The 177,183-nt window shown below is 44.1% G+C and carries 167 protein-coding genes and 4 riboswitches; of the genes, 38 read left to right on the forward strand and 129 right to left on the reverse strand.

Annotation, left to right across the window (positions count from 1 at the left end; translation table 11 throughout):
* Nucleotides 1-105: 105 nt before the first annotated feature.
* From FZC79_RS10780 to FZC79_RS10790, 3 genes are all read right to left on the reverse strand, one after another.
* Nucleotides 106-417, reverse strand: coding sequence for a helix-turn-helix domain-containing protein (locus tag FZC79_RS10780; RefSeq protein ID WP_148946811.1), 312 nt, complete (start codon nucleotides 415-417; stop codon nucleotides 106-108).
* Between the two features lie 248 nt (nucleotides 418-665).
* Nucleotides 666-2,825 (reverse strand): 5'-nucleotidase C-terminal domain-containing protein, encoded by a 2,160-nt coding sequence (locus FZC79_RS10785; RefSeq protein WP_148946812.1) that lies wholly within the window; start codon nucleotides 2,823-2,825, stop codon nucleotides 666-668.
* 425 nt (nucleotides 2,826-3,250) lie between these two features.
* Nucleotides 3,251-4,129 (reverse strand): helix-turn-helix domain-containing protein, encoded by an 879-nt coding sequence (locus FZC79_RS10790; RefSeq protein WP_148946813.1) that lies wholly within the window; start codon nucleotides 4,127-4,129, stop codon nucleotides 3,251-3,253.
* 199 nt (nucleotides 4,130-4,328) lie between these two features.
* Here FZC79_RS10790 and FZC79_RS23840 point away from each other — a divergent pair, with 199 nt between their 5' ends.
* Together FZC79_RS23840 and FZC79_RS10795 are read left to right on the forward strand one after the other, a co-directional pair.
* Entirely contained in the window at nucleotides 4,329-4,460 is a 132-nt protein-coding gene (locus tag FZC79_RS23840; protein WP_286365366.1) for a hypothetical protein, read from the forward strand.
* Between the two features lie 295 nt (nucleotides 4,461-4,755).
* Nucleotides 4,756-5,058: a hypothetical protein gene (locus FZC79_RS10795; RefSeq protein ID WP_148946814.1), complete on the forward strand. Its 303-nt coding sequence runs from the start codon at nucleotides 4,756-4,758 to the stop codon at nucleotides 5,056-5,058.
* A 1,148-nt stretch (nucleotides 5,059-6,206) separates the two neighbouring features.
* Here FZC79_RS10795 and FZC79_RS10800 read toward each other — a convergent pair.
* Nucleotides 6,207-6,782, reverse strand: a complete 576-nt coding sequence (locus tag FZC79_RS10800) for a transposase (RefSeq protein ID WP_252183307.1) — start codon at nucleotides 6,780-6,782, stop codon at nucleotides 6,207-6,209.
* A gap of 274 nt (nucleotides 6,783-7,056) precedes the next feature.
* Nucleotides 7,057-7,143 carry a DUF6241 domain-containing protein gene (locus FZC79_RS23990; protein ID WP_353733607.1) on the reverse strand — a complete coding sequence of 29 codons (87 nt, stop codon included), beginning with the start codon at nucleotides 7,141-7,143 and terminating at the stop codon, nucleotides 7,057-7,059.
* 120 nt (nucleotides 7,144-7,263) lie between these two features.
* Between FZC79_RS23990 and FZC79_RS10805 the strand changes: the two genes are divergently transcribed.
* Together FZC79_RS10805 and FZC79_RS23995 are read left to right on the forward strand one after the other, a co-directional pair.
* The gene (locus FZC79_RS10805) at nucleotides 7,264-7,539 is read left to right on the forward strand and encodes a hypothetical protein (RefSeq protein WP_148946816.1); all 276 of its coding nucleotides are present in this window, start codon (nucleotides 7,264-7,266) and stop codon (nucleotides 7,537-7,539) included.
* A gap of 54 nt (nucleotides 7,540-7,593) precedes the next feature.
* A complete protein-coding gene (locus tag FZC79_RS23995; protein WP_353733608.1) occupies nucleotides 7,594-7,821 on the forward strand; it encodes a YcxB family protein in 228 nt (75 codons plus the stop codon).
* 77 nt (nucleotides 7,822-7,898) lie between these two features.
* On the opposite strand, the gene FZC79_RS10815 is transcribed toward FZC79_RS23995, so the two are convergent.
* The 14 genes from FZC79_RS10815 to FZC79_RS10875 all read right to left on the reverse strand — a co-directional run bounded on the left by FZC79_RS10815 (nucleotide 7,899) and on the right by FZC79_RS10875 (nucleotide 24,708).
* Nucleotides 7,899-8,429, reverse strand: a complete 531-nt coding sequence (locus FZC79_RS10815; protein WP_148946817.1) for a DUF6241 domain-containing protein — start codon at nucleotides 8,427-8,429, stop codon at nucleotides 7,899-7,901.
* A gap of 208 nt (nucleotides 8,430-8,637) precedes the next feature.
* On the reverse strand, nucleotides 8,638-10,632 hold the full coding sequence (locus FZC79_RS10820; RefSeq protein ID WP_187442744.1) for a penicillin-binding transpeptidase domain-containing protein: 1,995 nt from the start codon (nucleotides 10,630-10,632) through the stop codon (nucleotides 8,638-8,640).
* 199 nt (nucleotides 10,633-10,831) lie between these two features.
* Nucleotides 10,832-11,836 (reverse strand): LysM peptidoglycan-binding domain-containing protein, encoded by a 1,005-nt coding sequence (locus FZC79_RS10825; protein ID WP_148946819.1) that lies wholly within the window; start codon nucleotides 11,834-11,836, stop codon nucleotides 10,832-10,834.
* A 1,390-nt stretch (nucleotides 11,837-13,226) separates the two neighbouring features.
* Nucleotides 13,227-14,483 carry a hypothetical protein gene (locus FZC79_RS10830; protein ID WP_148946820.1) on the reverse strand — a complete coding sequence of 419 codons (1,257 nt, stop codon included), beginning with the start codon at nucleotides 14,481-14,483 and terminating at the stop codon, nucleotides 13,227-13,229.
* A complete protein-coding gene (locus tag FZC79_RS10835) occupies nucleotides 14,449-14,994 on the reverse strand; it encodes a sigma-70 family RNA polymerase sigma factor (RefSeq protein ID WP_148946821.1) in 546 nt (181 codons plus the stop codon). The genes FZC79_RS10830 and FZC79_RS10835 overlap by 35 nt, the downstream gene beginning before the upstream one ends.
* A gap of 929 nt (nucleotides 14,995-15,923) precedes the next feature.
* Entirely contained in the window at nucleotides 15,924-16,661 is a 738-nt protein-coding gene (locus tag FZC79_RS23605; RefSeq protein ID WP_148946955.1) for an NERD domain-containing protein, read from the reverse strand.
* A gap of 165 nt (nucleotides 16,662-16,826) precedes the next feature.
* A complete protein-coding gene (gene hutG / locus FZC79_RS10845; protein WP_148946822.1) occupies nucleotides 16,827-17,783 on the reverse strand; it encodes a formimidoylglutamase in 957 nt (318 codons plus the stop codon).
* Nucleotides 17,761-19,041: an imidazolonepropionase gene (gene hutI / locus FZC79_RS10850; protein WP_148946823.1), complete on the reverse strand. Its 1,281-nt coding sequence runs from the start codon at nucleotides 19,039-19,041 to the stop codon at nucleotides 17,761-17,763. The genes hutG and hutI overlap by 23 nt, the downstream gene beginning before the upstream one ends.
* Nucleotides 19,041-20,702: a urocanate hydratase gene (gene hutU, locus FZC79_RS10855; RefSeq protein ID WP_148946824.1), complete on the reverse strand. Its 1,662-nt coding sequence runs from the start codon at nucleotides 20,700-20,702 to the stop codon at nucleotides 19,041-19,043. Before hutU ends, hutI begins: the two co-directional genes overlap by 1 nt.
* A 14-nt stretch (nucleotides 20,703-20,716) precedes the next feature.
* Nucleotides 20,717-22,234, reverse strand: a complete 1,518-nt coding sequence (gene hutH, locus FZC79_RS10860) for a histidine ammonia-lyase (protein WP_148946825.1) — start codon at nucleotides 22,232-22,234, stop codon at nucleotides 20,717-20,719.
* Nucleotides 22,235-22,436: 202 nt separating this feature from the next.
* Entirely contained in the window at nucleotides 22,437-22,883 is a 447-nt protein-coding gene (gene hutP, locus FZC79_RS10865; RefSeq protein ID WP_148946826.1) for a hut operon transcriptional regulator HutP, read from the reverse strand.
* A 203-nt stretch (nucleotides 22,884-23,086) separates the two neighbouring features.
* On the reverse strand, nucleotides 23,087-23,665 hold the full coding sequence (locus FZC79_RS10870; RefSeq protein ID WP_148946827.1) for a transposase: 579 nt from the start codon (nucleotides 23,663-23,665) through the stop codon (nucleotides 23,087-23,089).
* A 251-nt stretch (nucleotides 23,666-23,916) separates the two neighbouring features.
* Nucleotides 23,917-24,078: a hypothetical protein gene (locus FZC79_RS23140; protein ID WP_187442745.1), complete on the reverse strand. Its 162-nt coding sequence runs from the start codon at nucleotides 24,076-24,078 to the stop codon at nucleotides 23,917-23,919.
* A 135-nt stretch (nucleotides 24,079-24,213) separates the two neighbouring features.
* Nucleotides 24,214-24,708: a hypothetical protein gene (locus FZC79_RS10875; protein WP_148946828.1), complete on the reverse strand. Its 495-nt coding sequence runs from the start codon at nucleotides 24,706-24,708 to the stop codon at nucleotides 24,214-24,216.
* Nucleotides 24,709-24,918: 210 nt separating this feature from the next.
* On the opposite strand from FZC79_RS10875, the gene FZC79_RS10880 reads away from it, so the two are divergent.
* The 7 genes from FZC79_RS10880 (at nucleotide 24,919) to FZC79_RS10905 (ending at nucleotide 34,333) form a co-directional block, all read left to right on the forward strand.
* Nucleotides 24,919-25,326: a helix-turn-helix domain-containing protein gene (locus FZC79_RS10880; RefSeq protein ID WP_187442746.1), complete on the forward strand. Its 408-nt coding sequence runs from the start codon at nucleotides 24,919-24,921 to the stop codon at nucleotides 25,324-25,326.
* A gap of 65 nt (nucleotides 25,327-25,391) precedes the next feature.
* A riboswitch (cyclic di-GMP riboswitch) is annotated at nucleotides 25,392-25,480 on the forward strand.
* A 16-nt stretch (nucleotides 25,481-25,496) separates the two neighbouring features.
* A complete protein-coding gene (locus FZC79_RS23845; protein ID WP_286365367.1) occupies nucleotides 25,497-25,625 on the forward strand; it encodes a hypothetical protein in 129 nt (42 codons plus the stop codon).
* 123 nt (nucleotides 25,626-25,748) lie between these two features.
* Nucleotides 25,749-26,408 carry a hypothetical protein gene (locus FZC79_RS10885; RefSeq protein WP_148946830.1) on the forward strand — a complete coding sequence of 220 codons (660 nt, stop codon included), beginning with the start codon at nucleotides 25,749-25,751 and terminating at the stop codon, nucleotides 26,406-26,408.
* 15 nt (nucleotides 26,409-26,423) lie between these two features.
* Nucleotides 26,424-27,680 (forward strand): efflux RND transporter periplasmic adaptor subunit, encoded by a 1,257-nt coding sequence (locus FZC79_RS10890; protein WP_148946831.1) that lies wholly within the window; start codon nucleotides 26,424-26,426, stop codon nucleotides 27,678-27,680.
* Nucleotides 27,681-27,781: 101 nt separating this feature from the next.
* Complete coding sequence (locus FZC79_RS10895) at nucleotides 27,782-29,389, forward strand: alkaline phosphatase (RefSeq protein ID WP_148946832.1); 1,608 nt, start codon at nucleotides 27,782-27,784, stop codon at nucleotides 29,387-29,389.
* 491 nt (nucleotides 29,390-29,880) lie between these two features.
* On the forward strand, nucleotides 29,881-31,518 hold the full coding sequence (locus tag FZC79_RS10900; protein WP_148946833.1) for an SWIM zinc finger family protein: 1,638 nt from the start codon (nucleotides 29,881-29,883) through the stop codon (nucleotides 31,516-31,518).
* Entirely contained in the window at nucleotides 31,511-34,333 is a 2,823-nt protein-coding gene (locus tag FZC79_RS10905) for a DEAD/DEAH box helicase (RefSeq protein ID WP_148946834.1), read from the forward strand. The genes FZC79_RS10900 and FZC79_RS10905 overlap by 8 nt, the downstream gene beginning before the upstream one ends.
* Nucleotides 34,334-34,442: 109 nt before the next feature.
* On the opposite strand, the gene FZC79_RS10910 is transcribed toward FZC79_RS10905, so the two are convergent.
* The 9 genes from FZC79_RS10910 to FZC79_RS10950 all read right to left on the reverse strand — a co-directional run bounded on the left by FZC79_RS10910 (nucleotide 34,443) and on the right by FZC79_RS10950 (nucleotide 40,816).
* Entirely contained in the window at nucleotides 34,443-35,588 is a 1,146-nt protein-coding gene (locus FZC79_RS10910) for an IS4 family transposase (protein ID WP_148946835.1), read from the reverse strand.
* 296 nt (nucleotides 35,589-35,884) lie between these two features.
* Nucleotides 35,885-36,067, reverse strand: a complete 183-nt coding sequence (locus tag FZC79_RS10915; protein ID WP_148946836.1) for a hypothetical protein — start codon at nucleotides 36,065-36,067, stop codon at nucleotides 35,885-35,887.
* A 46-nt stretch (nucleotides 36,068-36,113) separates the two neighbouring features.
* On the reverse strand, nucleotides 36,114-36,497 hold the full coding sequence (gene ssb, locus FZC79_RS10920) for a single-stranded DNA-binding protein (RefSeq protein WP_113928312.1): 384 nt from the start codon (nucleotides 36,495-36,497) through the stop codon (nucleotides 36,114-36,116).
* Nucleotides 36,498-36,708: 211 nt separating this feature from the next.
* Complete coding sequence (locus tag FZC79_RS10925; RefSeq protein ID WP_148946837.1) at nucleotides 36,709-37,011, reverse strand: DUF5658 family protein; 303 nt, start codon at nucleotides 37,009-37,011, stop codon at nucleotides 36,709-36,711.
* A 68-nt stretch (nucleotides 37,012-37,079) separates the two neighbouring features.
* Entirely contained in the window at nucleotides 37,080-37,691 is a 612-nt protein-coding gene (locus FZC79_RS10930; RefSeq protein ID WP_148946838.1) for a cell wall protein, read from the reverse strand.
* A gap of 44 nt (nucleotides 37,692-37,735) precedes the next feature.
* Nucleotides 37,736-38,380, reverse strand: a complete 645-nt coding sequence (locus tag FZC79_RS10935; protein ID WP_148946839.1) for a TasA family protein — start codon at nucleotides 38,378-38,380, stop codon at nucleotides 37,736-37,738.
* Between the two features lie 69 nt (nucleotides 38,381-38,449).
* Complete coding sequence (locus tag FZC79_RS10940; protein WP_148946840.1) at nucleotides 38,450-39,154, reverse strand: TasA family protein; 705 nt, start codon at nucleotides 39,152-39,154, stop codon at nucleotides 38,450-38,452.
* An 86-nt stretch (nucleotides 39,155-39,240) separates the two neighbouring features.
* A complete protein-coding gene (gene sipW, locus FZC79_RS10945; protein ID WP_435873942.1) occupies nucleotides 39,241-39,816 on the reverse strand; it encodes a signal peptidase I SipW in 576 nt (191 codons plus the stop codon).
* Nucleotides 39,794-40,816 (reverse strand): hypothetical protein, encoded by a 1,023-nt coding sequence (locus FZC79_RS10950; RefSeq protein WP_148946842.1) that lies wholly within the window; start codon nucleotides 40,814-40,816, stop codon nucleotides 39,794-39,796. Before FZC79_RS10950 ends, sipW begins: the two co-directional genes overlap by 23 nt.
* A gap of 332 nt (nucleotides 40,817-41,148) precedes the next feature.
* Between FZC79_RS10950 and FZC79_RS10955 the strand changes: the two genes are divergently transcribed.
* From FZC79_RS10955 to FZC79_RS10965, 3 genes are all read left to right on the forward strand, one after another.
* On the forward strand, nucleotides 41,149-41,733 hold the full coding sequence (locus FZC79_RS10955; protein ID WP_252183308.1) for a class D sortase: 585 nt from the start codon (nucleotides 41,149-41,151) through the stop codon (nucleotides 41,731-41,733).
* 488 nt (nucleotides 41,734-42,221) lie between these two features.
* Nucleotides 42,222-42,662: a YwpF family protein gene (locus FZC79_RS10960; protein ID WP_148946843.1), complete on the forward strand. Its 441-nt coding sequence runs from the start codon at nucleotides 42,222-42,224 to the stop codon at nucleotides 42,660-42,662.
* A gap of 102 nt (nucleotides 42,663-42,764) precedes the next feature.
* Nucleotides 42,765-43,085: a helix-turn-helix domain-containing protein gene (locus FZC79_RS10965; RefSeq protein WP_148946844.1), complete on the forward strand. Its 321-nt coding sequence runs from the start codon at nucleotides 42,765-42,767 to the stop codon at nucleotides 43,083-43,085.
* 98 nt (nucleotides 43,086-43,183) lie between these two features.
* Here FZC79_RS10965 and FZC79_RS10970 read toward each other — a convergent pair whose 3' ends face one another.
* Together FZC79_RS10970 and FZC79_RS10975 are read right to left on the reverse strand one after the other, a co-directional pair.
* Nucleotides 43,184-44,758, reverse strand: a complete 1,575-nt coding sequence (locus FZC79_RS10970; protein ID WP_148946845.1) for an IS1182 family transposase — start codon at nucleotides 44,756-44,758, stop codon at nucleotides 43,184-43,186.
* A gap of 169 nt (nucleotides 44,759-44,927) precedes the next feature.
* Nucleotides 44,928-45,059, reverse strand: a complete 132-nt coding sequence (locus tag FZC79_RS10975) for an anti-repressor SinI family protein (RefSeq protein ID WP_148939265.1) — start codon at nucleotides 45,057-45,059, stop codon at nucleotides 44,928-44,930.
* Nucleotides 45,060-45,092: 33 nt separating this feature from the next.
* Nucleotides 45,093-45,186: riboswitch (cyclic di-GMP riboswitch) on the reverse strand.
* Between the two features lie 599 nt (nucleotides 45,187-45,785).
* Here FZC79_RS10975 and FZC79_RS10980 point away from each other — a divergent pair.
* The gene (locus FZC79_RS10980) at nucleotides 45,786-46,130 is read left to right on the forward strand and encodes a helix-turn-helix domain-containing protein (protein ID WP_148946846.1); all 345 of its coding nucleotides are present in this window, start codon (nucleotides 45,786-45,788) and stop codon (nucleotides 46,128-46,130) included.
* 24 nt (nucleotides 46,131-46,154) lie between these two features.
* On the opposite strand, the gene FZC79_RS10985 is transcribed toward FZC79_RS10980, so the two are convergent.
* The 14 genes from FZC79_RS10985 to FZC79_RS11050 form a co-directional block, all read right to left on the reverse strand.
* Nucleotides 46,155-46,538, reverse strand: coding sequence for a hypothetical protein (locus FZC79_RS10985; RefSeq protein ID WP_148946847.1), 384 nt, complete (start codon nucleotides 46,536-46,538; stop codon nucleotides 46,155-46,157).
* A 182-nt stretch (nucleotides 46,539-46,720) separates the two neighbouring features.
* Nucleotides 46,721-47,047, reverse strand: coding sequence for a hypothetical protein (locus FZC79_RS10990; protein WP_148946848.1), 327 nt, complete (start codon nucleotides 47,045-47,047; stop codon nucleotides 46,721-46,723).
* Between the two features lie 229 nt (nucleotides 47,048-47,276).
* On the reverse strand, nucleotides 47,277-47,711 hold the full coding sequence (gene fabZ, locus FZC79_RS10995; protein WP_148946849.1) for a 3-hydroxyacyl-ACP dehydratase FabZ: 435 nt from the start codon (nucleotides 47,709-47,711) through the stop codon (nucleotides 47,277-47,279).
* Between the two features lie 1,308 nt (nucleotides 47,712-49,019).
* Complete coding sequence (locus FZC79_RS11000; RefSeq protein ID WP_148946850.1) at nucleotides 49,020-49,304, reverse strand: DNA-directed RNA polymerase subunit beta; 285 nt, start codon at nucleotides 49,302-49,304, stop codon at nucleotides 49,020-49,022.
* A gap of 15 nt (nucleotides 49,305-49,319) precedes the next feature.
* On the reverse strand, nucleotides 49,320-50,153 hold the full coding sequence (locus tag FZC79_RS11005; protein WP_148946851.1) for a flagellar hook-basal body protein: 834 nt from the start codon (nucleotides 50,151-50,153) through the stop codon (nucleotides 49,320-49,322).
* Nucleotides 50,154-50,180: 27 nt separating this feature from the next.
* Nucleotides 50,181-51,002, reverse strand: coding sequence for a flagellar hook-basal body protein (locus FZC79_RS11010; protein ID WP_148946852.1), 822 nt, complete (start codon nucleotides 51,000-51,002; stop codon nucleotides 50,181-50,183).
* Nucleotides 51,003-51,101: 99 nt separating this feature from the next.
* A complete protein-coding gene (locus FZC79_RS11015) occupies nucleotides 51,102-52,103 on the reverse strand; it encodes a rod shape-determining protein (RefSeq protein WP_148939273.1) in 1,002 nt (333 codons plus the stop codon).
* Between the two features lie 440 nt (nucleotides 52,104-52,543).
* Nucleotides 52,544-52,807 (reverse strand): sporulation transcriptional regulator SpoIIID, encoded by a 264-nt coding sequence (gene spoIIID, locus FZC79_RS11020; protein WP_113928296.1) that lies wholly within the window; start codon nucleotides 52,805-52,807, stop codon nucleotides 52,544-52,546.
* A 303-nt stretch (nucleotides 52,808-53,110) separates the two neighbouring features.
* Nucleotides 53,111-53,761 carry a 3'-5' exonuclease gene (locus FZC79_RS11025; protein WP_148946957.1) on the reverse strand — a complete coding sequence of 217 codons (651 nt, stop codon included), beginning with the start codon at nucleotides 53,759-53,761 and terminating at the stop codon, nucleotides 53,111-53,113.
* A 167-nt stretch (nucleotides 53,762-53,928) separates the two neighbouring features.
* Nucleotides 53,929-55,788, reverse strand: a complete 1,860-nt coding sequence (locus tag FZC79_RS11030; RefSeq protein ID WP_148946853.1) for a DUF294 nucleotidyltransferase-like domain-containing protein — start codon at nucleotides 55,786-55,788, stop codon at nucleotides 53,929-53,931.
* Nucleotides 55,763-57,430 (reverse strand): sodium:solute symporter family protein, encoded by a 1,668-nt coding sequence (locus FZC79_RS11035; protein WP_148946854.1) that lies wholly within the window; start codon nucleotides 57,428-57,430, stop codon nucleotides 55,763-55,765. The genes FZC79_RS11030 and FZC79_RS11035 overlap by 26 nt, the downstream gene beginning before the upstream one ends.
* Nucleotides 57,431-57,635: 205 nt before the next feature.
* Nucleotides 57,636-57,938 carry a DUF4212 domain-containing protein gene (locus FZC79_RS11040; protein WP_148946855.1) on the reverse strand — a complete coding sequence of 101 codons (303 nt, stop codon included), beginning with the start codon at nucleotides 57,936-57,938 and terminating at the stop codon, nucleotides 57,636-57,638.
* Between the two features lie 12 nt (nucleotides 57,939-57,950).
* Nucleotides 57,951-58,133, reverse strand: a complete 183-nt coding sequence (locus FZC79_RS11045) for a hypothetical protein (RefSeq protein ID WP_148946856.1) — start codon at nucleotides 58,131-58,133, stop codon at nucleotides 57,951-57,953.
* 343 nt (nucleotides 58,134-58,476) lie between these two features.
* Nucleotides 58,477-59,424: a M23 family metallopeptidase gene (locus FZC79_RS11050; protein ID WP_252183309.1), complete on the reverse strand. Its 948-nt coding sequence runs from the start codon at nucleotides 59,422-59,424 to the stop codon at nucleotides 58,477-58,479.
* Between the two features lie 176 nt (nucleotides 59,425-59,600).
* On the opposite strand from FZC79_RS11050, the gene FZC79_RS11055 reads away from it, so the two are divergent.
* Nucleotides 59,601-60,035 carry a VanZ family protein gene (locus tag FZC79_RS11055; protein ID WP_148946858.1) on the forward strand — a complete coding sequence of 145 codons (435 nt, stop codon included), beginning with the start codon at nucleotides 59,601-59,603 and terminating at the stop codon, nucleotides 60,033-60,035.
* Between the two features lie 676 nt (nucleotides 60,036-60,711).
* Here FZC79_RS11055 and spoIID read toward each other — a convergent pair.
* The 39 genes from spoIID to FZC79_RS11250 all read right to left on the reverse strand — a co-directional run bounded on the left by spoIID (nucleotide 60,712) and on the right by FZC79_RS11250 (nucleotide 99,126).
* Entirely contained in the window at nucleotides 60,712-61,725 is a 1,014-nt protein-coding gene (gene spoIID, locus FZC79_RS11060; protein ID WP_148946859.1) for a stage II sporulation protein D, read from the reverse strand.
* Nucleotides 61,726-62,002: 277 nt separating this feature from the next.
* Entirely contained in the window at nucleotides 62,003-63,322 is a 1,320-nt protein-coding gene (gene murA / locus FZC79_RS11065) for a UDP-N-acetylglucosamine 1-carboxyvinyltransferase (RefSeq protein WP_148946860.1), read from the reverse strand.
* 32 nt (nucleotides 63,323-63,354) lie between these two features.
* A complete protein-coding gene (locus FZC79_RS11070) occupies nucleotides 63,355-64,095 on the reverse strand; it encodes a YwmB family TATA-box binding protein (protein WP_148946861.1) in 741 nt (246 codons plus the stop codon).
* A 273-nt stretch (nucleotides 64,096-64,368) separates the two neighbouring features.
* Nucleotides 64,369-64,602: a DUF1146 family protein gene (locus FZC79_RS11075; protein WP_148946862.1), complete on the reverse strand. Its 234-nt coding sequence runs from the start codon at nucleotides 64,600-64,602 to the stop codon at nucleotides 64,369-64,371.
* A gap of 490 nt (nucleotides 64,603-65,092) precedes the next feature.
* Nucleotides 65,093-65,497, reverse strand: a complete 405-nt coding sequence (locus FZC79_RS11080; protein ID WP_148946863.1) for a F0F1 ATP synthase subunit epsilon — start codon at nucleotides 65,495-65,497, stop codon at nucleotides 65,093-65,095.
* 22 nt (nucleotides 65,498-65,519) lie between these two features.
* On the reverse strand, nucleotides 65,520-66,938 hold the full coding sequence (gene atpD, locus FZC79_RS11085; RefSeq protein WP_148946864.1) for a F0F1 ATP synthase subunit beta: 1,419 nt from the start codon (nucleotides 66,936-66,938) through the stop codon (nucleotides 65,520-65,522).
* 80 nt (nucleotides 66,939-67,018) lie between these two features.
* Nucleotides 67,019-67,873: an ATP synthase F1 subunit gamma gene (gene atpG / locus FZC79_RS11090; protein ID WP_148946865.1), complete on the reverse strand. Its 855-nt coding sequence runs from the start codon at nucleotides 67,871-67,873 to the stop codon at nucleotides 67,019-67,021.
* Nucleotides 67,874-67,974: 101 nt separating this feature from the next.
* Nucleotides 67,975-69,483 (reverse strand): F0F1 ATP synthase subunit alpha, encoded by a 1,509-nt coding sequence (atpA, locus tag FZC79_RS11095; protein WP_148946866.1) that lies wholly within the window; start codon nucleotides 69,481-69,483, stop codon nucleotides 67,975-67,977.
* 101 nt (nucleotides 69,484-69,584) lie between these two features.
* Entirely contained in the window at nucleotides 69,585-70,124 is a 540-nt protein-coding gene (locus tag FZC79_RS11100) for a F0F1 ATP synthase subunit delta (RefSeq protein WP_148946867.1), read from the reverse strand.
* On the reverse strand, nucleotides 70,121-70,636 hold the full coding sequence (gene atpF, locus FZC79_RS11105; RefSeq protein ID WP_148946868.1) for a F0F1 ATP synthase subunit B: 516 nt from the start codon (nucleotides 70,634-70,636) through the stop codon (nucleotides 70,121-70,123). The genes FZC79_RS11100 and atpF overlap by 4 nt, the downstream gene beginning before the upstream one ends.
* A 157-nt stretch (nucleotides 70,637-70,793) precedes the next feature.
* A complete protein-coding gene (gene atpE, locus FZC79_RS11110) occupies nucleotides 70,794-71,009 on the reverse strand; it encodes a F0F1 ATP synthase subunit C (RefSeq protein WP_113928281.1) in 216 nt (71 codons plus the stop codon).
* Nucleotides 71,010-71,079: 70 nt separating this feature from the next.
* Entirely contained in the window at nucleotides 71,080-71,793 is a 714-nt protein-coding gene (atpB, locus tag FZC79_RS11115) for a F0F1 ATP synthase subunit A (protein WP_148946869.1), read from the reverse strand.
* Between the two features lie 22 nt (nucleotides 71,794-71,815).
* The gene (locus tag FZC79_RS11120) at nucleotides 71,816-72,190 is read right to left on the reverse strand and encodes an ATP synthase subunit I (protein ID WP_148946870.1); all 375 of its coding nucleotides are present in this window, start codon (nucleotides 72,188-72,190) and stop codon (nucleotides 71,816-71,818) included.
* Nucleotides 72,191-72,196: 6 nt separating this feature from the next.
* On the reverse strand, nucleotides 72,197-72,418 hold the full coding sequence (locus tag FZC79_RS11125) for an AtpZ/AtpI family protein (protein ID WP_148946958.1): 222 nt from the start codon (nucleotides 72,416-72,418) through the stop codon (nucleotides 72,197-72,199).
* 691 nt (nucleotides 72,419-73,109) lie between these two features.
* The gene (locus FZC79_RS11130) at nucleotides 73,110-75,323 is read right to left on the reverse strand and encodes a S8 family serine peptidase (RefSeq protein ID WP_148946871.1); all 2,214 of its coding nucleotides are present in this window, start codon (nucleotides 75,321-75,323) and stop codon (nucleotides 73,110-73,112) included.
* Nucleotides 75,324-75,510: 187 nt separating this feature from the next.
* A complete protein-coding gene (gene wecB, locus FZC79_RS11135; RefSeq protein WP_148946872.1) occupies nucleotides 75,511-76,659 on the reverse strand; it encodes a non-hydrolyzing UDP-N-acetylglucosamine 2-epimerase in 1,149 nt (382 codons plus the stop codon).
* 18 nt (nucleotides 76,660-76,677) lie between these two features.
* The gene (gene upp, locus FZC79_RS11140) at nucleotides 76,678-77,307 is read right to left on the reverse strand and encodes a uracil phosphoribosyltransferase (RefSeq protein ID WP_113928275.1); all 630 of its coding nucleotides are present in this window, start codon (nucleotides 77,305-77,307) and stop codon (nucleotides 76,678-76,680) included.
* A 499-nt stretch (nucleotides 77,308-77,806) separates the two neighbouring features.
* Nucleotides 77,807-79,048: a serine hydroxymethyltransferase gene (gene glyA / locus FZC79_RS11145; RefSeq protein ID WP_148946873.1), complete on the reverse strand. Its 1,242-nt coding sequence runs from the start codon at nucleotides 79,046-79,048 to the stop codon at nucleotides 77,807-77,809.
* 196 nt (nucleotides 79,049-79,244) lie between these two features.
* A complete protein-coding gene (locus FZC79_RS11150) occupies nucleotides 79,245-80,243 on the reverse strand; it encodes an anti-sigma factor (protein WP_148946874.1) in 999 nt (332 codons plus the stop codon).
* Nucleotides 80,240-80,773 carry a sigma-70 family RNA polymerase sigma factor gene (locus tag FZC79_RS11155; protein ID WP_148946875.1) on the reverse strand — a complete coding sequence of 178 codons (534 nt, stop codon included), beginning with the start codon at nucleotides 80,771-80,773 and terminating at the stop codon, nucleotides 80,240-80,242. Before FZC79_RS11155 ends, FZC79_RS11150 begins: the two co-directional genes overlap by 4 nt.
* 199 nt (nucleotides 80,774-80,972) lie before the next feature.
* The gene (locus FZC79_RS11160) at nucleotides 80,973-81,539 is read right to left on the reverse strand and encodes a TIGR01440 family protein (protein ID WP_148946876.1); all 567 of its coding nucleotides are present in this window, start codon (nucleotides 81,537-81,539) and stop codon (nucleotides 80,973-80,975) included.
* Between the two features lie 40 nt (nucleotides 81,540-81,579).
* Nucleotides 81,580-82,026, reverse strand: a complete 447-nt coding sequence (gene rpiB, locus FZC79_RS11165; RefSeq protein ID WP_148939297.1) for a ribose 5-phosphate isomerase B — start codon at nucleotides 82,024-82,026, stop codon at nucleotides 81,580-81,582.
* A 209-nt stretch (nucleotides 82,027-82,235) separates the two neighbouring features.
* Nucleotides 82,236-83,531: a methyl-accepting chemotaxis protein gene (locus FZC79_RS11170; protein WP_148946877.1), complete on the reverse strand. Its 1,296-nt coding sequence runs from the start codon at nucleotides 83,529-83,531 to the stop codon at nucleotides 82,236-82,238.
* A 24-nt stretch (nucleotides 83,532-83,555) separates the two neighbouring features.
* A complete protein-coding gene (locus tag FZC79_RS11175; RefSeq protein ID WP_435873941.1) occupies nucleotides 83,556-83,999 on the reverse strand; it encodes a low molecular weight protein arginine phosphatase in 444 nt (147 codons plus the stop codon).
* Between the two features lie 197 nt (nucleotides 84,000-84,196).
* Nucleotides 84,197-84,751, reverse strand: a complete 555-nt coding sequence (locus tag FZC79_RS11180; protein ID WP_148946879.1) for a manganese efflux pump MntP — start codon at nucleotides 84,749-84,751, stop codon at nucleotides 84,197-84,199.
* Between the two features lie 211 nt (nucleotides 84,752-84,962).
* Nucleotides 84,963-86,009 carry an L-threonylcarbamoyladenylate synthase gene (locus FZC79_RS11185; RefSeq protein WP_148946959.1) on the reverse strand — a complete coding sequence of 349 codons (1,047 nt, stop codon included), beginning with the start codon at nucleotides 86,007-86,009 and terminating at the stop codon, nucleotides 84,963-84,965.
* Nucleotides 86,010-86,268: 259 nt separating this feature from the next.
* Nucleotides 86,269-86,712 (reverse strand): GNAT family N-acetyltransferase, encoded by a 444-nt coding sequence (locus FZC79_RS11190; RefSeq protein WP_148946880.1) that lies wholly within the window; start codon nucleotides 86,710-86,712, stop codon nucleotides 86,269-86,271.
* 103 nt (nucleotides 86,713-86,815) lie between these two features.
* The gene (gene spoIIR / locus FZC79_RS11195; protein ID WP_148946881.1) at nucleotides 86,816-87,667 is read right to left on the reverse strand and encodes a stage II sporulation protein R; all 852 of its coding nucleotides are present in this window, start codon (nucleotides 87,665-87,667) and stop codon (nucleotides 86,816-86,818) included.
* Nucleotides 87,668-87,900: 233 nt separating this feature from the next.
* Nucleotides 87,901-88,767 carry a peptide chain release factor N(5)-glutamine methyltransferase gene (prmC, locus tag FZC79_RS11200; protein ID WP_148946882.1) on the reverse strand — a complete coding sequence of 289 codons (867 nt, stop codon included), beginning with the start codon at nucleotides 88,765-88,767 and terminating at the stop codon, nucleotides 87,901-87,903.
* Nucleotides 88,767-89,837 (reverse strand): peptide chain release factor 1, encoded by a 1,071-nt coding sequence (gene prfA / locus FZC79_RS11205; RefSeq protein WP_148946883.1) that lies wholly within the window; start codon nucleotides 89,835-89,837, stop codon nucleotides 88,767-88,769. Before prfA ends, prmC begins: the two co-directional genes overlap by 1 nt.
* 91 nt (nucleotides 89,838-89,928) lie before the next feature.
* Nucleotides 89,929-90,360, reverse strand: coding sequence for a hypothetical protein (locus FZC79_RS11210; RefSeq protein ID WP_148946884.1), 432 nt, complete (start codon nucleotides 90,358-90,360; stop codon nucleotides 89,929-89,931).
* A 547-nt stretch (nucleotides 90,361-90,907) separates the two neighbouring features.
* Complete coding sequence (locus tag FZC79_RS11215; RefSeq protein WP_148946885.1) at nucleotides 90,908-91,522, reverse strand: thymidine kinase; 615 nt, start codon at nucleotides 91,520-91,522, stop codon at nucleotides 90,908-90,910.
* Between the two features lie 330 nt (nucleotides 91,523-91,852).
* Nucleotides 91,853-92,065 (reverse strand): 50S ribosomal protein L31, encoded by a 213-nt coding sequence (gene rpmE, locus FZC79_RS11220; RefSeq protein WP_148946886.1) that lies wholly within the window; start codon nucleotides 92,063-92,065, stop codon nucleotides 91,853-91,855.
* Between the two features lie 276 nt (nucleotides 92,066-92,341).
* Complete coding sequence (gene rho / locus FZC79_RS11225; RefSeq protein WP_148939307.1) at nucleotides 92,342-93,607, reverse strand: transcription termination factor Rho; 1,266 nt, start codon at nucleotides 93,605-93,607, stop codon at nucleotides 92,342-92,344.
* Between the two features lie 604 nt (nucleotides 93,608-94,211).
* Entirely contained in the window at nucleotides 94,212-95,174 is a 963-nt protein-coding gene (gene glpX / locus FZC79_RS11230) for a class II fructose-bisphosphatase (protein ID WP_148946887.1), read from the reverse strand.
* A gap of 266 nt (nucleotides 95,175-95,440) precedes the next feature.
* Nucleotides 95,441-96,727 (reverse strand): UDP-N-acetylglucosamine 1-carboxyvinyltransferase, encoded by a 1,287-nt coding sequence (locus FZC79_RS11235; protein ID WP_148946888.1) that lies wholly within the window; start codon nucleotides 96,725-96,727, stop codon nucleotides 95,441-95,443.
* Nucleotides 96,728-96,967: 240 nt separating this feature from the next.
* On the reverse strand, nucleotides 96,968-97,612 hold the full coding sequence (gene fsa / locus FZC79_RS11240) for a fructose-6-phosphate aldolase (RefSeq protein ID WP_148946889.1): 645 nt from the start codon (nucleotides 97,610-97,612) through the stop codon (nucleotides 96,968-96,970).
* Between the two features lie 129 nt (nucleotides 97,613-97,741).
* Complete coding sequence (locus FZC79_RS11245) at nucleotides 97,742-98,599, reverse strand: class II fructose-bisphosphate aldolase (RefSeq protein ID WP_148946890.1); 858 nt, start codon at nucleotides 98,597-98,599, stop codon at nucleotides 97,742-97,744.
* Between the two features lie 164 nt (nucleotides 98,600-98,763).
* Nucleotides 98,764-99,126, reverse strand: coding sequence for a response regulator (locus tag FZC79_RS11250; protein ID WP_148939312.1), 363 nt, complete (start codon nucleotides 99,124-99,126; stop codon nucleotides 98,764-98,766).
* A 384-nt stretch (nucleotides 99,127-99,510) separates the two neighbouring features.
* Here FZC79_RS11250 and FZC79_RS11255 point away from each other — a divergent pair, with 384 nt between their 5' ends.
* Nucleotides 99,511-100,032 (forward strand): DUF2529 domain-containing protein, encoded by a 522-nt coding sequence (locus tag FZC79_RS11255; RefSeq protein ID WP_148946891.1) that lies wholly within the window; start codon nucleotides 99,511-99,513, stop codon nucleotides 100,030-100,032.
* A gap of 512 nt (nucleotides 100,033-100,544) precedes the next feature.
* On the opposite strand, the gene FZC79_RS11260 is transcribed toward FZC79_RS11255, so the two are convergent.
* From FZC79_RS11260 to FZC79_RS11305, 10 genes are all read right to left on the reverse strand, one after another.
* A complete protein-coding gene (locus tag FZC79_RS11260; protein ID WP_148946892.1) occupies nucleotides 100,545-102,146 on the reverse strand; it encodes a CTP synthase in 1,602 nt (533 codons plus the stop codon).
* 410 nt (nucleotides 102,147-102,556) lie between these two features.
* Complete coding sequence (rpoE, locus tag FZC79_RS11265) at nucleotides 102,557-103,123, reverse strand: DNA-directed RNA polymerase subunit delta (protein ID WP_148946893.1); 567 nt, start codon at nucleotides 103,121-103,123, stop codon at nucleotides 102,557-102,559.
* Nucleotides 103,124-103,478: 355 nt separating this feature from the next.
* Complete coding sequence (locus tag FZC79_RS11270; protein WP_148946894.1) at nucleotides 103,479-103,670, reverse strand: hypothetical protein; 192 nt, start codon at nucleotides 103,668-103,670, stop codon at nucleotides 103,479-103,481.
* Nucleotides 103,671-103,907: 237 nt separating this feature from the next.
* Nucleotides 103,908-107,174 carry a fused isobutyryl-CoA mutase/GTPase IcmF gene (icmF, locus tag FZC79_RS11275; protein WP_148946895.1) on the reverse strand — a complete coding sequence of 1,089 codons (3,267 nt, stop codon included), beginning with the start codon at nucleotides 107,172-107,174 and terminating at the stop codon, nucleotides 103,908-103,910.
* Nucleotides 107,175-107,196: 22 nt separating this feature from the next.
* Entirely contained in the window at nucleotides 107,197-107,826 is a 630-nt protein-coding gene (locus FZC79_RS11280; RefSeq protein ID WP_148946896.1) for a TetR/AcrR family transcriptional regulator, read from the reverse strand.
* A 263-nt stretch (nucleotides 107,827-108,089) separates the two neighbouring features.
* Nucleotides 108,090-109,229, reverse strand: coding sequence for an acyl-CoA dehydrogenase (locus FZC79_RS11285; RefSeq protein WP_148946897.1), 1,140 nt, complete (start codon nucleotides 109,227-109,229; stop codon nucleotides 108,090-108,092).
* 120 nt (nucleotides 109,230-109,349) lie between these two features.
* Complete coding sequence (locus FZC79_RS11290; protein ID WP_148946898.1) at nucleotides 109,350-110,486, reverse strand: acyl-CoA dehydrogenase; 1,137 nt, start codon at nucleotides 110,484-110,486, stop codon at nucleotides 109,350-109,352.
* A gap of 120 nt (nucleotides 110,487-110,606) precedes the next feature.
* Entirely contained in the window at nucleotides 110,607-111,458 is an 852-nt protein-coding gene (locus tag FZC79_RS11295) for a 3-hydroxybutyryl-CoA dehydrogenase (protein ID WP_148946899.1), read from the reverse strand.
* A 221-nt stretch (nucleotides 111,459-111,679) separates the two neighbouring features.
* Complete coding sequence (locus tag FZC79_RS11300) at nucleotides 111,680-112,867, reverse strand: acetyl-CoA C-acetyltransferase (protein WP_148946900.1); 1,188 nt, start codon at nucleotides 112,865-112,867, stop codon at nucleotides 111,680-111,682.
* A gap of 255 nt (nucleotides 112,868-113,122) precedes the next feature.
* Nucleotides 113,123-115,240, reverse strand: coding sequence for a 4Fe-4S dicluster domain-containing protein (locus FZC79_RS11305; RefSeq protein ID WP_148946901.1), 2,118 nt, complete (start codon nucleotides 115,238-115,240; stop codon nucleotides 113,123-113,125).
* A gap of 725 nt (nucleotides 115,241-115,965) precedes the next feature.
* On the opposite strand from FZC79_RS11305, the gene cls reads away from it, so the two are divergent.
* From cls to FZC79_RS11320, 3 genes are read left to right on the forward strand one after another with little or no spacing between them, the layout of a single operon-like run.
* Nucleotides 115,966-117,168: a cardiolipin synthase gene (gene cls, locus FZC79_RS11310; RefSeq protein ID WP_148946902.1), complete on the forward strand. Its 1,203-nt coding sequence runs from the start codon at nucleotides 115,966-115,968 to the stop codon at nucleotides 117,166-117,168.
* A 45-nt stretch (nucleotides 117,169-117,213) separates the two neighbouring features.
* Nucleotides 117,214-118,167: a UV DNA damage repair endonuclease UvsE gene (gene uvsE, locus FZC79_RS11315; RefSeq protein ID WP_148946903.1), complete on the forward strand. Its 954-nt coding sequence runs from the start codon at nucleotides 117,214-117,216 to the stop codon at nucleotides 118,165-118,167.
* Nucleotides 118,168-118,182: 15 nt separating this feature from the next.
* Complete coding sequence (locus tag FZC79_RS11320; protein WP_148946904.1) at nucleotides 118,183-118,845, forward strand: adenine nucleotide alpha hydrolase; 663 nt, start codon at nucleotides 118,183-118,185, stop codon at nucleotides 118,843-118,845.
* Between the two features lie 820 nt (nucleotides 118,846-119,665).
* On the opposite strand, the gene FZC79_RS11325 is transcribed toward FZC79_RS11320, so the two are convergent.
* From FZC79_RS11325 to speE, 5 genes are all read right to left on the reverse strand, one after another.
* The gene (locus FZC79_RS11325; RefSeq protein ID WP_148946905.1) at nucleotides 119,666-119,845 is read right to left on the reverse strand and encodes a XapX domain-containing protein; all 180 of its coding nucleotides are present in this window, start codon (nucleotides 119,843-119,845) and stop codon (nucleotides 119,666-119,668) included.
* A 160-nt stretch (nucleotides 119,846-120,005) separates the two neighbouring features.
* On the reverse strand, nucleotides 120,006-121,676 hold the full coding sequence (argS, locus tag FZC79_RS11330; protein ID WP_148946906.1) for an arginine--tRNA ligase: 1,671 nt from the start codon (nucleotides 121,674-121,676) through the stop codon (nucleotides 120,006-120,008).
* Nucleotides 121,673-122,134, reverse strand: a complete 462-nt coding sequence (locus tag FZC79_RS11335) for a DUF1934 domain-containing protein (RefSeq protein ID WP_148946960.1) — start codon at nucleotides 122,132-122,134, stop codon at nucleotides 121,673-121,675. The genes argS and FZC79_RS11335 overlap by 4 nt, the downstream gene beginning before the upstream one ends.
* A 487-nt stretch (nucleotides 122,135-122,621) precedes the next feature.
* The gene (speB, locus tag FZC79_RS11340) at nucleotides 122,622-123,494 is read right to left on the reverse strand and encodes an agmatinase (protein WP_148946907.1); all 873 of its coding nucleotides are present in this window, start codon (nucleotides 123,492-123,494) and stop codon (nucleotides 122,622-122,624) included.
* A 131-nt stretch (nucleotides 123,495-123,625) separates the two neighbouring features.
* Entirely contained in the window at nucleotides 123,626-124,456 is an 831-nt protein-coding gene (gene speE, locus FZC79_RS11345; protein ID WP_148946908.1) for a polyamine aminopropyltransferase, read from the reverse strand.
* Nucleotides 124,457-124,679: 223 nt separating this feature from the next.
* Between speE and FZC79_RS11350 the strand changes: the two genes are divergently transcribed.
* On the forward strand, nucleotides 124,680-126,749 hold the full coding sequence (locus FZC79_RS11350; protein WP_148946909.1) for a transglycosylase domain-containing protein: 2,070 nt from the start codon (nucleotides 124,680-124,682) through the stop codon (nucleotides 126,747-126,749).
* Between the two features lie 354 nt (nucleotides 126,750-127,103).
* Here the strand turns inward: FZC79_RS11350 and FZC79_RS11355 are convergent, their stop codons facing one another.
* Both FZC79_RS11355 and FZC79_RS11360 read right to left on the reverse strand, forming a co-directional pair.
* On the reverse strand, nucleotides 127,104-127,613 hold the full coding sequence (locus FZC79_RS11355; protein ID WP_148946910.1) for a YwhD family protein: 510 nt from the start codon (nucleotides 127,611-127,613) through the stop codon (nucleotides 127,104-127,106).
* A gap of 216 nt (nucleotides 127,614-127,829) precedes the next feature.
* Nucleotides 127,830-128,492: a site-2 protease family protein gene (locus FZC79_RS11360; protein WP_148946911.1), complete on the reverse strand. Its 663-nt coding sequence runs from the start codon at nucleotides 128,490-128,492 to the stop codon at nucleotides 127,830-127,832.
* Nucleotides 128,493-128,670: 178 nt separating this feature from the next.
* Between FZC79_RS11360 and FZC79_RS11365 the strand changes: the two genes are divergently transcribed.
* Nucleotides 128,671-128,859 carry a 2-hydroxymuconate tautomerase gene (locus tag FZC79_RS11365; RefSeq protein ID WP_113930583.1) on the forward strand — a complete coding sequence of 63 codons (189 nt, stop codon included), beginning with the start codon at nucleotides 128,671-128,673 and terminating at the stop codon, nucleotides 128,857-128,859.
* Between the two features lie 766 nt (nucleotides 128,860-129,625).
* On the opposite strand, the gene FZC79_RS11370 is transcribed toward FZC79_RS11365, so the two are convergent.
* Nucleotides 129,626-130,132: a YwgA family protein gene (locus FZC79_RS11370; protein WP_148946961.1), complete on the reverse strand. Its 507-nt coding sequence runs from the start codon at nucleotides 130,130-130,132 to the stop codon at nucleotides 129,626-129,628.
* Nucleotides 130,133-130,266: 134 nt separating this feature from the next.
* On the reverse strand, nucleotides 130,267-131,568 hold the full coding sequence (locus FZC79_RS11375) for an HD domain-containing protein (RefSeq protein ID WP_148946912.1): 1,302 nt from the start codon (nucleotides 131,566-131,568) through the stop codon (nucleotides 130,267-130,269).
* Between the two features lie 297 nt (nucleotides 131,569-131,865).
* On the opposite strand from FZC79_RS11375, the gene FZC79_RS11380 reads away from it, so the two are divergent.
* Nucleotides 131,866-132,669: an RsfA family transcriptional regulator gene (locus tag FZC79_RS11380; protein ID WP_148946913.1), complete on the forward strand. Its 804-nt coding sequence runs from the start codon at nucleotides 131,866-131,868 to the stop codon at nucleotides 132,667-132,669.
* Nucleotides 132,670-133,548: 879 nt separating this feature from the next.
* On the opposite strand, the gene FZC79_RS11385 is transcribed toward FZC79_RS11380, so the two are convergent.
* Both FZC79_RS11385 and pta read right to left on the reverse strand, forming a co-directional pair.
* On the reverse strand, nucleotides 133,549-134,388 hold the full coding sequence (locus FZC79_RS11385; RefSeq protein ID WP_148946962.1) for a lipoate--protein ligase family protein: 840 nt from the start codon (nucleotides 134,386-134,388) through the stop codon (nucleotides 133,549-133,551).
* 115 nt (nucleotides 134,389-134,503) lie between these two features.
* Entirely contained in the window at nucleotides 134,504-135,475 is a 972-nt protein-coding gene (pta, locus tag FZC79_RS11390; protein ID WP_148946915.1) for a phosphate acetyltransferase, read from the reverse strand.
* A 281-nt stretch (nucleotides 135,476-135,756) separates the two neighbouring features.
* Between pta and hemQ the strand changes: the two genes are divergently transcribed.
* Nucleotides 135,757-136,500 carry a hydrogen peroxide-dependent heme synthase gene (gene hemQ / locus FZC79_RS11395; protein WP_148939342.1) on the forward strand — a complete coding sequence of 248 codons (744 nt, stop codon included), beginning with the start codon at nucleotides 135,757-135,759 and terminating at the stop codon, nucleotides 136,498-136,500.
* A 535-nt stretch (nucleotides 136,501-137,035) separates the two neighbouring features.
* The gene (gene gerQ / locus FZC79_RS11400; protein WP_397541118.1) at nucleotides 137,036-137,407 is read left to right on the forward strand and encodes a spore coat protein GerQ; all 372 of its coding nucleotides are present in this window, start codon (nucleotides 137,036-137,038) and stop codon (nucleotides 137,405-137,407) included.
* Nucleotides 137,408-137,607: 200 nt separating this feature from the next.
* On the opposite strand, the gene FZC79_RS11405 is transcribed toward gerQ, so the two are convergent.
* The 4 genes from FZC79_RS11405 to FZC79_RS11430 form a co-directional block, all read right to left on the reverse strand.
* Nucleotides 137,608-137,979, reverse strand: a complete 372-nt coding sequence (locus FZC79_RS11405) for a DUF423 domain-containing protein (protein WP_148946917.1) — start codon at nucleotides 137,977-137,979, stop codon at nucleotides 137,608-137,610.
* A gap of 27 nt (nucleotides 137,980-138,006) precedes the next feature.
* Nucleotides 138,007-138,303, reverse strand: coding sequence for a YwdI family protein (locus FZC79_RS11410; RefSeq protein ID WP_148946918.1), 297 nt, complete (start codon nucleotides 138,301-138,303; stop codon nucleotides 138,007-138,009).
* A 1,048-nt stretch (nucleotides 138,304-139,351) separates the two neighbouring features.
* A complete protein-coding gene (locus tag FZC79_RS11425; protein WP_148946921.1) occupies nucleotides 139,352-140,023 on the reverse strand; it encodes a uracil-DNA glycosylase in 672 nt (223 codons plus the stop codon).
* A gap of 17 nt (nucleotides 140,024-140,040) precedes the next feature.
* On the reverse strand, nucleotides 140,041-140,796 hold the full coding sequence (locus tag FZC79_RS11430) for a DUF4230 domain-containing protein (protein WP_252183310.1): 756 nt from the start codon (nucleotides 140,794-140,796) through the stop codon (nucleotides 140,041-140,043).
* Between the two features lie 107 nt (nucleotides 140,797-140,903).
* Here FZC79_RS11430 and FZC79_RS11435 point away from each other — a divergent pair, with 107 nt between their 5' ends.
* From FZC79_RS11435 to bshB2, 5 genes are all read left to right on the forward strand, one after another.
* On the forward strand, nucleotides 140,904-142,349 hold the full coding sequence (locus FZC79_RS11435; RefSeq protein WP_148946922.1) for a phospholipase D family protein: 1,446 nt from the start codon (nucleotides 140,904-140,906) through the stop codon (nucleotides 142,347-142,349).
* 75 nt (nucleotides 142,350-142,424) lie between these two features.
* On the forward strand, nucleotides 142,425-142,748 hold the full coding sequence (locus tag FZC79_RS11440; RefSeq protein WP_148946923.1) for a general stress protein: 324 nt from the start codon (nucleotides 142,425-142,427) through the stop codon (nucleotides 142,746-142,748).
* A gap of 326 nt (nucleotides 142,749-143,074) precedes the next feature.
* Nucleotides 143,075-143,593: a CBO0543 family protein gene (locus FZC79_RS11445; protein WP_148946924.1), complete on the forward strand. Its 519-nt coding sequence runs from the start codon at nucleotides 143,075-143,077 to the stop codon at nucleotides 143,591-143,593.
* 131 nt (nucleotides 143,594-143,724) lie between these two features.
* The gene (locus FZC79_RS11450) at nucleotides 143,725-144,072 is read left to right on the forward strand and encodes a YojF family protein (protein ID WP_148946925.1); all 348 of its coding nucleotides are present in this window, start codon (nucleotides 143,725-143,727) and stop codon (nucleotides 144,070-144,072) included.
* Between the two features lie 27 nt (nucleotides 144,073-144,099).
* Nucleotides 144,100-144,783: a bacillithiol biosynthesis deacetylase BshB2 gene (gene bshB2 / locus FZC79_RS11455; RefSeq protein ID WP_148946926.1), complete on the forward strand. Its 684-nt coding sequence runs from the start codon at nucleotides 144,100-144,102 to the stop codon at nucleotides 144,781-144,783.
* A 139-nt stretch (nucleotides 144,784-144,922) separates the two neighbouring features.
* Here the strand turns inward: bshB2 and FZC79_RS11460 are convergent, their stop codons facing one another.
* Entirely contained in the window at nucleotides 144,923-145,684 is a 762-nt protein-coding gene (locus FZC79_RS11460) for a hypothetical protein (protein ID WP_252183311.1), read from the reverse strand.
* Between the two features lie 124 nt (nucleotides 145,685-145,808).
* Here FZC79_RS11460 and FZC79_RS11465 point away from each other — a divergent pair, with 124 nt between their 5' ends.
* The 4 genes from FZC79_RS11465 to FZC79_RS11480 all read left to right on the forward strand — a co-directional run bounded on the left by FZC79_RS11465 (nucleotide 145,809) and on the right by FZC79_RS11480 (nucleotide 149,087).
* Entirely contained in the window at nucleotides 145,809-146,552 is a 744-nt protein-coding gene (locus tag FZC79_RS11465) for a PAS domain-containing protein (protein ID WP_148946927.1), read from the forward strand.
* 120 nt (nucleotides 146,553-146,672) lie between these two features.
* On the forward strand, nucleotides 146,673-147,389 hold the full coding sequence (locus FZC79_RS11470; protein ID WP_252183312.1) for an ABC transporter ATP-binding protein: 717 nt from the start codon (nucleotides 146,673-146,675) through the stop codon (nucleotides 147,387-147,389).
* Between the two features lie 3 nt (nucleotides 147,390-147,392).
* A complete protein-coding gene (locus tag FZC79_RS11475) occupies nucleotides 147,393-148,409 on the forward strand; it encodes an ABC transporter permease (protein WP_148946929.1) in 1,017 nt (338 codons plus the stop codon).
* A 27-nt stretch (nucleotides 148,410-148,436) separates the two neighbouring features.
* On the forward strand, nucleotides 148,437-149,087 hold the full coding sequence (locus tag FZC79_RS11480; protein WP_148946930.1) for a TetR/AcrR family transcriptional regulator: 651 nt from the start codon (nucleotides 148,437-148,439) through the stop codon (nucleotides 149,085-149,087).
* Nucleotides 149,088-149,419: 332 nt separating this feature from the next.
* Here FZC79_RS11480 and FZC79_RS11485 read toward each other — a convergent pair whose 3' ends face one another.
* From FZC79_RS11485 to FZC79_RS11530, 10 genes are all read right to left on the reverse strand, one after another.
* The gene (locus FZC79_RS11485) at nucleotides 149,420-150,880 is read right to left on the reverse strand and encodes a glycoside hydrolase family 32 protein (RefSeq protein WP_148946931.1); all 1,461 of its coding nucleotides are present in this window, start codon (nucleotides 150,878-150,880) and stop codon (nucleotides 149,420-149,422) included.
* A gap of 110 nt (nucleotides 150,881-150,990) precedes the next feature.
* Entirely contained in the window at nucleotides 150,991-151,821 is an 831-nt protein-coding gene (locus FZC79_RS11490; protein WP_148946932.1) for a carbohydrate ABC transporter permease, read from the reverse strand.
* A gap of 10 nt (nucleotides 151,822-151,831) precedes the next feature.
* Nucleotides 151,832-152,731, reverse strand: coding sequence for a carbohydrate ABC transporter permease (locus tag FZC79_RS11495; RefSeq protein WP_148946933.1), 900 nt, complete (start codon nucleotides 152,729-152,731; stop codon nucleotides 151,832-151,834).
* A 141-nt stretch (nucleotides 152,732-152,872) separates the two neighbouring features.
* Nucleotides 152,873-154,132 carry an ABC transporter substrate-binding protein gene (locus tag FZC79_RS11500; RefSeq protein ID WP_148946934.1) on the reverse strand — a complete coding sequence of 420 codons (1,260 nt, stop codon included), beginning with the start codon at nucleotides 154,130-154,132 and terminating at the stop codon, nucleotides 152,873-152,875.
* Nucleotides 154,133-154,198: 66 nt separating this feature from the next.
* Entirely contained in the window at nucleotides 154,199-156,295 is a 2,097-nt protein-coding gene (locus FZC79_RS11505; RefSeq protein ID WP_148946935.1) for an amylo-alpha-1,6-glucosidase, read from the reverse strand.
* 178 nt (nucleotides 156,296-156,473) lie between these two features.
* Entirely contained in the window at nucleotides 156,474-157,487 is a 1,014-nt protein-coding gene (locus FZC79_RS11510; protein ID WP_148946936.1) for a LacI family DNA-binding transcriptional regulator, read from the reverse strand.
* Between the two features lie 276 nt (nucleotides 157,488-157,763).
* A complete protein-coding gene (locus FZC79_RS11515; protein ID WP_148946937.1) occupies nucleotides 157,764-158,978 on the reverse strand; it encodes a M20 family metallopeptidase in 1,215 nt (404 codons plus the stop codon).
* A 36-nt stretch (nucleotides 158,979-159,014) separates the two neighbouring features.
* Nucleotides 159,015-159,842, reverse strand: a complete 828-nt coding sequence (locus FZC79_RS11520) for a MetQ/NlpA family ABC transporter substrate-binding protein (protein WP_148946938.1) — start codon at nucleotides 159,840-159,842, stop codon at nucleotides 159,015-159,017.
* A gap of 15 nt (nucleotides 159,843-159,857) precedes the next feature.
* Nucleotides 159,858-160,508, reverse strand: coding sequence for a methionine ABC transporter permease (locus FZC79_RS11525; RefSeq protein WP_148946939.1), 651 nt, complete (start codon nucleotides 160,506-160,508; stop codon nucleotides 159,858-159,860).
* Nucleotides 160,498-161,529 carry a methionine ABC transporter ATP-binding protein gene (locus FZC79_RS11530; protein WP_148946940.1) on the reverse strand — a complete coding sequence of 344 codons (1,032 nt, stop codon included), beginning with the start codon at nucleotides 161,527-161,529 and terminating at the stop codon, nucleotides 160,498-160,500. The genes FZC79_RS11525 and FZC79_RS11530 overlap by 11 nt, the downstream gene beginning before the upstream one ends.
* A gap of 91 nt (nucleotides 161,530-161,620) precedes the next feature.
* Nucleotides 161,621-161,726, reverse strand: a riboswitch (SAM riboswitch).
* Nucleotides 161,727-161,899: 173 nt separating this feature from the next.
* Nucleotides 161,900-162,002, reverse strand: a riboswitch (SAM riboswitch).
* A 618-nt stretch (nucleotides 162,003-162,620) separates the two neighbouring features.
* Here FZC79_RS11530 and FZC79_RS11535 point away from each other — a divergent pair.
* Both FZC79_RS11535 and FZC79_RS11540 read left to right on the forward strand, forming a co-directional pair.
* The gene (locus FZC79_RS11535) at nucleotides 162,621-162,965 is read left to right on the forward strand and encodes a MerR family transcriptional regulator (protein ID WP_148946941.1); all 345 of its coding nucleotides are present in this window, start codon (nucleotides 162,621-162,623) and stop codon (nucleotides 162,963-162,965) included.
* Nucleotides 162,962-163,411, forward strand: a complete 450-nt coding sequence (locus FZC79_RS11540; RefSeq protein ID WP_148946942.1) for an SRPBCC family protein — start codon at nucleotides 162,962-162,964, stop codon at nucleotides 163,409-163,411. The genes FZC79_RS11535 and FZC79_RS11540 overlap by 4 nt, the downstream gene beginning before the upstream one ends.
* A 96-nt stretch (nucleotides 163,412-163,507) precedes the next feature.
* Here FZC79_RS11540 and FZC79_RS11545 read toward each other — a convergent pair whose 3' ends face one another.
* The 3 genes from FZC79_RS11545 to sda form a co-directional block, all read right to left on the reverse strand.
* Nucleotides 163,508-164,599 (reverse strand): PQQ-dependent sugar dehydrogenase, encoded by a 1,092-nt coding sequence (locus FZC79_RS11545; protein WP_148946943.1) that lies wholly within the window; start codon nucleotides 164,597-164,599, stop codon nucleotides 163,508-163,510.
* A gap of 224 nt (nucleotides 164,600-164,823) precedes the next feature.
* Nucleotides 164,824-165,699 (reverse strand): HAD family hydrolase, encoded by an 876-nt coding sequence (locus tag FZC79_RS11550; RefSeq protein WP_148946964.1) that lies wholly within the window; start codon nucleotides 165,697-165,699, stop codon nucleotides 164,824-164,826.
* A 233-nt stretch (nucleotides 165,700-165,932) separates the two neighbouring features.
* Nucleotides 165,933-166,067: a sporulation histidine kinase inhibitor Sda gene (sda, locus tag FZC79_RS11555; RefSeq protein ID WP_187442747.1), complete on the reverse strand. Its 135-nt coding sequence runs from the start codon at nucleotides 166,065-166,067 to the stop codon at nucleotides 165,933-165,935.
* 364 nt (nucleotides 166,068-166,431) lie between these two features.
* On the opposite strand from sda, the gene FZC79_RS11560 reads away from it, so the two are divergent.
* On the forward strand, nucleotides 166,432-167,808 hold the full coding sequence (locus FZC79_RS11560; protein WP_148946945.1) for a YjiH family protein: 1,377 nt from the start codon (nucleotides 166,432-166,434) through the stop codon (nucleotides 167,806-167,808).
* Nucleotides 167,809-168,128: 320 nt separating this feature from the next.
* On the opposite strand, the gene FZC79_RS11565 is transcribed toward FZC79_RS11560, so the two are convergent.
* From FZC79_RS11565 to FZC79_RS11575, 3 genes are all read right to left on the reverse strand, one after another.
* Nucleotides 168,129-169,067: an L-threonine 3-dehydrogenase gene (locus FZC79_RS11565; RefSeq protein ID WP_148946946.1), complete on the reverse strand. Its 939-nt coding sequence runs from the start codon at nucleotides 169,065-169,067 to the stop codon at nucleotides 168,129-168,131.
* Nucleotides 169,068-169,149: 82 nt separating this feature from the next.
* The gene (locus FZC79_RS11570) at nucleotides 169,150-170,340 is read right to left on the reverse strand and encodes a glycine C-acetyltransferase (RefSeq protein WP_148946947.1); all 1,191 of its coding nucleotides are present in this window, start codon (nucleotides 170,338-170,340) and stop codon (nucleotides 169,150-169,152) included.
* A gap of 185 nt (nucleotides 170,341-170,525) precedes the next feature.
* The gene (locus FZC79_RS11575; protein ID WP_148946948.1) at nucleotides 170,526-171,554 is read right to left on the reverse strand and encodes a TIGR00341 family protein; all 1,029 of its coding nucleotides are present in this window, start codon (nucleotides 171,552-171,554) and stop codon (nucleotides 170,526-170,528) included.
* Nucleotides 171,555-171,703: 149 nt separating this feature from the next.
* Between FZC79_RS11575 and FZC79_RS11580 the strand changes: the two genes are divergently transcribed.
* On the forward strand, nucleotides 171,704-173,086 hold the full coding sequence (locus FZC79_RS11580) for a tetratricopeptide repeat protein (protein WP_148946949.1): 1,383 nt from the start codon (nucleotides 171,704-171,706) through the stop codon (nucleotides 173,084-173,086).
* A 106-nt stretch (nucleotides 173,087-173,192) separates the two neighbouring features.
* Here the strand turns inward: FZC79_RS11580 and FZC79_RS11585 are convergent, their stop codons facing one another.
* From FZC79_RS11585 to FZC79_RS11600, 4 genes are all read right to left on the reverse strand, one after another.
* A complete protein-coding gene (locus tag FZC79_RS11585; RefSeq protein WP_148946950.1) occupies nucleotides 173,193-173,597 on the reverse strand; it encodes a type II toxin-antitoxin system death-on-curing family toxin in 405 nt (134 codons plus the stop codon).
* Nucleotides 173,598-173,602: 5 nt separating this feature from the next.
* A complete protein-coding gene (locus FZC79_RS11590; protein WP_148946951.1) occupies nucleotides 173,603-173,872 on the reverse strand; it encodes an AbrB/MazE/SpoVT family DNA-binding domain-containing protein in 270 nt (89 codons plus the stop codon).
* A gap of 200 nt (nucleotides 173,873-174,072) precedes the next feature.
* Entirely contained in the window at nucleotides 174,073-175,254 is a 1,182-nt protein-coding gene (locus FZC79_RS11595) for a MalY/PatB family protein (RefSeq protein ID WP_148946952.1), read from the reverse strand.
* A 107-nt stretch (nucleotides 175,255-175,361) separates the two neighbouring features.
* The gene (locus tag FZC79_RS11600; RefSeq protein ID WP_148946953.1) at nucleotides 175,362-176,459 is read right to left on the reverse strand and encodes a PRK06851 family protein; all 1,098 of its coding nucleotides are present in this window, start codon (nucleotides 176,457-176,459) and stop codon (nucleotides 175,362-175,364) included.
* Between the last annotated feature and the right edge of the window lie 724 nt (nucleotides 176,460-177,183).

Raw genomic sequence — 177,183 nt, forward strand, 5'->3', positions numbered from 1 at the left:
GCTTTAGATACGCATAATAACCACTGGTTGATACCCCAAGCACACGGCATAAAAGAATCACTGGATAGTCCTTTCTCAATAAAGAAACAGCTTCGAATATTTTGCTTATTCGTTCTCTTTGAGAAAGGCCTGGAACTTTTTTAAGATTTCATTCTCCTGTTCTTTTTCTTTAAGTTTTTTCTCTAGTTCTCGAATACGCTTAATTTCTTGGGTAGTACCCGAGTTAGTAATAGAACGGGAGTTCATTAACCCTTCTTTCCCGTTTGCTTTAAACTGGTTAACCCATCTATTTACGGTATCTCGATGTAACCCCAATTCTTTTGCCACAGCAGCAACAGGTTGATGATTCTCTAGTACCTTTTTGACAGCTTCTAGTTTATTTTCGACACTTGTATGTGAATGTTGTTTTTTAGCCATTTAAATTCTCCCCCATAAATGCATATTTGTCGTATCTTCATCATAACTTATATGTCCATTATAAGGGGGTCGAGCACAGTCACCACCCGAAAAATGTCGAATCATTTATGCACGAAAAGAAGACCCGGCAGGCGCCGGGTCTTCTAGATTTATCCTAACTACTTGTTGGATACAGCTGTATTTCTCTGCATTTGAGCGTACACCCCTGAGAATGATTCGACAAAACTCGGGGCGTGACTGTCACTCTTTTACTGCTGTAAGAATAGTGAAAGGACTTTTGCTGCTTCTGCTCTTGTGGAAGAGTTTAATGGCTTAAATGTAGTTTCATTATAGCCATGGATGATTCCCATTTTGTATGTTGCGTTGATGGCTTCATAGGCTTCTTCTGTTAGGGCATCGATATCTTCAAAGCTTGATACTTGATCAGATACAAGTTCTTCACCCGTTGCCACTTCAAAAGCTCTGACAATCATGGTAACCATTTGCTCTCTAGTAATTTCTTTGTGCGGGCTGAATGTTGTATCAGAAGTACCATAGGTGATTCCTGCTTCGTAAGCGGCATTCAGTTCTGCATTCATAATACTAGATACATTTCCAAGGTCCTTGAAAGGTGTTGCTTCATCAGAAGAAAGACCTAACGCGCGGACAAGCATGGAAGTGAACTGGATTCTTGTTAATTTTTCATCCGGTGAAAATGTTGTTGCCGTTGTTCCTTTTACAATTTCCTGATTATACAGGTCTGTTACATAAGGGTTTTCCCAATCTTTTACACTGACATCTGTAAAGATATCCTTTACTTCCTGGAATCTTCCTTCTGCATAATATTCAATTTCTCCATCCAAGGATTGAACGTAGTCATATGTCGCTTCGACATCAACATCGCCGTATTCCTCTTCGCCTTTGAAAAACTCAGTAATGCGGTATTGTTCTCTATCAAACATGAAGTGGTTGACAACGATGGAGTACTCTTTCGTTTCGTCTAAAATTTCCCCGCTCGGCGTGAACATTTCTTCGACTTTGTTTGTGTCCGCATTCCACGTGTAAGTGAATCCGGAAATAGAGAAATCCGGGCCGTATTTAGGATTGATCTGAGTATTCATTACTTCTCTCAATTCAGAACCTTTCAGAGTAAACTTCGTGAGGACATTTCCAAATGGCTGAACTGCGAACAAGTCACCATATGTGATTTCTCCTGCTTCAACATCGTTACGGATTCCGCCGCCGTTCATCAAAGCGATATCAGCATCCATAGACCAAGCCATTCCATCCGCAATCAGGTTGCCCATTGCGTTATCGCCAAGCGGTCCTTTTGTGCCGTAACCGCCTTCCAATGTGAACGCAGCAGTTCCTGCAACACGGTCTGCAATTTCTTCAACCTGTTTATCATAACTGTCAATAATTGACTTGATTTCAGGATCTGGAGTTACTCCCTCCTGCACATTTACTACAAGCTCAGCTTCTTTGGATACAATATCCCCTGTGGCAGGATCGATTTCCAAATCCACATCAGAAAAAGCTTTTCCGTAATCAGAAGCTTGTACAATCAACTTACCATCTACAGTACGATCAACCATTTCATGATTGTGCGCTGCAAAAATAACATCCACTTCGTCATCGACGTTATTAGCGATAAAGTCTGCATTAGAAGGATTCGTGCTGTTTCCTTCTTGATTAACCGGATTATGGGCCAGTACTACTACTGCTTTTACCCCTTGGTCTTTCAATTCTTGCGTATATTTGTTGATAGCATCCACTTCGTTAGTGACTTTCAGATTTTCGTTTCCTTTTTTTACAACCATGGATGGTGTTTCCGTTGTGGCAACACCGATAAACCCGATTTCTGCTCCACCGATTTCCACTACTTTATAAGGATCAAGAAGAAGTTCACCTGTTTGGGCATCTTCTACGTTCGCAGCTATCATGGAGAAATCCATTCCATCATAGTTTTCTGTTCCATTAGCATGCTCTCCGCCGTTCACCATTCGAAGAAGTTCATCTGTTCCTTCATCAAATTCATGGTTTCCAACTGTTCCTATATCAAATCCCATTGCTTCAAGGATTTCCACGACATTCTCATCTTGGAAGGCCGCTGCATAAAGAGGGCTTCCACCAATCATGTCACCAGAGTGAACATAAAGTGTGTTTGCATTCTCCGCTTCCCGTTCTTTCATGTATGTAGTGATGTAATCAAGACCGCCGACTGTTTCTTCTACTTTGTCGCCGTCTACATCTTCTGTGTAGGTTTCATTATAAAATCCGTGCAAATCGTTCAATCCCAGTAACTGTACCTTAATGTTTTCTGTCTCTGCTTTAACAAAATCCGTACTGAACGGAGTTGCAAAGGCACCTGCAGCCATCGCAGAAACCAACGCAAAACTCACAACTCTTTTCCCAACTTTTCTTAGCATTTCATTACCTCCAGTAAACTTAATAGTTACTCATATACTAAATTAGCACTCTACTGTAAAAAATCCTTTACTAAATTGTAAATATTTTTGTTTTTTTCAAAGTTTTTGTAGTAATTGAGTAAAAAGCACTAGATTTTGGTGACAGTCACCACCCGATATTTGTCAATTCTTGTCGATCAGTTTGTTGGGTGACGGTGTACGGATCTCCACTTTTTTCGTACGAGGGAGTAAGTACATAGTTCAATAGTGTAAGCTCCCTGTTATACCCCAACTAGAAACTGTCACCAGACGGTATTTGCTTTTATTCTTAAAAGGGCTTTTGCAGCAGAGGCGGACCCTCGGGTGCTGAATTTGGTTGTGGATAATAGAGTTAATAGTTATCTGCTTTTCTGCACAAATGAAAAAAGCAGGCCGCGGCCTGCTTTTTAAATAGGGAAATCTTTAATTTTTTTATTAATGAAGTTTATATATTTGTCATCTTCCTGAAGTTCAAATACAGTGAGCGCCTTTTGCATATATTTCCTTGCCGATTCCCGGTCTTCTTGAAGCTCGCAATTATATCCAATATGATAATGCAGCTCGCCAAGAAGGTACATATTATCTTTATCTATGCACCAGTGGATAGCCTCTTTACAGTATTCATTGGATTCTTGATATTCAAGGAGCCTGGTTAGAACCCTAGCTATGTTGTAGAAAAGTCTTGTTTTAATGGTATAATCATTGAGGTGCGGCAGTGCTTCTATATGGGTTTTCACTTCTTTATAGTTGGCAAGTGCATGTTCGAGAAAACCCGATTCAAAATACATTACGCCGATGTTCAAAAGAATCTCAATCTCCCGCTCAGTCCAAATTTTATTGGTGGTATGAGTGAGTTTAATTGCTTCCCTCAATGTTTGTTCAGCCTTTTCAAGATCTTTATCAAGTTCGTATTGATATATACCCTTATGCCATAGTAAAATCTGCTGATTTCTTTTATTATTAAAGAAGAGAGGGTTTTCTTCCTCCGTCGTGACTATCGACTTCATTTCTTTATAGTCCAGGTTTCTCCGTGCCATTTTTAGCTGGCGTCCTACTTCAAGAACATAGTCAAGCCTTGGAGTCATCCCTATATCAAAGAAATAGTTGACATCTACTCCAAGTTTCCTGGAAATTAAGTAAAGCGTAGAGGCGTAAGGATAAACGTCCCCCTTTTCAATCTTGCTGATTTGCGCTTGGGTGCAGATCCCTTCAGAAAGCTCTTCCTGAGATAAACCAATGTTTTTTCGCAACTCCCTAATTTTCTGACCGACGATCCCAAAATCCATAGTTATCTCCCCTAAAAAATATTCCTAAAGTTATATTTTATCAGAAATCCAGCGAATTCTTTATAAATCTCTGATAAATTTGATCTATAGGGCGCTAGACTGCAATTATATCCTTTTAAGAAATATGTTTTAATATAGTTAACAGCTTATTACTAATCATACCGAAAAACAAATGAATCGAACCAGGGAGGAATTACCTATGAAAAAGAAGATTATGGCTATGGCAACCGTTTCACTACTTGTTATCGGAGCATTCGGATTTGTTAACAGCGCAGCAGCAGCACCAGCTGATGGCGGAGCACAAAAAACAGAACTTCCTTCAGTATATTAATACTTAAAAGATTTCTCTTAGCAGGCCTATCTGGTCTGCTTTTTTTTTCGACAAATTCCGGGGCGTGACTGTCACTCCTCCCGAACCCCACCTTATCCTCTTTATTAGATTAACATGCTTTCTTTGTTCCCCAGTTATTCTTTTAGGAATATGCCCGAAGTTATATTAATTGAATAAATCAATCATTTCCATACTATATCTTCTAAAAATCAAGCATTTTCAACCTTGAGAAGAAATTCATATTAAGCTGGAATTTGATACGATATGGGTACGATATAATCAGGGAGGTAAAAAAATGAGTGAGATCAATATGAAAGTCATTCCGTCCTATGTTGATGATGAATTGGCCATTCTATTTCACTTTGAATTCAAGTTTTCTCAAATGAAAGTTGGAGAAGCAACCGTCTGCACCTATAAACTCACCGACTCCCAGAATGACAGTCAAGCAACCGGGCCTAAAGGCTTCCGCAAGAATAAATACGCTATACTGACAGAATTGGATGTCATGGAGGAATATAAACTTACCGCATTAAAGAAAATTTCACACTTTCTAAAGGTCATCGGGATATCCTCACTTGCCCAGGATTTGAGCGCTTGATTCATAGGTGACTGTCACGCCCCGAGATTTGTCGAATACTTATGGTGTGCGTCTGGGTGAGTGGCAAAGAAAAACCGGGGCGTGACAGTCACGCCTCGAGATTTGTCGAATTTCATTTAGAAGATGGAAAACCCTCAGGGAATGAGGGTTTTTTATAATGGTCCTTATCTTGTTGGGTATGTATTCTAAAAGATTGTAATTGGACAAATTATGAATTAACCTATATTTGAACTATATTTTTATTGCTAATCTTTCTATTACTGTGTAGCAGGAACTGGTTATAACTTCTGTTTTTGATGAGAAAGACTTCTTAGGAATTCCTTTTTAAGGCAGTTGCTTAAGGAAAGACAGTCAGAGGAGGAAAGTGAATTGCAAAATCAGTCTGTTAGAATAATAGCAACTTACCTGCCGCTCATAGGTTGGTTCACTAGCCTGGCATTATTTTTTTATAATTTTTTCGTTAAAACCGGCTATTGGGCCAATCCTTTATATTGGTCCCTTTTCTTCTATATTGCAGCTATAATAGTGATACTGACACTAAAAAGGGACAAGATTAAGTACCTCTTATATATGGGGGCTGTATACTTTGCCATTTTTATCATGATTATTCTTTACTTTTTAACTTTTTTTGGTCGTATTTCAGGGGTTTAAGACTTGAAAATGAACAACCATTCTATTAAGCCCCTCGATTTTCCTGTGGTCTAAGAAGCAGAAGCTATGCTGCTCTGGTGTATTACCGTCTTCAATATGAAGACTTCCAATATTGGTCCTGCGAGGACTGGAAAGCGTCCCCGGCCGAAGTGCAAAGTGAACTGGTGAGCACCATCGTTACTATATGGGCCCAAGACTGGAGCGGTTTCATCCTATTGAAAGAGGAATCAGTAGTCCAATACAACCTCCATCACTATCTAAGTGGGTTGGATAGCTCTTCGGAGTTTCTTCGTTATATTCTTGAGGAGTATGCTTTAGAGAATGGTTTAACCTTAGACTAGTGACAGTCACGCCCCGAGATTTGTCGAATACTTTTGGAGTGTTTCTGGACTAGTTCTAAAGAAAAACCGGGGCGTGACTGTCACGCCCCGAAATATGTCGAAAACCCGCTTTTCTCTCCCCATAGGCAGAGAAAGGCGGGTTTTCATTTAGATTAATTAAGTTTTACTTAGGAATTTTTCATTGTAGTGATCGAGGCTTTCCAGATACTTCATCTGCTTCTCTGCGAGGGTTCCGCCGTAGCAATTCAGTATATGGAGCGGACTGAAGAATGTTGGGTAGGTTAGGGCTAAGTTGTGGAAATACTGATAGGAGCTCCAACTGTATTCTGCGGGATCGCTCACCATGTTCGCCCTCAACGGATTCATGTGGATATAGTGGCTTAAATGGATATTGTTAATGACTCCAGGTACCTTATCGGAATAAAATCTTTCTTCATAGGCGTGTCCAGTTAGATTATACCTGGTATTGTAGTAGCTGGAATATCTTCGGTTAATCATAGCCATTACGCTGGACATATCGGTTTTTGATGATCGCATGTGTAAATGGTAGTGGTTGTTCATCAAGCAGAAGGAGGCTATTTCAAATGAAGTCTTTTCGTGGACTTTCGTGAGGATGGATAAGAAAGCCTTGACATCCCTCTCATCTTGGAACAAGGGATCTCTCCGATTGCCCCGGGTTACAATATGGTAAAAATGATCAGGAGACCATTCTTCCCTTCGTTTTCTCGGCATTATTTCACCTGCCTTTCATATGAGTTATTACTATTATTCTTCGTCGTCCTTGAAATTCCTTCAAAGTCATCGACATTTTTCGGGTGGTGACTGTCACCACCCGAAAAATCTTTATCTTACTTGTAACAAGCTATCACTTTATTCCAATTATTCATTTCGACAAATTCCGGGTGGTGACTGTCACTAAAGAGACATCCTCCTTTTATCTTTTTTCTCTTTTCTGTTTGTTTAAATAGGCCTCTTCTTCTTGCAAGGATAGAATTCCTTCGGCTGCTCAGACCGTTCCTCCTTGCAGACTCCAGACTTCGTTGTGTTCATGCTCCACTTTAGTAAAGTTCCCTTCCTGCCATTTTTCGAGGATGTCAACCTAAGCCCCTTTATGCCAAAATTTGGTGTGAGGGTTTTTCCAATGCATGAAATCCAGAACCGCTTTTTATGCTATCCTTAAAGGTGGAAGTTTCCAGGAAAGGCGGGTGTATTTATGAACCAGGAAAATTTAAATAACCAGGAAACCCTGACATTGAGCGGCACGATTTCGAAGCAGGATTTCATCAACCATAACCGTTACCACATCAAGAAGTTCAACCGGATTGTCTTACTATCGGTCTTCGTCACTTTCCTAGCCATTTTTATAATAGGCACCTGGAGTATCAATGAAGATCTTTGGGATTGGACGTTCTCTATCATACTGGGCTTGATATTCGCTTTGATCATCACTTCCGTGTTATTAGTGTTTGCAAAAGTGTTCACCAAATAACGGGCAGCCAAGGAGTATAAGAGCGATCAGCTTCTGAAGAATGAAATCACCTACATATTCTCTTCAGATGAAATTCAGCAAAAGATCAGGAAGTCGACCAACTATCTTGAATGGAACGACATACTCAAAGTACGCGAGCATCCCGATATGTTCCAATTGTATATTTCAAGAAATAAGGCGATTTTACTTCCCAATTCCTATTTCAATTCCAAAGCTGACAAGGAGAAGTTTAAACAGCTAATTTATAAGAATGTCAGCAAGGAGAAAGTAAAATTTCTTTAAATTGTAAGGAGCCTTCAGTAGAATGCTCTTTTTTAAAAGAAAAAAACAGGCGCCGCCTTCCTGCACCTGTTATCTCTCTACCGTTTTTCACTTCTCTGTTTTCGTAAATAAGCCTGTTCTTCTTCAGATGACAAGATTCCCTTTGCTGCTCCAACAGTTCCTCCTCGCAGAGTCCAGACTTCATTGTGGTCATGGTCCACTTCAGAAAAGTTTCCTTCCTGCCATTTTACGAGGATGTCTCTATAGACTTGCTCGTGCTCGTAATCTCCTTTATCAAGCTCTCCTAATAAATATAGAATTCTCTCGTCGGTCATTTCGTAAAAAGACCACTTTTGCTTTGCTTCTACCTTTTGGTGGCTCATTGCATGGATATACTGCTGCATCACCTTTTCATTGATAGGCGACAGGAATGGTTCACCGAACGGATTTTTTGTGCTTGTTTCCTGCTCAGTAGTTTTTTCCCTGTACCCCCCGTCTTCGGCATTGGTCATCTCCTGGTTTCCCTGTTCACTGAAATAAAAGTAGATTGAGCCGGCTGACACGGTTCCTAATAATAGAATGATTAGTATAAATAGTGCTGTTTTCTTGGACTTAGACATTTTGGGCATGGCTGCATATTCCTCCCTTTAGAATTAGACGACGTATGGAGGTTGGGCGTCTCATATTTCCTCAAAGAATAATTCCCGGCTTTTGTTTGTGGTTATTCGACAAAAACCGGGTGGTGACTGTCACGCCCCGAATAATCTTAGTCTTAACTTATGAAAAGCTATCCTTTCATTCCCTGTATTCCTGTCGACAAATTTCGGGGCGTGACTGTCACCAGCTTTCATAGAATTTCTTGGTGACCTCGACGGTATGCGTACTGCCGCCCCGATCTTCTACGTTTTCAAGCAGCATCGCCAGGACAAAGTCAGGGTTGTTCTGGTCATAGCTGACAAACAAACCGTTTTCCGTTCCCGTTGTGCCTTGTTCGGATTTGATTTCGGCTGTACCGGTTTTTCCGGCGATTGCTTTATCTTCCACTGCGGCTTTTCCGGCAATTCCTTCTGTCACTACTTTTCTTAGATCCGTTTTAAGCAGTTCAGCATTTTCTTTTGATAGAAGGTCATTTTTCCATACTTCCTTTTCGGCTCCATTCAACAGTAGAGGCTTCATCATAATTCCCTCATTTATGATGGCACCGTAAGAATTGGCAAGATGAAGGACACTCATTAAAATCTGTCCCTGCCCATAAGCTGAGTCAGCCAGCAGGATTTCTTCAGAGATTTCACCCTCATTGGCTATTTGCGATGGTGTGATTGGGTATTCGAAAGGAATGTCCTCGCCGAATCCGAAGTTCTTCAGGCCCTGCTGGAAGTTAGCGGCTCCCATATCAAGTCCTGCACGTGCAAAGTAGATATTGTCTGAGTACTTAAGGGCGCTTTCCAGATCTACGTTTGTATCGTTGTCAAACACTCTTGTAATCTTGTATCCTCCCCATGACTTATCTTTTTGCCATTGCTCCCCTTCTATTGTATAGGTTTTTGAGGGATCCAGCTTTCCAGAATTCAGCCCGATTGCAGCTGTTATACCCTTCATAGTTGATCCCGGAGAATAAGCATTGACTATTCGGTTTGTCAGAGGATTACCCGGGTTGTCCTGAAGAGCTTTATAATCCTTTGATGAGATGCCCAGCACAAATTGATTCGGATCAAACGAAGGGACACTGACCAATGATAGTACTTCACCCGTGTTTGGATTCACTGCGGCCGACGTGCCTGCTTCATCCTTCATTTGTTCGTACAACTTCTTTTGGACCTCGGCATCGATGGTTAAAGTGATTTTTTCACCGTGTTTCACTTCTGATGCCGCTACGTCAATTACTGCGCCATTTTCTTTTTCAATATAAATTACTCTGCCGTCCCGGCCTTTTAGCTTTTCTTCATACAATTCCTCAAGCCCTCTTTTTCCAATGACAGCCTGGTCGGAATAGCCTTGCCCTTTCAGCTCTTCATATTCTTCGGCTGTGATTTTCCCGGTGTACCCGATTAAGTGGGCGGCAGCTTCTGCATAAGGATATTCTCTCGCTTCCACTTTTTGATTAAATACGCCTTCTATGGATGTCAGTTCCACTGCCAGATCACGGCTGGACATCGGGATTTTTTTCAGAGGAACAAAGTGCTCCGGCTGGACCCAGCTTTGATTCATTTGTTCTTCTATATATTGCGGCGTGATATCGAGCAGTTCGGCCGTTTTCCGGGCATTTTCTTCATTGAATTTCGCGGGAACTACTCCTATTTCGTATGCTTGTCCGTTGATTGCCAGCGCCATATCGTTGCGGTCATAGATTTCCCCGCGATTGGCCGGCACTGTTTGTATCCTTACTTTATCATTCTGTTCCAGGTTTGGAAGGATTAATGCAGGAGTCCAGTTCAGATACCAGTTTTCCTGGTCGTCCTTGGATTCTCTTATAAGTTCTACTTCTTTTTCATACTGGATATCTCCTGCCAGCGTGGTCATTTTTATTAAAACTGGAAACTTTGCTGACTCCTGGTCTTCCCACTTCTGATTTTCTTCAGGCTTCTGATAGGTTACTTGGAGATTATTCACCTCAAGGTCTTCATACAGTTTTTGATATCTTTCAGTAAAATTTTCCGTTGAGTAGGTTTTCTTGGTGCTTTCGCTTAGGTAGCCACTGTACATTTTTCCATATTCCTGATCGTTCCAGAGCTCGATATAAGCGTCAAGGCGATCATCCGGCTGGGGCTTTTCCTGGCATCCCCCAATAAAAACCAGTGACATAAGGACGGATAAAAATACGAGTTTCTTCAATAGTAATTCCCCCTTCATATGCTACTTCATTATTGTATGTAGGATATTGACTATTATTTTACAAGTAAGTACATCCAATATCGAAAGTTTAGACTTTTTTAAAAAAATATTTAAAAAGTGGTTTATCTTGTTTCACAGGGGGTAGTTATTGAATAAATAGAAAAAACCCTTCCTGGCGGGGAAGGGTTTGAATCGGATATTAGTAGCGAGTGTAACCAGTGATTTTAGGATTCCAGTAGCTGTTGCTCAAGGAAGTGATTTCAACGCCTCTGTTTCCAGAGTGAATGAATTCATTGTTTCCTAAGTAGATTCCTACGTGAGAAATGCCTGGCTTATAAGTATTGCTGAAGAACACAAGGTCTCCCGGCTGTGGATTGCTTACTTTCGTCGTTTCATTCCATAGCCCAATTGCATTTGTTCTGCTTACATTCATGCCTGCTTGCTTATAAACATAGTAAATGAAACCACTGCAGTCAAAGCCTGATGGTACAGCTCCGCCCCATACATAAGGTGTTCCCAAATGTCTCTTCGCTTCATTTATTACGCCTACAGTGTCGTTTGACGAGCTTGCTACTTTCGTTGTAACTTGCTTGGCAGGTGCTGCTGTTGCGGTTGTTGATTTGCCTGAGATTGATAATTTTTGACCTACACGGATAAGGTCGCTGCTCAAACCGTTGTTTGATTTAATTTGCTGTACGGATACACCGTGTTTTTTGGCGATATGGCTAAGCGTGTCACCAGATACTACTGTGTATGTGCCGCCATTTGAAGATGCAGACTTAACTGCTTTGGCTGGTGCAGCTGCCGGAGCTGATCCGCTCGCACTTACTTTAAGTTTTTGCCCAGGGAAGATCAAGTCGCTGCTCAAACCATTCCAGCTTTTCAGGCTGCTGACAGAAACGCCGTGAGCTTTACCAATCTTAGATAAGTAGTCTCCGCTTTTTACTACATACGTTTTGGCACTTGCGCTCGCTTTTGCTGGTGAAGCTGATTTTCCGCCCACTTCCAAGCTTTGATTTACATAGATAAGATCTGAATTCAAGTTGTTCCAGTTTTTAAGGTCTTTGACGGATACGCTATATCTTTTAGCCAGATGAGATAATGTATCTCCTGACTGTACTGTATGACTTGCTGCTTGTGTATATGTGGAAAAGCCCGTTGATAACATTGCGGCAGTTGACAAAGCAATAATTGTTTTTTTCATAGAATATTTCTCCTTTGTTTCTCTGCAAGATTTTTGCTACCAGATTTGCTTGAAAGCTGATAACAAAATCTATTGTAACTTAGGAAAAATAGAATTTTAGTGGAAAAATATCCCGGTGCTGTTTCCAAGATAACCCTCTGAGCGGGTTAAAATCTATGAGCCTTAGAAACTGCTGGAGTTTGAGAGATTTTAGTAATTAATATTATTCAGAAAGTTATACTTTTTGGTTAATTTTACTAATATTTTTAGGGTTGAAAGTGTAAATATACACTTAAAAACGTTGATTTGGCGGGTTTTTGAGGGGTTTTTTATATTTCAGGTGAGATAATAGTGTTACTATACTGTGATAGCTTTGTTACAAATATTACAGTAGTTTCAGCGAGATTTCAATAGTAAATAGAGTCCCCTGTTTAATTGGTCAGAGGTTTTTTGTGCTTGTGGAGTCTATTGAGTTTTGAAGCATACTGGTAAAGGTTTCTTTTTTTGCAGATTAAAATTCTTTCCTCTTCTATATTAATAGTTTCGTAAGTGCTGTTTGGACGTGTGCTGGGTTTTGGTCGTAGATTTGGATATATGTATGTCCCTCTTCGGGGAGGATAAGTACTCATGTTGCGCTTCTGGATACATGAGTGACTCCTTTTTGGCTTAGATATGTACTCACGCTGCGGCTCTGGATACATGAGTGGCTCCTTTCCGGCTTAGATATGTACTCACACTGTGCTTCTGGGTACATGAGTGATGCCTTTTTGGCTTAGATATGTACTCACGCTGGGGCTCTGGATACATGAGTGGCCTCTTTTTGGCTTAGATATGTCCTCATGTTGCGCTTCTGGGTACATGAGTGACCCCTTTTCRGCTTAGATATGTACTCATGAGGCGGATCTGGATACATGAGTGACCCCTTTTTGGCTTAGATATGTCCTCACACTGCGCTTCTGGGTACATGAGTGGCTCCTTTTTGGCTTAGATATGTCCTCACATTGCGCTTCTGGGTATATGAGTGACGCCTTTTCGGCTTAGATATGTACTCACACTGCGCTTCTGGGTACATGAGTGACGCCTTTTTGGCTTAGATATGTACTCACGCTGTTGCTCTGGGTACATGAGTTGGTGGACCCGGGTTAAGATATGTCCTCACACTGTGCTTCTGGGTACACGAGTGACGCCTTTTTGGCTTAGATATGTCCCCACGCTGCGCTTCCGAATACATGAGTGACCCGTTTTCGGCTTAGATATGTCCTCATGTTTACGCTCGGCAGCACTGGTCTTCATTAGAAGAGTTAGATACCGGTTAACAGCTTATTAGTAGGAAGGCAAAACCCTGTTCCATTAACTCCAAACAGGGTTTTGCTTCAGTTGATATTTTAATCCTTTAAAGCACGAAGAGAAATTATTTGATGATGTCTATCCACTTTATTTTCGGGTTTCCGTCTTCGTCATATCGGTCTTCGTTATGCTGCAGGGATGATTCTGTGTAAGCTTTCCGGTAAGCCTTCTCAGCTTTAGGAAGGTAAAAGTTGATTTCGAAATCGACGTACTGTGCTATCGGGGATTCATTATTATTCTGCAAAGCCACTGCTATTTTCTGGGCTGTTTGTTCTTCTTCTGTTTCACTAATTTTTCTATTTAATTTTACATTCACATTAATTGGGGCCACTTCATTGGAAGCCTCTAGGCCAATTGAGCTTATGGCATTCTTCCACACATCGTTCTCATTAGACAGCAATTCTTTCAGGATTGGGGTAAGGATTCTTTCTGTACTCATTTCATACTGAATATACATTTGGTTAGAATCACTGATTCCTAAAGACTCTTCATTATAGTAGAATTTCCTGTCCTCCCATTCTATCGTTTTCTCTCCTTTTTGATTCTTCCCTTCGAAACTGAGCAGGATGCCGGTCTCTGGATGGATTTTTGCCGAAAACTCCTTCAAGCTGAGTTTCTTGTTATCTGTAAGTCCATTTACTAGTATCCCGTGTTCTCCCTCTTCGCTAATTTTCCAAGTGTATTGATTACTCGCAATATCCTCTGGAAGCTTCGCGGGATAATAAGGGTAAGACAGGATTTCAGAGTTATGATCTGCCTTCAGATAGTCTGTTGGATCAAGAATAGCTGTAACCGTTGCAGGCTTGTCGATTTCTTTATAATATAAAAGATTGTCTTCCAGTATGACACGGGAGTCATTGTGAATGTTTTGCTGATTGATACTGGGGTTTCCGTCGGTTCTGTATTCAAACCCTGTATCGATGATATATTCCTTTCCGTCTATCTTATAGTCCGCAAGTAAATACATCGCTCGAAAGTTCAGCTTTTCTTGATCCCATAATGAGGAATAAAGTTTTTTGATCTCGCTGGCTTTAGGTGTTTCCTCAATCTTTTTCTTTGAGGGTTCCGTCACTTCATCAGGGTTTGTGTCCGATAGCTGTGGGAATTGCTCTAGAAGCATAGGCCCCATCAACAAAAACCCGATCACCGGAATGGCCAGTGCTGCAATAACAGGAGCCCACCTTGGACTTTTTTTCTGAGAATTTGTCATTCCTTCACGTGCTTCTTTTAAAATGGCATCTTTCCTGCTTTTTAACTTCTGCTTGTGAAATACTTCTTCATCCAATTCAGTTTTTAAATCTTTCAGCGGGTCTCTGTTCAACCTGATCCCTCCTTTTGCTTAGCGATTGGAGTTTTTGGCGGGCCCTTGCCAGCCGTGTCCTGATGGTGGATGAACCGATATCCAGCAATTCACCGATTTCCTCTGTTGTCAGTTCCTCATAATAATAAAGAATGATGATTTCCCTGTATTTTTCCGGCAGCGAAAAGACATCTCTCGAAATCCCCTTCATCTCTTCCATCCGAATGACCTTGTCGGCCGTGTCCCCTTCACTTCCCTTAAAGATCCGCGCCACTGATTCTGTTAAAATATTTCTTCTGAAGTAGGCAGACCCGAGCATATCCTTACATTTATTGACGGTGATTCTATAAATCCAGGTTTTATAGGCTGATTGATGTTGGAAGGTATCCAGCGCATTGAACACGCTGATAAATACTTCCTGTGCAATGTCTTGAGCGGTTGACCAATCTTTTACATAGGTAAAAGCCAGCTTCGTGACTGCTGCTTCATGTTCATCGATCAAGTCCTCCAAGACTTTAATTCTATCTTCCAAACCCGCTGATCCCCCCTTTTTCTGTGATGTGGTTTATGTATTCATGGTTTAGACGGTGCTGGTGGTGGGTGTGTCTCAAAAATTCCATATGAGTGTGTGATTCTGACTTCATGAAAGAGACCGAAGTCTTCTTGCAGTTAAGTCCGTTCTTATGGTTATGGGCTGCTGTGTTCCAAAAGTCAATGTCCTTAATTACGGCTCTTTCCGAAAAAATAAGGGGATTTTTTCCCGCTATTTTCAAATCCATGCTTATTTTTGTAGTGAATAGAGGGAGTTTTTCCCCTTATCTTAAGAAAAAGCACCTGTTTTCCAGTATTTTGAGTGATTAAGGGGAGTTTCTCCCTCTATTTAAGCTACTTTCAGGGTAATTTAGGTGAATAGGGGGAATTTTTCCCTCTATTTACTATCCGAGGTACTGGGCCAGCCCCTGACCGCTAAGTGCGTCATCAGCTAGCTTAAAAGGGACCTTTCCAGTCCGACAGGCAAGAGTGGCTTTTCGACGAGGATTATATGACCCCCAATGGCTAGCAGCTGGAACTAAATCACTGGTAATTTTGCAGGAGGTCGTATGTCTGCAGCGAAAGCCTCAAAACTGAGGAGGGAAAATGGCATTAAAAAGGGAACAATCTTTTAGAAAATATGATTTAAAAAGTTATTCCCTTAATTAAATATCTTTCAGGAAAAAATAGGAGAAGATTTTTCCGTTATTTTCAGTTTCAAGCTCATACTGGAGTGAATAGAGGAAGTTATTTCTCTTATTTAAGGAAAAGGTGCTATATCTTAGGGTTTTTATGCAAATAAAGGAACTTTCTTCCTCTATTTAAGCTGTTTCCGTTGCTATTCAGGAAATAAGGGAAATTCATTCCTCTATTTGCAGGAAAGAGCCATATCAAAAAATGGAGGACCATCCACTTGGATGATCCTTCATGTTAAGCAGTATAGCGGCACTTGGGATAGTTAGAACATCCTTTAAAACGGCCATGCTTCCCTCTTCTTTCAAGAAGGTTCCCATCACACTTTGGACAGACATTATTATGTACCTTAAGTTTGACTTGTTTTCTGTCTGATTTTATCTGGGTGACATGGCTTTTGACTGCCCCTTTGCCTGCAATTGCTGCTGACTTCAAACGGTCATGGACTGCTTTTGCGTAGGGTATGGAATTTCTTTTATCTCCGTAAGACTCTATTGTTTTCTTTATTCTAGTGTCATAGGTGACATGAGTGTCTGGCGAAGTGATGTTGATCTTTTTCAGGTCCGCTTTAGTATTAAAGGCGATGATGGAGACATAGGGCAGCTTTACCTGCTCGCCTAAGATATGTTTAATTGCTTCGATATGGCCGTAGTTCTGATGAATCGGATTCTGGAATTGCTGCTTGTTTTTATAAATCTGCTGTGTCCATTTTTTGCTCTTTTCGCTGCCAAAGATCCAGCCCTTATAATTCTTGGTTTCTATCACAAAAATTCCATACGGTGAGACGACTATATGGTCGACCTGAGTTGTTTTTCCGTTCTGGCCCGGCAGCAGAATATCATGCAGAATGAAATAGCGTTCGGGATCGAGCTTGCTTAAGAAATATTTCACCCAGCCTTCTCCAATTCTCCCCTTCACTTGCGGCAGGCCGAGGACAGCGGCGCCGATCACTAACAAACTAAAAAGAATGAGCACGTGGTTACCTCCGAATAGATGATCTTTCTACTAGAGTACCATAAAATGACAAAAGTTGACTTGTTTTTTTTGTAGAATATGGTCGCTTTAGCCCTTTAAAGCACAAAGAGGGACAGTCCCCTCTGCTGCGGTGAAGCAGCAAAGGGGACTGTCCCTTTTAGCGCGTTAGTGTGGTGATGTGCGGTCTTTCAATGTATTGAGCAGCAGGTGTGCGGCAATCCGGCTGGTCATGTCGCGGATGTCTAAGGTAGGGTCGATTTCGACAATATCCATGGCGGCTGTTTTTTTATGCCGGCAGCCGATACTGACGGCTTCCATTAAGGTGCTGCTATCCATCCCGCCTGGACCGATGGCCGGACAGCCGGGTGCAAAGGCCTGATCGAGCACGTCCATGTCCACGGAGAGGTAGATTGTGTCGACTTTTTCAGCCAACATTTTTAGGGACTCTTGCATGATATCACTGATGTTCCTCTCGCGGACTTCCTTCATTGTATACACCCTCACGTCGTTTTTCATGGCGTATTGATAATAGGCTCCGGCATTGGAGTAGTTGCGGATCCCGATTTGCACCAGATCTTCTCCTTTAAGGATGCCTCTCTCCAGCAGCCTGCGGAATGGCGTTCCGTTCGTGGGACCCCCGTCCTCGACATTCCGCAGGTCATGGTGCGCGTCGAACTGGATGACCCCGATTCTTCCTTTATGTTCTGTGAATGCTTCTATGGAAGAAGTGGTGATAGAGTGGTCTCCGCCCAGAATAATGGTAAAGGGTGCGGCGTCCTCTCCCCAAACTTGCGTAAGAGATTCATAGATTCTGTTTTGTGACTCGACAATGGAGGTCGGGTGCATCAGAATATCGCCGAAATCGACAAACCCGTAGTCTGCGAGCTCTCGTTCTTCCTCGATGGCAAAGGTTGAATAGGAACTGAGGCAGCGGCGGATGGCTTCTGGAGCAAAGCCAGCACCTGAATGGCTGATCGAAGACTTGGAAAGGGGTGCGCCGACGAGGGCGATATCCCCTTTCTTACCTTCCGTCCAGGGCATGAGCAGTTCTTGGGCTTTTTTTGTAAAGCGGTCCTGGAACTGCGCCTTGCCTGCTTCCCTAAGATGTGTAAACCTGTTCATCCTCCCGCTCCTTTCCATAGACTAGCTTGCCTGCCTTCCACACCGTGTTCACATGATTCACACCATAGTGGTACGGTACATAATGATAGTTGGGAACGTCCCATAAAACAATATCCGCTTGGCGGCCAGGCGCGATCTTACCCGCACTTTCTCCTCTGTTGATCGCATAAGCGGCATTGACCGTCACGCTATTCCAGATTTCTTCCGGCGTCATCTTCATTTTCAGCGCGGCCAGATTCATGATGAGCTGAAGGTTTTCCGTCGGTGAACTGCCGGGATTGAAGTCTGTCGAGAGAGCAACCGCAGCACCTGCCCCGATCATTTCCCTTGCCTTCGCATAGCTGTCTTTGTTGAGGTAAAAACAAGTGCCGGGAAGCAGAACTGCAATGGTTTCCGATGTGCCGAGCATTCCTATCCCTTTATCCGAGGCACCAACCAAGTGCTCCCCGCTAATCGCTCCCACTTCGACTGCCATTTCCGTGCCGCCCAGCGGATCGATTTCATCAGCATGAATCTTCACATCGAAGCCCATTTCCTTTGCTTTTAAAAGATAGGTCCGTGCCTGCTCGACAGTAAAGACGCCTGTTTCACTGAAAATGTCGACGAATTCCGCGAGCCCCTCTTTTTCTATTTGAGGAAGCAGGTTCAGCATTTCCTGTAAAAAAGCTTCCGGGGTTTCTTTATGTTCCGGCGGTATCGCATGGGCTCCTAAAAAGGTGGAAACTAAATCGACCGGATGCTGCTCGTTTAATTTTTTCACAACTCTTAACTGCTTTAGTTCTGTTTCTTTTTCCAGCCCGTAGCCGCTTTTTGCTTCCATGGTGGTGACTCCGTAGGAAAGGATGCGGTCGAGGTGGAAGCTCGCTTTTTCTAAAAGCTGTTCCTCCGTTGCTTCCCTGGTTGCCTTCACCGTCGACAGGATCCCGCCTCCCCTCTTGAGAATTTCCAGATACGGGACCCCCTGCTGTTTCAAGGCCATTTCGTGCTCGCGTGATCCACCAAAAACGAGGTGTGTGTGCGGGTCAACGAGCCCCGGTGTCACCAATTTGCCTTCCGCATCAATCGTTTTGTCTGCTGTTAGAGAGACCGCTTCTATGGTTTTTCCCACCCAGGCAATCTTTCCGTCTTTGATCGCCAAGGCAGCCTTTTCGATCATTGGCGCTTGTGCCATCTTTTCACCTCTGATGGGCCCGTCTCCATGATCCATCGTCAGCAGCTGTCCAATATTTTTTATCAGTATATCGTATTGTCCGGTCATTATTTGTCTCCTTTCATTGGAACTTTAATTCCCCATTTATCAGCGGTTTCTTCCGCTTTTTCATAGCCCGCATCCACGTGGCGGATCACGCCCATTCCCGGATCGGTCGTCAGGACGCGTTGCAGGCGCTCATGCGCAAGGTCCGAACCGTCTGCGACAACGACCATTCCTGCATGGAGCGAGTAGCCCATTCCCACTCCGCCTCCGTGATGGAAGCTGATCCAGGATCCTCCCGCCGCTGTATTAATCAGTGCATTCAGGATTGCCCAGTCGCCAACGGCATCGCTTCCGTCCTTCATGGATTCTGTTTCACGGTTTGGCGATGAGACAGATCCGCAGTCGAGATGGTCACGGCCGATGACGATCGGTGCTTTTAACTCGCCATTTTTGACAAGCTCATTGATGGCAAGACCCATTTTCACCCTCTCGCCATATCCCAGCCAGCAGATCCTTGACGGCAGCCCTTGGAACGCGACTTTTTCCTGAGCCATGTCAATCCATCTCAGCAGTTCCATGTTTTCCGGGAACAGTTCTTTGATGAGCCGGTCTGTGCGGTGAATATCCTCCGGGTCACCGGATAGAGCTGCCCATCGGAAAGGACCTTTTCCTTCGCAGAACAGCGGCCGGATATATGCAGGGACAAATCCCGGAAAGCCGAACGCTTCCTCCACCCCTTCATCCTTGGCGACTTGGCGGATGTTGTTTCCATAATCGAATACGATGCTGCCCCTTCGCTGGAATTCGAGCATTGCCTCGACGTGATTGGCCATGCTGTTTTTCGAAAGCTTTGTGTACAGACTTGGATTTTCTTTTCTTAAGGCATCTGCTTCTTTCAAGGTATATTGTTCCGGAATATAGCCGTTCAGCGGGTCATGGGCCGATGTCTGGTCAGTCACAATGTCTATTTTGGCAGAGATTTTTAACAGATCATGATGAACTTCCGCCGCATTTCCCAAGAGGCCGATGGAAAGAGGCTTGCCGGTTTCCTTTGCTTCGTATGCCATCATTAACGCTTCCTCTAGGGAATCGGTTTGAACATCGAGGTATTTTGTGTCGATGCGTTTTTGAATTCTCTCCGGATCGACGTCGACCGCTATGCACACACCGCCATTCATAGTGACCGCTAACGGCTGCGCCCCGCCCATGCCTCCGAGGCCCGCCGTCAATGTAATCGTGCCTTTCAGTGAGCCGTTAAAATGTTTCCGGCCTACTGCGGCAAACGTTTCATAGGTTCCTTGTAAAATCCCCTGCGTTCCGATGTAGATCCAGCTTCCCGCTGTCATCTGGCCGTACATCATCAAGCCTTTCTGGTCGAGCTCGTGGAAATGCTCCCAGTCTGCCCACTTCGGCACAAGAACTGAGTTGGACAGGAGGACGCGCGGTGCCGCTTCATGGGTTTTAAAAACCCCGACCGGCTTGCCGGACTGCACCAGCATCGTTTCATTGTTTTCAAGGGTTCTCAGCGTGTTGACAATCGCATCAAAGGATTCCCAGTTCCGGGCCGCTTTTCCGATGCCTCCATACACGACGAGGTCCTCCGGCTTTTCCGCCACCTCCGGATCAAGGTTGTTATAAAGCATCCTCAAGACCGCTTCCTGCTCCCAGCCTTTGCATTCGATTTCCAGCCCTTTTTTGGCTCTGACTATCCGTGTTTTTTCCATTAATAGTTCCTCCCTTATTGGGTGATTTTTTTGGTTGAGTTGAAGTCCTGCCAGTTCATGTCCTGCAGCCAGAGCTGTGTTTTCTCTATATCCTTTGAAAAGACGCGGTCCTTCGTGATGGATGGAACCTGCTTTCTTGCTGCCGTGTAAAACCGGTGCGTAGCTCTTGCCATTTTTTCAGGGCCACGGAACTCCACCGCCTGCAAGCCGCAGATGAGTTCGACCGCCAGGACCCTTCTTGCGTTTTGTAAAATTTGATACGCGTGACGCGCCCCGATGGTTCCCATACTGACATGGTCTTCCTGGTTCGCCGAAGATGGGATAGAATCCACGCTTGCCGGGTGCGCAAGGGTTTTATTTTCCGAGACAAGTGACGCTGCACAGTATTGCATGATCATGGCTCCTGATTGGAGGCCAGGTTCCGGACTCAGGAATGGCGGCAGGTCATTGAGCTGCGGGTTGACGAGTCTTTCCACTCTTCGCTCTGAGATGTTCGCCAGTTCGGCAATGGCTATTTTCATAAAATCCATTGCGATGGCGATCGGCTGTCCATGAAAATTGCCTCCGGAAATCACTTTTTTTCCATTGTCAAAGATGAGCGGGTTGTCTGTTGCAGCATTCATTTCGATTTCCAGTTTTTCTTTTACATAATCGAGCGCCTGCCAGGATGCACCGTGAACCTGCGGGATGCACCTTAGTGAGTAGGCATCCTGAACCCGCAGCTCGCCTTGGGAGGTGGTGAGGAGGCTTCCGTCGAGATGATTCCGTATTCTTTCTGCCGTTGCAATCTGCTGAGGGTAGCCCCGGGCGATATGAATATCTTCGTCAAACGCGTCCGTGATTCCCTGGAGACCTTCGATGGTGATGGCGGCAATCATTTCAGACTGATAGGCAAGCTGTTCGGCTTCGATGTAATTGATAAGACCCATAGCCGTCATCGCCTGCGTCCCGTTGATAAGCGCAAGGCCTTCCTTCGCCTGCAAGGTGATCGGCATGATGTCTTCCTTTGAAAGAGCTGGCAGCGTCGGCTGGATTTCACCTTTGTAAAAAACCTCACCTTCTCCCATCAGCGCAAGGGCCAGATGGGAAAGCGGCGCGAGGTCTCCGCTGGCTCCGAGTGACCCCTGCTGCGGGATGACCGGGTGGATGCCTTTGTTGAGGAGTAAGATGAGTGTTTCTATTACGGCCGGTCTCACCCCTGAATAGCCCTTAAGGAGCGCGTTCGCCCTGAGGAGAAGCATCGCCCGGGATACTTTTTCCGGGAAGGGATCACCGACTCCGCAGGCATGTGAATGGATGAGGTTCAGCTGCAGCTCCTCTACATGTTCCTGGTCGATGAGAACGTCGCTGAACTTGCCGAAGCCGGTGTTGATTCCGTAAACGATTCTTTCGTCGCGGACAATCCTCTCCACCGCTTCCCTGCTTTTGTTGACCTTGACCAAACTCACCGGCGATAACGTCACCTTTTCCTTGTAATAAATAACCTTCTTCGCTTCTTCCACTGTCAATGTATGTCCTGTCAGTTCAATCATTCATGTTCACCCTTTGAATTTTTATTAGATGGTGTTTGGTGGCGCTTTAGTGGTTTAAAGCACTGAAAGGGACAGTCCCTTTTCGTGCTTTAAAGTGTTAAAGAATCTAATATCTGTATTCAGAAAAACAAAAAGAGGCTCGACGACAAATAAGCTTTGTCGTCGAGCCTCCTGATTTCTAATCACTATAGGCTCTTCCTTATTAAATATGGTTGATTCCAAGGCCGATGGTTTCGTGCTCCAGGCCTTTGATGGGTGCACCTATGGTTCCGTACAGCGCTACGGCGATCCATTCGCCTTCTTCGGCATTTTTATAGGGTTTGCCTCTGACAACAGCGAATCTCAGGCCGACCGTTCTGAGGATTTCTCCCAGCTGGGTCTGCCCGCGGGTGACTCCTGAGATGGCTTCCATGGTCGCATGGTACAGCGAGTGCATCTCCCTGTAGAGATCCTCCCTGACAATCTCATTCCGCTTCGCTGCGGTTTCAATCGCAGCCACAATCTTCTGGACGTTCATCGAACCGACTTTGCCTGTGCAATACTGCCAGTTTAACTGTTTGAATTGCTCGCTGTATACTTCTTCCGTCTCGTCCATTAGGAGAAGGAGAAGCGCACTCTTGCCTATGCGGTGTTGATCAACTATTTTCATGGCTTCCGCACCTTTTGATTTCTGAATTTACTAATAACTTAGTTTCATTGTATGGGTTTTTCTATAAGTGGTCAACGCATTATAGGAAGATTTTAGAAACTTAGATTGGTAACGCGTTAAAGCGTTGAGAGGGACTGTCCCTTTTAGTACTTTAACGTGTTGAAAGGGACTGTCCCTCTTCGCACTTTAAAGCGGTAAAGGATTTATGGTCTTAGGTAGGTGGCGGCTTCTTCCTGCTCTTGGTAGGTGAGCTTTCTAAGAATGAATTCGTTGTATGAAGATGCGGGTGAGTCGGGAAAGAAGGATAACACTTTTTCTGTGTGGACGAGGGGATCGTATTTTTGCTGATAAAAGGCGGGGTAGCTGCTCCAAGGGTAGTGTTCTGGTTTTTTCACAAGATTGGCCTCGACGGGGTTGAGATGAATATACTTGCTGACACCAAGCAGGTAGGAGGTGGTATCGACGAGTTTGGCCTTGAACCTCCCTTGGAAGAGATGGCCTACAGCATTATATTTGTGGTTATAGTACATCGCATAGCAGGTATTGACCGGTCTGAAAATATTCGTCGGTGTGTGTTTAAGGGTTTGCAGAAGCAGATGGATGTGATTGTTCATCAGACAGTGGGAGTGGAGCAGAAATGGGGCATTCCTGGAGGACCGCTGGAGTAGGTTCAAGTAGTTTTGGTAATCCTTTGGCTCGTGAAAAATTTGCGACTTTCGGTTCCCCCGCATCATGATATGGTAGGTTGCTCCGAGGGACCAGTTTCGGGCTTGTCTTGGCATTAATAATCTCCTTTCAAGTTGTATGGTGGGTGGTACGACTATTTATTTCTTCATATAGGGGCTTAGTTCCTTCTAGCTTAGAAGAATAAGTGTTGGCTTTAATGCTTTAAAGTATTGCAAGGGACTGTCCCTTTTCGCGGATTAACGTATTAACGCGGTGTATCACTAAGAGGGACTGTCCCTTTTAGTGGTTCAGCTCGATAAAACGCTTACAAAAACAACCAAAAAAAGCACCTTTGACTTTATTCAGTCTAAAGAGCTTTTTCTTTTACGAATGTATATTCACTTTGAAGTTCCTTTTGAAGCCATGATACCATTTTGGAAGCATCCATATTTCCATGTTTTGCTTTGTCAAAGGCTTTTTGCATGAGAGTGAGTAACTGCTGCTGTTCATTGGTTGAATCTTGTTGCAAAAGATTACCTCCTAAAATACTTATCTATATATTGTATTTACCTGTCTGGCGAAATGTTAAACGTTATGAATATACATACTCTACCAGAAAACTACAAGTTTCGTAAATACAATTTTTGGATATATTGTGAAGGTTTTAAGAGAGAAAGCCTTTTTTTGCAATTTTGACAGGCTGAAGGTCAGGCTTTACGGGATGTTTGCTGGTTTTGACTTGTGTATCTTTGTGGGGATGTAACAAAAAAGATAAATATGTATCTTTTCTTTTCAATGTGAAACATTGGACAATGTGATTGAACATTTCTTCTGTCAGCTCATCAAAAGGGGTAAAGGGTACTATCTGGAGGTTTTTGTCATTTACCGTTAACACCAGGATGCTCTTGATTCCATTAACATCAGCTCTTAACAGAAATTTTGTTGACCTCGTCAACGGGATAGGCAGGAAACTCAAGAATCTTTTCTCTTTAGTCAGGTCACTTTCATTTAAACTCTTCATGGCCAGTGTGCAATTTCCTATAGAAGTAAGAAGAAAGGATTCCTCTGAATACTTACCCCTGAATACCAAATAAAAATCCTTTAAACTCTTAAGTCCCCCAGCATCCATACAAGTCAGCAGCAACACCTTATTTTTCATTGTTTCCTCCCATTATTCTATTTTCACCAACAAAATAGGACTTTTTTCCCCTACATTCTTATACTAAAGGGAAAATATGTATATTGACAACAGTTTTTCTAAAGTAAACATATTTTTTACGTATATAAGTAAACGATATATTAACTTCCAAACCCTTCTTTCTTCTAGGAGTTATGTTAATAACATCTAATGAAGACTGCGGGTGAAAGTATGATTTTTTCTGAAGCAATGAAGAGATATAGAGAAGAAATTGTTCAGTTGAGCCAGGTAGAGGTGGCTAAACGTTTAAATATCAGCAAACAATTGCTGAATAAGTATGAAAATGGAAGAAGCCAATTCCCTGATGACATTTTAAGAAAGCTGGTTCATTTATATCAGCTTTCTCCCCTGGATTTATATAACATTATCTCGGGTTCCGCCTACCCTAGTGAAAACCCGGAGCATGCTATGGTTCTCAGGGAAAAATTTGAGGATGAAGAGCTGGAGCGTGCAGTGAATATGCTTAAAGAACATCCTCACCTTAAAAGGTTGATAACTTCCGCTTCCTATTTTGATCAGAAAAAGCAGGAAAAGTTCTTTCAAAAACTAACTACCCTTGCTAAAACACTGGAAGACTGAACTTCGACAAAATCCGACTATATACCTATTAATTTCTCGAAGGAAATACCGATAGAAGAATAGTCCGCAAGAAAAGGCAAAGTTATTGAAAGATAATGACGCAAAGCTAAAGGGACTAAAATGAGAGTTTTCATCATGTCAGCCAGCTGCCGCAAAGGAGGATTATTACATTGAAATTCCTGACTCCAGAGGAAATGAAGATTAAAAAAGATCGGCAAAAGAAAATTACGTATGCTATGATCTTCGTCATCATGGTCTCTATGTTTACCGGAATCACCTTCCTGACTTATTCTTTATAAGAAGTAGAAAAGGACCTCCTCTTTAAGGAGGTTTTTTTTGTAATCCATCTACAATTTATGGAAAAGTTCGAGGATTTCCGATAAAATGATTGAAGGGTCAGAAACCACTGGAGGAATACATTCATGAATGAAATTAAACTGTTAAAAGGACTGCTTCATCCTTCTATATATTTTTATCAATTAAGAGAATCAGAGATTTTAAAAGGCTACAGTAAAACAATTATCACCCTTTTTCTGGTCTCCATGCTGATTTTCGGCTTGAACGCCAGCTTTGGCTGGGGAACCGTGCCCTTGTCTAAAGAACTTACTTCCCTATCCCCTTTGGATTTTGAAGTACATAAATTTTACTTTTTACTGGGCAGGATCTTATTGGGCCTTTTATACGCAGCAGTGATCCTATTCATCCCTTCCCTGCTGTTTTGGACTCTTTCGGAAGCCGAATTCAAAAAAATCGTTGTGGTCCAGGGTATCACCCTGCTGATCCTGCTTCTTGAAAAATTTACTTACCTGCCGTTCCTGACTTTTATGTCGCTGAACTGGTACTCTTCCCCCTTCGCCCTTGGAATCATCGGCCAGGCCCTGACAGAAAATGACTGGCTGAAGTATTTCCTAGGAAGCATTTCACTGTTTAAAATCTGGGCTGCCTTTATTCAATTTAAAGGGCTTAAGTGGCTCACCGGCAAGAAAAACGGGGTGCTCTTACTTTGGGTGGCAGTCATCAACCTTCTGTTCTGGAGCATTACGGCATTTTTAGCTTATATAGACTTTTCGATTTTAGTATAAAGGCGGTGAATTCACTTGAGTAAAAAAATAATCTACCCGGCTATCATCCTTTGCCTTGTTTTCTTGGCTGTCAATGTGTTTTTAATCGAGAAAGCGGACAGCAAGGTGGACCGCAATTCGTTTGTGAACGACTGGAAATCTATTACTACCGGAAACTTGCAGAATTCACTGGAAAAAGTGGCATCCCTTGCTTCTGCTCAGGAAAGTTATGTTTATTTTGACGAGAGCTTTGGCACGTTCCAAGAGTTCCTCGTTAAAGAAGGCGATGAAGTGTCGGCAGGTTCTGACTTGTTCACTTTTGAAGCAGAAAATACATTAAGCCAGCAGCAGCTGCTGGAATCGGAAATCCAGCAGCTTGAGGATGAGATTGACAGCATTGAAGATCACATCACTGACCTGCGAACGCTCAGGCCATCTGCAAGCGACACCAGGGTACCTACCTCCTCTGCTCTGGATGAGTTCCCGCCGGATGAAAGCATGGAAGCAAGCTCACTCGAAATCGATTATTATGTTGAGCAGGAAATCGCGGCTAAAGAGCTCGAAATGGAGCGCCTGGAAAACAAGGCAGACAACTTTGAGCGGCAGCTGAGCGACCTGCAGTCGTATGAAACGACCCTGACAGTCCAGAGCGAATTGGACGGGGTTGTGAAAAAGGTTTCCCGCGAGGTTGACAATCCCGTTATAGTCATTGCATCCACCTCGCCTGTCGTTGAAGGGGAATTAAATGAGCAGGAAGTTCTTGAGGTCATGGAAGGCCAGGAGGCTGTAGTTCGTTCAACAGCTGTAAAAGCAGAGCTGAACGGCTTTGTAACCGATGTTTCCCCCCTTCCTTCTGAAAATGATGCCGAGGACGGCGGTAGCTCTTATCCATTTCAAGTAGAGTTCAGCGAAGATCAGGAATTGGAAAATCTGCGTCCCGGCTTTCACGTCTCCCTTTCCATCGTAACGGAAGAAGCGAAGGATGTACTGACCGTTTCTGAAGACAGCCTGGTGATGGATGGGGCAAAGAAATACCTGCTTGTTGTCACAGAAGACGGAAAGCTGGAAAGAAGGAAAGTATCTGTCGGCATGAAATCAGGCGATAGAGTCGAAATCCAAAAGGGCATGGAAAAAGATGAAATCTATGTTAAGGACCCTGACTCTATGGATTTACCAGGCTCCACTTTTGTGACGCCTGTACAATTTGACAGACTGACCAATTCAGCTATTAAAAATGCTGACAGACACACCATTTTAGAAAATCTCCTTCTCGGAATCCTTGAAAGAAAATAACATGAAGCGCCGTACCTGACACAGGTTCGGCGCTTTTTTGGGTATAGAAAAGGTATGCTCCCTCATACTAACCATGAATAGAATCCGAAAAGGAGGATTTCATGAAAAAATATAAATTAGCCATCATTCCCATCCTGATATTTTCTATTATATTTATAGCCATCCCTCCCTCCTGCCTGTTCGCTGAGACCCCTGAGAAGAAGGTGATTTTCCTGGTGATGGACGGGACAAATTCAGATGTCGTGACTCTTGCCCGCTGGTATAAGGGCTCCCCTCTTCACTTGGACAGCATTTTAACAGGCGGTGTCCGGACGTATTCAGCTCAATCAGCCATCACCGATTCTGCAGCAGGCGGGACAGCGATGGCCACCGGCTTCAAAACAAAGGCCGATTACATTGGCATGATTCCCGATGGAGAAGGTTCCAAGCCAGCAGTCAGCCTGCTTGAAGCGGCCCGGATACAGGGATATGGCACAGGCATTATCTCCACTTCTCCTGTTCAGCACGCAACCCCCGCTGCTTTTTCCGCTCATGTGAAAAACCGCGATGAGTTCAGCGACATTGCCGAACAGCAGGTATATCAAGGAATGGATGTTGTATTGGGCGGCGGTCTTGCCTGGCTTCATTCTGGTGGGGATAAAAGACGTGCGAATGATGACGCTATGTTAAAAACGAAAGAGGCGGCCCGGAAAGATAAAGAGAATCTCCTTGAAATCATTGAGGAGAAGGACTATCAGATTTTAGAGAACAAAGCAGACCTGGACGAGCGTTCTCCTGGAAGGCTATGGGGCAGTTTTGCCGATGAGGATATGGCTTATGACTTTGACCGTGCGGCACTTTTGCCGGAGCAACCTTCTTTGGCCGATATGACTTCTTCTGCGATTGAGCGGCTGAACCAGTCCAGAAATGGATTTTTCCTTTTTATTGAAGGCAGCAAGGTTGATTGGGCAGCCCATAAAAACGATCCTGTCGGAATGATCAGCGAGGTGCTCGCGTTTGATGAGGCGGTCGGTGAAGCACTCGAGTTCGCAAAGCGTGACGGACATACAATGGTCATCGCGGTGACAGACCACGGAAACAGCGGCCTGACAATCGGAAATGGTTCCACTGATAAAGACTATTTTGACCAGCCGGTGAAGCAGATCATTGAGCCTTTGAAAAAAGCGCGATTAACAGTGAAAGGGGCATCCTCTCAGTTAGAGAACGACCGCTCCAATTTAAAAGAAGTGCTCGCCTCCTATGGGCTCGAGGACCATACGGAAGATGAGTTCTGCAGAGTGGAAAAAGCCGGGTCGATTACAGAACTGGAGAGTGAAATGGCCGCGATGCTCAGCAAGCGGGCTTCCCTCGGCTTTACAACACACGGCCATACCGGTGAAGACGTCTTCCTCTATGCCTATGGACCGGAAAAACCAGTGGGACTGCACGAAAACACGGACCTTGCCACTACTGTATCCGACTTCCTCGGGTTGAATTTAGCGGGCTTAAGTGACTGGTATGTTGATGCACGTGAGTATTATGAAGTGCGGGGGTATGAGACAAAAATCGACATGAGTGACAGTCACAACCCGAAATTTGTCGCACGAAATGAACAGGAGGAATTGGTGTTTCCGGAAAACAAGAATATCATGATTCGCAATGGTGCTGAGATCCAGCTTCAGGCGGTCAATGTTTATAATGGGGAGACTTTTTTTGTTCATGTTGAGTAGGTGTTGGTGGGTGCTTTAGTGCTTTAAACCACTAAGAGGGACTGTCCCTGGTCGTGCGTTAAAGCACTAAAGGGGCACTTTCTTGCTGCTTTCGAGTTGAAATTCCTATTTGCGGGCCGTTAACTCTTCCTTTTTACCTTCTCATTGGTCCGTATTTCTTGCTTGCGGGCCGTTACCTCCTGCCTTCCCATCTCTCATTGGCCCGTATTCTTGGTTTGCGGGCCCTTATCTTCTGCTTTCCCCTTTCTCATTGGCCTGTATTCCAAGTTTGCGGGCCGTTATCTCCTGCTTTCTCCTCTCTCATTGGCCCGTATTCCAAGTTTACGGGCTCTTACATCATGCTTCCCCCTCTCTCACCAGCCCTTATTAAACACACACTCCACACGGTTTTTCTTTTAGATGTCTCCCCCGCTCCATTTTCTTACTGATTTGCGTTATAATAAAAGAATGGTTAATTTTGATCGGAATCAGTCAGGAGGCGGCAAATCCTTATGAATGCACAAGAATTACAGGAAAAGTTGAAACCTTTGAGCAATTATCTGCTGGAAGAACTTCCGTATGGCAGCGAGAGACAAAGCATCGTCCAGAAGGGATTGCTGCTGTACCGGCAGAATCTTGTTGGCAATATAAAGTTCCACGATGACAGCATCACCGCGGATGTCCAGGACGTCACGCCTGTTAAGGTGACTCTTGAATTGGAATTTCCACGTATAAGCAAGTGCTCCTGCCCTTCTGATGAATGGTGCCGCCACCGCATGGCTGCTTTTTTTGCCGTATTCAGCAAAGCTGCCCCTGTGACCAATTGGATTCACAAATGGCGCACGACCCGGCCTGAGCAAGCTGCGAATACATCTCCTGAAAAAAAGGTGGATCTGCAGGATATATTAAAGAAGCATGAAGGCAGCATCAAAAAGGCCAGTGATCTTTTAAAAGACCGCAAACAGCGCGGAGACTCACCGGAAGAATGGTGGGACTATCTTCAGTATCAGTTCAGGGAGTGGGACAAAGAGGCCTTTCACCGCCAGTCGCACCTGCTGGACCTGCATATACAGAATTTTTTCCGTAAGCTGATGAAGGATGCTCCGTACGAGCGGGAATGGAAGCCGCTGTATCAGCTTTATGTTTCCTTTTTTCTGTTCCAGAACTTCGACCGGATGATGGTCTTTTTTAGAGGCAAGACGGCGGAGACTTCACACTACGAATTTTTGGTTGACGAAATGTTCGACAGCGTGAAGCAGTTATCCGTCCATGCCATGCCGTTCCGGTTCGATCCTTTCATTGAATTTTTAAAAGAAAAGACGGAGGAGCTGACGGGTTCTAACGAAAACAGTACGTTGGCAAAGGCAGAAATCTACCGCTTCCTATGGTACTTTCTTTTTAAGAAAAAAGCTTGGCGCCAGGCGGAGGTTCAACGACTGCAGGAAGAGCGTGCCCCTGAAGACCTCTTTTACGCCCTTGCCCTGCTGCATCAATACATTCTGCTTGAAGAACATGAGTTGGCAGCGACAGAAATTGAGAAGCTGGGCACTGAGATTGTTCCGTACTCCGATTTCTGGCTGGAGCAGCTTTTTCAAAATAAAAAATATGAACAAGGTGTCGCTTTCCTGAAGAGCATCATGCCGAAGGTCCCGTCATACGTCAATTCCCTTCCTCCTTATGACAGCGCAGCTTTTTCACGCTGGTTTTTGCGGACACTGCCGATTGACTGGATGACAGAAAATGAGCATGGTCTTCTCCGGAAACTGCTTGTCGCCCTTTTACCCTACAGTTACTCCTGGTACAACGAATTCCTGCTAAGTTCGAAGTCCTTCCGGGATTGGGTGGAGCTGCAGCGTTTTGTCGGATATGAGCTCAGGGAGATGGATAACATGGGCCTCCGGGATGCAGCTAAAGAAGCGCCTCAGCTCGTCCTGCCCCTTTATCATGAAGGAATCGAATTCTATTTGGCCGGCCGGAACCGTGATAATTATAAACAGGCGGTCAAATACCTGAAAAGATTGCGTACTCTATATAAAAAACTGAAGAAAACGGATCAGTGGGATATCTATTTGGATTTTATGTTAGAAAAAACCAAGCGTCTTCGTGCGTTCCATGAAGAATGCAGAAAGGGGAAGCTGATCGATGCTTAAAACACGTTTGCTGCATGTGTACATAGAGCCTCTGGAGAACGGCCGCTTCTTCCTTTACTGTGAAAACGACAGCGGCTATGATATCGGACCGGATGACTGGAAGGGCCAGTTGTTTCTTTGGCATGAAGCCAGTTTTTACGGTACGACGCTGCATCCCAAAGAGCTCGGGACCAGAAAAGGAATCGAGGTCAACAGCTGGGATCTGCTTTTGCTATTTGCCGATGAATCCTTCAGCGGCATGATTGACTGGCATTGGGATGAACTCGGGCAGAAGTGCCTTGCCGTTGCCCCGATCATGTACGATTCCATCCAGGAAGGAAAATGGATTCCCCGCTTCGAAGACATGGCGGAAAACGGCCTTTCCTTCCAGGTCCCGGATGAGCTGTGGGACAACTTTCCCGAAGAATTCTGGCAGGAGGATATCGGCGAAGAATCGGCTGAGGAGTTCGTTTCCGATTGGTACCAGCGCTCTGTCCGCCAGTCACTCTCTGCCGGGAGCAGTGATCAAATTTTTACCCGCCTGAAAAAACTCGAGGAGAGCACGCTCACTCCGGAAGAACTTCATGCTTATTTTGATGAAGAAAAATGGAGCGAATGGGTCGGCCTGACGGAAGATGAGACTCCCTTCACGCTGGGGCTGCGCCTGACGGAACCATTGGAGGAGCATGATCCCTGGGAGCTCGAAACCATCCTCCGGGATAAAAAGCGCAATGACAAAGTCTACTCGTTGGAGGAAGACCGGCTGCCTCCTTCTTATAAAAAACACCTCGATACGGTAAAAGAAGAACAGAACCGCTGGATGAAAATGCTTCCGCTTCTCGACCAGGGCGGCGAAATCCGTAATTCACTGGATGAGCACGACGCTTGGGATTTCCTGACCGTACTCAGCGAAAAATTTCTTGATCTCGACATCGAAATCCTGCTTCCTGCTTGGTGGCAGGCGATGAAGGATGCCCAGATGACGGTCAAAGCCAAAGTAAAAAACACGGACAGCTCTTATCGTCCTTCTTTTGTCGGGCTGAATGCCATGCTCGATTTTGACTGGCGCCTTTCAATGAATGGCGTGGACCTGTCGGAAGAAGATTTTCAAAATCTCGTGAACGACCAGCGCCGATTGATCAAAATCCGCGGACAGTGGATGAAGCTGGATCCAGCAATGATTCGGCGCATTCAAGACTTGATGAGCAAGGCAAAAGCGGAAGGAATTTCGATCCAGGATATGCTGGAGCAGCAGCTTGTTCCGCGTGATGAGGAAGAAGAACTTCTCCAAGAAGACGATTATGATCCTTACGAGTTCGCCAAAATCCAAATCGACCTCAACCGTTCGATGAAAAAAATGATCGACACGCTGAACAACTCTGCCGAAGTGCCGATCGTTTCGACGCCGGACACTTTCCAGGGAGAACTGCGCCCTTACCAGCAGCAAGGAATGAGCTGGCTGCTGTTCCTGCGCAGATACGGGTTTGGCGCCTGTCTTGCCGATGACATGGGACTTGGAAAAACGGTACAGCTGATTACGTACCTGCAAGAAGTGAAAAAGGTTGAAACCCCGAAGGCACCGGCGTTGATCATCGCGCCGACATCTGTGCTTGGAAACTGGCAGCGTGAGCTAGAAAAATTCGCACCTGACTTAAAAGTAAAGCTTCACTATGGAGCGAACCGTGACAAAGGAATTGAATTCGGACGCGGCATCCTCGATATGGATGTTGTTCTGACTTCCTACGGCTTGTCTCATCTTGATTTTGAAGAGCTGGAGACCGTCGAATGGAATGCGATCGCTCTCGATGAAGCGCAGAACATCAAGAATGCCAATACGAAGCAGTCACGGGCGATCCGTAAATTAGAAGGAAAGCATCATATCGCGTTGACCGGAACTCCGATGGAAAACCGCTTGTCAGAGCTTTGGGCGATTTTCGACTTCTTGAACCACGGCTATCTTGGCGGCTTCACGCAATTTCAAAAGAAGTTCATCGTGCCAATTGAAAAAGAAGAAAATGAATCACGGGTCAAAGAACTTCAGGCGAAAATCAGGCCGTTCCTGCTTCGCCGGACGAAGAAAGATCCAGAAGTCGAGCTGAATCTGCCGGATAAAATTGAGCAGAAAGAGTACTGTGCGCTGACCACTGAGCAGGCATCCTTATATGAGCAGCTCATTAAAGATACCTTCGCACAGCTGGAAGCCCTTAGCGGTTTTGAGCGAAAAGGACTTGTCCTGCAAATGCTGAACCGCCTGAAACAGCTCTGCAATCACCCTGCTCTTTATCTCAAAGAACCGCAGCCGGAGAACATTGAAAAGCGTTCTGAGAAAATGCGGAAGCTCGTTGATATTGTGGAAAATGTGCTCGATTCAGGTGAAGCTTGCTTGATCTTTACCCAGTACATCTCCATGGGGGAGATGATCCAAAACGTCATGAAAGAAAAGTTCGGCGTCGACGTGCCATTCTTGAATGGCAGCATGGCTAAAACCCAGCGTGACAACCTCGTGGAAAGATTCCAAAACGGTGAATTCCCTGTGTTCCTGCTGTCTCTGAAAGCCGGAGGAACCGGTCTGAACCTCACCGCCGCCAACCACGTCGTCCACTACGACCGCTGGTGGAACCCGGCCGTCGAAAACCAGGCCACCGACCGCGCGTATCGTATAGGACAGAACCGCTTCGTTCATGTTCATAAAATGATCGCATCTGGAACGCTTGAGGAAAAGATTGATATGATGCTTGAGAAGAAGCAGGCATTGAATGACGAGATTATTCAGAGTGACCAGTGGATGACTGAGTTGTCTGATCAGGATCTGCATAGTTTGTTGTCTTTGGAGTAGGTATCTATATATGTATAGTAGAACCCCCCTGCCGCTTTTTGCGGTGGGGGACTCTTTTTACTTTACCACTTTAAAGCACTAAGAGGGACTGTCCACGGGTGTTGATTAGCTATATTTTTCCAGTAGATACACACAGACTCCCCCATTTTCCAAACAGTGATTTAATGGCACACCTCACCTCCATTGGTAAGGTGTGCGCTATATAGCGACGTGTGAATTCTATAAAAGTGTATGAATGCAGGATTTCCCATTCTTCTTTTGTTTCATTGTAAATCCAGCGTAATAAAAAGTAGCTGATAAGAGTCCCGTAAACCTGGCTATAGACAGCGTTCGGAGAATTTCCAAAAAGGTTAGAGAGGTCCAGGTTTCCTTTTACCCAGCGGAAGAACAACTCGATTTGCCAGCGAAGCTTATAAATATAAGCGATGTCTTCCGGTGACATCATCATTAGATTTGTCGCTACTCTTATTTCATTGCCTTCGTTGTCTGTGAACGTTACCAATCGGAATCGACTCTTTGTTTTCCTTGTACCTTTCCCGATAAAAGCTGTTTGATCCACTTTTACCTTGCCTCCCGCATCAAGAGGGACACTGTGTTCCAACTCTTCAGGAAGAGAAAAGAATTTAGCAACTCGTATGACAAAAAACTGGTTACGTTCATGTAAATACTGAAAGTCACTGGTCCTTGCATATCCTCTGTCTCCCGTAATAATGGATAGAGATTCTAGGTCTTTATAAAGTCTTGGGGCCACCATGACATCGTGATCCCGGCCAGTTGTCGAGACCACCTGAGTAGGCTGCCCTTCCTCAACATCAAATTTGGTGTGCAGACGAATAGCGTGGCGGGTACGGGTGTAACCTGCCCAGCTCATATCCGGGTGTTGAAATGTAATCGTTGTGGAATCAACCGCGAACAGCTTGTAGGGTTTAAGGAGCGCACGACGAGCACCACGTCCCAAGCGTTCTACTAATCGAGAGAATAATTCTTGGAGAATCTGATAAGGAACATTTTGAGCTTTCTTAGCGAGGGTAGAGTGATCAACGGAAGGCAGACTTTTTTCCTTTGGCAATTTGGTCTCCGAATCTCGAAAACTTTCCCATTTTTTCGCAGAGGATATAACAAAAAAACGTATCAAATCGTGGGCTGATAACTTCCTAGCTGTGTCTTCATACCCCCACTTCTCACAAAGGTCGGCTACTTCCTCATCCGTAATGAAAGTTTGAAGAATCTCAGAAAGTTTGTTAAAGTTAGTCAATGAAACCACTCTCCTTTTTGTGTTGTTAGCGGTAACAATCATTCTAAAGGAGAGTGGTTTTTTTTGTCTAACGATACCGTTTATTTTACATATTGTGGTTAATCAACACCCGTGGACTGTCCCTTTCAACACTTTAAAGCGCTAAATTACACAAATATGAAAAAACCGGCTCTCATGAGAACCGGCAACAGTGGGGGTATTAGAAGTATTTTATTGAGTTTTTTATCTATGAGGTGAGGTGGAAGTTTGATGCGTGGTTGTTCCTAGGTTATGAAATAAAACAAGTCATTGAAAATTTAATTTTGTTTGGTGGTCATAAAAGAGATGCGATTATTTGCAGCAGCTTGAGGCTTGTCTTCGGAAGCTTTTTTCTCGAGGAGTGCGACTCGCTGTGTCAGGTAGTATAATTCCACATTTGCCCTTGCCAACTTTCTTATCAGATCTTCAATCAATTTTTCCATGGATTCGCTATTGTTCATAAAGGGAACTTCCTCCAGTTTTAGTCATAAACCAAATTGCTATCTCTTAAAATACCGGCAGAGCCTTTTCTACCTCCGGATTCCTCGGCTGCGGTTTGGCCGGCTGTGTCGGCTTTCCATCCAGGAATCTCACCTGTTCTGCGACAACCTCCGTGACATAAATCCGCTTGCCGTGTTCATTATCGTAATTCCTCGTCTGGATGCGTCCTACCACGCCCAGCACAGAGCCTTTATTACAATACTTCGCCGTGTTCTCTGCAGCCTTCCTCCACATCGTACACAGCACAAAGTCAGCTTCATAATCACCGCCCTGACTCTTAAACTGACGATTGACCGCAAGAGTAACATTCAACACCGCCTTCCCTTCGGATGTGTAACGCATCTCTGGATCCTTCGTCAATCTGCCTACCAACGTAACCTGATTTATCATTTTGTCTCACCTCTTTTCTTTCGTTGGTAAGTATAGGATATAGGGATTTTGGGAGAGTGTAAAATGGGAAAAAGGTATTTTTCAACGAGCCATAAATAAGCAAAAATCCATTTTGATTAAAGTGAAATGGATTTTTCAGTAAAGGAACTTATTTAAAATGGCTTTTTTGAAGAAATGAAATTTTTTTAAAGTATTTGCCCCATCCTAATCTCTATTTTGCTAACACATTATAAACCCACGTTCCATGAAGTAAGAAAATCAGTGAATATAGCGTAACTGCTGTGTAAGTGATAGAGGAGAACCATTTTTTCGAGGGGATTTTATCAAAGAATATTAATGTATATACCATTAGAGATAATAAAATTTTCAACGCAATAAAGAATACGGGGTGAGTGGTATAAAGCAAGTCCATGAGAGGATTAGCTTCTTGAATATAGGCGTTTTCAATTCCTATTGCTGTCACAATCGCATCAATAATATTTAGAGCTGCTAATATATGAAGTGCAACTTTCATGAAATCACCTAATTTTCATTATTATTTGATCAAGGCCTGAAGACATAAATTTTAGTATAAGAATGTCTTCAGCTCCTTTTTAGATCTAACCTTTTCTTGCTTTGCAGACGAAATAGAATCATTCCTGTCCCGGCCATTATTGCTCCTACCAAAAGAATTTGAAAAACATCTGTTGCAGTATTGGGCAACTTTGGTCCGTCAACAGGGAACACGCCTCCCATTGTTCCTTCTACATAAAACTTAAATTCAAAATCACTTGTCAATCCTTGATATTCATTTCCTAATTCATATGGCATTTCAATAGTGAGGGTTAGCTTTTCCTGCTTCGAACTTGCCAGCAATCTAGGCTCAAGTTTGTGAAAATTACCAAGACTTCCATTATAAAGCTCTTTTTTCTCATCCTTTACTGTTAAAATTAAAGCATTGTATAGCATTTCTGATCCACTAATGAACTTAGCCGACGAAAGATATTTAAAATCCTGTGTTCCACTGTTCAGTATGTCTATTTCTCTACTTGCCCAATCACCTGGCACTAATTTACTGACGTTAAAAGATACACTGGCAGGACTTAAAGCAATATCGATCTCATTATTTTCTTCAGCTTCAGCTTCAGCGTTTTGGCTTAAAATCATTATGATTGTTACAATAAAGACTTTTAATACTGCTTTTAGGTTCACCATCTTGTCCCCCCTAGCCTTCCATATATATGTATGAAGGCTTTTCGTTAATCATTTTCTCTAGATTCACCCTTATACTGGGTTGCCTCCAAATTAAAGATAACTTTCATTCCATGTCCTTGAAATTTATTTTGCTTGTAAAGCCCTGTTTGAGAATCTTTTTGTTTTTTGTCAAGGAATTCAACTGACATGATAATATGATCAGTGTCATTAACTGGTAGATCTGATTTAAATTGGTGGCCTAACAATTCTTTTATATACGTAGTTATATCAGGTGATTCCCCTTTTTTTGTTAGTTGCTCTAAATCAGCTAGAGTGGCTTTGTGGAAAGGGGTAATGATTGGTTGAAAGTCGCTAGTCAGCCATTGAACTTTAAACTGAGATCCAAAATCTTTTTTACTTGGGTTACCATCTTTGTCAGTTACAATTAACTCTGTATGCATTAAGACCTGATTAATATCCAGATTACCTACATTTTCAACTTTAAACAGACGGTGCATTGTATCTCCAGGTACTAGTTTAGAAACATCAAATACGACTGTTGGATCTACTTTAAGGTCTAATACCCCTGCTTCCATGGAGTTACTCATGGCTTCAACATCATTAAACGCTGCCCATGTACCCCCGCCTACTAATGACAAACCTAGTGCAGCAGACATTACACCGTAGCTTATTTTCTTTTTTAGTGTCATTTGTTATCTTCCCATCTTTTAAAAATTAATAGGAGTGGAGTAAAAATCTCCACTCCTATCTTTCAAGATTTATTCGACATCGTTAGATCTAGGCCCACCAGTTTTTTGAGTTGCTTCAAATGTGAAGTCTAGAGTTACACTATTACCCATAAATTTATTTTGATTATATTCACCATTCGTTTTGGTACCATCATTAACAAATTCTAGTTCCATAGTGATAGTATCAGTATCATAGTTATCGAAGTCAGCCGCAGGTTTACCAGGAACCGATTTAATATTATCTAAGCCATCTCCAGAGGCAATATCAAAGTCATCATCATCTTCTGTTGCATTCACGAAATCATAAAGAGTGACATAAGAACGACCTTCGGAAGGATTAATTTCGTCAAGCAAATTGGTGCTATCAGAATCGTAAACATCAATCTTGAATTGTTTTAAATAATCCTCTTTTGATTCATTTCCTGGAAGTGCTCCGTCAGCTCCGTTAGTCCCTCTAGCAAAAGTAGCATTTGTAGAAAGCAGTACTTGAGCAATATCAATGTTTCCATCATTCTGAATTTCGAAAGATCTTTCAATAGTTTCTCCTGGTACTAGCTTAGATACGTCGATTTTACCAGTTGCAGCACTATCTAATACTAAATCCAGTGTTCCTGCAGAAAGACTATTAGTCATTGTTTCAATATCATTAAACGCTGCCCAAGTTCCGCCACCTACTAAAGATAATCCTAGTGCTGCTGATGCTACTCCTAAACCTAACTTTTTCTTAATACCCATTCTTTTCTTCCTCCTCGTTTTGCCCCAATTTAGGGGTATGTAATTTATATTGAATCCCTATGTTTTCATAAGGAATACAACCAAGATTAAGCAGTCTTCTCAGTTTCATCTGATCTTCCAGATGATTTTGTGGTTATTTCAATTTCTTTGATAGCTTTAAAGATTGTGACTCCTGAGTAAAGCAACAATAATAGACCTGGTGTAATGAGCAATGCAGCGGTTCCTTTTTGCGACTTAGCAAAATCTATTAAATATCCTAAGTAAGGAATAGTAAAACCGGTATACTTTGCAACAATATTATCTGGTAACAAAAGGTTGCCATCGGGATCTTTGTTGTTATCTCCCTTGGTTTCATACATAACCCCTTCACCTTTTTCAACTACATTAATGATTCTGTGGGTTACAACATTTTGTTCATCTATCATAAAAGTGACGATGTCGCCCTCTTTTAACTTGGTATAATCTTCTTGAGGCTTGACCGAAATGACAGACCCTGTTTGGAAGGTGGGCTCCATCGACCCCGAGAGAACTGTTTTCAGCTGGTATCCTAGGAAGCTTGGTTCCCCACCGGATGCCTTGGAAGATATTACAACAAATACCATGAATAGTAGAGTTAAGAATAATAGGCTAGTAATAACGTTACTGATTATCTTTCTTGCCATTTTCACTGGTATCACCCTTTTCCTTGTTTTCTTTTTCCAGAGCAGTAGCTTGCTCTTCTTCTTGAACAACTTCATCAACTGGTTCTTGATTGTCTTTAGGTTCTTCACTTATTTTTAATTCATCAATGTCGGCTTCTTCTAATAACTCCTCTTCTACTAGAGATTCCTCTACTGCTTCTTCTTTAGTTTCTTGACCTTCAGGGTTTTGCTCTTTGTTTTCTTCTTCATTGTTCTCTGTGGTTGGATTCTCAGGAATAGTTTCCTCTGATACCTCCACTTGAGTTTCATCAGAGCCTTCTGTTACCTCTTGCTCTGTTTCTGTTTCCCAACAGGAATCAATATCTTCTTGCTTTATTAGAATTTCTTCACCCCAGATTATCAATTGGCCGCCTTCTACACCTTCACTCTCACTCAGCTGGGTAGGCTGTAGAGCAGCGAATTTATATTTACCTAATGCAGGAGGAGATTCTGGTTCGTATTTTAATAGTACATTACCATCCTCACTAGCAAGAGGTTCAATGTCTTCTAAGTTAACAGTAGTGCCTCGGTTATCATCATGTGGACCTTCTTGCTCACTCGGAACATAATATAGCTCAAATGTATGTCCACTTAATGACTCGTCTTCTCCGTTAGTAATTAGTGAGTAGAAACCTTTTATATCCCTTTCACAAAAACCAGACTGTGAACTATCAAATGAAAGTAAACTTTCTTCCAATACTTCTTCTTCTTCAGGTATTGCCCACTGGCCCGCCTGCAGAGCAAAGGAAGTTCTTTCGACATCATTTAGAGCTGCATTCGTGGATGAAAATTGAATGAGTGCAATGAGTAAGGCATACCATATCACCACCAATTTAGTAGCTGCTATAACCCCTTTATTTCTTTTTTTAAACTTTTTGGTTCTAAGATATCTAATATGAACCCCTCCCTCATTCGTTTTCTCTAGCGAACTCTTGATTCTATGTAGGGTGCCAAGAACGAAGTTGGTGAAATGATTTTTCATATTACTCAACTTCCTTTTATTTAATTATTCCGTTCGCTCTTTTGTTCTCATTAGCGAACCGTTAATGTAAGTATATGACAGAAGCTACAGGTTGAAAAACCCGAAAAATGGCCAAATACTCGCAAATACAAACTTAAAACATGAATTTTCTGGTAATACCTCTCGTTTTCTTACTATTTTGTATTTTATAATGAACTTTATTTACTTTATAAAGAACAATAAACTTTAGCTACCCATCTGTAAATTTCTTTTTAAATACAGCCTTAAAGCAATGACAAATTCTCACAACTAAGAGAAAATAGAATTAACATACCAACTTAGGAGGTATCCTCTTGTTTAACAAATTAATCAAGTATGTAAGCATCTTCACGCTGACCGCCGGTGTCGGATTGATCGGCTATGCCGGATATCATATTTTCAAGCAAAAAGTGGAGCAGGATGGTGCTCTCCAGGAAGCTAAAGCTCAAATAGTCACGAAAGAACCTCATACAAAAGAGGAACTCTCCTCCTACTCATTTGAAAAAGGAGACGTAGTCGGCATCCTTGATATCCCCGCTCTCGATAGAGAATTACCTATTATAGAAGGAACTGACGAAGAAGAACTGGAAAAAGGCGTCGGCCACTACTCTTCCACCAAGCTTCCGAATCAGCAGGACCGCATCTTCCTCGCTGGCCATCGTGATACGGTATTTAAAAAAATGGGCGAACTCAAAGAAGGCGACCAGTTAAACGTTGAAATGAGCAACGGAACCTACACCTATGAAATATACGAAATGTTCATCGTAAAAGAAGACGACATGTCCGTAGTCCAATCAACAAACCCTGATGAGATTCTGACATTATCTACATGCTACCCCTTTGAATATCTATCAAGCACAGAAGAAAGATATATCATAAATGCAAAACGAGTGGACTAATAGCCAGCACCTAGCTGGCTCTTTTCTGTGCTGGACAAAACTAAATATGGAACGCTTCCCTTAAAATTAATAATAATTTTGAATGGAATACAAACCACGTTGATTGTAGCGGAAGGGGTACGAGCTCCTGCGGGACTAGCGGGACAGATGAGACTCCAAATCCAGTTGCAGCGCCCAGCGATTAGCAGATTTCGGTCTCTCTTCTTGCTAATCTAGCTGCAAGGCCCCAACGGCTAGCGTACTTCCCTGCCTCCTCCTTGCGATAAGTCAACATCAACTCACTACGATAGTTGTGTTTCCTTTATCTCATGCGGAGTCAGTCCAGTCCGTACGTCGCTGAACGGCCGCATACACTTTTGCTTCACCGCACGCCCCGCGGAGTCGTACCCCAGGAGCGGAAATCATTACACTAGTTTTAATATCACCCATTATGTTTTGAATCTTCAATATGTTATAATTTGTACAAACTATGAGATGGAGGATCGTTCATGAAAACCTTTAAAGTAATCACTCTTCAAGTTGTTGAAAACGATGATCTTAAAGACATTGAAATTGTGGACGGTTTAATTATTAATAAAGAAGATCAAAAAGGTACCTGGCTGATTGAGGGCTGCATGAGGAAGGAGTTTTATGATTTTTTCCGTGATGCCCAGCAGAGTGCCGAGGATATTGAGGTTCAGGTGGTCATTTCCCATCCTGAGAATGATCCTGCTGCTTTTATGACGAGGATCAGCTGCATTAAAACGATGGATCTTCATTTGAGTGTTCTTTTTGAAGGAAAATTGAAGAAGATGCGCAATGAGTATGCCGAGCTGCTGCTTGATGATTTGGTGGAAAAAGGCTTTGAAGGTTCCGGGCTTGTACAGGAATTCAAGGACAAGATGCGTTCCAAACCTAGGTTGGCAGCCACCTCTAAGACAACAAATTAAATTTTTAGACAAAATATGACATGTAATTATAAAGTTTGAGTTTGCTTTGTGGTATAATAACACCATGATAAGGATGATTATGCGTACAGGATGTGAACGGTAATGATCGGGGAAAGAGTCAAGAAGCTTAGACAAGAAAGAAAAATGTCAATGACCGAGCTTGCGGATAGAGCTGGAGTCGCAAAGTCTTACTTGAGTTCGATTGAGAGAAATTTGCAGAAGAATCCGTCGGTTCAGTTTTTGGAGAAAGTTTCAAAGGCATTAGATGTACCGGTTGATTCTCTACTATATGATACGGTGGAAGATAAGCATATTGATTCAGACTGGGTCAGTATCGTTGAGCAGGCGATGGATTCCGGTATCAGCAAAGAGCAGTTCCGGGAGTTTATCGAGTTCAACAAATGGAAATTGAATCAAAAGTAAAAAAGAGGCTGGGACATAACTAGCCAAAAATCATGAAAAAAGGGCTTCAATCATCATTTCGGATGATTGAAGCCCTTTTCTTTCATTACTCTGGTGGATTAGGTTGCGTTCCTGGCAGTCAACTTTCTCAAGTTAACCGCCATCAGCGCGAAGCCCATTTCATTTTGCACGCGCTCCTGGCCTCTGACCGATAATCTTGTGAAACCTAAATTAGCCTTCAGAAATCCAAAAACTGGTTCTACGTCGATTTTACGTCGGCCGTAGATTTCACCCGTTTTCTCGTCTGAAAGCAGTGTTCTTATCTTCTCTTTTTGTTGTTCCCATTTTTCATTTAATAATAGTTTTCGATGATTTCCTTCCTTGGCTTTCGTGCACTCAGAACGGAAAGGACATCCCGTACAGCTTTCGCACTCATACACCTTAAACTCCCGAGAAAAGCCGTTTCGGTCTGTCTTGTTTGACAGGTGGCGGAATGTGAGTTGTTGATTATTCGGACAAGTAAATGAATCGGTTTCTTCATCGTACTTCCAATTGGCTGTATTGAATTCACTCTTTTGAGCCCTTTTCGTTTTCTCTTTGCGGTACATGTTGTAGGTAATCAGTGGCGTAGCGGTTCGATTTTCAAAGACATCCTCATAATTTTCCTCACTCCCATAACCAGCGTCAGCCACTATGTATTTTGGGAGTGTAAAGAAGTGATTTTCGATCGTATTCAGAAATGGAATGAACGTCCGTGTATCGGTGGGATTAGGGAAAACATCATAGGCAAGAGCGTACTGCCCTTCGCTCGCAATTTGAACATTGTAGCCAGCTTTTAGTTGTCCATTCTTCATGTAATCGTCCTTCATCCGCATAAAGGTGGCGTCGCGATCTGTCTTAGAATAACTGTTGCGCGTCCCGAAAGTGGCCATGGCCTGTTCATACTTTTGTTTGCGTGCGACAAAATCCTTAAACTGTTTGAGGAGCTGCTTGGGCATTTTACGTGCTGAGCGAAGCTGTTTTCGTTCGCTTACGTCCTTACTGGATTCGATGGTTGTAGTGAGTTCATTAACGGTGTCTTCGAGTTTCCCCACGACTTTAGCCAACTCTTTTGTAGAAAGCACCTCCGGACTTTCTCGTTCTATTTCGGGTATGATTTCCTTTTCCACTAGTTCATCATAGAGTTGATTCGATCTTTCAATGAGACCAGCACTGTAGTTCTCAACCGTTTTCCGCCAAACGAACGTGAACTTATTGGCATTAGCTTCAAGTTTGGTTCCGTCAATGAAGATCGCTTCATCATCAATATGCTTTTCCTTAACGAGATGGCAGCGAAATTGAACAAAGCACTCACGAAGAAGCGCTTTTACTTCTGGGCAGACACGAAACCGGTTAATCGTGCGGTAGCTCGGTTCATGCCCTTGGGCAAGCCACATCATCCGGACACTGTCGCCGAGGAGAGCTTCAATTTTCCTTCCTGAGAAAACGGATTGGGTATAAGCACATAAAATAATCTTCATCATCATACGTGGATGGTAAGCAGGACAGCCTGTGCTTCGTATGAACGAATCGAAGGCTTCGTGTGGTATTTGCTCAACGAGGTCGTGCACGGAGAAGGCAATATCATTTTTTTGAAGTTTGATTTCTAAATCCAGGGGCAAAACCACTTGATTCATGATATAATTTTTAAACATAAGGACCCTTCTTTCAGATGGAATTTTGTGTGGTAACTTTATTTTATCAGAAGAGGTCCTTATTTTAATTCAAAAATAATCAAAGCCGGAGAAATTTTACTCGTCGTAAAATTTCTCCGGCTTTTTCATCTTAGAGGAGGGTTTTGTCCCAGCCTCTTTTATTATTTAATTATTTAACCAGTACTTTTCTCTCTTCTCTATTCGTATGTAGGTATTCTAGGATTTCATCTTTGGTGACTCCTACTGACATTGCTTCTTTAATTAACGTTATCCACTCTAGATCCAATTCTTTTTCAACCACTTCAAAATCTCCTCCTAAAATACGCTTAGTATTTCAGGCAATCCAGCCATCCTAGCAAGACCTGCTACCCTGCCTTAGATCTGTGACTTTGCGTCCCCATCTTTCAATGGGTTTGCCTTTGTCTGACTATCCGTTGGCTAACCAGTTATATATCTATAACCATTATACTAATTAGGAAAACCTACTTTGTGTAAAATTTTGCTGTGATTAACAACTTTTTTCCTAGTTTATTTTACAAATTTTGTAACGATGTATGAATTTTCAGTTACTTAACCGTATATCGTGGGTCATTTTGTCGAATTAAGGGGTCTTGATAGGAGAAGCTCTTCGTGTAACTGCTCAATTTCTTTTCTAAAGGAACAACAGTCTTGCTGATTTGCCGGAAGCTTGATGCAGTGAAGAATGGAGAGTCTGTGAGGTCATTTCCGCAGGATGGGCATGTCCAGTGTCCGGTTTCCGTAGAGCTGAATGAGGATCTGCTGCAGCGCTGGCAATTTTTCTTATACATGGTACACCTCACTTTGTTCGTTATTAAGACCTTATAGTCCTAGTATATAAGACTCACCCTTAAAAACTAAGTCCCAAATTTCTTCAATTATTCTCTATAAAGAACGTTTTTCTCTGTTTATCTTGCTATATGTCTCTATAACTTAAAAATGCTTATTTTATAAAAAACATTTTGTTCTTTATAATGAATATTAAAACTGTTGAAGTAGGTGTTCAGCAATGGTTGGAGAAAGGATAAAACTACTCCGAGAACGAAGAGGGATCACCATCAATGAGTTAGCCCTCATGGCCAATATATCCAAGTCTTATATAAGCTCCATTGAAAGAGGGTTACAGAAAAATCCGTCCATCAATATTTTGGAGAAAATCGCTTTGGCGCTGGATGTATCTCTAGATATGATTATATTAGAGGAATCTGAAGATATGTCTGTAACTGAGGATTGGATGCATTTAATAAAGGAGGCCATTGAGCAGGGGCTGACCAAAGAAGAATTCATTCATTTTACAACCTTGATGGAAATCAAACGGAGGAATCTTCCAGCTAAATATGAAAAAAGAACTTGAAACAATTCGTTTCAAGTTCTTTTTTCATTCTGCTTTGTTTTTCAGGAAGTTTAACACATATCTTGCTTCCGCTTTGCAGGAATACTCGTAGTCTGTTTTTAGCTCTTTCTGAAGTGCATCTATTTCTTCTATTTGGCTGCTTGTTGGAGGCTCAGCAAACGTCTTTTCTATAATTTCATTAATTTTCTTTGCGAGATCTTCATGAAGTTCCGGGTCATTTTTTTGTTCAACTGAAAGCTGTTTATACCAGGAAGCACTGTTTGTAATGTAGTCTCTCCAAATCTCAACAAATTGCGGCAAATTGAATTTATCTTCTTTCCACTCGATCTTCTCCATATACTTTTCGAAAGAAGTAGTAATTGAACGGGAAATGCTGATTTTGATTCCTTGTGGTAAATTTTTAATCATGCAGGAAAAGTACCTCCTATAAAATGCTCTCTTTCCTACTATACCATAACCTCGGCAATTTGTCGGAGATACTGCCATGCAAATTTTTGGTATTATCTGTTAATTGCAAACGGTTCATTCGACATATTCCGGGTGGTGACTGTCACCAAAAAAAAGCCGGCAATTCACCGGCTCCCTGGGTATTACTCGTTATTATTTTCTTCGTCTGTCATTTCATCTTCCATTTCATCAACTGGGCCTTCACCATTTTCGTCACCCATGCCGCCGTTTTCGTTATCGTCAATGTCTCCATTGTCGTCTTCAGAGATGTTTCCATTCTCCTCATCCATATCCATGTCCATATCGCCGTTTTCTCCGCCTTCGTTCATTCCATCGTTATCTCCTGGAACCTCTTCCTCAACCGGAGCTTCGTTATCTTCCGGTGGCGGCTCCTGGTCTGCGTTACAACCTGCAAGAAGCATTGCGGATAGTGCTGATCCACCTAGGATAGCTAAAAGTTTCTTATTCATTGTGTATGACTCCTTTCCTTAAACAGAATTTTTGAGACCTATCTTTTTGGTCTTTTGATAGCATTCCCCATCTTTTTGGAAACTTGCATGGTGAATGAAAATTAATTAGGAGTGATATGACCGGGGAAGCTTTAATGCTTTAAAGAATCAAAAGGGACTGTCCCTTTTAGCGTGGTAAAGCGTTTAAAACCCCGAGCTGCAGTGGCAGCTCGGGGTTTTTTGATATCGGTTATTCTTGTTTATCACCCAGGGCAAACATCATTTCGGTTTCGCAGACGACTTCTCCGTCTACAGTAGCAACTGCTTTTCCTTTTCCGATTGGGCCGCGGAAACGTACCATTTCAACTTCAAGGCGAAGCTGGTCACCTGGTTTCACCTGGCGTTTGAAGCGGCAGTTGTCGATTCCCGTAAAGAAGGCGAGTCGTCCACGGTTCTCTTCTTTTTTCAGCATGGCGACTGCTCCTACTTGAGCAAGAGCTTCCACGATCAATACTCCCGGCATCACCGGATAGCCCGGGAAGTGGCCGTTAAAGTACTCTTCGTTCGCTGTTACATTTTTGATTCCAACTGCTTTTTTCCCCTCTTCTACTTTTAAAATTCTATCCACTAGCAAAAATGGATAGCGGTGGGGAATTATTTCTTTGATTTGATCAATATTAAGCATGAGTATGCCTCCCTATCTTAAAGTACGTTCTTCTTCTATTTATTCTACCTGAATTCCTCTATTATCAAAAGTTGTTTTGGTGGTGGGTTATTTGGCGGGTGAGGACATTAGTAGGCCTTGTTAGCTCGACTAGTGTATCTAGGCTCGGCTTGTAAGGACATGAGACGGGGTTTTTTGCTGGGCGTTGTGTTATCGGTTCAGGAGTGACTCCTTTTTCTTTAACTAATGTATCCACCCTGGTCTTGTGGGTACACATGTTATTCTTTCTCACTCCACTCATGTATCCAAGTGAAGCATGTGGGTACATGAGTGACCCCTTTTTCTTCAACATATGTACCTACTCTGCTCTTGTGGATACATATGTCACTCTTTTTCACTTCACTCATGTATCCAAGTGGAGCGTGTGGGTACACGAGTACACGCTTTTTCTTCAACTCATCTATCCTCTCTGTTCTTGTGGATACATATGTCACTCTTGTTCGCCCAACTCATGTATCCAAGTGGAGCGTGTGGGTACATAAGTGACCCCTTTTTCTTCAACTCATGTATCCAAGCGGAGCGTGTGGATACATATGTCTCTCTTTTTCGCTCCACTCATGTAACCAGGTGATGCGTGCGGAGACAAAAGTGACCGCTTCTTCTTCTATTCATGTACTCACTCTGCTACTTTGGATACATATGTCTCTCTTTTTCACTCCACTCATGTATCCAAGCGGAGCGTGTGGGGACATGAGTGACCACTTTTTCTTCAACATATGTATCCACTCTGCTCTTGTGGGTACATATGTTACGCTTTTTCTTCAACATATGTACCTACTCTGCTCTTGTGGATACATATGTCATCCTTTTTCGGTCCACTCATGTATCCAAGCAGAGCGTATGAGTACATGAGTGCTCTCTTTTGCTTCAACATATGTATCCACTCTGCTCTTGTAGATACATATGTCTCTCTTTTTCGCTCCACTCATGTAACCAAGCGAAGCGTGTGAGTACATGAGTGACCGCTTTTTCTTCAACATATGTATCCACTCTGCTCTTGTGCGTACATATGTCACTCTTTTTCACTCAACTCATGTATCCAAGCGAAGCGTGTGGCTACATGAGTGCCTGCTTTTTCTTCAACATATGTACCTACTCTGCTCTTGTAGATACATATGTCACTCTTTTTTCCCAACTCATGTATCCAGACGGAATGCAAGAGGGCAAGTGCCAGACATTTTATTTCCACTATCCACAAACAAACAGCAAGATGAGCAATCACAAAACAAAAAACCGGCCCTCCCTTAAATGGGAAGCCCGGTCAAATGATCATTTTTCTTTCATGACAATATCAATGATATGCTGCCAAGTCGATTTCTCGAGTACATCCATCGGCTTGCCGTCTCCGATGATAGCATAGCCAACCATGGCTCCTCCAATGAGACTTCCGGCAAGGAGAATGATGAAGAGAAGGACTCGCAGCCAGATTGGAAGAAGGCGTATCCGGATCCATTTGCCCGGTTTTTCTTCGCCGCTGTTTTTCTTTTTATTCTTTTTTTCGGCTTTGATTTCTTCTCTTGTTTGTCCTTCTTGCAGAATGTCTTTTTCAGTCATTGTCGATTACTCCTTTTAACGGATTCCGTTCACAAGTCCCATCATTTGGTCTGCCATGGAGATGGAACGGCTTTGGAATTGATACGCCCGCTGCACGTTCATCATATCGGTCATTTCTTTTCCTATATCCACATTCGAGCCTTCCAAACTGCTTTGAGCAAGCCCGATGTTATTTCGCAGCGCACCATTCATATTGGTAAGGATTTCGTCCTGGTTAACTCCCAGGTCTTCAAGGTTCTGCGGAAGCCCCAAAAGATTTTGTCCGATCTGCTCCATGAATTGAGGTTTTTCCAGAGATACTACCCCAAGATTAAAGGGCACACCGCCAATAGTCAACTGGCCGCTGTCGCGCAGAACGATGTCTTCTCCCTTAGCATTCTCATTAAATGTAATGAAGTTGTCATTCTCGTCGAGTACGGCATGTCCCTGGCCATTGACCAGCATCACTTCTCCATTGCCGATTGGATTGGCATAGAAAGCGCCATCCCTAGTGTAACGGACATCTGCACCGTCTTCTCCCTGGACCAGCACTTTAAAGAATTGATTCCCTGCTGTCAAAGCAAAGTCGAGGTTTCTGCCTGTTGATTTTAAAGCACCTTGTGTCAGGTTGATTTCAGACTGGCCCAATTTGGCTCCTGCACCTTGGCGGATTCCCGCAGGTGTCAGGCGGCCATTGAGGTCCCGTTCGTCCCTTTGATTGTTCACTGACTGCACCAGCAGCTCAGAGAACATGGCTTCTCTCCGTTTATATCCATTTGTCTCACTGTTCGCGAGGTTGTGGCCGATTACATCCATTTGTTTTTGAAGCTGATTCAGTGTATTGGTAGCGCCTATCATTGTGCGATTCATCGGTCAGTCCCCTCTCTTTTTAAATCATTAACCATTGACCCGGCCTATTTCGTTTACCGCTTTTTCCATACTTCTATCATAAGCCTGCAGAACTTTTTGATTCGCTTCAAAGGACCTGTAAGCTGTCATCATATCCGTCATGGTTCTCGAGGTATCCACGTTGGACCGCTCAATAAAACCCTGCTGCAAATTAAAAGTGGCCTCACTGTCATAAGCATCCGGCAGGGGTTCGTTGTTTTCTGTTGTGAAAAGGCCGTCCCCTTCTTTGGTGAGCCTGTTTGAATTCACTGAAAAGCCGATTCCGAGACGGGCTGTTTCCTCTTCATCAACCAGGACACGCCCATCTTCAGTGACCTTAAAATTGTCTGCCGGCAGCTGAATCCGCTGTCCTTCCTGATCAAGCACGTATAAACCGCTTGCTGATGTAAGATAGCCCTGCCCATCAAGCGTGAAGTTGCCATTTCGGGTATACCGGGTGTTTCCGTCGCCGCCTTGAAGAGTGAAAAACACTCCGCCTCTTTGGCCAGTCTCAGGATCGACCGGGATATTTCCATCCATTAAAGCGATATCTGTTTTTCTTTCCGTTTCCTGCAGGTCTCCCTGTAGAAATGCGGGCATGGTTTCCTGCATGTATACACCTGTGTTCAAAGCGCCCACACGGCGGGACATGGAACCGTTTTGCGGGTTCTGGCCCTGCAGGGAGAGCATCATTTCAGGAAAAGATTTCATGGACGAGCGATCCTCTTTATATCCAGGAGTATTTGCATTGGACAGGTTATTGGACAGCATTTCCGTTTTCCGCTGCTGTGACAGCATTCCGGAAGCAACAGTATAAAATCCGCGCAGCATGTTAGGCACCTCTTTTTACATTCAGTTTATCTTACGTTCATTATATCGGAACATTTTTTAGAATGTTATGCGTTTCTTTTAATTGGCTGTTATTGGCATTCAGCCGATTTTTCTTCTGCTGATCTTATCGATGTTTTCAAGCATGATTCCCGTACCGATGGCCACACAGTCCATTGGGTTTTCCGCAACAAGTACCGGCACTTTCAGCTCTTCTGCCAGCAGCTGGTCGATTCCGTGTAAAAGTGCTCCGCCGCCTGTCAGGATGACGCCTCTGTCGATGATATCGGCAGAAAGCTCAGGAGGTGTTCTTTCAAGGACATTTTTCGCAGCCTGGACGATGACGGCTACAGATTCACGCAGTGCACCTTCGATTTCAGCAGACTTGACCGTGATGGTCCTAGGAAGCCCCGAAACCATGTCTCGGCCGCGGATTTCCATCGATTCATCACGAGAACCAGGGAAAACGGTACCGATATTGATTTTGATGTCTTCGGCTGTGCGTTCACCGATCAGAAGCTTGTATTCTTTTTTAATATAGCTGAGGATTTCAGCGTCAAATTTATCTCCTGCCATTTTGATGGAGGAAGCCGTAACAATGTCTCCCATGGAAAGAACAGCGACATCTGTTGTTCCGCCCCCGATATCGACGACCATGTTTCCGTAAGGCTGGAAGATGTCCATCCCGGCACCGATAGCCGCAACTTTTGGCTCTTCTTCAAGATAAACTTTCTTACCTCCGCTTTTCTCTGCCGCTTCTCTGATGGCCTTCTGCTCTACGCTTGTGATATTCGTCGGACAGCAGATCAAGATGCGTGGCTTGGAAAGGAAGCCCTTCACGTTCAACTTGTTGATAAAATGCTTCAGCATGGACTCGGTTACATCGAAATCTGCGATGACTCCGTCTTTAAGCGGGCGCATAGCCGCGATGTTCCCCGGTGTACGTCCAACCATGCGTCTTGCTTCTTCTCCGACAGCCAGGACTTTGTTGTTATTTCGGTCGATTGCCACGACTGAAGGCTCGTTCAAGACAATCCCCTTTCCTTTTACATGAATCAATACATTCGCCGTTCCTAGGTCAATTCCTATATCTTTCGCAAACATCTGTTTTCGTTTCTCCCTTCTTCATTTCAACGCTTTCATTTCGTCATATCATTTATTTTCAAAGGTGTATCGTTGTCAGTTTAATAAGTAAAAATCAGGGTATAGAAAAAACTTCACCTAATTTAATATTTTACCATATACGTGTCGAAAATAGGTACTAATTGTCTAAAAAATGTCAAGAAAACACATTAATAAAAGCTTATTTTAAAAATATTTCTTCGATGAATAGTTTGTTGATTTCCGCCCCAGGTGTGCGGACTCCCCGGGGAGAATGGAAATCCCAACAACTTCTGCTTCAATCAACCCCGTCATAAGGACATGTAATCCCGCAACCGCCGCGCACTTTAACACATTAAAGCACTAAGAGGGACTGTCCCTTTTGGTGCTTTAAAACAATAAAAAGTACCAGGTATCATATGCCTCTTGATACCTGGTACTTTTTAATTGATTTCGAGTTCATCTTTTTTGTATTTCTTCTTGGTTGCTTCGCCTCCGCGGAGATGGCGGATTGATTTATGGTAATCGAGTATATCTTTTACTTCGTTGGCTAAGTCGGGGTTGATTTCCGGCAATCGCTCTGTCAGGTCTTTATGGACTGTACTTTTCGATACGCCAAACTCCTTCGCGATGACGCGAACGGTTTTCTTTGTCTCCACGATATATTTCCCAATCTTTACTGTTCTCTCTTTGATGTAATCGTGCACACCACTCTACCTCCCTAAATTGGATGGAGAAGTGTGAAATGAGACTCGCTTTTGATTTTTTGACTACTGGATAACCGCACTGGCAGGTTATTTGCGGTAGAAAGCTTTTATTTGTTGCTCTTCGGCTTTCTATATCTTGGCACAACTGAACATGATGGTGGCATTTCCTCTGTATGGATTAACGACTCTTCACCTCAAACACTCTCTTTTTTGTCAGGTTTGTATCATTTTATTAAGCGTGGTCAAGATATATGCACGAAAAAGTGAATAAGGACAAGGGTTCAGTCTTTATTTTCAGAATTTTCATGAAGAAGAGACTTCACTGAGGTCTCCCCAGGTGGATATTCCTCTGTCTTTCATTAAGGTCAGCAGCTCTGAAAATAGATAGGCGGTTGTCATTGCATCATTAACCGCCCTGTGCCGGGGATAGATTCTTGTTCCAAAGTCCTCGGCATACCGTTCAAGGTCCTTCATCATTCGTGAAGGTGCCAGGTAACCGATCAGGTCCAAAGTATCAATGGTTTTAGGCCTTTGGAGGGCAAGGTTATTTCGTTTATATTCACTTTTAAGGACCTGGATATCAAACGAAACATAATGGCCTGCAAGGCAAACAGGATCTGCTTCCTTTACATAGTCGATGAATGTTTGAATGGCCTGCCCGGCAGATGGTGAATCCTTTGTGTCCTCTTCTGAAATTCCAGTAAGCTCCATTATTTCCCAAGAAATTTGTCGATGAGGATTGACCAATGTTTGAAAAATATCTTCCTTTACTACTTTATATCCTTTTACTTTAACGGCTCCAATTTCCAGCAGCCGGTCTGGCCCATTGACATGGAAGCCGGTCGTTTCTGTATCAAATACTACAAAGTTCAAGTTTTCAATTGGAGTTGATAAAGGGATGGTATGACTGAGCAGCGGTATTTCAGCCTTTTTTCGAATTTGAAAGAAAATAATCACCTTCCAATCTCTTTATTTATGGCTCTTGTCGTAACTTATTTAACATTAAATGTGCAGATATCAATGAAAGTAATGGTAAGAAAGAAAAGAGCCAAAACTTTAGTATCTGGAGGAAAAGTCCGGCTCTAAGGATTTTTCTAAGCAACAATAAAACAGCCTTATTATTAAATAGAAAAATGAGACTGCACCATTTTCTGAAATTCCTTCATCTTTTTGACAGCATAGTATAACTTCTCCTTTTGTATGGTCGATAGGGCATGGAGGGACATCTCCTTGGAGTCAGGGTGTGTATATTTATAGTGAATCAGAAGTTTGAATAAATAGCCTGCTGCCTGCAGAAGTTCTTCTTGGAAATCCTTTGAAATCACCTGTTCCTCTCGGAGATATTCGATTTTTTCAGTAACTGAACCGCTTTTCCCTCCATGAACAAGATGAAGTACTTGAAGGCTGTGGTGAAAAGGGAATAGTATTTCTTTTTTCAGGTTGATGTCCTTCCTGCTCATTCCAAGGAAAGAGCGTATCGAACCTTGCAGTTCAGGGACCGGGGATATACTTTGAGAGAGTCTGTATAAAAAAATCCTTCCTTTTTCAAGATGGTTCTCTATCATCCTCTCAAAAGAGTTGTGAAGAGCCGGGGTGCCTTTTAACAGCCGATAGGAAAAGAAGTTATGGGCCATCAGCAGAGTATCTTCATCTGCATGGACAGCCCATTTCCTCAATCTTTCCTCCCACTGCCCCAGGTCACCTCGCCATTGTTCATTGGAGGCCATCATGTTTCCCTCACACTTTTTGAATCCCGCTTTCTCCAGAAGGTCTGCGGCCCGTTGCGCAAAAGCGGAATAATAGTGTCTGTCTTCCTTTTTTTCAAAGAGGAGAAAGTGATCCTGATCAGACAGGAAGTACTGCTCGCGTCGTCCAGCTGAACCCATTAAATAAAAGCAATAGCCCCCGGCAGGTTTCTCTTTCGCCTCTGTCTCTGCTTGTCTCAGAACCCTTTTATAGATCCGGTCGTGGAGGCTGGTCATCAGTTCCAGTGATTGAATGACAGGTGTGCCCGACCTCCATAGAAAAGTGGAAAGCCTCCTCGAAAGTTCACTTATTTTTTCTAAAGGGTATGAGAAATCTTCCACTTCGCTGAAAGAGAGCAGAGCTCCTTCATTACTGTGTCTCATGCAATCCTGCAATGTAATGACTCCGGAAACATTGCCGCGGTGAAGGACCGGCATATACTTGCTGCTTCCGGAAAGGAGCTGGGCCAGCCCTTCATAATAATATGCTTCCGAATTGATTGTCGGCGGTTTTGGATTCATAACAGAGGAGACTTCACTGTGGAGTTTAAGAGGCTCCTCAGCCACAAACCTCACCAGATCCCTTTCCGTTAACAGCCCGGCCAGCCGTTCTCCATCCACCACGACGAGTGCCCCTACTTTTTCCCGGGCCAGCCTCTGTGCCGCTTCTGAAATCGAACTGCTCACATCAATGGTGACTGCTGGACGCTGTATTAGATCTCCCACTCTCTCAAATATCGTGATTGTGCCAGGAAACCGTTCCCCCAGCTTGAGCTGGTGAGACAACGAATGATATACATCCTGCAAGCGCCTGGCAGTGATTTTCAGCAGATAATCCTTCAGTTGGGGCAGATGAGGCTTCAAATTCTGAAATTCTATGAAAAAAAGCCAGCAAGTCTCTGCTGCTTTGACCTCCACAATGGACGGCACTTCTTTTTCCGAAAGCAGCTGATCGATACTTGAAAGGCCGACTACCTCACCTGATTCGATCAATTCAAGGACTTCCTGCCTGCCGCTCTCCCTCTCTACGTATACTTCTGCTTTGCCTTCTATGACCAGATGTATGCCGCGGCGCTTTTCTCCACTTTTTAAAAACGTTTCTCCCTTCTTGGCCTCTAATAAATTCCCCGTTTTAATAAGCGAAAGGGCTGCCCCCCTCTCCATCCCGGCAAGTAGGGGGTGAAGGAGTACAGCCTGCTGCCGCATTTCATTATTTATTAAAGGTTGCATCTTCATTGATCCAGACTTCGCCGTCCTTGAACGTCATCTGCTCAGGGTAGCGGAGATCGATCACTTCTTCCTGGATTTTTTGCGATGGTGCTTTAGTAGATAGAGAGACGATAATGTTCGTCAGGAATCCGGCAAGTGCACCGAATACACCTGCTCCCGTGTCGATGATGCCAAACAAAGTCATTCCTTCTCTTGCTAAGAAGATATAAGTCAGTGTGACTCCAAGACCGACCAGCAGCCCTGAGATGACCCCTGCTGCATTCGAACGCTTCCACCAGACTCCAAGAACAAGCGCCGGAAAGAAGGTTCCTGAAGCGAGCGCAAAGGCCCAGGCAACTATCTGCGTGATGACTCCCGGCGGGTTCAATGCCACCAAGCCGGCGAGGACAGTAGCGATGACAATCGTCCAGCGCGCAACCGCCAGCCTGTTCTTGTCTGTTGATTGAGGCTTGAAAACTCTGTAATAAATATCATGAGCAAACGATGAAGAAATCGCCATCATCAATCCGCCTGCTGTCGATAATGCGGCAGCCATGGCACCAGCAGCTACAAGTCCAATGACAAAGACACCAAGATTCGCAATTTCAGGAGTAGCCATTACAACAATATCGTTGGAAATCACAAGTTCCGACCACTGAAGGATTCCATCTCCGTTACCATCGGCAATCTGGAGTTTACCCGTATCCACCCATGATGTTGTCCAGGCCGGAAGCTCACTAATTCTCTGTCCGGCTACCTTGGTCATCAAAATGAACCGTGAGAACGCCGCATACGCTGGAGCTGAAAGATAAAGAAGGCCGATGAACAATAGAGCCCATGCCCCGGACCAGCGAGCCGCTTTCATCGTGGATACCGTGTAGAATCGGACGATGACATGCGGAAGCCCCGCTGTACCAGCCATCAATGTGAACATAAGGGCCATGAACTGCCACTTGGTTCCATTCGTAAACGGAGCAAAATATTCGGAAATACCGAGTTCCCTGTCAAGCTCCCCCATTTTTCCGATTAGCTCTCCGTAAGAAATCCAAGGAAGCGGATTATTCGTCAGCTGCAAGCTCATGAAGATAACTGGCACCAGGTAGGCGATGATCAGAATGATATATTGAGCAACCTGTGTCCACGTGATCCCCTTCATCCCGCCAAAGGCCGCGTAAAAGGCAATCAAAACAACCCCGATCATGGTTCCAACCTTGGCATCGATCTCAAACAGCCTCCCAATGACAACTCCAGATCCTGATAATTGGCCGATCGAATACGTGAAGGAAATAATGATGGTACAAAGGGCGGCAATGACACGCGCTGTATGGCTGTTGTACCGGTCCCCGATAAACTCCGGAACCGTATAGCGCCCGTATTTACGGAGCTGCGGTGCCAGCAGGAATGTCAGTAAAAGGTATCCTCCTGTCCATCCCATGATGTAAGCGAGACCGTCATATCCAAGAATCATGACCGTTCCAGCCAAACCAATGAAGGAAGCGGCGCTCATCCAATCGGCGCCGATGGCCATTCCGTTAAAGACTGGCGGAACCCCGCGGCCGGCAACATAAAAATCTGAGGTTACCTTAGCTTTGTTATACACCGCAATACCGATATAAAGAGCAAAAGTAGCGATAATAATGGCTGTAGACACAATAAACTGCAGATCCATTTTGGTCCCCCTTATCTTTCTTTAAAATTTCACGTATCGGGTTAAGCGTTTACATTTATTTGTTTTTTCAAAGAGAGCCGGCACCCGTCGTGTGCATGTGCTCCTATAGCCTGTGACCCTTTCTCAAAGTTTGGCCGGCGAATAACCTTGACTGCCTTCCCTTAATCAAAAAATAGAACAGGAACCTGCCTGTACAACTATGAATTCAATGATCCAGAGTTTTCCCATAACTCAGGCTCTCATTTTTGCTTTCGTCAATGCCATACCTTCTATCGATAGAATCGCTGACCCTTGCATTTACGAAGAGCAGGATAATAAAGATGACGATGGCGCCTTGTGCCCCCATAAAGTAATGGAAGGGATAGCCGTTGATCGTCAGGTCCGTCAGGCTGTCAGCAAATAGCACAACCCCGAATGACGAGAGTAACCCAATAATAAAATAAATGGCGGTATACCGGTTTTTTTCTTTGAAATATTGATCTGCTGTGGCCTTTTCAATTTTCTTCATGTTCCATCCTCCTTAGGATAAGCTGAAAATGAATTTAACCGTATCGATGAATGGCATTGGAACGAGAATCACTTGGGCAGCTCCATATCCAAACAGTGAGAGAAACGGAATGGCTAGGAAAACAACCTTTCTTTTTCTTAGAGCCAGCACCAGGCAGACTCCGGTTATAAGAATGAAACCAAAATATAAAAGCAACTCATACCCTCCTTTCTCTCTTAAAAATCCACTTAAGCATTATTAAATTTTCAGAATATTTATTCATAGAGTCATTATTAACAGTTTATGTCCTTTGGTCAAGAAGATTTATTAGACATGAATTGCTGTATAGCTGCTATGGGGAGGATTCGTTATTTTTCTGATATATCTTTTTTCAGACCTAATAATTATTCATAGTGGACAAAACATTTTATTCAGAAAGTATTTATGAAGTCGAATTTCCCCGGAAATTTTTTAGATATAGCTGATTAACCTGCCTTCTGAAGGAAGAATGATCAACACAAAAAAAAGGATTGCCCATATCGGACAACCCTTTGTTATTTTATTCTTCTTCAGAACCGCTATCTTCTGTTCCTTCGTCAGTGCCTTGGTCAGCGTTTTCTTCAGTGTCAGTGTCTTCAGTTCCATTTTCTTCTTCAGCGGAATCTGAACCTTCTTCACTTTGAGTACTTTCTGAACCTTCTTCTTCAGCACCTTCATCACTTTGACTGTCGGCAGCATCCGGAACGTCTGTTTCTGCTTGATCATCTGCTTGTGCATCAACATCTGATTGCTTCTCATCAAAAGATACTTCTTGAAGTGTAGCTAGTGACTTATTAACATATTCTTGTGGATTAACAGCAACTTCATCTTTACGGATTTCAAAGTGTACGTGTACTCCAGCTTTTTCATTAAACAAACTTTGGGAAGCTGCTGCAAGTTTTTGTCCTTGCTCTACAGTATCGCCTACTTCAACCGCGAAGTCCTTGACTGATTGGTAACGAGTAACAATTCCTTTGTCATGCTCTACTTCGATCATGTTTCCTAGCAGAGAATCTTCTTGGACTTTTGTGACTGTGCCGCTCATTGCCGCAAGTACATCAAAGTCTTTTCCGCCAAGTGAAATGTCGATACCTTGGTTTGGATGATACTGATTGTCATACACAATTAAAGCTGCTTCTTGCTCTTGTTCTGAAGCGTTAGCATCGTAGAATCCTTTTTCGATGACCACTTCATTTTCATCAGCTACTGGCATTACGAAATTTTCCATTGTCCGGTTGACTTCGACTGCTGGACGGTCAAACTCGTTACCAGTTTGAACATCCTCTTCATAACCAAGTTCTTGATCTTCTGCAACATCATTTCCAGCTGCTTGATACCAAAGGATTGCTGTAATAATGATTGCTGCACTTGCCAAATACATTGCCGGGTATGCCCAGCGTTTACTAAAGAATTTCTGAGAAGGTCGTTTCTTTTCTTCCTCTCTCATTTCCATCACCTCAGCAATCATTCTGAACACTTTGAAAGTAATATATACATTCTCTTGAAAAAAATTTTTACTTCTTATCATTCGACAAAGCATTTATAAATATGTATGTTTTATCACATTTTCTTTTTTGATATGGAAGAAAGCTGGGTTAATGGTAAAATAACAAGAAGAATATTTTCTACAGGAAGGATTTAATCATGTTAAGAATCGTTAAGTGGGCACTTACTGCTGCCCCATTTATATATATGGCTTTGATTTGGTATATGTCGAGCAACCCTGCGGATATGATAATCAAAATGGAGGATGAGTGGTTAGACCGTACATTCAAAGAATCTCTTCATCTGGTGGAATTTGCGATCCTGTATGTCTTATTCATCCTTGCCTTATTGGCACATGACCGACTGACATATGCCGCAAGCTTTGCTGCTGCCCTGGCAGCCGGCTTCTATGGCCTTACAGACGAAATCCATCAATCCTTTGTCCCTTATCGTTCCGCTACCCTGATTGATGCCGCCAAGGACCTTTTCGGAGTAGCTGTTTGTTTGGTGATTGTGAATCGGACTTATTTCGGAAATAAGAATCATGCTATAGCACGGGGGATGGAGAAAGTACGGGTAAAATTAAATGGTTAGCAGATAGATAAATAAAAAAGCGTGCCGGCAAAATTTTGCTGGCACGCTTTTTTTATTTAATTATCCTTAACAGGTCGCTGCTGTTATATTCTTAACTTTTATTCCTCTATTCATACAACATCAATTACCAGGAAATGTTATCTGTTTTATCAAAGTAACAGGTACCATAAAAGTGAGTGAGTGACCCCTTATCGTCTTTTTTAAAGGTGAAGAACAAAAAAAGATTTTCTTCGCATGACTATGCCCATAATTAATGTGAATAAAGCGTAAACAGAAGAAAAATTAAAGGACAAAATCGTGATGAGTTCGTCCTCTTAATGAGTTATATTTATTTATGTGAGATTAGGTAGAGTTTTTCAGGTACACATCGAATTTCTAAGAATAGCTAAATTACATACTTTGCAGGATTGAAGCGGAAGGTGTGCGACCTCCTGCGGGACTAGCGGTCGTCTAGTTCCAGCGCCTAGCCCCTCGGGGTCAAAAAACCCGAAGAGAATAAAAGGAAAGTTCGCCTTTTTTTCTCTTCGGAACATTTGCCTGTCGGGCCTGATCGGGGCGCTTCCACTTTATATACAGGCGAAGCCGAGGAGGCTCAACGCCCGCCCCGCGGAGTCGCACATCTGGAGCGGAAATCCTAACTCCGGATACAAGTTGAAAATGCAAAGTTATTTCTTGCTTACTTTTTAGCCGTAAACTGCTTTAAGATGGTATCCGAAGAACTTACTTTCACATCTTTATAATAATGAGTGACAATTTCCTCAAAGCTTTTGCCTTCTTTTGCCATCCCATTTGCTCCATATTGGCTCATGCCGACCCCGTGCCCATATCCTTTGGTTGTGATGACAATATGATCACCTTTTCGATACCAGGTAAAGTCAGAAGAACGCAAATCCAGCTTTTCACGAATTTCCCGTCCGGTGAATTCCTTGCCGTTGATCACAACACCCCCAACTCGCTGACCGGGTGTTCTATCAGTTATAGTGCCCACAGATCCGTCTCCTGCAAGGCTGATGCCTAGCTTTTCCTGAAATTCAGTGACCGGTACAACCTTCTGGGAGTTGAATTTAGGTGATTCTGCATCCCATGGACTTTCTACGCTTTTTAAATAAGGTACAGCATTTGGCCAGTAGGCTTCGGAATTCTCTGTGAAGCCATTGCTTGTAGAAAAGAAAGCCGCATCAATCGGATTACCTTCATATGTCAGGATCTTTCCTTTGGTCTCCAGTACAGCTTTCGCGATTTTTTCCATCTTCCATTGATAGTCGGCTCCCCAGTGCTTCTTAAGCTCTTCATTATTACTAAAAACTTGATGGGTAACCGTATCGGTAACATCTGCACCTTCTGGGACATTTCCGCTTTTGTTCATCAATTGATTTACAATAAATGTCCTGGCTGCGAGTGCTTGTGCCTTCAAGGCCTCTATTTCAAAATCGGCAGGCATTTCTCCCGCCACGACTCCAACGACATATTCCTCTAATGGAAGCTTTTCAATGATCTCTTTGCTGGACCTGTAGACAGCGACCTCTACTGAATCTTCCAATAGAGTGGTCTCTTTCGGCTTCTTGCTTTCCTCGTCCAGCTGGCTGCTTGCTTCATTATCTGAGAAGGGAAGCACTACGAGTGTGGGTACTAGAAAAGTGACGGCCATTAGGATTGCGACTGTAATGATTACTGGTTTGAACTGCTTCATGTCCGATGCCTCCATAACAATGATTAAAGCGAAGAAGCCTGAACTTCTTCACCTCACTTCATATCTATGGCAGTGGACAAGCAATTATAACTACGAAATGCAGAAAAAATTAAAGAAGTGGACGCTCGCTTTATCACTTTAAAGCATAAAGAGGGACAGTCCCTTTTGGCGCTTTAGAGCACTGAAGCAGGCAAGTTATTTTATTCCAGCGGGTATGTATGTTAGTCTGATAATTGAAAAAAGCTCTGCAGATGCAGAGCTTTTGAAAGATATCTATTTACGCATTAAGGTCAGATATGATCTGCTCATCAGAAGTAAGGTTCACTTCGTCTTCCATTTCTTTCACACGCTCGATGTCCGCACCGATTCCTGCCAGTTTTTTATGGAAATCAACATAACCGCGGTCAAGATGCTGCAGTTCTGTTACACGAGTGTATCCTTCTGCAACAAGACCGGCAATAGTCAATGCTGCTGCTGCACGCAAATCGGTTGCTCCAACTTCCGCACCTTGCAGTGATACAGGTCCGTTAATGATAACAGAACGGCCTTCAATTTTAATATCTGCATTCATACGACGAAATTCTTCTACGTGCATGAAGCGGTTTTCGAAAACTGTTTCTGAAATGACGCTTGTTCCTTCTGCACAAAGCAATAGAGCCATCATTTGTGACTGCATATCAGTTGGGAAGCCAGGGTGAGGCATGGTTTTGATATCAACAGGCTTTAATTTTTCCGGCCCGATGACTCTTAAACCATCTTCCTCTTCAATAATTGTAACGCCCATTTCTTCCATTTTAGCAACTAAAGAGGACATATGCTCTGCGATAGCACCTTTAACGAGCACGTTTCCTTTTGTGATTGCCGCAGCAACCATAAACGTTCCAGCTTCGATCCGGTCAGGGATGATGCTATGCTCAACACCATACAGGCGTTCAACCCCTTCGATACGGATTGTTCCGGTACCGGCACCTTTGACGTTTCCTCCCATTTTGTTAAGGAAGTTGGCAAGGTCTACAATCTCAGGTTCTTTAGCAACGTTTTCAAGGATAGTCGTACCTTCCGCAAGTACAGCAGCCATCATGATGTTTTCCGTTGCTCCTACACTTGGAAAGTCCAAATAAACTTTCGCGCCTTTTAATCTTCCGCCGTCGACTTCAGCTTCAATGAAACCATTACCGACTTTCACTTTTGCACCCATTGCTTCAAAGCCCTTAAGATGCTGGTCGATCGGCCTTGAACCGATTGCACAGCCTCCAGGCAATGCTACACGCGCCCGGCCAGTTCTGCCAAGCAAAGATCCCATTACCAGAACAGAAGCCCGCATCTTGCGCACGTATTCGAATGGTGCTTCCACTAATAACTCTCTGGATGCATCTACTGTGATTTCGTTATTAGAAAATGAAACATCTGTATTTAAATGACGTAAAACTTCATTGATCGTATATACATCGGATAGAGTAGGTACATCCTTGATGACACTCTTTCCTTCACTAGCTAATAATGTAGCAGCGATCACAGGCAAAACAGCATTTTTAGCACCTTCTGCTTTTACAGTACCGTTAAGACTCTGGCCGCCGCGGACGATAATTTTTTCCAAGAGTATTCCCCTCCGCGTCCAATTTCTCTATATTAATATTCAACCATAAGGATGGGTGTGCCAATGACAAAGGTTGTCTGTGTGCCCAATCCTTTTTTCCGCAGGCCTAGTTGCAAGTTCATGTTTTGATTATCAGTCGGCACAAATTGTTCGAATTTATTTGAGAAAGCTGATATTGAATAAAAATCGTTCTCTTTTAATGACTCCAACTCATTTGCCTCTAAAATAGAAAGTAACTTGTTTGATTGCTTTGATAAAACACCGTCAAGTGTATCACTGAATTCGCCTTTGATACAAGAGAAAATAAAGGGTTCCCCTGCAAAATGATTTTTCAATTTAGGAAGATAATGGTTTTGAATAGACTGTTTCGTAAGATGATTCCATTTGTTTCCGCGGAATTCGTATATCACATACGATTGGTGGTTGTCATCTTTTGTCGTTACTACTTTAATCATCTCTACCCCGGATGCATGCTCGATTAAACCTTTAAATTCTAGACTTTCATTATTTTGGGTATACTCCCAGCGAAAGTCCGGATTTTCTCTTTGCATACTTTCTACATAAGTTGTAAAACCTTTATCCGTGGAGAAATTTAAGTTTTCTCTTGCATATAGAGACCATTCAGTAATACGTCCATCCGATTCAGTAACCGCATCTGCAAGCCGTTCTATATCTAAAGGATGAGTGGATGCAATAGTGTATTTACCACTAATTACGATCGTAAAACAAATCCCCATTAAAAATACCAAAAGTACAAATGTATATTTCTTCATAGTCTCTCCCCCTTATTCACAGTGTTTCCTGTGAGGGGAGGAACATACTTGGGAATTGTCGTCATCTTTTTACATATTTCAAAGGCTCACTATATTTTTAGCTCTTTATATTTTAGACTCATCTATGGAGTTTGTGACTGTTTCATCCACTCTGCTGTCAATGTAATATTGGAACCCGCTTTGTGAAAAGAAACACACAATAGAAAGCATACTCAATCCCGCTGTATTTGAACACATGTACAACGACCTATTTTTTTACAAATTGGTGACAGTTTAAAAAATAAAAGGCAGCTGCTGTGACCACATTAAATAATCGAGAAAGAAATTCCCCACTATGGATCCCAAAGCAATCGACATCAGAATGAATAAAAGCCTTGCCTGAAAAATCCGGTTCGCCCTCAAGAACTTGTCAAAGTTCAAAGCTTGCAATGCCCAAAAGCTGACGGCAATAAATGTTAAATGAACAAGCATGTTTGTGATGGCTTGTTGTCCAAAACCTTCTAACATATCCATTACTCCTCACATAGATCTATGTAAAAATTCGACACCAAAATATCGCAACTTTCGACATATACCCTATTGTAGCACACCTAAACTTATCAGAAACAAATTTTACAAATATTTCAGTACTCTTTAACACTGTAAAGAAATTCAGGGAAAGTCCCCATCACGATTCACCGCTTTTAAGCACTTGCAGTACTGTTCCTTAAGTACATGACATTATTCTGCATGATGAGGAGCTGTCCATTTTAGTTGTTTAACTCAAAAAAACAAAAGCGGAAGCGCCTTGGTCAGCCCCGACAGGCAAATGTTCTCAAGAGAAAAAAGGCGTTCTTTCTTTCATTCTCTTGAGGTTATTTGATCCCGAGGGGCTAGGCGATTGAGCTGGATGTGGATCACACAGCTAAAAATCCTAGGTGAATTTTATCTTCACTTATACAATAAAAAAACGCCTTTCCGGTCAGGAGAGGCGTTTTTTTTAGGGTTTGTTGTTTTATTAGAAATTACGATTGTGCACGTCGATACGGTTCATTGCACGACGAAGGGCAAGTTCAGCGCGGCGGAAGTCGATTTCTTCCTTGCTCGCATTCAAGCGGCTTTCTGCACGATTTTTTGCTTCCTGGGCACGTTCAACATCAATCGCTGTAGATCTTTCTGCTGATTGCGCCAGAATTGTCACTTGATCAGGGCGGACTTCCAAGAAGCCGCCGCTGACAGCTACAAGCTCAGTGTCGTTGCCATTTTTCAAACGGACGGCACCGATTTGCAATGGAGCAACCATTGGAATATGTCCTGGAAGGATTCCAAGCTCACCGCTTTGAGCTTTGGTGCTTACCATTTCCACTTCAGATTCGTACACTGGGCCATCGGGAGTGACAATATTGACCTTTAATGTCTGCATTTTATTCCCTCCTGGTCCCTGATTATACTTCTACACCCATCTCTTTTGCTGCTTTCAGTACGTCGCTCATTGGACCTACAAGACGGAATGCATCTTCTGGAATGTGGTCATACTTACCTTCAAGAATCTGTTTGAAGTCTTGAACAGTATCTTTAACTTCAACATATGAACCTTTTTGGCCGGTGAACTGCTCAGCAACGTGGAAGTTCTGAGACAGGAAGAATTGAACACGGCGTGCGCGTGATACAATCAATTTGTCTTCATCTGAAAGCTCATCCATACCAAGGATTGCAATGATATCTTGAAGTTCTTTATAACGCTGTAATGTCTGCTGAACCTGACGTGCCACACTGTAGTGTTCTTCTCCAACAATTTCAGGAGAAAGCGCACGAGAAGTCGAAGCAAGTGGATCTACCGCTGGGTAAATACCCATCTCGGAAAGTTTACGCTCAAGGTTTGTTGTAGCGTCAAGGTGAGCGAAAGTTGTTGCAGGAGCTGGATCCGTGTAATCATCGGCTGGTACATAAATCGCTTGGATTGAAGTAACAGAACCAACGTTTGTGGACGTGATACGTTCCTGTAATTGACCCATGTCCGTTGCAAGTGTCGGCTGGTAACCAACCGCTGAAGGCATACGGCCTAGAAGGGCGGAAACCTCGGAACCTGCTTGTGTAAAACGGAAGATGTTGTCAACGAACAGAAGAACGTCCTGCCCTTGCTCATCTCGGAAATATTCAGCCATTGTAAGACCAGTCAAGGCAACACGCATACGTGCTCCTGGCGGTTCGTTCATCTGGCCGAATACCATTGCTGTTTTCTTGATAACTCCAGAGTCGCTCATCTCATGGAAAAGGTCATTTCCTTCACGAGTACGCTCACCTACACCGGCGAATACAGAAAGACCGCCATGCTCTTGAGCGATGTTATTGATAAGCTCCTGGATTAGAACAGTTTTACCTACACCGGCACCACCGAATAGTCCAATCTTACCACCTTTAATATAAGGAGCAAGAAGGTCTACTACTTTAATGCCTGTTTCAAGGATTTCTACCTCTGTTGAAAGTTCATCGAATTTAGGCGCTTCTCTGTGAATTGGATCACGGCGTGCACTGCTGTCGATATTTTCATCAAGGTCAATAGTTTCACCAAGTACGTTGAATACGCGTCCTAGAGTGACATCACCAACTGGAACGGAGATAGGAGCCCCAGTGTCTGCCACTTCGATTCCGCGAGTTAATCCATCAGTGGAGTCCATCGCAATCGTGCGGACCGTATCATCGCCTAGGTGAAGGGCAACTTCTAATGTTAAATCGATGCTTTTTGCATCTGCTTTCGCTTCTTGTTTGATAACAAGAGCGTTAAAGATATCAGGCAGTTGACCGCTTTCGAACTTAACGTCAACAACCGGACCCATTACTTGAAGAACGTGTCCTTTGTTCATCTTTTTCCCTCCTATCTAGCTTTTGACGACAAATGTAATAAGAAAAAGCTGGGCAGGATATGCTCCAGCCGTTATGAGTTTTATTCTAATGCTGCTGCTCCACCGACAATTTCGGTGATTTCCTGAGTGATGGCAGCCTGACGGGCACGGTTGTAAGAAAGAGACAAGCTGTTGATCAAGTCTTTCGCATTATCCGTTGCAGACTTCATCGCTGACATACGGGCAGCATGCTCACTGGCTTTACCATCAAGCAATGCACCGTAGATCAGACTCTCAGCATATTGAGGAAGCAGGACTTCTAAGATAGCCTCTGCAGATGGATCAAATTCATAAGATGTTTGCATCGATGAAGTTTCAAGATCTGTCAATGGCAGAACTTTCGCTTCCGTAACATCCTGCTGAATGGCACTGACATAATGGTTGTAGTATAAATACAACTCATCATAAGCACCATCCGAGAACATGCCCACTGCTTTATTAGCGATATCTTTTATATCTGAAAAGCTCGGCTGATCCGGGATTCCAGTGATGCCTTCAATGATATTGAATCCGCGTTTCTGGAAGTAGTCCCTGCCGATACGGCCGATTGCGATAATAGCAAATTCATCATTGGATGAATGGCGTTCTTTAATTTTGTTATGGACAAGTCGTATAACATTACTGTTATATGCTCCCGCTAAACCGCGGTCAGAAGTGATGACCAAGTAGCCGGTTTTTTTAACGGGGCGGGAGACTAGCATCGGATGGGATGCGTCTGTGCTTCCAGCAATCGAGGAAACGACTTCCTGGATTTTCCCCATATAAGGAACGAAGGCTTTCGCATTCGATTCAGCACGGGCCATCTTTGATGCAGAAACCATTTGCATAGCTTTTGTTATTTGACTCGTCTTTTTCGTAGAAGTTATACGAGATTTAATGTCGCGTAACGATGCCACTGGTTCTCACCACCCTTTTTATTGTTCGGACCTTACCTTAAAAACACGCGACAGGGCAAGCGGATTTCCCCGCCGTCCTGCCGTTGTCATTACGGTTTGAATTATTCAGACTTGGCAAAAGTTTTCTTGAATTCGTTGATAGCGGCTGCCATAGCATTGTCTTCAGGAAGACCTTTTGTCGTTCTGATATGGTCTAACAAATCAGTATGGTTGCGATCTAACCAGCTAAGGAATTCTTCTTCGAAACGGCGGATATCTCCAACCGGAATGTCATCAAGGAATCCTTTAGTCAAGGAATAAAGAATCATAACTTGTTTTTCAACTTTTATCGGCTTGTTAAGATCCTGCTTCAGTACTTCTACTGTACGCGCACCGCGGTTAAGCTTCGCTTGTGTCGCTTTATCAAGATCAGAACCGAACTGGGCAAATGCTTCCAGCTCACGGTATGCCGCCAAGTCAAGGCGAAGCGTACCAGATACCTTTTTCATTGCTTTGATCTGGGCAGAACCACCAACACGTGATACTGAAAGACCAGCATTGATTGCTGGACGTACGCCAGAGAAGAACAGGTCAGACTGAAGGAAAATCTGCCCATCAGTGATGGAAATTACGTTTGTAGGAATGTAAGCAGAAATATCGCCTGCTTGCGTTTCAACGAACGGAAGTGCAGTGATTGAACCGGCACCTTTCGCATCACTCAATTTAGCTGCACGCTCGAGTAAACGGCTGTGCAAGTAGAATACGTCACCAGGGAATGCTTCACGGCCTGGAGGACGGCGTAATAGTAGTGAAAGTTCACGATATGCAGCAGCTTGCTTGGAAAGATCATCATAAACAACAAGAACGTGCTTGCCGTTAAACATGAATTCTTCACCCATTGTTACACCAGCGTATGGAGCCAGGAATAACATTGGAGCAGGCTGTGATGCAGATGCAGTCACGACGATTGTGTAGTCAAGTGCACCATGCTTACGGAGAGTTTCTACTGCGTTACGAACAGTAGATTCTTTTTGTCCGATAGCTACATAGATACATACCATGTCTTGATCTCTTTGGTTAAGGATAGTATCGATCGCAACAGATGTTTTACCTGTTTGGCGGTCACCGATGATCAATTCACGCTGTCCGCGTCCGATTGGCACAAGAGCGTCGATCGCTTTGATACCAGTTTGAAGCGGCTCATGAACAGATTTACGATCCATAACACCAGTTGCTTTACTTTCGATTGGACGAGTTTTTGTAGAATTGATTGGGCCAAGACCATCAACTGGTTGTCCAAGTGAGTTTACAACGCGGCCAATAAGTTCTTCACCTACAGGAACTTCCATGATACGGCCTGTACGGCGAACTTCATCGCCTTCCTTGATATCACGGTAAGGTCCTAAGATTACGATACCTACGTTGTTTTCTTCAAGGTTCTGTGCCATACCCATGACACCGTTTGAAAACTCAACAAGCTCTCCAGCCATGACGTTGTCGAGGCCATGAGCACGTGCGATACCGTCCCCGATTTGGATTACCGTACCTACGTCGCTTACTTTCATTTCTGACTGATAGTTTTCAATTTGCTTTTTTATCAGCGCACTGATTTCTTCAGCTTTAATGCTCATGAATTTCACCCCTCTATGGTTACATTGGATTTTGTCAGGGTAACTCTAAAGTAGAGACTCACCCTTATGCTAATGCAGGGTCCAGAATAGGACTGCCCGGCTTAATTACGAATTAACTCACGCTCTAAGCGCTCCAGCTTGCCTTTAAGGCTTCCGTCAAAGATGCGGTTGCCGATTCTCAGCTTCAAGCCGCCTAGAATGCCTGGGTCTGTTATATTTTCAATACGCAATGAACTTTTTCCGACTTTTTTCGCAAAAGATGCAGACAGAGCTGCTTTTTCTGCTTCATCCAGAGGACGTACAGAGTATACTTTTGCTTCAGCTATTCCGCGTTCAGCATTTGCAAGCTCGATATAAGCATCAACCAGCGCTGTTACCTGGTTTGCACGGTGGCGGTCCACGAGAAGCATCAGTGTGTTCATTACATATGGCGAAGCCGATGAAAAGGCTTCTTTCACGATGTCCTTTTTCTTCTCAACGGAGATACGTGGAGATTGAAGAAGGATACCTAATTCTTTGTTCTCTTCGAATACAGTTTTGACTATGCGAAGCTCCACTTCAACTGATTCTAACTGATTATGTTCTTTGGCAATCTCGAAAAGAGCTATCGCATAGCGTTTTGCTACTGCAATATTACTCATCGCTCTTCTCCTGCCTCTTGAATATAATCAGAGATCAATTTCTGCTGATCTGCTGCACTTAGTTCTTTCTCAATAACTTTTGATGCAATCAGAACAGATAGTGATGAAACCTGTTCACGCAAAGTGGAAACCGCTTTATCTTTTTCGATTTCAATTTCTTTCTTCGCTGATTCTTTCATACGGTCAGCTTCTGCGCGCGCTGAAGCAATGATCTGAGCACGTTCTTCTTCACCGTGCTTTTTAGAATTCTCAATCATCGTTTGAGCTTCCTGGCGGGCTTCTTTTAATAATTGACGCTGTTCTTCCAATGACTTGCCGGCTTCTTCCCTGCTGCGTTCTGCTGCAGATATCTCGCTGGCAATATGGTTTTCACGTTCTTTCATGATTCCCATCAATGGACCCCAGGCAAATTTTTTCAGCAATGCCATCAGGATGGCGAACATGGCCAGTTGGAAAAGGATATCACCGCCGTTAAATTCGGCTGCTCCTAGAACAAATGAAGTTGTTTGCACGAGATTTCACTCCCTTCAAGAGACGATAGTTTCACAATGACATAAACTGAATTGAAACTCCTACATATATCGTTATTCCATCATTTCGATTGAATTATAGACATAAAGGAATGGCGAAGGTTCTCTGAGAGTGTCTTCGCCATTTTACTGTTAGAGATTATTCTCCACCCATTACGATGAACGCGATAACAACTGCGATGATTGGAATCGCCTCAACAAGGGCTACACCGATGAACATTGTTGTTTGAAGCATTCCGCGTGCTTCTGGCTGGCGGGCAATACCTTCTACTGTCTTTGAAACGATCATTCCGTTACCGATAGATGCTCCGAATGCTGCTAAACCTACTGCGATTGCTGCTGCTAATAAACCCATTATTAATTTCCTCCTTCAATGTATGAAAATAAAGATTATTTCTGTTCAATTGGGTTGAACATATATATTATTAATGGTCGTGGCTGACTTTGTGAGCCAAATAAACCATTGTTAACATAACGAATACAAATGCTTGAATTGATCCAATGAAAATTGAGAAACCTTGCCAGATAATTGTTGGGATGATGGCTGCTATCATGCCGCCCACACCTGCCATTGCCAGACTTCCGACAAGCAGTGTCAGCAGGATTTCACCTGCGTAGATATTACCGTAAAGACGCAGACCAAGCGTCAGCGTATTGGCAAATTCCTCGATGATTTTAATCGGGAACATGAACCAGTACGGCCTTACATACTCTTTACCATATTCAGCAAATCCTTTATTCCTGATTCCGTAGTAATGTGACAATACGACAACCATGACTGCAAGGGTCAAGGTCAGGACGGGATCAGCTGTCGGGGATTTCCACCAAAGCTCATGATCAAAGATGACGGCAAGCGGCAGACCCAGCATGTTAGAAACGAATACATACATAAGCAGCGTTATGCCGAGAATGTGAAAGGGCGCCCCCGTTTTCCAGTCCATGTTGCTTTTGACAATATTTTTGACGAAGTCCATGATCCATTCCATAAAATTCTGTAACCCGGTCGGATTCATGGCCAGTTTCCTTGTTGACACGAAGGCAATGAGGAAAACAATCAAACTTGCTACCGTAATCATTAAAATATTACTTAAGTTAAAGGTTAACCCTAAAAACTCAGCGGTAGGATTTTCATGATGCAATGAATTTCACCTCTCTTCCAAGCTATGTATGTTGTTTGAGCTGTTGAATCAAATAATCTATCATAATGACAAGATAGGATGTCATTAATCCAAAAATGACACTCGGGAGATGCAATAGTTCAGGAAATCTAACAGCTATGATTGCTGCAAAAATAGCGCTTGCCATCCTGGATGTCGTCCCTAAAGACCTGATCTTCTCACCCGCAAGGATTTTGTCACCGAAATTAACCGTTTTCCTGACCAGAAGCCAGTGGTTAAACAAGCTGATGGCCGTGCCGAGGGCAAGTCCCAGAAAAACAGCCTGATAGTCAGTAAATCCCCATCCGAGGACATAGATGGACAGCAAATAAAAAATATACTTGCGGTGCCTGTTGTACATCTGTTGAATTTCCGTCATAAAGCATTAATCTCCTGAAAAGTAAGTCCGGACTGTACGGAACATTGCATAAATTCCTGTTGCTAGCCCAAGGAAGAGTCCGATTACTAAGAAAAGTGGTGCGGTATCCAAGAAGCCGTCCAGCCATCTTCCACCGAAGATACCGACGAGCATGGATCCCACAAGTTGCGAGAGAATGGCCGAATATAGTGCCATGGCTTGGAACGGGCGTCTATCATCATGACGCATAGGCATCCCTACATTTCTGGGGAATTGCGGCAGAACTTTTACATTTCTTTGAAAAAATGCAAGATATATTTATGTAAGATAATCTAGTGAAAACCCTATCATTTCATATCCTTTGTAAGCATACAATAGGGTACTATTGATGTCAATGAGTTACAGTGAAAAAGTTCACAACCTTGCCACGTGTTTCAGGTTTGTTCACAATTTCATCAAATTTGCAAAAAATCAAGCATAGCGTCACTTTTATTATATATTAGCAGACTGTCAGTTTTAAGAGCCTTATAATAGAAGATAATACCAATACCAGTGAGGGGCTGCTTGCTTGACTACTGGTATGGTGAGTTCGCCAAGAGCATAGTGCAAACTTCTGCCCCCTTTTAAACAAGAACCCGCCGATTAAGTCAGTTCCAGCAGGGACGGTCCTCTTCTGTTGAAACGGACGCGGGCCTATAGAGATTATCGAGATGTTTGTACTAGACTCTTTCCGTAAACTTTGTTGCTGCTCTATATGCAATTCGAAAAATAACGCCGTAATTTCATCTGAAATATCCTGGTAAGCAAGAAAGAAAAGAGCTGCACCCTCTGTTTATAAAGGAAATCCTTCGTATCCGGGGAAAAATCTGGCTATTGGGATATTTCCTAAAAAATATGCGAAAACACCTATACTAAAAAGGAAGCAGTCTTCACTGCTCCCTCACCTGTACCATTCAATCAGACTTTCCTGATAATCCTCATCTCCCCTGACCTTCGCAAAAGCCACTGCATAAAACGTCTTCCCTTTGATAGGAGAGGGAAGCGCTACCTGATTGCCTATCATCCCGGCCGCCTGCTGTTTTTGATCCAGGACGGCGAGCAGCTGCAGCGTTTCCTGATCGAATAAGGCGAGTGCAAACTCTTCAGCACCTCCAGGCAGGTAGGCTTCATATCTAAGTGTATCGGGCTCGTCGCCCGGTACAGCAGCGAAGCCCATGATCCGCGGGTAGTCAGGAGTCCCTGCAGCAATCAAATAAGGAAGAGAATATTCATTGGTTCCTTCTTCTAGAAGGAGCCTTCCCTCCCACAGGACATGTTTCTCGGGGAACTTCTTGATGATAGCTCGTACAGTCACTGATTTTTCTTCCCCTGGCTTTAATTTAAAGCTCAGTGGCAATTCCCATCTTAGGTCGTGCTTGGAGTCGGCCGGCTGGAAGGAATACGTTTTTGCTTCTCTTCCCTCATTTCTTATAACAATCTTTTTTTCCAGGTGTTTTTTCTTTTGGTCCTGCAGTCCGCCCATCGAGATGGAAGAAGGAAACACAAGCGTATCAAGCTTCAGCGCTCTGTCGACCCTGATTCTTCCCGCTCCTTGTTCATAAACTTTATATGGAATCCCTTCCTCATCTGATATCTCTTTTGCCGAAAGCATCAAGGCTGCCTTCAGTTCAGCTCCCTTCCACTCAGGATGAGCCTGTTTTAAAATGGCTGCCGCTCCGCTTACATGAGGTGCTGCCATACTTGTTCCCTGCAGGGACATGTATCCATCCGGTATTGTGCTGTTGATATCTACCCCGGGCGCCGTCACGTCCGGCTTGATCATCCAGTTCACCGTTACGGGTCCTTTTGAACTGAAGGGAGCGAGTCTGTCTTGTTCATTGATCAAAGTAATGGAAGCCCTGCTTTTGGATTTTAAAAGTTTTTTTCCAGCTTCCATTGAAATGACTGCTGCCGGGATATCCTTTTCTGCTGAAATCATCGCCGCAAAAAGTCCTTTCGTGTTGTTATAAAGAAGCACTCCTTTGGCACCGGCTTTTTCGGCATTCTTAATTTTTTCTTCAAAAGTGTACTTCCCTCTTTGAATTAAAGCGATTTTTCCAAAGCTCCCCTTCAGTTCTTCAGGAGAACCCAGGCCTCCATCAAACAAATCCGTATATCTGGTTTCCTTCCATTGTTCAGTCTTATCAATAGAAAGAAGACGGATTCTTTCGTTGTTTACGCTGAGATATGGAACATCAGTCGGCGGGGTGGAAGCTCCTACTGCAAGTGACTTGGCGGAAGTTGCCGGCGTCCCGATGGTCCAGTCTCCCGGACCGGAATTTCCACTCGCAACGACAGGAAGGATGCCTTTTTCCGCAACCTTATCCAGCGCCTTGCTTAATGGAAGATCCGGTCCATTTACCTCGCTCCCGAGAGAAAGGTTGATGATGTCGACTTTGTCTTTGACAGCTGCTTCTATAGCGGCCAGCACCTGGTCGGTCGTTCCCCTTCCTCCCGGACCAAGCGCCCGGTAGATAAAGAGGTCCGCGTTAGGTGCCATCCCCTGCAGAGTGCCATTGGCTGCGATGATTCCAGCCACATGAGTTCCATGGATGGTAGAATAGCCGTTTCCCGGCAGAGTCTCCATCGGTTCTTTGTCTCCGTCGACGACATCTCTCCCTCCTTTAAAGTTCCGCTCCAGGTCCCTGTGATGAAGGTCCATTCCGGTATCGATGATCCCCACCTTGACTCCCTCGCCGGTTAATCTGTTTCCATTCTGGTCGAAGTACCCCCTTGTCTTCTCAGCCCCGACGAATGGGATCGTACTGTCCCGTTTTATTGTGTAAGTTTGTGCTTTAGCGGTGGTCAGTTGCGTTGATTGCGGGTGGGCTGCCAGGAATTCTGTGATGTCCGATTGTTTTCCTTTGATAGAGTAGCCGTACAGGACCTCTGTAAAAACATGCCGAAGCTTTACCGAGGTATAGGGTTTGAGCTCTTCCCGGATTCTCGTTGAGTCGACAGGCTGAGGAGTTTCGATGATAAGGATTTCTTCCTGGTCAGGCTGCCCCTTGAGCGGCGGCATTTTAAACTCATTTGCTGCTGCCGGCTGAGGTTCCAGGGGTATCAGGAGGGTATTTAGAAAGAATATGAATATAAGTGCACTAATTTTTCGCATACGGTGTGGTTCCTCCTTTTCTCGTTAGCTTTTGTTGAAGGAGGCGGGAGTATGCATAATGGAAAGTTTGTCGGGGGGGGAGGAGTTGGGGCTTTATTGCTTTAAAGCACTAAGAGGGACTGTCCCTTTTGTCGCTTTAAAGCAGTGAAGCCCGCCTCTTGTAGTAGAGAGGCGGGCTTCAGGTTGGTTATTGCGGTTTGAATGATTCTGGTCTTTCTTCGAGATCGTTGAAATAGTAGCGGATAGCTTCGGTGATTCTTAAGGAAGCATAGCCGTCTCCATAAGGATTGGCGGCCTTGGACATCTTTTCATAAGCCGCCTGGTCCGTAATCAGTTCTTTGGCCAGAGTGTAGATGTTTTCCTCTTCAATACCTGCAAGCTTAAGCGTTCCCGCTTCGATACCCTCTGGTCTTTCGGTTGTATCGCGGAGGACAAGAACCGGCACTCCTAGTGATGGCGCTTCTTCCTGGACGCCGCCCGAATCAGTCAGGATCAGGTAGGCACGGGAAGCGAAGTTGTGAAAATCAATGACATCCAGCGGCTCAATCAAATGAATCCTTGGGTCATTTCCAAGCACCTCATCCGCCACTTCGCGCACAGCAGGGTTAAGGTGTACAGGGTAGACCACCTGGATATCATCATGTTCTTCTACAAGCCTTTTGATGGCACGGAACATGTTTCTCATCGGCTGGCCAAGGTTTTCGCGTCGGTGGGCTGTCAACAGAACAAGCCTGTCCTCTCCGACTTTTTCAAGAACTTCGTGAGAATACTCATCTTTTACAGTAGTTTTAAGCGCATCAATCGCCGTGTTTCCTGTAATGAAGATGCTGTCTTCTTTCTTGTTTTCGGTCAACAGGTTTTGAGCAGACTTCTCTGTTGGTGAAAAATGAAGGTCCGCCATAATTCCGGTCAGCTGACGGTTCATCTCTTCAGGGAAAGGCGAGTATTTATTCCATGTTCGGAGACCCGCTTCCACATGGCCGACAGCAATCTGGTTGTAAAAAGCGGCCAAACTTGCGATAAAGGTAGTCGTCGTATCACCATGAACCAGTACGATATCCGGTTTGACTTCCTTCATGACCTTATCAAGACCTTCAAGTCCCCGCGTCGTGACATCGATCAAAGTCTGCCGGTCTTTCATTATGTTAAGATCATGGTCTGGTTTAACATCAAAGATTGCCAGCACTTGATCCAGCATTTCACGGTGTTGTGCAGTAACAGCTACAACCGTCTCAAAATGATCTGGATACTTTTTCAATTCCAATACCAATGGAGCCATTTTAATCGCCTCTGGCCTGGTACCGAAAATCGTCATTACTTTGATAGGCTTTTCCATTGTTTCACCTGCTTCTTATTATTTTGTGCCGTACAAACGATCGCCAGCATCGCCAAGTCCAGGAACGATATATCCTTTTTCGTTCAGTTTCTCATCAAGGGCAGCGATGTAGATGTCCACATCCGGGTGGGCACTCTTAATGGCGTCTACCCCTTCAGGACATGCTACTAAACACATGAACTTAATGTTTTTGGCTCCGCGCTTTTTCAGTGAATTGATCGCTTCGACAGCCGACCCGCCGGTAGCCAGCATTGGATCAACGACGATGAAATCACGCTCTTCGACATCACTTGGAAGTTTTACATAGTACTCAACAGGCTGAAGTGTCTCCGGGTCGCGGTACAAACCTACATGTCCCACTTTCGCAGCAGGGATCAGTTTCAGGATTCCTTCTACCATCCCAAGGCCAGCGCGCAGGATCGGTACGATTCCAAGCTTTTTACCGGCAAGCGTTTTGGTTGTTGCCTTGCTTACAGGTGTTTCAATTTCAATTTCCTCTAAAGGCATATCACGAGTGATTTCAAAGGCCATCAATGAAGCCACCTCGTCTACAAGCTCACGGAATTCTTTCGTTCCCGTTTCTTTCTGTCTAATGAACGTCAGCTTATGCTGGATTAATGGATGGTCGAATACATATACTTTTCCCACTGAAATCTCTCCTTTTATGTAAAAATAACGTTGCTTTTCATATTTATACTCCGTCCTATTTTACATAAAAGTATAGTGAGTGGCAACGTTTGTGGAAAGATGTCATTTTCTCGTAAAAAAGGGAGATGTTCTTTCAGATATTGAGATAGTCGGACATCTTGGACAGCAGTGTTAAAAGCTGCTGCCGGGAAGGGATACAGGGTGATAAAAAGTTTTCGGGAAATAAGGGGAGAGCTTCCACTTATTTAAGAAACAGCATCAAAAACAACTAAAATAAGCGGATCCCTTATCCTCTTAAAAAGATGCTGAAAAGGTAGGGTTTACTGTGCTTAAGCGGAAAATGTACGCTTATCTTCCCCAAATCGATTCCTATTCTACAGCTTAACCGGAAATGTCCGCTTATATATAACTTGTTACTCAACTCTCTTGAACCCCCGGCTTAGAGGTTCAATACCATTAGAAAAAACCGCCAACTAAGCTGGCGGTTTTGACTTACATCTTATTTATTTTCATATAAAGGGAATTTTGCAGTCAATGCCTCTACACGATTTCGTGCTTCTTCCAGTTTCTCTTCATATTCATGGTTTTTAAGCGTGAAGGCAATGATCGAAGCAATTTCGTCCATCTCTTCCAATCCAAATCCGCGGGAAGTAACCGCAGCTGTTCCAATACGGATGCCGCTTGTTACAAATGGACTTTCCGGGTCGAATGGAATCGTGTTTTTGTTTGTCGTAATTCCGATATCATCAAGGACTTTTTCAGCCACTTTTCCTGTCATGCCTAACGAACGCAGGTCCAATAGAAGTAAGTGATTATCGGTTCCGCCCGACACAAGCTCCATGCCTTCTTTTACAAGGCCTTCACCCAGGCGTTTCGCATTGTCGATGATGTTCTGTGCATATGTTTTAAAATCGTCTTGAAGGGCTTCACCGAATGCCAATGCTTTCGCTGCGATGACATGCATCAGCGGGCCGCCCTGAATTCCAGGAAAGATGGATTTATCAATCTTTTTCGCAAACTCTTCACGGCAAAGAATCATGCCGCCGCGAGGTCCGCGAAGGGTTTTATGAGTCGTTGTCGTTACAAAATCAGCATGCGGTACCGGATTTGGATGCAGACCAGCCGCAACAAGCCCTGCGATGTGAGCCATGTCCACCATGAGATACGCCCCTACTTCATCCGCAATTTCACGGAACTTGCTGAAGTCGATTTCCCTAGGGTATGCAGATGCACCCGCAACAATCATCTTCGGCTTATGTTCAATTGCCTTCTGGCGGACATCATCATAGTCAATCACATGCTTGTCCTTATCCACACCGTATTCGACGAAATTGTACTGGATTCCGCTGAAGTTTACGTGGCTTCCGTGAGTCAAGTGTCCGCCATGGGACAAGTTCATCCCCAAGACTGTGTCTCCCTGCTCCAAAACAGTGAAATAAACCGCCATGTTGGCCTGAGCGCCGGAATGCGGCTGAACATTCGCATGCTCTGCACCGAAGATTTCCTTTGCACGGTCACGCGCGAGGTTCTCGGCAACATCGACATATTCACATCCGCCATAGTAGCGGCGTCCAGGATAGCCTTCTGCATACTTATTCGTTAAAACCGACCCCTGTGCTTCCATTACGGCTTCGCTGACGAAGTTTTCTGAAGCAATCAGTTCAATTTTCGTTTGCTGGCGATGCAGCTCATCTTGAATCGCTTTATAAAGCTCTTGATCTTGCACTGCAATCTTGCTCATACGGATCCCCCTTCAATTTACGGAAACGTTTACATACCGTTTCTATCAATCTCGAAAAATTCAAATTCCTTTTATATTCTAACATGATTCTCCCGGAGAATAAACTTGTAAAAAGGAGCCGTGCAGGGAGCGCTTCATTGCTTTAAAGCACTAAGAGGGACTGTCCCTTTTAGTTGTTTAGCGTGTTAAAGCACAATTAATAGCGATCCCAGTTCCAGTATTCCATGCCGCCGACCTGCACTCCGTGAATCCCCTCGATTTCTTTAAGTTTCAGCAGCTCTTTAACAGGACCTGTCACAACGGCTCCATAGACGCTGAATCCTTCTTTTTTCAGATAATCATATCTCTTTTGCAGGTGGTCGAGGCCAAGGAAGTTCTCATAATAATCTTCATCCTCTTCTTTTAATAATGTTTCCATACTGTCCAGCATCGCTTGCTGTAATTCATCCAGATGTCTCGAGTCCAGTAGCATTTGTGATTGAGACATATAGTCTTCATCATGAGTACGGCCGCTCGATAACCCGTACACTCCCATCAGCTGCATATCATTGCCGCCGGAACTAAAGCCGGCATTAAACTCTTTCATTTCCCCTGTATACAGCGGCATCCAGAGCACTTGCAAATCATACTTTTCCAAGGTTTTTTGAAGATCGTCCGCAACCATAAATTCGGTTGTCGAGAAAGCAAGCTCTGAAACAGTCCCCTCGTGGACCTTTTCTAAAGTGGACCACGCAGATTCAGAAGTCTCGGGTGCATATTTATCGCCCGTCTTAGGATTCTCCGGCAGATAAAATCTAAAATGTTCAGCGGGCTGGTCATTATTCCACTCGTATCGAAGTTGAGAACTCCATGGAAGAAGTCCCTTTTTCATATGAATGGTCCCTGCCGAGAAGTCTTCCTTCCCAATTTGCTCGAAAAGCGGCACCTCCATTCTTTGTGTCCAGAGTCCATTGGTTTCACTTATGGGATGTGACATCGTGGATTTCACATTTGGAAACTTCCAATCAAGCATGAGATTGATGTTGTAGAGATGTTTATGATTCCATTTCAAAGAATCCGCTACTATATTTACGCCCATGATATAGAAAGAATAGAGCAAAAAGACCGCTATGATAACCTGAACGATGCGGGCAGTAAATTTAAAACGATACTTCCTCATGATTTTGTTTTCCAGCTTATTATCCCAATCCGTCATTGGCCCTCACTCCTTTCTGCTTTTTCATAAATTTCCTTTAACTTTTTCCTTGCTCTGAATAGCTCCGTTTTTACCTGTGCCTCTGATAACTCTAAAGATGATTGCAGCTCTTTATATGAAAATCCCTCGTATTCCCTTAGATAAAGGATCGTCCTGTACTTTTCCGGCAAATGCATGAGCAGCTCCTTTATTTCGTGAATCCCAGCCTGCCTGACCACTTCTTCTTCAGGAATTCCATAGGGACTGACCATCTCTTTTTCTTTCATCAACCTTGAAAGAAACGGGATCCTCTCCCTTCTCTTACGTTTACGCCATTCATCCAGATATACGTTCCTGGCCACTTTGAAAAGCCATGCCTTTGCATTTTCCGCTTCTGAAAATTCCAGGGAGACCGTTGCACGGATGAACGTTTCCTGGACGAGGTCCTCTGCCAATTCCTTGCTGCCTGACAGCTTTACCAGGTAGTAAAATAACTGCTCTGCATACTTTCGATATAATGACTCCAGACTATGCCTCTGTTCATCATGCACCAGCTCCCCCCCTTTTCTATCTACTTAGTCAACGTTTGAGCGATGAGAATGTTACAAAATAAATGAAATATTTTCGCTTTAGCACTTTAAAGCGCGAAGAGGGACTGTCCCTGATGGCGCTTTAAAGTGCTAAAGCATGAGGGCACTCCATCCCATAAAAAAATGACGGAACGATTGTCCGCCATTCTCTACTGCCCTGTTAGCATGATTTATTTTCTAGTGTTGGTTCATAGACAGCACGGGTCCCTCCGATAAGCTTTGGCCTTGTTTTGGCAAGTGAGACATGTGCTTCTCCCAGCATCTTCTGCGAAACACGGATCGGGACAGCCACGTGCTTCATGTGCATGCCGATGAACGTCTGGCCAATGTCGATTCCAGCATCGGCCTTGATAAATTCCACTACTACTGGATCTTCAAATTTTTCATAGGCGAAAGTCGCCATGGCTCCCCCAGCTGTTCGAACCGGAATCACCGACACTTCTTCATAGCCTCTTTTGTCAGCCCATTCCCTCTCCATGACCAGGGCGCGGTTGAGGTGTTCGCAGCATTGAAAGGCTAAGCCTGCCCCATGTTCCCAGGCGAACGCTTTTACCCTATCAAAAATGACTTCAGCCGCTTCCGAGGTTCCTGCCGTTCCGATTTTCTGCCCAATCACTTCTGAGGTCGAGCAGCCTATGACCAGCAGATTTCCTTGTTTTAAAGGCGACTGCTCTTTGAACTCTGTCAATATGGAATTCAGTTGGTTTTTGAGAACTTCGACATCCATCTTCACTGCCTCCTTCTCTCCACTTACAGACTGTAGTAACTTATTTGACTCTCTCTTCATACTCAGCAATCTTGCCGATACGGCGCTCATGGCGTCCGCCTTCATATTCAGTCTCCAGCCATACCTTTGCGATTTCTCTGGCAAGACCCGGTCCGATGACTCTTTCACCCATAGCGAGAACATTACTGTTATTGTGCTCGCGGGTTGCTTTTGCGCTGAATAAATCGTGCACAAGCGCACAGCGGATCCCTTTTACCTTATTGGCTGAAATGCTCATCCCAATTCCGGTCCCGCAAATCAGGATGCCCCGGTCATATTCCCCGCTCGCCACTTTTTCGGCAACAGGCTGGGCATAGTCTGGATAATCGACGGATGTATCACATTCACAGCCAAAATCATCAAACTCGATTCCTAGTTCATTCAGCAAATCTTTTATCTCTTCCCGAATATTCATACCGCCATGATCTGATGCAATTGCCACTTTCATGCCGTATTCCTCCTGCCATAATGAGTTATAGTTTAATTTTTACATACCCATTGAAAATTATAAAGAATAATTGGTTTTGAACTGAAATTACTGAAGAATATCGCTAATCAAAAGCATTCGACAAACAAAGACAAAATCCGGGTGGTGACTGTCACCACCCGGATTTTAAATAGACCCGTCAACCAATATCTGACGGGTCTATATCTAGCTTATAACCGAAAACGGGTAATGGTGCTTTTCAGGCTCTCCGCCTGTTTTTGCAGGTCAAGAGCAAGCTGCTCGACATTTTCCATGACGGAAGCCTGGTCTTTTGTGGCAGCCGCTACTTCAACTGCCCCTGCAGAAGTTTCCTCCGCTATGGCCGCTACTTCCTGGGACTGCCTCGAGGTTAATTGAATATAGTCCATCTGCTCGTCCACAAGACCTGAGATTTGCTGCACGGATTGAGCCATGTCGTTGATGGTCATAGTCATTTCCTCAATTACCACATTTGTTTGATTGCCTTTTTGTACTTCATTATTGGCATTCTCCACCTGGGTCGTGATCCTGCCCACTACGTTGCTGACTTCAGACTGGATATTTTTAATTAGGTCTGAGATTCCTTGTACTGCCTTACCGCTTTCATCCGCAAGTTTCCTTACTTCCTCTGCAACCACCGCAAAGCCTTTGCCGTGTTCCCCTGCTCTTGCCGCTTCAATGGAAGCATTGAGGGCGAGCAGGTTCGTTTGAGCTGCAATATCCCCGACAAGCTGGATGATCTGCTCCACTTTTTTAGCGTTATCCTCCAAGCGTCGAACAGCCTCAAGGGAATCTTCATTTCCTTTCGCCAGAGCAGCAATTCCTTCAACAAGGGAGTTAATCACTTTTTTGCTTTCCTGAAGATCCTTCAGCATTTCTGTTGAAATCGTTTCGGAGGATTTTGAACGGTTTTGGACTTCCTGTGCAATTCTTATGACATCATCAACCGATTCAGCCGTCGATTGAATCGATACAGCAGAACTTTCAGCACCTGCCGAGATTTCGCTTATGGTTACAGCGATTCCTTCCGCCTGTGTGGATGCCTTTGATGACGCACTTGATATATTGACCACTGTGTTATTCGTTTTATTGAAATTTTCATCAATGTTTTGAACCATTTCTCTTAGGTTGGCCAGCATGTCGTTAAAAGCTGTGCCCAGAGAACGAATTTCGTCATCGGATTTCGGCAGTTGTACGTCATCATGGATATTCCCGCGGGAAGCCTCAATTGCAGCTTTTTCCAAGTTTTGGAGCGGCTTAGTGATAAAACCTGCCACGAAAAATGCCAGGACACCCGACCAGAAGATTCCCATTGCCAATGTCGCCGTCGTAAAGACCGCTTCGTTCATTCCGGCCGCAAAAGTCGGGCGGATATAATAAATAAAAAGTGCACTGGTGGAGTATGTAATGACAGCCAGCAGCGTAATGAATAAGACCAATTTCTTCCTCAACCCAAATTTGTAGTTTTTCTTCTCATCCGTTTTCACACCAAAGTTCCCCTTCCGTACTCCTCAAGATTTCTTAAGTTTCTCTATCAACCTGTCGATCAAAGCATCCAGTTCTTTATAGGTGGTCCGGTAAACCTCCACACTGCGGCCGAAAGGATCCGAAACATCACGATCCACTGCGGATTCTGTAATGAATTCTTTAAGGGTAAACATTTTGTCTGCCGCCTGGGGATGCATGGCAGCAATTTTTTGCTTATGGCCCTCTGTCATCGTAAAAATATAGTCTGCCCACTGAATGTGTTCAGGGGTCAAAGAACTGGATTGGTGTTCATGTATTATATCGTTCTCTTTTAAAACTTCTTGAGTCTGAAAGGACGCTTTTTGTCCATCTGCTGCAAAAACTCCTGCAGATTTGACGTGGAATCCATCTTTCCCTTTAAGCCTTAGCAGCGCTTCCGCCATCGGGCTGCGGCACGTATTTCCTGTACACACAAATAAAATATTCATCCTGACCATCTCCTTACCCCTATTATAAGCCAATGTCCAACAACTCTATAGCACTCTAAAAAAAATTATATTACAAAATAAAAAACTCCCCATCAGCACTTTAACGTACTGAAAGGGACAGTCCCTATTTGTGCATTAACGCATTAAAGCGCTAAGAGGGACTGTCCCTCTTAGCGCGTTAGTGGACTAAAGCAAATCTAAAATGGCAGCAGAAGTTTAACTCCAAAGGCGAAGAGTATGAAGCCTCCAAGCGCTTCGCTGTAAGAGCCAAGCCACCCTTGGACCCGCCGGCCGACCAGCAGTCCTGCCCAAGTCAGGATTGTGGCAGCCGCGCCAAAACAAATTACCGCAGCGGCAGTCCTTGCCCCGAATATTCCCAACGTCAAGCCGACTGAAAAGCTGTCCAAGCTCACACTCAGCGCGAACAGCAATAGGCCGAAGCCCACCGGAGTCATCACTGAACTTTCATCATCTTTAAAACTCGCCAAAACCATTTGGATTCCCAGCACGATCAGCAGCACACCGCCGGCATAGGCAGCAAACGCTCCGAATTTTTCAGAAAGAAATTTTCCTGTCATCATCCCAAGCAGCGGCATCCATACATGAAAAAGCCCTACCGTAATTCCTATGTAAAATATCTGTCGTAAGCGAAGCTGTATCATTCCCATTCCTATACCTATCGAAAAGGCATCCATCCCTAGTGCAAATGCCATCAACATCAACGTAAACAATTCAGCTAGAACGGTCGTCATTTCTTATCCCCCTTTGGACGTGCCTACATCACACTCTATGCACGTCCAAAGGAATTTATTTCTTAAAAATACAAAAGCTGCGAGAAGTGTCTTGTGTCCCAGAAAAGAAATGAATAAAAAATTTAAAAAGGCAGCCCCCTCATTTAATAGAGGAGCTGCCTTTTTTCTTATAACTCTTTTTAACCTCGCCAATGCGTTGTACCACTCTACGCTACTTCTCTTTCAATAACTGGTACCCCGCCGCTTTTTGCAGCCTGTTCATAATCGCCATTCCAACGCCCTCCTGGGGAAATGTCTCAGAAAAAATGATATCCACATCACTTTCATTAAAGGACCTCAATATGTCATACAGTGAATGAGCCACTGAGCTCAAATCTGACCGGCTTCCGCAGACAAGGATATGTTCCGCTTGGAAGGAATCTTTATTTTCCTCCGTAGTCAGCATCCCGACCTTCAATCCTTCATTTCTTTTTTCATCTATGAGCGATTGTATCCATTCCACAGATCCGTCCAGCAGCACCAATGGCGCGTCGGGAGCATAATGAGTATATTTCATTCCAGGTGATTTTGGGGCACCCTCCCCTTTTTTCAGTGAGGGGTCCACGTGGACTGGTCCGGACACCTCTTCCAGCTGCTCTTTTGTGACTCCGCCCGGTCTCAAAATCACAGGAATCTCTGATGTGCAGTCAACGACAGTGGATTCTACTCCAACACCTGTTTCCCCGCCGTTAATGACGCCGCTGATTTTGCCGGCCAAATCTTTGATAACGTGTTGTGCAGTTGTCGGGCTTGGCCTGCCTGATACATTTGCGCTCGGTGCGGCTATCGGCAGGTCCGCCGCCTCTATCAATGCCAGCGCCACTTGGTGATCAGGCATCCTGATGGCTACCGTATCCAATCCGGCCGTTACCCTTTCCGAAAGGACTCCCTCTTTTTTCTTGAAAATAATCGTCAATGCCCCAGGCCAAAACTTTTTCATAAAGGTCTCAGCTGCAGGAGGAATCTCTTCGACCAGCTCGGCTAACTGTTCCTTATTGGATATGTGGACAATCAGGGGATTATCGCTCGGTCTGCCCTTGGCTGAAAAAATTTTTCCCACCGCCTCATCCGATTTCGCGTTCGCCCCAAGTCCATAAACCGTTTCAGTTGGAAAGGCAATGACCTCATTATTCTTTAAAAATTGAGAGGCTTCCACAATTTGTGGACAACTTTTATTACTATCCACATTGTTCTCCACAATCCAGTAATTCGTCTTCATCATTATCACCTTTATCTTTTCAAACATAATAGTGCAGGAAAAAGCTTATTTCCATGTGAATTTTAACTATCCTATATCATTTCTACTTTTGCAAGTATATAAGAATCGACACAGTTATTCAAATCTTATCCACAAAATGTGCATAACCTCCAAAAAATTGTGTATAACTATGTGAACATCCGGAATTCACCTTTAACGCACTAAAGCAGTGAAAGGGACAGTCCCTCTCACTGCTTTAAAGCGTTAACATACTAAATACTCAGAATTGAAAGCACATGATTGTACAGTTATCCACTGTGGATAACGCTTTGGCGTGTGTGAACTGCTGTAATTCTTCTGAGCAATGAGACTTATCCACTTGTTGAAAACCTAATAAGTGAAAAAATTGAACAGATGCCTGCTTATTGGACACCAGATATAAGGAAGATAACTGTTTTTCCCTTCCCAACTGAAGAATCTCCTGAAATAAAGCGAATAAATCTTCGCCATCCATTGTCGGCTTGACCACCAGTGATCTCAGCAGCCCTGTCCTTTCCAGAATTTCCAGACCCAGAGTTCCTTCAATCCCGCATTCTTCATTCTCTACGATTAAAAAATTATCAATGCTGCCTTCTACTCCCACGGTACTCAATTCTGCTCTCTCCAGGAATCCCTTTATTGGTTCAATATCCCTCTCCAATGCTCTCCGGATTGTTTTCAACATATTTGTGCCCCTCTCTCATTTTATCTTTATAGTTAATAGATATGTAATGAGAGAGAGAATAGAACAAGAAAGAGATTCTTTTGATAAGAATCTCTCTATCACTTTAATTCATAAGCCCTTTTAAAAGGTCTATCACGAAGAACCTTACCTCGACTTCACTTTCTTCTTCCTCTACAAAAAGTTGTTTTTCTGTCGGTGCCTCATCTTCCGTACCCTTTTCCTCTGCTGGATTATCCACAACTTGTCCACTTGCTGCCACAACATCCGTCTCTTCGATGATAACCGCCTCGCTGACTGTCCGCGTTTCGCTTGCACTTGAAGCTTCCGGCTGCTGCTCTTCATCCGAAGCACCTGCTGACACATCGGACTCCTCCGTTACAGGCAAATCAACTTCCTGCTCCAATTCACTGGCTTCAGCCGTTGATTCAAACCCAGGGCTTCTTACAGCCGTTCCACTTGAAAAATCGAGGAAGCAAAGCGGAGGATAAAGGACGCACCACCAGTTGGCTCCTTGGCCGCTTCCCAACGTAATCAAGATCGCTTCATACTCACCGGCAGGGTATAAAAACTGCCCATAAAGCTTTGTAGGAAAATCGACTTTCCCGAATTTCACTTTGACCGTCTGTGATACCCCTTCCTCTTCCATCACTTGTTCGGCTATTTCTTGTAGTTCAGGAAGACCTGCCTTGATGGTAGAGCGCGCCTCTTCTAGTGAAGCAAGGCTTTCCACCCATTCTGTAATCTCTTCATTGACTCTATCACGGATCAAGCGTTTGACTGCCTGATCTTCTTCCTTGTCGCTGTCGGCCAGGATCCTCAATCGAATCGCTTCATTCGGAATGACCTGAACCTCCTGCTGCGCGGAAATTGACTCCTGTTTCGGTATATATAAACTTAAGATTGTTCCAATACTTAAAGTGATTATGTACATCCAGGCTAATTTAGTTGATTTCATTTCCTCCACCGTCCCTTCAGTAAAACAGTGTGGACAGAAATCACAATTCTTAAACTAGCAAAATCGAAAAACTTCAAAAAAAGAATTCTGCTAGAATCATAGGATTTTGCTTCTTTGCTTTAAAGCAGCAGAAGGGACAGTCCCTTATAGCAAAGCAACGCGTTGATGCGCTGCCAGGCTAAAAGGGACTGTCCCTATTAGTGCTTTAATGGACTAAAGTTCAATTGAATCCTTTAGCCTCTTGTACAGAAAACCATCCGGTCTTTGCCATTGATGTCATGGATAATTTCCGTGCGGGCATCAGGGAATGCGCCTCTGAGCATTCCAGCAACCGCTTCACCCTGTCCAACCCCAATTTCAAATCCGATTAGATACCTGCTTTTCATGACTTTTGGAAGTTCTTCCATAAAACGCTGGTAGAAATCCAAGCCGCTTTCGCCTCCAAAAAGTGCCGAGTGCGGCTCATGGTCCTTCACCACTTCCGATAAAGAATCCAGGTCGCTCAAGGGGATATAAGGCGGATTCGAAACAAGCACATCCAGCTTCTCCTCAGCCGAAATTAACGGCTGCAGCAAATCGCCTTCCAAAAACGAAACCTGCGCCCCCAATGCCTCGGCATTTTTCTCCGCCACCGTCAACGCTTCCGAGGAAATATCCACTGCCGATACAGCCAGCTCCGGTTCCTCCAATTTCAGCGTAACCGCAATCGCACCGCTCCCTGTTCCGATATCGGCCAGTTTCAATTGATCCTGCCCGGCAAAATGCTTCTTGATTTTATCTAAAGTATGATACACCAGTTCCTCGGTTTCAGGACGTGGAATCAGCACATGCTCACTGACGCGAAATCTCCGGCCGTAAAACTCCTCATGGCCGATGATATGCTGAATCGGTGTTCCCTGGATATGACTGGTGATTCCACGAACAAACTCAAGCTTCACCTTGTCGCTTAATACCATTCTTTGATTAGCCAGCAGCTGGGACCTGTCCATCTCTAAAAGATGCTTTATTAATAGTTCTCCCGCATTTTCGTCCCGCTTATTTTCTATCAAAAAAGAAGAAGCCCATTTAAGGGCTTCAAAAACGTTATTGCAATTACTCATTATTCTTCCAGTCTTTCAAGCAGTTTAGATTGGTCTTCAAGGATGAGTGCGTCAATGACGTCATCCATTTTACCTTCTAAAATCTGATCGAGTTTTTGGATTGTCAAACCAATGCGGTGATCCGTTACGCGGTTTTGCGGGAAATTATACGTACGGATACGCTCGGAGCGGTCGCCGGTACCGACAGCAGACTTACGGTTGGCATCGTATTCTGCCTGTACTTCTCTTTGAAACTTGTCGTAGACACGGGCACGAAGGACTTTCATCGCCTTTTCTTTATTCTTGATCTGGGATTTTTCATCCTGACATGAAACGACGACTCCAGTAGGCATATGTGTCAAACGAACAGCTGACATCGTGGTGTTAACACTCTGTCCGCCCGGTCCGCTGGATGCGAATGTGTCGACACGGATATCTTTTTCATGGATATCGATCTCCACTTCTTCCGCTTCAGGAAGACACGCAACAGTTGCCGTTGACGTATGAATCCGGCCGCCTGATTCTGTTTCAGGAACACGCTGTACGCGGTGTGCACCATTTTCATATTTCATTTTGGAATAGGCGCCATTTCCGGTAATCATGAAAATGATTTCCTTGTAACCGCCGACACCAGTAGAGTTCGCTTCCATGACTTCGGTCTTCCAGCCTTGCGCTTCCGCAAAACGGCTGTACATACGGTAAAGATCACCGGCAAACAGGGCAGCCTCATCTCCGCCTGCTGCTCCTCGGACCTCCATGATTACGTTCTTGTCATCATTCGGGTCTTTAGGAATAAGAAGAATCTTCATTCTCCCTTCCAGCTTCTCAATTTGTTCTTCCAATTCGGAAACTTCCTCTTTAACCATTTCACGCATTTCTGAATCAAGCTTTTCTTCAAGCATTGATTTGGCGTCTTTGAACTGGGACGTAGCTTCCTTATATTCACGATATGCTTCAACAGTTTCCTGGATGTTAGATTGTTCCTTAGAATATTCTCTTAGCTTCTTTGGGTCATTCACAATTTCCGGATCGCTCAAAAGCTCATTCAGCTTTTCATAACGATCTTCCACTGCCTGTAAACGATCGAACACAGCTATTCACCTCAATTTTAATCCATAACAGTACAATTATATTATATGCCGGCCTCAAACACAAGAAACGGTAAAAGGGCAAGTCTCCCTTTTACCGTTCTTGAATCTGTACATTTACATTATACCTCGGAAAAGCTCTGGTTAAACGCTTGCGGAGATCTGCTTCCTCTTTATTACGTTTGTCCTGTGCCATTTCATCATGAGTATAAGCTGTGACCCACATTTGCTGGCCGTTTAACCAGACCTGGCCTGGTTCATAGTCTGTGTATACTTCAATGACCTCTCTTGCCTTGTTGACATCTGTACCTTTATTTGGCTGCGTTTCCGCTAAATCAATAAAATTGGGGTTCTGATTCGTCTCCATAGGCTGATCGACTTTTTGATTCGTGTCCACATCATTTAAATCATTATTAACGAACCGTCTGCCGCCCTGATCTTCATCCTGCACGTAAAGATTATCATTCTGTGCTCCACATGCTGTCAGTAAGATGGTAAGAGCCGCTAAACTTAAGACCTTTCTCATCTGAAACACCTCCTGAGCATAGGTTGTCCCAGGACATAGAGGTTATACCGTTTGAAATTTGGAAGGAACAAAAGCATTGAAGCTAATAGTTGCGGCTGTTAAAGTCATGAATTTCCGCTTCAGCCACACGACGCCACTGGACCGGGCGCTTAGGCTGGCGGTAAAAATAAGAGAAGTTTTTACCGCTAATTGTAGATGAGAGCACATTTCGAGGATAAATAAGGGAAGGTTTTTCCCTTATTAACAGCAGATGAACCTTTTTTCAGTATTTCAAGTCAATTAAGAGAATTTTCTTCCTCTATTTATGCTGTTTTCCCTGCTATTTAGTAATTAAGGGAAATCCTTTCCTCTATTTTTAAGATTGTAGTACCTGCATTGACCCCGAGGAGATAATGAACACCAGTCCCGCAGGCTGTTTCAAGCTTATAAAAAAGGTAAAGCAGCATTTTTTAAGAAAAAGCTTATGTGAATGATAAAACTCAGTCTCCCCGCAATAAAATCTTCCCAAACAATAAAAAACCGGGAGCTTGTGGGCTCCCGGTAAAAATTATATTTCTTTAACGATCGATTCCTGGCTGACACTGATACCCTTAGGTACCTGGTGATGATGCCGGCACCTTGGTTCATACGCTTCCGAAGCTCCGACAAGGATAATCGGATCATCGTATCCGGCAGGTCGGCCATCGATCAGGCGCTGTGTACGGCTTGCGGGTGATCCGCAGACAGAACATACAGCCTGAAGCTTGGTCACTTGTTCAGCAGCAGCCATGAGGCGGGGCATCGGACCAAATGGTTCTCCGCGGAAATCCTGATCCAGTCCTGCAGTGACGACTCGATGACCTGCATCCGCAAGCTTCTGCACGACTTCCACAATACCTTCATCAAAAAACTGGACTTCATCAATAGCGACTATATCGACACTGGCTGTCACCTCTCCGAGAATCTCCAATGAAGACTCAACAGGTTTGGCGATCACAGATGTTCCATTATGGGAAACAACAGCTTCCTCACTATAGCGGTTATCTAATTTCGGTTTGAAGACCATGATTTCCTGCTTGGCAAATTGTGCTCTTCTGACACGTCTGATCAACTCTTCAGATTTTCCAGAGAACATGCTTCCGCAAATTACTTCCAACCATCCGGTCTGTTTCATGAGATACATGAAATTAGCCCTCTCCTTCCTCGATCGATGAATTTATGAAATGCATCCTATGTATTCCGCTGCACCTCTATAAAAGAAATAATAAAGGCAATAACAGCTGGTGCAGCCGGAGAAGAATGTCTAAAAAGGTCCATTTCAGAAAAAAAGGGGTGCAGTCCGATTACTGCCTCCACCTGATTCTTCCTTATTTTCTCATAAAAGAGAAATAAAAAACAGGCAAGCATAATTCCTTGCCTGTTTTCTTTAAAGTTTAGAAAGGGAGGACTCCAAGGAAGCTGTTAAGCACAAGTGCTTACAGGGACCCGGAATCGCTCCGCTGTTTTTCTAAAATTATTGTTCTTGGTTTTTAAGGCCGTATTTCTTGTTGAAACGATCAACACGTCCGCCGGCATCAGCGAATTTTTGACGACCAGTGTAGAAAGGATGGCACTCAGAGCAAACCTCTACTTTAACTTCGTTCTCAACAGAACCTGTTTCGAACTCGTTACCGCAAGCACATGTAACCATCACTTTTTTGTAATCTGGATGAATTCCTTGTTTCATTCTTTTTCATCTCCTTCCGCCCTGAATCATCTGAGACAGAGTTATATATTCCAAAATATGCGATATGAGCATAAGCCGTTTGACCAGCCCCTTACCGCATCCACTTTAAAAACACACTGACAATATTATAACAAGTACAGCCCTGAAATGCAACCTGGTTTTCAAGCTGGAAAAATTTTTACTTTTTCTCTCGACGCCGCTAAAAGGACTTGCCCCTTTCAGTGATGTAACGCTTTAAAGCACGACAAAGGAATATCCTTAACAGGAGATACCCGCTTAGGAGCGCCTGCCTTTGGATTCTTCATGTAGAATGTCGAAGAATTCTTCGTTGGTCTTGGTTTTTTTCAGCTTGCGCAGGAATTTTTCTGCAAAATCCGGCGCGTCGGACATCGCTTTTCGGATGGCCCACAGCTTATCAAGGTTTTCCGCTGGAATAAGAAGCTCCTCTTTTCGTGTTCCGGAACGGCGGATATCGATCGCAGGGAAGATTCTTCTTTCTGCAAGTGCACGGTCAAGATGAAGTTCCATGTTTCCAGTTCCTTTGAATTCTTCATAGATCACATCATCCATACGGGAGCCGGTATCAACAAGAGCCGTCGCCAGTACAGTCAAGCTTCCACCCTCTTCTATGTTACGGGCAGCACCGAAGAAACGCTTTGGACGGTGGAAGGCAGCAGGATCGATACCGCCGGAAAGTGTTCTTCCGCTTGGCGGGATGACCAGGTTATAAGCACGCGCCAGACGTGTAATACTATCCATTAGAATGATCACGTCGCGTTTATGCTCAACAAGACGCATGGCTCGCTCCAAAACAAGCTCAGCCACTTTGATATGGTTTTCCGGCACCTCGTCGAATGTCGAACTCACTACTTCCGCCTCAACAGAGCGCTCAATATCCGTTACTTCCTCAGGTCGCTCATCGATTAGAAGAATGATCAATTCAGCTTCAGGATTATTGGTCGTGATTGAATTGGCAATCTCTTTTAAGAGCATTGTTTTACCTGCTTTTGGAGGAGCGACAATCAATCCACGCTGGCCGAAGCCGACAGGGGAGATCAAATCCATGATGCGTGTTGAAATTTTACTTGTTGTCGTTTCAAGCATAATCTGACGGTCAGGATATAAAGGAGTAAGAGCTGGGAAATGGACACGGTCCTTGGAAGCTTCCGGTTCCACTCCATTGACCATTTCTACATGAAGCAACCCAAAATAGCGTTCATTCTCTTTAGGAGGACGCACTTTCCCGGAAACCTTGTCTCCATTCCTCAAATCAAAACGGCGGATTTGGGACGCGGAAATATAAATATCCTCCGCACTCGGCGAGTAATTGATCGGGCGCAGGAATCCGAAACCTTCCGACTGGATGATTTCCAATACACCTTCCATAAAAAAGAAGCCTTCTTTTTCAGCTCTCACTTTTAGGATGGCAAATATGAGTTCTTTTTTTGTCAGCTTGCTATAGTAGGAAATCTTGTACTCTCTTGCTAGTTCATAAAGTTCTTTTAATTTCATGTTTTCTAAGCTTTTAATTGTTAATTCCATAATGACACCACTCTTTAATTATTTGAAATCTACCATATGGAGATCGTTATGATAGGAAAAATTACCGGATAATGAATAAGAAGAAATAGTAGAAGCAATTTCTTGTGAAGTATTTTTTATGGCTCTTTCCACAAAGATTTTGGCTGGTTCACAGCAAAATTTCCGCTCCAGGCGCGCGACTCCGCGGGGCGGGCGGTGAGCCTCCTCGGCTTCAATCCTAATACGTAAAAGGTAGAGGATAAAACAGCCTCAATCTTTTAGAAAAGAGCCTTTCTTAAAAATTGTTACTAATTGAATTTAAAAAATATCGCCATGATTCACTGAAATATCAGGTGCATGGGTTTCGAAAGCAAAAATATAACCAAACACAGCATTATATATAGGAAAATAAAACAACTACTATCTAATCATATTTTTCGGTTGAAATCAACAATGGAATAGAAAAGGAAGGAAAAAGTCATGATGGGCAGAGGAATACCCTCATCTTTCTCTTTATATAGGAAATGTCAGCTTCAATGGGAGCTCTCCATCAAAGCTGACTGTCATTCAGGTTCACCAGGATGTTGGATGACTGGTGGCTGTATGAAAATTAATGCGTCTTAACTTACTTCATCACCAGATTCGGTTTCTTTTGCAAGCTGTGACGGCCGTCAATAAAACGCACCGTACCGGATTTTGCTCTCATGACAACAGAATGCGTCAAGCCATGGGTCCCTTTTAATTGTACACCGCGCAAAAGCTCTCCATCTGTAACACCGGTTGCGGCAAAGATGGCATCGTCGCCTGTCACCAGGTCTTCCATACGAAGGATTTTGCTGCAATCCAGACCCATTCTTACACAGCGGTCCGCTTCAGCATCATTCTGCGGCAGAAGCTTTCCTTGGATTTCCCCGCCAAGGCATTTCAACGCAACCGCAGCCAAAACTCCTTCAGGTGCACCGCCAGAACCAAACAGGATATCTACACCAGTATGATCGAAAGCAGTATTCATGGCACCCGCTACATCACCGTCATTGATCAGCTTGATTCTCGCTCCCGCTTCTCTCAATTGAGCGATGATGTGAGAATGTCGGTCGCGGTTAAGGACTGTCGCCACGACGTCTTCGATATCTTTATTTTTCGCACGTGCAACAGCCTTCAGGTTATCCAGTACCGAAGCATTGATATCAATCTGTCCGACCGCTTCCGGACCGACTGCTATCTTGTCCATATACATATCTGGAGCATTCAACAGGTTGCCATGATCAGCGACAGCCAGGACAGCCAGGGCATTCCATCCTCCAGAAGCCACGATGTTAGTACCTTCCAGCGGATCCACCGCTACGTCAACTCGAGGGCCATAACCTGTCCCTAGTTTTTCACCGATATAGAGCATCGGGGCTTCATCCATTTCCCCTTCCCCGATTACAACTGTCCCTTTCATCGGTACAGTATCAAAAACATCTCTCATAGCGGAAGTTGCTGCATCATCCGCCTCATCCTTCTTTCCTCTTCCCATCCAGCGGGCTGAAGCAAGCGCTGCCCCTTCTGTTACGCGTACAAGTTCCATCGATAAACTTCTTTCCATCTGTTTCTCCCCCTGTGTCATAAATATATTTTTATATGCAAATTGTATAACATAATAATATATATATTGTAACACATTAAAAGGAAGGGGAAAGGGTTTTTTTAGAACGCTGATTTCGTAAAATTTCCGCTCCAGCCGCTCCAATCCTTCAATATATAAGGATAGAGGAAGGGTCATAAGCATTAAGAGCCACAATCTCTTAGATAAGAGTCTTAAAAAAAGACATTTTCCACTGCAGACTTGCGAATCCCCTAGGCGAATACTAATCAGGAACTTTTCAGCTGCTCCAGCTCTTCCGGCGACATCTTTTCACGCCAAATAGTTGCTCCAAGTCCTTCCAGCTTCTCGACCAGGCTGCTGTAGCCGCGGTCAATGTGCTCTAGGCCTGTCACTTCTGTTATACCCTCAGCCATCAGGCCCGCAACAACAAGTGCAGCACCTGCCCTTAGGTCACTGGCTTTCACTTTTGCTCCTTGAAGCTGGACAGGCCCGTTCACGATGGCGGAACGCCCTTCGACTTTGATATTGGCATTCATTCTCCGCAGCTCATCAATATGCTTGAAGCGGGCAGAATAAATGGTATCCGTTACGACTGCCGAACCCTTGGCTCTTGTTAAAAGAGAGGTGAACGGCTGCTGAAGATCCGTCGGGAATCCCGGGTACACAAGAGTCTTGATATCGACGGCATTTAAATTTTCCGCCTTGCCAATGAAGATTTGCTCATCGCTTGTCTCAATAGGCACACCCATTTCACGCATCTTTGCGATCAAGGATTCCATATGAAGAGGGATGACGTTATCAATCAGTACACCATCACCTGCTGCGGCACCTAAAATCATGAACGTGCCCGCTTCTATACGGTCGGGAATGATCGTATGTCGGCATCCGCTCAGGTTATCGACTCCATCAATACGGATGACATCTGTGCCTGCACCTTTGATTCTGGCTCCCATATTGGTTAGTAAAGTAGCCACATCAATGATTTCAGGCTCTTTTGCTGCGTTTTCTATGATTGTCTGGCCTTTTGCCCTTACGGCTGCCAGCATAATATTAATGGTTGCTCCGACACTGACCACATCAAGATAGATCCGGGCACCGCGCAGTTCCTCTGCTCTTAGGTAAATGGCGCCTTGTTCGTTCGTCACTTCAGCACCCAAAGCTTCAAATCCTTTAATATGCTGATCTATTGGACGCGGTCCAAGATGGCACCCGCCCGGCAGTCCAATTGCCGCTTTTTTGAAGCGCCCAAGCATGGCACCCATTAAGTAATAGGATGCTCTCAGCTTTTTCACTTTTCCACTAGGCAGAGGCATCGAAATCATTCGGGATGGATCTACTCTCATCTCACCATCGCCAAAAGAAACTTCTCCTCCGATTTCTTCAAGCAAAGCCTTCAGTGTCTGGACATCTGAAATCTCGGGTAAACCTTCAATTGTTACTGGAGAGTCGGCAAGGATAGTTGCCGGAATTAGGGCCACAGCGCTGTTTTTCGCTCCACTTACCTTAATAGTCCCTTTCAGTGGATAACCGCCTGCTATTTTAAGCTTTTCCATTTTAGACTCCCTTCCAAATTCCTTGATGAATTTTCCATAAACTAAGCAACGATTTATATTGAGTATTTTAATGGTTATATTTACCAATAAAAATAATTCTAAGAAGTATTGTCTACTAGTTTATACATAATTCGTCAAAACATGTATAGAAGAATAGATTTTTTTATAAATTATACCTTTTTTACTATAGTTCTGTATTGAGTGTGTCGACTGCCGCCGAAAAATCAATCCAGGGAATATCTAGCTTCTGTTATTCCAATCATCCAGGAATGCCTGGATTCCCTTGTCTGTAAGCGGGTGTTTGAACAACTGCCCAAGAACTTTATAAGGGGTAGTCGCAATGTGCGCCCCTCTTAAAGCAGCGTCAGTGATATGTTGAGGATGTCTGATAGAAGCAGCGATGATTTCTGTGTCGATAGCATGGATCGCAAAGATTTCAGCGATTTTCTCAATCAGCTCCATTCCGTCATGGCCGATATCATCCAGCCTTCCGAGGAAAGGAGAGACGTATGTCGCACCTGCTCTTGCTGCAAGTAATGCCTGATTGGCGCTGAAAATAAGGGTTACATTCGTTTTGATACCTTCTTTAGAGAAAACAGACACCGCTTTCAGACCATCTGGAGTCATTGGTACTTTTACGGTGATATTAGGTGCGATAGCCGCAAGTTCACGGCCTTCTTTAATCATGCCTTCTGCATCAAGAGCGATGACTTCACCCGACACCGATCCAGGTACCAGGTCTGCTATTTCCTTTAAGCGGTCATGAAAAGATACCCCTTCTTCTTTAGCCACTAGTGAAGGGTTTGTTGTCACCCCAGAGATGATTCCCCATTCAAAAACTTCGCGAATTTCTTCCATATTTGCCGTATCAATAAAAAATTTCATTTCCCCATCCCTCTTCCTTCGACTAAATTTTCAAAACTTTTAAAATGAACGGAAACCGCCTTATGATGTAAGGCGGTTTCTATAAGGGTTGTTTATGTGATTCTGCAAGGTCTATAGATTTTTATAAAATTATGCTTGGTTGGAAGAACCAAATTCACGCATTTTGCCGATAACTGTCTGCTTGATGGCTTCGCGTGCAGGTCCAAGATATTTACGTGGATCGTATACTTCAGCATCTTCAGCAAGCACTTCACGAACCTTTTTCGCAGAAGCGATTTGGTTTTCAGTGTTTACGTTGATTTTAGCTGTACCGTAAGATACCGCTCTTTGGATATCTTTCGTTGGAATTCCCGTACCGCCGTGAAGTACCAGTGGTACTCCTGTAGCCGCGCCGATTTCTTCCATTTCCTTGAATCCTAAGTTAGGCTCACCTTTGTATGGTCCGTGAACAGAACCTAGGGCAGGTGCCAATGTGTCGATACCAGTACGCTCAACAAGCTCCTGGCACTCTTTAGGGTCAGCGTAGATAACTCCGTCAGCTACAACGTCGTCCTCTTGGCCGCCGACAACTCCAAGTTCAGCTTCTACAGAAACGCCTTTAGAGTGTGCATATTCAACCACTTTGGAAGTGGTTTCGACGTTTTCCTCGAAAGGACCGTGAGACGCATCGATCATGACAGAAGTGAAGCCTGCATCGATCGCTTCTTTACACTTATCGTAGCTTGAGCCATGATCAAGGTGAATAGCTACAGGTACTGTAATGCTGTAGTCTTCCATCAGACCTTCCACCATTTTGACAACTGTCTTGAATCCGCCCATGTAGCGTGCTGCACCTTCGGAAACCCCAAGGATTACCGGTGATTTTTCTTCTTCCGCAGCTTGAAGGATCGCTTGAGTGAACTCAAGGTTATTTAAGTTGAACTGTCCTACAGCATAACTGTTATCTTTTGCTTTGATAAGCATTTCTTTCATTGAAACTAAAGGCATGAAATTTTTCCTCCTTTTATTGAGTCAGTATGTAAACTGTTACCCGTTTCTCAGTGTTTGCAATTTCATCTGTATAATACCAAAAAGGTCAACAATTTACCAACGGACTGCCCTATTTTTATAAAAAGAAGTATTATTCACTATTTTCAATTTTTTGGAAGGGGTTACATCGTGGCGTACTGCTTCACTGCCTGCCTGATATCGTCAATATCAAACGGCTTGGCGAAGTGAGTAATCGCCCCAAGGTCCTTGGCTTCCTGGATCATATCAAGTTCACCATAAGCCGTCATGATGATGACGCGGATATCAGGATCCTTTTCCTTCATCCTTTTTAAAATTTCAATCCCATCCATTCCCGGGATCTTCATGTCAAGCAGGACCAGATCAGGGGAATGTTTATCAACTATGTCAAGAGCCTGAAGACCGTTGGCCGCTTGAAAAGTGTTGTAGCCTTCTTTTTGCAATACTTCATTCAATAAGATTCGGATACCAAATTGATCATCTACAATGAGGATGTTCTCCTTCATCTAATCCACCTCTTCCCCTCTTAATAACAACTGAAACGTGGTAAAAGCTTCCGTCTTTAGTTCCATTCCGGATGCCTCATATTATAATTATAGTCTTCAACATTGCTGCTTCCAGCGGCAGTATACTATTGTGATCAGCATGTGAATCCAGGTCACTGCCATCTCAGGCGGATTTAATCGCCTTTTCAGAGAACAGCATCTATTAAAAATGATAAGTATAATGTATATTAACCCTCAAGTATACTTCTACAAAAGACAAGCAGAATCCTTCTTCTCCTGATAATTTTACATCCAGGTCCTCCGCTTTTATAATTTAGTACATATGAAGCGGATTAATCCGCTTACCAGACAGTAAAAATCAATTCATTTAAAGGAGCACATGGCATGATTAAAATGTTTACCACACAGCTATCGGGACTTTTCAACCGGATAGCCGATAAAGAAGAATTTTCGATTGAAGACGGCGCGCGCCTTCTTGCACAAGCCTCTGTCGGCGAAGGAAGCATCTTCATCAAAGGGTTTGCCGAGATGGAAAGTGTCACTCTTGAAGCGGTTTACGGCCGTGAACCTCTTCAGGGAGCTAAAGCCCTGGCCGCTGTGGATGATATTTCTGAAGCGGACAGGGTGCTGCTCATTTCCCGTTTTTCCAACGATGAAGAGGCAGTTTCCCTTGCAAAACAGCTTATAGAAAAAGGTATTCCCTTTGCTGCAGTATCCGGTGTAGTTTCCTCAGAGAGTGACAGTCTAGCAGTACTGGCCGATATTCATATTGACACCAAATTGATCAAGGGAATGCTTCCTGGAGAGGAATTAGGCGAGCGCGTTGGATTCCCATCCAGCATGGCCGCACTTTATATCTATTTCCTGATTAAATTTTCGCTCGATGAAATGCTGGAGGAGTATTGATACCAACCATTTCCTTAGTAAAAAATAGTTTTCATAAAATCGGTAAACCACCAGTGTGAACTGGTGGTTTGTTCTGCGACCGGAAGCCTATTTTACCGGACTCTGCCAATAAGACCCACTGAAGGGTATTCTCCAGCAACTTATTCCCTGTAAAAAAGCTAGAGAAATAAGGGGAGAAATTCCGCTTATTTACTTATAAGATGCGAAAATGGTTCATTTCGGTGTGCTTAAGCGGAAAAATTCCGCTTATATAGACCAAATTGAATTCTATTCAGCAGCTTAACCGGAAAATTTCCGCTTATTTAGATAAAGTTATCTATGTCCGCCACGGGCATACATCCTGCTAGAATGAAACGAAATGATAGGGAAATCTGCTTATCCTATCATGAGGAAGGTTTTTCACACCACCCTATAACCTCTCTGAAACCTCGGCATGGTCCGGGGTTTTCAGGACTATGAAACAAAAGAGCCGGCCCCCGCAGGGAACCGGCTCTTTCTCATCTGCACAATTATTATTCAGCATTCTCCAAAGCCGCATTGATGAAATCACGGAATAACGGCTGCGGACGGGTTGGGCGGGAAGTGAATTCCGGATGGAATTGTGACGCCACAAACCATGGGTGATCCGCAAGCTCGATGATTTCCACCAATCTGCCATCAGGGCTTGTCCCTGAAAAGATGAAGCCTGCCTTTTCCATTTCTTCTCTGAAATGATTGTTGAACTCATAACGGTGGCGGTGGCGCTCGTATACTACCTCGCCTGCATAAGCCTCATATGCTTTTGTTCCCGGAATGAGTTTACATGGATACAACCCAAGACGAAGAGTTCCGCCAAGGTCCTCGATATCCTTTTGCTCAGGAAGCAAATCGATAATCGGATATGGCGTTTCAGCGTTTAATTCTGCTGAGTGGGCTGTTTCATACCCCAGAACATTTCGGGCGTACTCAACAGATGCCAGCTGCATTCCCAAACAGATGCCAAGGAAAGGCACTTTGTTCTCACGCGCATATTTAGTCACGGTGATTTTCCCTTCGACACCACGGTCACCGAATCCGCCCGGTACCAGGATGCCGTCAACATCGCTCATCAGTTCGGCGACATTCTCAGAATCCACCAGCTCCGAGTTCAGCCATTTGACTTCTACATCCGTATCGAAGTTATAACCCGCATGCTTCAGTGCTTCTACTACGGAAATATAAGCATCTTGAAGCTCGACATATTTACCGACAAGGGCAATTCTTGTTTTCTTGCTTAAATTGCGGACTCTGTGAAGAAGTTCATTCCACTCAGTCATATCCGCTTCACCGCAGTCGAGCTTCAAATGATCACAAGTAAGCTGATCAAGTTTTTGTTCCTGAAGGGCAATCGGAACAGCATATAGAGTATCCGCATCCATCGCTTCAATAACGGCACGTTCATCAATGTCACAGAACAAGGCAATTTTATCTTTCATATCCTGAGTCATCGGCATTTCCGTACGCACGACGATGACGTTTGGCTGGATACCAAGGCTTCTCAGTTCTTTCACACTGTGCTGCGTCGGTTTTGTTTTCATTTCACCGGCAGCCTTGATGTAAGGAACAAGTGTACAGTGGATGTACATAACATTATCGCGGCCTACATCATTTTTGATCTGGCGGATGGCTTCCAGGAATGGCAGGGATTCGATGTCCCCTACTGTTCCGCCGATTTCCGTGATAACGATATCTGCATTGGTTTCATTGCCGGCACGGAAAACTCTCTCTTTGATTTCATTTGTAATATGTGGAATAACCTGAACGGTTCCGCCCAAATAGTCTCCGCGGCGTTCTTTTTTCAATACAGTTGAGTAGATTTTCCCCGTTGTCACAGAGCTGTATTTATTCAGGTTAATATCGATGAAACGCTCGTAATGTCCTAAGTCAAGGTCCGTTTCGGCACCATCATCTGTCACGAAAACTTCTCCATGCTGATAAGGACTCATTGTACCAGGGTCCACGTTGATATAAGGATCAAACTTTTGGGTCGTCACTTTCAACCCGCGGTTTTTTAATAGTCTTCCAAGTGATGCGGCTGTAATTCCTTTTCCTAGCGATGAAACTACACCGCCTGTTACAAAAATATACTTTGTCATGCAAAGTACCCCCTTCTTCAAGTTAGTGTCTAAAAAAAGTATGTTCAGCATGGCTGAACATTAATCTCTTACGATGAAATTAATCCAAGGACTGTTTCATTATGGAGGTGTACATTCTAAAAAAGATAGTTGATTTTCGCTCCAGGGACTAGTAGCAGAGCTGAAAAAAACATCAATCTCTTAAAAAATCCTTACTAAAAATACTCATACATCCTGCCCGGCGGCCTTCATCCAAGATCAACCAGGGAACGTTGGAGCATTCTCATTATGAAACAGTATGAAAGGGGTGCAAAAAACAAAAAACGCCCCCGCTTACCGTAGTAAGGGGAGCGTTGAGTTAATAGTCTGATCCTTTTAAAAGGAGCCCAAATAACATACTACCTTCCTCGACATGAGATGTCAAGAACTGATTATTTGTCTTCTTCTGTTTCACTTTCTTCTTCGGGATCTTCATCCTCTTCGTCATCTTCAAGATCATACTCATCTTCATCGATCAATTCTTCGTCGATTTCCTCATCATCCGCGTCCAGATCTTCATCGTCGTCGAGGTCATCATCGTCGTCATCATCATCAACAGCTGTCAGATCTTCTTCATCCAGGTCATCCAGGTCGTCGAAATCAAGATCTTCTTCTTCAAAGTCCTCATCAAGATCTTCAACATCAGCCTTCTTAGCTTTTTTCTTACGGGTTTTCATTGTCGGAACCGTTTCTTCTTCAATCTGGTCAACAGGATACCATGCCCTGATTCCCCAGCGGTTCTCGCCCATTGCAATAAAACGGCCGTCAACATTAAGGTCAGTGTAAAACTGAACCATGCGGGAACGGACTTCCTCTTGTGATAATTCCTGCAATTTCCCCATTTCTTTCAGCAAATCATTAAATGTCACAGCCTGCTTTTTTTCTGTAAGCAGTTCAAATGCTAATTCTATGAAGGATTTTTGACGCAATTCTTCAGTCGATAATTGCTTTAATTTCATATGACGCACTTCCTTTCTCTATTTCACATTCTATTAAAAGGGTATTCTGGTTATCGCTGCATCTGCTTTTTTCCATGGACAGCATAAAAAGCAATCTGGATATTCACAGCAGCAGCTTTGCGAAAAGAGCCTGATAGAATGAATAAAAGGGCATAATTCACGAATTTGCCTGAAACCATATTATTCATTATAAACAATATGAATGGGTTTATGCTAGATTTATGCCATTTTTCTTTTATTTTTTTCCATGTTTCATCATAAGGGAAATCAAGTGTTCAGGTGGATAGTATGGGTGGGGGAAAGATAGGGGTTATGAAAAGGGAATTACCTTTAAAAACTCCGGGGGTTCCGGGCTTTAGGGCGTTTCCCCTTTTTCTAGTTCAGTATTACGCTGTTTCATTGCGTTGGCGTATATTTCGCTGAAAGCTTCGTAAAAGAAGTAGAAAGCCAGCAGCAGCAACGGAATTGCTCCCAAGAGATGTTGATATAAATAAAATGAAAGGCCGCACCCTGCCAAGAACAGGCCGTATCTAAGCAAATATTTCACAATTTCACTCCCTGCCATATGTCCTGTGCCTCAAAACATTACTCTTCTCCTATTATAGTAGAAAATTTCCCTCCGTAATGTTAAATCTGTGTTAAAAAATAGGAATTACTCCGCACTTTAGTCCTTTAAAGCGTAAAGAGGGACTGTCCCTCTTTACGCTTTAAAGTGCTAAAGTTTCCAGATAAGAGGAAAACTGATCCAATGGATGCCTCCATTGGATCAGTTTGATGATGAGGGTTACATGTTTCTTCTGTATTGGCCGCCCACTTCATACAGGGCCCTTGTAATCTGGCCGAGGCTGGCGACTTTGACGGTTTCCATCAGTTCAGCGAAGATGTTTCCATCATTGACTGCCGCTTCCTTCAGCTTCTTCAGTGATTCTTCTGTCGTGTCCTGATTGCGCCCCTGGAAGCTTCTCAAGTTCGTAATCTGTGTTTCTTTTTCTTCTTTCGTAGCACGCGCAAGTTCCATGCTGTCCATCTGATCTTCTGACGGCGGGTTCGGATTCAGATAGGTGTTCACCCCGACAATCGGAAGTTCGCCGCTATGTTTTTTCATTTCATAGAACATGGACTCTTCCTGTATCTTGCCGCGCTGATATTGCGTCTCCATGGCGCCAAGTACGCCGCCGCGGTCGTTGATGCGTTCAAACTCGGTAAGCACCATCTCTTCAACAAGATCTGTCAGTTCTTCCACAATGAAGGATCCTTGCAGCGGATTTTCATTTTTTGATAATCCATGCTCTTTCGTAATGATCATCTGGATTGCCATCGCTCTGCGGACCGATTCCTCTGTAGGGGTCGTGATTGCTTCGTCATATGCGTTCGTATGAAGAGAGTTACAGTTATCCTGCAGAGCCATCAATGCCTGAAGAGTCGTCCGGATATCATTGAAGTCGATCTCCTGAGCATGCAGGGAGCGTCCGGAAGTCTGAATATGATACTTCAGTTTCTGGCTTCGTTCATTTGCACCATACTTATCTCTCATAACGGTCGACCAGATGCGGCGAGCGACCCTTCCGATGACAGTATACTCTGGATCCAGTCCATTCGAGAAGAAGAAGGATAGATTCGGAGCGAAGTCATTGATGTCCATGCCTCTGCTCAAATAGTACTCTACGTAAGTAAATCCATTGGCGAGTGTGAAAGCCAGCTGTGAAATCGGATTGGCTCCCGCTTCTGCAATATGGTAGCCCGAAATCGAAACAGAGTAATAGTTTCTTACTTTATGATCGATGAAGTACTGCTGGATGTCTCCCATCATTCTTAAAGCGAATTCTGTTGAGAAGATACACGTATTCTGTCCCTGGTCCTCTTTTAAAATATCTGCCTGAACCGTTCCGCGCACTACGTTCAGTGTCGCTTCCTTTACCTCAGTGAATTCTTCCAGGTTCAGCGTTCTGCCCAGCTCTTCTTCCTTCTTCTTCACCTGCTGGTCGATGGCTGTATTCATGAACATGGCCAAAATAATCGGCGCAGGGCCATTGATTGTCATCGATACAGAGGTGGAAGGCGCGCATAGGTCGAAACCATCGTACAGCTTCTTCATGTCATCAAGTGTACAGATGCTCACACCGCTTTCCCCGACTTTACCATAAATATCAGGACGGTGATCCGGGTCTTCTCCATACAGCGTTACCGAGTCAAAAGCCGTACTTAAGCGCTTGGCATCATCATCTTTGGAGAGATAATGAAAGCGGCGGTTCGTTCTTTCCGGCGTCCCTTCACCGGCGAATTGGCGTTTCGGATCTTCACCTTTGCGTTTGAACGGGAATACCCCTCCTGTGTAAGGAAATGCCCCAGGAACATTTTCTTTATAAACCCAGCCTAGGATTTCACCAAGGTCCTTATATCTTGGTAGAGCAACCTTTGGAATATCCAGCCCCGAAAGGCTCTTTGTCTTCAATTCAGTGATGATTTCTTTATCCCTTATTTTGGTTACATACTGGTCTGCACCATATTTCTCTTTGAATTCTTCCCAGCCATCCAGGATCCTTTTAGATTCAGGAGTCAGCTTCTCTTCCACATTTTTTCTAAGGTTTTCAAGGGAAGTCAGCACTTCTTCATTTACTTCCTGCTCCTTCACTGCTTCGATTGCTCCCTGAAGCTGGAACATTTTGCGTGCGAAGCCTACCTGCTCTTCTGCTTTTCTATGATAATTTCTCACCGTTTCGGATATCTCTCTTAAGTAATAACGGCGGTCATTCGGAATGATGACATTTTGCTTTTCAACATCGACATCTTTAGAAAATGGCGTTGACCATCCCAGATCCAGTTTGCTGTTGATTTTTTCAACCAATGCAGCAAACAACGCGTTTGTGCCGGGATCATTGAACTGGCTCGCAATAGTTCCGTATACAGGCATTGCATCCAAATCCTTGTCAAACAGCATGTGGCTGCGCTGATACTGCTTCTGCACTTGTCTTCTTGCATCCTCTGAACCTTTTCTTTCAAATTTGTTGATGACAATCAAGTCGGCAAAATCAATCATATCGATTTTTTCCAGCTGCGAAGGCGCACCAAATTCGCTTGTCATAACATACATGGACAGGTCACAGATTTCCGCGATTTCCGCATCTCCCTGCCCGATACCGGACGTCTCGACAATTACAAGATCATAGCCTGCCGCCTTCACGACATTGATAGAATCCTTGATCGCCAAGGAAAGCTCTGTCTTTGACCCGCGGGTCGCCAGGCTTCTCATGAAAACACGTTTATTGAAAATGGCATTCATACGGATACGGTCGCCAAGAAGGGCTCCGCCTGTTTTTTGCTTTGTCGGATCGATAGAAAGAATCGCAACCTTTTTCTCCGGAATTTCATTCAAGAAGCGGCGGATCAATTCATCTGTAAGTGAACTTTTCCCTGCGCCTCCTGTCCCTGTAATCCCAACAACAGGAACGGATGCTGCCAGCGACTTCACTTCACTGAGTACGGATTGTGCCGTCGCGGCTGCTTCTTCATTGGAGTTGATCTGGTATTCTGCCAGTGAAATCAACTTTGAAACGGTATTGACATCTCCCGCCTGCAATTTTTCCAGCTGCTCACCAGCAGAAGAAGTGACCGTTGGGAAATCACACTCTTCTATCATTCCGTTGATCATCCCTTGAAGCCCTTTGGTTCTTCCGTCTTCAGGAGAGAAGATCCTCGCGATTCCATAAGCATGAAGCTCCTTAATTTCCCGCGGGATGATAACACCGCCTCCTCCTCCATAAATCCGGATATGGGAAGCGCCTCTTTCCTGTAAAAGATCGTACATATACTTGAAGTATTCAACATGGCCGCCCTGATAAGATGAAATCGCAATCCCTTGGACATCTTCCTGGATTGCCGCATTCACCACCTCTTCAACGGAACGGTTATGGCCAAGGTGAATCACCTCTGCCCCGCTCGCCTGAATAATCCTTCGCATGATATTGATGGATGCGTCATGTCCGTCAAACAAACTGGATGCCGTAACGAAACGGACATGATGATTTGGTTTATAAATTTCAACAGTGCTCATATTTCTCCCCCTGTTCGCATTTCTATTCTAAAAAGCCATTGATGCCTGAAAACAGCAAATCAGTCTGAAGCTCGATATACTCTTCCAATGAATATTTTTTCTGAAGCGCCCAGCGGCGGAATCCCCACATCTGCCCCTGGACGAAAATATTCTGTGCCAGCAGGTGAATCCTGTCTTCATCCAGTGCCAGCTCGCCATTTTCACAGCATTTTTTGATCAGCGCCTCAAACATCCCGACCATTTCGAGCTCTTTTTGCAGCACATACGGAAGGGCGTCCTTAGACAGCGATTTTGCCTCCTGGTACATGACCAGCACTTCATCCTGAAGACTGTCCATGACCCGGAAATAGTGGTCGATGCCAAGCTTCAAGCTGACAAGGGTCCCCTGTTCTGTATCCATCCCCTGCAGCTGTGACCGAACCTGCTCATATATGCTGTCACAAACCAGGTAAAGGACGTCTTCCTTGGTTCTGATGTATTCGTAAAGTGTACCGATACTGAAACCGGCTGCTTTGGCAATCTCTCTGGTTGTTGTTCGGTGAAACCCCTTTAGTTTAAAAAGCGAGACTGCCCCGCGGATCATTTCGTCCCGCCTTTTTTCGACAAGCCGTTCATCTTTCACAGAAGCATGAACTTCCCTCTTCTTATTCACATTAACCGACCGCCTTTGTTGACCACCTTTTCTCCCTTAAAATACACTTTGAAATTAAAAGCTTGGTTAATTTCCGCTCCAGGTGTACGACTCCGCGGGGCGGACGGTGAGCCTCCTCGGCTTCGCCTGCGGGGTCTCACCTGCCCGCTAATCCCGCAGGAGGTCGTTCACCTTCCACTCCAATTAACACATATTAATAAAAAGTTAAAAAATCCTGATTGATCCATATAGAACTTCCCCAAATTCTTACAAATCATAAATAATTACTTCGTCACCATACGTGAGATGACCAGACGCTGGATTTCCTGTGTTCCCTCATAAATCTGCGTGATTTTCGCATCGCGCATATAACGCTCAACTGGGTAATCCTTTGTATATCCGTAGCCTCCGAAAATCTGTACTGCTTCTGTTGTCACCTTCATCGCCGTGTCTCCGGCCATCAACTTGGACATCGCAGATTCTTTTCCATAAGGAAGGCCTTCTGACTCAAGCCATGCTGCCTGGTATGTCAGCAGGCGTGACGCCTCGATGCTTGTGGCCATATCTGCAATCTTGAACGAGATTCCCTGGTTGGCAGCGATAGGCTTCCCGAACTGTTCACGTTCTTTTGCATAGTCGATGGAAGCGTCGAGAGCACCCTGTGCAATGCCGACTGCCTGCGCAGCAATTCCGTTACGTCCGCCATCAAGTGTCATCATGGCAATCTTGAACCCTTCCCCTTCTTGCCCAAGGAGGTTCTCTTTTGGCACGCGGCAGTTATCGAACACAATTTCCGTTGTTGGTGATGAACGGATTCCTAGTTTCTTTTCTTTCTTGCCTACTGAGAAACCTTCGAAGCTGCTTTCAACGATGAATGCTGATGTTCCTCTTTGTTTTTGAGAAGGATCTGTCAATGCAAATACCACATAAATATCCGCGATGCCTCCATTAGTAATGAAGATTTTTGATCCGTTTAAAATATAATCGTCACCGTCAAGCTTGGCAGTCGTTTTCATTCCTCCTGCATCGGAGCCTGATGCTGGTTCAGTCAGACCATAGCCGCCGATTTTTTCACCCTGCGCCATAGGTTTAAGGTACTTCTGCTTCTGCTCCTCATTACCGAATTTAAAGATCGGCCATCCAGCCAAGGAAGTATGAGCTGATAAGGTTACGCCTGTAGAAGCACATACTCTGGAAAGCTCCTCAACCGCGATGCAATAAGCAAGATAGTCACTGCCGATTCCGCCGTACTCTTCCGGCCAGGGAATCCCTGTCAGGCCAAGCTCCGCCATCTTATCGAAAAGCTCTCTGTCAAAGCACTCCTCCTCGTCACGTTCTGCAGCAGTCGGTTCCACTTCATTCTTCGCGAAGTCACGCACCATTTTGCGGATCATTTCATGTTCTTCTGATAGTTTGAAATTCATTTCTCTTCCCCCGTTTGTCTCATTAGTAGGTTGTTTGATTGCTTTAAGTCACTTTTGTGCTTTAAAGCGTGATAAGGGACAGTCCCTCTTAGCGCTTTAGAGTATTAAAGCACATTTCCTTTATTTTAAGAGATGTTTGCTGATGACGACTCGTTGGATTTCGCTTGTTCCCTCGTAGATTTCAGTTACTTTGGCATCGCGGAAGAGCCTTTCCACCGGATACTCTTCTGTGTAGCCATATCCGCCGTACACCTGGATGGCTTCGGTTGTTACATCTACAGCTGCTTTAGAGGCGAAAAGCTTTGCGACCGATGCTTCCCTTCCGCAGCTCAAGCCTTCACTTCTCATATTGGCGGCCCGGTAAACCAGCAGTTTGGCCGCTTCCACGCTCGTTGCCATATCTGCCAGCTTGAACCCGATTCCTTGCTGTGCAGCAATCGGTTTTCCAAATTGAACTCGTTCTTTCGCATAGGAGGTTGAATGTTCCAGGGCTGCCTCAGCAATTCCCAACGCTTGTGCAGCGATGCCGATACGGCCTACATCAAGGTTGGCCATCGCAATCTTGAACCCTCGCCCTTCTTCTCCTAAAAGGTTTTCTGCCGGAACTTTCATATCTTCAAAAGTAAGCTGCACCGTTCTGGAACCGTGAAGCCCCATCTTTTTTTCATCTTTCCCGATGATGAGTCCAGGTGTATCTTTTTCAACAATAAAGGCTGAAACCCCGCGCCCGCCTTTATCCGGATCAGTCGAAGCAAAAACTATGTATACGTCCGCCTCGCCTCCGTTTGTGATAAAAACCTTGGAGCCATTGATGACATAATGATCGTCTTTTTTCACTGCCCGTGACTTCAGGCTTCCTGCATCAGAACCCGCACTAGGTTCTGTCAGGCAGAAAGCTCCGAGGTACTCGCCGGAGGCAAGCTTTGTCACATACTTCTGTTTTTGCTCCTCTGTCCCGAAGTAAAGGATCGGGTTAGTTCCGACCGACGTGTGCACTGACAGGATAACCCCGACCGTTGCACTTACCTTCGACAACTCATGGATGGCGCTGATATAAGAAGTGAAATCCATTTCCGAACCGCCGTATTTCTCAGGAATCGTGATTCCCATCAAGCCGAGATCGGCCATTTTTTTGAGAATCTCCCTGGGGAACTCTCCCTCTTCCATTTTTTCAACAAATGGTGCGATTTCTGTCTGCGCGAAATCGCGGACCATCCTTCTCATCATCTGTTGTTCTTCTGTGAACCGTAGATCCATCCTGTTTTCCTCCCCGATGTTTGTATGAATACTGCCGGGTTTTAGCCCCTCTTTTTTTGTAAAGAACTGTTTAGTACGCATTGCTGCTATATAAGACGGACAAGCCCTCAAGTTCAAAAGTTACTCGTAACTGTAGAAGCCTCTTCCTGTCTTCCTGCCAAGCCAGCCTGCTTTTACATATTTGCGCAGAAGCGGACACGGACGGTATTTATCATCTCCAAACCCTTCATGCAGGGTTTCCATGATGTACAGGCAAGTATCAAGGCCGATGAAATCTGCCAATGTGATTGGTCCCATAGGATGGTTCATTCCCAGCTTCATCACTTCATCGATTGCCTCTTTCGTCGCCACACCTTCATAAAGTGTGTAGATTGCTTCATTGATCATCGGCATCAATACCCGGTTAGAAACAAACCCAGGGAAATCTTCCACTTCGACGCCTACTTTATTTAACGTTTTCGTCATATCCTCGATTTCCTGATACACCTCATCGGATGTAGCAAGGCCGCGGATAATTTCCACCAACTTCATCACAGGTACCGGATTCATGAAATGCATCCCGATTACTTTTTGAGGCCTGTTTGTTGCCGCTGCCACTTCTGTAATGGGAAGTGAAGAAGTGTTAGTCGCAAGGATGGCATGTTCCGGAGCAATTTCATCAAGCTGTTTAAAAATCTTTGTCTTGATTTCCATGTTTTCAACAGCTGCTTCTATTACAAGGTCGACATCGCCTGCGTCATTAAGATCGGTTGACTGAGTGAGGTTGGCCAGCACCTTATTCTTATCGTCTTCTGTCATTCTTCCTTTTTCTACAGAACGGGAAAGGTTCTTAGTGATGACACCCATCCCTCTCTGTACATAATCCTCTTTCAAGTCGTTCAGTTTTACATTGAATCCAGCCTGGGCACAGACTTGGGCAATCCCTGAGCCCATTTGTCCAGCTCCCACTACCATTACTTTTTTGATACTCATGTATTTGTTCTCCCCTTTGTTTGGACCTTGAGTGGTGATTTTGTTGTTTATATCAGCATTTTTGAATGTTTATCGGCGATTATGGGCTGTTTATCGGCGATTTTTTTATCCTTATCGGCGAAAATCAGACAGTTATTGGCGATTTTTAGAATTTATCGGCCAAGCGACAAAATCGACACCGACATCCGCCGACCATCTACCCATCCAGCACACCGCTATGCTTACTTCTTCGGCACTTCGATCATGATGGCATCTCCCTGGCCGCCGCCGGAGCAGATGGAAGCGATCCCGATTCCGCCGCCGCGTCTTTTTAGTTCGTAGGCAAGTGTCAAAATGATCCGGGCACCACTGGCTCCGATTGGGTGGCCGATAGCAACGGCACCTCCGTTGACATTCACTTTATTTTCATCAAGGTTGGCGATTTTCCCGCTTGTTAAGGCAACTGCGGCAAAGGCTTCATTTATCTCGAATAAATCAATTTCTTCAAGTTGTTTTCCTGTTTTTTTCAAAAGTTCATTGATGACTAATCCTGGAGTCTGCGGGAAATCTTCGGCTTCCAGCGCTATAGCCGTATGGCCGAGGATGTAAGCTAACGGTTCCTTCCCTTCTTTAGAGGCACGTTCTTCACTCATCAGGACCATAGCGGCAGCTCCATCATTCACTCCTGGTGCATTGCCGGCTGTAATCGTTCCATCTGAGCCAAAAACAGGGGACAGTTTTGATAGTTTTTCTGTAGATGTATCTTTTCGCGGTGCTTCGTCCTGGTCCACTGTAACCGGCTCGCCCTTGCGCTGAGGCACTTCAACTGAAATTATTTCTTCGGAAAGCCTTCCCTCATCAGCAGCCTGTACCGCGAGTTCGTGGCTTCGCTTAGCCCAGCGGTCCTGTTCTTCACGGGAAATATCAAATTCTTTTGCCGTGCTGTTTCCGTAGGTGCCCATGTGAACATTATTGAAACTGCAAGTCAGTCCGTCATGCACCATCATATCCTTCACTTGAGAATCGCCCATGCGCATTCCCCAGCGGGCTTTCGGTAAAATGTATGGAGCATTGGACATGGATTCCATTCCTCCGGCTACAATCACTTCGCCATCTCCTGCACGGATGATTTGATCCGCCATTGTCACACTTCTCATGCCGGAAGCACACACTTTATTGATCGTTTCGGTCCGAACATTCCAAGGAAGATCTGCATGGCGTGCAGCCTGGCGGGAAGGGAGCTGTCCTTGTCCGCCTTGAAGAACCGACCCAAGGATGAGTTCTTCTACTTCATTTCCTTCGACACCAGCTCGTTTCAATGCTTCTTTTACAGCAAATCCTCCCAGCTCGGATGCTGTAAAAGAACTCAAGCTTCCACCAAACTTACCAAAAGGTGTACGAGCACCATCAAGAATGACTGTTTTTCCCATTTCAATCTCTCCTTTTCTATTAAAATCTTATTTCCTCACAATTGATACCGCTTTCAAAAATTTCGACTGAACGCTCGCTCAAAGCCTGCAAGTAAAGAAAGGGCCTGGCAGCCATAACATCGAATCGATACTATCCGGGACCAGACCCTTTTTATTCTAAATTCTAAAATCCTTTTGTAAGCCTTTACCATTCTATTCTAAAATAAAAATAGTATGAATGGAACAACTAACCTGAAAATTATTACTATTTGCTTATCAGGAAGCAATTGTTGTATCACTCGGATTGCCGCAGACCGCTTTTTCAAGAAGTTCGGCAACATCCAGTGTGGATACATTATCTTCTACTTCTTTGGCTTTCGTACCATCCGAAAGCATGGTCAGGCAGTAAGGACAACCTGAACTGATGACGGAAGGGTTGGTTTCAAGCGCCTGTTCAGTCCTTGCAACATTGACACGGTGGCCCTTATCTTCTTCCATCCACATCAAGCCTCCGCCGGCACCGCAGCACATTCCGTTTTGTCTGTTGCGTTCCATCTCAACGAGGCTGACACCTGAAATCGCTTTAAGGATTTCACGCGGCGGATCATAGACTTCGTTGTATCTGCCAAGGTAGCAGGAATCATGGAACGTGATCGTTTCATTGACTTCATATTTAGGCTTCAAGCGTCCTTCTCTCACAAGCTCGGCCAGCACCTCGGTGTGATGGTAAACTTCTGCTTCAAGGCCAAAGTCCGGATACTCATTTTTGAAAATGTTATAAGCATGCGGGTCAATCGTAATGATCTTCTTCACTTCGTTCTTTTCGAATTCCGCAATGTTGCTTGTGGCAAGTTCCTGGAATAAGAATTCGTTACCCAATCGGCGCGGTGTATCACCGGAGTTTTTCTCTTTGTTTCCAAGGATTGCGAATTTCACATCCGCTTCGTTTAAAAGTTTTGCAAATGAAAGGGCGATTTTCTGGCTTCGGTTATCGAAAGAGCCCATTGAACCCACCCAGAACAAGTACTCAAACTCTTCTCCGGCTTTCTTCATTTCCTTCACTGTCGGGATGTGAACATCTTCACGTCCCTCACGCCAGTTTTCACGCTCTTTGCGGTTAAGTCCCCAAGGATTTCCCTGGCGTTCGATATTCTGCATCGCACGCTGGGCGTCCGCATCCATTTTACCTTCAGTCAGTACAAGATAACGGCGGAGGTCAATGATTTTATCAACATGTTCGTTCATTACCGGACATTGATCTTCACAGTTTCGGCAAGTAGTACAAGCCCAGATTTCTTCTTCTGTGATAACATCCCCGATAAGGCTCGGGCTGTACTCAAGAGAAGCTGCTGCTTCTTCAGCACCCTGCCCGGCAGAAGCTATGGCCAGCTGGTTTCCTTTTGTATGATTGAATGCCATCGTTGGCACCCAAGGTTTTTTCGATGTAACTGCCGCGCCATGATTCGTTAAATGGTCGCGGAGCTTAACGATCAAATCCATCGGTGACAGCATTTTGCCTGTGCCGGTAGCCGGACACATATTCGTACAGCGGCCGCACTCCACACACGCATAGAAATCAATCATTTGAAGCTGATTGAATTCTTCAATTTTTCCTACACCGAAGCTTTCAGCAGATTCATCTTCAAAATCGATCGGACGCAGTCTTCCCGGATTGTCCAAACGCTGAAAATAAGTATTAGCCGGACCGGCAATCAAGTGAGCATGCTTGGACTGCGGAACATACACAAGGAATGCGAGCAGGAACAGCAAGTGAATCCACCAGGATACATAGAAAATGACGATGGAAGCTGTTTCACCAATCCAGCCAAGTCCTCCTGCAATTAACGACGCTATAGGTTCAGACCAACCCAGTTCATGCTCGTGCCAGATCAGCCCCATACCGTTTCCGACAAGTACAGAAAGCATCAATCCGCCGATGAACAGCAGGACAAGACCGGATTTGAATCCTCTCTTCAATCTGACAAGCTTCTCTACGTAACGGCGGTGGAAAGCCCACACAACCGCAACGAGAATCATCAATGTAACGATTTCCTGAAAGAACGTGAATCCTGGATACAGCGGCCCTAATGGCAGATGAGATCCTGGAGCCAGTCCCTTCCAAATGAAATCGATTGCCCCGAACTGCACCAGGATAAAGCCATAGAAAAACATGACGTGGATAATTCCGCTCTTTTTATCCTTTAAGAGCTTTTTCTGTCCAAAAACGTTAACAGCAATATTCTTCATTCTTTCTTTCACATTATTGTCGAACTCAGTCTTTTTCCCCAGCTTAATAAACTCGATCCTTGTCTTGACAACATATACAAACAAACCGACAGCGTAAGCGGTTACAAGAATGAATGCAATCCAGTTAATCCATAACAAAACATCCATCTTTCAGACTCCCCCTCTTCTTCGTGATTTCTTATCCCTTTGCTGCAAAATTTTAAAAGGAATTAATATTCAGAATGTTCCCTACTCCCATTATATACTGAATGAGCATTCAGTCAATGATTTTCCTCCTATTTTTTTGTCATTAATTTACGAGATGAGTACAGTAATCTTTGTTATTTAGAGGATATGAAAGTTGATTTCCGCTACAGGTGTGCGACTCCGCGGGGCGGGCGGTGAGCCTCCTCGGCTTCGCCTGCGGGGTCTCACCTGTCCCGCTAGTCCCGCAGGAGGTCGCACACCTTCCGCTCCAATCAACACAGCGTACATAAGTTCAAAATAATTAGTCCAAAACAAGCTTTTGTAAGTTAGCTTATTTCCTCAGGACAGATGAGCATTACTTCTACAGCTTGGTGGTGTAGCTCCCTAGAACCAGATCTGTGATTTAACACCTGACCTTATGAATGTCTACTATTTTTATTAATACGGCACGGCACCTCTTCGTTCATACCTCCACCCAATCTTCCCCAAGAAAGCTGCAGAACTCCTAGCCATGTTTCTCAATTCTGAAACGAGCTCTTATCTTACATACGGAGCCAACGAAATTTTTTTCGCCTTTATCGTTGCTTTCAAGTCCACTTACGTTTGCAACAAGCTTTTAAAGGGGAAACGATGAATAAAGGATAATTGGACATACTAATCCTTATCAGTAATGAAAGAGTGATAATATGTGGATTTTGACCATTTTTATTATATTGGCGGCCATTATACTGTGGTGCATACTGGACTTTCACTTTGGAAGGAAAGCTTTTGTGCGGACGGCCTACAGGCGTGATTACCAAAAGAGGCAAAGTGATATGGAGCTTATATCCACTGGGCCTGCTTTTTTTGAAAGGCTGTTTGCTGATATAAAAGAAGCAACTTCCTCCATTCACTGCCTCTTCTATATCGTCGAGAATGACCATTTGGGACGGCAGTTTCTGGAGCTGCTAAAGCAGAAAGCCAAAGAAGGTGTGGAAGTACGCCTTCTTATGGACAAGATCGGAAGTTTCAAAATCAAAAAGAAAATGGTAAAGGAATTGCAGGATAATGGCATAGTTGTTTACTTTGCCGAAAAGCCAAAGCTTCCCTACCTCTTCTTCTCCACCCAGCAGAGGAACCACCGGAAAATCACCGTTTTAGATGGGAAAATTGGATACCTTGGCGGTTACAATGTCGGAAAGGCCTATATTGATGAGGATCCGAAGCTTTCACCTTGGAGAGATTACCACATGCGGATTGTTGGAGAAGGGACGTCTGATCTGCAAAGGGAATTTGGAGTGGATTGGAAAAGGGCGACCGGCGAGGACATCATCAATAAGCCCGCTTACTTTCCTTCAGATTTAAAGAAAGGGGCTATGGAGCACCGCTTCTTTCCTTCAGAAGGATTCAAGATTGAAAGCCAGTTTGTTGAATTCATCAGCACAGCCAAAAAATCGATCTTCATCGGCACTCCCTATTTCATTCCTTCAGAAGAAGTGCTGGATGCTTTAGTCAAGGCATTGAAACGGGGTATAAAAGTGACCATAGTCAGCCCCGAGAAGCCTGACCATCCCCTTGTCAAAGAGGCTGCTTTTAAACATTTTCGTAAATTGATTCCTTTGGGAGCTGAAGTTTATCACTATCAGACAGGCTTTTATCATTCAAAATTAATTATTCTCGATGATGAGTTTTGCGACATTGGAACCGCAAACTTTGACTTAAGGAGTTTCTATGTGAACTTGGAGCTGAATAATTTCACCTACACTCAATCCTTTGTGGACGAAGTGCGTAAAGAAGTCCAGAAAGACATTGAAGGCTCAAAAAAGGTTTCATTGGATGAGCTTAATTCTGTCAGCATATTCACCAGATTTAAAGAAGGACTCGCTTCTCTGGTTTCGATATTATTATAATAACCCTCTAACAGTGAGGGTGAATTTTTTTTCGGGAGTGAAACGATGCAACTACGACTTGGATTTGTTGCCAATGCCCTGTCCCTATGGGATGCAAGCCCCTCCAAGACGATGACATTCAAGAGATACGGTGAGCTTTCAGAAGAGGAACGGGATCGGAAGCTGCTTGAGGTGACATCTGCCAACTTGGAACACACGAAAAGGATTCTTTATTATCTGGCTTCACATGAAATCCCCCTTTACCGGATGTCCAGCTCCATGGTCCCGCTGGCCACGCATCCTGAGGTCAAATGGGATTTCGTTTCTCCTTTTAAAGAAGAGTGGAAGGAACTTGGCCGCTTAATCAAGAAGTTCAATATACGGACCAGCTACCATCCGAACCAGTTTACCTTGTTTACAAGCCCAAAGGAATCTGTAACGGATAATGCGGTCGAGGATATGGTCTTTCACTACAAAATGCTTGAAGCCATGGACGTTCACGAGCAGTCGCTGATCAACATACATATCGGCGGAACCTATGGAAATAAGGAAGAAGCCTTGGCCCGGTTTCATCAAAACCTGCAAAAGCTTCCTTCTCATGTTAAAGAAATCATGACCCTTGAGAATGATGATAAAACCTATACTGTCGAGGAAACCCTCGAAGTTTGTGAAAAGGAAAGGATTCCTATGATCCTCGATGTCCATCATCATCAAGCAAACCAAAGTTCTGAGCCGCTGCAAACGTATTTACCTAGAATTTTCGACACATGGAAACACCGGAATCTGCGCCCGAAAATCCATATGTCCTCACCTAAATCTGAAAAAGCTTTCCGTTCCCATGCGGATAATGTGGATATCGACTTCGTTCTGCCTTACTTGAAGATGTTGAAAGAGCTGGATGAGGACACCGATATCATGATTGAAGCGAAGAATAAAGATATCGCCATGTTGAAATTGACCGAAGATATCGCAAAAATCCGCGGAGTGAAAAGAGTAGGCGGCGGCACCTTGAATTGGTAACAGAAAGGATACGATATGAAAAAGAATATTTGCTTATCGTGGAGCGGCGGACGCGACAGCATGGTCATGCTCGACCGTCTCCACTACTCCCCAGAATGGAACCCTGCCAGGCTGTTGACCACACTGGCAGAAGAAGAACAACGGGTCATGATGCACGATATCCCGCTTTCCCTCCTGAAAAAACAGGCAGAAGCTCTGAACCTTCCCCTTCTTCCGGTATTAATGAAACAGGGGGCAGGCAATGAAGAGTACGAAGCCGGCATGAGCTCCGCATTGGGATCTCTTAGTGCCCAGGAAATTCAAGCAGTGGCTTTCGGCGATATCTATCTAAAAGATATTAAAGCCTACCGGGAAAGTCAGATGAGTCAAACTCAGCTGGAACCCGTTTTTCCTCTATGGGGAGATACGACCTCAAGCTTAAGCAGGGAGTTCATCGATAAAGGCTACAAAGCCATTTTAGTCTGTGTGGACGAATCCCAGCTTGACCCCTCCTTCCTCGGCCGGGAATACGATGATAACCTGCTGCGTGACCTGCCAAGCAGTGTCGATCCCTGCGGAGAAAACGGCGAATTCCATACATTCGTCTATGACGGCCCGCTGTTTAAGCAACCAGTCGAATTCAACAAGCTGGAAACCATCAAGAAGTTTGAGAGATTCCATTATTTACATGTTGAATAAAAAGCGGAAGCGGCCGTTCAGCGCCGTACAGATTTATGGGATCTCGCATGAGATAAAGGAAACACGACGAACGTAGTGAGTCGATGTTGACTTATCGCAAGGAGAGAGACCAAAATCTGCTAGGCGCTGGCCGCTGGAGCTGGATTGAATAAAAAGCGGAAAGGCCCCGCTCAGCGGCGTACGGACTGTACCGGCCCCGCATGAGATAAAGGAATCACGAAGAACGAAGTGATTCGATGATGACTTATCGCAAGGAGGGGATGGGCAGTACGCTAGCCGCTGGGGCCTTGGAGCTGGATTGATAAAAAGCGGAAGCGGCCCGTTCAGCGGCGTACGGACTGTACCGGCCCCGTATGAGATAAGGGAATCACGAAGATCGGCGATTCGATGATGACTTCGCAATTTTGTTCCAATCTCTGTCACTGTGTTTATATTAAACCCGCGACAAAGCATGCCAATCAATTTTAGGGAGAAATAAGGGGAGAAATTCCGCTTATTTATGAAAATAGCAGTAAAAAAGCTAAATTAAGCGGAGAAATTTCCCTTATATACATAAAAGATGAGAAAAGAGGCTACTTTTCTGTGCTTAAGCGGAAAAACTCCGCTTATATACGCCAAATCTGATTCTATTCCACTGCTTAACCGGAGAATTTCCGCTTATTTCTTTCCAATCTTTATACAGGCATAGTTAAAACCCCGGCGGACTGTCTGCCGGGGTTTTCTGTGGATTTTATAAGCTTCTCTTAAACAAAACCATTATGCCTGATTTAAAATCTATCTGTTTAAATATTGCCTGTCTGCCCCATGTACCTGCAGCCACTTATTTCATCATCGACTCAATCATTGGCTGTGCCCAGGCATACACTTTGAAGCCAAGGTAGATGCCGATGATTCCCGCCACACCTGCAAAAGCCGGAGGTGCAGGAATAGGCAGTTTAAAAAGAGCAAATAAAAAGCCAACAATAAAGCCTGTCAATACAGCTAATAATACTGTTTTCATCATGTAACCTCCATTATTGTCTATGTTCCTAGGTTACCCAGTGTAGAACAAACTATTTTTCATAAATGGACTCATATCGTAGTGTGATTTCATGATGTAAAAAGAGACGGCGAAGCACTGTCCTTCAGCCGTCTTTTTACTATTTTCAACGTGCTTTTAATTACATTTTATCCGGAGCAGAGACCCCGATTAACTTCAATGCGTTTTTCATCGTGATACGCACTGCTTTAATCAATGACAAGCGGGCTTTCGTCAATTCAGGATTCTCCATATCCAATACCTTCTCTGCGTTGTAGAAACTGTGGAATGTAGATGCCAGCTCATTGATATAGTTAGCGATACGGTGCGGTGTCCGCTTTTCAGCAGCATCTGCAACGATTCCCGGGAAATCTCCCAGTTTTTTCAGCAGTTCGATTGTTTTTTCAGCTTTCAGAAGTGAGTGATCTGCACCCTCTTCAAAGCTGATTCCCTGTTCTTCCGCTTGGCGCAGAATACTGCAAATGCGGGCATGAGCATATTGCGCATAATACACAGGATTTTCATTCGATTGAGACACAGCAAGGTCAAGGTCGAAATCCATATGAGTATCGGCGCTTCTCATCGCAAAGAAGTAACGCACTGCATCAAGGCCGACTTCTTCCACCAGGTCACGCATCGTCACAGCTTTTCCTGTCCGTTTGCTCATCTTCATTTTTTCACCGTTTTTAAACAAGTGGACCAGCTGAATCACTTCAACCTCCAATTGATCGCGGTTATAGCCAAGCGCCTCAATAGCCGCCTTCATCCGCGGAATGTATCCGTGATGGTCAGCTCCCCAGATATTGATCAAAATATCATGACCGCGCTCAAACTTGTCACGATGATAAGAAATATCCGGTGTTAAATAAGTGTACGTGCCATCATTTTTAATTAGTACACGATCCTTATCATCACCCAATTCTGTGGAACGGAACCAGGTCGCCCCGCCTTCTTCAAAAACATGATTGTTATCTTTGAGTGCTTTTAAAGCATCGTCGATTTTGCCATTTTCATAAAGAGATGTTTCAGAGTACCAGACATCAAACGGCACACGAAAATCTTCTAGATCTTTTTTCAATTTCTCCATTTCATATTTCAAGCCGTACTCACGGAAAAATGTATAGCGCTCTTCTTCAGGAGATTCGATATATTTATCACCGAATTCTTCCGCCAGCTTTTTCCCGATGCCGATAATATCAGCACCCTGGTAGCCGTCTTCAGGAACAGCCTTGTCATGGCCCAGTGCCTGAAAATAACGCGCTTCAACAGATAGTGCCAGATTGTGAATCTGATTACCGGCATCATTGATATAGTACTCACGGGTTACTTTATAGCCTGCCTTATCAAGCACATTGCACAGGGAGTCACCAACAGAAGCACCGCGGGCATGTCCAAGATGCAAATCGCCAGTCGGGTTCGCTGAAACAAACTCGACGTTGATTCTTTCTCCTTTTCCTGCCTCTGACCGGCCGTATTCATCTCCGGCTTGTAGTACGTTTGCTACAAGTTCTGTCAGGTACTCATTTTTCATGAAAAAGTTGATGAATCCAGGGCCTGCGATATCGATTTTCTCAACCGATGCTTCTCCCTGATCAATATTCGCCGCAATCTCATCCGCAATCATTCTCGGCGCTTTTTTCGCCACACGTGCGAGCTGCATCGCCATGTTAGTAGAGTAGTCACCATGTGACTTTTCCTTAGGTGTTTCCAAAATAACATCAGGCAGTTGATCTTCCGTCGCCAGTCCAGCTCTCAGGACCGCCGCTCTGATTTCTGATTTTAATTTTTCTTGTACTTTTTGTGCGATATTCATTGCTCTCTTCCTTCCTCCTTGTACGAAATGTTCATCTCATACTTTCCAACCGGGTTTCCCTGCATAAATAACTGATAAGCCAATCTTATTTCACCGTGGTTCCGGGTTCTATCCCCAGTGTGTGCCAATTTAGTTGTTTTCGTTGTGATCATCAATGTTCCGAGCTGGCTTTCATAAGAGCCGGCCAGCTCCTCGTCCTCCTTGAAAACCATCCTCATCTTCACTGCTCCGCTGCGCAGGATCAAAGCTTCTTCGTCTTGTTTCATCTTGACGATTGTATGTATCGTTCCTTCTTCTTGAACTTCATCATATTTCAGGAAAAATGAATCTCCTTTTTCATAGTATCTGCCATCCGAGAACAATTCAAAAGAGTCTTTTTCCTCACCATGCTGTATGCGGGTTTTCAAGTGAATTTTGACCTCAGTCTGTTCAATTCCTCCACCTTTCAAACCTCTCACATCCTTTGTAAAATTTGGCTCGCCATAAACGTACGTCCTTAACCCATTAAGTATATGAACAATCGGATAAAATTGCAATGAAACGGGCGGAATTCGGTTATTTCTATACTTTTCTGGGGCTGTTCTTCTGAACCTAGTCTGTCTGCTAACAAAGTGATTGCTGCTTCTTTGACCCGGTTTAGAGTTTTATCAGCCACTTGGGCGCTCTATCGACGAAATCAGGGGCTCTATCAACGAAAATGGGCCTTCTATCAACGAATTCTGCTTTCCTATCGACGAATTATGTACTTCTATCAACGAAAAACAGCATTCTTTCAACGAATAGCCTCTTTTCAACCACCTGCTTGGACAGGCGACAATCAACCGACCGGCTCTCCTTCCGGCTCAATCGACAATTTCTGACAAATTCCGGGTGGTGACTGTCACCCAAACAAAAAAACCGCCCCATTGAATCCATGACTCTCCAGGGCAGTTACAACTTTAAATACTATTTCACCCAGCCCAGCATCATTTCGCGGATGAGCTTGCTGGCTGTGTTGGCTGTTTGTTCGGATGCGTCATAAATCGGGGCCACTTCAACGAGGTCGGCTCCGACTACGTTCACTTCTGAACGGGCAATTTCATGGATGGAGGCCAGAAGTTCACGGGAGGTGATTCCACCTGCATCAACCGTGCCTGTTCCTGGCGCATGCGCAGGATCAAGGACATCGATGTCAATCGTTACATATACCGGACGTCCTGCGAGCGTTGGCAAGATTTCTTTTAACGGCTCCAGCACTTCAAACTTTGATATATGCATTCCGTTCTCCTTCGCCCATTGAAATTCTTCTTTCATGCCGGAACGGATTCCGAAAGAGTATACATTTTCGGGTCCGATATGCTCGGCGATTTTCCTGATCGGCGTAGAGTGTGACAGTGGCTCGCCTTCATAATTCTCACGAAGGTCTGTATGGGCATCGAAATGAATGATGGCCAAATCTTTGTGTTTTTTATAAACAGCTTTCATGACTGGCCATGAAACCAGATGTTCGCCGCCCATGCCAAACGGAATTTTGTTATCCTTCATCAGGCCGTCGATGTAATCTTCAATGATATCGATGCTTTTCTGCGGGTTCCCAAAAGGAAGCGGGATGTCCCCGGCATCGTAATACTTGATTTCTTTCAGTTCCCTGTCCAGATACGGGCTGTATTCTTCAAGGCCGATCGAAACTTCGCGGATACGGGCAGGGCCGAAACGTGACCCAGGACGGTAACTGACCGTCCAATCCATTGGCATTCCGTACAGCACAATTTGGCTGTCTTCATAGGAAGGGTGGCTGCCGATAAACACATTACCAGAGTAAGCTTCATCAAAGCGCATTTTTCAACACTCCTTTTAAAATTAATGCTACGTAACAATATTCAATAGGATAAGCGCCAAATACGCTCTATCACTGTAAAGCACTAAGAGGGACAGTCCCTTTTAGTGCTTTACTGCATTAAAGAATCTTCTCACTCCGTTAAGTCTTTTACAAACTTAGGCAGTGCAAAGCTGGCTTTATGAAGCTCTTTTGTATAGTATTTCGTTTCGATTTCATGGAAACGGTCATCGCTTACTTCCAGAGGATCATGTTTCTTGGAGCCGACTGTGAATGCCCACAGGCCGCTTGGATAAGTCGGGATGTTTGCCGTGTACAGACGCGTAATCGGGAAAATCTCTTTTACATCGCTTTGTACCTGGCGAATCAAATCTGCCTTGAACCAAGGGTTGTCACATTGAGCAACAAAGATTCCGTCTTCTTTCAATGCTTTAGAGATTCCTGCGTAGAATCCTTTTGTGAACAAGTTCACGGCCGGGCCAACAGGCTCAGTAGAGTCCACCATGATGACGTCATATTCATTTTCACTTTTCGCGATGTGCATGAAGCCGTCGCCTACCTGTACTTCCACTCTTTCGTTTTCAAGCTCGCCCGCAATCTCAGGAAGGTACTTTTTCGAGTACTCGATGACTTTACCGTCGATTTCCGCAAGAACTGCTTTTTTAACAGACGGGTGCTTCAACACTTCACGGATAACGCCTCCGTCTCCACCGCCGACAACAAGCACGGTTTCCGGGTTGGGATGTGTGAACAATGGTACATGTGCGACCATTTCATGGTAAACGAACTCATCTTTTTGAGAAGTCATGACCATGTCATCAAGAAGCAGCATGTTCCCCCACTCTTCTGTTTCGACCATATCAAGCTTTTGAAATTCCGTTTGCTCTGTATGTAAAGTTTTCTTGATTTTCATTGTAATTCCGAAGTTTTCCGTTTGTTTCTCTGTGAACCAGAATCCACCCATTTTACTTCATTCCTTTTCTAATTAATTCTCGCGGCCGGGGACAAGCATCATCATAAATATCCTTCCCCAACTGCATAAATACAAACATGAGAAAAAGTATAGTCTAATTTGGCGAAAATACAAGAATAATTATTAATTTTCTTCCTATATGTTTAAAAAAAGCTCCTGCTTTCCATAATGAATACTAATAAAACGGCAGATTCATAGGAAATGAGGGATTCACTTGGAAATCATCACAAGTTCCCGTTTACAAAAAACCAAAAAATATTTGCGCGCCGCAATCATTCTGGGCCTGCTCTCCACCCTGTTAATCCTGGCTGGACTAGCGGGTTTATTGACATACGCCAAAATCCAGGGGCCTCCCCCTCTTGCTGTTCCCCAGTCCACCCTTTTCTATGGTGCTGATGGATCGATCATCGGCGAAAGCAACAGCGGAGAGAAGAGATACTGGGTGCACCTCGAGAACATTTCACCCGATTTAATCGATGCCACACTGGCTATTGAAGATAAAGGATTTTTCTCGCACCACGGGTTCGATTTTAAACGAATCACGGCGGCCGGGTTAGCCGACTTGAAGGCAATGGCCAAAGTCCAGGGAGCTTCGACGATTTCGCAGCAGTATGCCCGGAACCTCTTTCTGACTCATGATAAAACATGGAAAAGGAAGATTTCAGAAGCTCTTTATACTTTGCGTCTGGAGATGAATTATTCCAAGGATGAGATTCTTGAAGGATACTTGAACACGATTTATTATGGCCACGGCGCTTACGGGATCGAGGCCGCCAGCCAATTTTATTTTGGAAAGGCTGCAGAAGCTTTGACAGTTGCCGAAGCCGCAATGCTTGCCGGAATCCCAAAAGGGCCGAGCCTTTATTCTCCGCTTGACTCTTTCGAAAAAGCAAAAGAACGCCAGGGCCTCATCCTCAATGCCATGAAGGAAGATAAAATGATTACAGATGAGGTTGCCGCTCAGGCTAAGGCGAAAACGTTGGCAATTGTCGGAAAATATCCGCATGAGTCAGTGGAAACCGCTCCTTATTTCCAGGATGTTGTTAAAAATATTCTCAGGAACCAACTGGGCATTGATGAGCGTACCGTCGAGCTTGGCGGCCTGAAAGTATACACAACACTAAATCCGCAGCATCAGCAAGCAGCGGAAGACGTAATTGAAAGAGAGATCGGCCCGGAATCTGATATCCAGGTTGGATTCACGGCCATCAATCCGAAAAACGGGCATGTCACCGCCATGGTCGGGGGCAGGAATTATGAGGAAAGTCCCTTCAACCGAGCCGTCCAGGCAGTAAGGCAGCCGGGATCAACCATCAAGCCGCTCCTTTATTATGCGGCGGTCGAGAAAGGGTTCACCCCTTCTACAACGATGAGGAGCGAACTGACTACGTTCAAATTCGATGACGGACAAAGTGAATACACCCCGCATAATTTTAACAATAAGTATGCAGGAGATGACATTACATTGGCTCAGGCGATTGCCATTTCGGATAATGTCTATGCCGTCAAGACCCACCTCTTCCTTGGTGAAGAAACGCTCACCGATACAGCCAAAAAATTCGGCCTTTCAACACCTGTTAAAAAGGTGCCGTCCTCCGCCCTTGGAACTTCCGGCGCAAGAGTCATCGATATGGTCAATGCTTATGGGATGTTTGCCAATGGCGGGTATAAAATCCGTCCCGTCTTCATTACAAAGGTGGAAGGCTTCAGCGGGGAAACCATCTATGAAAACAAATGGGAAAAGGAACAGGTTCTCGACAGGGATGCCGCATATGTCATGACACACATGCTCAGCGGCATCTTTGACCCCAAGCTGAACGACTATTCAACTGTGACAGGGATCACCATCCGTAAAGATGCGACAAGACCTTATGCCGGGAAATCAGGCACAACCAATTCAGATAACTGGATGATCGGGTTTGCTCCCCAGCTCACGGCCGGCGTGTGGACCGGGTATGATAAAGGAAAAGAAATTTCACTAGTAGAGGATAAATACTATGCCAAAAACATTTGGGTCCACTTCATGGAAGAGGCTTTAAAAGGCGAACCTGTCAAAGCATTCAAGCCAACCAAAAATGTCAAAGGCTATCTCGTCAATCCGCATAACGGAAAGCTCGCAACCAAAGGGTGTCCGGTCCAGCGCTTCACGTACTTTGTAAAAGGAACTGAACCGACTGAATACTGCGATGAGCATCTTCATGAAGAGACTCCGGCTAAACCGCCGGCGGCCGAGCCGAAAGAGGAGAAAACACCGTGGTATAAAAAATGGACAGAGTGGTTCTAAACTGGTTTCCTGGACGGGACGCAGTATGAGATTGTAACCGGTATCAGAGGCTGTCGAACCGCCCGCCAACAATTATCCGGCGCGATTCTTCATCAAGTGCACCGGGCTGTCCAAGAGGCCGGGTGACAGCGGAGCCGCGCAGCTGAAGCGTAAACAATAAGCATAAGACCATCTAAAAAAGCATAAGAAAAACCCCGGGTTTGTGCGAACCCGGGGTCTTTCATGTCCTAGTTTGATTTGTGCAAACTGTGATTTAAGTTTACTTTTTTTCTCGCCAATGAGCAAGATGTGAACGATTTTTTCTTACAACTGTCACATTTCGTTCAAACTATTGTCATAATTTGTAAGAACATTTCAGACAGAGAGTCCTTCTTTCAGTTTATCTTCAGATCTCTCCCACATTCCTTTATCATGGTTGATGAGGTAGTCTTTTAAGATGCCTTTTGAACGGTCATCCATGTCATCGACAATGATATGGCGCTTGATTGATTTATCCATCCGGTTCACGTGTTCAGGCAGGGATTTATAGCCTCTGCGTTTTTCCGTATTGACGACCATTTCACAGGCTGTCACGCCGGCATAATAAGGGCCGTCCGCTTTCCGGTCGATGGTCACCCAGACAAGCCAGTAAGGTTTACCGCCTTCCGAATCTTCACGATTAGTCGTGAATTTGATTCTTTTTTCCACGGAACTGCGGGCATGCATCGCACCTATGTCAACAAAAGCTTCTCCTTCCTGCACATCAACGAATACAGGGGATACATTATCCAGGCTCAAAGAACCGATTCCGAAGCCGCCGTGCCCGTCTGTCGGGTCATTTTTGATAATATTAAAGCCTACTTTGCTCTTCTTTTTTTCATCCATCTATATCGCTCCTTCTGCTTTATGAAAATCTTTTCGTAAACTTTGTTGCTATTTGATACTTATTCTGAGAAATATCTATCTCAAAAAGGAAAAAATATGGTAATACCGAAAGAAAAAGAGCTGCTCTTCCTCGATAAGAGATAAAACTCTTAGTATCCGGGGAAAAATCCGGATTTTAGGATTTTTCTAAAAGCAACAATATATCCGAAAACAGCCTTATGAAAATAATGAAAATACCGCATAGTAAATCGTATTGAACGTCTGTCCCACAGCACTCATCCCGCCGTTGATCACCGGCCAGATCGTGTAACGGTCAAGAGGGGTAATGACCAAAATCAAAAACAGCAGAACGCCATATTGTTCATACTGCGACATCTTTGAGCGCAGGCGGGGCGAAACAAGGTCCTCGATAATCCGGTAGCCGTCCAAGGGAGGAAACGGCAATAGATTAAATATGAACAAAAGGATGTTCAGGTATACAATCATATTGAAAAGGTCGATGAAAAACTGGGGAACGACCGTGCCGAAACCAAAAGTGATGATAAAATAAAAAATTCCGTAAGCGATGAACGCTATGAGGAAGTTGCTCAGCGGTCCCGCCACCGACACAAGCACCCCTGCCAGCTTCGGCTTCTTGAAGTTGAAGCGGTTCACAGGAACAGGCCTTGCCCAGCCGAAGCCGGCAATCAAGATAAAGAGGGTCCCGATTGGATCTAAGTGCTGAATCGGATTAAGGGTAAGCCTTCCTTGATCCTTCGCGGTATCATCCCCGAATTTGTGTGCTACATAAGCGTGTGCATATTCGTGAAACGTGAATGCCAGGATCAAGGCAATGATCACGAAAGGAAGCTCTTCTAAATTAAAGGCTAAAAAGTCCAATGTCTGTTCTCCTTCATATACATAAATGATTTTAAAAATAGGTAATATCTCTATCTAAATATTCTCTATCATCCAGACTTGCTCCTTCTGGAAAATACGATAAACTTTTAACTGGAAGATATTTTTCTCAATATCCCCATAATGATTGTAACAAAATTATAGAACAGGAGCGAAGCCCATGCCTTATGTAACCGTTAAAATGATCGAAGGACGCAGTGAGGACCAAAAGAAAGCCCTGGTCGAAAAGGTAACTGCAGCTGTCAGCGAAACAACAGGTGCCCCTGAAGAGAAAGTCGTCGTATTCATAGAGGAAATGAGCAAGAATCATTATGCCGTGGGTGGAAAACGTCTAAGTGACGAAGAATAGTCATTTTGTTTTCCCGTCTCAGCAGAAAAGCCGCCGGTCCAATGTGACTGGCGGCTTTTTTTGAGCTTCGCCTCCATTTCACTCTATCTGCTCTTGTGTAACTGTGAGCTCCCTTGAGACCTCCCACCAGTATTGGGACCCCTAGAAGTTCTCTTGGTTACCTTTTCTTGCTTTACCACTACCATTTGGGCACCTAGAAGCTTTCTTGGTTACCTTTTTCATGCTTTCCCACTACCATTTGGGCACTTAGAAGCTCCCTTGGTTACCTTTTCTTGCTTTCCCACCAGTGTTTGGGCACCTAGAAGCTCCCTTGGTTACCTTTTCTTGCTTTCCCACTACCATTTGGGCACCTAGAAGCTCCCTTGGTTACCTTTTCTCGCTTTCCCACCACCATTTGGACCCCTAGAAGCTCCCTTGGTTACCTTTTCTTGCTTTCCCACCACCATTTAGGCACCTAGAAGCTCCCTTGGTTACCTTCCCTTGCTTATCCACTACCATTTGGGCACCTAGAAGCTTTTTGGTTACTCTTCCTCACTTTCCCACCAGCACTTGGGCGTCTAAAAGCCTCCTTGACACCGCTTCCCAGAAAATTTCACTGACCATGGGTCTCTAAAAACCTCCTTGACACCTTTCCCCTGCTAACCTTACTCTTTCCAGGTCTCTAAAACCCAGACTCCCACCCGAAAATCCATACCGCCCGATCCTTCCTCACCAAAGGGTCTCCGCATAACAAAAAAACCCGCCACATCAGTGACAGGCTCCGAGATTATTGCACAATCTTCTCTTTCAGTGATTCGATATATTCATAGGCAGTATCGATTTCTTCTACCGTATACTTCTGCTTGCTCTTCAGGGTAAAGATCTTTTCTTCCACTTCTTCACGAGGCAGGTTATCGAAATATAACACTGTTGATACGAGTTCCAGGAAACGGGAAGGCTGCTCGTTCATGGCCTCCAGGCAGTCCTTCAGGAACGGCATGTCCGTTTCATACATGTTCAAAAAGCCCTGTCCTTCTTCTGTCACGGTGTAACGGTATTGGTAGTAGCCGCCTTTTTTCTCTTTGAGCTCGCTGATGAAGCCCATGTTACATAGTTCTTCCACTCGAAGGGTCAGCTCCTCAGAGTAAGGACCGTAGAAATGAAACTGGAATTTTTCTTGAAAAGGGAACGATAATTTCTTGGCAATATATATCATTTTCTGCAGTTTTTTTCTGCCGGTAATTTCCCCGGAAGCCAAAAATGCACTCATTAATTTCGTGTGATCCTTTAACACTTTTACTTCATCTCCTACTTCAAAAATTACTCGGTGTTCCGCCATTAGGTGCACGGAGGCCGTCTCAGAAGTTTCCGGACCCAATTCTGCAACCGCGGTTCCGGCTATGGCTTATGAGACAGCCTCACTATGAATCAATCGAGTTCCAAAATGGAACGGATTTGTCTTTTGATGGTTTTCTTGGATGTTTCATCATATAAAAAATCGGCAGGGTAATAGAGTTTGTGGTCTGTTCGTCTTTTACCTGAGATCGCGTCCACGATATCAGACTGCCTGGACAATTCCTTCAAGTCGTTGCCCGGCATCAGTAAATGAATCGGCAGACGCTCCTCTTCTTCCCCCGGCCGGTAAAAATCATACGGAAGATCCGATGATGAATCGACGACCAGATAGTACTCCGGATCGATTCCGGCTTTTTTGAATAGCGTTTCCAGCTCACTATGTTTCTTGTATTCCTTCGCTGGATCGAATTCAACGTATTTGAAAAGGTTTCTGTTCATAAAGCGGCGGCAGAGGTCGCTCAGCACAGGATCATCCTCCTCTTCCCATGTCTGGAAGTAGAACATGATCACCGCTTCATCCAGCTTTAAATAATCCTCAAGTGATACGTCCTCTTCAAAGAGGGAATAAAAATGGAGAGGATCATATTTGAAAGCATACGAATCTTGATAAAGGTCTTTTGCACGATGAAGGATTTTAGTCAGAATTACTTCCGCACTCCGCGTAACAGGATGGAAATACACCTGCCAGTACATCTGATAACGGCTCATTATGTAATCCTCCACTGCATGCATCCCGCTCGACTTAATGACGACCTGGTCTTCCCTCGGCCTCATCACGCGCAGGATCCGCTCCATATCGAAGTGGCCGTAGCTGACCCCTGTAAAATAGGCATCGCGCTGCAAATAGTCCATCCTGTCAGCATCGATCTGGCTGGAAATCAGGCTGACGACCTGCTTGTTGGCATAGGTTTTCGCTATGACCTCAGCAACATGCTTGGGAAACTCACTGCCTACTCTTGAAAGGACCTGGTTAACTTCAGTATTTCCCAGAATAATTTCCTGTGTGAAATGCTCATGATCGAGATGGAAGACCTTTTCGAAAGAATGGGAAAAAGGTCCATGACCTAAATCATGAAGCAATGCAGCACATAAACTTAAAAGTCTCTCATCCTGGCTCCATTCCGGCCGGCCCTGAAAGACATCGTCTACAATCCGGCGGACAATCTCATAGACACCGAGGGAATGATTCAAACGGCTGTGTTCTGCGCCATGGAACGTCAAATAAGTGGTTCCGAGCTGTCTGATCCGCCTCAGCCTCTGGAACTCCTTTGTCCCGATTAAATCCCAAATGACCTGATCTTTCACGTGTACATAACGATGAACAGGGTCTTTAAAAACTTTTTCCTCATGCAACTTCAATTTGGAATATTCCATCCTTTACCCTCTTCCTGTCTAACATATATCCATTATAGACGGTTTTTTTTATAAAAACATCTCGAAGCCTGTCGAAAAATAAATAGAATTGCTGAAAATTGTTTATATCTCAAGGATTAAATGCCCTAAAAATTTTTTGCTCCAGAAACGGCTCTTGACAGACTCAAAGTACCCTTCCCGGGCAGAAGAACAACGAAACTATTAGAAAAAATTAATTTTAACATATTCGTATAGATTCTATTTATTTTGTACAAACTTCTAGTAAGAAAAGTTACTAAAATAAGGGAGTTGGAATAAATGAAATCTAGACAGGATGCCTGGACAGAAGAAGATGATCTGTTATTAGCCGAAACGGTTTTACGCCATGTAAGAGAAGGCAGCACACAGCTGAACGCGTTTGAAGAGGTAGGGGACAAATTGAACCGCACTTCCGCCGCATGCGGTTTTCGCTGGAATGCTGTAGTCCGCCACCAATATGAAAAAGCATTGAGCCTGGCGAAGAAACAGCGCAAACAGAGACAGCGCCTGCTCGGCAAAGACCAGGGCGGCAAGAAGAAGTTGTTATATCAGCCCCCGGCACCTTCATATGATGAAATCGACGCAATGTCTCTATCAATGTCTTCTGAAATGAGCGAAGAAGAACAAGAGTATACTAGTCCGGTTATGGAAACCATGGAAGCCGATACAGAATTTGCAGAAGAAACAGTCCAAGTTGATGAAGTGAATCCTTCTGCGGGAGCACCGGTCTACACTGCACCAGCTGCCAAGCGCGAACCGGTTCAAGGCAGAATGGAAATGTCTCTTGAAAAAGTCATTATGTATTTGCAAAACCTGGCACATTCGAATTTCCACTCAGATATTTTAAAAAGTGAGAATCAGAGATTGAAACATGAAAATGCTGAAATCAGACGCGAGAATGCCGATCTGCAAAAGAAAATCGGCGAACTTGAAAAGAATACAGTGACCATGCAGGAAGATTACGAAACCATGATGCAGATCATGAACCGTGCAAGAAAGCTTGTACTATTTGAGGATGAAGAAGGAAAAGCTCCAAGATTCAAAATGGACCGAAACGGCAACCTTGAAAAAGTAGCTGAATAAAAAAGCGCAAGCGCCTTGATCAGCCCCGACAGGCAAATGTTCCAAAGAGAAAAAAAGGCGGTTTTTCCTTGAGGCCACTGAAAAAGTCCAAAATTTGTTTAAAGGCAGAATCGCTCACTTCCAAGAGCGATTCTGCCTTTCTCATAAAAGTTTATGAAAGAGTGCTGGTTTTTTGTTGAGGAAGCCCACTCCGCCTGGTTGGGTGAATAATGTAATGGGCTTTAGAGAGAAAAAATCGTCCAGTCACTCTCTTAATTAGGTGCTCAGCCGTAAACAAGGGAATTTTTTTCCCTTATCTCCAATTTCAAACTTATTACGGGGAAAATAGAGGAACTATTTTCCCTTATATGATAAAAAGCACAATTTTACTAGCAGATTAAGCTAATTAAGGGAACTTTATTCCTCTATTTTAGCTTTTCTTAGAGTTTTGTAAGAAATAAGGGAATCTCTTTCCTCTATTTTCTATCCAAAACACTGAACTACATAGTTAAGCACCACCGGCCAGTGCCTTTAATTAGCACCCTTCTATCTTTCCACCGGTGGCAGGCAAATAAAAAACTCCCAAGGATTCTAAAGTTGATGAAGGATAGTTGACTTTATCTTAGATTAAAGCAAATAGATTATAAAATTCGATAGATTTTCAGTCCCCTCCTTCCCTTTTATTCTCTTTGGGTTATTTGCCCCTGAGGGACTAGGCGCTGGATTCAGAAACGCTGCCTAATTTTCAATTTAAAAATTTTATACGTTCTTATCTTTTAAAATAAACAGCACTCGCGGCGGCCAGTGCTGTTTTGTTTGAAGTGATAATTTAAACCTTGGATCAAAAGGATACCTCTAAGCGATGAAGATAAAATCGGCAGCCCAATGGACCACCGATTTCTATCTCTCTAATACTTTCTCATTTCTCTGATGGACTCTATCTAAATAGCCTTCATATAAAGAGATTTCATCGCCCTCCAGCTGGCTTGCGTAGATTTTCCCGCTGAACCCTTTCAGGGACTGAAAAAATCGGAGCATTGTATCTTGAATCGTTAATTCCACACCAAGAAGTTCTGAAAGGGAGGCCATGACCTCGGGCTGGATTTCAGGAAAGATGAATTTGCTGCTTTCTTCCCTTTTTCCAGCTGAATAAAAATCCCTGATGACTTTAGCCCGTTCCGACCCGCTTCCGCTTACACAAAGATAAATTTGCACCGCTACGCCATTTCGGATCCTTCTTTGCGAGATGCCTGCGAACTTTCTGCCGCTTATACTGAGGTCATAGCTGCCTGGACAATAAGAGTTCACGATTTCCTTTGCTTCAATGTGGACCGCGAAATCCTTGAACATATCCTCTGTCAACTGCAGCATGGCATCGTACCCGCGATTGATATCAATCCCTTTTTCAGAATCGGGAAACACAAGTGAGAGGTTGAGGACCCCTTCGTCCAAAACGACCGCCAACCCACCCGAGTTACGGACAATATACCGGTATCCGCGGTCTTCCAGCAGTTTCAAGCCATCTTCCAGTGCGGGGAGTTTAGTATCCTGAATTCCAAGCACGATCGTGTCATGATGAACCCAAGATCTCGCTGTGGCTGGTGATGTTTTCGCTCCTACTGAAGTGCACAGGGTATCATCGATTGCAAATGACTGCAGGGCATCAAATATCGGTCCCAGGCTGGATTGATCGATGATCCTCCATTCCGGCTGTAATAACAATGAGTGATTTTTCTGCATATCCATCGTTTCGTTCTCCTTCGAATATCATGGGGATTATTATATCATATCCCCTTTAACAGGTTGAATCCTCATTAAAAAACGGCCCCCAATGATGGAGACCGTTAACTTGCTGTTATAGCGCTTGCGCTGCCGTAATCAGTGCTAACTTATACACATCTTCTTCATTACAGCCGCGGGAAAGATCGTTGACCGGAGCATTCAACCCTTGAAGGATCGGGCCCACTGCTTCAAAGTTTCCAAGACGCTGTGCGATCTTGTATCCAATATTCCCTGCTTCCAGGCTTGGGAAGATGAATACATTGGCGTCACCTTTAATGACCGAATCAGGTGCTTTTTTCTCTGCAACAGAAGGAACAAAGGCCGCATCAAATTGGAATTCGCCGTCTAATGTTAAATGAGGCGCTTTTTCCTTCGCAACATTTACTGCTTCCGTTACCTTTTCTGTTTCAGGCGACTTTGCTGATCCTTTTGTAGAGAAGCTTAACATCGCCACACGAGGATCGATATCGAACATTTCAGCTGTTTTCGCACTTTCCATCGCGATTTCAGCCAAGTCCTGGCTGTCAGGATTGATGTTGATCGCGCAATCGGCAAAGACATATTTCTCATCTTCACGGACCATGATGAAAACGCCTGAAGTCTTGCGCACACCTTCTTTTGTCTTGATGATTTGAAGTGCTGGGCGGACAGTATCTGCTGTTGAATGTGCCGCGCCGCTGACCAGACCATGTGCTTTACCCGTATAAACGAGCATCGTTCCAAAGTAATTTTCATCGAGAAGGATTTTTTTAGCGTCTTCTTCAGTCGCTTTTCCTTTTCTTCTTTCGACAAATGCCTGTACAAGTTCTTCCATGAATTCATTGTCAGACGGGTCCAGGATTTCACAGCCTTCGAGGGAAGCGTTCACCTCTTTTGCTTTCGCCTGGACATTGCCGGCATTTCCAATGATGACAGGTGTAAGGATTCCTTCTGTGGCTAAGCGAGAAGCCGCGCTCAGAATTCTTTCATCCTGCCCTTCAGGAAAAACAATTTTCAGGTCTTTTCCTTTAACTTTTGCTTGAAGCGTTTCAAATAGATTGCTCATAAATTAAGCCCTCCTTCATTTATCCACTTTTAGCATACTCTTCTGCCGGGAGATTTCAAGAATAACGGACAGTGGCAGCGTTTCCAATGTAATTGTTTTTGTTTTTAGAAAATTTTATCCTTTTTAACCTGCTTTATTGTTCCCTTTTAAGGACACCTGTATGCAGTTTTGTCGTAATCACTAGTATAAAATGTCCTTTTTCAGCCAAGATTCTTATTCAGGTAATTGGGCCAAACTATGATATAGTAAGGGTGCATACTAGTTTATAAGGAGTGATACACATGAGTGAACCGGCACAAACGTTAGATGGCTGGTATTCTTTGCATGACTTCCGTGCAATGGACTGGACTTCCTGGAAAATGCTTTCGAGCGATGAAAGACAAAATGCAATCAATGAGTTTCATGGTTTCCTTGAAAAAATGAACAAGACACAAGCGCAAGAAGAAGGAAGCCACGCGCTTTACACGATTGTCGGCCAAAAAGCAGACTTCATGATGATGATTGTCCGCCCGACGATGGAAGAACTGAATGAACTTGAAACTGAATTCAATAAATTGACGATCGCTCAATATACTGTTCCTACGTTCTCCTATGTTTCAGTTGTTGAGTTGAGCAACTACCTTGCTGACGGTGAAGATCCTTATGAGAATCCGCATGTTCGCGCGCGTCTTTACCCGATCCTGCCAAAGGCCAAGCATGTGTGCTTCTACCCAATGGACAAGCGCCGCCAAGGAAACGACAACTGGTACATGCTGCCGATGGAAGAACGCCGCAGCATGATGCGCAGCCATGGTATGATCGGCCGCCAATACGCAGGAAAAGTAAAGCAGATCATCACCGGTTCAGTCGGTTTTGATGACTATGAGTGGGGAGTCACGTTGTTTGCAGACGATGTCCTTCAATTCAAAAAGCTTGTATACGAAATGCGCTTTGACGAAGTCAGCGCACGCTACGGCGATTTCGGCACTTTCTTCGTAGGAAACCTTCTTGAAGAAGAAAAGATATCCCATTTCTTATCTGTATAATTTAACGCTCTGGCCAAACAGACTTCATCTGTTTGGCCTTTTTTACACTTTTCTCTTATCCCTGATGCAGCTTGAACCCATCATCCTCCTTTCCTCCACCTTTTTATTTTCTTGAAACACAGTCCCCAGGAAACTTAAATGCCTTTCATAACATACTCAACTAAAGTCAAAATACGCAGGGCTTTTCAGCCTCCGCCTGCCAATGGCTTACTTAGTAAATTCACCAGCCCTGAAAGAGATATCTAAAATTTGTCCATGCACATTCTCCATCCACCTGGAATATTCCAGCCTATCCCTACATAAAAATGAAATAGTGAAATCAGAGCATACTCTCTTTATCATCATCTGCTTTATTTTTATATAAAAGAGAGTCTTAGAGAAAATTACTGTGCTTTGTGAACCAGAAGTGAACTACCTTCAAATTGAAGGATTATGATTACTCAAGGAGGTCTACATTGTGAAACAATCAACCAGCTCAAATCCCTATGGATACGGCTATACTCAGCCCCCATATTACGGCCAGCCCCAGAACTATATGGGAGGTCAGTATTACGGCGGCCAGGGAATGCAAGTTCCTCAGCCAACCAGCGCTCAGAGTCCGTCACAGAATTTTCCCGGCCAGCTGCCTGTAGAAGAATCTTACATTGAGAACATTCTTCGTCTGAACAAGGGGAAAGTCGCTACAGTTTATATGACATTCGAAAACAACAGAGAATGGAATGCTAAGATTTTCAAAGGAATTATTGAAGCTGCAGGTCGTGATCACCTTATCTTGAGCGATCCTCAAACAGGAATGCGCTACCTGCTGCCAATGATTTATCTTGACTACATTACATTTGATGAAGAAATTGAATATGAATATCCGTTTGGTGCAGGAGCTCCCACTGTTTCTTACTCACCAAGATAAAAGACAGAACTCCGGCCAAGAACAAAAGCTTCAGCGCCTTGCCCAACCTGAGGGGAGAGGCGCTGAAGCTGAGCGTGAAAAACATAGTTAAAATTGTCTGCAGAGGTTGAGTTTAGAATTTCTAAGCAATAAAAAAACCTGCGAACCATCAGGCGCGCAGGTTTTTTATAATTTTTCCTAAGAAAAAGTGTAAAACACACTTACATAGATTTTACAGCAGTAATAATGAGCAGCACCCATGCGATCAGGAAGGCTACCCCTCCTAGAGGCGTGATGGCCCCGAGCACCTTGATTCCTGTCAGGCTCAATATGTACAAGCTTCCGGAGAATAACACAATCCCGACTAACATCAGCCAGCCTGACCAGTTAAGCATTGAACCGGCGGCGATGTTGCCAACAAGCACTCCAATGATCAAAATCCCGATTGAATGAAACATTTGGTAAAGTACTCCTGTGTTCCATGTGTCAATGTATTTCTGAGAAATCTTCCCTTCCAGCGCGTGAGCACCGAAAGCTCCCAATGCTACTGAAAGAAATGCATTGATTGCTCCTATAATAATAAATGTTTTCATACCCTCTACCACTCCCATTTATACATATTAAAATTCAAACAGCGAGTCACCGTTGGCTCCATCGTCCGTCTCCAGCTTGCTTTCTTCCGTGATCCTCACTGACTGGGACTGCTGGTTGACAGCAGGCATCGTCATTTGCTGAGCTGGCACTTCTTTTGGAAAAGACTGCTGGCTGTAACCGGCACTTTCGGTTTCCAGCATCACTTCACATAAAGCCTTGATGGAGTTGATGTGCTCCCTGATGTTTTGCGGTCTTTCCGCTTTCTTTGCTTTAAGGAGTTCCTGCTCCATTTTATTGATTAATGAGACATGAGATATATTCATCGTGTCCCTCCTTACATGTAGGTATTTATTTTGTTTCTCATGGGTTTTCAAGACACTGTTTTTACAACCGTAAGTGGACTTACCCTGCCTTAAATACGGTCTCTGCATAAGCACTCTGTGTTAATGAAGATCATAGCATTTCCTGTAAAAGTAGTAAGCCGGCCGGAGATCACTTCCCCTGTTTGCCTTTCGGAGTAAACTTCAAGCAGCTTTCTCCTGAAGAACGAAAGACGACCAGGGAGGGCATGGCTTTCGTCTTGAATCCGTATGCTTTACAGCCCCGTGGATGAGCCGGTTCCCATGTTGTGTAAAAGTATTGGCATTGAAAACAATTGATTTTCTTTTTCTCTGGCAACTCTCTCGTCTCCCTATCCAGCATTCTTCCCTATTCTATCAAACTTATCGCGGATTTGCCTATCCTATGCTAATTGTGGCTGGTACTCTTTTTCTTACGCTTTATCCCCAAAAACTGTGGGTTATTAAGAAGTAATGGATTTCCGCTCCAGGTGGACGACTCCGCGGGGCGGGCGGTGAGCCTCCTCGGCTGCGCCTGCGGGGTCTCACCTGTCCCGCTAGTCCCGCAGGAGGTCGTCCGCCTTCCGCTCCAATCCTCATAAGTAAAAGTGGAAGAGGGTAAAATAGCATTCAAAGGCACCAATCTTTAGATAATGAGTCTTTTCCATAGGATTATTCACAGGACTGAATATCTTAGGAGGAAGCCCCTTGGTCAGCCCTACCTAGCAGGCAAATACCCAGCCCTATCAATTCTCAATTTTTCTATATACATAAAACAGTTGATTCTTATTCTCAAGGGACGTTTCAAGTTGCTGCTGTGTACTTAAATTTGTTTTGCTGTATTACAAATCCGCTGCATATGCCACTAGTCGCTTCACTGGAGGTGTATGTTACAACCTTCCGTCCTAACCCACTCTAAAAAGCTAAACTACCCATATAAAGAAAACGAACCAAAGCCAATTACCGCTTTGGTTCGCCATCCCTCCCATTGTTTCACGTGAAACATGGATGATATTGTCTGAAAATGCTGCTTTTATTCAATACACCAGTCAATTTCTTCTTCCTCATTTCTTTTCAGCCACTCATTGGCCCTTGAGAAAGGCCGGCTTCCAAAGAAGCCTTTCCTTGCGGAGAATGGGCTCGGATGCGGCGATTGTATGATGAAGTGTTTTTCACCATCAATCAGCTTCAGCTTTTCCTGCGCCGGTTTTCCCCATAACATAAAGACAAGCGGCTTTTCCCGGTGATTAAGATGTTGAATCACCTTGTCAGTGAATATCTCCCAGCCCTTTCCCTTATGAGAATGGGCCTTGCCCTTCCTGACTGTCAGAACAGTGTTCAGGAGAAGTACTCCCTGCTCCGTCCATTTACTCAGATTTCCGTGTTCCGGCACTTCACATCCGATATCATCTTGAAGCTCTTTATAGATGTTTCTCAGTGACGGGGGAACTTTCACACCTTTTTCAACAGAGAAGCTCAGCCCGTGAGCTTGTCCTTCCCCATGATAAGGATCCTGGCCAAGCAAAACGACTTTAACATCCTTGTAGGCTGTAGAATTCATTGCATTGAAGATATTACGCTTCTCTGGAAATACTCTTTGGGTCCGATACTCTTCTTCAAGAAACTCTTTCATATGAACAAAATAGGACTTCTCCATTTCGTCCTTCAGTACATCGTTCCAATCGTTCGTAAAATTGTCAGTCACGATAACACCCTTTCATGCTACCCTTTATATTCGATTGTTACTTTGTAGCCGAGCTGTCCGAAAAATTCTTCTAGTGATTTTTCGGCATTTTTTTCTGCCGTTTGCAGCAATCCCTGGTCGATCGCTTCCTGCTGGATCAGCTCTTTGGCCGCATGGGCAAGTCCGAATCCTTCCTCCCAGTCCACATCACTTCTGAAAATCCCTTCCACGGAAAATGTTTTGATGTTTTCCGTATCAAGAGAAGGAGACTGCAGGATTTCAGCTCTTGGCAGTTCTATTGTCATTTCTTTTCCCTCTTCATCTACTAAAATATCATTTTCTGATACTTTTTTCAGGTCGACTCCGGCCAGGACGGTTCCCGGTACTACCAATAACAGTTTTCGTTTCGTCCCTGGTACATCTGCTGATATCTCTTTTCCAAAAATCTTGTTATCTTCCTGTTCAATGACCGCCTTCGTAAAGGCTTGAGCTGTTGCCAGTGAGTTCATGTCTTTGATCTGTTCGACAAAAGACCCCTGCTCCTCCTGAAAGGAACTGCCGGAAAACCAGGAATACATGCCAATCGAAAGGCCTGCTATCACAATGACCGCTATGAGAAGCATGATGAGAAACTTGCTTTTCCAAACACTGAAGATTGCTCCTGCTGCCTTGAAGAAAGGCATCTTTATTTTCCCTCTATTTAAAACCGCCGTGGCGCTTGTCTGCTGACTGCTGTCCTTCAATTCTTCCAAGAGAGCTTCTATCTCTCTTATTCTACTTTCGTTACTTTTCAACTAGTTCACCATCCTCTGTTCATATTATAGAAAATATTGCCGAAAGTTGGAATACATAAATTTAAAAGAGGGTAAAGGAATAGTTACTACTTATTGGAGGAAAGCCTATGAAACAGTTGATGAACCGGCTTACTACGAGGAATGTAATCGCGGCGCTCCTCGTATTGGTATTTTTTGGTGCGATTATGTTCTACCAAACTCACAAGCCTCTCCCTGAAGGTACCTCCTATGAAGGGCAAGTCTTTCGGACGGATGACGTAAATTTCATCTATGACCTTTCTTTTAAAGATCACTCTGGCGATTTCCATCATGAGGCAAGAATATTCCAGAGGATCAATGAGATGATTGCGGAAGCAGAGGATTTCATCGTCATCGATATGTTCCTTTTTAACAGTTATTATGATGGAGAACATGAGATGCCTGATTTAGCAGGAAACCTGACCAAAGCCCTTATTAAAAAGAAGAAAAGTGACCCAGAAATGGAAATCGTCTTCATTACTGATCATATTAATACCACTTATGGGTCACACCCTGCTCCTGAAGTACAGAGCCTAAAAGATAATGGAATCAAGGTGATGTATACAGACCTGAACCCGTTAAGAGACTCCAACTTTGTTTACAGTGCAGTCTGGAGAACTTTTTTTCAATGGTTCCAATCAGAGCCTGAAGAAGAGGGCTGGCTTCCTAATCCCTTGGCCTCCACAGCGCCGAATGTAACAGTCCGATCCTATCTGGAACTACTGAATATCAAAGCCAACCATCGAAAGGTCGTGATTACTGACCAATCCTCTCTCATCACTTCGGCAAACCCTCATAATGCGAGCGGGTTTCATTCCAATATTGCCTTTGAAGTCGGAGGGCCTATCATCGGAGATATACTTAAGACTGAAAAAGCGGCTGCCCGGTACTCGGACGGACCACAGCTTCCGGACTTTCAAGGCAGCCAAGAATCTGGCGGCAGTATAAAGGTACAGGTACTGACGGAAGGGAAAATCTATAAGAGGGCATTGGCTGAGCTGGATAAAGCAGGTAATGGAGATACTGTCTGGCTGGGCATGTTCTATCTAGCCGAACGGAAAGTCATTGACAGGCTGGTCGAGGCTGCCCGCAGAGGAGCGGATGTAAGAATTATCCTCGATCCAAACCAAAATGCTTTTGGGAGCCAGAAAATGGGGCTGCCCAACATCCCAGTTGCAGCCGAACTGGAAGAGCGCGGTGAAGAGAATATTCAAATCCGCTGGTATAACACAAAAATGGAACAGTATCACACAAAGCTTCTATATATTAAAAAGCCAGATAAAGCCATCATCCTTGGCGGATCGACTAACTATACTTCAAGGAACTTTGAGGATCTTAACCTCGAAACCAATCTATGGGTGGAAACCCCTCTTGATCAAGAGGTTAATCAGGAACTTTCGGACTATTTCAACAGAATATGGACTAATGAAGACGCACTATATACTGAAAAATTCAGTGAAAAAGAATATGACATTCCCTGGCTGAAATATATCGGGTACCGAATTCAGCAGCTGCTAAATTTCACCACCTATTGAGATTGTTTAATCTTCCATCAGCCGGGTAAATAGAAGATATACCGCTTCATCAAAATTATAGAGGAGGCTGTAACAATGTATAAAGTAGAAACAGTTGAAAACGGAGTACAGGCAACAAAGGTCATTGAAGATCTGAATCGTGAAGGTTACGAGAAAGACGATATTTATATCTTTGCTCATGACAAAGAACGTTCAAAGGATCTAACAGAAGGAACTAATACGGAAAGCGTCGGCATGGGCGAACAAGGAGTATTTGATTCGCTGGGCAACACTTTCAAAAAGCGTGGAGACGAGCTTCGTTCCAAAATGAGCTCCCTTGGATTAACGGATGCAGAAGCAGATCGTTACGAGGAAGAACTCGATAAAGGCAAAGTAGTTGTCGTCGGCAGCAAAGATTAATTTTTGTCTGACTGCAGCACAACCGGCTTTTTATCTTAACCTTGAATTTCTTAACCTGAAAATGGCTCCCTAATGGGGGCCATTTTTTTATGATTCCTAAAGATATTGGTTTTTTTAAGACTTAGTTCGAACTGTGTCTGCACTACCGCTCCCCTAACAAGCTGGGATAGTTTTAAAAAAGGATACATTTAAGAAACTGACACATATTTCAAAAGCCTTATGAGTAACCGTTGCCTGAAGAAAAAGACTCATTTATTACTCAAAAAGAATAGAAAGTTGCTTTAAGGTAAAAAATGTAAAAAAGACCAAAAAGGAAGTAAGCCAAAATGCATACCTTATTATTTTTCTCTTTCTTACTTGCAGTCATTAAATGGGGCGATTGGAAGAACTGGCGGGACTATTATCCGACCTTCCTCTTCTTCCTGGTGGGCGACCTGCTGTATCAATACTTGCTCTACAACAAATCCATGTGGCTTTTTCAGCCTTCATTCGATAGAAGCTATCTTCCCAATCATACCGTCATTTCCCTCATCAAAATGATCATACGGTATTGGGCTACGACGCTTATTTTTCTAGGCCGTCTTCCCCAGAACAAATCCAAGAGAATTTTCTGGATTGGACTCTGGGTACTCATTTATTTCGGCATTGAAGTAATTGCCTTTGAAGCCGGAATGATCACCCACCATAATGGCTGGAACCTGCTTTGGTCCTTTTATTTAGATATCGTGATCTTTGTCGTTCTCAGCATACATTATAAAAATCCGCCACTCGCCTGGTTTTTATCTCTACTGAATTTAATTTTTCTTTGGAACGTCTTCGGTTTGACTATCGATATTTTAAAATGAAAGATTTCTCCGGCTGACTCTGCCGGTTTTTTCTGTTATATGAATATCAGAGACGTTGTTTTCGCAATCTAGTGGTGATTTTAGTAAAATGAAATGTAATAAGATCGATTTATCATCTAAGGAGGCAGAGTATGGAACCTATAACGCTGGCAAAGGTTCAGGGCCTGATTAATGAATTCGCCCGAAAAGATGTCTATATCCATTTAGAAACGACCAACGGAGCATATGCCTCACATTTCAAAGAAGATTTCTTCTCTGCAGGAGCTTACATACGGAACGCATTAGTAAATTATGAGCACGGAAAGATTGTCGGCGACGGTCCTTTCAGAGCAGGATTGAAGCTTGATATCGGCTGGATCTACGCGGAAGGCCTCACCCATTTTGAAAAAACAGACAAGAACCAGCTGCTGATGGCAGGTCACGACCATGACGGCAAGCTCGCAGTGGCCCTGCAGATCAGTCCGACACCTTTTGAGTAGGCACAGCCATTTTTAGGAGGTTACAGTATGCAAAAAGAAAATCACGTTCTCGTTATATTTCCTCATCCAGATGATGAAGCTTTCGGGGTTTCGGGAACGATTTCAAAGTTTATTAAAAGCGGCACCCCTGTTACCTATGCATGCCTGACACTGGGGCAAATGGGCCGGAACCTTGGGAATCCTCCCTTTGCAACAAGAGAATCCCTTCCGCTCATCCGCAAAGAAGAGCTGAAAAATGCGGCAGAAGTAATGGGGATCACGGACCTGCGTATGATGGGTTATCGAGATAAAACCCTGGAATTCGAAAATGACGAGAAGCTGGCCAACATGGTGACAGAACTGATACAGGAATTAAAACCTTCCCTGATCATCACCTTCTATCCAGGATATTCTGTTCACCCTGACCATGAAGCAACCGCACGAGCTGTTGTAAGGGCTGTCCGCCGCCTTCCCAAAACAGCTCGTCCAAAGCTTCACTGCCTGGCTTTCTCAAATAATTGCCAGGAATTTATCGGGAAGCCGGATGTTGTCTATGACATTACTTCCGTTAAAGACCAAAAGTTAGCGGCTATGAAAGCACACAGCTCCCAGACAGCCTGGATGCTTCCGCAGATTGAAAAAGGCATTGCTGCCCAGGATCCGGAAGCATTGAAGTGGGTTACTACTGAGCACTTCTGGACCTACCAATGGGAAAATGACAACGTGGAATAAACCACGTCTTACATTTTTTATTGAGGAATAGAAGACCACAATTTAATGAACGCCAGCCAGCAGACCAAATCACAAATGATTTGGTCTTTTCTTAATTCTTATCTACTATTTTTTGGGGATAATAGTATCACTTATACTCTCAATGCTTCCTCTTCTTCTGATAGAAAATCAACGCTTCCTCAAGCATCTCCTTATCATATCCGGTTTTTCCATGAATTCTTTCCACCCACTCTGTAATCGAAAACAATGGTGGGTCATAAACCCTGCCCTCCGTCGTGCTGAGGAAACTCTTCCAATCACAGAACTCCCAGTGGGCTATTTCATTTTTATAAGGAATCCTGACCTCCAGGAGCGGTTCAGACTTTACATTACTCTGCGATCGGTTTGCAGCCTCCATAAATGTATCCATGTTTATCGGGGTCAGTTCGTAGACTTGCCTGGAGGTTTTCCCGTTTGGACGGTGATAAAGAACCTCAACTGCTGATTCCCCTGGTAAGACCTCGATATCGCTCGCCGGAAAAAAACCTTCAAGTTTGCCAGTAACAAATAGAGAATGGTTCCCTTCAATTAACACAGGCTGAAGCCACTGATCACCCAAATCACACAGATATCTGTTCCCGGTTTTATCCAGCACCACCACGGCCACATGGGCTTTGTCTGTATTCAGATCGTGACCGATCGGATACGCCTCCATTTCACCTTGCTGAAATTTATCCAGAAGCCAAAGTGCTAAATCAAAGCAATTCCCAGTGATTCCATAGCGCTCCAAGTGACTCTTCATAGTCCCTGTATCCCGCTGCCTGCCTTCTCCCCTGCTATGGAGCCACGCTTTGGTAAGTGTCTCCATCGGAAAATCATCAAATTTTCTCCAAATCTTTAGGATCTCTTCTGGTGCCTGCAAATGAATCCTCCTCAGTGTCTTTTTGTATAACTACTAGATTCATATAAATATTCCTGCTTGTTTTGGATATTCTATCCAATATGATGCTATACTTTAGAAAAGACGGTTATTGGGAGGACAACAATTGAAGAAAAGTATATTGGAAGTGTCCAAACATAAAACTCAGGTCATGGATTTTCTAAAGAATGCCATCCTGATTATTGATGCCGATTACATGGTCATATACCTGAATCCAGCGTGTGAAAAGTTATTGAAAGTCAACAAAGAAGAGGTACTCCATAAAAGTGTATATGATCTGCATCCAGACGCACCTGAGGATGTCAGGCATATTGAAAACACAGTAAAGTATAGAAGACCGGCTGAGGTCAAAAGAATGCCTTACCAATTTGGTGAATTCAACAGTTACTTCAACCTGGAAACACACCTGCTGGAAGAAAACGGTGAAGTTCTCGGAGCAATGGCTGAGTTTTCGGATGTTACCGAGTTTGTCCTGGAAGAGGAAAAGTTCAAACTCAATTTGGAACAAATGGCTTCCAGTATCATCCTGCTTCCTGAAGGGAAAGGTATCCTTCCGCTTAATCAAACCATTATTGAAGATCTGGAAATTGACTTAATCATTCAAAAGGTACTGATGAGTGTCTCAGAAAAGAAACTTACTTCATTAATCGTGGACCTCTCTTCTATATTTGAAGCCAACGAACACTTTTTCCATTCCATCAACGGGCTGCTGAATGCACTGAAGCTTTTGGGAGTCTCAGTCATCATCACTGGTATCAAACCCTCAGTTGCCCACGAGATGGCGGTATCAGGAGTTTCTTTTAATCAGCATAAAGTCCAATTTATACGTTCATTAAGAAATGCACTATAGGAAGGCATCAGCCTTTCTTTTTTATTTTTTATAAAATGAGTGATTACTCACTTTACAAAACAGTGAGCACCATGTACAATTTAAAGTGAGTAATCACTCACTTACCTGGAGGTGCTTAGTTTGCAAGGAATTATTGATGTGAAAAATATTAAAAAGACTTTCGGAAAGCAGGACGTTCTGAAGGATATATCACTCGAGATTCCACAAGGAGAGATATACGGTTTGATTGGCCCCTCAGGATCGGGGAAAACCACCCTGGTCAAGATGCTTCTTGGTCTCGAATCTCCTGGATCAGGGACTATCCGCTTCAAAGGAGAGTCATTGAAAGCCGGGTCCGTCTATGCCTCTGTTGGATATATGGCCCAGTCAGATGCCCTGTATACAGAACTGACCGCGAAAGAAAATTTGAATTTTTTTGCAGCTCTTTACAGCTTAAAAAAGAAAGAGAAGGAAGACCGCATCAAGATTGTTATGGAAACCGTCGATCTTCTGGACCATCTCCATAAACCAGTGGCCTTATACTCAGGAGGTATGAAGAGACGGCTTTCCCTGGCTATAGCCCTTCTCCACGACCCGGAAGTTTTAATACTCGATGAACCGACCGTGGGGATTGATCCTGTGCTGCGCAAACAGATTTGGGAGAGATTCCAGGAATTGAAAACCAAAGGAAGAACCCTACTGATCACCACACATGTGATGGATGAAGCAGAAAGATGTGACAGGCTGGGCCTGCTCAGGGATGGAAGGCTATTAGGCAGTGAAGCGCCTGCTGTCATTAAAGAAAAATACGGTGTCTCATCTATAGAAGAAGTTTTCTTATCCACGGAGGTGAATTAAGTCATGAGAATTACTGGTTTTGTCATCAGGATCATTAAACAGCTTTTCAGGGATAAACGGACACTGGCATTGATGTTTTTCGCTCCGGTATTAATATTGACCATGATGTGGCTCATTTTTGATTCTGATCCATATGACCCGGAAATCGGTATCGCTGCAGACCATCAGGCATTGCTGCAAGCGATTAACACGGAAGAATATGTCCTTTTTGACAGTTCCAAAGATGCCGAGAAGTCTATCAAGGAAGGTGACCTTGACGGGTACCTTTCCATTGAACAAGGAAGCCAGCCGTTACTTGTTCTCGAGGGCAGTGACCCTTCTGTTAATCAAATGGTTATGAAAGAAATACAGTCCCTGTTCACCCAACAAACGGAAGCTCCCGGCTTGGACATTGAGTATATGCATGGAGAAAAAGGAATGGGTATGTTCGACTCCTTTGGGCCCGTGCTGCTGGGGTTCTTTATTTTCTTCTTTGTTTTCCTTATCAGCGGGGTGTCCTTTCTCCGTGAACGCACCAGCGGAACATTGGAGAGATTACTGGCAAGTCCTTTAAAAATATGGGAAATGGTCATAAGCTATGTGCTCGGATTTGGTATTTTTGCCATCCTGCAGGCAGCATTCATCTCCTGGTTTGCGATCTATGTATTGGATATGATGATGGCAGGCAGCTTTTTGAATGTCCTGATCATCATCACACTGCTCTCTCTAACGGCACTGACCCTCGGCATCCTGCTTTCTGCTTTTGCCCAAAACGAGCTGCAGATGATGCAATTCATTCCAATTGTGGTGATTCCGCAAATTTTCTTCTCAGGGTTGTTCAACCTTGAAACGATAACGGAATGGCTGCGCTGGATCGGCCCTTTCACCCCTCTTTATTACGCGGCCGATGCATTGCGGGATGTCATGATAAGGGGCGCTGATTTCAGCGATCTCATTGGAAACCTCTCATTTTTATTAGGGTTCTCTCTCCTGTTCATCGTTCTAAATGTTGCAGCTTTGAGAAAATATCGTAAAATATAAGGTAACTTATCTTATAAGGGGTTTATCATGACTGAACAAAACGATATGCTCGATATACTATTGAACAGCGATGAAAAGCTGACGGAAAAGCAGCAGAAAATCCTTGAAGCCGCGCTGGAAATCTTTGCGGAAAAAGGGTATTCTGCTACTTCTACCAGTGAAATCGCCAAAAAAGCAGGCGTGGCTGAAGGGACGATCTTCCGCCACTACAAAACAAAAAAAGATTTATTGCTTTCGATTATTGCACCGACTATGGCTAAGCTTATTGCACCTTTTGTCATGCGTGATATCAATAAAGTCCTGAATACAAAACATGAAAAGTATGAGGATTTTTTGAAAGCCATGATCTTGAACCGCCAGGCTTTCTTGAGGGAAAATATGAGTGCGTTCCGGATCCTGATACAGGAAATCCCTTTTCATCCCGAACTGAAGGAACAATTCAAGGAGCATATTGCTGAAAAGGTCTTTCATCGTTTTCAGCACTTGGTTAACTTCTATAAAGAAAAAGGCCAGATCATTGAGCTGCCGACAGAAGCTGTTATCCGCTTCACTGCTTCCAGTGTATTCGGCTACCTTCTCATCCGGCATATATTCCTCCCCGAGGCGAAATGGGACGATGAAAAAGAGATCGAGATGACTGTTCATATGATTATGAATGGGATAGGGGCACAGGAGTAAGCGAAGTGGTTATAGGATAATCTCACGAACATAGCGGGACTCGGTTCAAAATTCAATCGATTGATCACTAGTGTAGGAATGAAGTACTTCGCTGGCGGAGCGAGGTACATCACCAGAATAAATTCTCAAAATAATGTACTTCGCTGGCGGAGCTAGGTACATCAAAAGGGGAATTTCTCAAGATAATGTACTTCGCTGGCGGAGCGAGGGACATCAAAAGAACAAATTCTCAAGATAATGTACTTCGCTGGCGGAGCGAGGCATCAAATATAGAGGGATGCCCCTTAAATGGGCATCCCTCTTAGTCATGTACAGGTGAAAAAAACTTCTTTTTACAAATCCCACTTATCCACTTGCAGCAATTCAATAGAATCATCACAGAAGAATCTGATTCGCGACGAGTCTTTTTGCGGGTAAATCCTGGCTGTCATGACTTTTTCACCGCCATTGATGAATATTTCAACAGAAGAAAGGTCGATGAAAATGTGAAGGTCCAGGAGGTTTTCATCCAGCTCGATTTCTGCTTTCCTGACACCACCGGGCCCTTCACCGGAGAGGCTGCGATCAAGCACAAAGCTTCTTTCTTCTTTTATATAAAGAAGTTCCGTTTCCTCCTTGTGTCCGGCTCTCAGTTTTAATCCGAACTGTGATGCTTTCTTCGCATCAATTGTGACTTTCAGTTCCACAGCATTTCCCTCTACGCCGGGTAATGAGGTTTCACCTTCAACGGTCACATTTTTAAATTGCTTATGATTTCTCCGCCTTTTCTCCAATTCGGGCACTGGTTTGGACTTCAGTTTACCGTTTTCCAAAACCAGTTCACGCGGAATGGTCATCGCCCCTGCAAAGCTCTCCTCCTGCTCCGGCATCTGGCTCTCCCACATATTCATCCAGGCAATCATGATTCTTCTCCCATCCTGGTCTTCCATCGTTTGCGGCGCGTAAAAATCGAAACCGTGATCGAGCAGCTTAAAATCACCATGTTGAAGTTGGCCTGATTCGTAATCAAGAGCTCCGATCACATAGCCGGCCTGATGCAGGTTCTGATAAAGATTACCTTCCGGCTTCATTCCCTGCGGAGACATCACAAGGATGGTCCGGCCGTCGATTTCAAACAGATCGGGGCACTCCCACATGAACCCGAAGTTGCCTTCCCCTTTCGCTGCTACGTTGACAAACTCCCATTTAATAAGGTCTTCGGAGCGGTATAAGAGGACCTGTCCAACATGGTCTTTAGTCCGTGAACCGAGGACACAATAATAGTGATCCCCTTTTTTCCAAACCTTTGGATCTCTGAAATGATAAGGATGGATATCCCCTTGGGGAGCAGGGTCGATGATCGGGTTTTCTGCTATTTTTTCAAAAGTCATTCCATCCTCGCTCACGGCCAGGCATTGTGTCTGATAAAGATCTGTATCATGATCCGGGCCTGTCCATTGATTTCCGGTATACATCAGGTAAAGCTTCCCGTCTTTTTCTATCGCACTGCCGGAAAAACAGCCATCACGGTCATACTCTTCACCCGGAGCCAATGCAATTGGTGCCTCTTCCCAATAGGCAAGATCCTTGCTTTTGAAATGCCCCCAGTACATCGGTCCCCACTCAGGTGAAAACGGATGATGCTGATAGAAAAGGTGGTATTCTCCCTTATAATAGCTGAAGCCATTCGGATCGTTCATCCAGAAAGCAGGCGGTGACATGTGGTAAGCCGGTTTCCAAGGACTTCCACTGACCTTTTCACGCATTTTATTGACAGAGGCTGCTGCCTCTTCGATCTTTTTTTGATGATTCATTATTACCCTCCTGATTAATCAACTATTTTATTTCTATCATAAATAACGCAGCCTGCATAAACAAGGCTGCCCCCTATCTTTGGAGAGATAGGAGGCAGTTATTAAATACGTTATTTTCCTCCTGTGAATGATACTCCTTTAATGAAATACTTATTAAAGAAAGCATAGATCAGCAGGACTGGCAGTGTGAATGCCATGGATGCGGCCATTATATAGTTCCAATAACTTACGTACTGGCCTTTAAAGGTATTTAGCCCGAGCGGCAGGGTGTACATCTCTGCATCCGTCATGATAATCAGCGGCCTCATGAAATCATTCCAGAAGCCCATGAAAACAAAGATTGCCTGAGCAGCAAGAGCTGGCTTGGCAAGCGGTAATACGATCTTGAAAAAGATGCCAAGCCTGCTCAATCCATCGATTTGTGCTGCTTCTTCAAGCTCCTGCGGGAAGTTGACGAAGAACTGGCGCATCATGAAAATAAAGGTTGCGTTGATCATCGCGGGCACAATCATCCCTTGGTAAGAGTTCAGCCAGCCCAGTTCTTTCAGAATCAAATAGTTTGGTATCATCGTTACTTGTGCAGGGATCATTAACACAGCCAGAATGATGATGAACAATGCTTTCTTTCCAGGGAAGGTCAAACGCGCAAGGGCGTAACCCGCCATGGAGTTAAAGATGATGTTCAAGAATGTCCCTACTCCTGCTATAATCAAGCTGTTTAACATCCAGCGGGGGAATAAGTCCTGCTCAACAAAGATCTGTCTATAGTTATCAAGAGTAAAGTTTTTCGGAAAGAAATTAATGGTCCCGCTAACGATCTCTTCAAGTGTCTTGAATGATGAAGACAGAGCCCAGAAAAATGGGATAAGGGTAGTGATGGCATATGCAACAAGGATGATATATAATAAGCGTTTGCTGAATGACGTTTTTTTGGTTTTCATATTATCCTCCTTAATATAGCGATTCTTCTTTCGAGAATTTACGCTGAAGCAAAGTCGCCACTAGAATGATAATGGCAAGGGCAAATGCCAGCGCTGCTGCATATCCCATGGTTCCAAGAGTCTTAAATGCATATTGATAGATTAATAGTACAACTGTCAAAGTGGAGTTATCAGGTCCACCTGATCCACCTGAGAAAATGTAGGATTGGTCGAACAACTGGAACGTGCCGATGAGGCCCATGATGACAACAAAGGATGTAACCGGTCGCAGGAATGGGACTGTTACATAGAAAAACTTTTGAATGGCATTGGCGCCATCAAGATCAGCTGCTTCGTAGAGCGAATCCGGTATATCCTGCAGAGCAGCCAGATAGATGACCATGAAGAACGGTGCTGTTGCCCAGATGTTCATAATCATGATCGCATTTAACGCAATATCAGGGTCTCCCAGGAAGTTGTAAGTCGGAAGCCCGATGAAATCAAGAATATGGTTAATCAGCCCGTTTTTGTTGTACATCCACATGAAAATCAGTGTCAACACAGCTGAAGATGTCAGTGTTGGCAGGAAGTAAACAATGCGGAAGAATTTTTCTCCTTTTAATCCCGCGTTCAGTGTGGCTGCCAGTACAAGCGCCAGAAACGTCTGGACCGGAACAACAATCAGAACATATTTAGCTGTATTCTTTAAAGCAATGATTGCCCTTTGGTCATCCATGATCCTTGCAAAGTTTTCGAATGCCACGAAGTTCATTGAAGTTCCCCCGAGCAGTTCAACCTTATGGAAGGCCAGGAAAATGGCGTATAGAATTGGACCGATGATGAATAATGTTAGAACGAATATGGCTGGGGACATAAAGAAATATCCTTGTCCTGTTTCTCTCAGCGCTTTCTTGGAAGTTCTTCTGGTCATTTCATAACCCCCGATATCATTTAGTGATGTTCTTTTACATGAACTCTTTCTATCGAAGTCCCATCCACAGGACATCGACAGAAAGAATACAGTAAAAGGGGAGAAGAGGAACTCAAACCCAGCCCCTCTTCACCTTCTATATTAGTTGTTGTCGATTTCACTGTTTGCCTGTTTTTGGGCTTCTTCAAGGGCTTCATCCAGTGGGCGGTCTCCCAGGAAGGCGCTGACAAACTGGTTATTGAAGTTATTCACGACTATCGGAAGGTTTGTTCCTTCAGACCAAACGGTTGCGTAAGGAGCTCCCGCTACTAGTGCACCGCGCAGTTCATCTTGGTCATATCCAAGCTTTTCTGCGACTGACTTACGAGTAGGAAGTGCGAACCCTTTAGATGTCCAAGTCTCCATTCCTTCTTTTCCAGTCAGGTAAGAAAGCAGTTCCCATGAAGCTTCTTTCTTTTCAGAAGCCGCATTCATTACGTAAGCCACTGTGTAAGCCATAGTTCCTTTTTCACCATTGATTGTCGGTACTTCAGCTGTGCCGTAGTCGACTCCAGGGAATGTATCAGCCATAAATGGAATGGCCCAGTTTCCTTCGATGACCATTGCCGCTTTTCCCTGTCCGAACATTTCTGCCCCCCACGATGCTCCCACTTCAGAAGGCTGTGCGGATGTCTTAGCGTCATTGCGTTGATCAATAATAGGCTGAAGTGCTTCTACCACTTCAGGAGAAGCAAAGTTCGCTTTGCCATCTTTCACAACATCCCCGCCAAGTGATTCTGCGATGTAGTAAAGGCGCGCTAGCTCAGGAGCTACACCAAAACCATAAACATCTCCCTCTGTCAGTTTTTCAGAAGCCGTTTGAAGCTCTTCCCATGTTTGGGGTACTTCCAATCCTGCTTCTTTAAACATTGTTTTGTTGTAGAATAGTGCAAGCGTCGAGTAATCCTTTGGGAAACCATATGTTTTTCCGTCAACCTGGAAAGCTTCCAGCATCGGCTTTTCAAAATCTTCCACATCAAACTCTTCTGTTACATATTCATCAAGCGGTTCAACAACACCTGTTTCAATTAAAGCAGGGGCTTCGAAGGCATCCAGGTAGAATACATCAGGGCCTTCCCCGCCGATCAGGCGTGTTTTCATAACATCCATGTACTGCTCGGAAATAACCTCGAGTTTTACATCAATATCCGGGTGTGATGCTTCAAAATCTTCCAATGTCTGCTCAAGCAATTTTTGTTCAGAAGGATTTCCACCCCAGCCCGCCAATGTTACTTGGGTTTTTTCTCCATCTCCTTCATTGCTGGAGCTGTCACCTGTATTATCTGAGTTGCTGCATCCTCCAAGAACCGAACCAACGAGCATTGTTGTAATTCCTAAACCAGCCAACCACTTTTTCGTCATTTTAAAGACCCCTTCCGTCTTGTTTATAAAATTTATTTAAAGGAAAATGCATCCTATAAACCGCCATTAAACTTCTTGAATTTCAAAACCTGTGGTATTTTCCAAGACCTCAGTCTTAATGCCGGATACATCTCTTGTTATCCGGAGTGAAAGGATCCCCTCTCCTATCCTCATGGAGCGTACAGTCAATTCATTCATCCCATCCAGAAGGAAAGGATTTATTGTCACCTTATTCTCTGCGCTGTCCGGATTCATACCGAGCAAGCCCTGGACAAATACGAGCGGAGTTCCAGCAGCCCATGCTTGCGGAGAACAAGCGACCGGATACTTCACGGCTTTCCCGATCTTATCCTCATAGCCGCAGAATAGTTCAGGCAGGCGGTCATACTCAAAGTGAGCCGCTGCTTTGATGAGCCCTTCAATTACCTTCTTAGCATGTGACTGAAGCCCAAGTCTGTTCATCCCCAGCAAAATCATGCTGTTGTCGTGAGGCCAGATGCTTCCATCATGGTAGCTCATCGGATTGTAACCGGCTTCGCCTTTGCCCATTGTCCTGATACCGTAACCCGAGAACATTTTTTCTGAAGTAAGAGTATCACTTACCTTGATGCTTCTTTCTTCGCTGAGCATTTCCGAGAACAGCACATGTCCCGGGTTCGAAGTGATCGTTCCTACCTGATTTTTATCCTGATCAAGAGCAATGGCATAGAATTGCTGATCTTCCATCCAGAATTCTTTTTCGAATTTCTCTTTTAACCGACCGGCCTGTTCCAGAAGGGCTTCTGACTTCTCCGTCTGTCCGAGTTTTTTATAAATAGAGGCAATCCCCTGCTTGGCTTGGTAGACATACCCTTGAACTTCCGAAAGGGCAATCGGCGTCTTCGCATAATCACCATTACGGTGGACAATGGAATCTCCGGAGTCTTTCCAGCCCTGGTTGGCAATCCCTTTTTCAGCTTCCTGATGATACTCGACGAACAAGTCTCCATCCCGGTCACCGTACTCGTCAATCCACTGCAATGCCCTTCTCACGTTATCTTCTAACCTATGGAAAGTATCAAGATCATTCGTCCATTTTACATATTCCGTCAGCAGCACCAGGAATAACGGGGTAGCATCAATAGTTCCGTAGTAGGGGGTGAATGGAATCTGTCCGGTATTCGCCAATTCTCCGTAACGGATTTCGTGCATGATTTTGCCTGGCTGCTCATCTCTCCAAGGATCTACTTTGGTTCCCTGCAGGCTCGCCATGGTAAGCAGCGTGCCTTTTGCCACTTCCGGCTGAAAAGCAAGCATTTGCAGGGCGGCAATCAGGCTGTCCCGCCCGAATGGAACTCCGAACCAAGGCAGACCGGCAACCGGAAACCTTCCATAGCCAATGTCTGTCAGCAGCACTCTAAGATCATCTGTCCCTCTATCAACCAGCCTTTGGAGAGGCAAATAGTCAGTTTTGACTGATGTCATGCCGTTTTCCCATTCAGTGTAAGATGCTTTCAATTTCTCCAAAGCTTCACCTGGCAAAAGTTGTACAGGGTTATTCTCTTCTCCCTCTTTAGGCGCCACCATAAAAGTGATAGACTTGGATTCTTCATGTCCGAGCGACAACAAGAAGGAGACATCTCCTTGCTCTGTTGCCTTTTCGGCAGGCATATCCCATTTAACAGATGTCGTTCTCTTGATCTCATCGGCACCTTCGTACAAGAAGTCAATTTGTTCACCTTTTATACGCTGGCCTCTTCTGCTTCCAACTTTCCCCGTCTGGAAGCCCCTGACGATGAACATATCTTTGAAGTCCACATCGAAATGGGCACTCAGTTCAAAGGAAACAGGCTTGGGATAGTAGTTCTTGGCTGTAACAGTTTCATATAAGATGTCATCGTATATGAATCTTGTTCTCTCTATTTCTACCGACTCCCGCCAAAGAATCAGTCCCCCGTCTTTCTCTTGATGGGGATTCGTCATGAGGATCTTGGCCATATAATTTTCCGACCCATCGGAATGAAGCAGGATTGGTTCTTCTCCATTGATTTTCAAATTGAACTTGCTGAGGTAGCGGGTATCCTTCATGTATAATCCTAATCCATACGAGTGATTTTCTACGATATCCCCCTTTTCATCTGTTAAGAAGAAAAGATTGTTTTCTTTAATTACACGATAATTCATGATGAGACCTCCTGAGCGGCTTTCCAAAACGTTTCGGTTTTTCGCTAAAATTTTAACAGCGCCTCAAGGAAGCGCTTACTATATATCCGAAACGTTTCGGTTTTAGTGGAATTTTATGTTAAGTCAGTCGCAAGGACAAGGATTCTGTCCATGCGGCTCTTACTATCTATTTATTGTTTTATTGTTGTAAACCAGTACTTTCTCGCTTTTTTAATTCTGTATTTAGAATAACTTGTTTCGGCTGATCCCCTTTTGTAAGAAGATCCAGCAGCATTCTGGCTGCTTCAAAACCAAGCTGAAATTTATTCTGTGCAATCGTGGTTAGCGCAGGGCTTACATAGGAAGCAAGCAGGATATCATCATACCCGATAATCGAGATGTCTTCCGGAACTTTTTTCCCAAGTTCCTGTGCAGCTTTCATCGCTCCAATTGCCATTAGATCACTGGCACAAAATAGCGCAGTAATTTCAGGGTGTTTCATCAACAGATCTTTTGTGACAAAGTTGGCTTCATCTTCTTTGAAGCTTCCGTCCACCACAAATTCAGGTTTGAAAGATATACCCGCATTTTCCAGAGCCCGCTTATATCCGTTCAATCGCTTCTGGCTGACAAACGCATACTCGTGGCCATTGACCATCCCAATATTCCGATGCCCGAGTTCTAGTAAGTGCTGGACCGCTTTATCAGCTCCCAGTTCATTATCAGTAGTAACATAACCTACCCTGTCGGAAGAGATCGGAATATCAATCAGTACACAAGGAATATCACTATCTACTACTTCTTTAAGATAAGGATCATCCGTCCTGATACCTTGGATTATTACTCCGTCCACCCGTCTTTCCCGGCACAACTGTGTATAGGTCTTTTCCCTTTGCATAGAGGAGTTGGTGTTAAAGAGAACCAGGTCGTAATTCATTTCCGAGGTGCATTCATTCACACCTGCAAGAACTTCAACTGTAAAGTTATCCTTGACGCTTTCTTTTGTGAAACCTGAAACCAGGAGGCCGATTGTTTGGGATTTATTCATCACCAGACTTCGGGCGAGCGTATTCGGACTGTAATTCATTTCTTTGGCAACAGCAGCGATCTTCTGACGGGTGAGTTCTTTCACATCCGAATACCCGTTAAGAGCCCGCGATACCGTCGTAACAGAGACGCCGGCTGCTTTTGCAATATCTTTAATAGTAGTCACTTGAGCTCCTCCAAAACGTTTCGGAAATTTCTTCTTGGTTGAATCTTAAATCATTTTGAAAACGATTTCAATACTTTTCTTAAAAATTTCCCTTTAAAATATTTCCACTATTTTGTTCTAAACCAGATGCAGTGCTGCACGGAGGCTGGAATCATAAAGCCGTTTCATTCTTCCTTCCTGAATTCTGAATTTTATTCTTCATCTCCTCCTGTATACGGTAGACCTTTAATACAGAAAAAAGCAGAACCCATAAGATTCTGCTTTCAGTGTATTCTATCAACCTTCCTGCTCCAGCTTTCTTTCCAGAAACTCTTCTTTGACAGCCGATAATTTTTGGTGATCAGTCAGCAACTCAAGGCCTGTCAGCGCCAGTGCTTTTGCCCCTTTAATCAAGGCTTCGTCTCCTTGAGGGGAAGCAGCAGCCTCTCTGAATGGCACCGTGTGACCGACGAGGTTATCCGGCCCGATTTTGATGAATGGGTGGATGGTCGGTACCACTTGACTGATATTGCCTGCATCCGTGGAACCAAGCCCCTCTCTGTCATTTAAATCGACCGTTTCCCCAAACTCTTCAATAACACCCTTGAAGACATGGTCAAAGCTTTTATTCAAAAGAAGGTTGTCAACTTCATTTTGAAAAGCAATGATCTTCAGCTGGGCTCCAGTCGCTAGTGCCGCTCCTTCTGCCACAGCTTTCACTTTTTTGGTTACTTCGTCCAGATGGGCTCTTGTGGATGCACGGATAAAGAATCGGGCTTTTGCGTATTCCGGGATGATATTCGGTGCGTCCCCTCCATGGGTGATGATTCCGTGGATTCGCACTTCATCCTTCAACTGCTGTCTCAACGCATTAATTCCATTAAATAATTGGATGACTGCATCAAGGGCATTGACCCCTTCATGGGGAGAAGCGGCGGCATGGGCAGGGACCCCGCGGTATTCGAAGTCCAGCGGGTCAACGGCAAGGGAAGTCGAGGTTACTCTTGTAGAATTAGCCGGATGGATCATCATGGCTGCATCTATCCCTTTCAGCAAGCCATGTTTCACAAAGCTTCCTTTTGCACTCCCGTTTGGTCCGCCTTCTTCTGCTGGTGTTCCAAGAACAACCACTTCGCCTCCGGTTGTATCCAGAACCTTACTCAGCGCAATGGCTGCCCCCACACTTGTCGTTCCAATGATATTGTGGCCGCAGGCATGGCCGATGCCGGGCAGAGCATCATACTCTGCGAGAAAAGCGATGGCAGGACCTGCCTTTTCTGATTTTTTTCTTGCCAGGAAGGCTGTTTCATGACCCGCAACAGCTCTCTCTACTTCAAAGCCTTCTTCCTCCAGGATATCGGAAAGAAGCTTTGAAGCGAAAAACTCTTCATTACCGATTTCTGGTTTCTGGTGGATGCTGTGGCTCGTGGAAATGTACTTTTCCCTTTGACTGTCTACATTCTCGATAATCACATTTTTCAGATTCGTATTTATCTCTGCTACTGAAGTCATGGCGGTTCCTCCTGTTATTGGTTTTTTGTAAGTCTTTTACTCTCCAATTTCACTTAACGGAACAAACGTAGGGATCGTGCTTCCTTTGTATTCTTTTTCGATGAATTCTTTTACATCATCCTGTTGATAGAGCTCACCAAGTTTCTGGAGTGTTTCATTATCCTTGTCTTCAGCACGGACAGCAATGATGTTGATGTATGGTGTAGCTGTTTCGCTTTCATGGAAAATGGAGTCCTCTGTCGGGTTGAATCCGGCATCTACTGCGATTCCGTTGTTAATGATCGATGCCGCTACATCTGGAAGCACCCTTGGCGTCTGGCCTGCTACTACAGGGACGATTTCAAGATTTTTAGGATTATCGACGATTTTCTCTACTGCACCATTACCGTCAAAGTCTTCCGGAAGGGTGATCAATCCGGCTTCCTGAAGCAGCAGCAAGGCTCTTCCCATGTTGGTTGCTTCGTTAGGAACAGCAATCTTGCCGCCTTCCGGAATTTCATCTGCTGACTTGTATTTATCAGAGTAGATTCCCATCGGAGCGATGACCGTAGTGGCAATCGGAACTAAATCCAAGTCATGTTCTTTCTTGAAAGCATTGAAATACGAGATAGTCTGGAATGCGTTGGCATCAAGTTCTCCCTCAGCAAGGGCAATGTTTGGCTGGACATAATCGGAGAAACGGACGATTTCCACTTCAATTCCTTCTTTTTCTGCTTTCTCCGAAACAAAATCCCAGATGCGGTTATCGGAGCCGCTGACACCGATTTTCACTTTCTTTGTTTCTTCCCCGCTTGTTGAATTAGAGCAAGCCGCCCCCGTCACTGCCGCTGCTAAAATGAGTAACGCCAATAAAATTTTCTTCATGAATGATTCCTCCTGTTATCTTCTTCTGATTTTTTTGGATGTATTGTTTCCTAATGTTTGAAGGCCCTGTACCATGATGACCAATATACCGACAGTGATCAGCATGACCGCTGTATCAAAACGCTGGTAGCCGTAGGTAATGGCAAGGTCTCCAAGTCCTCCCCCGCCGACTGCACCCGCCATTGCGGATGCACCGACCAGTCCGACAGTAGCAATGGTAAAAGCCAGAACCAATGAACTTAAAGCTTCAGGTATGAGAAATTTGATGATGATCTGCCAAGGTGTGGCCCCCATCGATTCTGCTGCTTCGATGACACCCGGCTCCACCTCCAGCAGCGAGTTCTCTATCAATCTTGCAATGTACGGTCCCGCATAGAAGACCAGCGGAACAACTGCTGCTGCTGTACCGATAGATGTACCAACGATCAGCCTTGTCACTGGGATGATAGCGACCATGAGTATGATGAATGGGACCGATCTGAATACGTTGATGATTCCATTCAACACATTGAATACCGGCAGATTTTCCAGCAGATGTCCTTTTCGGGTCACAACCAGCAGGATTCCCAGCGGTAAACCAAGAAGGGCTGAGAATAGCAGTGAAAAAGCGACCATTTGTATCGTCTCGATGAGTGCTTCAATAATCTGTCCCTGATCAACTAGCATTAGCTTCGACCTCCTTGATTGCGACTTTTTCCTGGTTGATGTACATCAGCGCACGGTTGATTTCGCTCTCACTGCCGATGAATTCAACGATCAAATTTCCAAAAGGCACTCCTTGCAGCTCTGTGATATTGCCGAATAATACATTCATATCGATATCAAACTTCTTGGCGATTTTTGATAGAAGCGGCTGTCCCGCTGATTCGCCTACAAAGTTGATTCTAAAAATTTTCTGTGCCCCTGCATTGTTTCGTACGATTTCCTTGATTGATTCCGGTAGATTATCATTCATCACCGTACTCACAAAATTTCTCGCTGTAGTCGTCTTAGGTGCGGAGAAAACGTTGAAGACAGAACCTTCTTCTATGATCTTTCCGGCTTCGATTACCGCAACCCTGTCACAGATTTCACGAATGACTGTCATTTCATGGGTGATGATCAGCACAGTGATTTGGTATTCTTTATTCACCTTTCTCAGCAGCTGCAAAATCGAATTGGTTGTCTGCGGGTCCAATGCCGAAGTAGCTTCATCGCAAAGCAGTATGGATGGCCTGGTGGCAAGTGCCCTTGCAATTCCGACTCTCTGCTTCTGTCCACCGGATAACTGGTCTGGATAATAGTCAGCTTTATCTTCAAGCCCGACAAACTCAAGGAGCTCCGTAACACGTTCTCTTATTTCCTCTTTTGGCACCTTCGCCAATTTGAGAGGCATGGCAACATTGGCAAATACCGTTTTGGAATTCAACAGATTAAAGTGCTGAAAGATCATGCCGATGTTTCTTTTTACTGCCCTGATTTCTTTAGGAGACAGCGTTGTGAGGTCCTTTCCATCCACGATCACACTCCCGGAAGTCGGTCTCTCCAGCCAGTTCACGCATCGGATCAAAGAACTTTTCCCTGCCCCGCTGAATCCGATCACCCCGAATATTTCCCCCTCGTTTATTTTTAAATCAATGCCGTCAAGTGCTCGGACCGGCGTGTCACCACTCTCATAAGTCTTAGTGAGTCCTTTGAGTTCAATCATGTTGCGGCTCCTTTCCATTGCTGAATTATCCAAAATAAAAAACCTCTTCCGGAGGGAGGAAGAGGTTTCTGCCCGCAGGCAAAAAGGACTCTTCTTATCTCCCAAGCTGTAGCTTGCTGGATTTGGCACAGTTCCCCATATAGGAGTCCGCTGCCGAAGCTTCATAGGGCCAGTCCCTCTGCCTCTCTCGATAAGAATTATGATTATCTCTATAAAATTACTCAGAATTATAGGTGTACAGTAAATACTTTTCCTCCCTGCTGTCTGTTTTATTTTTTTGTTTTACCCATGATGGATTTTATAATTTCATAAACAAATAAAAAACCCTCTTCTTGAAAACGAAGAGGGCATGATTATGTAATCCGTCCTCTTCTCATCTCTCAAGCGCTGCTTGCTGGATTTGGCACGGTACTACTGAGCAGTCCGCTGCCGAGGCTTCAAAGGGCCAGTCCCTCCGCCTCTCTTGATAAGAAGTATGGAAATTTATTCTGTTGTTTAACTTGATTTACACTTTACAACGGCAAATCTTAAGTGTCAATACATTTTCTGAAATTTTTAAATAGAAAATTTTTGTATGCGTTTTCTTTTGGATCGGCTGCTTCAAGTAAAAAAGGCGGCGGCTGAAAAGGAATAGAGTTCCTCTCCAGGCCGGCGGCTCCCCTTAAGTAATATTAAAATTATTAAACTTCCCTTCAAACAGGGGCAGGACCCTAAACCGACTCCTTGGGACCACAATATGGCACAGGGCGCTTCCAAGTGGTCTCTTAACCGGGCTTGAGACCAGTTTATGATTCTGCGCTCTCCCAATTGGTCGCTTAACCAGGTCTTAGAGACCAGTTCATCACACAGCACACTCCCAACTGGTCGCTTAACCAGTCCTTGAAACCAGTTCATGCCACACCCCTCTCCGAACTGGTCGCTAAAGCCCTTGAGACCTAAACTTGGGAGAGGGACAACTTATCAAGATGTTTATGATCAATACTCTTTTCGATGAAGAGGAGATGTCTATTTCAGGAAATGATATATTAATACTAACTATTGACCAGGGGGTGCACCCCATAGTTTATGATAAAAATATCAGGGGGGACCTAATGTACAAGATCAGTGAGTTTGCGGAGATTACAGGGCTCAGCAAGGAAACTCTACGTTATTATGCAGAGATTAAACTGCTGGAGCCTGCGTACATCGATCCACACAATCATTATCGTTATTATGATGACGGATCTTTTTTTCTGGCTGCCCTGCTTGTCAAACTGAGGAGCTTCGGGCTCACCATTCAGGAAATGCAGGGAGTGATGAATGACGAATCTTTCTTCAACCTTGAGACACTGCTTCTGGAAAAAAGAAAACTTATTGTAAAACAAATGGAAGATTTGCAGGAAAGGATTGTCGAAATTGATGCATTTATACAATCGGGAAGGGAGGAACAAGAATGATTCAATGGAGAGAGGAAACGATCATTTCTGCCAATATTGATAAAGTATGGAACCTGTTTCGGGAGGAGAATATGCCCCGGATTATGCCTAAGGTGATCGAGAACAAGCCAGTCCACCTTACTGAAGAAGTCATTGGCTCCAAGTATCAGCAGAAATATCAAGAAGGAAAAAGAGTCGAAACGTATATTGTGGAAACGTTGGGGTACCAAGACACTGAAACTAAAAAGTACAAGCGCCTGGAGTTCGTTATTGCCAAAGCCTTTGAAGTGAATCTATCTTTCACTTTAGAAAAAGTCACTGAAACACAAACACGGTTTATCTATGAAGGCCATAATAAAGGCAGGAATTTTGTCGGCCGCGCCATGCTGAAGCTTGGAGGAAATAAAAACAATCACAAAGTCGTCCAGGATTTTATGGAATTAGTAGAAAGAGAAGCTATGAAATAAAAGGTTGTCGAATGATTCCCCTATCATTCGACAACCTCTTCATTGCAAATATATGCATTTCTGTGTATATGTTTAACCGCTTAATTCCGCTGCCTGTCACTCTTCAGCAGCAGCGCTGCTCAACAAGGACAGCGGCACTCTGTACAGTTTGTCATCCCCTTCAGAGGGACTTCCTCTGCCATCCGTATTATTGCTGACAAAATAAAGAATTTCCTCTTCAATGAACACATCTCTTACTCTGCCAAAGCCTGAAAGTACATCTTCAACCTCTCCTGAATCCAAAGAGAGCCTTTTCACCCCTTGTCCTCTCAGAGCCGCAAAATACAGTTGATTCTCATAGATAGCTGCTCCAGATGGGGCCCACGTGTCGTTTCCGGAATGGATTACCGGCGGCTGCATGCCTTCACGTTCTTCATCACCTGTAATGACCGGCCAGCCATAATTGGCACCCGCTTGTATCAGGTTAATCTCATCCATAGCCGAAGGGCCGTGTTCTGTGCTGTAGAGCTCGCCAGCTTCAGTCCATGCCAGACCTTGAGGATTTCGATGGCCATAACTTAACACGTAGGAATCTCCAAACGGGTTATCCTCTGGAACCGACCCGTCCAGATTCATCCTGAGGATTTTCCCGCCGAGTGATTGTTGATCCTGGGCAATGTCCTCCTCAGTCGCATCTCCTGTTGTAATATAAAGCTTATTGTCAGGTCCGATTTCCAGCCGGCCTCCGTGGTGGTACTGACCGCTCGGAATATCATCAAGCAGGGTCTCACCTTCTTCCCACTCCTCTCCTTCAAGATTTAATACCACTACCCGGTTGTGCGGGCTGCTGCTATTTTGGTATGTATAATAACCAAAAGCAGACGGATTATCTGGAAATTGAGGATGCAGGACAAACCCGAGAAACCCAGCCTCCGGGACTTGTGCGAGAGGCTCTTTCAGACTCACATCCATTCTGGCTGCCTCACCGTCCTCCAGCTTGATAATTCCCCCTGTCCTCTCATTGATATAGATGGTGTTTCCAGCTTTATTGATCGACCAGGGAACTTCCAGGTTTTCCGCAACCACTTCCACATCAGGATTTTCCCTTGACGTTGTTTCCTGTGTCTCTGGAGGTTCAGAGGGAGTATTGGAACAGGAGGCCAGCAGCAAACAGCAGAAACTAAGAGCAAACTTCATTTGTTTTTTCATTTCATTTTGTTTCTCCTTTCAATTAGTGAATCTACTAGCAGCCATAGGCTCTGCCGCTTTACCTTGTTATTATCTACAGAATATAACAGCCTGCACTTGGGACAGCTGCATCAAAAAATGCCCGCTAAAAGTGTGGGAACTGCTGATAAGCCTTTTAAAAAACACCCCTGAATTTTTATTCAGAGGTGTATGGTGCTATCCATTATGTACCCGTAAAAACGAGTTTAATCCATCACGGGGGACTTATTCTCGAGAGCATCGTATATGGCTCTTGCCACACCGTCTTCTTCATTGCTGACAGTTTTATACTTGCAAAAGTCCAGAATTTCTTTTGCAGCGTTCCCCATGGCTACCGGCCTTCCGACAACCTTCATCATGGAAAGATCATTCAAGTTATCGCCAACTGCCAGGGCATCTTGGGGGTTCAAGCCTTTTTCTTTGATCATATCCAGCAAGGCAATTCCTTTTTGGGCATTTTCGCTTGTTACTTCCAGATTCTCACGTCCTGAAGCACTGATGGCCAGTCCGCCGGCATTGCTTAGAAGATCTTTAGCCTTAGCAAGGAGGGCATCGTCAAATGAAAATACCAGGAATTTATAAACAACATTGCCATTTTCAAAAGCTTCACTGTAATCATCGACCACTTTAATATGACCTTTTTCAAAACGTTCCTGAGCTGAATCCCTGATAGCCTGTTCGGACGTTTCCGGATTGGCCGTTTTGAATATGTCTATTATAGACTGGATCCCTTTTTCATAATCGGCTGTATATACACCTTCGTTCGTATATAATTCATAATAAATGCCAAGATCTTTCAGGATGCGCATCACATCTAACGCCTTCTCCTGATCGATAGCGTTTGTCTGCATGATCTGCCCTTCCTCATTCCGGACTTCAGCACCATTCACACAAATGATTGGACAAGTTATCCCTGATTCCTGAAGGACATATCTTGCTTCTTCATAAGACCTGCCAGTCGCAACAACCACTTCAACACCTTTTTCCTGTGCCTCCAAAATGGCTCTGCGGTTTTCTGCGCTTACTTCCTGTTTTCCATTCAGAAGTGTGCCATCCATATCACTTGCAATCAGTGTAATCATTCTATTACCTTCTTTCATATAAGGAGATTTATTTCTTTGATGAACGCGGCAGGCTGCTCCCGCCTAAGGGCATTTTAACACCTTAATGCTAATTTATTGTAAAGATAGGCTTGGGATTATACTGCCCTATCTTATAAGGGTTATAAAAAAAGTTACTGAAGCGAACTCTTCCTTTCCAAAAGCAGCAGGACAGAAAATCAACAAAAAAAAGAAGCTCACCTTTTAGGCAGCCCTTATGCCGATAACAGACCGCGTCTGTTCAATTCCTGTTCAACCATTTCTATAAATTCGATTACTACATCCTCTTCCACTGACCGTTGATAGACTTCCACGATCTGTTCATCTGTAAGCTCATAAAGAGATACCACACCGCTCACCTACTGTTCTAAACTGACATACTTGGCTATTTTCCCTTTATTTAGTGTTAATAAACCTTTTTTTCTAATTTTTTTTGTTTTTTTAAACGTTTTTTTAACATGACTTTTTTGCAAAGATTGTGGTTGATTTACACAAAACGGAAATTTCAACAACAAGTACAAGGCAGGGCTTTGCCTGATTTATTTGATTTGCTTTAATATTTTGAATATAATCTCTTTTGTTTCCATGAGTAAAGAAAGGGGAAAAGGAGGAGAAGCAGGCTGGGTTGGCAGCTTGGTATTTTAAGGTATGTCTGGACAGTTGAATAAATATAAATTATCATGTATTTTATTACGTTTCTGAGGTGAAGTCACTATGGACAATGGACAATCTAATGTAAAAGTAAAAGCAAGCACGGGAAATGTACTTCTCTTTCTGCTCCCGTCTCTTTTAGGTATATTTCTTTTTATGACTCCCATCCCGCAGGATGAGGGTGTAACAATTCCGATAGCTCTGCTGTCAGGATTTCTGCAGGATCATATTGGTCAATTTATTCCTGCTATTATGACCGTACTCATCATCATCACAGTGCTTGGCTCCTTCATTGCCAAACTATTCAAACCGGATTTCATTATGAATAATGCTTTTTTAAATAATTTATTTGCTGTAAATCTTCTTTGGTTAATCATACGTTTATTCGGTGGAATCTTTGCTGTAATGACCTTATTTAAAATCGGGCCTGAAATGGTTTGGGGTCCTGCCACTGGCGGTACGCTGCTAAGTGTTGACGGATTGCTGACCATCCTCTTCTCCGTGTTTCTGTTTGCAGGCTTATTCCTGCCGCTGCTGCTTAACTTCGGTTTGCTCGAATTACTTGGTGCACTTCTAACCAAAGTGATGAGACCGCTGTTTGGCCTTCCTGGCAGATCTTCCATCGATGCTCTTGCATCATGGCTTGGTGATGGAACGATTGGGGTTCTTTTAACGAGCAAACAATACGAAGAGGGATACTACACAAAGAAAGAAGCTGCCATCATCGGAACGACTTTCTCTGTAGTCTCCATCACCTTCAGCCTTGTTGTCATTGCTGAAGTCGGACTCGGTAATTATTTCCTTCCCTTTTATGGAGCTGTCATCCTATCAGGGGTGGTTGCTGCCTTGATTATGCCGCGCATCCCTCCTCTTTCCCGGAAGCCCAACACGTACTATAACGGGCAGGAAGGACAGGATACAATGGAGGTCATTCCGGAGGGATATTCACGCTTTGGATATGGCTTTCACCAGGCACTGGTTCAAGCGCGGAAGAATAATGATGTAGCTAAATTCTTCAAGGACGGGTTCAAAAATGTACTGGATATGTGGCTGGGAGTGGCGCCAATCGTCATGGCCATCGGTACAACCGCTTTAATCATTGCGGAGAATACGCCCGTTTTCGGCTGGATCGGCATGCCGTTCATACCAATCCTTGAACTCTTGCAAGTCCCTGAAGCGGGTGCTGCTTCAGAGAGTATCCTCGTCGGTTTCGCAGATATGTTCCTTCCCGCTCTGTTTGCTGAAGGAATTCAAAGTGAATTGACACGCTTTGTCATTGCCAGTGTTTCCGTGACTCAGCTGATTTATTTATCAGAAGTCGGAGGATTGCTGCTTGGATCGAAAATCCCGGTCAGCTTTAAAGACCTGGCTATCATCTTTCTAGAAAGAACTATTATTACATTACCAATTATCGTTCTTATTGGACATCTTGTATTCTAATTCTTTTAAGGAACCTGTAAGTCTTAATAGACTTGCGGGTTCTTTTATTTTGTAAGTTAATCATTCTCAAAGATTGTTGCTGTTTTTCCAACTAATCTTACCATTATCTTCTTAGCTTCCTGACTTATTGGTACGTTTTCCGACTAATCTTACCATTATCTTCTGAGCGCCCTAACTTATTGGTACGTTTTCCAACTAATAATGCCATTATCTTTTGCACTCCCTGACTTAATGGTGTGTTTTCCCATTAAATCCACCCTTTCCATCTTGGCTGCGAGTTATAGAAAAAAGCGGATGCACCCGGCACCCGCTCCTTACCTTTACTTCTTCAATTTTTCCAGCATGTCTTCGGTCATACGCGCAAGATCATATTCCGCCTTGAAGCCCCATTCTTCTGACGCTGCTGAGGCGTCGATGGAGTTTGGCCAGCTTTCGGCAATTCCTTGTCTGACTGGGTCTACATCGTAGTCCAGCTTGAAGTCTGGGATGTGTTTGCGAATTTCTTCCGCGACCATTTCCGGCTCAATGCTCATGGCTGTAACGTTGAATGAGTTTCTGTGCTTCAACTTGGCAGGATCTGCTTCCATCAGGTTAATGATGGCATTCAATGCGTCAGGCATATACATCATATCCATATATGTCTCTTTATCTATATAAGATGTGTAGGAGCCATTTTCAATTGCCTTGTAATAAATATCCACCGCGTAGTCGGTTGTACCGCCGCCTGGAGGTGTTGTATAGGAAATCAATCCAGGAAAACGCAAGCCGCGTGTATCCACTCCGAATTTATTGTAGTAGTAGTCACAAAGCAGTTCTCCGGATACTTTATTGACTCCATACATAGTAGTTGGACGCTGGATTGTATCCTGCGGGGTGTTGTACTTCGGTGTAGACGGACCGAATGCACCGATTGAGCTTGGTGTAAAGAATTTGCAATTCAGTTCTCTTGCTGTTTCAAGGGCATTGACCAGCCCGCCCATGTTCAGGTTCCATGCAAGCAATGGCTTAGCTTCAGCCGTTGCTGACAGTAGTGCAGCCAAGTGGATGATGGTATCCACTTCATGTTTTTTGGCGATGTCGAGCATCTTTTCATAATCCGTCACATCCAGGATTTCAAAAGGCCCTCCCGTAACGACTTCACTGTCAATGGTTCGGATATCTGTCGCAACGACATTGTCTTTCCCATAAATTCCACGCATTTTGATGACAAGCTCTGAACCGATTTGCCCAAGAGCCCCTGTTACAAGAATCTTCTTCATTTTTTACAACCTCCCAATTTCTGCCCGTCCTGCTGTCTCTCTATTTTAGGGGGCGGAGCTTTAACTCCGCCCAAATGTATGTTTAGATCAAATCCATTTCTTTTCCAACTTTTTCATAGATCTCCAGAGCCTTATCCAGCATCTCTCTTGTATGTGCCGCTGTCGGCATATTTCTTACACGGCCTGTTCCGCGCGGTACTGTCGGGAAGACAATGGATTTCGCATAAACGCCTTCTTCGTTCAGACGCTTACTGAACTGCTGTGTCGTTTTTTCGTCGCCGATGATACATGGCGTGATCGGTGTTTCACTATGTCCAATATCAAACCCGAGCTTACTCAGACCTTCTTTCAGATACTTGCTGTTTTCCCACATTTTATCTTGAAGCTCTGTGCTGTTCATGATTAATTCAAGCGCTTTTGTTGTAGCTCTGACATCAGCCGGTGTTACAGCTGTGGAGAACAAGAACGGTCTTGAAGCCACTTTCAGCCAGTCAATCAGATTCTGCTTACCGGCTACATATCCGCCGATGACTCCGATTGCTTTAGAAAGAGTACCAATTTGGAAGTCCACACGGCTGGACAATCCGAAGTGCTTAACCGTACCGGATCCTTTGCCGAGTACACCTGAACCGTGGGCATCATCCACATATGTCATGATATCGAATTCTTCAGCGATTTCGACGATTTCCGGAAGCTTTGCGATATCGCCATCCATGGAAAATACTCCGTCTGTGATGACCATGACTTTACCATATTGGCCGGATTCTACTGCTTCTTTCGCTTTTGCCCGCAAGTCTTCCATATCCGAGTGGTTAAAGCGGATGACTTTTGCACGTGAAAGGCGGCAGCCGTCAATGATGGAAGCGTGATTCAATTCGTCGGAAAGAATGGCATCATTTTTGTTCATGACGGCCGAGATGGCTGCCATGTTACAGTTGAAGCCGGATTGATAGGCGATGGCTGCTTCTGTTCCTTTGAACTCGGCAATCTTTTCTTCCAGTTCAAGGTGGATATCAAGGGTTCCGTTAATCGTACGGACTGCACCTGCACCGACGCCGTATTTCTCAACCGCTTCGATTGCTTCCTTTTTCAGCCTCTCATCTGTTGCCAGACCAAGGTAGTTGTTGGAAGAAAGGTTGATCAGATCTCTTCCACCGATCTTGATGACCGGTCCGTTGGCACTTTCTACCGGGTCTATCTCGTTATATAGTCCCCGATCTCTCAGGTCATTTAGGTTTTCTTGCAAAAATTGATCTAATTTTCTACTAGTCATATAGTGTAATCCCTCCATGTATAATAGTGAGAATTTGTAAACGCTTCACAAACAGTTGTACGTGTCAAACGCACACTTTTCAAGTCGTCAAATGTTATTCCTGCTAACTATCCATTCTTGTTTATTTTAACATGTTTACGTGTGACGGACAAAGTTATTGACCTGCCTCTCTAACATCAGGGACCTTATCCCACCACTTTAGTAGAGTAGGCATGATTATTAAAGAAGATGGTAATAAGCAGGATCAGAAAAATGACACTGACAAAAATCAAAGCGAACTTCCGGGAGTTGTTGGCCCGCTGAATCTCGTCATATTTGATCGGCCGGATGCCGGACAAGTTAAAGACTACTACGGCGGAAAGGAGAATGCTGTTAATGTTCACGGACAGCAAAAGCAGGGAAGGCAGGACATGCTCCCATAAGGCGGCTCCAATTGTGACTCCAAGGACGATGGTGGGCGGAAGCAAGGCAACTGCAACCATGACACCGACCAGGGAGCTCGGCGACCCCCTAAGGATGGCCAGTGCTCCGGCTGCCCCAGAGGCAAGGGCCAAAATCCCATCCATGTAATCAACCTGCATCCTTGACACAAACTCTTCGCTTTCAACAGGAACCGGCAGCACGATGCCTGACAGAATGGCTATCAGCAGAGAGATGCCGACACCTGCAAACACTGTAAGTGACGCCTGCCTGACCAGTTTGAAATCTCCAAGGATCGAACCAAAAGCCAATGCAATAACCGGACCGAGCAAAGGAGCAATGACCATCCCGCCAATGACTATGGCTGAGCTGTTCTTAATGATTCCTATAGTCACCACGATGGATGAAAGCACTACAAATAAAAGGTAATTCATATGGACATTGCTCATTGATTCGATTTTGACATACAGCTCATGTCTGCTTGCCCTCTGAATCGAATTTCGGTTTTCTTCTTTTTCCTTATTCTCTTCTTCTATTTCCTCTTCCGTTTTCCGCCTGATATGGCTCTGCACCGGAAATAATGTCGCTTCAAATCCATCGATTACATTGATGATGCTTTCAAGATAGTTCAGGATCTCCTCCGAGTCTGTCGTTTTTACAATCATCCTAACGAGGAACTTTTCTTCTGAATGATCCCTCACCACATAGGAGGTTGACTCGAACTTCTTAAGCTTCTCATCTACTTTTTCAAAATGCTTCTTCGGGATATAGGCTTCAATCAGCTGCAATGACATATATACTCACCCTCAATCGGAAAAACTTTCCTTCTTATCTAGTATTGCTTTATCACGGAAAGTTTACTCAGTACAGGAAGCTGCATTTTCCCGTTCATGTTTATTACCAGAAATCTGTGTTATACTGAAGACAAAAGGAGGCGGTACGCATGACCACGAATAAAGCCCTGATGGAGCATGGGGAATTTACCCCGGAACGGATTGCATTTTACAGAGATATCGCTTTTGTCGAAGCTGTGAATTCACAGAATGAACTTCATTACCTATTTTTCTATAAAGAACAATTCCTGACTTGCAAAAAAGCCCTGAAGCTTAAACGGAGCACGTTTATCGAACAGGCTTTCAAAGATGGAATTGTTTTTTTATGCCCTCACCCTCTCGCCGACCAGCTGATAGAGCAGAACTCACCATTAAAGGTCATCAGCTTCAATGACCTTCATAAAAAACTGAAAGCCACCAGGACACTTCAGGAGACCGCCTATATTTTCAGGGCGCTGGATTCCTTCCTCGCACCCGAAAAGCTTTTTCACCTTATCCGTAACCACTATTACCAGTACCGCCGAAACGGACAATTTCTCCACGCTTACAAAATTTTAAGGATTTTGGCCGAAATCGCGCCGCAAAACTCCTGGGTCCGCCAGACATCCGCTGAACTGCACTTCCAGCCTTATGAAAAAACGTATAAACAGAACCCTCTCAAGCTTCTCGAAACAGACCCGCTCCATGCCGCTTCCTACCTCTGGAAGAGCAGGCATGAACAAGAAAATAATGAGGCCCTTCAACAGCATCTGCTTCAGCATAAACAAAGGCTGACCATCACCGCTCTGATGGTTGAAAGCGTGCTTCAGAACCCTTGCCATGAAACTCTCCAACCCTTGACCTTATGGATACGCACCCACCTGGATAAACAAGATGAAATTGACCTTCTCTATGCCCTTTCAAAAGCAATACCGGAAAACAGAGAGATCCTTCAGCAGCTTCTTCATGAATTGATAGAATCGGGAGAGTATGACAAAGCTCTGGAACTGCTGGGCGATACCCCTGCAGCCGCAGGCGACATGGATGAAGCGATGCTGTCACGGATTTTCGAAGGAGTGAACTGGCAGCAGACAACCATTCCGATAGAAAAACTGAACACTATGATCATTTCCGTCCTTCAAGGACATCCGACCAAACTGGAGAAAATCATGAAGTCCTGTGTACAATCACTTCTTGAAGGACACGACCTGCCCTTTGTCGCAGAATGGATCGCACCGCTGCAAACCCAAAATATTTCACTGCCTGTCGCAGAGAAAATCAAAAAAATGAACGCCCTGCTGGATGATCCGGAGCAGCAGTCACAGCTGGGAGAGTATTACTACCAATTCCAAAGCCTCGACAGGGCGATCGACTGCTTCAGCTGGGATATGGAACTGCGCCCGAATGATCCCGCTCCCGTCAAGTGGCTTTCCCGCCTGTATCAAGAAAAGGGGATGGCCAATGAAGCAAAGGCTTATCAGCAGGTTTTGATGGAGATGCAGAAGCGCGCATAATGAAACCCGGCAGTCCTTTAATGGGCAGCCGGGTTTTTATATAAGGTATTCTCGATTTTATTTAATTGCTGATGTGTACTAACCATATTTTAGCAAGGAGGTCTTGCTAGGAGGACAAGATAGAGTTATCTTCAATCCACCCCACTATATCTTCAAACGGAATAGAAGGGTTTTTCTTTTCTACCATCAGAACAGTGAAGTCTTCTGCTTCTTGGGGAGATACAATGAGTTTATATCCGTTTTGGCGAAGAAACATATAAAGACTTGCAAAGGCTGTTCGCTTATTTGCACTATGAAAAGCATGATTTTTAGCCAAGCTTTCATAAAGAGCAGCCGCTTTATGAAAAATAGAAGGATAAGCGTCTTCCCCAAAAGCGCTTTGTTTCGGGCGGTTAACCGCACTATTTAGAAGATGTGGAAACTTTATCCCCTTTTGTTCCAAAGGAGAATAGACATTGATTTGGTGAGTATTCAAAAAAAACACTTGATGTTCTGTAAGATATTTCGTCATCCATATTACCTGTTTACGAGGCCTTTGAACGTATCATCGTATTCCGTCATCATATCATTCATCTGCTCTAAGAAGTCCGCATCGACACCTTTAGGAAGTTTCAACTGCGCTTTCTTTTTAATGTTCACAGAACCGTTTTGCAAATCAAATTTCACTTCATCCCCATGCTGTATTCCTAAATGATCCAAAACTTCTTTTGGAAATGTGACTCCTAAACTATTTCCAATTTTAGTTACTTTGCGTTCCACTCTCTTCTCCACCACCGTTTTAGTCATGTAAATCCCTCCTTCTATCATATACATGAATCCGGTGAAATATAACAAAACAAAACATTAATATGTTATAACTGTTACTACAATTATAACACTTGTTGTACTTGGGTAAACATCAAATTACCCTTACTAGTTAGACCGATTTCTGATAATAGATAACTCATCAATGCTCCTAAATACAGAAACCTCCTGCATACCACCACTCAAACAGAACTTGCCCTGTCCTCCACACGTTTCCGCAATACCGCTTCGTCCATCCTTCTCAATGCCAGAGTCAGCCTTTCTCTCGGACAGGCAATATTCATCCTTACAAATTCCCTGCCGCTTGGACCGAATTTATAGCCTTCATCAAACTTAATTTTGGCTTCTACCAGAAAAAATTCGAACAGTTCCTCATGCTCCATTCCCAACTCCGAACAATCGAGCCAGATGAGATGTGTCGCTTCCGGCACGACCGGTTTGACCGAAGGAATATTTTCCTTTAAGTAGTTCACCGCGAAACGCAGATTTTCTTCCAGATACATCAGCAGGTCATTGAGCCATGGCTCCCCTTGTTCATAAGCGGCAATGGTTCCTTCTACCCCAAAGGCATTCGGCCTCGACAACCCAAAGCTCAGCAACTTTGCTTCATAGGTTTCTCTCAGTTCTTTGTTAGGAATCATTAAAATAGATGTCTGCAATCCGGCAATGTTGAAGGTTTTGCTCGGGGCAGCACAAAGGATGCTTCGCTGCTGGAGCTCTTCATTAATACTGAATATGGGATGATGAGCCGCTCCTTCAAAAACCAAATCTCCATGCATCTCATCTGAAATGACCCAGACATCATGCTCAAGGCAAATCTCTGCAATCTTTTCAAGCTCCTGTCTTGTCCACACCCGGCCGACCGGATTATGCGGGCTGCACAAAATCAGCACCTTGGTCTTTGGGTCCTTTGCCTTCGACTCCAGATCATCAAAATCCATTTCATAGATTCCGTCTTTATATGTAAGAGTATTTTTCATAACCGTACAGCCATGATTTTCAATCGTGCTGTAGAAGGGATAGTAAACAGGGTCCTGCACAATGACACCGTCCCCTGGTTCTGTTAAAATACCGAGCAGGACATTCATCCCCGGAATGATTCCCGGACTGAACGAAATCCACTCTCTATCAATATCAAGTCCATGCCGTTTTTTCCACCACATCTGGATATTATGGAAATAACGCTCGCTGAAGGTGGTATATCCATAGATTCCATGCTTTGCTTTATCCTTCATAGCCTCCGTGATGGCTTCAGACACTTGAAAGTCCATATCAGCAATGCACATCGGAATAATTTCTTCATCTGAGAATGACCACTTGACGGAGTGTGTATTATGGCGCTCGACACAGTCGTTCCAGTTCATCCTTTTTTCCCCCTTCTTCCTCTTATTTTTTAAAATTTCTCCCGTGTTTACTATATCATGAAATAGAAAAAGGATAACCCGCCTTCCGGATTATCCCCTGTATCTCCTTATTCTTGTGCGGACAAGCGGGCTAGCTCTGCTTGGATTTCATTTTTCAGCTTTTCAACGACATTAAAATCCATCGCGCTTATATAGTAGCCTTCAAGGTCGTCGTGCAGGGCTTTGGCTTTTGCCAGATAGGAGGTAGCTTCATTCATCTTATCTCGATAGTTTCTGCTAATGACTTCAATTTCTTTAGCATACTTTTCATCGGTTCCAGCTTCCACTGCTCTTTCATAAACATCCACTATTTCATCGCCGGCCCGTTCCGGAAAATACTCATGAGGTGCCGTGCTGTCAAAAATGGCGAAGCCGAGTTCGCGTACAATCACCATATCAAGGCTGTTTGGATCAAAGCCACAGTGGTAAATTTCAACATCGAGTCCTCTGTCTTCTGCAGCCCGGGCCAGTTTTTTCAGCATCGTCGATTTCCCGGTTCCAGGCCGTCCCTTGATGAAATACCGTTTGGGAAGCTCTTCGGTCAGGTTGCCGATGAAATCACGCGGCCCGTCTGGTGTGGCGGCACCCAGAAAACGATGCTTAACCTCCGCCTTTTTGTTTAAGTATATGTGGGAATATAACTTTTCCATTAACTCTGCTGTCAAAGCATCACAGCTTTCAAAGCTCATATTCTCAATATAGATTTTTTCCCAGTCATCGTGGATCCTCAGGGCCTGTGCATACGTGCTGTATGCCGCTTGGAAGGCAGAGGAAATATCCGTAGTCAGGACCGCAATCTCATCACGGTGGGCCCTTAGGATTCTTGAATCCCAGGCGGTACCCAAATTGATATATTCCTCAACCACACCCGGCAATTCCGGTTCGATGACATGCGGCGCCGTCCCATCTACAATTCCCGCATTTAACGCAGGAATGATCACTCCGTCAATGCTATCGTTATCTGACGAACAATGAAGGTACTCAACGTCCCAGCCTTCTTTGCTCCAATGACTGCCGACCGCCTTCATCAAAGAAGATTTACCGGTACCCGGCCCGCCCTTCAGGATGAATAAACGATCGAGACCCTGCAAATTCGAGGCGTATAAACTATGGAAGCCGCGGGCAGTATTTCCTCCCGCATAATAATGGCGAACTTTTCCGCTCATTGTAACCACTCCTTTTCCGATATATAGGAGAACACTCTATATCTTATGCAGGAGATCCGCTTGGGTGAATGCCCAGTGAAAAAAAGTGGGAGCCGCCCTTTTAGCCCCGACAGACAGATACCAAAGCGATAAAAAGGCGGGATTTCCTTTTATTCGCTTTGGGTTATTTGACCCGGAGCTTGATTCAGCGGAAAGGTCCCGCTCTACGGCCTTACAAATTGTAGGTCTCTCAAATGAGATAGAAAAATCCCAACAAACAAAGTGAGTTGATGATGACTTATCGCAAGGAGAGACCGAAATCTGATAGCTGCTGGGGACTTAGAGCTGGATTCAGAAACACCTCCTAATCTTTTAACCTAAAAAAATACGCTATTTCTAAAATGATTGATGCTTTAGAATGCACCTATAAGTAGGAGGATTGGAGCGGAAGGCGTACGATCTCCTGCGGGACTAGCGGGACAGGTGAGACCCACTGGTTTTGCAAAGATGTAAACAAATTTGTAAACAAGTAAAAATTTACCATCTTCATTAGATCAGGGAAGCAAAAAAGACAATACACAAATAAAAGTGCCGCCTGTTCCCATTTTTTGTAATATATATATATTTACTTAATTACTCTCTTAACTTGCTTTTTTCTTTTCTCAACGATTAATGCGACATGACCATATTGGACTTTTTCCTTTGGTTTATCCGGTATCTTCTGCCTGCCTTTTGATGTTTTTTT

Origin of the sequence: Rossellomorea vietnamensis, assembly GCF_008180615.1 — a bacterium.
Lineage (GTDB): Bacteria > Bacillota > Bacilli > Bacillales > Bacillaceae_B > Rossellomorea > Rossellomorea vietnamensis_D.

Bases quoted from the DNA above. Each gene is read 5' to 3' on its own strand.
- FZC79_RS10780 (WP_148946811.1), bottom strand. From the start codon at position 417: ATGGCTAAAAAACAACATTCACATACAAGTGTCGAAAATAAACTAGAA.
- FZC79_RS10785 (WP_148946812.1), bottom strand. From the start codon at position 2,825: ATGCTAAGAAAAGTTGGGAAAAGAGTTGTGAGTTTTGCGTTGGTTTCT.
- FZC79_RS10790 (WP_148946813.1), bottom strand. From the start codon at position 4,129: ATGGATTTTGGGATCGTCGGTCAGAAAATTAGGGAGTTGCGAAAAAAC.
- FZC79_RS23840 (WP_286365366.1), top strand. From the start codon at position 4,329: ATGAAAAAGAAGATTATGGCTATGGCAACCGTTTCACTACTTGTTATC.
- FZC79_RS10795 (WP_148946814.1), top strand. From the start codon at position 4,756: ATGAGTGAGATCAATATGAAAGTCATTCCGTCCTATGTTGATGATGAA.
- FZC79_RS10800 (WP_252183307.1), bottom strand. From the start codon at position 6,782: ATGCCGAGAAAACGAAGGGAAGAATGGTCTCCTGATCATTTTTACCAT.
- FZC79_RS10805 (WP_148946816.1), top strand. From the start codon at position 7,264: ATGAACCAGGAAAATTTAAATAACCAGGAAACCCTGACATTGAGCGGC.
- FZC79_RS10815 (WP_148946817.1), bottom strand. From the start codon at position 8,429: ATGCCCAAAATGTCTAAGTCCAAGAAAACAGCACTATTTATACTAATC.
- FZC79_RS10825 (WP_148946819.1), bottom strand. From the start codon at position 11,836: ATGAAAAAAACAATTATTGCTTTGTCAACTGCCGCAATGTTATCAACG.
- hutG (WP_148946822.1), bottom strand. From the start codon at position 17,783: ATGAACAGGTTTACACATCTTAGGGAAGCAGGCAAGGCGCAGTTCCAG.
- hutI (WP_148946823.1), bottom strand. From the start codon at position 19,041: ATGACCGGACAATACGATATACTGATAAAAAATATTGGACAGCTGCTG.
- hutU (WP_148946824.1), bottom strand. From the start codon at position 20,702: ATGGAAAAAACACGGATAGTCAGAGCCAAAAAAGGGCTGGAAATCGAA.
- hutH (WP_148946825.1), bottom strand. From the start codon at position 22,234: ATGATTGAACTGACAGGACATACATTGACAGTGGAAGAAGCGAAGAAG.
- hutP (WP_148946826.1), bottom strand. From the start codon at position 22,883: ATGAAAATAGTTGATCAACACCGCATAGGCAAGAGTGCGCTTCTCCTT.
- FZC79_RS10870 (WP_148946827.1), bottom strand. From the start codon at position 23,665: ATGCCAAGACAAGCCCGAAACTGGTCCCTCGGAGCAACCTACCATATC.
- FZC79_RS10875 (WP_148946828.1), bottom strand. From the start codon at position 24,708: ATGAAAAATAAGGTGTTGCTGCTGACTTGTATGGATGCTGGGGGACTT.
- FZC79_RS10880 (WP_187442746.1), top strand. From the start codon at position 24,919: ATGATTTTTTCTGAAGCAATGAAGAGATATAGAGAAGAAATTGTTCAG.
- FZC79_RS10885 (WP_148946830.1), top strand. From the start codon at position 25,749: ATGAATGAAATTAAACTGTTAAAAGGACTGCTTCATCCTTCTATATAT.
- FZC79_RS10895 (WP_148946832.1), top strand. From the start codon at position 27,782: ATGAAAAAATATAAATTAGCCATCATTCCCATCCTGATATTTTCTATT.
- FZC79_RS10900 (WP_148946833.1), top strand. From the start codon at position 29,881: ATGAATGCACAAGAATTACAGGAAAAGTTGAAACCTTTGAGCAATTAT.
- FZC79_RS10905 (WP_148946834.1), top strand. From the start codon at position 31,511: ATGCTTAAAACACGTTTGCTGCATGTGTACATAGAGCCTCTGGAGAAC.
- FZC79_RS10915 (WP_148946836.1), bottom strand. From the start codon at position 36,067: ATGAACAATAGCGAATCCATGGAAAAATTGATTGAAGATCTGATAAGA.
- ssb (WP_113928312.1), bottom strand. From the start codon at position 36,497: ATGATAAATCAGGTTACGTTGGTAGGCAGATTGACGAAGGATCCAGAG.
- FZC79_RS10925 (WP_148946837.1), bottom strand. From the start codon at position 37,011: ATGAAAGTTGCACTTCATATATTAGCAGCTCTAAATATTATTGATGCG.
- FZC79_RS10930 (WP_148946838.1), bottom strand. From the start codon at position 37,691: ATGGTGAACCTAAAAGCAGTATTAAAAGTCTTTATTGTAACAATCATA.
- FZC79_RS10935 (WP_148946839.1), bottom strand. From the start codon at position 38,380: ATGACACTAAAAAAGAAAATAAGCTACGGTGTAATGTCTGCTGCACTA.
- FZC79_RS10940 (WP_148946840.1), bottom strand. From the start codon at position 39,154: ATGGGTATTAAGAAAAAGTTAGGTTTAGGAGTAGCATCAGCAGCACTA.
- sipW (WP_435873942.1), bottom strand. From the start codon at position 39,816: ATGGCAAGAAAGATAATCAGTAACGTTATTACTAGCCTATTATTCTTA.
- FZC79_RS10950 (WP_148946842.1), bottom strand. From the start codon at position 40,816: ATGAAAAATCATTTCACCAACTTCGTTCTTGGCACCCTACATAGAATC.
- FZC79_RS10960 (WP_148946843.1), top strand. From the start codon at position 42,222: ATGAAAACCTTTAAAGTAATCACTCTTCAAGTTGTTGAAAACGATGAT.
- FZC79_RS10965 (WP_148946844.1), top strand. From the start codon at position 42,765: ATGATCGGGGAAAGAGTCAAGAAGCTTAGACAAGAAAGAAAAATGTCA.
- FZC79_RS10970 (WP_148946845.1), bottom strand. From the start codon at position 44,758: ATGTTTAAAAATTATATCATGAATCAAGTGGTTTTGCCCCTGGATTTA.
- FZC79_RS10980 (WP_148946846.1), top strand. From the start codon at position 45,786: ATGGTTGGAGAAAGGATAAAACTACTCCGAGAACGAAGAGGGATCACC.
- FZC79_RS10985 (WP_148946847.1), bottom strand. From the start codon at position 46,538: ATGATTAAAAATTTACCACAAGGAATCAAAATCAGCATTTCCCGTTCA.
- FZC79_RS10990 (WP_148946848.1), bottom strand. From the start codon at position 47,047: ATGAATAAGAAACTTTTAGCTATCCTAGGTGGATCAGCACTATCCGCA.
- fabZ (WP_148946849.1), bottom strand. From the start codon at position 47,711: ATGCTTAATATTGATCAAATCAAAGAAATAATTCCCCACCGCTATCCA.
- FZC79_RS11000 (WP_148946850.1), bottom strand. From the start codon at position 49,304: ATGACTGAAAAAGACATTCTGCAAGAAGGACAAACAAGAGAAGAAATC.
- FZC79_RS11005 (WP_148946851.1), bottom strand. From the start codon at position 50,153: ATGAATCGCACAATGATAGGCGCTACCAATACACTGAATCAGCTTCAA.
- FZC79_RS11010 (WP_148946852.1), bottom strand. From the start codon at position 51,002: ATGCTGCGCGGATTTTATACTGTTGCTTCCGGAATGCTGTCACAGCAG.
- FZC79_RS11015 (WP_148939273.1), bottom strand. From the start codon at position 52,103: ATGTTTGCGAAAGATATAGGAATTGACCTAGGAACGGCGAATGTATTG.
- FZC79_RS11030 (WP_148946853.1), bottom strand. From the start codon at position 55,788: ATGAAGATGCAACCTTTAATAAATAATGAAATGCGGCAGCAGGCTGTA.
- FZC79_RS11035 (WP_148946854.1), bottom strand. From the start codon at position 57,430: ATGGATCTGCAGTTTATTGTGTCTACAGCCATTATTATCGCTACTTTT.
- FZC79_RS11040 (WP_148946855.1), bottom strand. From the start codon at position 57,938: ATGAAGAAAATTGAAAAGGCCACAGCAGATCAATATTTCAAAGAAAAA.
- FZC79_RS11050 (WP_252183309.1), bottom strand. From the start codon at position 59,424: ATGATTGCTGAGGTGATGGAAATGAGAGAGGAAGAAAAGAAACGACCT.
- FZC79_RS11055 (WP_148946858.1), top strand. From the start codon at position 59,601: ATGTTAAGAATCGTTAAGTGGGCACTTACTGCTGCCCCATTTATATAT.
- spoIID (WP_148946859.1), bottom strand. From the start codon at position 61,725: ATGAAGCAGTTCAAACCAGTAATCATTACAGTCGCAATCCTAATGGCC.
- FZC79_RS11070 (WP_148946861.1), bottom strand. From the start codon at position 64,095: ATGAAGAAATATACATTTGTACTTTTGGTATTTTTAATGGGGATTTGT.
- FZC79_RS11075 (WP_148946862.1), bottom strand. From the start codon at position 64,602: ATGTTAGAAGGTTTTGGACAACAAGCCATCACAAACATGCTTGTTCAT.
- FZC79_RS11080 (WP_148946863.1), bottom strand. From the start codon at position 65,497: ATGCAGACATTAAAGGTCAATATTGTCACTCCCGATGGCCCAGTGTAC.
- atpD (WP_148946864.1), bottom strand. From the start codon at position 66,938: ATGAACAAAGGACACGTTCTTCAAGTAATGGGTCCGGTTGTTGACGTT.
- atpA (WP_148946866.1), bottom strand. From the start codon at position 69,483: ATGAGCATTAAAGCTGAAGAAATCAGTGCGCTGATAAAAAAGCAAATT.
- FZC79_RS11100 (WP_148946867.1), bottom strand. From the start codon at position 70,124: ATGAGTAATATTGCAGTAGCAAAACGCTATGCGATAGCTCTTTTCGAG.
- atpE (WP_113928281.1), bottom strand. From the start codon at position 71,009: ATGGGTTTATTAGCAGCAGCAATCGCAGTAGGTTTAGCAGCATTCGGA.
- FZC79_RS11120 (WP_148946870.1), bottom strand. From the start codon at position 72,190: ATGACGGAAATTCAACAGATGTACAACAGGCACCGCAAGTATATTTTT.
- FZC79_RS11125 (WP_148946958.1), bottom strand. From the start codon at position 72,418: ATGCGTCATGATGATAGACGCCCGTTCCAAGCCATGGCACTATATTCG.
- FZC79_RS11130 (WP_148946871.1), bottom strand. From the start codon at position 75,323: ATGCGAAAAATTAGTGCACTTATATTCATATTCTTTCTAAATACCCTC.
- wecB (WP_148946872.1), bottom strand. From the start codon at position 76,659: ATGGAAAAGCCTATCAAAGTAATGACGATTTTCGGTACCAGGCCAGAG.
- glyA (WP_148946873.1), bottom strand. From the start codon at position 79,048: ATGAGCAAGATTGCAGTGCAAGATCAAGAGCTTTATAAAGCGATTCAA.
- FZC79_RS11150 (WP_148946874.1), bottom strand. From the start codon at position 80,243: ATGACGGATTGGGATAATAAGCTGGAAAACAAAATCATGAGGAAGTAT.
- FZC79_RS11160 (WP_148946876.1), bottom strand. From the start codon at position 81,539: ATGGATGTCGAAGTTCTCAAAAACCAACTGAATTCCATATTGACAGAG.
- rpiB (WP_148939297.1), bottom strand. From the start codon at position 82,026: ATGAAAGTGGCAATTGCATCAGATCATGGCGGTATGAATATTCGGGAA.
- FZC79_RS11175 (WP_435873941.1), bottom strand. From the start codon at position 83,999: ATGAATATTTTATTTGTGTGTACAGGAAATACGTGCCGCAGCCCGATG.
- FZC79_RS11180 (WP_148946879.1), bottom strand. From the start codon at position 84,751: ATGACGACCGTTCTAGCTGAATTGTTTACGTTGATGTTGATGGCATTT.
- FZC79_RS11185 (WP_148946959.1), bottom strand. From the start codon at position 86,009: ATGAAGACGAATTACTGGATTGTGGAGAACAATGTGGATAGTAATAAA.
- FZC79_RS11190 (WP_148946880.1), bottom strand. From the start codon at position 86,712: ATGTTGAAAACAATCCGGAGAGCATTGGAGAGGGATATTGAACCAATA.
- spoIIR (WP_148946881.1), bottom strand. From the start codon at position 87,667: ATGAAATCAACTAAATTAGCCTGGATGTACATAATCACTTTAAGTATT.
- prmC (WP_148946882.1), bottom strand. From the start codon at position 88,767: ATGAGTAATTGCAATAACGTTTTTGAAGCCCTTAAATGGGCTTCTTCT.
- FZC79_RS11210 (WP_148946884.1), bottom strand. From the start codon at position 90,360: ATGAGAAAGGTCTTAAGTTTAGCGGCTCTTACCATCTTACTGACAGCA.
- FZC79_RS11215 (WP_148946885.1), bottom strand. From the start codon at position 91,522: ATGTATCTCATGAAACAGACCGGATGGTTGGAAGTAATTTGCGGAAGC.
- rpmE (WP_148946886.1), bottom strand. From the start codon at position 92,065: ATGAAACAAGGAATTCATCCAGATTACAAAAAAGTGATGGTTACATGT.
- rho (WP_148939307.1), bottom strand. From the start codon at position 93,607: ATGGAATTAACAATTAAAAGCTTAGAAAACATGAAATTAAAAGAACTT.
- glpX (WP_148946887.1), bottom strand. From the start codon at position 95,174: ATGGAAAGAAGTTTATCGATGGAACTTGTACGCGTAACAGAAGGGGCA.
- FZC79_RS11235 (WP_148946888.1), bottom strand. From the start codon at position 96,727: ATGGAAAAGCTTAAAATAGCAGGCGGTTATCCACTGAAAGGGACTATT.
- fsa (WP_148946889.1), bottom strand. From the start codon at position 97,612: ATGAAATTTTTTATTGATACGGCAAATATGGAAGAAATTCGCGAAGTT.
- FZC79_RS11245 (WP_148946890.1), bottom strand. From the start codon at position 98,599: ATGCCTTTAGTTTCAATGAAAGAAATGCTTATCAAAGCAAAAGATAAC.
- FZC79_RS11250 (WP_148939312.1), bottom strand. From the start codon at position 99,126: ATGAAGGAGAACATCCTCATTGTAGATGATCAATTTGGTATCCGAATC.
- FZC79_RS11255 (WP_148946891.1), top strand. From the start codon at position 99,511: ATGATTAAAATGTTTACCACACAGCTATCGGGACTTTTCAACCGGATA.
- FZC79_RS11260 (WP_148946892.1), bottom strand. From the start codon at position 102,146: ATGACAAAGTATATTTTTGTAACAGGCGGTGTAGTTTCATCGCTAGGA.
- rpoE (WP_148946893.1), bottom strand. From the start codon at position 103,123: ATGAAATTAAAGCAATTATCGACTGAAGAATTGCGTCAAAAATCCTTC.
- icmF (WP_148946895.1), bottom strand. From the start codon at position 107,174: ATGAGCACTGTTGAAATTTATAAACCAAATCATCATGTCCGTTTCGTT.
- FZC79_RS11285 (WP_148946897.1), bottom strand. From the start codon at position 109,229: ATGAATTTCAAACTATCAGAAGAACATGAAATGATCCGCAAAATGGTG.
- FZC79_RS11290 (WP_148946898.1), bottom strand. From the start codon at position 110,486: ATGGATCTACGGTTCACAGAAGAACAACAGATGATGAGAAGGATGGTC.
- FZC79_RS11295 (WP_148946899.1), bottom strand. From the start codon at position 111,458: ATGAGTATCAAAAAAGTAATGGTAGTGGGAGCTGGACAAATGGGCTCA.
- FZC79_RS11300 (WP_148946900.1), bottom strand. From the start codon at position 112,867: ATGGGAAAAACAGTCATTCTTGATGGTGCTCGTACACCTTTTGGTAAG.
- FZC79_RS11305 (WP_148946901.1), bottom strand. From the start codon at position 115,240: ATGGATGTTTTGTTATGGATTAACTGGATTGCATTCATTCTTGTAACC.
- cls (WP_148946902.1), top strand. From the start codon at position 115,966: ATGTGGATTTTGACCATTTTTATTATATTGGCGGCCATTATACTGTGG.
- uvsE (WP_148946903.1), top strand. From the start codon at position 117,214: ATGCAACTACGACTTGGATTTGTTGCCAATGCCCTGTCCCTATGGGAT.
- FZC79_RS11320 (WP_148946904.1), top strand. From the start codon at position 118,183: ATGAAAAAGAATATTTGCTTATCGTGGAGCGGCGGACGCGACAGCATG.
- FZC79_RS11325 (WP_148946905.1), bottom strand. From the start codon at position 119,845: ATGAAAACAGTATTATTAGCTGTATTGACAGGCTTTATTGTTGGCTTT.
- argS (WP_148946906.1), bottom strand. From the start codon at position 121,676: ATGAATATCGCACAAAAAGTACAAGAAAAATTAAAATCAGAAATCAGA.
- speB (WP_148946907.1), bottom strand. From the start codon at position 123,494: ATGCGCTTTGATGAAGCTTACTCTGGTAATGTGTTTATCGGCAGCCAC.
- speE (WP_148946908.1), bottom strand. From the start codon at position 124,456: ATGGGTGGATTCTGGTTCACAGAGAAACAAACGGAAAACTTCGGAATT.
- FZC79_RS11355 (WP_148946910.1), bottom strand. From the start codon at position 127,613: ATGGATGAAAAAAAGAAGAGCAAAGTAGGCTTTAATATTATCAAAAAT.
- FZC79_RS11365 (WP_113930583.1), top strand. From the start codon at position 128,671: ATGCCTTATGTAACCGTTAAAATGATCGAAGGACGCAGTGAGGACCAA.
- FZC79_RS11375 (WP_148946912.1), bottom strand. From the start codon at position 131,568: ATGGAATATTCCAAATTGAAGTTGCATGAGGAAAAAGTTTTTAAAGAC.
- FZC79_RS11380 (WP_148946913.1), top strand. From the start codon at position 131,866: ATGAAATCTAGACAGGATGCCTGGACAGAAGAAGATGATCTGTTATTA.
- FZC79_RS11385 (WP_148946962.1), bottom strand. From the start codon at position 134,388: ATGCAGAAAAATCACTCATTGTTATTACAGCCGGAATGGAGGATCATC.
- pta (WP_148946915.1), bottom strand. From the start codon at position 135,475: ATGAGCAATCTATTTGAAACGCTTCAAGCAAAAGTTAAAGGAAAAGAC.
- hemQ (WP_148939342.1), top strand. From the start codon at position 135,757: ATGAGTGAACCGGCACAAACGTTAGATGGCTGGTATTCTTTGCATGAC.
- gerQ (WP_397541118.1), top strand. From the start codon at position 137,036: ATGGGAGGTCAGTATTACGGCGGCCAGGGAATGCAAGTTCCTCAGCCA.
- FZC79_RS11405 (WP_148946917.1), bottom strand. From the start codon at position 137,979: ATGAAAACATTTATTATTATAGGAGCAATCAATGCATTTCTTTCAGTA.
- FZC79_RS11410 (WP_148946918.1), bottom strand. From the start codon at position 138,303: ATGAATATATCTCATGTCTCATTAATCAATAAAATGGAGCAGGAACTC.
- FZC79_RS11435 (WP_148946922.1), top strand. From the start codon at position 140,904: ATGAAACAGTTGATGAACCGGCTTACTACGAGGAATGTAATCGCGGCG.
- FZC79_RS11440 (WP_148946923.1), top strand. From the start codon at position 142,425: ATGTATAAAGTAGAAACAGTTGAAAACGGAGTACAGGCAACAAAGGTC.
- FZC79_RS11445 (WP_148946924.1), top strand. From the start codon at position 143,075: ATGCATACCTTATTATTTTTCTCTTTCTTACTTGCAGTCATTAAATGG.
- FZC79_RS11450 (WP_148946925.1), top strand. From the start codon at position 143,725: ATGGAACCTATAACGCTGGCAAAGGTTCAGGGCCTGATTAATGAATTC.
- bshB2 (WP_148946926.1), top strand. From the start codon at position 144,100: ATGCAAAAAGAAAATCACGTTCTCGTTATATTTCCTCATCCAGATGAT.
- FZC79_RS11475 (WP_148946929.1), top strand. From the start codon at position 147,393: ATGAGAATTACTGGTTTTGTCATCAGGATCATTAAACAGCTTTTCAGG.
- FZC79_RS11480 (WP_148946930.1), top strand. From the start codon at position 148,437: ATGACTGAACAAAACGATATGCTCGATATACTATTGAACAGCGATGAA.
- FZC79_RS11485 (WP_148946931.1), bottom strand. From the start codon at position 150,880: ATGAATCATCAAAAAAAGATCGAAGAGGCAGCAGCCTCTGTCAATAAA.
- FZC79_RS11490 (WP_148946932.1), bottom strand. From the start codon at position 151,821: ATGAAAACCAAAAAAACGTCATTCAGCAAACGCTTATTATATATCATC.
- FZC79_RS11495 (WP_148946933.1), bottom strand. From the start codon at position 152,731: ATGACCAGAAGAACTTCCAAGAAAGCGCTGAGAGAAACAGGACAAGGA.
- FZC79_RS11500 (WP_148946934.1), bottom strand. From the start codon at position 154,132: ATGACGAAAAAGTGGTTGGCTGGTTTAGGAATTACAACAATGCTCGTT.
- FZC79_RS11505 (WP_148946935.1), bottom strand. From the start codon at position 156,295: ATGAATTATCGTGTAATTAAAGAAAACAATCTTTTCTTCTTAACAGAT.
- FZC79_RS11515 (WP_148946937.1), bottom strand. From the start codon at position 158,978: ATGACTTCAGTAGCAGAGATAAATACGAATCTGAAAAATGTGATTATC.
- FZC79_RS11520 (WP_148946938.1), bottom strand. From the start codon at position 159,842: ATGAAGAAAATTTTATTGGCGTTACTCATTTTAGCAGCGGCAGTGACG.
- FZC79_RS11525 (WP_148946939.1), bottom strand. From the start codon at position 160,508: ATGCTAGTTGATCAGGGACAGATTATTGAAGCACTCATCGAGACGATA.
- FZC79_RS11530 (WP_148946940.1), bottom strand. From the start codon at position 161,529: ATGATTGAACTCAAAGGACTCACTAAGACTTATGAGAGTGGTGACACG.
- FZC79_RS11535 (WP_148946941.1), top strand. From the start codon at position 162,621: ATGTACAAGATCAGTGAGTTTGCGGAGATTACAGGGCTCAGCAAGGAA.
- FZC79_RS11540 (WP_148946942.1), top strand. From the start codon at position 162,962: ATGATTCAATGGAGAGAGGAAACGATCATTTCTGCCAATATTGATAAA.
- FZC79_RS11545 (WP_148946943.1), bottom strand. From the start codon at position 164,599: ATGAAAAAACAAATGAAGTTTGCTCTTAGTTTCTGCTGTTTGCTGCTG.
- FZC79_RS11550 (WP_148946964.1), bottom strand. From the start codon at position 165,699: ATGATTACACTGATTGCAAGTGATATGGATGGCACACTTCTGAATGGA.
- FZC79_RS11560 (WP_148946945.1), top strand. From the start codon at position 166,432: ATGGACAATGGACAATCTAATGTAAAAGTAAAAGCAAGCACGGGAAAT.
- FZC79_RS11565 (WP_148946946.1), bottom strand. From the start codon at position 169,067: ATGAAGAAGATTCTTGTAACAGGGGCTCTTGGGCAAATCGGTTCAGAG.
- FZC79_RS11570 (WP_148946947.1), bottom strand. From the start codon at position 170,340: ATGACTAGTAGAAAATTAGATCAATTTTTGCAAGAAAACCTAAATGAC.
- FZC79_RS11575 (WP_148946948.1), bottom strand. From the start codon at position 171,554: ATGTCATTGCAGCTGATTGAAGCCTATATCCCGAAGAAGCATTTTGAA.
- FZC79_RS11580 (WP_148946949.1), top strand. From the start codon at position 171,704: ATGACCACGAATAAAGCCCTGATGGAGCATGGGGAATTTACCCCGGAA.
- FZC79_RS11585 (WP_148946950.1), bottom strand. From the start codon at position 173,597: ATGACGAAATATCTTACAGAACATCAAGTGTTTTTTTTGAATACTCAC.
- FZC79_RS11590 (WP_148946951.1), bottom strand. From the start codon at position 173,872: ATGACTAAAACGGTGGTGGAGAAGAGAGTGGAACGCAAAGTAACTAAA.
- FZC79_RS11595 (WP_148946952.1), bottom strand. From the start codon at position 175,254: ATGAACTGGAACGACTGTGTCGAGCGCCATAATACACACTCCGTCAAG.
- FZC79_RS11600 (WP_148946953.1), bottom strand. From the start codon at position 176,459: ATGAGCGGAAAAGTTCGCCATTATTATGCGGGAGGAAATACTGCCCGC.